Here is a 223,722-nt window from a genome sequence, read left to right as displayed (position 1 = left end):
TCTGTAGGTCACAGGTTCGATTCCTGTCGGGATCACCAAGTTTTTCAAAGGCTTGGGTGAGGGAATGCACTTCCGGATGCTGCATCCTCTTGCAATCTAATCCGTTGATTTCCAAGTATTCCCTGCGACTATCGGCAGGTCTATGCGACATAAGGGTAAATCAAATGACCGAGCGCGCCAGGCACGTTTTCACTGTGAAGGAATATGTCACGGAGGACGGCGAATCCTCGCCATGGGTAATGTTGAGCCTCTATGAGTCGCCCGATCTCTCGATACTGGCCGACGGCTTTTTGGGTTTCGACCTGAAGGCAGGCACAACCTACGAAGAGGCCAAGGCGCTCACAGAAACGCTGAACTCGATCGTAACAGCGACGACTTATACCAACCCAAACGCTGAGGCCGAACGAATTGAGCGTGAGGCCAATGACCGAGACAAAAGGAAACGGGAAGGCCGTCTGAATTGATTATATGAGGCCTGACTGCTCTTCAGCGCCAAGCTACCCAGCGCGAGCCGCAGCCCCCGCAAGCAACGCGCAAGCTCTGTATGTCAACGGTCGTGCCGGCGAGTAACTGCTTGCGAGGGGGGGCGAATTGGAAGAGATGAGCAAAGCGCGTTTCACTATCGCGTATGATGGCACTGGCCTTCGGGAAGGCACGATGGACGTGCGCGATCTCGCGCCAGCGCTGCTGGCCGTGGGATCGCTCTTTGACGCCGCCAACCGAACACTGAACGGTGCCGATGCGCCGAAGATCTCGGTGAATGTCGTCGCCACGGCGCCGGGCTCGTTTGAGATCGTGCTCGACGTTGTCCAATCCTTCTATGAGCAGGCGCGTTCGCTTCTCGTCGGGGACGATGTTGCCGCCGCCCTAAACCTGACCGGCCTGATCTTCCTTGGTGGTTCCGTCGGCACGAGCTTGGTGTGGCTGATCCGGAGGCTTCAAGGGCGCAAGCCCGACCGCATCGAAAGGCTAAGCCCCGACACCGTGCGGTTGACCATCGACGGGGAGTCGATCGACGTTCCAATGCGGCTGCTCCGCCTCTACCAGGATCTAGCCGTTCGGAAGGCGCTCGAGGGCGTGGTGAGCGAGCCGCTTAAGAAGGAAGGAATTCAGAAATTCAAAGTTCTCGAGGCGAAAAAGGTGCAAGCTGAAATCTCGTCACAGGAAGCAATCTGGTTTGTCGCACCGGAACCCGAGGGAACGGTTCTGCTCGACGACACACGAAAGGCGGCCTTCTCAATCGTTTCGCTTGCTTTCAAAGACGACAACAAGTGGCGCCTGCATGACGGCAACAGTCAGATTAGCGCGATGATTGCCGATGATGACTTCAAGCGTCGCGTCGACGCAAATGAAATTGCATTCTCAAAAGGTGATGTCCTGGTGTGCGAAGTCAAGGTCACCCAGACGCAAACTGGCACTGGGCTCAAGATCGAATATACCGTGGTGAAGGTGCTCGAGCACATCCCGGCGATGAAACAGCTGAATCTGCCGATCGAGGAGCACCCGAAATCGGAAGACGATGATCGGGACGATGATCGGCTGCTCGATCATTAGCTCGACCGAGGCAGGCATGGCGACGGCAAGAAGCGGCGAGGATGATCAGGCTTGATACGCCTAATACAGGGCGATGGCGGCTGAGGATGATTCGGGGGGCATCTGGAGCGGCGCCCACAAATTGATAGAGCTCATCGAAACGGTGGTCCCAAAACACGTCGCTATCGACTATACCGGCAAGTGCGGATCTAGCGGCATTAGATCGGTTTCGATGGGTGGACGTCAGGGCGACCTTAACTGAACGGCCCCGAAAGATGGTGCGTGCGCAAAAGTGTGGAGAGGTGGTTCGCGGCCTCGGCGAATGTCTCGCCTCCGGAAGCGATCAGCGCCGGTCTTTCCTGCTCGGGCGCTGCCAGAAGGCGTTCCCAGAATGCGGCTATCAGTGCGCCCGACCGCGCGAGGTCGGCGGCCACGGGCTGATCGGCGGCCAGCGCCGCCAAATGCCGAGATGTAATGCCGCCGATGCCGGGCGGCACTTTCGCTCCCATGTCGAGAAAGCCCGGAGGCAGCGATCCTTTCAGATTGTGGACGCGATGCTCGACGATGGCGGCGTAGATCTGGTCGACGGCCTGCTTGGCGCCGGCGACACGGGAGGGGTGGTCGGTGTCGGCCGCGGCGTGAGGGAGGAGTTCCAGACGCTGGCCATAGGCCTCGACCAGTCTGAGATAGGGCAGCATTGGTCCCGAAAGCGTGCTGCCGTCCTTGAACAGGTCCGCATCGATCGCCGCATGGGAAACGCGCCCTGACGCCAGCGCGCGCTCCAGTGCTGCCACATCGACCAGCTCGCCGCGATCGTAGTTGATGAGCACCGCGCCGTGGTTGAGGAGGGAGAGGACTTCATCTCCGATCAGTCCGGCATTGGTGTATCGCTGCTGGCCGGCATCGAAGGGACCGAGGCCTAAGTGGACCGAAAGCGCGTCGGCGCCGCGCGCGGCGTCTTCCATGGTCTGGGCATAGTCGAAGCCTTCCGCCTCGATCCATTTATGGTGACGGAACCGCGCATGGATGGTGACCCGCATGCCGAAGGCCTGGCCGAGCCTGGCGAATTCCCGGCCGATATTGCCATAGCCGATCACCGCCAGCCTTTTGCCTTCGAGCTTCTCGGTCGGATAATGGCGCAGATCTTTTCCGGTATCGAACTGCCCGCCGGCGACCAGGATGTTGAGCTTATCCACGGGGAGATTCGGCCTGACTTTCAGCAGCGCCTTCATGGCCATTTGCGCGGTGGCGCGGCTGTTGATGCCGGGCGTGTTCATCAACGGCGCTTCGCCGCCTTCCCCGCTGCCTCCGCCCCAGGATGCCGAGCCCATATTGCCGGTGCCGGCGCCGATACGCACGCCGCCAAGGCGGAACCTGGTCTCCGCCGGAATGAAGGTCGCGGCGGCGATGACGGCGTCGTAGCGGCCGTCACCGGCCTCTGCCAGCAATTCGTCACGCGTGCTCAATTGCGGCAGGTAGAAGAAATGCAGCCTGTCGGGGTCAAGGGCGCCGGCCTTGGCGATGCCTGTCTGGTGGAACACGCCGCCCTTGGCTTCGATATAGGCCTTGACCTCGCTGTGGTCGGGATTGCCGTCCGCGCCAAAGCGCAGCCCGACAAAATCGCAAATCAGAATATTGGCTGATGTCATGGAGCGTGGTTTCCCTGCAGCTCCCTCCAGCTACTCCAATCCGTCATCCGATAGACCGACGCGAAGCGGCATATCCGGGTCGCAACCGAGAAATCTGCCTTCAGGAAGCTAGAACCTGTCGGCGCCGGCCGGGTCAGCCTGAGATAATTTCGTAGTGAAGGATCTGGGCGTCGCCGAGGGACGATCTGCGTCCGGGCGAGATGACGCCGGAGCCGAAGAGAAGAATATCTTCGCGGCGTATGAACACTTCATGGCCGGGTCCCATCGACACAAATGTGCCCGACGAGCTTCGCTCGACAAGGCGCGCTTTACCATTCGAAATGGTGAAAGTCGCGTGGTGCCTTGAAACCCAGGGCCGCTGGACGACGATATCGCATTCCGGAGATCGGCCGATCGTCACCAGTTCGTTGTTTCGGCAGGATCGCGACTGATCTCCATAATGGATGATCAGATTGACCTGCGGCGGCGGGGCAGAGCGCCTATCGACAAAGGTACCTCGGTTGGCGATGTGCGTGCTGAGGGCCTCATTGTCGCTTCGCAGCGTATAGACATCGAAGAGTTCTTGCTTGCCCTTGAAGGCCATCTTGTCGAGGAGCCGCAAGGTACTGCGGCTGCCCGCGGAAAGGGCTTCGAAGAAGTTCTGGCTGATCAGGACCTCCCCGGGGTTGGCCGTGGCGGACAACCTTGCGGTGACATTGACAACGTCGCCGAATACCGCGTCCCGCGCGCGAATGACCGCCCCGAAATGCAATCCGATCCGGGCGATCAAGGGCTTTTTCGACAGTTGATGGCTGATTTGGCAGACCGCCATCAGCGCCGCCTCCGAGCTCTCGAACAGGCTGAGCACATCATCACCCTTCGAGTAAATGAAGTCGCCGCCGTGTTGGGCGACGATCTCGCGTATCGCGTCGAGGCAATCCGAGACCTGCCGCAAAGCGGCATCGTCGCCGATGCGCTCATAGAGCGGCGTGCTGCCCACGACATCAGCCAAGAGGACCGCGGCTAAAAGTCTTTCCTGATCCATCGACTCGTATCCGCCCGAGAATGCAGCGTGTATAACATACCAAAGTCGACTTTGATTTATCTACGTGCGCGCCAAAGGGCCGGCGCAACTGGGCAAGTGCTTTGGCGCGATTATCTCGCACGGACAGGCATCTGCCTTCGCTCATCCCGCCAAACGGGTTATCGGCCTCAAAAAAATAGCGGCGAAAGAAGTTTTGTTCACTAACCCGGGCTACCGGCCGCCGGATTGGCGATGATCGCCGCCCGGAAGCGGGCGACGAAATCGTCCAGCGCCGGGCGTTCGGCATCCGAGATCGCCCAGTAGGAGAAGGCATCGTCGGTCCAGTGGACCAGCAGGAAGCCACCTGCCGACAGATCGTCCGCCACCGGCACGGATTTGGCGTCGTTCTGCCGGGGTTCGGCCACCAGCGTGATCAGATGCTCGTGGTGACGATAGACCAGAGCCGGCATCGGCCTGTCGCCGATCACCTCGACGCGTCCGCCAAGCAGGGCGTAACCATCCTTGGCCATGTCGGGCGCCGGCGGCGAGACGCCGATGCGGCCGTCGAGCCATGGCTTCACCGTGTGGCGGTCGGACGAGACGATGTCGACCGGGGTCGCCGCGAGCAGGCTGCGGCGATGGCCGTTGGCGACGGCCACGGCAAAGCTGTCGGACCCATTGTCCGCCGTCGCCAGCCACTGCGTCGCGCCGCTGGCCAGAAACGCCGTCAGCACGATCGAGGCCGCCATCTGGCGCCAGTCGAAGGAGTCGAACCAGCGTGCCGCGCGCGGCCGCATCTCGACGACATTGCCTTGCTGCTGTTGCGGCTGTGACTGCGCCTTCACGGCTGTAGATTGGACGGCTTCGTCGGCCCCACTCACCTCGGCGATGGCCGCAATGCGGGCCAGAAAATCGTCGCGGACCGCCTGGCGCGGCACATTGGCGACAACGCCGCGCAGCGCCACGAGGCGTGCATGTTCGGCGGCCAGCGCCGGATCGGCGGCCATGCGCCGCTCGACCGCCAAAGCGGCCGCGGCATCGAGCTCGCCATCGACAAGGGCGTGGATCATCAGCTTCATATCCTGCGAGTCTTGCGGCAATCCGTCCTCACGCGGGCGATTTTCATGCGGGCTCATGTCGCCCTCCAAGTTCCGTCATCAAGAGGCCGCGGGCTCTCGCCAGCCGCGACATCACCGTGCCTTGCGGCACTCCGAGCATGGCGGCGATCTCGCGGTAGCTGAGACCGTTGATGTCGCGCAGCACAAGTGTTTCGCGGAAGGCTTGCGGCAGCCTGGCGATCGCCGCTTCCACCGCCGCCGAATTGGCCTTGGCGATCAGCGCCGCCTCCGGGCTGTCGGTGTCAGTGTCGGGCGGCGGCGACACGTCGTCGAGATCGCCGAGGTCGCCGACGGCGACCACGCTGCGCGGGCGGTTGCGCGCCATCCATGTGTAGGAAGCGTTGCGCACGATGGTGAGCAGCCACGCGCGGGGGTTTCCCCCAGCGAACCCTGCAATGCCCGCATGCGCCTTGAGGCAGGCCTCCTGCACCACATCCTCGGCATCGGCTTGATTGCCGGTCAGCCAGCGGGCAAGCGACAGCGCATCGCCAAGATGCGGCAGCACCACTTCGGCAAAACGCGCTGCCAGCATCTTTTCGCTCAACACCGTTCCGCCGTCGGGCGCTCCCGCCATGGGTTTGCCGCCCTCAGCGGGAGGCGACGATCTGTCCCTGCTCGTGCGGGCGAAGATCGCGACCGCAGGCGATGGCGCCTGCTTCGAGGGAGGAGAAGGCATTGGTGTCACCGGAGTCAAGTGTCTCGGAAGCAACCTCGGAAGAGGACGGCGCATCGCTGGCTGCAAAGGGGCGGTCGCCGTCATGGTCGTGGATCTCGATGGTTGCGATCGGCATGGATCACGGCCGGCGGCGAGGCGGTATCGCCCGGACCGGATGCGCCCGGCTCATCCGCTCCATAGGACGCCGGCGGCTGACGCCTTCGCCTTGTTCACATGCGTATTCGTCTTCGCGCCGCTTCATGGTCGGTCTCCTGCTGTTGCGCACAAATGGCGCATGCTCTGGAGACCCGCAGACCGGGCGGTTTATTCCCGGCCGGTCGGCTTTTTCGTTAACGCCAACTTGATCGAACGGCGTGCGGGCCTACAGCGCCTGCAGCGCAAGCCCCGCCAGAGCCGATCCCGCCAGCGTCGGCAGCATGCCGAGTTTCAGCCTGAACATGGCGACCATCGCCGCCGCCGACAGAAGCGCGGCGCGCCAGTCGAGCGAGGACAGGACCGGCACCTCCACACCCCAGCCGACGCTTGCGACCTTGCCGAAGACGACATGCAGCGCGAACCACAATGCAAGGTTCATGATCACGCCGACGACTGCCGCTGTGATCGCGCCCAGCGCCGCTGCCAGCGCCTTGTTCTGCCTGAGCTGCTCGATGTAGGGCGCGCCCAAAAATATCCAGAAGAAGCACGGGACGAAAGTGGCCCAGAGCGTCAGCGCCGACCCGAGAGATCCGGCAAGCAAAGGATTGATTGCACCGGCATGGCGATAGGCGGCGGCGAAGCCGACGAATTGCAGCACCAGGATCAGCGGCCCGGGCGTCGTTTCGGCAAGCCCCAGCCCGTCGACCATCTGTCCAGGCGAAAGCCAGCCGAACGAGGTCACCGCCGCCTGTGCCACATAGGCGAGAACCGCATAGGCGCCGCCGAATGTGACCACGGCCATCAGGCTGAAGAAACCGCCGATCTGCGCCCACACGCTGCCCGGCCCCGCCAGCAAGGCGACCAGTGCTACAGGCCCCAGCCAGAGCGGCAGCCAGATGGCGATGGTGCGGGCCGCATGCCATCTGGTCGGCACGGTGTGGCCGAGCTCACCGCGCTCGAACATCAGGTCGACCACGCCTTTGATGTTGGCGACGCTGCCCTTGCCGTGTGCCGAGCCGGAAAACAGCCGTGGCGCAAATCGATTGCCGATCCAGCCGATGAGGCCTGCCGCAAGCACGATCAGCGGGAACGGCATTCTGGCGACGTAGATGGCGAGGAAGGCCGCCACCGCGATCACGATCATGGCCCGGTTCTTCAGCGCCCGCTTGCCGATGCGGATCACGGCTTCGACGACGACGGCAAGCACCGCCGCCTTGACGCCGAAGAACAGCGCCTCGACGACCGGTGCATCGTTGTAGAGCATGTAGAAGCTGCTCAAGCCCAGCATGACCAGCGCGCCCGGCAGCACGAACAGGCTGCCGGCGATGAGACCGCCTGCCGTCCGATGCAGCAGCCAGCCGATATAGACGGCAAGCTGCTGCGCCTCGGGCCCGGGCAGGAGCATGCAGTAGTTGAGCGCGTGCAGGAACCGCTCCTCGCCGATCCAGCGGCGCTCCTCGACCAGTTCCTTGTGCATCAGCGCGATCTGCCCGGCCGGCCCGCCGAAGGACAGCAGCCCGATCTTGGCCCACAGCCGCGTCGCCTCGCGAAAACTCGGCACGGTCGGGACATCGACCAGCGGCGCGGTGTCGTTCTTGGCGAGTGCGGTCATTACGCCTTGCCTCCTGCCGGCCAGTTGTGCGTCTCGTCCGCGGCATCGCGGCACCAGCGGAAGAAGGCGTCATAGAGGAGCATGCCGGCTTCGAGCTGCTCGAGGTCGTCGCGGAACATGCGCGACAGGCCGAGCGAGGCGGCGAGGAATCCGGCCGCCTGCGGCACGAGGTCGAGGCGCGCCGTATCGGCGCCGCGCACGATCAGCGCCAGGCGATCGAGAGCTTCGACGCGCAGGCCGAATTCCTCGATCATCGTGTCGAAAGTGCAGCGATCGCCACGATGGCTCCAGAACACGCCTTCTATGTCGAAGGGAACCGCTGCGAAGCGGTCCGCCACAAGAGGCACCTCGGCTGGATCGACGAACAGGAAAACCGCCTCGGGATCGATGAAGCGGCGGATCAGCCAGGGGCAGGCGATGCGGTCGACCTTCGGCCGCGAACGCGTGACCCATACGGTGCGGCCCTTCTCGTCACGGAGCGGGATCGCGCCGGCGCTGACCAACGGCGCCCTGGCGGCGACCCAGGCCTCGAAGCCGCCTTCAAGCGATTCCGCCGGAATGCCTTCGTGGCGCAGCCACGCGGCAACGCCTTGCGAGAGTTTCTGCCCCCTCTGGCAGATCACGACGACTTTGCGTCCCGAAAATTCCGACGCCCAGGTTGAGACAGTCCTGAAATCGCGCCGGGATGACGCCGGCAACAGGCGCGGATCGGCTTCATAGTCCTCGTCGATGCGCACATCGACCAGGCAAGGCGCATCGGGCAAGCCGACGAGACGGGAAAGCTGCGGAACGGTGATTGCGGTTGTTGACGGCATAGCGTCCACCTCCTGAGCAAAGAGAGTTTGGACGCGATCGTTGGGCTGACGCCTCACGGGGTCGTCGCGGGGAACCCCTTGCCGGAATGCTGGAACGATCACCGCCGATTGTCAAGGAAGGCGTTGCCTCCGACCGCCTTCGTTTTGCGATCGCCGTTGCGCTTACTGCGCCGTCCAGCCGCCATCCATCGGCAGGGTCGTGCCGGTGATCTGCCTGGCGGCGTCCGAGCACAGGAACAAAGTCAGCGCCGCCAGTTCCTCGACGGTGACGAATTCCTTGGTCGGCTGCGCCGCAAGCAGCACGTCGTGCTTGACCTGTTCCTCGGTCATGCCGCGCGCCTTCATCGTGTCGGGAATCTGCTTCTCGACCAGCGGCGTCCAGACATAGCCGGGCGCGATCGCATTTACGGTGATGCCGTCCTGCGCCACTTCCAGCGCCACCGTCTTGGTCAGGCCGGCGATGCCGTGCTTGGCCGAGACATAGGCCGACTTGAACGGCGAGGCGACCAGCGCATGCGCCGAAGCCGTGTTGATGATGCGGCCCCATTTGCGGCTCTTCATGCCGGGCACCGCCGCCTTGATGGCGTAGAAGGCGGCGAGAAGATTGATGCGGATGATGGCTTCCCATTTGTCGTCGGGAAATTCCTCGATCGGCGCGACATGCTGGATGCCGGCATTGTTGACCAGGATGTCGAGGCTGCCGAATGCCGCCTCGGCCTCGTGGATCATGGCGGTGACGGCGGCGCCGTCCATCATGTTGGCGCCCGAATAGCGGCACTTGACGCCGAAATCCTTCTCGATGCCGGCCCGCTCCCGCTCGATCGCCGCCGCATCGCCCAGGCCGTTGATGGTGACGTTGGCGCCCTCCGCGGCGAAGGCACGCGCGATTGCAAGGCCGATGCCGCTGGTCGAGCCGGTGACGAGCACATTCTTCGAAGACAGGGAACCCATGGGAGATCTCGCAAGAGGTGGGAGGGACTCATCAACGCAACGAGTTGGGAGAGCAGATAGTTGGTGCAATGCAGCACGACAATGGCACGGCCGTGTGTCGGCTCGATTACAGCGCGGCAGCGCCATTTGCCGGCTCCGTGGCGGCGTGTCGCCGGGCTGACACGGCACTGTCATGCTGCCATGCAACATATTTGCCAGCGCATTCGCGCGGGGTCATTTCAAACCTTCCTGGGGCACCAGCCATGGAAATCGCCGATGTCGTGAAGCGTGCCTATGCCATGCCGCTCACCAACCCGTCCTTCCCGCCCGGCCCTTATCGTTTCTTCGACCGCGAATACATCATCATCACCTACCGCACGACGCGCGAGGCGCTGGAAGCCGTCGTGCCGGCGCCGCTCGAGATCGACGAGCCGCTGGTCAAATACGAATTCATCCGCATGCCGGACTCGACCGGTTTCGGCGACTACACCGAGACCGGCCAGGTCATTCCGGTGCGCTACAAGGGCCAGCACGGCGGCTACGTGCATTCCATGTATCTCGACGATGACGCGCCGATCGCCGGCGGCCGCGAGCTCTGGGGTTTTCCAAAAAAGCTCGCCAACCCCAAGATCGTGCATGAGGGCGAGGTGGTGGTCGGCACATTGCATTATGGCAGCGTGCTCTGCGCCACCGGCACCATGGGCTACAAGCACAGCGAAGCCGACCACGACCAGGTGCTCGCCTCGCTCGCCGCGCCCAATTTCCTCATCAAGATCATCCCGCATGTCGACGGCAGCCCACGCATCTGCGAGCTGGTCCGCTACTACCTCACCGACATCACGCTGAAGGAAGCCTGGACGGCGCCCGCCGCGCTCGACCTTCGGCCGCATGTCATGGCCGATGTCGCCAAGCTGCCTGTGCTCGACATCGTCTCGGCCGTTCACTTCACCGCCGACCTGACGCTCGGTCTTGGCGAAGTCGTGCATGATTATCTCGCGGACCGCGGCCGATCGGCTGCCGGCGCGAAGGAACTGGAGAAAGCCGGTGCTTGAGCGTACCCGCAACAAGGCGGCCGCCGCCACCATCGCGGAAATCACGGCGCAATATGACCGCATCGCCCTGGTCTTCCAGGGCGGTGGCGCACTCGGCGCCTACCAGGCGGGGGTCTATCAGGCGCTTGCCGACGCCGGCTGCGAGCCGACCTGGCTGTCCGGCGTCTCGATCGGCGCCATCAATGCCTCGATCATCGCCGGCAACGAGCCGAGCCGCCGCCTGCAGCGGCTGGAGCAGTTCTGGCAGACGATCTCGGGCCGTAAGATCTGGGCCTATACGCCGGAAGGCGACATCTATCGCGATATCCGCAACCAGACCTCGTCATTGATGACCATGACCATGGGCCAGCCCGGCTTCTTCAAGCCGCGCAATCCCAACCCCTGGTTCCAGCTGGCGGGAGCCGAAGGCGCCACAAGCTTCTACGACACCGCCGAGCTCAAGGACACGCTGGAGAGCCTGATCGACTTCGACGTGCTGAACGATGGCAAGAAGCGCTTGAGCGTCGGCGCGGTCAATGTCAGGACTGGCAACTTCGTCTATTTCGACACCGACAAGGTGCGCATCGGGCCGGAGCACATCATGGCGAGCGGCGCGCTGCCGCCTGCCTTCCCCTCGATCCGCATCGAAGGCGAGTATTACTGGGACGGCGGCATCGTCTCCAACACGCCGCTGCAATATCTGCTCGACCAGGAGGAGGACCGCTCCTCGCTGGTGTTCCAGGTCGATCTGTTCAGCGCCCGCGGCGTGCTGCCGCGCGGCTTGGCCGACGTCCTGTCGCGCCACAAGGACATCATGTATTCCAGCCGCACGCGCCAGAACACCGACAACTTCCAGCGCATCCATGCGCTCAAGATGAAGCTGCTCGACGCGCTGAAGCGCGTGCCGCCGGACCAGCTCAAGGACGGCGAGAGGGAACTGATGGCCGACTATTCCGACGCCGGCGTGGTCAACATCGTCCACCTGATCTACCAGCACAAAGGCTATGAAGGCCACGCCAAGGACTACGAGTTTTCCGGTACCTCGATGCGCGAGCACTGGGAAATGGGCCTGGAAGACACCGAGCGCACGCTGCGTCACAAGAAGTGGCTGATGCTGCCCGACAACGCCGACGGCGTGACCATCCACGACCTGCATCGCGAAGATCCGACCTGATATTTGCATCCGCCACAAGCGGAGCAATCTCGGGAAAAAGTCACAGCGGCCGCTCGCCTGGGAGCCCCGCAAACTGTGAAGCTCTGCTTCACAGGCCATCAACATTGTCGCGGATAGCCGCCTCGCGGAGAGCGGGCTTACATCTGGGCGTCAGCAAAATGCGCTGGGCTCAATGGAGTACCGCCGATGACCGCCGAAGCTGTTTCCCCTGCCGTCGTTCCATTGCGTGACGCTTGGCGAGGCCTGCTGTGGTTTGTGCCGCTCACAACGCTGTGGCTACTCTTGATCTATCGTTGGCCGGCGATCCCGGAGAGCGGCGTTCCGACCACGTTCCACCAGCTCGCGGCCCACGGGCTCATCGCCCTGGGATTGTGGCTCGGCCTCGAACATACGAGCCTGACACCGGGTCAACGTCGCGCGACTTGGCTGGCAATCATGATCCCGGATACGCTGTGGTTCGCCGTCGCTTGGAGCGCCGCGATCAATGGCATCTTCCATCCGGACGCCACGGCTTTACCGGCGTTGCCATCGGCCATCTTCCTGCCGGTGATCATCGGTGCGCCGCTGTTGCTGTTCTCCAGGCGGGTCGGGCAGGTGCTCGATGCGACGCCGGCGAGCTGGCTCGTCGCGGTTCAGCTCTACCGCGTATTCGGCAGTTGGGCGCTCGCGGCGTGGCTGCATGGTGCGCTGCCCGGCGTATTCGCGGTGCCGGCAGGCGTTGGCGACGTGCTGACAGGGCTGTTCGCGTTGCCTGCGGCGATCGCGGTGGCGACCGGCACAGCCGGGGGCCGGAGGGCAGCAATTCTCTGGAATATCCTCGGCCTTGCCGATTTCGCTGTCGCGATCACCATGGGCATAATCACCTCGCCCGGCCCGTGGCAGTTGATCGTTCCGGATGTGCTGAGCATCGGCGCTGGCGATTATCCGGGTGTGCTGACCCCTGCTTTCGTGGTGCCAAGCTCAATCCTGCTGCATGTTTTGTCGCTGCGCCAGCTGCGCCGCCTTAGAGCAATTCCAGGAAAAGTGTGAGCGGTTTTCCGTCCGGAATTGCGCAAAACAAAGAGATAGAGCGGTTCGCCGTTTCCGTGAAACGGTGAACCGCTCCAGCTAGCAGGGCAAAAGTTGCGCGGCGGTGGAAAGAAACGGCGCCGCCAGCCGCGCCGTTTCCTTGAGGACCTTCCTGCTCAGAACACGTGGCGGAGGATCACGAACAGCACAAAGGCCAGCGCGATCGAGCAGGGCAGCGTGAGCACCCAGGCCAGCAGCAGGTTGCGCACGGTCGACCATTGCAGGCCGGAACCGTTGGCTGCCATGGTGCCGGCGACGCCGGACGACAGCACGTGCGTCGTCGACACCGGCAGGCCGAAACGGTCGGCCATGCCGATGGTGATCATCGCGACAAGCTCGGCGGCGGCGCCCTGACCATAAGTCAGATGGCTCTTGCCGATCTTCTCGCCGACGGTGACGACGATGCGCTTCCAGCCGACCATGGTGCCGAGGCCGAGCGCCAGCGCCACGGCGATCTTCACCCAGAGCGGAATGAACTTCGTCGCGTTGTCGACCGCCTTGTGGTAGTCGGTCACCGCCTTGAGATCGGCGTCCTGCATCGGCAGCAGCTTCTTCTTGTCGATCAGCTTCAGCGCTTCGCCGATCAGGTAGATGTCGTTGCGCGCGTTGCTGACAAGGTCGGTCGGCACGTTATCGACCGAGGCGTAAGGCTGCAGCCCGGCGGTGGTGTTGTGGATATAGGTCTGCAGCGCGATCGTGGTCTGATCGTTCCAGCTCTTGCTGCGCACAGCCTCCTGCACGGCAGCCTTGGCAGCATTGGCATCGGCGACAGCAACGCCAGGCTTGACGTACTTGCCCAGAGCCTGCTCGACAGACACCGAGGCCGCCTTGTAGGCGTCGAGATAGTTGATGTCGGGCGTGCGGTTGAGCGCGTAAGCTGTCGGCACCACGCCGATCAGGATAAGCATGATCAGCCCCATGCCCTTCTGACCGTCATTGGAGCCGTGCGCGAAGCTGACGCCGGTGCAGGTGAAGATCAGCAGCGCGCGGATCCACCATGGCGGCGGCGCATTGCCCTTCGGCGCTTCATAGAGCGCCGGATTGCGCACCAGGAGCTTCATGGCATAGAGCAGGATGGCGGCGGCGAAGAAGCCGACGATCGGCGAGACCAGCAAGGTGATGCCGACATTGGTCGCCTGCCCCCAGTCGACGCCGCTGGTGGCGCTTCCGGCCGGGGCCATGAACTGGTTGGCGAGGCCGACGCCGATGATCGAGCCGACCATCGTATGCGAGCTCGAGGCCGGCAGGCCGAGGAACCAGGTGCCGAGGTTCCACAGGATGGCGGCGACCAGAAGGGCGAACACCATGGCGAAGCCGGATGACGAGCCGACCTGCAGGATGAGCTCGACCGGCAGCAGCGACAGGATGCCGAAGGCCACCGCGCCGCTCGAGGTCAGCACCCCGAGGAAATTGAAGACGCCCGACCACATGACGGCGAATTCGGCCGGCAGCGAGCGCGTGTAGATGACGGTGGCGACCGCGTTGGCGGTATCGTGGAAGCCGTTGACGAATTCGAAGCCCAGCGCGATCAGAAGCGCGATCCCAAGCAGGATCCAGGGCACCGTCTTGGCGATGGCCAGATCCTGGCTGAGCGCATAGCCGACATAGACGATGCCGACGAGCACCAGCACGCCGAAAGTCGGCAGGAACCATTTGGCACCGCCCGATTGATCCAGGGGATGATCCGGTCTCGGGATCCCCGCTTCACTCGAAACTACGTCCACCATTGTCCCACTCCTTTTGCATTGCAGCAAAGAACCGGGGAGGACGCTATGTCCCTAGGATGAAGCTGGTGTGACGCTGTTAACCGTTTGGTCACCACCACTACCAAGCCGTTTGGTCACCACCAAACCGTTGGTGACCTATCCGGCTATCTTCAGGAGCGAGGACACCAGAAGCTTGCGCTCGTCTTCTGAGAGCACGTCTGAATCGAACAGATTCATGCTGCGCATCCCTTCGATGGCGAGAAAGCAGACCAGCAGCGAGCCGAGGTCGTCCGTCTCCCCCTTCAGCCTTTCGAACAGCTGGCGCTTGAAGGCCTTGATCGGTGTCAGAAAATCGGGATCCTCCGCAATCGCCGAGAACATCCACGACGCCGACGGTTTCGGCCGCTCGCAATCATCGGCCGACAGCTTGATATAGGCTGAGAGCACGCTTTCATGGCCGGCCTCGGTTGCGCGTGTTTCCAGCGCCTTCTGGAAGTCGTTGAGATAGCTTTCGACGAGCCCCTGCATCAGCTTGGCTTTGGTCGGAAAATTGTAGAGCAGGCCGCCCTTCGACACGCCGGCGCGGCTTGCGACCGCCTCGAGCGACAGGCTTCCCGGACCAGCCTCGCGCGCCACGTCGGCAGCGGCGGCAAGTATCTTTTCGCGCGAGTTCGCCCTGGGTACTCTCATCGCGCCTCCCCGTACATTAGCTTAGGCAGAATTGACAAGACCGTCCAGCCGGTACAGTAAAGCGCGCCGATTTGAAATCGGGACTTATCGTCGATATGTGCCCCGGCATCGATTGATTTGCCGGTTGCCGGCTCGAGGGGACCATCCGTGAAGCGCTTTTTCATCATCGCCGGATTTTTGCTGCTGCTTGCCTTGGTGTGCGTCGGCATCGTTGGTTTCAACTTCATGCGCGACGCCGGCATCAAGCAGTATTTCGCTACCATGAAGCCGCCGGCCGCGACGGTCTCGACAGTGACGGTCAAGCCTTCGGTATGGACCCCCGGCATCGAGGCCATCGGCACCGTCAACGCCGTGCGAGGCGTCGATCTCACCCTCGAGACGAGCGGCATCGTCAGGGACATCCTTTTCCACGCAAACCAGAAGGTTGCCGCCGACGCGGTGCTGGTGCAGCTCGACGATGCCGTCGAGAAAGCCGATCTGGTGGCGCAGAAGGCGCAGGCCGCCTCGGACCAGGCGGCGCTGACCCGCGCGATCGAATTACAGCGGCGCGGCGTCGGCACCGACGCGACGCTTGACGCTGCGCGTGCCGCGGCGGACGCCTCGGCCGCGCAGGTCAACAAGCTGCAGGCGGTGCTCGATCAGAAGCAATTATCCGCACCCTTCGGCGGCACGGTCGGTATCCCGAAGATCGACATCGGCCAGTATCTGGCGCCAGGCAATGCGGTGGTGACGATCCAGGACCTGGACACGATGCGGGTCGACTTCACGGTACCCGAACAGCAGCTGCCGCTGCTTAAGATCGGCCAGACCATCAAGCTCGGCACCAATCTCGCCGATATGTCATTTGCCGGCTCCATTCGCGGCATCGACCCCAAGATCGATCCCGCCAGCCGGCTGGTCTCGATTCGCGGCGAGGTCGCCAATCCGGAAGGCAAGCTGACGCCTGGCCAGTTCGTCCAGATCCGTGTCGAGCTGCCGCAGGAAAACAATGTCATTTCCGTGCCGCAGACGGCGGTGACGACCAGCCTCTATGGCGATTATGTCTTCGTGGTCGAGCCGGCGAAGCCCGCAGCCGCTGCCGCGCCGGCGAAGCCGGATGAGCAGAAGGTTAGCGCCGATAAGGCGGCCGGCGATGCCGTCAAGCCGCAGGCGGACGCCACCAAGCCAGCCGACAACGCCGCAAAGCCGGCGGACGCGAAGCCGGCCGACAAAGCGGCCGGCGACGCCGCCAAGCCGGCCGAGGCCGCGCAGCAGCCTGCGCTCACCATCTCGCAGGTCTTCGTCAAGCTCGGCCGCCGCAACAACGGCATGGTTGAGATCGTCGAGGGCCTCAAGGACGGCGACCAGGTCGTCACGGCCGGCCAGAACCGGCTCTTCAACGGCATGTCGGTTGCCGTCGACAACACCATCGATCCCAGCAAATCGGCGAACAAACAGGTTCAGCAATGAGCTTTTCCGACCTTTTCATCCGCCGGCCCGTGCTGTCGACGGTGCTGGCCTGCCTGATCCTGCTGCTCGGTTTCCAGGGCATCTTCGGCCTGTCGATCCGTCAATATCCTAAGGTTGACGAGACGGCGATCACCATCACCACGGCCTATCCCGGCGCCAGTGCCGACCTGATCCAGGGCTTCATATCGGCCCCGATCGCGCGCGCCGTCGCCTCGACCGAAAACATCGACTACGTCACCTCGTCCAGCCGTCCGTCCTCGAGCACGGTCACGGTGCAGATGAAGCTCGGCTCCAATCCGGACGTTGCGCTGGCAGAGGTGCTGTCCAAGGTCCAGGGCGTGCGCGGCACCTTGCCGGACGCATCCAAGGATCCGGTGATCGTCAAGGGCACCGGCCAGCAGTTCGCGATGATGTACATCTCGATGCAGAACCCGAACATGACGAAGGAGCAGCTCACCGAATATATCGAGCGCGTCATCCGGCCTCGCATCTCGACCGTGGAAGGTGTCGCCGACGTCCAGATCTTCGGCGCCCAGGAATATTCCATGCGCGTCTGGATCGACCCGATCAGGCTTGCCGCCCGCGGCGCCACCGCCGTGGACGTGCTGACCGCGATCAACAACTCGAACTTCCTGTCGGCGCCCGGCAACACCGAGAACGAATATGTGGTCTCCTCGATCACCGTGCATTCGACCCTGCAGACGCCTGAGGCCTTCGCCCAGCTCCCGATACGCTCGACGGATGGCCAGGTGGTGCGCCTGCGCGACGTCGCGCATGTCGAGCTCGGCGCGAAAAACACCGACACCAGGGTGAGCTTCAACGGCAAGCCGGGAACCTTCCTGGCCATCTTCCCGACGCCTGCGGCCAACCCGCTGACGACCGCCGCCGCGGTCACCCGGCTCGTGCCGCAGATCCAGGAGACGCTGCCGAAAGGCATGACGATCGAGGTCGTCTACGACGCCACTGGCCAGATCAGCGCCTCGATCGAGGAAGTGTTCAAGACCATCGGCGAAGCCGTCGCCATCGTCATCGTGGTCATCCTCCTGTTCCTGGGCTCGTTCCGCTCGGTGATGATGCCGATCGTGACGATCCCGCTATCGCTGATCGGCGTCTGCTTCATCCTGTTTGCGGTCGGTTATTCGATCAACCTTCTGTCGCTGCTGGCCATGGTGCTGGCGATCGGCCTTGTCGTCGACGACGCCATCGTGGTGGTGGAGAACATCCACCGCCACATGGAGGAAGACGGCATGTCGCCGATGCAGGCGGCCTTCAACGGCATGCGCGAGATCGCGACGGCCATCGTGGCGATGACCATCACGCTGGCCGCCGTGTTCGCCCCGCTTGCCTTCACCGGCGGCCTCACCGGCGCGCTGTTCCGCGAATTCGCGGTGACGCTGGCCGGCTCCGTGGTGTTGTCGGGCGTGATCGCCATGACCATCACGCCGATGATGTCCGCTCGCCTGCTGAAGCCGGGCCAGCACGGCCGCTTCCAGCGGATTGTCGACGGAACCTTCAGCCGCGTCGAGCGCGTCTACGAACGGGCGGTCACCGCTTCGCTCAGGAACCGCCCGGTGACGCTGATCATCGTCGTCGCTCTCGTGGCGCTGACCGGCTTCATGTTCACCAAGACTTCGACGGAGCTGGCGCCGGAAGAAGATCAGGGTTTCCTGCTCTCGATCGTCACCGCGCCGCGCTATGCGACATCGGATTACACCGAGGCCTACGTCAACCAGATGCTTGGCCTGGTGAAGGACATTCCCGAGACCAGGGCGCAATTCTCTGCCGTCGCCTTCGGCGGCGCGACCAACGGCGCCTTCGTCGGCTTCGCCTTCAAGGACTGGGCAGAGCGCAAGCGCAGTTCGAAGGAGCTCCAGGCCGACATTCAGGGCCGCCTCGCCAAGGTCGCTGGCGTCGAAGCCTTCGTCTTCGCGCCGCCGACGCTGCCCGGCTCCGGCGGCGGCCTGCCGATTTCCATGGTGGTGCGCTCCACCGGAGCTCCCTCGGAGGTCTTCGAGCAGGCGGAGAAGATCAAGAGCAAGGCGCAGGCTTCCGGCCGCTTCATCGTCGTGCAGAACTCGATGTCTTACGATGCGCCGCAGGTGACCGTGACCATCGATCGCGAGCGCGCAGCAGCATTGAACCTGCCGATCGCCGATATCGGCAATACGCTAACGCTGCTTGTGGGCGGCTCCGAAGTGGCGCAGTTCGACCGCGACTCCAACAGCTACGACATCATTCCGCAGGTGCCGCAGGAATTCCGCGACAATCCCGACAAGCTCGGCGAGTATTTCGTGCGCAGTGTCGACGGCAAGATGGTGCCGCTGTCGGCGGTCGTAAAGATCTCGACCAATGCCTCGCCGGCGGCCATCGAGCAGTTCAACCAGCTGAACTCCTCGACGATCTCGGCCTTGCCTCTGCCTGGCGTGACCACCGGCGACGGACTGAAGGTGCTGGAGGATCTCGCTAAGGAGACCCTGCCCGACACCTTCTTCGTCGACTATTCCGGCCAGTCGCGGCAGGAGAAGGAGCAGGGCAACACCATCCTGATCGCCTTCGCGGCGGCGGTGATCGTGATCTATCTGGTGCTGGCGGCCCAGTTCGAGAGCTTCCGCGATCCGCTTATCATCATGATGGCGGTGCCGCTGTCGATCTTCGGCGCGATCGTGCCGCTCAACATCGGCCTGGGGACGCTGAACATCTACACCCAGGTCGGCCTGATCACGCTGATCGGCCTGATTACCAAGCACGGCATTCTGCTGGTGGAATTCGCCAACCAGCAGCGTGAAATCCATGGCATGCGGCGCCGCGACGCCATCATCGCTTCGGCCAAGGTGCGCCTGCGGCCGATCCTGATGACCACGGCGGCCATGGCGCTCGGCGTCGTGCCGCTGATCGTCTCCAGCGGCGCCGGTGCAGCCGCGCGCTATTCGATGGGCCTGGTCATCTTCACCGGCATCCTGGTCGGCACCATGTTCACGCTCTTCGTCGTGCCGATGTTCTACACCTTCATCGCCAGCAAGGACCTGCCGCATCTCGCCGAGAAGCCCGATCCGAATCTGATGCCGGCGCTGCCGAGCTGAGACGACAACCGAAGCGAAAAACAAAAGAGGCCGGAATTTTCCGGCCTCTTTTTTTGGCGGCTGCCTCACAGCTTCGCGATCGGTGGAAGGCGGCAACCTGCCTGCTACTCTTACCCAGCCGGTTACTTGGCCAAGCCTTACTTGACAATGACGATGCTGGTGTTGCCGGGGCCGAAGGCCTCGACCAACTGATAGAAATCGGCCGCAGCATCGGGATGCAGCCGCACGCAGCCATGCGAAGCGGGGCGGCCGAGACGGCTGACGGCATAGGTGGCGTGGACCGCGTAGCCGCCGCTGAAAAACACCGAATGCGGCATCGGCGCGTTGTCGTATTTTTTCGAATACCACATCTCATGCAGGCGGGTCGGCTTGAACGAGCCGGTCGGCGTGATGTGCCTTTTGTCGCCGGTCGACACCTTCCAGATATAGGTCGGGCGGCCATCGACCGTGACTTCCATGATCTGCTGCGACAGCGAAACCTTGGCGACGATCTGGTTGGCATGGGCGGCGTTGCCGGCGCCGAAGAGCAGCGCCGCGCCGGTGAGCGCGGCGGCGGTGATGTTGATGAGCTTGGCGGAATTGGCGGAGTGCATGATGATCCCTCTGTTTTTTGCCGTTGTGTCCGGCTTCAATTTCGATGGGGCCTTATCGTGCTCGTCCGTTTCAGACCTATTTCGCTTAATACTCGTTTCTGTTTCGAATTCGTTTCTGCAAATTAACAGCGAGGCCGGTTGAGCAGTACTGCGGACCTTTGCGAGAGTGGCGGCCAGGCGTCGCACAATCGGCTTCGGCCAGAAACGAAAGTTCATTTCATATGTATATGAAAGACTAGGACCCACTTTCGAAACCGATTTGCAACAAAGTGCGTCTCCGGCGGCATGATTTGGATACAGGCCGGCATCAAATTTGACGCAACGGGAACAGACATCCACAAACGAAAATGGGCAGGAAATCGAAACTCCGCTCCTGGTTTCCCAGGATCAGCGTCGCGGCGATCGTGCTCGGCGGCGCCGACTCGGTAGCCGGCAAGCCGGCGACGACGCTGGCGGCGATGACTTCCGGCGAGGTTTCGACGCTGCACATGGCTCTGTTCATCGCCACGGTCTGGATTTTGTCCAGCCTGCGCGTCCACCGGCTGAAGGCCTTCTGGCGGGTCGGCCTCCGGTTGATGAGGACGCGCGGCCCCTCCGGCTACTTGCTGCCGAGAGGACCGAAGGCCCGCGCCGCAGCGGGGGGCTCCGTCAGCGGCGCGGGCGCTTCGGGAGTTTCCTGAAGCCCGATTTCGAGATCGAGGATTTGAAGAGATGAAGACGAAACTTGCCGCCTCGGTGCTTTCAGCGCTGCTTTACGCGCAGGGTTTGCTGGGCTTTGCCGCTCTTGCGACGGTGTTGCTAAAGGAGCGCGCCCAGGCCGAGATAACCGTCAGCGCGAACGTTCCAACTGGACCCTCTGTCATCGTCGTGCGCTGAACGCCAGGCGTTGTCGGACCCAAAATGACCACCGCTTTGGGGAATCCGATGCTCAAAAGCCTCGCTGATCAAAGCTTACTCGTTGCGTGGAACCGGCGGATCGAAACGATAGCCGGCACCCCTGATGGTGGTGATGGTCTCGGTGTCGAGCTTGCGGCGCAGCCGCACGATGCGCGAATCGATCGAACGGTCGAAAGCATCTGCATTCTCCGCCGGCGCCGCGGCAATGATATCGTCGCGCGTCAGCACCTTGCGCGGGCTGGCCAGGAACAGCTTGAGCAGCGCCACCTGGCCCGGGGAAAGCTGCTCCTCCGCGCCCGAGCGATGCATCACCATGGCCGACCGCAGGTCGACGGTGGCGTTTTCCAGTACGACCAGCTCGCCGCCGGCCCTGCCGCGTCTCATCAGCAGGCCGCCGATGCGCGCGGCAAGCTCGCGCACGTTGAGCGGGCTTTCGATCACGTCGGCGGCACCCAGCTCGAGCGCCAGCACCTTGTCGACGAGGTCGCGCGGCCGGCAGATCAGGATGAAGTCGGGACCGCCCTCGCCACCCCCGCCCTGACTGCTGTAACGCCTGAGCAGTTCGCGGCCTTCGGCCTGGGTGACGTCGTCGCCGACGACCACGACATCGATGCCGCCGGCCGAAAGCAGCGTCTCCGCCTCCCAGGGCTGGCGCGCCTGACGCACATCGTGCCCGCGCCGTTCGAGATGATCGGCGAGATTTTTGGCCACCACCTCGGCGACGGACACAAGCGCAATGACGGATCGTGCGGCCATTTTCTTCACCCCGCCACAGACAACTCGAGATGAGTGCTGGACATCATGTTTATACCCAATCTACTTTCCGCTGAAAGCGGGAGCGAGCTCGTCGTGAAGGCACGCATCATCGTCGTCGAGGACGAACCGGATCTGAGGGAGGCTGTGGCCGAATATCTCGGCGCCAGCGGCTATGACGTCGTGACGGCCGAGAATGCGGCCGCCGCGCGCGCGCTTTTCGAGGCGCAGTCCTTCCACCTCGCCATTCTCGACATCGCCATGCCTGGCGAGGACGGGCTGTCGCTCGGCCGCTGGCTGCGTTCGAAAACGCAGATCGGCGTCATCTACGCCACGGCCGCCGGCACCGCGCTCGACCGCATCGTCGGGCTGGAGCTCGGCGCCGACGATTATATCGTCAAGCCGTACGAATTGCGCGAGGTGCTGGCGCGGGTGCGCAGCGTGCTGCGCCGCGTGCCGCAGCCGGCCGAGCCGCAGCCGGCGAAGGCCGAAACCGCAAATCGCCGTTTCGTGAATTTCGGCGGCTTCCAGGCCGATTTCGACGGCCGTCTGGTCATCGGCGCCAATGGCGCGGTGATCGAGATGGCCAAAAGCGAGTTCGACGTGCTCGAGGTTTTTCTCACCCGCGCCAACCGGCTTCTGACGCGAGCGGCGATTTCGGAAGCGATCGGCTTCGTCGAGGATCCGGAATCCTCGCGCGCGGTCGACATCCGCATCATGCGGTTGCGAAAGAAGATCGAGGCCGACCCCGCCAATCCGAAATTCCTGCGCACGGTGCGCGGCGAAGGCTATATCTTCTCGCTGCCGAGCGGCGACGCCAACTAGAGCATTCCGGGAATGGCATGAAACGGCTAGGCTCGGCGCCTTGGCCGTAGCCTTCCGTCCGGAATTGCGTCAAAACAAAGCGGTAGAGCGGTTCGCCGTTTCCGTGGAACGGAGGGACGCTCTGAACGACCGACGTCCGGGCCTTGGATGACCATGACTGCTGATGCAGCACGCACCGATACGAATGGCTCGCGTCCGGGCGGCGCCGCCATGGCGGCTGTCCATGTCGTGCGCCGCCTGCGCGAGGCAGGCGACTGGCAGCGCGAGATGGACGACATACTAGGGACGATGTGCCGCAAGATGGATTGCCAGCGCGGCATTCTCTTCCGCCTGCGTGAATTGCCGGGCGAAGGCTTCGCCCAGTCCGTCGCCGCTTATTGGATCGACCCTGACTTCGGCGGCGAGCTGGCCTCGCCTACGGTGATCATGCAGTCGATCATCAACTCGGACTCGCTGCTGGAGCAGTTGCAGGAGGACGAGCGGCAAGGCAAGATTTTCTCCGGCCACACGCGCGACCTCGAGGGTTTCCTGCGGGCCGATTTCGAGAAGCAGAACATCAAGTCGTTCCTGTCCGTCTCCGTGTTCGCGCATGGCCACCTTTGGGGCACGCTGGCCATCAATGACTGCATCGCTGAGCGCGAATGGACGGATGAGGAAGAGGCGACGCTGCACATCATCGCTTTGGCGATCGGCGACGCCATCGAGCGCTCGCCATCGGAAGCGCATGCCAGTGAAGTGATCCGCCGCACCATGCTGCAGGCCTCACTGGACGCCATCATCGTCATCGACGAGACGGGTTCGATCATCGAATTCAATCCGGCCGCCGAGAAGATGTTCGGCTTCCAGCGCAGCGCAATCCTCGGCAAGGACCTGCTCGATACCATCGTTCCGCTATACTACCGCAAAGGCTATGCCTCTGGCGCCGAATACATGGCTGGCCGCGGCGCGCCGATGGTCGGCCAGCGGCTGGAGACCGTCACGCAGAACGCTGCCGGCGAGATTTTCCCGATCGAGCTGACGGCGACCGAGATGCGGGTTGCCGACCGCCGCCTGATCTTCGGCTCGATCCGCGACTTGCGCGAAAAGCTGCAGGCCGAGGAAGAGATCAATCGTCAGCGCGAGAAGCTGCACCAGAACGAAAAGATGGCGGCGATGGGCTCGCTGCTTGCCGGCGTCTCGCATGAGCTCAACAACCCGCTTGCGGTGGTTGTGGCGCAGTCGACGCTGCTGCACGAATTCGCCGGCGATCCGCAGACCAAGGTCCGCGCCGAGAAAGTGCGCGCCGCCGCCGAGCGTTGCGGCCGCATCGTCAAGAGCTTCCTGTCGATGGTGCGACTGCACCCGACCGAGCAGGCCGAGACCGATCTCAACCAGGTGGTGCGCTCGGCGCTCGAAGTCACCGCCTATGGCGCGCGCTCCAGCGGCATCATCATCGACACCGATTTCACCGGCGGGCCGCTGCTTGCCATGGCCGACGCCGACCACATCACGCAGGTCGCGGCAAACTTCCTCATCAACAGCCAGCATGCGCTGGCCGGCATCGCCGGCGAACGGCGCATCAAGGTGCGGACGTTCCGCAACGAGCACGGCAATCCGGGCTTCTCCGTCGAGGACAACGGCCCGGGCATCCCCGCGGCGATCCGCTCGCGCATCTTCGAATCCTATTTCACCACCAAGCCGGTCGGCGTCGGCACCGGCATCGGCCTGTCGATCTCGAAATCGATCGTCGAGCGCCACAAAGGCAACATCTGGTTCGAGGAGGTCGAGCCGCAAGGTGCGCGCTTCGTCGTGCAGTTGCCGGCGATCGCGGGCGGCAGCGCCGCGCCCGGCGAAGGTCCGGCGCGTTCGAGCGGGCTGCGCCACGCGCTGGTGATCGACGACGAGCCGGACGTCGCCGGCTCGTTGTCCGACATACTCGAGCTGATGGGCGTGAAGTCGCGCGTCGTGGCAAGCTGGACATCGGCGGCCGACGTGTTGAACGGCTACATGCCGCCGGACATCGTTTTTTCCGATCTGCGCATGCCGGGCATCAGCGGCATTGCGATCTACCGCGAACTGCTTGCTCAGCGGCCCGCGCTGGCGCAGCGCTTCGTGCTGGTCACCGGCGATCTGATCGGTGCCAAGGCGGAAATCGAAGCGCTGCCGCCGCAGCAGCGCCCGCACATCCTGGAAAAGCCATTCTCGACGCTCGACGTCCGCGGCATCCTCTCGGCCATTGCCGACGAAGCCGCCGCCGACAACGGCGCCCATATCTGAGCAGGTTAGCCTGGGACCACCAGGTAGGCGGAATCTAAACCTAAACTCGCCGTTGCCGGCTTCGTCGAGATTCAGGTCAGGCTGAGTCGAAAATGGTGACTTCCGAGAACCGGAACGGAACGTACTTTAAGTACGTGAGTACCGGAAGCACAGGAAGCCGCCATTTGCAGACCAGCCTCACCTGAATATCGACGGAGCCGAAAAAAGAGGCTCCCGACCGATTTCCACGGCGGGAGCCTGACTGGAGCGCAGGAGGGCGCGCTCAGGGGAGGTCTTAAAAAACGTTCGGCGTGTTGGTGAGCGGCGCGGCGTTGGCGATCATGCGCACCGCGCGCTCCCTGTGCTGGCCGGATTGCTCGGCGATGGCGCGCAGGCACTCGAGGCTCTCGGCGCCCCAGTTCTGACCCTTGCAGGCAAAGTCGATCGTGGATTCCGGCAGGCGGGCGGTCTTGAGCGTGGTCTGCGCGCCCTCGACGACATTGGCCGGCGGATTGATCGAGGCGAAAGCCGGCCCTGAGGCAGGCGCGGCCAGCATGGCGACAAAGGCGCAGGCGCCGATCAGCATGAACATCGCCATCGGATGGTCGCTGGCGCGCTGCCGCAGCGCAAGCTTCGGCCGGCGGTCATTGCGTTGCGGTCCATGCAGGCGGCGATTGGCATAGGTGGTGCGAACTTTCGCAAACATCGGTTGTTCCCTTCGTTATCTTTCTTTTTGGTTATGAAACGAACATAATCGCACCAGGTAACTGCCGGATGGTCGGCGATGATTGCCTGTGTAACAGGATTGAAACAGATGCCGGACGCGCCAGCCTTCCCAATCCGAGGCAACCATTCGAGCGGCCATCGAAATGGTCGGCGCAGATATGCGCCTGCCGTGCCGGCCCGACTGTAAACAGCCTCACACAGCAACGCCTGAATCGAGCGCTCCGCCGCTGTCTACGCACGCCCGTGACCGTCAAAACAGGCCTTCTCCGAGACGGGCATCCGCCTTCTGAATTGCCGTCCCGCTTCCTCAATTAAGACCCGGATTTTCCGGGATTTTTCCAGCCCGGGCAGGGCCGGATTTGCCGCCATGGAATTTTCACATTTCCGCAAGCCGTTGCATTCCAACGCAAAATATGCTTATATTGAATGAGTATTCAACAAAAAGCAGAATATATCCATGAACCCGCACCTCCGTGACGTGGCGATCCCCAACGATTGGGACCGGCGGGGTCTGCCGGGGTGGAGTTACCATTCCAACGCCCTTCTCGAGCTTGAGAAGGAGTACGTCTTCCGCAACCACTGGCAGATTGCCGGCCATGTCTCCGACGTGCCGAATCCGGGCGACTATCTGACCATGGATGTCGTCGGCGAGCGCGCCCTGATCGTGCGCGGCAAGGACGGCGTCGTGCGCGCCTTCAACAACATGTGCCGCCACCGCGGCAGCCGCGTCGTCGCCGACAGCCAGGGCACCTGCAAGAACGCGCTGGTGTGCCCGTTCCATGGCTGGGTCTACAATCTCGATGGCACGCTGCGCGGTGCTGCCCGTCCGGGCTCGTTCCCCGAGCTCGACAAGACCGAGTTCGGCCTGATGCCGCTCGACCTCGAAATCTGGATGGGCTTTATTTTCATCCGCTTCCGCAAGGGCGGCCCGCAGCCTTCGGTGGCCGAGCTGCTGAAGCCGATCGAGGCCGAGATGGCGCATTACAATGTCGCCGACATGGTCCCGTCCTGGGGCATCTGGACCCAGAAATCGCCGGTCAACTGGAAGTCGGTGCGCGACGTCGACAATGAAGGCTACCACGTCGCCATGGCCCATCCGGCGCTGCAGGACCTCTATGGCGCGACCTATTTTGACGAGCCCTTCATCAACGGCGTGTCGCGGTCCTTCGCCACCTACAATCAGCATGCCGGGCGGCGCTGGAGCGTTCGCGAGTACATCAAGCTCGCGCCCGAGGCCACGCATCTGCCGGAGCATCTACGCAAGGCTTGGATCTATTACGGCATCTTCCCCAACAACGCGCTGTCGATCATGCCGGAATCCGTCCAGTTCTATCAGGAGTTCCCGCTGTCGACCGGCGAGACGCTGCTGCGCGGCGCCATCTACCGCTACAAGGACGAGACGCGCGAACAGGCGGCGGCACGCTACCTCGCCTATCGCATCGACCGCGACACCATGAACGAAGACGTGCAGCTCTCGGTGTGGTCGAACGAATCCATGCTGTCGGAAGCCTTCGAGGGCTTTTATCTCTCCGACCTCGAATACGGCGTGCGCACCCACCACGACCATTTGCGCAGGCAGATCCCGGTTCTGAACCTGGAGACGGCGCCCGAGGAAAAGGACATGTGGGGATTGAACGACGCGCTGCGGTCGAGGGGATGAGCTCTCACCTTCTCCCCGTTCCACGGGGAGAAGGTGCCCGAAGGGCGGATGAGGGGCAGCGCCGAGGTCTCGCGATTGGCTGCCCTCACCTCACAAAGCTATCGGATGACTGAACCCTGTAGGCGGGCCCGGGAGGCCGGCGAGGCTCTCGTCTCAGTTCCTTCACGTCCGCAATCGCCAATGGCGGTGCCGCCCCTCATCCGCCCGTTGGGCACCTTCTCCCCGTTCCACGGGGAGAAGAAAAAGGGCCGTCACCCCCGCCAGACTCCTTCCTTCCTTAAATCATCCATGGTGCGTGAAATGCCTTCGCGCAGGATCGCCACCATGTCGTCGACCTGCTCGCGGCTGATGATCAGCGGCGGCGACATCACGCACATGTTGATCAGCGGCCGCACCAGAAGCCCGAGCTCGTGGCAATGCGCATCGATGCGTTTGCCCACATTCTTGTCGAGCTGCAGCGGATCCTTGCTGTCGCGGTCGGCGACGCATTCGACGCAAGCCATCAGCCCGACGCCACGCACCTCGCCGACCAGCGACAGCTCTTCCAGCGTCTTCAGTCGTGCCTGGAAATAGGGCGCGATCTCGCGCGTGTGGGCGAGCACGCCCTCTTCCAGAAGATCGAGATTCTTCAGCGCGACGGCGCAGCCGATCGGATGGCTGGTGTAGGTGAGCCCATGGCCGAACAGCGCATCGGGATGGTTGGAGCGGCGCAGCTCTTCGAGCAGGCGCTCGGAGATGATGACGCCGCCGAGCGGGAAATAGCCCGATGTGACGCCCTTGGCGAAGGTGATCATGTCCGGGTCAATGCCGAACACGTCGCCTGAGGCAAAGATATGGCCGAGCCGTCCGAAGCCGGTCACCACCTCGTCCGAGACATAGAGGATGTCGTTCTCGCGGCAGATCTCGCGGATGCGCTTGAGATATCCGTCCGGCGGCACGATGACGCCTCCAGAAGCCTGCACCGGTTCGCCGACAAAAGCGCCGATGCGCTCCGCGCCGACGCGCGCGACGGTGTCGCGGAACTGGTCGACCAGGAAATCGGTGAAGGCGGCGATGCTCATCTCCTTCGGCCGCCGGAACGGGTCGGGCGAGGACAATTTGACCACCAGATCGTCGGCGCCGTCCATCCAGTCGCGGTCACGCGGCCGGCCGTTGAGCGAGGCCGACAGATAGGTCGAGCCGTGATAGGCGCCGCCACGGCTGAGGATCAGCTTCTTCTCCGGCCGTCCGCGCACATTGTTATAGAACTGCATGAAGCGCAGCGCCGTCTCCACCGCCGAAGAGCCACCGGTGGTGAAGAAGGTGTGGCTGAGATCGCCAGGTGCCGCATCGGCGATGCGCCGGGCAAGCTCGGCCGAGGGCGCATTCATCGTATACCAAGGCGTGTTGTAGGAGAGCGCCATCGCCTGGTCGTACATGACCTTGGCCAGCTCTTCGCGGCGATGGCCGACATTGATGCACCACATGCCGGCCGGGCCGTCGATGAGGCGCTTGCCGGAAGCGTCGGTGATGTAGATGCCGTGGCCCTCGCCGATCAGCGCGCGCGCCTCGTTGCCGACCGAGCCGGCATAGGGCCAGGGCTGCAAGAGATGGCGCTTGGCGAGCTCGACCGCGTCGTCATCGCCGGCATCGATGAGTTCGCTTGCCTTGATCTTGCTTTGAGCCGCCATTTTGGCCTCGCATCTGCCAGGTTTTTGAATTTCCACCGGATATCAAATTGCGCGGAAAACCATGGAAACTCAGCTTTTCATTACTTCATTTTGAATATCCGTTCAATCAATATCGCAGAAATAGCGCTTGATTTCAATCGGCGGATGCGCTCATGATGAAAGAAAGCCGGCAAGCCAGGGAGCGATCGCGCTCCAAGCATAATTCGGGAACAGGCAGCCGGCGCCACGAATGGGAAGGCGCATGGCGGGACAGTCCGAGCCAGCTACCGAAATCACGCCCGGAGCGTTGCAATGACGGTTGCCGCGGAAGGGTCGCCCCCGTTGCGCATGGCGGGATCGAGGCGACGTCCCCTTCTGCAATCGGAAGCCATCCAGGGCTTTGCCCTGATCAGTCCTACCTTCGTCTATGCCCTCATTCTCCTCGTCCTGCCGATCCTGGTGGTCATCGCCCATTCTTTCTGGACGCAGAACTATCTCACCATCGATCACACATTCACGCTGGAGAATTACCGGATCGCACTGACCGAGCCGATCTACCGCGACCTGCTCTGGCGCTCGCTCTACATCTCGCTGACCGTCAGCCTGTTGACCGTGGCTCTGGCCTATCCGATTGCCTATTTCATTTCCTTCCATGGCGGCCGCCACAAGAGCCTGTGGCTGTTCCTCATCACCATCCCGTTCTGGACCAGCTACCTGCTGCGCGTGATGTCGTGGAAGGTGATCCTCGGCTATAACGGCGTGCTCAACTCCGGTCTGATGGGCCTCGGCATCATCGACGAGCCGTCGACGGCGCTGCTCTATAATTCCACCGCCGTCATCATCACGCTGACCCATGCCTGGGCGACCTTCGCGATCCTGCCGATCTTCGTTTCGGTGGAGAAAGTCGACCGGACCCTGGTCGAAGCGGCGACCGACCTCGGCGACGGGCCGCTGCGCTCCTTCCTGCGCGTCACCCTGCCGCTGTCGGCGCCCGGCGTCATCTCGGCGGCGCTGATCGTCATGATCCCGACCGTCGGCGACTACGTCACGCCGAAGCTCGTCGGCGGCAAGGACGGCGTCATGATCGCCAACGCCATCCAGGCGCAATTCGGCAAGGCTTCGAACTGGCCGCTGGGTGCAGCACTTTCCGTAACCGCGATGATCATCGTCTCGCTGATGGCCGGCGGCACGGTGCTGGTCTTCCGTGCCCTGCAGAGGCTGGCACGATGACGGCGATCAGACGTTACCTGCCCGGCTGGCTGTCGAGCTATGCCGTCCTCTATCTGCTGTTCCTTTACCTGCCGGTGGTCTTCCTGCCGATCTTCTCGGTCAACACGGCGGCGACGCCCAAATTCCCGCTCTCGGGCGTCACGCTGCACTGGTACGAAGACCTGCCGCGCACGCCGGCGCTGATCGACGCCACCTGGAACAGCCTCATCGTCGGCATCTCCGCCTCGATCCTGTCGACGGTGCTGGGCATCCTCGCCGCCCGCTCGATCACCCGCTACCGTTACCCGGGCCGCCGCGCCATCAACGGGCTGATCATGGCGCCGCTGGTGCTGCCGGAGGTGATCGTCGCCATCTCGATGCTGCTGGTCATGCTGCAGTTGGGCTTGAGCCTGTCGCTGTTCACGGTGGTGCTTGGCCATGTGCTGGTCTGCATTCCCTATTCGATGACCGTGCTGACCTCCGGTTTCGAGGGTTTCGATCGCAGCCTCGAGGAGGCCTCGGCCGATCTCGGCGAGAGCGCGTTCGGCACCTTCCGGCGCGTGACGTTGCCGATGGTCGCGCCGGCGATCATCTCCAGCCTGCTCGTCTGCTTCACCATCTCGCTCGACGAATTCATCATCGCCTTCTTCCTCACCGGCACCGAGGCGACGCTGCCGATCTACATCTGGGGCCAGTTGCGGTTTGCGGCCAAGCTTCCCGGCGTGCTGGCGCTCGGCACCTTGCTGCTCTTCGCGTCCTTCCTGTTGATGACGATTGCCGAAATCCTGCGCCGCCGCGCGGCGAGACGCACCCAGAACGAGGGAGGCCTCTATGCTTGAGCGGGTCCAGTCCGAGCGCACCCAAACCGATCGCACCATGATCGAGATCCGCGACGTTACCCGCAGCTACGGATCGTTCAAGGCGCTGGACAATGCCTCGCTGGCGATCAGGGAGGGCGAGTTCTTCTCCCTGCTCGGGCCCTCGGGCTGCGGCAAGACCACGCTTTTGCGCATGATCGCCGGCTTCGACACGCCGACCAGCGGCTCCATCGCCGTCGACGGCCATCCGATGGACGGCATTCCCGCCAACCGCCGGCCGACCAATATGGTCTTCCAGAGCTATGCGATTTTCCCGCATCTCAATGTCGAGCAGAATGTCGCCTACGGCCTGAAGCGGCTGAAGCTCGACGCCGGCGCGGAGAGGCGCCGCGTCGAGGAAGCGCTGGCGCAGGTCTCGCTTACCGGTCTCGGCAAGCGCCGCGCCACCGAGCTTTCCGGCGGCCAGCGCCAGCGCGTCGCTTTGGCCCGCGCGCTGGTCATGCGGCCCAAGGTGCTGCTGCTCGATGAGCCGCTCTCGGCGTTGGACAAGAAGCTGCGCGAGCAGATGCAGGTCGAACTGCGCCGCTTGCAGCAGGCGGTCGGCATCACTTTCGTGCTGGTCACGCACGACCAGTACGAGGCCTTGGCGATGTCGGACCGCATCGCGGTGATGTTCGGCGGCAAGATCGCGCAGGTCGCTTCGCCGAAGGAGATCTATCAGCGCCCGGTCAACCGCCAGGTCGCCGACTTCCTCGGCGGCATGAATTTCGTCAAGGCAGAGATCGTCGAGGAAAACGGCGCTTCGCTGGTGCTCGACACGCTGGGCTTCGGCCGCGTCAGGACCGACAAGCCAAGGGCTTTCGTGCGCAATGGCGGCGCGGCGACCCTTGGCATCCGGCCCGAACGCCTGCGTGTTTTGTGGGACAACGCGTCAGCAAAATTCGAGGTCGCCGGCAAGGTCGTCGAGCGCCACTATTTCGGTGAGATCACGCATCTGATCGTCGAGATCCCCGGACTGGAAAAGCCGCTTTCGGTGACCGAGACCAACGATTTCGGCGCCGACGACATTCCGGTCGGCGCGCCGATCCGTCTCGCCTACGACCCCGAGGCGCTGGTGGCGATGGCGGACTGAATCTTTGCAGCAGCGACGCGCCCCGCCACGATCGCGCCTTCGACATAGCCCGGGAAAGACGGCGACACTTCCGAGGCGGCGAAATAGATGGGCGGCGCGCCGGCAAGGATGACGCGCTCGGCATGTCGCGCGGTGACGTCGACGATGAGGTCGCTATAGGCGCCGCCGCTCCAGCGGTCATGCGTCCAGTCGCGCGAGCTGAAATCGACGATGTCGGCGGCCCTCGGGCCGAGCGCTTGGACAAGCCTCGCGGTGATTTCCGCACGCAACGCCGCCTCGCCGAGCGGGTGCCAGCGCAGCGCCAGCGGCCCGCCCACGAAGACGACAAGCGCGGCATGGTCGGCATCCGTGCTGGCGTCGCAGGCAAACAGCCCCGGCTGGTCGCGCCACATGACCATGCCGCACAGGTCGCGCTCGCGCCAAAAAGGCTTTGCGTAACGCACCAGGATCTTGATCACCGCGCCGCTTTCCCAGACGCCGAGCGCGCTTGCGAGCTCCGCCGGCAAAGCCGGCGTGAAATCGAGCTTCGCGGCCGTCGCCGGCGGCAAGGCGACCAGCGCTGCGCCCGCCTCGACAACACCGCCGGGCGAGACGACGCGAATGCCTTGCCGTCCGCGCTCGATCCGCGTCGCGGCTTCTCCCAGCCGCAGGCGGTCGCCGAGATCTGCTGCCAGATCATCGGCCAGCGACTGCATCGTCTCGCGCAGGAAATACTGCAGCTCGAACACTTCGTTGGTGATGCGGCGATCATTGTCGATGAGGTACCACAACGGCACCTTGTCCAGCGGCAGGCACCACAGGCCCTCGATCATCGAACGGAAGGCTGCCTTGGCGTCGGCCGTGTCGGCCTGGTGCTCGAGCCATGTCGCCACGGTCAACCCGGCGATCGACGGATCGTCCGGCTCGATCCCGTTCATGCGCTCGCGGATTGCCATCGCGACATGATAGGTCCGCTCCGCCCGCGCTGGCGTCATCGACGGGTAGGTGATGAATTCGCCCTCGACATAGGTCTCGACGAAGCTCTTGCCGTAGGCCCTCGCCAACGCCATCACTTCGGGCATGTCCACGCACAAGAACTGGCCGCCGCTGTCGACCAATTCGCCGAGCCCATTGCGCACAGCCTCTACCCTGCCGCCGACGCGGTCGCGCGCCTCGAGCACAAGGAAATCGATGCCGGCGCGCTTCAATTCGAGCGCGGCGGACAGGCCGGTGAAGCCGGCACCGACGATGACAACGTCGGTCCTTTCGATGACGCTGCTCAATAGCCGGCCTTGATTTTCTCGAATTCGGCGATCATCTTGAGCTTGAGCTCCGAGGGCAGCGGCTGCTGGAACAGCGTCTTGTCGACCCATTTTTCCACGTCATCGTAGCCCTTTTCCTTCAGGACCGCCGGATCGACGCCGGCCATGCCCTTGGCATTGGCTTGGCCGTAGCCCCAATCCTTGACCAGCACCTTGGCGACTTCCGGATCGTTGACGGCGTTGAGGTAGTCATAGGCTTTGTCGACGTTGCCGGGCGCGTCCTTGAACAGCACGTAGCCGCAGACCCAGGTCGAGATGCCCTCGTCGGTGTCCTTCTTGGATTTGATCGGCACGCCGGCCTTGACCGACTGCACGGTCGCATCATTCCAGGCCCAGGCGAGGTCGACCTCGCCGCCAGAAAGCAGCTGCACGATGTCGGTGGTGTCGGTCCAGTAGGAGCGCACATTCTTGTGCACCTGGCGCAGGAAATCGGATGCCTGCTTGAACTGGTCGTCCGTCATCTTGGTCCAGTCCTTGAGCCCGATGGCGAGGCTGGCCAGCGCGTAGGCGTCGTCGACATTGTCGCCGATCGAAACCCTGCCCTTGTATTTCGGATCGGCGAACGCCTTCAGCGACTGCACGTCCTTTGCGGCGATCTTGTCGGAATTGTAGGTGAGTTGGGTATTGCCCCAGTCCCACGGCATGAACCAGGCCTTGCCGTCGGACGTCGTGGCAAGGTCCTTCATCGCCATGATGCCGGGGTTGAGATCCTTCCAGCCTGCGATCTTGGACGTGTCGAGCGGCTGCAGCAGCCCCGCCTCGCGCCACTTCACCACGCTCTGCGAGCACGGGTGACCGAGATCGGACTTGAAGCCGGAGCGGATTTTTTCGAACGCCTCGTCCTCGTCGCCGAAGAAGGCGAAGGTCGGCGAATCGCCGTTCTTCTCGACATACTTGCCGTGGAAGCTCGGATCCTCATAGCCGGACCAGTCGAAGACGATCAGATCCTTGTCGGCGGCGACCGCGAACGCCGCCGCCGAAGCGGCGAGCGCGCTCCCAAGCGCCAGGGTCAATGCCAGGCGTCGGCTGAGTTTCTTCATGCTGTTCCATCCTCTTTTGGTTTGCCGGTCTTATTGGCCGGCTGTTGCTGACCCCGGCTTTTGCTAGCCCCAGTTCTCGCTAGCCCCAGTTCTCGCTAGCCATAGTGTTTCGGGAAGGCGGCGGTCAAAAACGCATTCGCCGCCTGCAATGCGGTCTCGCGCGTGGTGTCTTCGGTCCCCATCATCAGCCGCAGCCACAGGCCCTCGAGCATGGCGCTGAGCGCCAGCGCGATGACCTGGGGGTCATAGGTGTAGTTGCCACTCTCTTTGAGCGTCGTGCAGAGATCGATGAAGACCTGCTGGTAATAGGCGTCGCGCGAGCTGCTCAGCGCCTGGTAGGTCGGCCGTGACTTGGCTTCGCCCCAGAAGGCGAGCCATGCGGCAAGCTTGCGCTTGTTGCAGATCGAGCGATCGAAATCGGCCCATACCAGATGCTGCAGCTGTCTCGCCGGATCGTCGCCTGCCTTCTGCAGGGAAGTGCGCCAATGCGCCGAATATTCGTCATACATGTGCTGCAGCGTGGCGATCAGCAGCTTCTCCTTGCTCTCGAAATGGAAGTTGACGATGCCGCGCGACAGGCCCGCGCCGTCGGCCACGTCCGCCATCGTCGTTTCGGCATAGCCGCGCTTGGCCAGGGAATCGATCGTCGCCTCGATCAGCTGCAGCCGCCGGACCTCTTTCGAGGCCTTGCGGCCACGCTTTTCGGCATCGCCTTTCCGCGCCGTTTCGGGGAGAGCATCGCTCGCCTCTGCAGTCTTCATGGGTGTGACGATCTCCAGCATTGCCGGCTATCCGACCGGCTTCCAACCGCGCAGATGAGTGGGGCGGTGCTCGCCACTGTCAAGCACCTTCTGCATCGCCTCCCAGGTCTTGATGTTCTTGTCGACATAGGCCGCGCCGACCGCTGCCGCGGCCTGCGCGTAGAGCGGTCCCTTGAGCCGCGAAAGCTCTTCGCGCGCGACCTCGCGGTACCATGGATTGCGGTCGCGGATGATGATGTCGGTAAAGCCGGCGCTCCGCATCGCCTCGGCATAGCGCGCCGGCGAGGCCATGGCGAAGGAGAGCCCTTCGGCCGCGATGTAGGCCCTCATCTGAGGCGACGGCTCGCCGTCATGCGAAATCATCCAGTTCGACGCGGCAAACACTCCGCCAGGCTTCAGCACGCGAAAGATCGCGGCGAACAGGGAGTCCTTGTCCGGCACATGCAGCAGCGCGTCTTTGGAGAAGACGGCGTCGAAGGAAGCGTAGGTGAAAGGCAGCGGCCCCGGCGGCGCCTGGACGAAGCCGACACGGTCATCGAGGCCCTGCCTGATCGCCCCTCGCCTCGCCGTCTCGATCACCGGCTTTTCGACATCGAAGCCGGTGGCCTGAGAAGCGCCGTGCGTTGCCGCCAGATGCAGCGTGATGCCGCCGGCGCCGCAGCCGATATCGAGGATCGTTTTGCCCTTGAGGGAGAGGCCTTCGACCACGCGGTCGACCTCCTCCGGGCCACCGGGCGACAGGTAACCCTCGCCCCACAGCGCTTCGAGGAAGCGGATGGCGGTGTCGTCATATTCCGGCTCGGCGTCGGCCGTCTCGATCATCGGATCCTCAACCTCAAATGCCGATGCGTATCAATCCAGAGATCAAGGCAAAGCCTAGCGCATCAATGGGAAAACGCAACACCATTTGTTGAACATTCATTCAATATGGCTGGACAAAAAACTGTGGTCCGTGCCAAATTCGGGCAATCGGGAACAAGACGCACGGAGCAATTCCAGGAAAGCGGGATGCGGTTCTCCGACCGGAATTGCGGAGAAACAAGTAGATAGGGCAACCGGCGGGAGGTTCGGCGCGCATGAAGGCATGGGACGCGATCGTCATCGGCGGCGGCCATAATGGGCTGGTCACCGCCTGCTATCTGCAGCGCGCCGGGCTGGACGTGCTGGTGGTCGAGAAGAACGATTGGGTCGGCGGCGCGGCCACCAGCCGCGAGCTGACGCCGGGCTTCCTCTATTCCAACTGTTCCTATGTCTGCTCGCTGTTTCGGCCCGAGATCATGCGCGACCTGGAGCTGCCGCGCTTCGGCCTGCAGGTGATCTCCTATGAAGGCGGCGCGGTGTTCACGCGCGACGGCGACTACCTCGCCAACTACCGCGATCATGACGCGCATCGCCGTGAGTTCGCCCGCTTTTCGAAGCGCGACGCCGAGGCCTATGACCGCTATTCGCGCGACGTCACGAGGCAGTGCCGCTTCATCCAGCCGCTCTTGATGCGCACCGCGCCCGACCCGACGAGCTTCAGGCCGCGCGACCTGGGCGAGTTGCTTTATCTCGGCAAGAAATTCGCCGGCCTCTCGGCCGAGGAGATGGCGCTGACCTTGCGCTTCTGGACGATGTCGATCTCGGACTTCCTGGACGAGTATTTCGAGACCGACGTCATCAAGGCGAACTTCGCGCTGTCCGGTATCATCGGCACGGCGCTGGGCCCGATGTCGCCCGGCACGGCTTATGTGCTGCTTCATCATTATATGGGCGAGGTCGACGGCTCGGTCGGCGCATGGGGCTACGCGCGCGGCGGCATGGGCGCCGTCACCAGAGCGCTGGCCGCCTCCTTCAAGGCCAGTGGCGGCACCATCCGCACCGGCGCCGAGGTCGACCAGGTGCTGATCAGGAACGGCAAGGCCAAGGGCGTGGTGCTTGCCGGCGGCGAGGAGATCGACGGCAAGCTCGTCATCTCCAATGCCGACGTCAAGCGCACCTTCCTGAAGCTGGTCGAGGAGAAGGAGCTGCCCGACATCTTCCTGCGCCGCGTCAGGAACTTCAAGATCCGCGGCTCGTCGGGGAAGGTCAACATCGCGCTCGATTCCCTGCCCGAATTCCCGGCTTTGCCGAAGGACTCGCCTGTCTACCGCGCCGACATGCATTTCACCGATTCCATCGAGCGCATGGAGCGCGCCTATGACGACTGGAAGGCCGGACGATGGTCGGCCGATCCCTTCCTCGACATGATGATCCCGACCACGCTCGACCCAACCATGGCGCCGCCGGGCAAGCACTTCATGAGCTGCTTCGTGCAATACGCGCCGCCGAAGATAAGGGGAGCGGACTGGACCGATGCCGACCGCGACGGCTTCGCCGAAAGCGTGATTGCGCAGATCGCTGAATATTCGCCCGGCTTCCGCGACCGCATCGTCCATATGGAGGTGCGCACGCCGCGCGAGATCGAGGCCGAGGTCGGCCTCACCGAAGGCAATATTTTCCAGGGCGAGCTCACCTTCGATCAGCTGCTCTTCAACCGCCCGGTGCCGGGCTACGCGCAATACCGCTCGCCGCTCAGTGGGCTCTATATGTGCGGCTCTTCCACCCATCCGGGCGGCGGCGTCATGGGCGCGCCCGGACGCAACGCCGCCGCCGAGATCCTGCGCGACCTCGCCAAGCCAACCCTGCATATGAGCCCGGCCCATGACGTCATCTGATTTGAATTGGGACGCCATCGTCATCGGCGGCGGCCACAACGGCCTCGTCGCCGCCGCCACGCTGGCCAAGTCGGGACGCAAGGTGCTGCTGCTCGAGGCCGGCAACGAGGTCGGCGGCGCCGCGCGCACCGAGGAATTCGCGCCCGGCTTCCGCGTCTCCACGGTCGCGCATCTGCTCAATCGCCTGCATCCCGATGTGGTGAAAACGCTGGAGCTGGAACGCCACGGCCTGAAGGTCGAGCGCGGCGACCTCGTGCCATCGGTGGCGCTGTCGAAGGACGGCCCGCTGGTGCTCCACGGCGCCTATGGCGAGGTGCTGACGGGCACCAGCCCTTCGGAACAGTCCGCCTGGAAAGACCTGCGCGCGCAATTGCTGCGCTATGCCGGCGTGCTGAAACCGTTCCTGTCGCGCCGGCCGCCGGACTTTGCCGGCATGTCGCTGGCAGAAATGGCCGGGCTCGGCCAGACCGCGCTGGCGCTGAAGCGGCTTGGCAGGGAAGACATGCGCGACTTCCTGCGCGTGCTTTTGATGAATGTCTACGACCTGCTCGACGAGCAGCTCTCGGACGACCGGCTGAAGGGCCTGCTTGCTTTCGACGCGACGCTCGGCTCGCATCTTGGGCCGCGCTCGCCGACTTCGCTGCTCGGCCTCTATTACAGGTTGGCCGGCGAGATTGGCGGCCTTGCCGGCGCGCAGGTCCAGCCGAAAGGCGGCATGGGCGCTGTCGTCGCTGCCATCCGCGCGGCGGCGGAAAAGGCGGGCGTTTCGATCCGCCCGACCTCGCCAGTCGCCAAGGTGATCGTCGAGAAGGGCCGCGCCGTCGGCGTCGTCACGCAGGGCGGCGAAACGCTGCAGGCCAAGATCGTCGTCTCCGCGATCAACCCGGCGACGACGATCCTCGATCTTGTCGGCCCGCGCGAGGTTGACACCGGCTTCGTGCGCAAGGTGAAGAACATCCGCATGAAGGGCGATGCGGCCAAGCTGCATCTGGCGCTGGACCGGCCGCCGCAATTTTCGGGCGTCGACGCCGCCGGCCACAAAGGTCGCCTCGTCGTCGCGCCTTCGCCCGACCATGTCGAGCGCGCCTTCAATCCGTCGAAATATGGCGACTTCTCGCCAGAGCCGGTGATGGAGATCACGTTGCCCAGCCTGGCCGACCCATCGCTCGCCCCATTCGGCGCCTGCGTGCTTTCGGCCGTGGTGCAGTACGCGCCTTATGCGTTGAGAGAGGGCTGGGGCGCCGGCAAGCCGCGCTTCCTCAAGGCGATCATGGCGCAGCTCGAGACCTATGCGCCCGGCATCGGCGCAACGGTCAGCCACGCCGAGCTTTTGACGCCCGCCGACATCGAGGCGCGCTACCGCATGCCTGGCGGCCACTGGCACCATGGCGAGTTGCAGGCCGACCAGATGCTGATGTCGCGGCCGGTCTCCGGCTGGTCGGGCTACGACACGCCGCTCGAAGGCCTGTTCCTCGCCGGCGCCGGCTCGCATTCGGGCGGCGGCATCTCCGGCGCGCCCGGCCTCAACGCCGCGCGCCGCATCATCGCGATGAGGGGGTGAATATGTTTTTGCAAATCGCTGAAGTCGCGCTCCATGGCGCCCCCCTCTGGCCTGCCGGCCATCTCCCCCACGAGGGGGGAGATCAGCAGCTCGATCTGTCGGCGCTTTTCTTGCGACGTTGGAGATCGGCGAAAGTCAGCGTGACGTCCAATCTCCCCCCTTGTGGGGGAGATGTCCGGCAGGACAGAGGGGGGCGCGAAGGAACGCCGTCATGAATCGTCATGTGAAAACCGACGCCGCCCGCACCCTCGCCCAATCCCACTTCCGCACTTTGCGCATGGGCACCCCCTTCCAGCCGCGCATCGACGCGCTGGCGCTGACGAACGACTGGTACAACTGGGCCGGCTACCGCGCGCCGCATTCGTTGTGGGACGAGGAGCTCGAATATTTCGCCATCCGCAGCCAGGCGGCGCTCTTCGACGTCTCGCCGATGACCAAATACCGGATCGAGGGCCCGGATGCCGAAGCCTATCTCGACCGCGTCACGCTGCGCGACGTGACCAGGCTGAAACCCGGCCGCGTCCATTACACCGCCTGGTGCGATGACGATGGCTTTGTCCTTGATGATGGCACTTTGTTCCGGCTGTCGCCGACACGCTTCCGTCTCTGCTCGCAAGAGCGCCATCTGCCTTGGCTGCTCGACAGCGCGATCGGCTATGAGATCAGTGTCGAGGAAGAGACCGAAGCGGTCGCCGGACTGGCGCTGCAGGGTCCGACCTCCTTCGCCATCCTGCGCGAAGCGGGCTTTGCCGGCGTTGAGCGGCTGAAAATCTTCGACCTTGCCGAGTTCGCGCATGACGGCGCTGCGGTGACCATCTCGCGCACCGGCTTCACCGGCGATCTCGGCTACGAATTGTTCGTGCCGGCCGACAAGGCGCTGAGCCTGTGGGACCGGCTGATGGCGGCGGGCGAACTGCGCGGCATCCGCGCCATTGGCTATGCCGCGCTGAACCGAGCCCGGCTGGAGGCGGGGCTGATCGTCACCAATGCCGATTTCACGGCTGCCGAGCACGCCATCCGCGCCGACCGCCTTCGCATGCCGGACGAGATCGGCCTCGGCTTCATGATCGATCCGGACAAAGGCCATTTCAACGGCCGCCGCGCCATCCTCGAAGCCCGGACGAAGAAGAAGCTGCGCCATGTGCTGGTCGGCCTGGAGATCGAAGGCAACATCCCGGCCGAGCACGCGATCGTCTACTACAAGAAAAGCCAGGAGGTTGGGCTGGTCAGCGCGGCGATGTGGTCGCCCATGGCCAAGCGCAACATCGCGCTCGCCTCGCTGCGGCGGCCCTATGGCGACACGATCGTCGACGACCTCTGGGTCGAGATTTACGCCATGCGCGAGCTGCAGTACCAGAAGCTGATGAAGAAGGCGAAGGTGGTGCAGCGGCCCTTCATCAGGCTCGACCGCCGCACCGCCAGCCCGCCTGCGGACTTTTGACATGGCAAGCGAAGCGGAAGACCTGGAAACGGAAGCCGCCGAGCAGTGGGAGCTGGTCAACACGCCACTCGGCGAGATGTGGTCCGGCCGCACCCGCTACGCGGCGGCGATGTATTTCTTCAAGCGCGGGGAGATGAATGCCGAGACGCTGGAGGTCTACCGCATCTGCGCCCGGCTCGACGCGGAAAACCCCTTAGCGATCATCCGCGACCGTGGCGTCGGCAAGGAATGGCTGAAGCGTATCGGCTACGACGGATAGAGCCGCCTTAGCCTATGGTGCGCTCAAGCACGCTCAACCAGTTCCGGTAAGCGATCTTCTCGATCAGCGCGCGCCCGAAACCGCGCGCGGCGAGCGCGTCGATGAGCTTCGGCAGACCGGCGACGTCGCCGATGGGGGCCGGGATCATGGCGCCGTCGAAATCCGAGCCTAGCCCGACCCCGTCTTCACCCAGCGCCTGCAACAGCGAATCGATGTGGCGCACCATGATATCAATGCTGGTGTCGGCGTTCATGCGGCCGTCCTCGCGCAGGAAGCCGGTGGCGAAGTTCAGGCCCACCATGCCGCCGGATTCGCGGATCGCGCCGAGCTGCCAGTCGGTCAAGTTGCGCGAATGGCCGCAGATCGCATGCACATTGGAATGGGTCGCGACCAGCGGCGCATCGCTAAGCTCGGCCATGTCGCGAAAACCCTTCTCGTTGAGATGCGAGAGGTCGATCATGATCCTGAGCTGGTTGCACGCCTTGACCAGCGCCTTGCCGGCATCGGTGAGACCAGGCCCGGTGTCGGGCGAGGACGGAAAGCGGAACGGCACGCCGTTGCCGAAGGCGTTGGGGCGGCTCCAGACGATGCCCAGCGAGCGCAGCCCTGCGGCGTGCAGCACATCGACCATGGCAAGCCCGGGATCGATCGCCTCGACGCCTTCGATGTGGAACACCGCCGCGATCGAGCCCTTGGCCATCGCGTCCCGCACATCGCCGGCGCTGCGGCAGACGGTCAATGCGCCGGCGCGCTCCAGCCGGAACAGGATCGAAGCCATGCCGATGGTTGAGGTGATCGCCTCGGCCTGCGGCAGTTCCGGCGGCAGCGGTTCATTGTCGCTCGGTGCCGGAGGCACGGCGCTGCGTTTCGACTTTTCGACCGGAGGCGGAAAGATCGCGAACATGCCGCCGGCAAAGCCGCCTTTCCTGGCGCGCGGCAGGTCGATATGCCCGCCCGGCGTCCCCTCGATGAACAGCTTTTCGACGTCGGCTTCCTTCGACTGGTAGAGCCGAAGCAGCGTGTCGTTATGTCCGTCGAAAACGGGGATCAGGTCGGTATCGGTCATCAGGGAAGCCATTCAAATCGGGGACGGGCGGGACGACAGGTTTCGTCCGGGCGAACCGTCAACTTAGGCAAGATGATCGGGCGGCGCAAATGCCAAGAGCTTCCCCTTCTCCCCTTGTGGGATCCGAAGGACGGGCGAGACGCGTGGCTCGCCCGGGCGGTGGATCGGCGCGCAGCGCCGAGACGGATGAGGGGTGTTCCAGGGAATGCGAACGTCTCACTCCGCTGGAACACCCCTCATCCGGCCGCTGCGCGGCCACCTTCTCCCACAGGGGGAGAAGGGGAAGACGGTGCTACCGCTTCAGCACATCCGCCCATTCCGGGTGGCGGCGGAACTGGGCGTTGGCGAAGGGGCAGAGCGGGATGATCTTCTTGCCGGCGGCACGCGCATCCTCGACCGCGCGGGTGACGAGCCGAAGCCCGGCGCCCTGGCCCCGAAAGACATCCGGCACCTCAGTGTGGTCGATGATGAGCTGGTGCTCGCCGATCTTGGTGAACGTCATCTCGGCCTCGGCGCCGCCCGGGCCGCGCAGCACGTAACGCCCCTTGGAGCCGCGGTCTTCCAGTTCGATCTCGGGCAGTTGATCGGCCATGTTACTTGCCTCCTTCGGCAACGGGCGCCGGCGCGAAAAACCGCCGCGCCGCTTCGATTTCATTCGGCCGAACCTCATGCCCGCCGTCGTGCCATTCCACTGTGACATCGGCGCCGTCGGCGCGCAAATAGGCCTCAAGCCGCGACGTCAAATTGGGCGGACAGATCGGGTCGCGCCTGCCGGCCGTGATCAGGATGCGGCGGCCGGCAAGGCTGCCCTGGACGCGGGGTTCGAACGGGATCAGCGGATGCATCAGCGCCGTGGCGTCGAACAGGCCCGGCTCGGCGAACACCACCGAGGCCAGGATGTTGGCGCCGTTGGAGTAGCCGAGGCCGAACACCGCCGAAGGTTTTGCGGTCTCGACATGCGCCTTGACGAAGCTCGCCATCTTCGATGTCGCGCGCGCTAGGTCGTCCATGTCGTAGACACCCTCGCCGGTGCGGCGAAAGAAACGGGGAGCACCGTGCTCCGACACATCGCCGCGCGGCGAGACGATCGTCGCCGAAGGCATAAGCTCGCGGCCGAAACCGAGAAGCTGGTTCTCGTCGGCGCCGGTGCCGTGGAGGACGAAGAGCAGCGGGCTGCCCGGCGTACCGGGCAGCACCTTGTGGATGTAAGCGTCCTTGCTCATGGCTTCAGTCTTCCAGCTTCTGCAGATGCTGTTCGAGATAGGGCCTCAGATGCTGATGCTGCGCCGGCAGCCTCAGCGCCTCGCCGAGATGCGCGGTGTCCTCGTCGCGGTTGAAGCCCGGCTCGTTGGTCGACACCTCGAACAGCACGCCCCCCGGCGTGCGGAAATAGATCGCCCAGAAATAGTCGCGATCGATGACCGGCGTCACGCCATAGCCCGTGTCGACAAGCGCCTTGCGCACTTCCAGCTGCTTGGCACGATCCTCGACCGCGAAGGCGACATGGTGCACCGAGCCGGCGCCGAGATTGGCAAAGCCGGCACCTGGCAGCGATTCGATGTCGACGACATCGGCGCCGTTGCCGTTCTTGATCGCCAGCCGGCGGATATTGCCGGACTTGTCGACCTCCTCATAGCCCATGAATTTCAAAAGCTCCTCGGTGGCGCCGCCGTCCTTCAGCCGCAGCGAGACCGAGTGAAAGCCGCGAATCGCCTCGTCGCCGGGAACGCCGCCTTTGATCCACGGCGCGCGTTTATCGGCCTTGTCCTCGACAAGCGCGAAACTGTCGCCGTCGGGACCGGTGAAAGTAAGCCGCTTCTCGCCAAAACCTTCCGTGCGGGCGACGTTGCCCACGCCTTCATCGGCAAAGCGCTTTTCCCAATAGGCCAGCGTGCCTTCCGGCACCGAGAACACTGTCGAGCCCACCTCGCCGACGCCGTGCCGGCCCTTGGCGATATCGGGGAACGGGAAATAGGTCATCACCGAACCCGGCGTGCCGACCTCGTCGGCATAGTAGAGATGGTAGACATCCGGCGCGTCGAAATTGACGGTCTTCTTCACCCGGCGCAGGCCAAGCTTTTTTGTAAAGAACTCATTGTTGCGGCGTGCATCGCTCGCCATCGAGGTGACGTGATGCAGCCCCTGTATCTGATTGAGCATGATCCTGCTCCTTCCCTTTGTCCTCATGCGGCCCTTGCCGCTGTCCACGCCAATATGAGGATGAGCGGGCCGGTGGCAAAGCGGGCAAACATAGAATGGACTGTATCATGAAAGTGAACGACAGTTCGAAACATGTTCACCGATCTGTCACCAAGCTTGGCTTGCAACGCGGGTGATTTCCGTTCCATCTGAACGCTTCCACAAGGAGACGATCTTGAACAATCGCACGCACCGCCCGAACGTCCTGCTCATCACTTGCGACCAGTGGCGAGGCGATTGCCTGTCGGCGGCCGGCCATCCGGTGGTGAAGACGCCGAACGTCGATGCGCTCGCCGCGGAGGGCGTGCTTTTCCGCCGCCATTATGGCGGGGCGGCACCCTGCTCGCCTGCCCGCGCGTGCCTCTACACCGGGCTCTACCAGATGAACAATCGCGTCTGCCGCAACGGCACGCCGCTTGACGCGCGCCATGGCAACATCGCGCTTTCGGCGCGCGCGGCGGGCTATGATCCCACCCTGTTCGGCTACACCGATGTCGCGCTCGATCCGCGCCGGCTGGCGGCCGGGGATCCGCGCCTGCGCAGCTATGAAGGCGTGCTGCCGGGATTCACCGTGCGCCAGGCCCTGCCCGAGCATCAGAAGCAATGGCTGTCATGGCTGCGGACCCAGGGTATCGACACCGGCGCAGGCAGCCCCGACATCCACCGTCCGGCCCGCGGCCAGGCGGAACGCGACGTGACCAACGCGCCGCCGATCTATTCGAAAGACCAGACGCCGACCGCGTTCCTGGCCGGCGAGTTCATCCGCTGGCTTGGCGAGCAGGAGGAGAGCGCGCCGTGGTTCGCGCATATCTCCTTCATCAGCCCGCACCCGCCCTTCATCGTGCCGGAGCCCTACAACAGCATGTATGATCCGGCCGAAGGTCCCGTGTTCAAACGCGCTGCAAGTTGGCAGGCCGAGTCCGGCAGCCATCCCTATCTCGCCTACGATCTCGCCGGGCAGAAGCGGACAAAATTCGTCCCCGGCATCGAGGGCAACGTGCCGGACTGGAGCGAGGAGAACTTTCGCCGCATCCGCGCGATCTATTACGGCATGATCTCCGAGGTCGACGCGCAGCTCGGCCGCATCTGGCAAGCGATCAAATCGGCGGGTGCCTGGGACGACACCGTGATCGTGCTCACCTCCGACCATGCCGAGATGATGGGCGATCATTATATGCTCGGCAAAGGCGGCTTCTTCGACGCCAGCTACCACATTCCGTTGATCATCCGCGATCCGCGGCGGGGAGCCGCCGCGGGCACATCCGTGGATCATTTCACCGAAGCCGTCGATGTCTTCCCCACCTTGCTCGACCTGATCGGCGCCGCCCCGCAGCGCCACCTCGACGGCCGTTCGCTCGCGCCTTGGCTGGATGGAACGGAACCGGAAGCCTGGCGCGACGCCGCGCATTGGGAGTTTGATTTCCGCACGGTCGCCCAAGGGGAAGCCGAACGCCATTTCGGTGTCAGATCGAACACCTGCAACCTCGCCGTCATCCGCGCGGCGGACTTCAAATATGTCCATTTCGGCGGCGGTCTGCCGGCGCTTCTGTTCGACCTATCGAAGGATCCAGGCGAGCTGAACAATGTGGCGAACGACCCGGCCTATCTCCCGGTACGGCTCGAGTTCGCCGAGAAGATGCTTGCCTGGCGTGCCGCTCACCTCGATCAGTCCCTTGCCTTGGCGGAACTGACGGAAGATGGAGTGGTGGGGTACGTGAGTAGGCAGTAGGCAATAGGCAATAGGCAATAGGCAATAGGCAATAGGCAATAGGCAATAGAACATTCGTGTCGCTGGGTGGTATGCCAACCCTTCTTTCGCCTACTGCCTATTTCCTACTGCCTATTCCCTTACTTCCTATTCCCTTATTTCAGAATCATCCGCTGCTGGTCGCGGTTGGCGGCATAACTGCTCTTGTCATAGGCCGTTTGGGCCTGCAGCTGCTCCTTGGTGAAGTTGGTGTAGAGATACTTCTTGCCGTTCTTGTCGGTCATGAATTTGAGCTTATCCATGCCGATCGCCACTTCCTTGGCGCCGATGCCCAGGAAGCCGCCAACATCGACGATAACCGCGTCCGGCTTGTTGTCGGGCGTCAGCACGACGTCGCCGATCGAACCGATCTTCTCGTCGTTGGCGCCATAGACCGTTGTGCCCTTGAGGTCGTCGACGCGCATGTTGCCCATCGGCATCTCGGTCAGTGTCGACTTGTCGATGGAAGCCGTCTTGGTCTGGTCGGTGGCAGCGCCGCTATTATCGGCAGGCTTGTTCTCAGCCGTGCTCTGGGCCGGCGGCGTCGCAGGCTTGTTCTCGGCCGCCGGCTTGGCGGGCTCTGCCGGCTTCGCTCCCTTATCGGACGTCGTGCCCGAAGCGACCACCGCAGGCGTGGTCGTTGCCGGCGCGTTGTTCGCGGCCGTCGTCGTGCCGGGCGCCGGATCATAGGGCTTGCGGTCGAACTCCGGCTGGGCCTGCAGCTGCTCCTTCGTCGTCTCGGCCACCAGCCAGCGGTCGCCGTTCTTCTCCGCCCATTTCGCCTTGTCGAAGTCGAAAGTGACGTTCTTCGTGCCGATGCCGAGGAAGCCGCCGACGCCGATCACCAGGGACTCGGCCTTGCCGTCCTTGGCAAGCACGATGTCCTTCACGTCGCCGATCTTCTGGGCATCGTCCGCAGTGCCGTTATAAACCGACTCGCCCATGATGTTCGTGGCCAGATTGCCCTCCGCCTTCTTCACCGGCTCGGCCGGCGCCGCAGCGGGAGCCTGGGCTGTTGTCGTGTTGTTGGCGGGCTGCGTAGCGTCGGTAGACTGCGCCGGCGCCGGATCGTAAGGCTTGCGGTCGAACGCCGGCAAAGCGTTCAGCTCATCCTTGGTGGACTTGACAACCAGCCAGCGGTCGCCGTTCTTCTCGGCCCATTCCAGCTTGCCGTAGTCGAAGGCGACGTCCTTCTTGCCCACGCCGAGGAATCCCCCGACGCCGATGATGGCGGACTTGGCTTTGCCGGCGGAATCGAAGACGACATCATCCACCTTGCCGATGTTCTGGGCGTCATCACCGGTGCCGTTGTAGACGGACTCGCCGATGATATTGGTCATCAGGGCGCCATCGGCGCGCGGGACCGGCGCCGGATTCTCGGCTGCTGGGGGCTGTGGAGCCGGGGCGGGCGTCGTCTGCGCGAAAGCGCCGGTTGCTAGAAGGGTTGCGATCGCGGTCGTCGCAAAAAGAGTGCGGATCATCATGATGGTCTCTCCTCGTGCCTGATCTGTGCATGACGCTCCTTGGCCAGCCTTGACGGCGGGTCGGAAGCGGCAATGTCTACAGGTTCACAACGTTGTGACCGGAGGGTTGTTCCAACCGCAACGCGTTCACGCGTCCGTGGATTGCTGACCTCCCGGCGGAACCTTTGCGGCGGCCTCCTCGTTTCAGCCTGCGGCTGAGGGTCTGCCGGCTCAAAGTGACCCGAACACGGAGCGCGATATGCGGTTTGCTGCGGTGCTGAACCAGGACGGCGGCACCCTCCGTACCATCGACATGGAAGCATTTTCCGAAAAGCTGCGTCAGACCCTCGAAGCGGCGGGGCATTCGGTCGAGATTGACATCGTTGCCGGTCGCGACGTCGCCACGGCGCTGGAAAAGGCCATCGCCAGGCGAAATATCGACGTTGTTCTCGCCGGAGGCGGCGACGGCACGATTTCCACCGCGGCATCCCTCCTCATGAACAAGAAGAAGGCCCTGGCCATCTTGCCGGCCGGCACGATGAACCTGTTTGCGCGCGGCCTGGGCATCCCGCAGACACTGGAAGCGGCGTTGCAGTCCTTTGCCGACGGCGAGGTGATCGCCGTCGATATGGCGAGCGCCAACGGCCAGCCTTTCGTGCATCAGTTCTCCGTCGGCATGCACGCCAAGATGGTTCAGTTGCGCGAGAAAATGGATTTCAGCTCGCGCCTTGGAAAGATGCAGGCGTCCGTCCGCGCGGCGTGGGCGGCTATCAAGAACCCGCCGGCGCTCAAGGTGAGCCTGAGCATCGGCAAGGCCGAGATCGTCGCCCGCACGACCGGCATCGGCATCTCCAACAATCTGTTCGGCGAAGGCCACCTGCCCTATGCCGACAACCCGGCTGGCGGCGTGCTCGGCATCTATGTCAGCGTCGCGCGCCGGCGTCATCATCTGGCGAAGCTGCTGCTGGACATGCTGCGCGGCAGGTTGCGCCAGAGCGCGCATGTCGAAGTGCATCAGGCTGGCAAGGTCGTGCTGAAAATCCGTTCGCCCACCAGGAAGTTCAGCGCGGTGCTGGACGGCGAATTGATCAGGCTGGAGAGGGAAACCACGGTCGAGAGTCACCCCGGCGCCCTGAACGTGCTTGTCCCATCCCGCAATGCGCAGGCGAAGGCGGCGTGATGGAAAGATCAGCTGCCTTGAGTGGATTTCTGCTCGGCGGGCGGCGCCGTCGGCACGTTCTGCTGGGTCGTCGGCGACTTGATCAACTCGCCGTAGATCTCGACCGCGCCCCACGCGATGAAGGCGAGCAGCAGCCCGGCGATGAGGATTCTGAGGGCGTGCCAGCCCCAATGCCCCTGGCGAGCTTTGTCTTCAGGTACGATCTTGGTCACGATTGGCCTCCATGCTGCGCGGCGGCGGGCGCTTCAGGCACGACATGGTCGGTAACGGATCCTGTTCGGGAAGGTTCCGTGTCGGAAAAGACGCCCCGCAAGCATGCGGCAACCGATTGCGTGTATATGATGGCCGATTGCGTGGCGTTTTGAGGGAATGGTGAGCAGCAAGGCGGATAGTTTGCCAGCGGACGTCAGCCGCGTCGTGATCGATGCGGAGCGGCTCACCCTGCTTCAGGGCCTGGGCGCCATGGATACGGCAACCGATCCGGACTTGGACCGTATCACCGGTCTCGCTGCGGCAATCGCCGAAGCGCCTGTCGCGCTGGTGAACCTGATCGGCAGCAGTCGCCGACGGTTAAAGGAGCGCATCGGCCTCGACGAGAAGGAGACGCCGACCAGCACTTCCTTCTGCGCCCACGCCATCGCCGCCGGCGACGATCCCATGGTGGTGACCGACGCCACGCTCGATCCGCGTTTCGCCGACAATCCGCTGGTCACGGGCAAGCAGCACATCCGTTTTTTTATCGGCGTGCCGATGATGGTGGCCGGTGCCAGGACCGGTACGCTCTGCGTGCTCGATCGCCAGCCGAGACCGTTTCCGGCCGAGGACAAGCTGGCGAAGCTGAGAATGCTGGCCGACCTCGCGGCCAGCCTGTTCGCGCTGAAGGACGCCACCCGCGACGGCGCCATCGCCAAGGCGGAACTGGCGCGCGAGGAAAAGCGCCGCGCCATCGCGCTCGACGCCGCCTCACTGGCGAGCTGGGCGTGGGACATACGCACCGACATGATCGAATGCGACACGCTTCTGGCCGAGCTTTTCAATCTGCCGCCTTCGAACCGGCTGAAGGCGCGCGACATCCTGCGCGCCATCGACCCGCGCGACGTCTACCAGACCGAGACGCGTTTCCGCGACGCGCTGAGCGGCAGCGACGACTATTTTGGCGAGTACCGGGTCAAGGGGGTCCATCCACCCCGCTGGATCGCCACGCGCGGACGCGTGATCGAACGCGACGGCGAGGGCAAGCCGACGCTGATCTTCGGCGTCAACTACGACATCACCGAGCGCAAGCTCGGCGACGAGCGGCAGCGCCTCTTGCTGCGTGAGCTCAACCACCGCGTCAAGAACACATTGGCGACCGTGCAGGCGCTGGCGACGCAGACCGTCCGCCATGCTCGCCAGCCGAGTGTATTCCTGGAGGCCTTCGGTGCCAGGCTGCAGGCGCTCGGCGCCGCCCATAATCTGCTGTCCGACCGCGAATGGCGCGGCATTGGCATCGGCGAATTGGCACGCATCGAGGTCAGGGTTTTCGACACGGGCCGCCAGCCGCGCATCGCAATTTCGGGTCCCGAGCTTCTGCTCTCGCCCGATCAAGCGGTCGGGCTCGGCCTGATCCTGCATGAGCTCGCCAGCAACGCGATGAAATACGGCTCGCTCTCCGCGCCGTCGGGAAAAGTCGATCTCGACTGGAAGACGCATGGCCGCAAAGGCGCGCGCCGCCTGGTGCTGACCTGGCGCGAGAGCGGTGGGCCGCGGGTCGAGCCTCCGGATCGCCAGGGTTTTGGCTCGATCCTGATCCGCCGCAGCCTCGCCAAGGTCATCGACAGCGAGGTGATCCACGAATTTCGCCCGGATGGCGTCTTCGCCGAAATATCGATGCCGCTCGAGCCGTCCTTGAAATGAGCGCTCCGGCATTGCTTAAGGCAAGTTTTCCGGGTCCGGCTTCGACGGCCTGGACTTGGTGTTCTCGCGATAGATAGCATACGCGACGACCGCCAGGGCAGGCGCGACAACGGCTCCAAGCCCGCCTTTGCTTTTGGCGAGGGCCGGAAGCAAGGCAAGGGCTGCGGTAACGCCCGCCGCCGTCATATCGGCCTGGCGTCGCCGCGCGCGGCGCTTGCTGCGCATGCCGGCCGCCAGCTTGTGAATGACGAGGATGAGCCCGGCAACCACCAGGAAGCCGATGCCGAAGCCGAGACTGGTCGCCATCGGTCCGTAGCGGACCGCCAGCCAGATGTAGGCGGCGCCGATGAGGAAGCCGACACCGCACACGGCGAAAATGGCGGCAAGCCCGTAAAGGATTGCCGCGGCCCGCGCCCTATGCAAAGCGGCCATCGCCTCGCCCGAGGCGAGGGCCGAGATCAGCGAGACAAGCGCCCCCATCTGCGGTTAGCGGCGGGAAAGCAGGGCGAACAGGTAACCGACGCCCGCCGCGATGGCCAGCGAGGTCACCGGCTTCTCGCGCACCTTGGCGATCAGCTGCGCTTCGATATCCTCGGCTCTTCCCCGCATGCTCTCGAACGCGGCTTCGCCCTGCGCGCGCAATTGCTCGACGCCGTCCGCGGCGGCGCGACGGGCCGCGCCATAGCCGTGTTGACCGGTCGTGGCGAGTTGCTCGGTGAGTCGCTGGATGTCCGCTTTCAGTTGCTCGATATCGGCCTCCAGATCGGCGGCGGTTGCTTCGTCTGTGGCGGATTTGCCTGCGGCGGTTGCCATTCTCTAACTCCTTGTGTTTGCGTTGGTTTCAACGCCCGTTCGGCGCCATGGTTCCGGTCGTCGCAAGCCAAACCTAGATCAGCGGCCTGCATTCCTCGCCTAGCCCCTCCCAGCGGGCAAGCTTCTTCAGCCCGTCATAGTCGATCACTTCGCAGCCGCCGTCTCGCCACATGATGAGCTTGCGGTCCATCAGCTTGCGGATCGTCTTGTTGGTATGGACCAGCGAGAGGCCGAGCGTGTCGGCGATGTGCTGTTGCGTGATCGGGATCTGCACCGGTGTCTTGCCGTTGAGGCCGGCGCCGCGAGCCCGGCGGGCGATGAAGGCGATAAGATAGGCGGCGCGTTCAAGCGCGGTGCGGCGGCCGATGCTGAGCAGGTTCTCATCCAGCATGCGCTCCTCGCGCGACGCGATCCAGGTGATGTCATAGGCAAGGCCGGGATGGTTGCGATAGAGTTCCTGCAGCTGATCGCGTTCGAAAACGCAAAGCAGCATCGGCGACAGGGCTTCGACGGAATGCTGCATTTCGCCCATCAGACTTCCCTGCAGGCCGATGAGGTCGCCAGGCATGGAAAAATTGAGGATCTGCCGGCGCCCGTCGGGCAAAAGCTTGTAGCGGAACGCCCAACCCGACAGCACCGTGTAAAGATGCGCGCTGTGGCTGCCTTCGACCAGCACGGTCGCACCTTTGTCGACAGCCAATTCGCCACGCTTGAAGGTGTCGATAAATGACAATTCCTGCTCGTCGAATTCGCGGAAGGCCGGCAGCGGCCGCAGCGGGCATTTTTCGCAAGGATATTGGCGAGTGGCAACCAAACGTGCGGACATTCGACCCCTCTTCGAAATCCCTGCCCTAGAGGCGCAAGGAAACGTTTGAGGGGGGCAGCGGTTCCGCTGGGTCATGTCCATGTCTTTTTTAAATGACATCGTGACGGATTCCGCGCATGAGTGCGGCTGCCAAGGAGACACCCCATAAGTGACAGCATTGCTTGACGGATTGCGCATTCTTGTCCTCGAAGACGAGTTCCTGATAGCGATGGATGTCGAGCAGCTTTGCCGTGATCACGGCGCCGCGGATGTGACGATCGCGCGCGAGATCGCCGACATCGACGGGCAGGCGCTGCCTTCGAGCTTCGACGCGGCAGTTGTCGATCTGATGCTTGGCGGGGTGTCGACCCTGGATTTCGCCGCGCGGTTGCGCGCAGAGGGCGTGCCGTTCGTATTCGCCTCCGGCTATTCGGATTCCGACGAAGTCAAGAACTCGTTCCCCGACGTTCGACTGGTGACCAAGCCTTACTCGGGGGACGATCTCGTCGAAGCCGTGGCGATCGCCTGCGGACGGGCCGCTCCGGCGGCCTGACTGCCGCCGCCGAGGCGATCTCAGGCCGCTTTGCGCGCTCACATCATGGCCGGTACGAATCCGGGTTCCCCAAGGAAATGCCGGATACGTCAAGCGCGCCGAACGATGACGCCGAATGGCGCGAGCAGGTACTTGTCGCCTTCGCGTCCCGGAAGTTACGCCGCGTTCGAGCCTGTGACCTGCGCGGAGATCGCGTCGGGCCCGAACTCGTCCTCTCCGGAAATCTTGAGGATCTCCTGCAGCCTGGCGCGCGCCCGGCTGACGCGGCTTTTGATCGTGCCGACCGCGCAGCCGCAGATCTCGGCGGCTTCTTCATAGGAGAAGCCGGAAGCGCCGATCAGGATGATGGCTTCGCGCTGGTCCTCGGGCAGTTGCTCGAGCGCGCCGCGGAAATCCTTGAGATCGAGCTGGCCATGCTGAGCCGGATGAACGGCAAGCCTGGCCGTCATGATGCCGTCGCTGTCCTGCACTTCGCGGCCGCGCTTGCGCATCTGCGAATAGAATTCGTTGCGCAGGATGGTGAACAGCCAGGCCTTCAAATTGGTGCCCGGCTGGAAGCTCTCATGCTTGTCCCATGCCTTGACCAGCGTTTCCTGGACGAGGTCGTCGGCCCGATCGGCATTCTGTGTGAGCGACACGGCGAAAGCCCGCAGGCTCGGGATCGCGCCGAGCAGCTCGGTCTTGAAGCTCTGGGATACCGCCGCCATGCCTCAGTCCTTTTTCTGGGCAGGTTCGGTCTGTTCCAGCTGGCTGAGCAGCTGAGCGAAACGGTCCGGCACATGATCCGAGACCAGTTCGTCATAATACTGCTTGAGCTTGCGAGCGATTTCGGAGTTTGCACCAAGCGGATTGCCATCCCCGTTCCGATGCCTGCTTGCGGCATCAGCCATCTGTTTTTTTGACATTTCCTTCATAATAGCCCTAATTTCCAGCACCCGAGCCGCTCTTCGATTTCAAACCACAACGCAAGCGGAACCCTCGTCTGGTTGCCCATCCCTGGATCCGAAACGCTTGCCTTCTAATTTAGTTCCGCGGCCGGGCGGAACTTTTTCCGGAAGCCGGCGTTTGATGCAGAGGGGCTTGCAACCAATGCGGCCTTGAACATGAAACGTCATCTGAGGGAGACGTCAATAATGAGTCTGTCCGCAACCATCGCTCCGCATCTCCCGTTCCTTCGCCGCTTCTCGCGCGCGGTGTCGGGATCGCAGGAGAGCGGTGACGCGCTGGTCGCCGCGATGCTGGAAGCCATTATCGCCGATACCAATATCTTCCCCGAAGCCTCGAGCGACCGTATTGCGCTGTACAAGGTTTTCGCCAGGCTGTTCACCTCCGTGGCCATCCGCGTGCCGCAGGAACAGGCGCAGACCGCCTGGGAGCAACGGGCCGCGGCCAATCTGAATGCCATCGCGCCCCTGCCGAGGCAGGCTTTCCTTCTGGTTGCCGTCGAGGGTTTCAGCGAGGACGAGGCGGCGGAGATCCTCGACGTCGACGAGGATGAATTCTCGGAGCTGCTTGCCCAGGCGAGCAACGAGATTTCCCGGCAAGTTGCGACCGACGTGCTGATCATCGAGGACGAGCCGCTGATCGCCATGGATATCGAGGAGATGGTCGAGAGCCTCGGCCACCGCGTCGTCGGCACGGCGCGCACGCATGCCGAGGCTGTGGCCTTGTTCGGCAGGACGCGGCCGAAAATGGTCCTGGCCGACATCCAGCTCGCCGATGGGAGCTCGGGCATCGAAGCTGTCAACGAGATATTATCCTCGACGCCTGTGCCGGTGATCTTCATCACCGCCTTCCCTGAACGCCTGCTTACCGGCGAACGGCCCGAGCCGGCCTTCCTGGTCACCAAGCCGTTCAATCCCGACATGGTCAAGGCTTTGATCAGCCAGGCCCTGTTCTTCGACCGTCAGGCCAAGGCCGCCGCCTGATCCTTCCGAAGCTGGACCTCGAAAGTCATGCCAGGGCTTCGCGCCATGCGTGACGCTTGGCTGTGTGCGGTCTGAAAAGCTCGCTTTGGGGGATCGTCTTTTTCAGCAAATGGTGGAACAAACGGCATCTGGCCACGTTCTTTTCCCGACATAAGAAGGAGACGCATCATGCTGTACTGGGCGCTCGTATTTCTCGTAGTTGCGATCATCGCCGGCGCGCTTGGGTTCGGCGGCATCGCCGGCACATCGGCAGGCATCGCGCAAATCCTGTTCTTCATCTTTCTCGCCTTCCTGGTGATTTCGCTCATTGCGGGCCTGTTCAGGAGAGCCTGACCGCAACACTGGAAGCCGCACCCCTCAAACGGTTTCCAGCCACCGCCGGACGGCGCCTCGAAAGAGCACCGTCCGGCGGACCGTTTTTGGAGAGCCCTGCAGGGTTTGACTCGTGCGGAACAAGTTGCGGATTGGGTCGTTCAAGGACCGAGTGGGGGATATTTCCAATGCCTTCCCAAGGTCCCACGCAAGACAAGGTCGAAAAGCGCGAGGTGATCGCAATGCATCCTTCGGAAAGCGGGATGCAGGTGGGGCGGGCCTTGCTTCACGCCCTGCACAATGCAGGGATTTCGGTTCTCTACCAGGATCGGCAGATGGAAACGGTCTGGGCGCGCAACATGAACGCGCCCTGGGCCTCCGATACAGCCGACGGCAAGGACTTGCTCTCGCCGGCGCAGGCCGAACGCATAAGGGCCGCCAAACTCAAGGTGATCGAATCCGGCAACCCGGACCAGCTCGAGCTCAGCATTCCGGGGCACCAGGGGGTACGCTGGTTCCAGCTTTGGATCGATGCAGACCGGGGGGAAGCCGGCGATGTCCTCGGCGTCGTCACGACGATGGTGGAGACGACGGAGCAGAAACGCCGCGAGCAGACCCTGAAGACATTGCTGCGCGAAGTCAGCCATCGATCGAAAAATCTCCTCGCCATCATCCAGAGCGTCGCCACTCAGACCGGGCGGTATACGGAGACGCTCGGCGAGTTCCTGGCGCGGTTTCGCGGCCGGCTGCAATCGCTCGCGTCCTCGCAGGATCTCGTCACATCCTCCAACTGGCGAGGAGCAGCGCTGCACGAGCTCGTATCCGGCCAGGTCGGGCGCTACAGCAGCGATCTGGCTCAAAGCCTGCGGTTCGCGGGCGAAAATCCTTACCTCAACCCCAACGCCGCCCTGCATATCGGTCTCGCCATGCATGAGTTGGCCGTCAACTCAGTGAGCTATGGCGCACTGTCGCGGCCGAACGGCCATGTCGAGGTGCGCGCCAAGCTCGAGGCCGAAGACGGAACCTTGCCCAACCTCTTGCTGACCTGGACGGAGGCGGTCGGCGACGCGCAGCGCAATGAGAAGCGTTTCGGCAGCGTGGCGCTGGAACGCGTCGTGCCGATGTCGCTGAATGGCTCCGCGACGCTGGAGATCGGCAGAGACCGGATGGAATATCGTCTCACCGTTCCGCACGGGAATTTCGAGACGGATTGAGAGCGCCACCGATGGCGTAAGAGCAATTCCAGGAAAAATGTGCAACCGTCAGGCTCGGCGGCTTCGCCGCAGCCGTCCGCAATTTCGTCAGACGGAGATGGGAGCGCTTTGCCGGCGGAGCCCTTAACCGGCTGTTCACCATAAAGTCCGATCCTGTGCTCCCGGCTGACGATGCGCCGGAACCCACCCGCGCCCCGGCGCGACCTGGGGAGACTGAAATGATGGTTGCCGACATGAACAGGCTGGAGCAGGCCGCCCGCGTCTCGATGAGCGGCTTCCAGGATGCCGAGCTGCCGCGGGCGCCGCGGTCGTCGCACCTTTCGCTCCGCCTGGGCGCGATCGCGCTTCTGGCCGCCGTGGCCTTGACCGCGGCCTGGCAATTGTTCTGACCCCGCACGCGGCTTTGACTTGTCGGCCACGATGGATCCCGCGCTGGACGACTGCGATCAGATCGTCGGGAACGTGCGGCCCGACGGCACGCAATTTGCAACGCTGGAGGTGCCCGGCATGCTTGTCGCGTCGAACGGCAAGCGTTCCGAAAACACTACGTTAGGCAACAGTAAAATCGGGCAGGCAAAGCACCTTTTTTCATGCTAAATGGTTGCTGGCACTGCCGAAAGTGAGGACAAAAGTGAGGAGCAATTCTATGCGGAAGATGATGATTGCCATGGTTGCCGTGGTTGCTGTCAGCGGCTGCACAACGACCGAGCAGGACGTCGTCGGCGGCGGCCTGATCGGCGCCGGCGTGGGCGGCTTGGTCGGCGGCAGCAAGGGTGCGCTGATCGGCGCGGCCGTCGGCGCCGGGTCGGGCCTTCTGGTTCGCAACCTGCGCAACGGCTATTGCCAGTATCGCGATCATCGCGGCCGGATCTACACGGCTCGCTGCAACTAGTTCAGCACGGGAAAGACCGGGGGCCGGCAGCCGGCCTCCGGTTTGCTCTGAATTCAAATTCAAGTCGCTGTTTTGCCTTACGCGCCCAGCGGGATCCTGATTTCCACCTTCAAGCCGTCGGCGTGGTAGTCGCGCGCGATGGTGCCGCGCAATTCGCGCGTGACGTTGAGATCTATCAATTTGGTGCCGAAGCCGGTCTTGACTGGCGCTTCCAGTTCCTTCTGACCCGCCTCGCGCCAGTTCAGAACCAGCGTCCGCTCGCGACCGCGGCCGTTGACGCTCCAATCGACCTTGAGGGCGCCCACCGAACTGCCGGCCTCGCCATATTTCAGCGCGTTGGTGGCAAGTTCGTGGAAGGTCAGCCCTAGCGCCTGCGTCGTCGTCTCGTCCAGCAGCACTTCCGGCCCTGACAACACGCCGTCGGGAAGGTCCTTGCCGAACACCTGCCCGAGCTCGATGCGCAGCAGGTCGCCAAGATCGGCCTTCTGCCAGCGCGAGCGGGTCAGCATGTCCTGCGATGCAGCCATGGCCTGCAGGCGCGCCGAGAACGAAGCCGAAAACTCCTTCACGTCGGTGGCTTGCGAAGCCGTCTGTCGCGCGATCGCCAGCACGCGGGTGATCGAATTCTTGATGCGGTGCTTCATCTCCTGCAGGATCAGATCCTTTTCCAGCAGGCTCTTTTCGGTCGCCTCGTGCAGCGCCGATTTCGCCTCATAGGCGCGCTCCTGGTAGCGCGCCACCAGCGCAATGGCGCCGGCAAGCAAAAGGCCGAATAGCCCGAGCATCACCGGAATGGCGCGCGAGGACGGCGGTTCGAAGGCGCTTGTCGGCCTGAACAGCACGGTCCAGGGCCGGCCCGCGACAACGATATCGCGACGCGCCAGAAGCGTCGCCCCGATGCGTTCTGCCGGCGGCGCCTCCGAACGAAACAGAAGATTGCCGTCCTCGGGCTTGCCGTCATAGACCTCGACATTGACCGGCAGCAGCGGAGAACGGCTGAGCGCGACCTGGAACAAGTCCTGCGCGCGGAAGGCAGCGTAGAGAAAGCCGGACGTGGAGGAGCGGCTTGCATTGATCACCTCGGGCGCGGTTTCGACGTTCAGTCGCACGAAAACCAGGAACCCGGTGAAGGTCTGCGCCACGCCGGCGCCCTGGCCGAGCTGGACCAAACCGCTCGCATGCTGCCGGTCGTCTGCCATCGCCTTTTCAATCGCCGCGCGCCGTACCGGCTCGGTGAACATATCGAAGCCGATGATCGACTGGTTGGAGGCAGCGAGCGGCTCGAACAGCACGATGGGCGTGCGCCATTGCTGCGTCGTGGCAGGATAGATCGGATGCGCCGACCCATGATCGTGCAGGATGTCGCGTTCCACCGCCGCCTCGTCGCCGGTCTTGGCGAGCCTCAGGAAGCCGATGCCGCGCAGCCCGGCGAAATTGTCGTCGATGTCGAGGGCGGTGAAGAAGGCCTTGAATTCGCCGCGCGAGATGTCGCCGTTGCGGGCATCGAACAGCGCCTGCGTCGAACGCAGCAGCGACAGATGCAGGTCGACGCGGCTCTCGATGCGGTTGAGCGCGTCGTCGGCCGTGCCCTCGAACTTGATCCGCGCCGCCTCCTGCGTCGCGAAATAGGCGAACCCTGCCATGGTCAGGCTGATCAGCGCGACGGCGACAAAGGCAAGGATCGGAAAGAGCTTCTTCAAATCAAGGATGCGGCCCGTGGACGGTCGACGATCTTTATGGGCAAGTCTCGGCGCCAACACAATGGCGCGGTCAAACCATCACCGCGATTGGTACATCACGCAGCCGTTAATTAGCCGGCTACCAGTTCGACTTCATGCCGCGATTTTCAGCGCCCCCGGGCCCGGAATGGCGCCTGGCGGGCATCTGCCGAGGATGATCATGCCGAGCACCTCGTCCTGGGTGACATCGGTCGTGCGCGCCGTGCCGACCACCTGGCCGTTCTTCATCACGCAGACCCGGTCGGCGAGCTCGAACACGTCGTGAATGTCGTGGCTGATCAGGAAGATGCCGATGCCGTCGGCCTTGAGCTGCTTGACCAGTTCGCCGACCTGCGCCGTCTCTTGCGGGCCGAGCGCCGCAGTCGGCTCGTCCATGATCAGGATACGGGCGTTGAACAGGATCGCGCGCGCGATCGCCACCGACTGCCGCTGGCCGCCCGACAGCTTGATAACCGGCTCCTTAAAGCGCTGGAAACGCGGATTGAGCCGGCCCATCACCTTGCGCGCCTCGGCTTCCATGGCGACGTCGTCGAGCGTGCCCCAACCCGTCATCAGCTCGCGGCCGAGGAAGAGATTGGCCGCGGCATCGACATTGTCGGCCAGCGCCAGCGTCTGATAGATCGTCTCGACGCCATATTTCTTGGCGTCGCGCGGATTGGAGATCGAAGCCTCCTCGCCATTGATGAATATCTGTCCGCTGTCGCGCTTATAGGCGCCGGACAAGATCTTGATCAGCGTCGATTTGCCGGCGCCATTGTGACCGAGCAGCGCCATCACTTCGCCGGGGAAAAGATCGACAGATGCGTCGTCGACGGCGCGGATGCCGCCGAAGGCGATCGAGACGTTGCGCATGTCGACCAGCGGAACGCCGGCGGGAGACGATTTTTCAGCCATGGTCCTTCTCCTGCTATCAGACGCGCTTCCGGTAGATGGTGTCGAGCCACACCGCGATGACGAGCACGGCGCCCACGACGATGCTCTGCAGCGGTGAATCGACGCCGAGCAGCACCATGCCGGATTGCAGCGACTGCATCAGCAATGCGCCCAGCATGGCACCGAGCACGGTTCCGGAACCGCCTGCGAGCGACGTGCCGCCGATGACCGCCGCGGCGATGACCAGCAGTTCATCCAGCGTCCCCAGCGCGTTTGTCGAGGAGTTCTGCCTGGCCGATGAGATCGCCGCCGCGATCGTCGCCAGCACGCCCATGATCATGAACACCTTCATGGTGATCCAGCGCGTGTTGATGCCGGCAAGATTGGCGGCTTCCGGATTGCCGCCGATGGCAAAGACGTAGCGGCCGAATCTAGTGCGCTTGGTAACGAAGGTCATGATCAAGCCGACGGCGACCGCCATCAGGACCGGAATGGCGATACCGTGCGCGATGAACAGCCCGCCTTCGGGCACGATGATGTTGTTGGCAGCGGCGTAGCGGTTCACGATGCCGACCGGCCACGGATAGGAGTTGGCGAGCCACACCGCGCCCAGGATGACCGCGCAGGTGACCGTGGCAAGCAGCGTCTCGGCCCAGACCGGACGCAGCGGGAAGCGGAAGCGCTTGCGCTGCACGCGGCCGTTGAAATGCATGAAGATAACCGCCAGGCAGGCGACGATGCCGACGGCCCAGCTCCATTTGGCGCCGATCGAGCCCGCCGGGCCGCCGCCCATCAACTGGAACGTGGCGTCGAGCGGCGCAACGGTCTGACCGCTGGTGACCCACCAGGCAGCGCCCCGCCATACCAGCAACCCTCCCAGCGTGACGATGAAGGCCGGCACTTCGAGATAGGCGATGACGAAGCCCTGGAAGGCGCCGATGATGAGGCCGAGCGCCAGGCCGATCAGCAACGCCAGAACCCAGATCCAGGGGTTTCCCAGTTCAAGCCCGACGAAGCGAACCAGGAAATGCGCCTGGGCAAAGCCCATGACCATGCCGATCAGCCCTTCGGCCGACCCGACCGACAGGTCGATGTTGCGCATGACGATGACGAGCACCATGCCGGAGGCCATGATCGCCACGGCCGAAGACTGAACCGACAGGTTCCAGAGATTGCGCGGCGTCAGGAACGTGCGGCTGTCGAAGTCGAGCGGGTTGACGCCAAGCCGCAGGCTGGAAATCACATGCAGCCCGATCCAGATGAGGAGCAGCGCGCCGATCATGCCCAGCATGCGGGTGTCGAGCTCGGTCGCCTTCAGGAACCGGGCAACAGTGCCGAGTTCCGACGCGCGCGCGGTGTCCGCCGGTTGGGTAGACGTCGTGTCGGTCATGATTTCCTCCCACCGGCTTGCCGTCTGGCGCGGATGCCGGAACTCAGCCTAGAAGCTATCCGCCTGAGGCAGAACGGCAAAATCTTTTGAGAAAACGCCGCGGCTTTAAGGCAATCCCAGGAAAGTGCGTAGCGGTTTTCCGTCCGGGATTGCGGCAACAAAAACCAGGAGCGGTTCATTGAACCGCTCCTGGCCGCGGCGCAGGTATTTTTGATCGAATGTCGGCAAGGTTCAGTTGCAGACCTGGACGCTGCCGGCGGGCACGCCCGCGCAGACCTCGTCCTTCTTGATCCAACCGGCGTCGATGACGACGTTGAGATTGTCCTTGGTGATCGCGACCGGCGTCAGGAACAGCGACTTGACGGTGTTGCCGCCGGGCGTCGTGAAGTCCTTGGCGCCGGCGATGTCGCCCATCTTCTTGCCGTCGGCGAGCTGCGAGGCGATCTCGGCGGCGTTCTTGCCGAGCTCGCGCGCGTCTTTCCACACCGACACGGTCTGCGTGCCGAGCGCGATGCGGTTGAGCGCCGCGTGGTCGCCGTCCTGGCCCGAGACCGGCACGGTGCCGGCCAGCCCCTGCGCCGTCAGCGCCGCGACAACGCCGCCGGCGGTGCCGTCATTGGCAGCCACGACCGCGTCGACCTTGTTGTCGTTGGCGGTCAGGAACTGCTCCATGTTCTTCTGCGCGTTGGCCGGCAGCCAGCCGTCCGTGTAGGCCTCGCCGACATTCTTGATCTTGCCGCTGTCGATGGCGTCCTTCAGGACTTCCATGGAGCCCGCGAACAGGAAGTCGGCGTTCGGATCGGAGCCCGAGCCCTTGATGAAGACATAGTTGCCTTCCGGCTTGGCCTTGAACACCTCGCGGGCCTGCATGCGCCCGACTTCCTTGTTGTCGAAGGTCAGATAGAACACGTCCTTGTTCTCGATCAGGCGGTCATAGCCGACGACCGGGATTCCTTCATCGAGCGCCTTCTGCACCGCCGGGCCGATTGCCGAGGCATCCTGCGCCAGGATGATCAGCGCGTTGGCGCCCTGCGAGATCAGGCTTTCGACGTCGGTTAGCTGCTTGCCCGGATTGGACTGCGCGTCGGCCGAGATATACTTGTCGCCGGCGGCCTCGATGGCGGCCTTCATCGCTGCTTCGTCGGTCTTCCAGCGCTCTTCCTGGAAATTCGACCACGACACGCCGATCACCTTGTCCTTCGCCTCGGCGACGGACGCCAGCGTCAGCGACATGGCAACGCCCGCCAGAATGGCGGCTGCAAATTTCTTCATGATATCCTCCCTGCGCCCGTGCGGCGCGACCCAGACTGGCCCGAAGGCCGGCACAGAGGCTTTTTTTCGAGCCTCAAAAAAATAGTGGTCCAGCACCACAGCGCTGTCAACCGAGATTCTGATGGGTTTTGATGGGCTCAGGCATTTTTTTCGGTATCCGCAATAAATAATGACATGGTCCCTGGCTTCTGCCACAATCCCTAGCGTGTCAGCGACAGGCCATGGCATTATCACAAGGCCGCGATGACCGGGGAGGACGTGCGAAACGATGTCGGTCGGAATCCGCCATGACGACTTGCGCCGGCGCAACCGCGCCATGGTGATTTCGGCGGTACGCCGCGCCGGTCAGCCGTCACGGACCGAAATTGCCGCCACCACTGGGCTCAGCCACTCGACCATTTCGGCGATCTCCGCCGACCTGATCCAGGAGGGCATTCTCACCGAAAGCAAGGCCAGCGAGCCGACGGCGTTGAAACGCGGCCGGCCGCAGATCGGCCTGGCGCTGAACCCTGAAGCCGCCGCGGTGCTGACCGTGGTGTTGTCTCTGAACTTCCTGTCGGTCGCCGTGATCGACTATGCCGGCCAAGTTGTTGCCGAGGAGCAGCAGCGCCTGGACACGCTTGTTATGCCCCGCGACGAGCTGATCGGCGAATGCGTGGCGATCGTGCGGCGCCGGCTGCAGGATCCCGACCTCGACATTGGCAGCGTCGCCCGCATCGCAATGGGCATTCAGGGCATCACCGATTCGCATGCGCGCGCCATGCTCTGGTCGCCGATAACGCCGCTGACCGACATTCCTTTCGCCGACATTCTCGAGAAGGAGTTCGGCATCTCCGCCACCATGGAGAACGACTGCAACATGATGGCGGTGGCGCTGCAATGGCGCGACCCGGAGCGCTATCGCGACGACTTCATCGCCATCCTGTTGTCGCACGGCATCGGCATGGGTCTCGTGCTCAAGGGTGCGCTGTTCACCGGGACGCATTCCTCCGGCGGTGAGTTCGGCCACATGATTCACCGCCCGGGCGGGGCGCTTTGCCGCTGCGGCCGCCGCGGCTGCGTCGAGGCCTATGCCGGCAATTACGCGATCTGGCGCAGCGCCATGAAAATGAGCGAGGACGCCGAGCCGGTCGACGTCGGCGACGCCGACATGCGGGCCCTTGCCGCGAAGGCGCGCGAGAGGGACGGCCCCGAACGGGAGGCTTACCGCCGGGCCGGCGAGGCGCTTGGTTTCGGTCTCGGCAGCCTGTTCGCCCTCATCGACCCGGCGCCCGTTGCCATGGTCGGCGTCAGCGCGGCCGCCTTCGACCTGATCGAGCCGGCGCTAAGGGAAGCGATCGCCCAGACGGCCGGCGGCCAGCACTCCGAATCGATCTCCTTCGACACCGAGCCGAACGAGTTGCCGCTGATCCGCGAAGGCTGCGCCATGCGCGCGCTGACCTTCGTCGACCAGGAAATTTTCGCGCCGGGAGGCCAGGCAAGAGTGGGGACGGGAAAGAACGTGGCCTGAGGCAGCCTTGAAGAGGTCCGGGACAGCAGCAGACGCTTGAATTAGCGAAGGGAAGGCCCCGCAGCTTCGTCATTCCAGGGCGGAGCAGGAGCGAAGCTCCGTCGCGGAGACCCTGGAATCCATGCCGCTACCTCACGCGTCGAGCGCAGCGGCACAGAATTCTGGACTGTCGCAACGCATCGACATCACGGAATGGATCCTCGGGTCTGCGCTGCGTCGCTGCGCTCCTTGCTCCGCCCGTGGATGACGAAGCACAAGCGTCTCGGCTAACCGCCAATGCACGCGATCCGATGCTGGAGACACAGAACCCGTCAGCGTCTCAGCCCCCTATCCCTAATCTTCCCTGATCGCGTAACCCGCTCCGCGGATGGTGCGGATGACGTCCGGCATGCGGCCATTGTTGACCGCCTTGCGCAGGCGGCCGACATGGACGTCGACGGTGCGTTCGTCGATATAGATCGTCTCGCCCCAGACATTGTCGAGCAGCTGGCTGCGCGAGAACACCCGGCCGGGATGACGCATCATGAATTCCAGCAGCCGGAACTCGGTCGGGCCGAGCCTGATCTCGCTCTTCTTGCGGTAGACGCGGTGCGACTCGCGGTCGAGCACGATGTCGCCGACCTTTAGCACGCTGGACAGCACCTCCGGCTTGGCGCGGCGCAGCAGCGCCTTGACGCGCGCCATGAACTCCGGCGTCGAGAACGGCTTGACCAGATAGTCGTCGGCGCCCGTCGAGAGGCCGCGCACGCGGTCGCTTTCTTCGCCCCGCGCGGTCAGCATGATAATCGGCAGCCGCTCGGTCTCGGGCCGCATCCTGAGGCGCCGGCAGAGCTCGATGCCGGAAACCGCGGGCACCATCCAGTCGAGCACGAGCAGGTCGGGGACGTTTTCCTGAAGGCGGATTTCGGCCTCGTCGCCGCGGGTCACCACTTCGACCTGGTAACCCTCGGATTCGAGATTGTAGCGGAGCAGCACACCAAGCGGCTCCTCGTCCTCCACCACCATGATGCGTGGCGCGATCATTGGCAGATACCCTTCGTCAGGCCGCCGGCGCCGACATTGTCGTCTCGTCCTGCTTGGGACGATTCGCGGGCAATTGCGTGCCGGTCAGCACATAATAGGCGTTCTCGGCGATGTTGGTCACATGGTCGCCGATGCGCTCGAGATTCTTGGCGCAGAACAGAAGATGCGTGCAGGCGGTGATGTTGCGCGGGTCTTCCATCATGTAGGTCAGGAGCTCCCGGAAGACGGATGTGTATTTGACGTCGATGCGCTCGTCGTCGTTGCGAAGCTTGGCCAGCGCCGTGGCGTCGCCCACCGTATATTCCTGGATCACGGCCTGGACCTGGATCAGCACCAGCTGCGCCATGGAATCGATCGAATGCGTGAGGTCACGCGGCGCGGCGCTGACGCCGACCGAGCCGACGCGCTTGGCGATGTTCTTGGCGAGGTCGCCGATGCGTTCGAGGTCGCCCGCCATGCGGATCGAGCCGACCACATTGCGCAGGTCGTCGGCCATCGGCTGGCGCTTGGCGATCAGCGTGATGGCGCGGTCGTCGAGCTCGCGCTGGCGCGCGTCCATAATGGCATCGTCGGAAACGACGCGCTGCGCCATGGCATTGTCGGTCTCGAGCAGGGCCTTGGTCGAAGCGCCGACCATGGAGGCGGCGAGATCGCCCATGTCGTTGATGAGCCGGCTGATCTGCCTCAGATCCTCGTCGAAGGAAGCGACGGTATGTTCGGCCATGATGATGTCCTCGTATGAGCTCAGCCGAAGCGGCCGGTGATGTAGTCCTGCGTGCGCTTTTCGCGGGGCGAGGTGAAGATCTTCTCGGTCCGGTCGAACTCCACCAGCTCGCCCAGATACATGAACGCCGTCTGCCGCGACACGCGCGCCGCCTGCTGCATGTTGTGGGTGACGATGACGATCGTGTAGTCGGCCTGCAGCTCGTCGATCAGTTCCTCGATCTTGGCGGTCGACAGCGGATCGAGCGCCGAGGCCGGCTCGTCGAGCAGGATGACCTCGGGCTTCACCGCAACGGTACGGGCGATGCACAGGCGCTGCTGCTGGCCGCCCGAGAGGCTGAGGCCGCTGGCGTTGAGCTTGTCCTTGACCTCGTTCCAGAGTGCTGCGCGCTTCAGCGCCTGCTCGACGCGGCTGTCCATCTCAGCCTTGCTGATCTTCTCATAGAGCCTGACGCCGAAAGCGATGTTCTCGTAGATCGACATCGGGAACGGCGTCGGCTTCTGGAACACCATGCCGATCTTGGTCCTGAGCAGGTTGAGGTCCTGCGAGCGGTCGAGGATGTTCTTGCCGTCGAGCAGCACCTGGCCCTCGGCGCTCTGCTTCGGATAGAGCTCGTAGATGCGGTTGAGCACGCGCAGCAGCGTCGACTTCCCGCAGCCCGACGGGCCGATGAAGGCGGTCACGCTGCGCTCGGGCAGGGACAGGTTGATGTCCTTCAGCGCCTTCGACTGGCCATAGTAGAAATTGAGGTTCTTGACCTCGATCTTGGCCTTCTCGACGGTCGTGTCGGCTGCGTTCAGGTCGGTGGACAACATCGGTTTCATCTGTCCTCTCTGCGTCCGGTTAGGCTGCGGGCGATGATGCTCAGCCCGAGAACCGTCAGGGTGATTATGAGTGCGCCCGTCCAGGCCAGTTGCTGCCATTCCTCGTAGGGGCTGAGAGCGAACTGGAAGATGGTTACCGGCAGGCTGGCCATCGGCGCATTGAGATTGCTCGACCAGAACTGGTTGTTGAGCGCGGTGAAGAGAAGCGGCGCCGTCTCGCCGGAGATGCGGGCGATCGCCAAAAGGATGCCGGTGACGATGCCGGAGAGCGCCGCGCGATAGGCAACCGAGCGGATCACTACCCAGCGCGGTGCTCCGATGGCGGTGCCTGCTTCGCGCAGCGCGTTGGGCACAAGGTTCAGCATGTCCTCGGTGGTGCGCACCACGACGGGGATCACCAGGATCGACAGCGCGACCGCGCCGGCAATCGCCGAGAAGTGCCCCATCGGCCGCACCATCAGCTCGTAGACGAACAGGCCGATGATGATGGAAGGCGCCGACAAGAGGATGTCGTTGATGAAGCGCACCACCGTCGTAAGCTTCGAGAAGCGTCCGTATTCGGCCATGTAGGTGCCGGCCAGCACGCCGATCGGCGTGCCGACGACGATACCGATGATCGTCATGACGATGCTGCCGTAGATGGCATTGAGCAGGCCGCCGGCATCGCCGGGCGGCGGCGTCATTTCCGTGAACACGGAGAGCGACACCCCGGAAAGCCCCTTGTAGAGCAGGGCGCCGAGAATCAGCGCCAGCCAGGCCAGCCCGATGCCGGCCGCGACGACGCACAGCGTCATCATCACGGCATTCTTGCGCTTGCGGCTTTGGTGAAGCGATGCGGCAGTCGACATCGGTCAGGCTCCCGTGCGGCTATCGATGCGCAACAGCATGTAGCGTGCGAGCGCGAGGATGATGAAGGTGATGATGAACAGGATCAGGCCGAGCGATACCAGCGAGGATGTATAGAGGTTGCCGTCGGCTTCGGTGAATTCGTTGGCGATGGTCGCCGAGATCGTCGTGCCCGGCGCAAACAGCGAGGCGCTGATGCGGTGCGCGTTGCCGATGACGAAGGTGACGGCCATCGTCTCGCCGAGCGCGCGGCCGAGGCCGAGCATGACGCCGCCCATGATGCCGATGCGGGTATAGGGGATGGTCACGCGCCGGGTCACTTCCCAGGTCGTGCAGCCGATGCCGTAGGCCGATTCCTTCAGCACCGCCGGCACCGTGTCGAACACGTCCTTGGTGATCGAGGTGATGAAAGGCAGCACCATGATGGCGAGGATCAGCGACGAGGTCAGCAAGCCGATGCCGTAGGGCGGACCGGCAAACAGGCTGGAGAGCCCCGGTATGCCGTGGAAAAGACTGATGATGAAGGGCTGCACAGTCGTCTGCAGGAACGGCGCGAAGACGAACAGGCCCCAGATGCCGTAGATGATCGAGGGAATGCCGGCGAGCAGCTCGACGGCGATGCCAATCGGACGCCTGAGCGGGCGCGGACAAAGCTCGGTCAGGAAGATGGCGATACCGATGCCGATCGGCACGGCGATGAGAATGGCGATGGCCGAAGTGACGATGGTGCCGTAGATGGGCGCGAGCGCGCCGAAATTCTCGGTGACCGGGTTCCAGGATTCGGTGGTCAGGAAGGAGAAGCCGAACTTCGACAGGGCCTCCCACGATCCGGCGACCAGCGAGATCGCGACCCCCCCGAGCAGAACGAGCACGAGTATGGCGGAAAGGCGCGTCGCCGTCCGGAAAACCATGTCGGTGACGGCGAAGCGGCGCACCGTCGCTTCTCTGGTCCGCAGGGCGGACGATGTCGCGGCTTCGGAAACGGCTGTCATTTAGCCCCTCGCATTTCGAAAGAGACAGGAGGGCGCTAGAGGCGCCCTCCTCATTCGGCGGGAATTACATGCCGGAGTAGACCGGCTTGCCATCCTTGTCGACGATGTCCTTGCCCCACATCTCCTCGACGCTCTTCACGACCTTGTCGGGCATCGGAACGTAGTCAAGCTCAGCAGCCATCTTGTCGCCCTTGGCATAGGACCAGGCGAAGAACTTGAGCGCTTCGGCCGTGGCTGCCGCATCATCGGGCTTCTGGTAGACGAGGATCCAGGTGGCGGAAGTCATCGGCCAGGATTCGGCGCCCGCCTGGTTGGCCAGGATAACGCCGTAGCCCGGCTGCGAGCTCCAGTCGGCATTGGCCGCGGCGGCCGAGAACGCCTTCGCGGTCGGCTCGACCTTCTTGCCGTCCTTGTTCACCATGTCGGTATAGGTGAGCTTGTTCTGCTTGGCATAGGCGTATTCGACATAGCCGATCGCGCCGCCAGTCTGCGACACGTTGTTGGCGACGCCTTCATTGCCCTTGGCGCCGATGCCCACCGGCCATTCAAGCGCGGTGTTGACGCCGACCTTCGATTTCCAGTCGGCGCTGACGTCGGCCAGGTAGTAGCTGAAGTTGAAGGTGGTGCCCGAGCCGTCCGAACGGTGGACGACGGCAATCGCCTGGTCGGGCAGCTTGATCTTGGGGTTGAGCTTCTTGATCGCCGCGTCGTTCCAGTTGGTGATCTTGCCGGCGAAGATGTCGGCGAGCGTCGGACCGTCGAGCACCAGCTCGCCCGGCTTGATGCCTTCGAGGTTGACGACCGGCACGATGCCGCCCATCACCATCGGGAACTGCGCGAGGCCGGTGGAGGTGAGATCCTCGCCCTTCAGCGGCGCGTCGGAAGCGCCGAAGGTGACGGTCTTGGCCTTGATCTGCTTGATGCCGCCGCCGGAGCCGATCGACTGGTAGTTGAGACCGATGCCGGTCTCCTTCTTGTAGGCGTCGGCCCACTTCGCGTAGATCGGATAGGGGAAGGTGGCGCCAGCGCCGGAAATGTCGGCTGCCATCGCGGCGGCCATGCTAAGGGTTGATGCCGCAGCCATTGCAATTGCAACGGCCGCAGAGCGGATGAAATGTCTCATGTGGCCTGCTCCTGTTCGGAAGATGGTCTTTCGGCACCCGTTGTATCGGCGCCCGGTCAGCGCAATAGCCCTCGATTATTACAGTCGCATGACAGTTTCGTGTCAGCCCGGTAACGTCCGGACGAGGATGCTCGGAAGGGTTCCGCAGCGGCCTCGAAGGGCCGGACGGAGTTTGCCGCGGAAATCAGCAACTTGTCTGACTTTTGAAACAAAATTTATCCCGGCGGCCGGATGACGGCCGCCGGGAAATAAAATCCGGACGAGAGTGCGTTGCCTGTAAGCCAGAGCGGATCATGGCCTGGCCATCGCCGAAAACAGGGTCCGTTGGGGTAGAGTCGACGCTGTTTCTTGTCGGCGGTCGCTGCTCCCGCCCGTAACCGAAGAGCGGAATCAATGTCATGATTGTCCGAGCTTGGCGCTTGCTTTGGTATGGTGCGATCGCACCATACGCATGCGTCAGCCCCTTGCCGCCGTCCTGCCCGCCAAATTCGTTTTAACCGGCGTTGCGCCGGGTCTCGACGTCCGAACCCAGCCAGCGCTCGAGCTTTTCGAGCAGCGCCCGCGGACTGATCGGCTTCGGCAGGTAATCGTCCATGCCGGCTTCCAGGCAGCGTTCGCGGTCGCCCTTCAGTGCATGCGCGGTGACGCCGACGATCGGCACATGCGTGCCCATGTCCTCCTCGAGCCGGCGGATCGCGCCCGTCGCCTCCAGCCCGTTCATTTCCGGCATCGATACATCCATCAGGATCATGCGCGGATTGAGCCTGCCGAAGGAGTCGAGCGCCTTGCGGCCGTTGCCGACGATCTCGAAGCGGTAACCGGTCTCGCCAAGAATCTGGGTGAACACCATCTGGTTCACCTCATTGTCCTCGGCGACGAGGATGTCGAGCTCGCGCTCGGCATCGGCGGGGCGCGGACGCGCCCGCGCCGGGGGCGGTTGCAGCATGGCGCGCTCCGATGCCGCCGTCTGCGCCGGAGCGGCTCGCGGGGGGCTGGCGGTGCCAATGGCGGGTTGCGCCGCCGCGCTGCTGTGGCGGTGGCGCTGGATGGTCGAGACCAGCGTTTCCAGGAGAATGGAGGAGCGCGCCGGCTTGATCAGCTGCGCATCGATGCCGAGGTCGCGATAGGCCGTGCCGGCAAGCGACTGGTCGACCGAGGTCAGCATGATGATGGGCGTATGCGCCAGGCCCGCCGTATTGCGCACGATGCGCGCCATCTCGGCGCCGGTCATGCCCGGCATCTGATAATCAAGCACGACGCAGTCCACCGGCACGCCGTAGGCGGCGGCGGCAATCAGCACCTTCAACCCTTCGGCGCCGCTTTCGGCCGCGCAGGAATCGAACGTCCATGACGCCATCTGCTCGCTGAGGATCGAGCGGTTGACGGCATTGTCGTCGACGATGAGCACGCGCGCGCCGGTGACGTCGACCGGCATGATGCGCTGACCGCCCTGCTCGGCCTTGGGCAGCGTGATCGTGAACCAGAAGGTCGAACCCTTGCCTTCGGCGCTGTCGACACCGATCTCGCCGGCCATCATCTCGACCAGCCGCGAGGTGATGGCAAGGCCAAGCCCGGTGCCCTCATGCCGCCTGGTCGAGGAGGTGTCGACCTGGCTGAACTTTTCGAAAACCTGCTTCAGCTTGTCTTCCGGAATGCCGATGCCGGTATCGGTCACGGAAATGGTGAGCCTCGTTCCCGCCGGAACCCGCTCACCCGTCACGTCGACCAGGACATGACCCTTGTCGGTGAATTTCACCGCGTTGCCGAGCAGGTTGGTGACGATCTGCCTGACACGGCCGACATCGCCGACGAACTGGCCGTCGAGGCCCGGCTGGATGCGAACGATGAGCTCGAGGTCCTTCTCCTTGGCGCGCGTCGAGACCAGCGTCGCCACATCCTCGATCGCCTCGGCCAGATTGAAGGGCGCAGGGTCGAGCACCAGCTGGCCGGCATCGATCTTCGAGAAGTCGAGGATGTCGTTGATGATGGTGAGCAGCGCATTGCCGGATTTGACAATGATGTCGGTGAACGTCTTCTGTTTCGGATCGAGGTCCGACTTCGCCAGCAGCTCTGCCATACCAAGAACCCCGTTCATCGGCGTGCGGATCTCGTGGCTCATATTGGCGAGGAATTCCGACTTGGCCCGGTCGGCGAGCACGGCGCGCCGGCGTGCCTCGCTGAGCTCCGCCTCGCGCTGCTTGAGCTCGGTGATGTCCGTGGTGGAGCCGATGAGATAGAGCGAGCCGTCCGAGGCGATCATCGCGCCCTTGCGCGCGAATTGATGCCTGACGCTGCCGTCCGGCATCGTCACCGTCTCTTCGATCTCCTGCGTCTCGCCGGTGCGAAGCACAGCAAGGTCGCCGGCGACGAAGGCTTCGCCGTCCGCGCCGAAAATCTCGACGTCGGTCTTGCCGATCGCTTCCTCCCTGCTGAAGCCGGTGAGATCGCACCAGCCCTTGTTGACGTAGAATTGCCTGAGGTCCGAGCGCTTGGCGTAGATCGACACCGGCACATTGTCGATGAGGCTGCGGAACACCTCGTTCTCGCTCATGCTCTGCCGCAGCGCCTGCTCGCGCGCCTTGACGTCGGTGATGTCGGTGCTGGAGCCGACCAGATGCACCGACCCGTCGATCGCCACCAGCCGACTCTTGCGCGTCATCAGCTGGCGCACCGTGCCGTCGCGGTGGGTGACGGCTTCCTCGATCTCGCGTCCCGCGCCGGTCGCCACAACTTCGTTGTCGTCATTGCTGAAACCGTCCGCCTCTTCGGTCGCGAAAAGCTCGCGATCAGTCTTGCCGAGCACCTCGTCCTTGGGCAGTCCGGTCAGCGCGCACCAGGCCTTGTTGACGAATTCTATGGTGAGATCGTCGGCCTTGATGAAGGCTGCCACGGGCAATTCGTCCATCACATGCCGGTAAAGGTCGATCTGGCGCATGGAATCGCGCAACGCCTTCTCGCGCGCCTTGATGTCGGTGATATCGACACGCACGCCGATGAATGTGCCGTCGTCGGTACGCATGTCATAGACCTGGTACCAGCGCCCGTCGGCGTTGAGGCGTTCGTAGGCCGAGCTCGGCAAACGGTACCGCTTGAGCATGGCGTCAAGCCAACGCTCGGTGTCGACGCCATACAGGCTGTCGATTCCGGGGTCGCCGCTCGAGCGGAAGTAGCCGACGGAGTGGCCAAGCGCCAACGCCTCGCGAAACGTGCGGCCAGACTGCCAGGCCGGCTTCAGCGCCGGCAGCGTATCCTGCAGCTTGCGGTTGGCGAAGACGAAGCGGTCGTCGCGATCGTAGATGATGACCCCCGCCGGCAGCGACTCCAGCACGGTGACGAGGTTCTTGCGCGCGTCCTCCGCATCGATCTCGCGCTGTTTCATGTCGGTGATGTCGACATAGGAGATCAGCCGCTTGCCGCCTGGAAGAGGCGCCAGCGAGGCGATCAGCGTGCGGCCGTCCTTGCGCGGCAACTGCCTGGACCCTGCGCTTCCAGCCCGGATTTCGGCCTCCCGTTCGGCCACATGGCTTTGCCAGGCCTGTTCCTCGGCGCCGAACGGATCGGCATCACGACTGGCTTCCATGAGGTCGCGAAAGCGACTGCCGGCCGGGGCGCGCCGCGGATCGATCTGCCAGAAGTCGTAAAATGCCCGGTTGACCACCTCCGCCCGCAATTCGGCATCGAGGACGATGACGCCGATCGGCATCGAATCGACCATCAGCCTGAGATTGGCAAGCGCCTCCAAGGTCCCGGCCATATCGTGGACGTCGCCGAGAAAGGCCTCGTTGCCGCGTCTGTCCGCCTTGTTGTCCGCCTCGACAGTCCCGTCCGTATCCGCCATTCCTACCCCCAAGGCCGAACTGTGCCGGTCCGTCGGGGGAATGTGCCCGACAAGCATTAACGATCCGCTAACCATAATGATTGCAACCGCCTGCCACCCGGTGCCGTTGAGCCAGCTTCCGGCCCTGGGCCGGCTGCGGTAATCCGCCCGTTGGCGATCATGGCAACAACGCATTATAAGGCGCCTGAGGTGTTGCTAATGTTTGGTCGAATCGCGGCTTTCATCCTGTGCCCGGCGCTGCTTGCGGCGGGCGGCTGCGCGCGCAGCGACGACGGCACGGTGATCGTCCCGAGCCGGATGGACGTCAGGCGTGTCTGGGACAAGGCGCCGCCGGGAACGACCGCGTCGCGGCAGATCGCGTCGGACGTGTTTCCGTTGCCGCCGCCGGGCGCGCCGCAAGGCCCGTCGGTCCGGCACTATTCCAGGTCTCCGGCAAGGCCTTCCTCTAACCAGAATCTGGCTGATCAGTCCTCGGATGAGCAGACCGCTCTTACCTGCAGGAATGTCGGCGAAACCGGCAAGCGCTACCGCGTCGTCTGCGAGTAGCTTTGCCTCGATCCGCCGGTCGATGCCGGCTGGATGCACTGCCCGTGAAGAAAGACAGCCCGACAGATTCAGCCCGGCCGCGACCGCGGCGCGATCACGGATCGCTGATGAAACCTTTGCCCGGTGACGGACGTTGTTGGCGTTGATGTGACGCGCGCTGCGCAGAGGAAGACCGAGATGTCCTTTCACTTCACCGTCTCTGGCCTGACCAGGAACTTGATCCATTCGCTTGGGCTGGAGCACGCGCCGAGAGCCCTTACCCCCGAACAAAGCCTTCTGCTGGATTGCTACCTGGCCGGACAGATTCCGGACTCCGCCTGGAACGATTATGTCTTCGAGATGCCGGAACTGGAAAAGCACGCCCAGATCAGGCGCGCACGCGGTTTGACCTGAAAGCAATTCCGGGAAAAGTGCGATACGGGCTAAAGCATGTCTGCCGAAAGTGGGAACCGATTTCGGGATAAAGACATGCCCAAAAACCTAAAGCGCATGGAGCGAATCTAGAAAGATCGCGACGCGCCTTAGGCTCGGTGCCTTCGCCGTGGCCTACTTCTTCGGCGAGTTGAACTGCAGCGTGAAGACGTTTCCGGCGATGCCTTGCGCCAGCGAGGGCGAAAGGCTGAGCGGCAGGCAATCGTTCAGGGCCTTGGTCGCAGCGTCGATATACGCCTTACGCGCCTTGTCGTCGCCGCTGACATGGATAGCGGTTGTTTTCGGCGGCCCGATCAGCGTGCCGTCGCGTTTGAAGCTGAAGCTGAGCGTCACCGAGGAATTGTCGGAATTGGCCGGCGGCGTCCAGCAGGCGAGCAAGGCGGCGCCAATCTCGTTCATACCGTTGAGCGGCGCGGCTTCGGCCGCGGCGCTCGCCAGGAGCGCGACCGCGACCGCGGAAAGTTTCACCATTCTTTTCATCCCGGTCCTCATCGCTTTTTGCCCGGCTCGCACCTATCAACCCAAGGTAATGGTAGGATCAATCACGCCGATGACAATAGGATTTCAACCGGTCTGGCACCGGATAAGTCGTATGTCGTGATTGCCGGTGGGAGGCGATACAACCGCCGGAAAAGCAAAAGGCCGGCGCTGGGCCGACCTTTCCCTTCGCCTCCGCTTCGCGCCAGTACATCCGTGGTCGCGGCGAGGACTGTGATCAGTAGACAGGCGTTGGGTAAACGAAACCTTAACCTGAGCCGGCTGTTACGCCCTGGCCTGCGATTTCACATGCGCGATGTAGCCGCGCACGTCGCCTGCCGGCTCCGCATAGGCCTTGCCGAGCTTCTTCTCCATGGCCGCCATATATTCCTTCGCCCAGCTGGGCAGCGCGTAGTCGATGACCGCCAGGAATTCCAGCGTCGCCGCCAGCCTTATATCCGCGATCGACGGGTTGTTGCCGCCGATGAACGGTTTGCCGTTGCGAAAGAAGGAGTGAAACACCTCGAGCGGCTCGGCGATCGCAGCCATCGCCGCCTTCTGCGCTTCCGATTTCTTGTCGGGATGGGCGTCGCTGTGGCCGACCTCGCCGGCATATTGCGGAAAGCCGAGCGCCGGATACGTCGCGCGCGCGACATAGGGATAAAGCGTGCCGACAAGGTAGAACATGGCGCTATCGATCATCGCCCGCTTTGCTGGCGCCTTCGGATAGAACTTGTCCAGCCCGTGCTTGTTGGCGAGATACTGCATGATGGCGCAGCTTTCCCACAGCACGCCGCGCGGCAGGCCCTTGTCCTCGATCATCGGCGTCAGATGCGCCGGATTGCGCGCCAGGAATTCGGGCGAACGCGTGAGGCCCCAGGCATCGGTCTCCGCCGGATCGAGCCCGGCCGCGCGCGCGAACACCCGCACCGTCATGTTGTTGACGCTCGGCCTCAGCATGCTGAGTTTTATGCCAGGCTTCTTAGCTGGCTTCGCCATTTTCGATGTCGCCTTCGCGGCCGCTTTGGCAGTCGCCTTCGCCGATGTCTTGGCGCCCGATTTCGCGGCGGCTTTTACTGCGGCTTTCGGCGCTGCCTTGGCAGCGGGTTTCTTCGCGCTCTTTGTTGCGGCTTTTGCCATTTCATGTCCCTCCCTTTGCTTGCTCAGTACGGATTCTTCGACGCCCTGTTTTCCGACAGAGTTGCGCGTGACCGCTCGACCAGCGCCTGGATGGCGTCGGCAAGGTGCAATTCGGCGATGTTGTAGTCGCCCCGCGCCACGCGGATCTTGTGCGCCTCCATCAGCACGTCGGCATGGGTGAAGCCGACCGGTGGGTCGAAGCGGTAGGACGCGAGCTCGATCAACAGCCCGAGCGGATCTTCGAAATAGATCGAATCCATGAAGCCGCGATCCTTGACGCCGCTGTGCTTAATGGCGCGCTCGTCGAGCCGCGCGACAGCCTGCAGGAAGGTGACCCGCGACACCGAGAACGCGATGTGATGGACGCAGCCGATATCGGTCGGTGTCCGCCGCTTGACCGGGACTCGGGTCTCGTCGGTGAAGACGGTGATCAGCCGCCCGTCGCCGGGATCGAAATAGAGATGGCTTTCGCTCGCCTTGTCGAGATTGGGCTGCTCGAAGATGAAAGGCATGCCGAGCACGCCCTCCCAGAAGTCGATCGAGGTCTGGCGCCCGGCGCCGACCAGCGTGATGTGATGAACGCCTTGCGACTGCAGCTTCCGCATTGGACTCCTCCCGCCCGCGCTTGCGGCAGGCTTTGTGCAAGAGAATGCTAAAGCAACTGCAAGCGCTGCGCCAGAACGGACGAACAGGCGAACGCCAGATTGGACCCAGCAGGGATTGGTCTTTCGGTCTACAGGAGAGTTGCTTGGTACGCCCAAGGGGAATCGAACCCCTGTTCCCGCCGTGAGAGGGCGGTGTCCTGACCGCTAGACGATGGGCGCGCTCAAGAACCGGCTACATAGGCTGGCCGCTGGGAAAAAGCAACTGGGGTTTCCGGCACTTTGCGTGCTTTGCCCAAAGCTGCTGGTCAGCGCTGCCGTTTCGGCTCGATCAGGTCCCAGAGATTGCCGTAGAGATCGGCGAAAACGGCCACCGTGCCATAGGCTTCGTGGCGCGGCGCTTCGCGGAACTCGACGCCCTTGGCGAGCATCGCCTGGTGATCGCGGGAAAAATCGTCGGTTTCGAGAAACAGGAAGACGCGGCCGCCGGTCTGGTTGCCGATGCGGCTTGCCTGCTCTTCGCCGGATGCTTCCGCCAGGAGCAGCCTCGCCCCCTTGCCCTTCGCCGGCGCGACGGTGACCCAGCGCTTGCCGCCGCCGAGATCGACATCCTGGCTCAGCACGAAACCGAGCCGCTCGACATACCAGGCGATCGCCTCGTCGTAATTGCCGACGACGAGCGCGACGGTCGCAATGCTGCGCTGCTCGGCAAAGCCGCTCATTTGTTGCGAACCGCGAATTGGCCGATGATGCGGCGCTCGGAGATGTCGTAGACGAAGATCGAACGGCCGCCATCGGCAAGCTCGGCGTCGATCGACAGGCGGTTGCCGGAGAGCGACTGGCTGATCACCTTGGCGCCGACGGGCAACACGATGTCGCCCGAGAGCGGCGCACCGGCCGGAGCCTGAACATCGCCGGCGGGCGCCGATCCGGCCACCGGCGCGTTGCGGGCTTTGTAGACAAGCGCCCCGATCACCACCATAAGGGCGAGGAACAGAAGGCCGAGATTGACGATCATGAAGCGGACGAGCTTGCGGCGCACATTCTCGGCCGCGGGGTCGAGCGGCTTTTCCTCATCTTCTTCGGCGATCGGCCGGGCCATGGCTAAACAATCCGCAACGGGTTTCGATGAGCGCTCATAACGAAGAGAGTTCGACATTGATAGGGGAGGAACCGACGGACGATGAGTTGGCCGCAGGCGAAGCCACCGTCCTGGAAGCCGGCGCCGATGCCGCCGGCCAGCGCCTCGACCAGTGGCTTGCCGCCAAGCTCGGTCCGGAGCTCTCGCGCAGCCGCGTGCAGGCGCTGATCAAGCAAGGCGCAGTCTCCATCGCCGGCAGGAAGGTGGTGGAAGCCAAGCGCAAGCTGACGGTCGGTGAGACGATCGAGATCCTCGTGCCCGCTCCGGAGCCGGCGGAGCCACAGGGCGAGGACATTCCCCTCGACATTCTTTACGAGGACGACGAGCTGATCGTCATCAACAAGCCGGCGGGACTGGTCGTCCACCCCGGCGCCGGCAACTGGACCGGCACGCTGGTCAACGCGCTGATCCATCACTGCGGCGACAGCCTGTCCGGCATTGGCGGCGTCAGGCGTCCTGGCATCGTCCATCGCCTCGACAAGGAAACCAGCGGCGTCATGGTCGTGGCCAAGACCGACCGCGCCCACAAGGCGCTGTCGGAAGCCTTTGCCGATCATGGCCGCACCGGCGACCTCGAGCGCGCCTATCTGGCGCTGGTCTGGGGCATCCCGCAACGGCCGACCGGCACCATCGAGGCTGCCTTGGGTCGCGCCGCCGACCGCGTCCGCCGCGCGGTGGTGTCTGAAAGTCGCGACGACGCCCGCCATGCCGTCACCCATTTCAGCATTGTCGAACGTTTCGGCGAAGGACAGCAGGCTTTCGCCACGGCAAGCCTGGTCGAATGCCGGCTGGAGACCGGCCGGACCCACCAGATCCGCGTCCACATGGCCCATATCGGGCACCCCGTGATCGGCGATCCGGATTACGGGCAGGCTTTCCGCACCAAGGCCAACCGGCTGCCCGGACCCTTGAAGGCCAAGGTCAAAGCCTTTCCCCGGCAGGCCCTGCACGCGTGGCTCCTTGAATTCCGGCATCCGACCACCCATCTAACGATGAGGTTCGAAGCGCCGATACCGGGAGACATGGAGGAACTCGTCGGCGACTTTCGAAAACTCTGAACCGACCCGCCACGAACAAGCTGCAAACCAGCCATCAAAAAAACCTGACCGGCGTTGTTCACTTTAGCGTGACAGACTGTTTAGCGTTGAACAAATGCCTGTCTTTTCTGGTTTTGTTCCTATATACACAGGTTGTCGCGGATGAGCCTTTGGCATCCGTGACGAACGCCCGCCGCGTTTCGGGGGCATCCACTCCAAAGAGAGAGGGGCGCTATCATGGCCCAATCATTACCCAGTATCGTTTCCGGTGAAGGCGGTCTCGCCCGTTACCTGGAAGAAATCCGCCGCTTTCCGATGCTTCAGCCGCAGGAAGAGTACATGCTCGCAAAGCGTTATGCCGAGCATCAGGACACCACGGCTGCGCACAAGCTCGTCACCAGCCATTTGCGGCTCGTCGCCAAGATCGCCATGGGCTATCGCGGCTACGGCCTGCCGATCGGCGAGGTGATCTCGGAAGGCAATGTCGGCCTCATGCAGGCCGTGAAGAAATTCGAACCGGAGCGTGGTTTCCGGCTCGCCACCTATGCCATGTGGTGGATCAAGGCCTCGATCCAGGAATACATCCTGCGCTCGTGGAGCCTGGTCAAGATGGGCACCACCGCCAATCAGAAGCGTCTGTTCTTCAACCTGCGCAAGGTGAAGGGCAAGATCCAGGCGCTCGACGATGGCGACTTGAAGCCCGAGCAGATCGCCGAGATCGCCACTCGCCTCAACGTTTCCGAGGCCGAAGTGGTGTCGATGAACCGCCGCCTTTCGGGCGACGCTTCGCTCAACGCCCCGATCCGGGCGAGCGAAGGCGAGTCCGGCGAATGGCAGGACTGGCTGGTCGACGATCACGAGAGCCAGGAAGAAATGCTCATCGAGCAGGACGAGTTGGAAAACCGGCGCACCATGCTGTCGGGCGCCCTGTCGGTGCTCAACGACCGCGAGCGGCGCATCTTCGAGGCGCGTCGCCTGGCCGAAGAGCCGCTGACGCTGGAAGAACTCTCGGCCGAGTTCGACATCAGCCGCGAGCGCGTGCGCCAGATCGAGGTGCGTGCCTTCGAGAAGGTGCAGGACGCGGTCAAGGCCGCCGCCAAGCGCCAGACCCAGGCGCTGCGGACCATCGAGGCGCAGCCGGCGGCGTAAAGCTACCCGCGCACTGAGCAACAACAAAACGGCGACGCCAGATTCTGGCGCCGCCGTTTTTTTAGCGAAAGCGGTCGCGCGCCCCTTTTTCCCCGTCACTATACGGGGAGAAATGACCGGTAGGACAATGAGGGGCAGCGCCGACGCTGCGAGGTTATCGTTCAGGGCAACAATCGCTTCAAAGGGCCGGCGCGCTGATCCTCGACCGCGGCGCCGCCCCTCATCCGCCCTTCGGGCACCTTCTCCCCGTGAACGGGGAGAAGGAAAGGCTCAGGCCGTCGGCTGCTTGGTCTTCCTGAGGTACGGCAGCACCGTCTCATACGCGCCGAAACGCTTGATCGCGTCCTCGTTGGAGACGGCGGCGGTGATGATGACGTCGTCGCCCTGCTTCCAGTTGGCCGGCGTCGCCACCTGGTGCTTGGCCGTCAGCTGGATGGAATCGATGACGCGCAGGATCTCGTCGAAGTTGCGGCCCGTGGTCATCGGATAGGTCAGCGCCAGCTTGATCTTCTTGTCCGGGCCGATGACATAGACCGAGCGCACGGTGGCGTTGTCGGCCGGCGTGCGGCCCTCGGAGGTCTCGCCGGCGCCTGCGGGCAACATTTCATAAAGCTTGGCGACCTTGAGATCCTTATCACCGATCAAAGGATAGTTCACCGTCTGGCCGGTGGCGGTCTTGATGTCGGCCTGCCACTTCTCGTGGCTCGATACCGGATCGACCGAGATGCCGATGATCTTGACGTTGCGCTTTTTGAACTCGCCTTCGAGGCCGGCCATGGTGCCGAGCTCGGTGGTGCAGACCGGCGTGAAATTCTTCGGATGGCTGAACAGCACCGCCCAGCCGTCGCCGATCCAGTCGTGGAACTCGATGGTGCCCTGCGTGGTTTCGGCCGTGAAATCCGGCGCGACATCGTTGATACGAAGACTCATGACCTATCCCTACCCTTTTTTATGAAACGATGGCCGGCGCGGCCGGCAAGCATTCTAAGCTACCACCATCGCGGCATCGGTCAAACGCCAGGAGCCATAACCTAGCTCGCTGCAGCCAAATATTTTTTTGGCGAGCACGGCGACGTTCGGCAGGATTTCTCCGCTTTTGCGAGAGGGTGGGCCGCTCAGGCTTTCCTTATCGCGAGCGTCGCCGTGAGGTCTTCCATGCGCTGCGCGAGCGCGCCGAGCGCGGTCGTGAGCACGCTGTCGCTCTTGTCGGCCTTGGTCAGCGCCTCGTCGCGCGTCTTGCGCAAGGTCAGCACTTCGCTCTCCATGCCTTTGACACGCTTGGTGAGCTCCGAGAGCTCGTCCATCACCATGATGCCGGCCATGACGGTGAGCCGCTGGTCGCCGATCTCGCCGAAGGAATCCTTCAGGTGCGAGACATAGCGGTCGAAGCGCTCGGCAAGGTCGATCAGATGCTCTTCCTGGCCTTCGTCGCAGGCCATGCGATACTGTTTGCCGTCGATGGAAACCGTGACCTGTGCCATTGCCTTACCTGTCCAGGACCGCGCGGATGGTTTCCATGGCGGTCACCAGCCGCCGCGACACTTCCTTGTTGGCGTCCTCCAGCCGTTCGGCGCGCGCTTCGGAATTGTCGAGCTCCTGCGCCAGGCGCGAGCGGTCGGCGTTCATGCGCTGCACCTCGGCCTCGGCTTCCGAATAATCGCGCTCATGCTCGAGCTTCGCCGCCACGGCGTTTTCCAGCCCTTCCATGGCCTTGCCCAGCCTGGCGATAACTTCCTTGAGGGTCGTTTCCCCGGTCATGGCTTCGTCCTATGCCCTGCCCATCACCGAATCGCACGCGTTCAGAATGCGTTACCTCCGAAAGATTAGGCGCCGGGTGAAGGGCGCGTCAACAAAGCTCTCGCGACTGTCCCCCGCTATCGCTAATGTAGGCGCCGGGTGCCATCACAAGCCCGGCAAAATCCATCCCGATTTGTTGACTAAAAGACCGTGCCTGCTATGTGTCGCGGCATCCTTTTCCAAGGGTTCTCCCCAGGCTCCAACTCACTTCCGGAGGAAGCATGACCTCGCGTGAACAACATGATCGGATGGCCAACGCGATCCGTTTCCTTTCCATGGACGCCGTCGAGAAGGCGAACTCCGGTCACCCAGGCCTGCCCATGGGCTGCGCCGACATCGCCACGGTGCTGTTCAGCCGTTTCCTGAAATTCGACGCCAAGGCACCGCACTGGGCCGACCGCGACCGCTTCATTCTGTCGGCCGGCCACGGCTCGATGCTGCTCTACTCGCTCCTGTACCTCACCGGCTATGAGGACATGACGATCGACCAGATCAAGAATTTCCGCCAGCTCGGCTCCAAGACCGCCGGCCATCCCGAATACGGCCATGCCGCCGGCATCGAGACCACCACCGGCCCGCTCGGCCAAGGTCTTGCCAATTCGGTCGGCTTCGCGCTCGGCGAGCGCATCATGAACGCCGCCTTCGGCAACGACCTCGTCAACCATTATACCTATGTGCTGGCTGGGGACGGCTGCCTGATGGAAGGTGTATCCCAGGAAGCCATCGCGCTGGCCGGGCATCTGAAGCTCAACAAGCTGATCGTCTTCTGGGACAACAACAACATCTCGATCGACGGTCCGGTGTCGCTGGCCGACAACACCGACCAGGTCGCCCGCTTCCAGGCCAGCGGTTGGAACGCCAGCCACATCGACGGCACCGATCCGGAAGCGATCGCGTATGCCATCGAGGCGGCGCGCCATTCCGACAAGCCGACGATGATCGCCTGCAAGACCACCATCGGCTTCGGCGCCCCGACCAAGGCCGGCACCAACAAGGCGCATGGCTCGCCGCTGGGCGCCGAGGAAATCGCCGGGGCGCGCAAATTCTTCAACTGGGACTCGCCGCCCTTCGAGATTCCGGCCGACATCCTCGATGCCTGGCGGACCGTCGGCACGGGTGGCGCCAAGGCCCGCGCCGACTGGGAAGGCCGCCTGGCGAAGGCCGAGCCGAAGCTCAAGGCCGAGTTCGAGCGCCGCCTCGCCGGCAAGCTGCCCTCCAACTTCGACGCCGTCATCGCCGACTACAAGAAGCAGCTGTCGGCCGACAAGCCGAAGGTCGCCACCCGCAAGTCGTCGGAGATGGCGCTGGAAGTCATCAACGGCGCGGTGCCGGAAACCATCGGCGGCTCGGCCGACCTCACCGGCTCCAACAACACCAAGACCAGCCAGACCAAGAACATCACCCCCGATGATTACGGCCAGCGCTATGTCCATTACGGCATTCGCGAACACGGCATGGCGGCGGCGATCAACGGCCTGACCCTGCATGGCGGCCTGATCGCCTATGGCGGCACCTTCCTGTGCTTCTCCGACTACGCCCGCCCGTCGATGCGCCTTGCCTCGCTGATGGGCATCCGCTCGATCTTCGTCATGACGCATGATTCGATCGGCCTCGGCGAGGACGGCCCGACGCATCAGCCGGTCGAGCATCTGGCGGCGCTGCGCGCCATCCCCAACCACAATGTCTTCCGCCCGGCCGACGCGGTCGAAACCGCCGAATGCTGGCAGATTGCGCTGGAATCCGAAAAGACGCCCTCGACGCTGGCGCTGACCCGCCAGAACCTGCCGACCGTGCGCACGGAGCATTCGGCGACGAACCTCTCCAGCCAGGGCGCCTATGAGCTGGCCGCCGCCGGCGGCGAGGCCGTGGTGACGATCTTCGCCACCGGCTCCGAGGTCGAGATCGCGCTTGGCGCGCGCGACCTGCTGGAAAAGCACGGCCATCCGACCCGCGTCGTCTCTGTGCCCTGCTTCGAGCTGTTCGACCAGCAGAGCGAGGATTACCGCAAGAAGACTATCGGCAACGCCAAGGTGAAGGTCGCGATCGAAGCCGGCATCCGCCAGGGCTGGGATCACCTGATCGGCACCGACGGCATTTTTGTCGGCATGCACGGTTTTGGTGCCTCCGGCTCGATCGAGCAGCTCTATCCGCATTTCGGCATCACCGCCGAAGCTGCGGCCAAGGCGGTCGAAGCCCGGCTGCACGGCAACTAAGAATTGGCTCAGCCCGGCAACGTCGGTTGACGCTTTGCCGGGCTGGACCAACCTAATCGATTTAAATGCGACCTTCTGCGGCTGGATTCTTGCGCCTTCCGCCGTTATGACACTGCGGACCCATCCGCCCCAAGGGAGAGAACAATGACCGTCAGAGTTGCCATCAACGGATTTGGCCGCATCGGCCGCAACATCCTGCGCGCCATCCATGAATCCGGCCGCAAGGACATCGACGTGGTCGCCGTCAACGACCTCGGCCCGGTCGAGACCAATGCGCACCTGTTGCGCTATGACAGCGTGCATGGCCGCTTCCCGCATGAAGTGACCGTGGACGGCGACCAGATCTCGGTCGGCAAGGAGAAGTTCAAGGTCACCGCGATCAAGGATCCGACCCAGCTGCCCTGGAAGGAGCTCGGTGTCGATATCGCGCTCGAATGTACCGGCATCTTCACCGCCCGCGACAAGGCCGCCGCGCATCTCACCGCCGGCGCCAAGCGCGTGCTCGTCTCGGCCCCGGCCGAAGGCGCCGACCTCACCGTCGTCTACGGCATCAACCACGACAAGCTGACCAAGGACCACATCGTCATCTCGAACGCGTCCTGCACCACCAACTGCCTGGCGCCGCTGGCGGCCGTGCTGCACGAGACCGTCGGTATCGAGAAGGGCATGATGACGACGATCCACTCCTACACCGGCGACCAGCCGACGCTGGACACCATGCACAAGGATCTCTACCGCGCCCGCGCCGCGGCGCTGTCGCAGATCCCGACCTCGACGGGCGCCGCCAAGGCGATCGGCCTTGTCCTGCCCGAGCTCAAGGGCAAGCTCGACGGCATTTCGATCCGCGTGCCGACCCCGAACGTCTCGGTTGTCGACTTCAAGTTCATCGCCAAGCGCTCGACTTCCGCTCAGGAGATCAACGAAGCGGTCATCGCCGCGTCCAATGGCAAGCTGAAGGGCGTTCTGTCGGTCACCCATCACCCGAACGTGTCGATCGACTTCAACCACGACCCGCATTCCTCGATCGTGGCACTCGACCAGACCAAGGTGATGGACGGCAACTTCGTCTCGGTGCTGTCCTGGTACGACAATGAATGGGGCTTCTCGAACCGCATGGGCGACACCGCCGTCGCCTTCGGCAAGACCATCGGCTGATCGCTCGTCAATTTACAGTTCAAAACGCCCGGCTTCGGCCGGGCGTTTTCGTTTAAGCCTCGGCGGATCAGCGCACCTGGTGACAGCCGGAACACCAATCGCGTCGTCATTCCAGAATCCGCGGCTGAGCTTCGCTCCTGCTTCGCCCTGGAATGACGAAGTTTGGAAGCATTGAACCCAAAAAACATCCTGTTGCCTTGCACTGGTCATGTCTTCGCCCCACTCTCCCGTAAAGCCACAAACAGAGGGATTTGGAGGGGCAACAGCGGATGGAGCATGCGATCTATCTCGTGACGCTGGTCGGCACGGCGCTCATTGTCGCCGCCGCGTTTTCGAGCCTGATCGCCTTCCGCTTCGGCGCTCCTTTGCTGCTGCTCTTCCTCTGCATCGGGCTTGCCACCGGCGTCGACGGCCTCGGCATCGAATTCGACAATGCGCGGCTGGCTTATTTTGCCGGCTCACTGGCTTTGGCCGTGATCCTGTTCGATTCCGGTTTCGGCACGCCGCTCAACGCGCTCAGGCAAGCAGCCGGGCCGGCGCTGTCGCTGGCCACGATCGGCGTTATCCTGACCACAGCCATCTTCAGCGCCGCCGCTTCCTATGTTCTCAAGCTCAGCTGGCTGGAATCCTCCCTGCTTGGCGCTGCCGTCGCCTCCACCGACGCGGCCGCCGTCTTCTTCCTGCTGCGCGCCGGCGAGATCCATCTGCGCGAGCGCGTGCGCGCGACGCTCGAGGTGGAATCCGGCACCAACGACCCGATCGCCATCTTCCTCACCATCACCCTGGTCGAGATCATCGCCGCGCATGCCAACCCGGAAGCCAACGTGCTGGCCACCAACCTTTTGCTCGGCTTCCTCGCCAATATGGGGCTCGGCGCCGTCATCGGCGTGCTCGGCGGTTTTGCCATCGTGCGTCTGGTCGAGCGGTTGAATCTCGATCACGGCCTGCTGCCCATCTTCGTGCTGACGCTATCGCTGATGGTGTTCGCGGCAGCCGGCGCCGTCGGCGGCTCGGGTTTCCTCGCCGTCTATCTTGCCGGGCTGATCGCCGGCAATTCCGACATACGCGCCGTCACCATCCTGAAGCGTTTCCAGGACGGCATGTCGTGGCTGGCGCAGATCATCATGTTCCTGATCCTCGGCCTGTTCGCCACACCCTCGCAATTCCCCGAAATCCTTGTGCCGGCGATCCTGCTCGGCCTGTTCCTGATCTTCGTCGCCCGCCCGGTCGCCGTCTGGCTTTGCCTGACCCCGTTCCGGCTGCCGCGGCCAGAGGTCGCCTTCGTCTCCTGGGTCGGCCTGCGCGGCGCGGTCTCGATCCTGCTCGCCATAACGCCGCTGCTCGGCGGGCTCGAGCACGGCCGGCTGATCTTCAACGCCGCCTTCATCATCGTTCTGGTGTCGCTGGTGGTGCAGGGCTGGACGGTCGGTCCGCTGGCGCGCCGCCTCGGGCTGATCGTGCCGGCCCGTCTTGGGCCGCTGGACAAGGTGGAGCTCGAATTGCCGGGCTCGGCACATCATGAGCTGCTCGCCTATCGCGTAGCACCCGGCAGCCCGGTGGCGCGGGGCGAGCGCATCCCGCGCTGGGCGAGGCCCTCGCTGGTGCTGCGCGACGGCCGCTCGATGCGCTTCCAGGACATGGGCCGGCTGGCGGCCGGCGATCAGGTCTACATCTTCGTGCCGGACCGCTACCCGCGCCTGCTCGACAAGCTTTTTGCCAGCCGCGCCGTGGTCGATCCTGAGGATGCCGACTTCTTCGGCGCCTTTGCCGTCGATCCGGCCCGCTCGGCCGCGGAGCTGGAAGCGGCCTATGCCCCCGGCCTGTCCGAGGCCGAGCAGAAGCTCACCGTTGCAGCGCTCGTTACCGAGCGGCTCGGCGGCCGTGCCGAATATGCCGACCGTGTGATGATCGGACCGATCGAGCTGATCGTGCGCGATGTGGATGAGAAAGGCAGAATCACCGGCCTCGGCCTGTCCTTCGAGCCGACCGCGCCGGTCGCGCGCGTGCCGGTATTCATGAGCGCCGGCGAGATCGGCGACCGCATCGCGGCGCTGATCCGCAGCTGGCGCAGGCCGGCGGCGAAGCAGGCAGCCGACGACGTGCCGGTCGACACCGTGGCGCCCGCAGCGGACGGGCAGAAGGCAACCGGCGAAGGCTGATATCTCACGGCGACATCATTTTTGCGCGCGCGCCATTGACGCGGCCCTTGCATCGTCCTTCGCGCCGAGTAAGGTCGCCGCGTTTTCGCTAGAGCAATTTCACGAAAAGTGTGGGCGGTTTTCCGTCCGGATTGCGTCAAGGCACCAGGAAGGAACGACCATGGCCGGCTTCAAGACACTCGATGATATCGGCGCCGTCAGCGGCAAGCGCGTCCTGGTGCGCGTCGACCTCAACGTTCCCGTCGCCGACGGCAAGGTGACCGACGCCACTCGCATCGAGCGCATCGGCCCGACCATCGCCGAGCTCTCGAAAAAGGGCGCCAAGGTCATCCTGCTTGCGCATTTCGGCCGCCCCAAGGACGGCCCGTCGGACGAATTCTCGCTGGAGCCGATCGCCAGGGCCACGGCTGACGTTCTCGGCCGCCCGGTCGGTTTCGCCGCCGACTGCATCGGCGCCAAGGCCGCCGAAGCCGTCGCGGCGATGAAGGACGGCGACGTCCTGCTGCTCGAGAACACTCGCTTCCACAAGGCGGAGGAGAAGAACGAACCGGCCTTCACCGAACAGCTCGCCGCCAATGGCGACATCTATGTCAACGACGCCTTTTCGGCCGCGCACCGCGCGCATGCTTCGACCGAGGGTCTGGCGCATCATTTGCCGGCCTATGCCGGCCGCACCATGCAGGCCGAGCTCGACGCGCTGGAAAAGGGCCTCGGCGATCCGGTACGCCCGGTGGTGGCCATCGTTGGCGGCGCCAAGGTCTCGACCAAGATCGACCTTTTGATGAACCTGGTGAAGAAGGTCGACGCGCTGGTGATCGGCGGCGGCATGGCCAACACCTTTCTTGCCGCGCGCGGCACCGATGTCGGCAAATCGCTCTGCGAGCATGACCTCGCCGGCACCGCCAAGCAGATCATGATCGAGGCGGCGGAAGCCGGCAGCGCCATCATCCTGCCCACCGACGGCGTTGTGGCCAAGGAATTCAAGGCGGGCGCCGCCAGCGAGACCGTCGCCATCTCGGACGTGCCGGCCGACGGCATGATCCTCGATGTCGGTGCAAAGACCGTGCAGAGCGTCAACGACTGGATCGATCGCGCCGCGACGCTGGTCTGGAACGGTCCGCTTGGCGCCTTCGAGATCGAGCCTTTCGACCGCGCTACGGTGGCCGCGGCAAAGCATGCCGCCGCACGCACCAAGGAAGGCAAGCTGGTCTCGGTAGCCGGCGGCGGCGACACGGTGGCCGCGCTCAACCATGCTGGCGTCGCCGACGACTTCACCTATGTCTCGACCGCCGGCGGCGCGTTCCTCGAATGGATGGAAGGCAAGCCGCTGCCCGGCGTCGAGGTGCTGAAGCGGTAAACAGTCCGAGACCAGGCAAAGCCCGCGCGGCTTTCAATCGATTCTAGCTTTCCGGCGTCATTCCTTTGGCGGTAGTGTTCTGCTAGCGCGGAATAAACGCAGCGTAGGAGAGCACCCATGAGCGAACGTCTCGAAGATATCGCCGCCGCGATGGTGAGCGGCGGCAAGGGCCTGTTGGCCGCCGATGAGAGCTCCGGCACCATCAAGAAGCGTTTTGACGTCATCGGCGTCGAATCCACGGCCGATAACCGGCGCGACTATCGCGAGATGATGTTCCGGTCCAAGGAGGCGATGTCAAAATACATCTCCGGCGTCATTCTCTACGATGAGACCATTCGCCAGAAGGCCGCCGACGGCACACCGCTGGTCGACATCATCAAGGCGTCCGGCGCCATTCCCGGCATCAAAGTCGATCTCGGCGCCAAGCCTCTCGCCGGCTTTCCCGGCGACACCATCACCGAGGGCCTGGACGGGCTGCGCGAGCGGCTTGCCGACTATTACAAGCTCGGCGCCCGCTTCGCCAAATGGCGCGCGGTGATCGACATCGACACCAGCAAGGGCGTGCCCTCGGCCAATTCGATCGCCTCGAACACCCACGCGCTGGCCCGCTATGCCGCGCTCTGCCAGGAAGCCGGCATCGTGCCGATCGTCGAGCCGGAAGTGCTGATGGACGGGGCGCATTCGATCGACACCTGCTACGACGTCTCCAAGGCGACGCTGATCAAGCTCTACGACGAGCTTTACGCGGCCCGCGTCGTGCTGGAAGGCTCGATCCTGAAGCCGAACATGGTCATCTCCGGCAAGAAGTCGGGCAAGAGCGACAGCCCGGAGGAAATCGCCGAGAAGACGATAAAGCTGTTCCGCGAGGTGGTGCCGTCGGCAGTGCCGGGCATTGCCTTCCTCTCCGGCGGCCAGGAGGACGAGGAGGCGACCGCCAACCTCAATGCCATCAACGCCATCGGCCCACATCCTTGGAAACTGACCTTCTCCTATGGCCGCGCGCTGCAGGCCGCGCCGCAGAAGGCATGGAGTGGCAAGGCCTCGAATGTTGCCGCCGGCCAGGCTGCCTTCACTCACCGGGCCCATATGAACCATCTGGCGGCGCTCGGAAAATGGCAGCCGGCGCTGGAAAAGGCCGCCTGACGCCATCTCTGAGCAGTGCATAAAACCCGGGCCGGCAGCCCGGGTTTTTGCTTTTTGCGAGCCGCGTTCCCACTTGTCAGGCGCCGACCGCTATCGACCATGTCGGATCGCGCCGATGTCGAACGTCCTTGGCAGGAGAGGACAGGAGATGGTCATGCATCGCAATGCCGTGGTTTCGCGCGAAGACTGGTTCGAAGCGCATCGCAAGCATCTCGAGCGCGAGAAGGAGCTGACAAAATTCCGCGAGCTTATCGCCGCGGAGCGGCGGCAACTGCCCTGGTTCAAACTGCGCAAGGATTATGTTTTCGAGAGCGAAGCGGGGCCGAAGCATCTTGCCGAACTGTTCGCCGGCAAGAGCCAGCTCATCGTCTATCATTTCATGATGGCCCCGGGTTCCGACCACCGCTGCGAGGGCTGCTCGTTCCTCGCCGACCATATCGATGGCGCCGACCAGCATCTGAAGCATCATGACGTCTCGCTGGTCGTCGTCTCGCGTGCGCCGCTGGCCGAAATCCTGCCTTACAAGCAGCGCATGGGCTGGAAGTTCGACTGGGTGTCGTCCTATGCGTCCGATTTCAACTTCGACCTGCAGGTCTCCTTCACCGACAGGCAGATCGCGGCGGGCGAAACCACCTACAATTTCGAGAAGCGCCCGTTGCGCTCGAAAGACCTGCCCGGCACCAGCATCTTCTATCGCAACGAGTGCGGCGACATCTTTCTCACCTTCATGTCGCGCGCCCGCGGCGGCGACGCGCTCATCGGCACCTATCATTATCTCGACATGACGCCGAAGGGCCGCGGCGAGACGGGTCCCTATCACAACCTGATGGACTGGGTGCGCCTGCATGACGAATATCGGGACAAAGACAAGGATCGGTCGGACTGCTGCGCGTGAACGGCAGGACGCGCCACTCGCGGGCGGTCCCCCGAACAGGCCTATACCCAGTGTCCAAGCACCGCCGCCAGCGAGATCGCGGCCATCGCAAGCAGCGCCAGCTTCCAAAAATCGCTGCGCCGCTTCAGCCCCGGCCAGCCCAGCGGCTTGATGACCTGGATCAGCATGATGCCGCAGATGACAAGGGCGAGCAGTTTCGTCATGCCGCCTTTGACCAGCATCGATGGCGACTGTCAAAGCTGTTCTCGAGCGCACCCTCGGGCGGAGCATTCCTGACAGAAATAGGGCCTATTCGAACGCTGCGAGCGGCACTGCACCGTCTTTCTCCGCACCCTGCCAACTTCCTGACAGACTGCTGTCAGGAGGGGTGTGAGATACTCTTCCCATCCAAAAGAGAGGAGTGAGGTCATGAACGGTTTTACAATTCTGCGTAGTGTGCAGCATTATGTCGGCAGAATCCGCACCGTGCGCAACGAGATTCGCACCCAGCGTTTCCTGAACACCTTGCCGGCGGACATCCGCAAGGACATCGGCTGGCCGGACCTTTACCAGGGCCGCGTACGCGAAAACTGAAATTTCGCTGCCGCGACTTGGATTGTGGCGGCAGCGCGCCCAGATGTAATGGCGGCCAGCGATGTTGAGTTCAGGGAAAGAAGCCTTTGTTTGCCGGTAGCTTCGCCGCAGCCTCCTGACAGTATGTTGTCAGGAGGCATGCGGTAATTGGAGCGGCTTAGATCCTGACAGCAACGAACATGGTTCGACGATCCGGAGTAATCCGCAATGGTGAGAAGCTGGAACGACAAGCTGAACGCACCGGGCGTCAACCACATCAAGCCGTCGCCGCGACTGTCCTTCGGAGCGAAATTCGTTGCCGCGCTGCGCAAGCGCGAAGGGCTTATGCCATAATCCTCGGGGGATCTAGCGATGCGTCGTGCTGACAGGCTTTTCCAGATCGTGCAGCATTTGCGGGGCGGCCGGCTGGTCACCGCGCAGAAGCTAGGCGCATGGCTCGAGGTGTCCGAGCGCACCATTTACCGCGACATAGCCGACCTGCAGTCGACCGGCGTGCCGATCGATGGCGAAGCGGGCGTCGGCTACATGATGCGGGAGGGATTCGACCTTCCCCCGCTGATGTTCACACGTGACGAGATCGTGGCGCTGGTTGCCGGCGCCCGCATGGTGCGCGCCTTCGGCGGCGCTACGATGGCGAGGGCCGCCGACGAGGCGCTAGTCAAGATCGGCGCCGTGCTGCCCGACACCGAGAAGGACCGCATCGCCCGCACCGAGATCCACACGCCGATGTGGGTGGTGAGCGACGCCGCGCGGGAAGCGATCGACCTGATCGAGCGCGCCATCGAGAAGCGCCAGGTGCTGACCATCGACTATTCCGACGAAGCCGGCCGCGGCACCGCGCGCGACATCAGGCCGTTGGGGCTGTGGTTCTGGGGCAAGGTCTGGACACTGGTCGCCTGGTGCGAGATGCGCGACGATTTCCGCGCCTTCCGCATCGATCGCATCGCCTCGGTCGTCATTGCCGGCCGCATCTTCAAGCCGGAGCGAGGCAAGCAGCTCGCCGATTTCTACCGCGCCGTCGAGCGCTCAGAGGATTACGGCATGGCCCCCGACCGCGCCGCGCGGACGTGACTTCCTCCCAAGCCATTGTCCAATAAAAAAGCCCGCTTCGAGCGGGCTTTTTTATTGGATGCCGAGACGCTTACTCCTGATCGTCGTCTTCGTTCTTGTCCTTCGACTTGAGCGCCGAAAGCTTGGCGAAGACGGCGTTGGCATCGAGCTCCTGGTCCTCATCCTTCGGCTTCTCCGGCGCCGGCACCAGCCGTTCGGTGAGCGCGGCGGGCAGCAGCGTGTCGCCGACCGGCTGCGCCGGCTCGCGGCCGCGCGAGGCGCGGTTGACTTCGAGGTCCAGGTCGATCTGCGAGGTGAGGCCGAGCGTCACCGGATCCATCGGCTGCAGATTGGCCGAGTTCCAGTGCTTGCGTTCGCGGATCTGCTCGATCGTCGACTTGGTGGTGCCTACGAGACGGGCAATCTGCGCATCCTTGAGCTCGGGATGGTTGCGCACCAGCCACAAGATGGCGTTCGGCCGGTCCTGGCGCTTCGACAGCGGCGTGTAGCGCGGGCCTTTGCGCTTCGATTCCGGCACCCGCACCTTCGGCTCCGACAACTTCAGCCGGTAGTTGATGTCCTTCTCGCCGCGCGCGATCTCGTCGCGCGTCAACTGGCCGGTGATGATCGGGTCCATGCCCTTGATGCCCTGGGCCGACTCGCCGTCGGCGATCGCCTTGACCTCCAGCGGATGCAGCCCGCAGAACTGCGCGATCTGCTCGAAGGAAAGCGCGGTGTTGTCGACCAGCCAGACGGCGGTCGCCTTGGGCATCAGCAGCGAATTGGCCATATCAAAAATCCTTCTCGTTCGCCCGCGTTCCCGCGCGGGCGGTGGTTTTAGAGCCACCAAAATGGGAAATTCGCGGCCTGTATAAACGCTCCCTCCAATTTTCGCAATGTTTTTGGGAAGGGCCGATTCAAGGCCCTAAAAAGACAAAACCCGCTGGACGAGGTCCAGCGGGCTTGGAACCGGAAACAAAGCAAGCGTCTCGACGGCTCTGGCTTGCATGTCGCAGCCCGACCGCGAGGCCGGGCTGCGTCTGATTACACCGCCTGGCGGGCGATACGCTCGATATCGGCCCGGTTGATGCCGAGGTCGCTAAGCTGGCGGGCATTGAGCTTGTTCAATTCGCGCACGGTCTCGTTGTACATGCGCCACTTACGGAAAGCACTGATCGGGTTCATGATGGTTCTCCAGTCGTTTGGTCAAATCGTTTGATGCCGCGTAAATAGGCACTCCTGCCCACAAATTGAACGGACGCTTTTGCATGGCCGCAATGCGTTTTGTGCAATGCAGCATTAAGGTTTCGTTCAGCTTGGAACCGGACACGCGCCGACGCCAGGATGGGTCGAGATTCAGGTCAGGCCGAGTCGAAAATGGTGGACTTCGAGAACCGGAGCGGAGCGTACTTTAGTACGTGAGTACCGGAAGCGCAGAAGCCCCATCCTACTCCACATCGAGGACGATCTTGCCGATATGCTCGCCGTCTTCCATCCGCTCGTGCGCCCGCCAGGCTTCGGTCAGCGGAAAGATCATGTCCATCACAGGAGCCACCTTGCGCGTGCCGAGCAGTGGCCACACCTGGGCCTCGAGCACGGCTGCGATCGCCGCCTTGAACTCGACGGTACGCGGGCGAAGCGTCGAGCCGGTATGGGTCAGCCGCTTCACCATGACCTTGGAGAAGTCGGCGCTGGCCACGGCCCCGGCCTGCACTGCGATCTGTACGATGCGCCCTTCGACGGCCGCGGCATCGTAATTGCGCCCGACATAATCGCCGCCGACCATGTCGAGGATGACGTCGGCGCCCTTGCCATCGGTCGCATCCTTCACGGCGGCGACGAAATCCTCCTCGCGGTAGTTGACTGCCCGGTCGGCGCCGAGCTTCAGGCAGGCGTCGCATTTCTCCTTGCTGCCGGCGGTGGTGATCACAGTGGCGCCGAAGGCCGAGGCGAGCTGGATGGCGGTGGTGCCAATGCCGGACGAACCGCCATGGACAAGCAGCGTCTCGCCTTTCTTCAGGCCGCCGCGCTCGAATACATTGTGCCAGACGGTGAAGTAGTTTTCCGGAACCGCGGCGGCTTCCGAATGCGTGAAACCCGCCGGCAGCGGCAGCACGCTGCCGGTATGAACCTTGACATATTCGGCATAGCCGCCGCCCGGCGTCAGCGCGCAGACCCGGTCGCCGATGCGCCAGCGCGATATCTCGTCGCCGAGCGCCGCGATTTCGCCCGACGCTTCGAGGCCCGGCAAGTCGGATGCACCGGGCGGCGGCGGATAGGCGCCCTTGCGCTGCTGGACGTCCGGCCGGTTGACGCCGGCCGCGTGCACCCGGATCAGCACTTCGCCGGGGCCGGGCACCGGCACGTCGCGCGTTTCCGGCTTGAGCACCTTTGGCCCACCCGGTTGCGAGATCGCGATGGCCGTCATCTTCGCCGGAATCTTCTGTCCGTTTGCCATGATATCGTGTTCTCCCTGTATCCCGGTCTATCGCCGCCCGTTTGCATCTGCCTGGAGCAGTTCGGCGCTTGAAGAAGCGCCAACCTGCTCCAACTCTTTGTTCCTACGCTATTCCGGGCGGAAAACCGCTACGCATTTTTCCCGGAATTGCTCTATGTATGCCGATTGCCAAATCAGGCAAATGGCCGAGTAAGAGAGGAGCGACGGATGGCGATCTTCGACGACGAACCCAGGAAAAAGCAGCGCCCGCACGAGATCGGCCAGGACCTGTCTTTGCTGTCCGTCGACGAATTGTCCGAGCGCATCGCATTGCTGCGCGACGAGATCGCCAGGCTGGAAGCCGAGCGCACCGCCAAGGGCGCCACCAAATCCGCCGCCGAGTCGCTGTTCCGCCGCGGATAAATTGTTCGGCGTGCTCTCTCGCCGCCGAAAAGCCCGAATACATCTGTCTTCAGGCCCTGCGTCTCGAACCCGGATCAAGCGATGTTTGCAACCTACAGACCGATCCTCTCGCTGCTGCGCGGCACCGCGTTCCTGCTCGCCGCATCCGGCCTGCACGGGCTGCTCCTGCCGCTGCGCGGCCAGGTGGAAGGCTTTTCGACTGCATCGCTCGGCCTGATGGGCACGGCCTGGGCGGGCGGCTTCGTCACCGGCTGTTTCTTCGCGCCGCGTCTTGTTCGCCGTGCCGGCCATGTCAGGGCTTTCGGCGCCTTCGCCGCGTCCGGCGCGATCATCGCGCTGCTCACCGGCCTCATCATCGACGAATATTTCTGGATCCTTTTGCGCGCCTTCACCGGCTTCACCATGGCCGGGGCTTTCATGGTGATCGAGAGCTGGCTGAACGAGAAGGCCACCAACGAGAACCGCGGCACCGTCTTCGGCCTCTATATGATGGTCACCTATGCCTCGATCATGGGCGGCCAGATGATCGTCGCCGGCGGCGATGTTCGGTCGGCCTCGCTGTTCATGATCACCGGCATCCTGTTTTGCCTATCGCTCATTCCGACGGCCGTGTCGACGCAGTCGCATCCCAAGCCCCTGCAGGACGTCAAGCTCGACGTCAAAGGCCTCTACGCCAATTCGCCGGTGTCGGCCGTGGCCTGCCTCCTGATCGGCATTGCCAACGGCGCCTGGGGCACGCTCGGCGCCGTCTATGGCGCCCGCATCGGCATCTCCACCGCCGAGATCGCTCTGATGATGAGCCTTGTGGTCATCGCCGGCGCCGCCATGCAGCTTCCGGCCGGGCGTCTCTCGGACACGACCGATCGCCGCTTCGTGCTGGCCGGCGCGGCCTTCGGCGCGGCGCTAGTCGCGGTGCTGATCTTCCTGGTCGCGCCGCGTTCGGGTGTTTTCGTCATCGTGCTGACCGCCGCCTATGGCGCCTTCGCCTATACGCTCTATTCGATCGCCGTCGCGCATGCCAACGACCACGCCCGCGCCGAGGACTTCGTCAAGGTTTCCGGCGGCCTGTTGCTGCTCTACGGGTTCGGCACGATGATCGGCCCGCTCCTGGCCGCGGCCTTGATGGGTTCGGTGCGTCCGGAGGGCCTTTTCCTTGCAACCGCGCTCGCCCATCTCAGCCTCGCCGGCTACACGCTGCTGCGTATCCGCGCCCGCGCGCCGGTGCCGATCGAAAACCGCGATGCCTTCAAGACGCAGCCCGCGGACCGCGCCGTCACGCCCGAGGCCACGCGGCTCGATCCGCGCAGAAAGGTTGAAACCGATAGTTGAGATTCGCGAGACTTTGCCTCACAAATAAAGGCATGATGTTTTCTGACGCCTTTATGGCGATAGCCGATCCCAACCGGCGCTATCTCTTGGAAGAACTCCGGCGCGGCCCAAAGACGGTGAACGAATTGGCCGCCGGATTGCCAGTCTCACGCCCGGCGGTCTCCCAGCATTTGAAGGTCCTGCTGGACGCCGGCCTAGTCAACGCCAAGCCCCAAGGCACGAGGCGCGTTTATACTGTCAGCAGCGCCGGCTTCCTCAGGCTCAATATCTGGCTCGACCAATTCTGGGAAACGGCGCCTGGGGAATAGTCTTTGGCGTTTGATGCATGTCGCTCAGAAGTGTGCAGCGGTTCTGAGACAACGACAGGCGTCAAGACCCAAAGCGCGATGCGCTTTGGCCGGAGCCCTCAGCTCCCAGTGCCGTCCCGAGCGCGTCGAGCAATTCGCCGGTGCCGTGTTCGCGGGTGGCCGGTGAGTCGATGCCGTCGAAAAAGGCGCCCTGCTCCGTCAGGATGAGCCGCGTTCCCTTGCCTTCGGCGACGAGCTCGATCGTCGCAAGCGACACGGAGACCCGGGTTTCGCCGAACAAGAGCTCATAACTGTAGACGATGCGCCGGTTGGGCACGATATCGTGATAGATCGCGTTGTAGAAATGCATCTGTCCGTCGCTGGGACAGCCGGCATTCACTTCCTTGCCGCCGACCCGAAAATCCATCTCATGCCGGCTGGGCATGGGGTTGTCGGGGTCAAAGAACCAGCGCTTCTTCGCCGTCGGATCGCTCAGCGCGAAATAGACCTTCTCCGGCGCCGCCGGATAGACGCGCTCGATGACGAAGGTGGAATGGACGACGGATCGTTCGCTCATGACGGGACCCTTCAGGTTTCATCTTTCGTTTCAGCGAGGAAATCGCCGAGGCGGTCGAGCCGACGCTCCCAGGCAAGCCGCCGCTCGTTGATCCAGTGCTCGGCGGCCCGAAGCGCCTGCGGCTCGATCCGGCAGGTCCGCACCCGGCCAAGCTTTTCGGTCCGCACCAGGCCGCTTGCCTCAAGCACGTTGAGATGCTGGACGACGGCCGACAACGACATCGCTAACGGTTCAGCAAGCTGGCTGACCGAAGCCGGCCCGCGCGACAGACGGTCCACCATCTGCCGCCGCGCCGGGTCGGCGAGCGCCTGGAACATCAGGTCGAGCTGGGCGGGATCGTGGAGCATCTCGCTCTAGCCGTTATTGTACGGAAAGAGCTTGAAGTAAGGTCCCGCTTCCTCGATCACCCGGGCGAAGGACGGGCGCGCGAGCAGCCGCTCGTGGTAGCGTTTCAAGGCCGGGAATTTTTCGCCGAAGGGCTCGACCTTGTTGGCGTAGAACAGCGCCGGCGAGGCGGCGCAGTCGGCCATGGTGAAGCTTTCGCCTACGGCCCAGGTCCTTGCCGCCATCTCCTCGTCGACAATGGCATAGGAGTTGCGCAGCTGCACGCGGGCCTCCTCGACCCCGAACGGATCGGTCTTGTCCGTCGGCCGCAGCCTGTCGCCGACGATCTTCTGCATCGGATGCTGCACGTAGAAATCGTAGAAGCGGTCTGCCTGGCGGACCTGCAGGGCGAGATCGATATCGGCGGGAATGAGCTCGATCGGCCCGGGGTAATGCGCGGCGAGATATTCGACGACGATGGTCGATTCCAGCATCGTGCGGTCCCGCGCATCGTCACGCAGCGCCGGCATCTTGCCGGTCGGCGACACTTTCAGGAATGCGGCGCGGGAAGCCTCGTCGCCGAGGTCGACAATGACCGGCTCGAATGTCGTGTCGTTCTCGTAAAGCGCGATTAGCGGCTTCCAGCAGAACGAGGCCAGCGGGTGGAAATGCAGCGTCAGGGACATTCCGGCTCTCTTTCGCATTCGGATAATCGATACTGAAGTAACTACTTCACTATTGTCGCGGACGGCTCGAGTCAAGCCGGCGTCTTGCAGGCGCTAGCCGTGTGCGGCGATGGCCTCGATGATCTGCGACCAGTCGTTGCGATGCAGTTCGTGGCCGCCCCCTTCGACCTTGACCAGCTTTGCGCCGAGAACCGCCTTGGCGAGCGCTTCGCCATGTTCGATCGGGAAGAGCGGATCGGCGCTACCGTGGATGACGAGCAGCGGCACGCGCAGATCCCGCACCGTGCGCTGCGGGCCGCCGCCTTTGAGCAGAAAATGGTTGGTCGCGCTGGCCAGACCGCCGGAGCGGTCGTAATCCTCCTCGATCATCTTGCGCGTCCGCCCCTCATCGAACGGATGGCGAGTGCTGGCGATGGCGCGGGCATCCTTGACCATGAAGTCGAGCACCTGCTCCCGCTTCGACCAGTCGACATTGCCGCCTTCGGCCGAGTGCTGCTTGTAGGCTTCGGTCGTTCCGGGCAGGCCGGATGTATCGACGCCGAGCGGCGAACAGGAGATCACGGTGAGCGCGCTGACGCGTTCGGGATATTTCAGCGCCACGCTCTGCGCGAGCATGCCGCCCATCGACATGCCGGCGACATGCGCTCTGGTGACGCCATGGTCGTCGAGCACGCGCATGGCGTCGTCCACCATATCCTCGAACGTGTAGGACGGCGCGCCCGGCGGAAATTTGGTCGATAGGCCCGTGTCGCGGTTGTCGTAGCGGATGACGAAGCGGCCGCGCTCGGCAAGTTGCCGGCAGAAGGCTTCCGGCCACCACAGCATCGAAGCCATGGCGCCCATGATCAAAAGGATCGGCGGATCTTTCGGACTGCCGAAGCTTTCCGAAACGATGTCGGGGCGCTGCGCTGCGGTGGTCATCTGCTCCTCCTATCCGATTGCAATTTGCAATCAGTTGCACGATAATCAAACCGATATCATAATGCAACTGGTTTTTCTGGAGAGTGCCATGAGCATCGACCGTCGGTCCGGCTGCCCGATCAATCTGTCGCTCGAAGTCTTTGGCGACCGCTGGAGCCTGATCATCCTGCGCGACATGATCTTTGGCGGCCGGCGCCATTTTCGCGAGTTGCTCAACGGCTCGCTGGAAGGCATCGCCTCCAACATCCTGGCCGACCGGCTGAAACGGCTGATGGAGCTTGGCCTGCTGACCAAGGCCGACGACCCCAGCCACAGGCAGAAGGCGATCTACAGCCTGACCGAGATGGCGATCACGCTGGTGCCCATCCTGGCGCAGCTCGGCGCCTGGGGACGCGTCTGGCTGCCGGTCACGGAAGAATTGTCGATCCGCGCCGAGCTGCTCGAAAAGGGCGGTCCGCCGCTATGGGACCAATTCATGGACGAACTGCGTCACGAGCATCTGGGCGCGCCATCCAAGACGCCGCCGGGCACGCCGACCGTGCGCCAGCAACTGCGCGCTGCCTACGAGGCAGTGGTCGCACGAAAAGCTGAGGCTACTGTGGATTGACCGCTTTCGTATCGGGGGTTTTGGAGATTAGCCGGAACGTTCCTCGCATTGTCATTCTATGGCGGAGCAAGGAGCGACGCGACGCGCGCAGACCATAGAATCGATTCCGTGCGTTCGAAGCGTTCCTGCGGTGCAGAATTCTGCTCTGTTGCACTCCTTGGCGAAGATAACGGCATAGATTCCAGGGTCTTCGCGACGGAGCTTCGCTCCTGCTTCGCCCTGGAATGACGTTGGAAGACCTAGTTCAAATTGATATCCCGGCTGGCCGACCGCATCGACACCGAGAAGCCGGCCAGCACGTCGAACAGCGCGATGACCATCAGCGTGAAGAAGACGGAGTGCGCCGCGCCTTTCACCAGCAGGAATTCGACCAGGAAGGCGATGAAGACCAGCGTCGACAAAAGGTGATCGAGGATCGAGGCGTTGGTGGTGCGCACCGATTTTGAGATCTCGACGAAGAGGAAGATCAGCCCGATCAGCACCATCAGGCCACCAAGCGTCATCGAGAACACGCCGCCCGACATCATGCGGAAGGAGAACATCTCGATCGTCCAGGGATCGTCGCCGCCGCCGAACAATCCCAGCAGGCCGAGATTGTAGAGGACGAAGGGCACGATCAGCAGCGGGATGGCACCGAACATCTGGGCGACTCCATGGGCACCCCTTTTGTAAAATCCGCGGCAGGCGCGCCGTCAAGGCTTTTCGCCGGCGGCGGCGAACACGCTCTAAGACCTAATGAAATAACAATGTCAGCCGGTTGACCGGCTTTTCTGCAGCCTGCGAGACCCAGGTCTCTCTCAACCAAGGGCCGCACGCAAAAAGACCGGCCAGAGGCCGGTCTTTTGAAACGTCACGAACCGCGGAAGCTTCTCAGCTTTCCTTCGGCTCAAGAACCTGACGGCCGCGATACATGCCGGTCTTCAGGTCGATGTGATGCGGGCGGCGCATTTCGCCGGAATTCTTGTCCTCGACATAGGTCGGGGCCTTGAGCGCGTCGGCCGAGCGGCGCATGCCGCGCTTCGACGGAGAGGTTTTTCTTTTTGGAACGGCCATGGATATGCTCCACTACATGGTCAAAATGCCCCGGCAACCCTCGCGAAGGGCCGCATCGAGGCCATAATCTGAGAAAGTCGGGTGCCTATACACGCCTTGCGCCGTTTTGGCCAGCGCCGGCGCGAATTTTTTTGCCGCAGGAGGACAGGAACTAGGTGTGTCGAGATTCAAGTCAGGCCGAGCCGACAACGGTGGCCACCGAGAACCGGAGCGGAGCGTACTTAAAGTACGTGAGCACCGGAAGCGCAGGTAGCCGCCGTTCGCAGGCCGGGCTCACTTGAATATCGATGCACCTAGTCAAGGCAGCCGACATAGGCGCCTGACCTGCTCGCGCGCCGCTCGATCAGCGAGGCCAGCCGCCGCAGGCCCGGCCCCGGCCTGGCGGGATTGCGCGCGATCGGGTTGGGCAGGCTGACGGCAAGCAGCGCCGCCTGCCGGCGCGACAATTGCTTGGCAGAGACGCCGAAATGATGCCTGGCGGCGGCCTCGATGCCGTAGATGCCCGGCCCCCATTCGGCGATGTTGAGATAGATTTCCATGATCCGCCGCTTCGACATCACAGCATCGAAATAGACGGCCAGGGGCAGCTCGACCACCTTGCGCACGCTGCCCAATGGGCGCGACCACAGAAAAAGGTTCTTCACCGTCTGCATGGTGATGGTGGAGGCGCCGCGCGTCGCCTCGCCGGCCAGCGCGTCGTCGACCACGCCGCGCAACTCGCCCAGATCGACGCCGCGATGAAAGCAGAACTGCCCGTCCTCCGACATGATCACCGAATGCGCCAGCACCGGCGCCACGTCATCGATCGAAACCCAGCGCCGGTCGTAGCCGGAAAAAGTCACGAGGTCCTTCAGCATCAGCGTCGAGACCGGATGCACGAAGGGTGGCAGATAAAGGAAGGTGAGCACGACCGGTATGACTGCCAGCACGAGCGCCACGACCAGGCAACGCCGGCCAAGCCGCTTGAGACCGGCGCGGTTCAGGCGCCGACGTCGCGCCATGTCCAGCCCTTCGCTTTCATATTCGACGATCGGTTCCGTCAAGCCGTCCACCCGTGCCTCGCCTCCTCCGGCATAAAGGCGCGAGCCTGCTTGCGCAATGTCTGAGTGTCGGCTACCGGTCCCGGCCATGGGCAAAGACGACCAGATCGCCTTCGAATCCGCGCTTTTCATGCGCGCCGCCGCGGTCGAGACCGAGCTGCGGCGGATCCTCGACGCGCGTCCGCTCACCAGTGAGATCGTGCGGCCGGAGCGCCTGATGGCGGCCATGCGCCATGGCGTGCTCAACGGCGGCAAGCGGCTGCGGCCATTTCTGGTCATGGAAAGTGCCGCGCTGTTTTCGGCCGATAGCGAGGCGGCGCTGCGCGTCGCCGCGGCGCTCGAATGCGTGCATTGCTACTCGCTCATTCATGACGACCTGCCTTCCATGGACGACGACGATTTAAGGCGCGGCCAGCCGACGGTGCACAGGGCCTTCGACGAGGCGACCGCGATCCTCGCCGGCGACGCGTTGCTGACCTTGGCCTTCGACGTCGTCGCCGACGAGGCGACGTTGCTGGCGGCGGAGCGCCGCGCCACCCTGGTTCTCGCCCTTGCCCGAGCGGCCGGTGCCGGCGGCATGGTCGGCGGCCAGATGCTGGACCTGGAAGCCGAGCGCGAACGGCCGGACGAGGCGGGCATCATCACGCTGCAGGCGATGAAGACCGGCGCGCTGATCCGCTTCGCCTGCGAGGCCGGCGCGATCGTCGCCGGCGCGCCTCCTGCCGAGCGCGAGCGGCTGGCGGAGTTCGGGTCGGCGATCGGCCTTGCCTTCCAGCTCGCCGACGACCTGCTCGACCTGACCGCCGACGCAAAGCAGATGGGCAAGGCGACGAACAAGGATGCGGCCGCCGGCAAGGCGACGCTCGCAGCACTGCACGGACCAGACTGGGCGCGCGGTCAGCTCCACGGCCTCATCGACCAGGCGCATGCCCTGCTTGAGCCCTATGGCGAGCGGGCTGAGCTGCTCAAGCAGGCGGCGACCTTCGTGGCGACGCGCAGCAGCTGAACGGTGGCGCGGCGGGCGGCAATTGCCGAAGCCGACAACAGCTCCGATTGTTCGCTATGTTCGAATACTGCTGTCGATGGCCGGGTGATTATCCGGCATCCGCAGCAGTCTATATCCGCTCCAGGACAACGAACGGACATCATCGGCCCGGTCGCTGACGCCTCCCCGGCCCTCTATCCAGAGCCGTGAAATCCACCGGAAGGAACCTGGAAATGCCCTTTGCCAACTTCAAGATGCCCGAGGCCGCCCTTACAAAGGCGCAAAAGGAAGACCTCGTCCACAAGACCACGCAGATGTTCGTCGACTATTTCGGCGAAGGTGTACGCCCCCACACCATGGTGCTGATCGAGGAAGTTCCCGACGGAGGCTATGGCCGCGCCGACGAGGTCTTCATTCTTCCCGACGCCTACCGGGCCGAGGATAGTGCCTGACTTGAACCGGGCGAGTCGCTTGCCGAGCGCACGCCCAACTTTCCGTGTCGGAGCCGATACTCGCTTTCCCTTGGATCAGCCCCGGTTCGGCAAGCTCCGCAGGAAATCGATCATCGCGGCGTTGACCTCGTCCGGGCGCTCCTGCTGGGTCCAATGCCCGCAGCCGGGCAGCATCAGCGTATCGCGGATTTGCGGGACGAAGTTCCTGAGATTGGCCAACAGTTGATCCATGCCGGGGAAAGCGACCACAAGGTCACGGTCGCCTGCTGCGTAGAGAGCGGGAACCTTGATCCGCGCGCCGGCAAAGGGCGCCATCAGTTCCCAGTTCCGGTCGATGTTGCGGTACCAGTTGAGACCTCCGGCAAAGCCGGTGCGCTGGAACTCGCCGGCGTAGAAATCGCTGTCGCTTTCGCTGAGCCAGTGCGGCAGACTTGCAGGAACCTCGGCGGCTTGCAGGAGACCTCCGCCGTGCGGGACCATGGCAATTCTGGCGCCGCCATCCGAAGCGTCTCCCGACACCGCGTAAAGCATGGTGCGCACCGTGGCCCGCGGGTCCCGTTCCAGCTCCGCCTCGGCAATGCCGGGTTGCTGGAAATAGAGCTGGTAGAACTGGGACTCCGCCGTTCGCGGCATGAGGCTGGTCGGACGCGCATTGCCGCGCGGTCGGAACGGCACGCTGAGGCCGACGACGGCATGGAAGCGGTCCGGCCGTAGCAGCGCGGCATGCCAGGCCACCACCGCACCCCAGTCGTGGCCGACGATGACGGCGCTGGGGACCTCGAGGGCGTCGAGAAGACCCACCATGTCGCCGACCAGATGAAAGAGCGTGTATTGGTCGATCGCTTCCGGCCGGTCGCTCTTGCCGTAGCCTCGCATGTCGGGGGCGACGGCACCGAAGCCCGCCGCTGCGAGCGCGCCCAGCTGATGCCGCCAGGAATACCAGGATTCAGGGAAGCCATGGCACAAAAGCACCACCGGCCCTTCGCCCTGCTCCGCGATATTGAGGCGGATGCCGTTGGTCTCAACTATCCGCTGTATAGGTTCGCTCACGGCCGCTTCTCATGCTCGCGTTCCACCTCTGATCAATGGCGAAAGGCCAGACGCCGCAACGGATGGCCGAGCCGGCGGGGTGCCAAGTTTTGGAGGCGCGCATCTTCCATTGACTGTCTCAGGGAAGGTCGCGGCGGTCAATATCCGACGTGGTCAAGTAGCGCCACGGCGTCCACGCACTTGAATAGTCCTGGCGATGCGCGTCCATTCGTGCAGGATCGCTGACTGAGGAGGCGGGGAACCAATGCTTAAGCTGAAAGCCTGGCTGGCCGATTATTGGGTCATCGGTGCAGGGTTCATGGCAGCATCGCTCATAGCGGCCGCGCCGGTCTTATCGCTTCCGCTGCCGGTGTTCCTGATCTTCCTGCACAGCCCGTTTTACATGGTCCATCAGGTCGAAGAGCACGCTGGCGACCGATTCCGCAAATTCGCGAACAAAAATGTTTTCGGCGGCCGTGACGCCCTTACCGTCGCCTCGGTTCTCGTCATCAACCTGCCGTTTGTCTGGGGCATCAACCTGCTGGCTCTTTATGCGGCATTCCTGTGGGGACCCGCCTGGGGCCTGGTTGCCCCCTATGTCATGATCGTGAACGCGCTCGCGCACCTCGTGACATCGGCGCGGCTCGGCAAATACAATCCCGGCCTCGTCACCAGCGTCATTTTGTTTTTGCCGCTGAGCGTCGTCACGATCTGGATGATCGGCCGGACGGGAGGTCTTGTCCCGCAATTGATCGGCGCAGCTCTCGCGATCCTGCTTCACCTGGCGATCATTGCGGTCGTGGCCGCCCGATACCGCTCTCTCGTCGTCACCTCATAGCATCGGCGGCGACGTCATCAGTCTTGATCATCGGCAAAACGGCCCTTTGTCCTCAACGGCACCACATTCGCGCTGGCCGGCTGTTCCGGCTCCGCGCTCTGCGCGGCGACTGCCATATCGGCCCGGGGAAGATAGATCGTCACCGTCGTGCCCTTGCCGATTTCGCTGTCAATCGTGACCGCGCCGCCGGACTGCTGCGCCAAACCGTAGACCTGGGCGAGGCCGAGGCCTGTGCCCTTCTCGGGCCCTTTGGTCGTGAAGAACGGTTCGAAAACCTGCGGAAGCACGTCTGCCGCAATGCCGATGCCTGTGTCGGTCACCCGCAACGCGACGAATTCACCTTGCAGGCCGGCTGCGTTATCGCCGCTCGACAACAGCACGTTCTCCGCCGTTATCGTTACCAGGCCACCGTCTGGCATGGCGTCCCGCGCGTTGAAGGCAATGTTGACGAGACCAAGCTCCAGTTCGCCGGGGTCGACCTTGACTGGCCAGGTTTCGGGTCCGACAGCGGCGACCAATTTCACCGATTTGCGCATGGAGCCCGCTATCATTGCGCGGACGGCTTCCACTCGCTCTGCCAGCGAGACGACCTCGGCGCGGGCAGCCTGCTTGCGCGAGAAGGCCAGCAACTGGCGTGTCAATGCGGCGCCGCGCTGGAGTGCAAGTTCCACGGATTCGGTCGCCCGCTTCATTTCGGGATCGGCGCCCACTTTCTTCCCCAATCGAACAAAGCTTTCGACCACCGTCAGGAGATTGTTGAAATCATGCACGATGCTGCCGGTCAGTTGGCCGAGCGCATCCATTTTCTGGGCATGAACGCGTTGCGCTTGCGCCTGCCGCAGTGCGATCTCCGCATCGCGTCGATCGGTGATATCGCGTGTAATCTTGGCGAAGCCGATCAGCTCTCCTCGCTCGTCGCGGATCGGATCGATCACGACATTCGCCCAGAACAGCGTCCCGTCCCTACGGACCCGATGGCCCTCGGTTTCGAAGCGTCCATCCCGTGTTGCCGTATGGAGCGCGCGGCCAGGTAAACCGGCGGCACGGTCATGCTCGGTGTAAAAACGTGAGAAGTGCTGACCGATGATTTCTTCGGCCGCATAGCCCTTGATGCGCTCCGCGCCGGCGTTCCAACTGGTCACCAGCCCGTTGGGGTCAAGCATGAAGAGCGCATAGTCGGTCACGCCGCTCACCAGAAGGCGGAACTGGCGCTCGCTTTGGCGCAAGGCTTCGTGCGCCGCACGGCGTTCGGTGATGTCGCGCGTGACCTTGGCGAATCCCTCGAGTCGGCCTGCGTCGTTATGGATCGGGGTAACGACAACCGATGCCCAGAAACGGCTGCCATCCTTGCGTACGCGCCAACCCTCGCCTTCATATCGCCCGTTCTGCACGGCTGCTTCAAGGACGCGGAGCGGCGTGCCTTTTGCGCGTTCTTCGCGAGTATAGAATTTGGAAAAATGCTGGCCCACGATTTCCTCGGCAGCGTAGCCTTTCAGCCGCTCGGCGCCGGCGTTCCAATTGGTGACCACGCCGCTTGGATCGAGCATGTAGATGGCATAGTCGGTCACGCCGTCGACAAGGATGCGGAAGCGCCGCTCGCTCTGCAGCAGCGATTCATGCGCGGCGACGCGCTCCGTGATGTCTCGCGTGATCTTGGCGTAACCCAAAAGAACGCCGTTGCGGTCCAGTACCCGTTGGACAAGGCCGCTCGACCAGAACCTGGTTCCGTCCTTGCGCACCCGCCATCCTTCGGCCTCGTATCTTCCCTCCGCCTTTGCCGCGGCAAGCATCCTGCTCGGAACCCCATTCGCCTGATCTTCGACTGTGAAAAATCGGGAAAAATGCTGCCCCAGGACTTCCGAAGCCGCGTAGCCCTTTATCTTCTCAGCGCCGGCATTCCAGCTGGTGATGAGGCCATCTGCATCGAGGGTGTAGATCGCGTAATCGGCAACGGCGTCGATGAAGAGTTCGAGGCGCCGGCTGTCGGAAAGATGTTGCGCGTCGGCTGTGGTCGGTGGCATTGTCGAACCCGTGCTACGCTCGCAACAAGCAGTTCGTCCGGTGACACGTTTGCAACATAAGCGTGCCTATCCCGCATAGCAACAAGCTTGGACCATGGCGACATATTCATCCACTCTCGCGGCCAATCTCAGAAATCCGGGCCATCTGTACAGCTTTGCTCCGGAAAACGAGCCTGGAGATGACGAGGAAAATCCCGTCTCTCACGAACCCGGCTCTGCCGAGCATGACGAACTGCCGTATAGGGTCGAGTTGTGGAACGCCGCCAAGAATGGTGTCGAACAAGTCCTCGCTGTCACGGCAAATGCCAGTATCGGCTACGCTGCCTATTATGCAGCGACGCGTGAGCATCCGGATCGCTACGTCACCTTGCGGCACAAGAACAATTTCGTTTCGAGATGGAACGGCCCGACGAATTAGGCAGAGGCCTGTCTATGACACGGAGCGCCAATTCTTCCCGTTCGGCCGAAGCGCTGCCCTATCGTATCGAACTCTGGCGGGCCGACAGCCATGAGATCATCGAACGGGTCCTCGCTCGCGCCGCTACGGCCCAGCTTGCCCGCGCCATTTTTCAAGCCGCGAGAGATGAGCATCCTCGACGGCGGATCACGCTGCGCAAAGGAAACGGGATCCTCTCCGATACATCGGATTGACGATCTGCCATCCGGTTCGAGGCGCTGTCCGGAACTCCAGTGCGCTTACCCTGTCTGTCACGGACAGCGATACGTCGCCTTTGTATTGGAAGCTGCGACAAGGCCACCCTCCCTCCAACGAAATCTTAATGTAAATCAAGCGTAATCCCGACCATTAAAATTGTGCGTATGTGTTGGGGTTGCGCATGCCGGAATATTCTTCCTTCCTCCGGTCGATCCGGATCCGCTACATTTCGGGATTGCTTGTCTTTGCGCTGGCCTCGGCCGCCGTCATGTTCGCGCTCAACCGTGTGAATTCGTACCGCCACGAGGTCGATGCTCTCAGCGGCAATTTCGTCATCTTCGCCCGCGACCTGCGCAACGCCACCAATTTCGCCGAGACCACCGGCACGGCCTGGCGCAGCGAGACGCGCGATGCGTTGGCGACCGCCGCGCGCGGCCATTCCGAACGCCTGATGGGCGAGATCGGGATCCTGAACGCCCAGCTTGCCGCGATCAGGCCGCGCCTGTCGAACAACACCGTCAACGCGCTGGACACCGCTTCGGTCAATGACGACCTGTTCTGGTCGGCGCGCGATATGGTGCGCAACTTCAACCTGATGGCGGTCGCCCAAAAGGTCGACGAGTGGAGCTACCGCGAGATCCGTAACCAGAATGACCTTTTCGCCCAGCCGATGCTGGTGAAGGTGCGCACCGCGCTAGACGAGGAGCGCCGCCTCGCCGATGCTTCCAGCGACCGGCTGCTCCTGTGGGCGAGCGGCCTGCTGTTCGCCGTGCTCGCCATCGCGGCGTTTCTGATATTCCGGCCGATGGAGAATGCGATCCGCCGCGCCTTCGCCGAGACCGCCGCATCTTTGTTCAAGGCCGAGGCCGCCGACCGCGCCAAATCCGAATTCCTCGCCAATATGAGCCATGAGATCCGCACGCCGATGAACGGCGTGCTCGGCATGGCCGAGTTGCTTGCCAAGACGGAGCTGACGCCGCGCCAGAAGACCTTCACCGACGTCATCGTCAAATCCGGCAACGCGCTACTCACCATCATCAACGACATCCTCGATTTCTCGAAGATCAATGCCGGCCAGCTGACGCTCGACCCCGCCCCTTTCCGCCTCGCGGAGGCGGTCGAGGATGTGGCGACCTTGGTGTCGGCGCGCGTTGCCGAAAAGAACCTCGAGCTCATCGTGCGCGTCGACCCGCGCCTGCCGGCCTTCGTCGTTGGCGATGCCGGGCGCTTCCGCCAGATCGTCACCAACCTGCTCGGCAACGCAGTGAAGTTTACCGAGAAGGGCCATGTCCTGATCGATGTCGGCGGCGATGTCGTCGACGGTGTGGTCCAGCTCAAGGTCCGCGTCGAGGACACCGGCATCGGCATCCCGGCCGAAAAACTGCAAAGCGTGTTCGAGAAATTCGCCCAGGTCGACGGCTCCTCGACCCGCCGCCATGAAGGCACCGGCCTTGGCCTTGCGATCGGCGCCCGGCTTGTCGACCTGATGGGCGGCAAGATCGGCGTCGAAAGCGAGATCGGCCGCGGCTCCGTGTTCTGGTTCGCCGTGCCGCTGCCGGCGCATAGCCAGCAGGCGCGTGACGAGCTGGTGCCGGTCGACGTCACCGGCGCCCGTGTGCTGGTCATCGACGACAATCCGGTCAACCGCGAGATCCTGCTGGAGCAGCTCAGAAGCTGGAGCTTCGACTGCGCGGCCGCCGAAAGCGGCGCGGTCGGCCTCGCTTTCCTCGACCGCGCCTGCCAGCTCGGCGCCTCGGTCGACTGCATCATCCTCGATTACCAGATGCCCGGCATGAACGGCGCCGATGTCGCCAGAGCCATCGCCGCCGACAGCCGCCTCTCTTCCATCCCCGTCGTGCTGCTCACCTCGGTAGACCAGGTCGATTTCGGCCGCATGGTGATCGATTTCGGCATCGTCGCGCATCTTACCAAGCCGGCGCGTTCGGCGGTGCTGCTGGGCACCGTGATTGCCGCCATCCAGAAGGCGCGCACGCAAGGCGCCAAGGCGCATTTCGTGCGCGAGCCGGTCGCGGCCCAGGCGGCCCCGCCGGCCTTCACCGTCATCCGCGGCCCGTCGGTGTCCTTGCCGGCGGCGCCGGAATCGACGGCAGCGCCGAGCGGCCCGATCGATATCCTGATCGCCGAGGACAATGACGTGAACCAGCTGGTCTTCGGCCAGATCCTCAACGGTTTTGGCCTCAGCTATCGCATAGCCGGCAATGGTCGGACGGCTGTCGAGATGTACCGCTCGTTGCGCCCGCGCCTGGTGCTGATGGACGTCTCCATGCCGGAGATGAACGGCTATGAGGCGACGCGCGCCATCCGCGCCATCGAAGAGCAGAACGGCGATCACACGCCGATCATCGGCGTCACCGCGCATGCGCTAAAGGGCGACCGTGAAAAATGCATCGAGGCAGGCATGGACGACTATCTGCCGAAACCGGTCTCGCCCGACCGCCTCGGCGCCAAGATCGGCACCTGGCTCAGCGAGACCGTGGCGGCGAAGACGGCTTAAGCGTCAGGCGCCAGGTGCGTTCGGCGGCCACCGCCGAGTTCCTTCGCGCCCCCTCTGCCCTGCCGGGCATCTCCCTCACTTGGGGGGAGATCAGCAGTTCCGGCGCTTCGTCCGTCCGTTGGAGATTGGCGAAAGCAAACGTGACGGCCAATCTCCCCCCTTGTGGGGGAGATGTCCGGCAGGACAGAGGGGGGCGCTGTCCCGCCGACTCTGAACCAGCTCTTTTCGAGCCTTCAGCCCCGCCGGAACGGATACAGGAATTGCCGCCAATAGCCTTTCGGCACCGGATGGCCGTGAATGCCATAGCCCTTCGGCCAGCGTCCCTCGGGCAGATGATAGGTGCCGAACAGCCGGTCGAGCAGCGGGAAATGAATGGCGAAATTGACGTCGATTGCCTCTTTCTCGAGGCCGTGATGCCAATGATGGAAGCGCGGCGACACGAGCATCTTTTCGACCGGACCGAAACTGGTTCCGATGTTGGAATGGATGAAGGACGAATAAACGTAGACGATCAGGATATAGGCTTGGATCGCCGATTCATCGAAGCCGAGCACGAACATCGGCGTCGCCGTCAGGCTGCGAAGAACGATGATTTCCAGGAAATGCATCCGCGCGCCGGCAATCCAGTCCATCGACTTGGCCGAATGATGCACGGCATGAAAATTCCACAGGAACGGGATGCGATGGAAGGCCCGGTGTACCCAATATTGGGCAAGATCGGTCAGGAACATCACCGCCAGCAGTTGCACGACCCAGGGGAGATCGTGGACCCAGGCGCGCACCGAACCGAGGCCGGCTTGCGCGTTGACGAAATTGGACGGCGCGAGCGTCAGGTAGGTCAATATCTGAACCAGCAGCGACGAGACCAGGTAATAGAACAGGTCCTCGCGCCATTCGTCGCGGAACACGGTCTGGCTCTTGTTGCGGGCAAAGATGCGTTCGAGCGGGACGAACAGCACGCCCATGAACAGGACATTGAGAATGAAGAAATCAAGGCCGAAGAACACGCCGTCGACATGCAACTCGTGACGCACCGGGAGCATGCCGATGAGCGAGGCCAACAGCACCGTGACCATAGCCCCCACGCCGAGCGTCTTTTCCCGGCGCAGCATCATGCTCAGGATGGCCAGGACGTAGCCCGAGATAAGCACGAAATAGAGGACCGGCTTGAAGAACAGCATCTGGTGGATCGGAGCAAGGTCCGGCATCGAGGTCAGCGTCGGATAGCGCAATACGATGACCATCAGGAGGCCGGTGATCCCGGCAAGCAATGCGATCGAGCCGGACAGCCAGCCGGACCCGAACGGCCGCTTGGTGCGCGGTGTTTCGAGCTCACCGATCACCCTTTTAAGGAAATTCCCCTCCGGCATGATGCTCCCCCCTATGTGATCCGAATAAAAACGCGCCCTGGAAAACACTGTGCCCGCTCTTACTATGGCAAAGCGCAATAAGATTTGAACGCCACCGCCCTGACAAGCGGATTCTCGTCGCAACATTAGCAATTGGCTATCGGCGTTGTTGACGGCCGGGAAGCTCGCGTCCCCGCCAGGAATGCAAGTCGCTACAATTTAAATCGCTGCTGGATGAGGCGGGCACATTCGCCGGCATCAGCCGGCTGGTGTCGAGCTCAAGGTCGTCGGCGACACCCAAGTGCACGCGTTCGAATTGCCAGCGTGCAAGTCCGGGCAGTCGGTCTGCACGCCGGCTTTCGCGCGTTTCGAGCACCTCTTGCGGCCCACTGTCCTGGCGTTGCGTCACCGATTGCGCAGCACCACGCAGGCGCCGCCGACGCTTTGCAGCTTGTCGCAGATGCCGTTGGCCTCGCCGCGCGAATCGGCGCCGATCCTGACCGCGTAGATACCGCGCCGGCCGATCGGCGTGCGCACCCGGCTCACCACCGGGTCACGGCTGGCGAGCAAAGCCGGGAACCTGCCCCTGACCCGCAGCCACTGGCCTATCGCCGCCGAGCGGCGGAAATTGCCCGCCACCTGCACGCCCCACGGCTTTACGTTGATCGAAGCCATGGCGACGGTCCGCGACATGATCACCGGCAGCCTGCGGCAGGCAACCGCGAAGCTCATCTTCGGGTCGAGCGGCTGGACGGTGCCGGCATAGGATTTGTCGGAAAACTTGTCGACGGGCTCGCCCATGACATCGAAGACATAGCTTTCCGTCTCCATTGGCAGGAAGCCGCCCGAGCTCAGCCAGCGCGACACGCGGTTCTCGCCGGCATTGTAGGCCGCGGCCGCGAGCCCGAGATTGCCGTAGCTGACCTTCATCTCGGCGAGATATTTCGCCGAGGCCGGGATGGCCTGCCCGATGTCGAAGGGATCGGCGAGCCCACGCATCTTCGCGGTGCCCGGCATGAATTGCGCGATGCCTTCGGCGCCGACCGGGCTCACCGCGCCCGGATCGAAGCGGCTCTCCTTCCAGATCAGCCGGGCGAAGAAATCCTTGGGCAGCCCGTTCTGTTGGGCCTGGGTCTCGATCAGATCGCAGACGCGGGAAATCAGGCGCTTGGCGGCCGACTTCGACTGCGGCGGATCGGCGAATGCCTGGGCGGCCGGGATCAGCACGAAAAACAAGAGCAGCGTTGCCTTTAGGAAACGCCGCATCGGTTCATTCCGCGGCGGCTTTGCCGTGTCCGTACCGCTGCTCGATATAGTCGCCGACCATCTTCTCGAAATCCTGCGCGATCGAAGGGCCGCGCAGCGTCGCAGCCTTCTTGCCGTCGATGAAGACAGGCGCCGTCGGCGTCTCGCCGGTGCCGGGCAGCGATATGCCGATGTCGGCGTGCTTGGATTCGCCGGGACCGTTGACGATGCAGCCCATCACCGCGACCTTGAGGTTCTCGACGCCGGGATATTTCTCGCGCCATACTGGCATGTTCTTGCGGATATCGGCCTGGATGCCCTGGGCAAGTTCCTGGAACACAGTGGAGGTGGTGCGGCCGCAGCCGGGGCAGGCCGCGACAATCGGCACGAACTGCCGGAAGCCCATGGTCTGCAGAAGCTCTTGCGACACCTGCACCTCGCGGGTGCGGTCGCCATTCGGCTCCGGCGTCAGCGAGATACGGATCGTGTCGCCGATGCCCTGTTGCAAGAGGATACCCATCGCGGCGGAAGAGGCGACGATGCCCTTGGTGCCCATGCCGGCTTCGGTGAGGCCCAGATGCAGCGCATGATCGGAGCGGGTGGCAAGCTCGGTGTAGACGGCGATCAGGTCCTGCACACCGCTGACCTTGGCCGACAGAATGATCTTTTCGCGGCCAAGCCCGATCTCTTCCGCCATCTCGGCCGACAGGATCGCCGACTGTACGATCGCCTCGCGCGTGACTTCCTGCGCGGTGAGCGGCGAGCCCTTCGCCTGGTTGTCGTCCATCAGCCGGGTCAAAAGCTCCTGGTCGAGCGATCCCCAATTGACGCCGATGCGTACCGGTTTGTCATATCTGATCGCCATCTCGACGATCGCGGCGAACTGGCGGTCCTTCTTGTCCTTGAAGCCGACATTGCCCGGATTGATGCGGTATTTGGCCAGCGCTTCGGCGCAGGCCGGATGATCGGCGAGCAGCTTGTGCCCGATATAGTGGAAGTCGCCGACCAGCGGCACATCGATGCCGAGCCGCAACAGCCGCTCATGGATGCGCGGAACCGCCGCCGCGCTCTCGTCGCGGTCGACCGTGATGCGCACGATCTCGGAGCCGGCACGATGCAGCGCCGCGACCTGGGCGACGGTCTGGTCGACATCGGCGGTATCGGTGTTGGTCATCGATTGCACGACGACCGGTGCGCCGCCGCCGACCATCACGCCGCCGACCGATACGCCGACCGACCGGCGACGCGGGAAGGGAGAAGAAAAATATCCGGTCATGCCGGTCGCCTTCATTTGGGAGTTTCGGCATGAGGTGGCGGAGCAAAGATGGCTTGTCAATGGCAAGCGGCGAGCCAGCCTGCAAATCGGCTAGAGCCGTGCGGGAAATAACAACCGGTCCGACCGCAAGATTTGCGGCCAGCTTTCCGTCAATTTCAGTTAAAAGCACCGACCCGGTGGCATTTCTTGCCACCGGAAATTCACCGCAGCGGGTTGCGATGATGGTGCCTGGAAGAGCTTCAGTGTGTCGTCGGACTAGCTTTCAGCTTTTCAATCTCGTCCTTGATTGCCAGCTTGCGTCGCTTGAGATTCACGATTTCGAGGTCGTCGACCGAAGGATGGTTCATCGCATCGGTGAGCTCGCGCTCGATATCACCGTGTTTCCGCTGCAACTCGTCAAGATGGGATGCAAGAGACATGAATGGTTCTCCCTTTCATGGTTTCCTCGATTGCAGCCGTCGCAGGAGCCTCCACCGCAGGTTGCGACTGTGACGGCACCATGACAGTTTGCCACCAACCGATCTCGATGTCGAATGCCACGTGGTAGCATTCCACGACAAAGTGAAATGTGGTAAGGGCTGCGCGCCGGTCACAAACCCGCAAGTCACGGCCCCGCCCAAACAGCCCGATTGGGCGATGCATACGCAGACGGTAGATAATGTCCGAACAGGAACAGGCTGAAATACGCCTCGAATATTCCCGGCTCAAACAAGAACACGCCGATTTCGACGCCGCCATCAACGCGATGATCGCCACCGGCTGCGACCCGCTTCAGATCCAGCGCATGAAGAAGAAGAAGCTGATGCTGAAAGACCGGCTGTCGGCGCTGGAAGACCGCATCATTCCCGACATCATTGCCTGAGCGGATCGCCCCGCACCGTCAAGAGATCGATAGCCGTGCCGCGCGTTCGCGCAGCAGCGCGAGAAGTTCGCCGGTCCGTTCTTCGGACGTGTCGATCGGCACCACAAGGCACATGGTCGCTTCGACCTTGCCTGGCGCAGAGAACACTGGCGCCGCAAGGCATTTGGTGTAGGCATCGACCAGGCCTGACGTGACGCAATAGCCGGTGATGCGCGCCCGCGCGATATCGTCGATGAAATCATCGAGTTCGAGCTTGCGGCCGTCTGGCAGCACGAGGTCGTCTCGCGTGACCATCGCTTCGATCCCGCCGCGGTCGAGGCCGGCAAGCAGCAGCCTGCCGGAGGCTGTCCAAGGCAGCGGGATCTGCAGGCCGGTGGCCGAACTGATGCGGAACGGCCTGGTGCCCGGGCTCGAATGGACGATCGTGTAGCGGCCGCTCTGCAGCATGCAGAGCTCGGACGTCTCGCCGGTTTCTCGCGACAGCGTGTCGACCTCCTGGCGGCCGCGCCTGAGCAGGTCGTTGCCGCGCATATAAGCCATTCCATAGAGATAGAGCTTCTTGCCGAAATAGACGCGGTTGCCGTCGCCAGCCATTTCCAGCAGCCCGGCTTCGACCAACTCGCGCACCAGCGTATAGGTCGTCGAGCGCGGCGCATTGAGCCCTTTGGCCAGGTCGCCGATGCCGATCGCACGCTGGTTGGCGTGCAGGAATTCCAGGATGTTCAAGGCCCTGTTGAGCCCCTTCTCGCGCGAGCCCGTCGGCCGCTCTTCATCCGCACCGTCGCTTGGCCACTCGGTCAGCGTTTCACTCTCTTGCATTGTCGATTCCTAGTGCTAGTATCTGTCTTGTACAGGATACACACGTCTCTTGTAAGAGACAATCGCTGATTGCGACGCGTATCTCTGCTGCATTGGGGAACACACCATCAAAGGAGGTCGCCGTGAACGACACATCCGGCAGACGTGATTTTCTGAAACTGGGAATGGCGGGCCTGGCTACCGCCGGCGCGCTCACCGCCATCAGCGCCGAGAAGGCGGCGGCGCAAGCCGCGTCCGACAGCGTCCTGCGCACCGCGCTCGATCGCGGCAAGCTGATCGTCGGCACCGGCAGCACCAACGCGCCGTGGCATTTCGAAAACGATGCCGGCGAGCTGGTCGGTATGGACATCACCATGGGCCGCATCCTTGCCAAGGGCCTCTTCGACGACCCGACCAAGGTCGAGTTCGTCATGCAGGATCCGGCGCAGCGTATTCCGAACGTGACGACCAACAAGGTCGACATCACCATCCAGTTCATGACCATGACGGCGCAGCGCTCGCAGCTGATCCACTTCTCGCGGCCATATTACGTTGAAGGCGTCGCGCTGCTGACTTTGCCCGGCTCCGAGAACAAGACCTTCGACAAGCTCCTGGCGAACGGTTCCGCCACGCGCATCTCGATCCTGCAGAATGTCGACGCCGAAAGCTCGGTGCATTTTGCCCTGCCGCAGGCGCAGGTGCTGCAGATCGATACCCAGGCGAACGTTCTGCAGGCGTTGGAGTCCAAGCGCGCCGATGCCGCCGCTGTCGATCTGTCGACGGTGCGCTGGCTCGCCTCGCGCAATCCCGACAAGTATTTCGACGCCGGCAAGAGCTGGTACTCGATGCTTTACGGCGCTGCGGTCCGGCAAGGCGACCTCGACTGGCTGACCTTCGTCAACCAGACCTTCACCATCGCCATGTTCGGCCATGAGACGGCGCTCTACGATGCCGCCTTCAAGGAATATTTCGGTCAGGAGCCGCCGCCGCGCCATCCGGGCTTCCCGGTCATCTGACGCGCCACACGACCAACCGGCGGAAGGGCGGGGCAACCGTTCTTCCGCCTGTTCTCCTCACACCGGCCCATGCGAATGATGAATGCTATGTTCACCGCGGGCCATTGAGACGGACGCATGGGCTATACGCTCAATTTCAACCTGATCTGGCGCCATTTCGACAAGCTATGGGGCGGCCTGCTGCTCAGCCTCGAGCTTGCCGTCATCTCGATCGCCATCGGCATCGTCATCGGCTTGGTGCTGGCCGTCTGGTATGTCTCGGCCGGACGCGTGGTGCGCGCCATCATCGCCGCCTATGTCGAATTCATCCGCAACGTACCGCTGATCCTGCTGGTCTATTTGGTCTTCTACGGCCTGCCGACGGTCGTGGACCTTGCCTACAGCGCCCCTACCTCGTTTGTCCTGACGCTATCGGTCTATAGCGGCGCCTATCTCGTCGAGGTGTTCCGCTCAGGCCTGGAAGCGGTGCCGCGCGGTCAGCTCGACGCCGGCAAGGCGATCGGCCTTACTCCATGGCAGCGCCTGATCCACGTACGCCTGCCGACGATGCTGCGCATCACGCTGCCCGCACTGTCCAACACCTTCATCTCACTGTTCAAAGACACCTCGATCGCCTCGGTGATCTCGGTGCCCGAGCTCACCTACGGCGCCCAGTGGATCAACTTCAACACGTTCCGCATCGTCGAGGTCTATCTGGTGACGACGGCGATGTATCTGCTGACCGGCTACACCTTGCTGTTTGCGCTGCGGCTGGTCGAACGCCGGTTCAGGGCGGCGCGCTGAGATGCTGAGCCAGATCCTCTACGCCCTGCCGTTCCTTGCCGAAGGCTTCGCCGTGACCTTATGGGTCTCGCTGCTGGTCGTGGTCCTGTCCTTGATCGCCGGGGTCCTGCTGGGCGTCGGCCTGGTCTACGGGCCAGCGCCGCTGCGTTGGGCGGTGCGCATCTTCTCGGACACTATCCGCGGCATCCCGATCCTGGTGCTGATGTTCTTCGTCTATTACGGTCTGCCCGCGGTCGGCGTGCACCTTCAGTCCTTCTGGGCGGCGGTGCTGGCGCTGACCTTGTTCAAGACGGCGCAGGTCGTCGAATATGTCCGCGGCGCCGTCGCCTCGATCCCGAAAGGCCAGTCGGAAGCGGCGATGGCGATCGGCCTCACCTTCCGCCAGCGCCTCACCTCGGTGATCTTCCCGCAGGCCTTCCGCCGCTTCCTGCCGCCCTGGATCAATGGCGTCACCGATGCCGTGAAGGGCAGCGCGCTGGTTTCGCTGCTCGGCATCACCGATCTGATGCAGGCGATCAACCAGGTCATCGGCCGCACCTATGAGGCGATGCCGCTCTATATCCTCGGCGCTCTCATCTATTTCGCCGTCAATTATGCGCTTTCCTATGCCAGCCGGCGGCTGGAACGGCGCTTCGCTTTCATCCGGGATTAAGTGATGGCCAGTTCGAACGACAACCCAGCGCTTCTCGACATTGCCGAGGTCTCGAAATCCTTCGGCTCGGTCAGTGTGCTGCGCTCGGTCAGCTTGCAGGTGGCGAAGGGCGAGGTGGTGACCATTATCGGCCCTTCGGGCAGCGGCAAGACCACGCTGCTGCGCTGCGTCAACTTCCTCGAAAGCTATGACAGCGGCTCGATTCGCATCGACGGCAAGGAGGTCGGCTTTCGCGACGGCGGCGCGCGCCAGCGGCGCAGCGAACGCGATTTGGCCGCCATGCGCGCCGAGACCGGCATGGTGTTCCAGAGCTTCAACCTCTTCCCGCATCTGACCGCCGCCGGCAACATTATGCTCGGCCTGACCAAGGTGCGCGGCAAGAGCAAGACGGAGGCGCGCTCGATCTCCGAGCATTGGCTGAGCCGCGTCGGCCTCGCCCACAAGGCAGACAGCCTGCCCGCCGAACTTTCGGGTGGCCAGCAGCAGCGAGTCGGCATTGCCCGCGCAGTCGCCATGGAGCCCAAAATCCTGCTGCTCGACGAGATCACCTCGGCGCTCGACCCGGAGCTCGTCGGAGAGGTGCTGGCGGTGGTCCGCAGCCTCGCCGAAGACGGGATGACCATGGTGATGGTCACGCACGAGATGGCCTTCGCCCGCGATGCCTCCAGCCGCATCGTCTTCATGGCCGATGGCGGTGTCTCGGCCGTCGGTCCGCCGAAAGAAGTGCTCGCGGCGGAAACGACCAACGAGCGCCTCCGCGCATTTCTGGCGCGTTTCCGCGCCTCGCATTTCTGAAAGCGGATGGCGTCGGCCATCCAGGGAGTACCCTTCCATGTCGCCTTACATACGGCTCGCCGAGCTCGGCCTGACGTTGCCGGAGCCGCCGACGCCCATCGCCAATTTCGTCACCCATGCCGAGAGCGGCCGGCTGATCTTTCTTTCGGGACAGGGGCCGCTGCGTGCCGACGGCACGCTTTGCACCGGCAAGGTCGGCGATGACGTCACCGTGGAGCAGGCCTATGAGCATGCCCGCCTCACCGGCCTCAATTTGCTCGCCGTCATGCATGCCGCGGCGGGCGATCTCGGCCGCATCGTGCGGGTCGTGAAGCTGCTCGGCTTCGTCAATGCCACGCCGACCTTCAGCGACCACCCCAAAGTGGTCAACGGCTGCTCGGATCTCTTCGCCGATGTTTTCGACAAGCTTGGCGGCCATGCTCGCTCGGCCATCGGCGTCGGCTCGCTGCCACGCAATATCACTGTCGAAATCGAAGCGGTCGTGGAGATCGCCGCCTGACTTAACGGAGTCCACTCACATGAAGACCTATTCCGACACCGGCTCCAACACCACCATCCGCGAGCGGCTGGGCTTGAGGCCAATCATCAATGTCTCGGGCACGATGACGGCGCTGGGCGCCTCGATCATCGTTCCCGAAGCGATCAGCGCCATGGCCGAGATCGCTTCGCAATGGGTGGAGATGGACGATTTGCAGCGCGCCGCGAGCGCGGTGGTCGCACGCCTCACCGGCGGCGAGGCCGGCTTCATCACCGCCTGCTGCGCCTCGGGCATCACCATGGCCATCGCCGGCGCAATGACAGGCACCAATCTTCTCGCGATCGAACGCCTGCCGGACGACACCGAAGGGCTGAAGTCCGAGGTCGTCATCCAGCTCGGCCACATCGTCAACTATGGCGCGCCCATCGACCAGTCGATCCGCGTCGCCGGCGCCAAGGTCATTCCGGCGGGCACCGTCAGCGTCACCCAGGACTATCACGTGCGCGAAGCGATCAATGAACGGACGGCGGCGGCTCTCTACGTCGTCGCCCACCACACCGTGCAATACGGCATGCTCTCGCTGGAGGAATTCTGCGAGATCTGTCATGCCAAGAACATTCCAGTGATCGTTGATGCCGCGTCCGAATATGACCTGCGCAGCTTCCTGGCGCGCGGCGCCGACATCGTCGTCTATAGTGGCCACAAATTCCTTTCGGGCCCGACCAGCGGCATCGTCACCGGCCGCAAGGACCTGGTACGCGCCGCTTATCTGCAGAACCGCGGCGTTGCGCGCGCCATGAAGGTCGGCAAGGAAAGCATTGCCGGTACAATGGCGGCGCTCGACGCCTGGGAGAAACGCGACCATGCCGGCATCCGCCGGCGCGAGGAGGCGGCGCTCAATCTGTGGAAGGATTCACTTCAAGGCATCCCCGGCATCGGTGCTGAGATCATTCCCGACCCGACCAACAATCCGCTCGACCGCCTGCAGGTCTTCGTGCGCCCGGAAAGCCGCTTCACCGCCGCCGGCCTGGCTTCCGCTTTGGCCGCCGGCTCGCCGCCGGTGATCGTCCGCAACCACGAGGTCGAGCGCGGCCATTTTTTCCTCGACCCCTGCAATTTGCATCCCGGCGAAGCGGAGATCGTCGCCGAGCAGCTGCGCGCCGTGTTGACGGCGAAGGAGCGTCCGTCCGATGCGATGAAAATCGCGCGCAAGGACTCTTCGGGCTCTTTGTGTTGGCCGGACTAGCTCGGTGCGCATTCGCCACATCCTTGCGGCTGTCGGCGAATTCCGCTAAGGCGCGCCTTTGCCGCCGCGGAGCCACACCTTGACCGATCAGCGTGCCGACGTCGCCATCATCATGGGCAGCCAGTCCGACTGGGCGACGATGCGCCAGGCGGCGGAAACGCTGGAGGCGCTGGGCATCCCGCACAAGCGGCTGATCGTCTCCGCCCACCGCACGCCCGACCGCCTCTATGAGTTCGCCAAGGGCGCCAAGGCCGCCGGTTACAAGGTGATCATCGCCGGCGCCGGCGGAGCGGCGCATCTGCCCGGCATGACGGCCGCAATGACGCCGCTGCCCGTCTTCGGCGTTCCGGTGGAATCCAAGGCGCTTTCAGGCCAGGACTCGCTGCTTTCCATCGTGCAGATGCCGGCCGGCATCCCGGTCGGCACTTTGGCGATCGGCAAGGCGGGGGCCGCCAATGCAGCGCTTCTCGCAGCGGCGGTGCTGGCGCTGAACGATGATAAGCTCGCGGCCCGGCTCGATGCCTGGCGCTCGGCGCAGACCGCCAAGGTTGCCGCCGAGCCGACGGACACGCCGTGAGTCTGGCGCCCGGATCGACCATCGGCATCATCGGCGGCGGCCAGCTTGGCCGTATGCTGGCGATGGCTGCGGCGCGGCTCGGCTACCGTGTCGTTGTGCTGGAACCGCAGGCCGACTGCCCGGCCGCGCAGGTCGCCAACCGACAGATCGTCGCCGCCTATGACGATCCGGCGGCGCTCGCCGAACTGGCCAGTGCCAGCGCCGTCGTCACTTACGAATTCGAGAACGTCCCGGTCGCCGCGGCGCAAACGCTGGCGGCAACGGTCCCAGTCTATCCGCCGGCCCGTGCGCTTGAAGTCGCGCAGGATCGCCTCACCGAAAAAAGCTTTCTCAATGGCATCGGCATCCCGACGGCGGAGTTCTGTCCGGTCGACAATGACGATCAACTGACCGAGGTCCTCAAAACGTTCAACGGCAGCGGCGTGCTGAAGACCCGCCGCATGGGCTATGACGGCAAGGGCCAGCGCGTCTTCCGCGATATTGAGACAGCCGGCTTTGCCGGCGTCTGCGAGGCGATGGGCAATGTGCCGCTGATCCTGGAATCGCTGGTCGCCTTCGAGCGCGAAATTTCGGTGATCGCCGCGCGTGGGCTGGACGGCTCGGTCGCGGCTTACGATCCGGCCGAGAATGTCCACCGCGAAGGCATCCTGCGGACCTCGACCTTGCCGGCCGCCATCCGCCCGGAAACGGCCGCCGCCGCCAAGGAGGCAGCCGCGAAAATCCTTTCCGCGCTCGGCTATGTCGGCGTCATCGGAGTCGAGTTCTTCGTGCTGGCCGACGGCGCGCTTCTGGCCAACGAGCTGGCACCGCGCGTGCACAATTCCGGCCACTGGACCGAGGCCGCCTGCGTCGTCTCGCAGTTCGAGCAGCATATCCGCGCCGTCGCCGGCCTGCCGCTGGGTTCGCCCGCCCGGCATTTTGACTGCGTCATGGAAAACCTGATCGGCGACGACATGCTGAAAGTGCCGGCGCTGGTGGCTGAGCCCGACCTGATGTTGCATCTCTACGGCAAGGCCGAGTCGCGCCCCGGCCGCAAGATGGGCCATTTCACGCGGATTCGACGCAGAGGCTGAGCCCGCGCCCTAGGGTGTGTTGAGATTCAGGTCAGGCCAAGCCGAAAATGGTGGCTTTCGAGAACCGGCCTACGCCGGCCGTAGCCTTCATCGGGCGAAGACAATTATGAGTGCTTCGGCCGGCGAAGGCCGGAGCGGAGCGGACATTCGGGTCCGTGAGCACCGGAGCGCAGGAAACCATCATTTGCAGGCTGGCATCACCTGAATATCAGCACACCCTACTGCATGTCCTGGTCGTCGTCCCCCTCTGAGCCCGCGCAACTCGGATCGCTCAGCTTGCAGTTGGCGTCGGAGGTCAACTGCTTGATGCGATCATTGGTCAGCGTCGTCAGGCACTGCGAAACCTCCATCGGATGGATGGATCCGCCCTCGCTGTCGGCAGTCGAATAGGCGCATTCGGCGTCGCGGAATGCGATCCAGGCGCGTTGCGCCGTCTGCAGCAGCTTGTTCGAGGCCTGATCGTTGCTGCCGATGATGTTCTTGTAGGCAGCGTTGAGCTTGGCATCGGCCGCCTGGTAGTCGGCATCGGCGCAAATGTTCAGCATCGACTGGCTGTCGTCATTGCGGTCGCAGTCCTCGGCAAAAGCTGCCGGGGCCGTCGCGAGCAAGGCAAGACAGGCAGGCAAAAGCAGGCGGCGCATGTGCAATCTCCGGTCGTTTCGGCGAGACCGCACCATCCCAGCCGCCCTTGAGTCGCGCAATGCCGTGCTGCCGGATGGCGAATATTTGATCTGCCGGCCCACTTGTGGCATTCGGGGCGCGCACACGTGGTTGACACGGGCAAGGCACCTCGTTTATGAGCCACGCAAGTTCCAAGGCGCGCTTTTTCCGGGCGCGCCTTTTAAAATTCGGCCCGGGACGGGCCCTGACCGAACAGGCAAGACCATGAAGATCAAGAATTCGCTCAAGGCGCTCAAGGCGCGTCACCGCGACAACCGGCTGGTTCGCCGCAAGGGACGCATCTACATCATCAACAAGACCGCTCCGCGCTACAAGGCGCGCCAGGGCTGAGGCTTGAGCGCAGCTTGCTGTCGCTTGCTGCGCGGCGTCCTCGCCGCGCTGGTGTCGATTGCCGGTTCGCCGGCGCTCTCACGCTAAAATCGCTTTGACGATCCGCCGTCCGGGACTAGATTCCGGCGATGCGGATTCGTTTTGCATTTCTCGCCGCCCTTTTGCTCTCCGGCACAGTTTTGCCTGCAGGGGCAGAAACGGTGCCCGGCGCGCTGCCGCCAGATGCCTCGCCGCCCGCCACAACACCGCCGCCCGCCGCTCCGACCAGGCAGGGCCGCCTCGACCAGCTCTTCGCTGAGTTGAAGCGCGAGCGCAATGAAAAGGCCGCCGAGCGCATCGCCGGCCGCATCTGGAACGAGTGGAACCAGTCGGGCAGTGCCTCGATCGACCTGATGATGCAATGGGCGCAAAAGGCGACGGAAGACCAGAAATTCGACGTCGCCCTCGACTTCCTCGACCAGGTCGTGACCTTGCAGCCCGACTATGCCGAAGGCTGGAACCGCCGCGCCACCGTCCATTTCATGATGAAGAATTACGGGAAGTCGATGGCCGACATCGACCGCACCTTGCAGCTCGAGCCGCGCCATTTCGGCGCGCTTTCGGGCCTCGCTCAGATCATGGCCGAAACCGGCCACAAGCAGTCGGCGCTGGAGGCTTGGCAAAAGGTGCTGGCGATCTACCCGATGATGCGCAGCGCCCAGAACCAGGTCTCGACGCTCTCGGAAGAGCTCGCCGGCGAGGGGATTTAGGCAGTAGGAATTGGGCAGTAGGCAATAGGAAAGAGAGCAACCTACTGCCTACTGCCTACTGCCTACTGCCTACTGCCTACTGCCTACTGCCTACTGCCTACTGCCCTACTGCCCTACTGCCCTACTCCCCTACTCCCCTCATGAATCTCATCTGCGCCGCCCTCCTCTTCCTCGTTGCTCTCCTCTTTGCCTTCGCCGGCGTCACCCGCGCCGGCGTCTGGCTGGTCGAGCGGCGCAGCCCGCCTATCGGCGCCTTCGCCGAGATCGATGGCGCGCGCATCCATTACGTCCATATCCCGGCGCCCGCCGGCGCCGACCTGCCGCCGGTCGTCTTCATCCATGGCGCCAGCGCCAATCTCAAGGACCAGATGCTGCCGCTGAAGCCCCTCCTCGAGGGTCGCGCCGAAATGCTGTTCCTGGACCGCCCGGGGCTCGGCTGGTCGGAGCGCGGAGACAATGAGACGTTGGCGAAGCAGGCGGATACCATTGCCGCGCTGATGGACCGGCTGGGAATCCGCGACGCAGTCATCGTCGCCCATTCCTTCGGCGGCGCGATCACCACGGCCTTCGCCCGTCAGCATCCGGAAAAAACGCTTGGCCTCGTCTTCCTTTCGCCCGCCACGCATCCCTGGCCGGGCGGCGCGACCGCCTGGTACTACAAGCTCACGGCCACGCCGGCGATCGGCTGGCTGTTTTCCGAAACGCTCGCCTATCCGGCCGGCATGCTGCAGATCGGCGGCGCGACGTCTTGCGTCTTCTCGCCGAACGCTGTGCCGGACTCCTACGTCGACAATGCCTCGATCCCGCTGGTGCTGCGGCCGTCCGCCTTCCGCGCCAACGCCCGCGATGTCGCCCAGCTCTACGACTATGTTCGCGCCGCCTCGCCTGGCTATCGCGCAATCAAGGCGCCGACGGTCGTCATCTCGGGCGATCGCGACAAGGTGGTCTACGCCACGATCCATTCCGTCGGCCTGGAACGCGACGTTCCCGGCGCCGAACTGGTCTGGATCCACAATCTCGGCCACAAGCCGGACTGGATCGCGCCCGACCTCGTGGTCGGTGCCATTGCGAAAGTGGCCGGCGCGCCGGTCGATCTCCACGTGCTGGCGAAAACCGTGGAAGGCCGGATCGCCGGCGATGCGCAAGGTGCCGGTAGATGTCCTGAGCTCCGGGTGCCAGACGCAGAACTCGCGCCGGGCTGAACTCGGAGGTTCAAGCGCCAAGGGCGTGTTGAGATTCGGGTCAGGCCGGCCTCACCCGAATATCGACTACGCTCTAGTGAGTCTCCGACCCCACATAGGCAATCCGCAGCATGTTGGTCGAGCCCGGCGTCCGCAGCGGCACGCCGGCCGTGATGATGACGCGGTCGCCCGGCTTGCCGAAGCCTTCCTCCAGCGCGATGCGGCAGGCCCGGTCGACCATGTCGTCGAGGTCGGTCGCGTCCGGCGAGACGACGCAATGCGTGCCCCACAAAAGCGACAGCCGGCGCGCCGTGTTGACGATCGGCGACAACGCCACGATCGGCACCTGCGGGCGCTCGCGCGCGGCGCGCAGACCGGTGGTGCCCGACGCGGTGTAGGAGATGATCGCCGACAGTTTCAGCGTCTCGGCGATCTCGCGCGCGGCCAGCGAGATGGCGTCTGCGCCGGTGGCTTCCGGCTCCGAGCGCTGCGCATTGATGATGCCGGCATAGGTCGGGTCGGTTTCGACCTTGGTGGCAATGCGGTTCATCATGGCGACCGCCTCGACCGGATAGGCGCCGGCCGCGGATTCGGCCGAAAGCATGATCGCGTCCGCGCCTTCGAAGACGGCGATCGACACGTCGGAGACCTCGGCGCGGGTCGGCACGGGCGCTGTGATCATCGATTCCAGCATCTGCGTGGCGATCACCACCGGCTTGCCGGCGCGGCGCGCCGCGCGCGTGATCTGCTTCTGGATGCCGGGCACGGCTTCCAGCGGCATCTCGACGCCGAGATCGCCGCGGGCGACCATCAGCGCGTCGGAGAGCTCGATGATCTCAGGAAGTCGGGCCACCGCCTGCGGCTTCTCGATCTTGGCCATGATCAGCGCGCGGCCGCGCGCGATCTTGCGGGCCTCCGCCAGGTCCTCCGGCCGCTGCACGAAGGACAGCGCCACCCAGTCGACGCCGGTGGCAAGAACCGCGTCGAGATCGGCACGGTCCTTCTCGGTCAGCGCGCCGACCGGCAGGTCGGTGTCGGGCAGGCTGACGCCCTTCTTGTCGGAAATGCCCGAGCCGGCGACGACCGTGCAGGTGATCGATTTGCCGTCGCTCTTCAGCGCCTTCAGCTCCAGCTTGCCGTCGTCGATCAAAAGACGGTGACCGGCCTCGACCGAACTCAGGATTTCGGGATGCGGCAGATATACCCGCTTCGACGTGCCGGCTTCGGGATTGTCGTCGAGCGTGAAAGTCTGGCCGACAGCCAGCGCTTCCTTGACGTTGGCGAACTTGCCGACCCTGAGCTTCGGGCCCTGCAGGTCGGCCAGGATGCCGATCGGTCGGCCGACGGCCGCCTCGACGGCGCGGATGCGGCCGACCAGCGTGCGCATCAGCTCGTGGTCGGTATGGCTCATATTGATGCGGAAGACATCTGCGCCCGCTTCGAAGAGCTTTCTCAGCATCTCCTCGGAGGAGGAAGCCGGACCGATGGTGGCGAGGATCTTGACCTTGCGGCTACGTCTCATTGACTGTTTGTTCCCGGAGCGGGGGTCGCTGGCGCGCCTCCCGTTGCGGGCTCGTCGGTCAGCTGGACCATCCAGCTGGCCTGCTCGCCCGTGTCATATTCCTGAAATCCGGCGCGTTGGAAGCCCCGGGCGACGCAATCATTCACGCCGGCTATCTTGAACTCTTTTTCGGCGACGCACATGTTGATCGGGCCGTCCCAGCGCCCGCCACGTTCGGCGTCTTCTGCATAAAGATAGTAAAACCTTGATGACAGCGGACCCTCGATCAGCGTCTTGCAGGTCGATCCTTCGATGTGCCACCAGCCCTCGGTGATCCAGCCGGCCTTGGCGCGATAGCCGATGCCGACGCCCACCAGATTTTGCGTCGCGTTGCAAACGCGGAAGTCGGCCCGGGCCGGCGAGGTCGCGGCTATCGCAAAAAAACCCGCGCCGACGATCAGCAACGGCACGGCCAGGCGCTTGCGCAACCGACCGGCAAAACCCATAGCAGATCCCCTTGCGAACCACATTTGCATCTCTCGAAGCCCTTTTCAGCAAACTCCGGGCGCATGTCAACGCGCCGTTTTGTTCAATTCCAATCGATTTAGAAGGGCCCGTCGCGCAAATTCTCCCCTCGGTCGGGGATTTTTTGCGGAAACCTTGGCCAAACAACGGCATTGCGCCGGCGTCCTCTTCGTGGAATGACGATAGCACATCGCAGCCGCCATCCCCTTTTCAGCCGATGACCCGATCCACAGTTTTCACGCCGTTCGACATAGTCGAGGGCGACCGCAAGAAAGGCGTCGTGCTTCTCGCCGACCACGCCCGCCGCGATCTCCCCGACGAATACGGCAGTCTCGGCTTGCCGGCGTCCGAATTCGACCGTCACATCGCCTATGACATCGGCGTCGAGACGGTGACGCGCGAGCTCGCCGCTGCGCTTGACGTGCCGGCGGTGCTTGCCGGCTTCTCGCGGCTGCTGATCGACCCCAACCGGGGCGAGGACGACCCAACCATGATCCGCCAGCTCTATGATGGGACCGTGGTGCCGGGAAACTATCCGATTGCCCGGGAGGAGCGCGAGCGGCGGCTCGACCGTTTCTACCGGCCCTATCACGACGCCGTCGGGGCGATGATCGCCTCCGTCGCCCATGCTTCGGGCAAGGCGCCGTTCATCCTCTCCGTGCATTCCTTCACGCCGGCGATGCAGGGTTTTGTCCGCCCCTGGCATGTCGGCGTCCTGTGGGACCGAGACGACCGCGTGGCGCGGCCGCTGATCGACATGCTGGCCGAGGACAAGTCCCTCGTCGTCGGCGACAACGAACCCTATGACGGCGCGCTGCGCGGCGACACCATGTTCCGCCATGCCATCGTCAACGGCTACGCACATGCTCTGATCGAAATCCGTCAGGACCTGATCGCCGACCGCGCCGGCGCCTTGGCCTGGGCCGAACGCTTGGCGCCGATCGTTGACGCCATCGACCGGCGCCCCGATATTCATCAGGTGAAAATGTTCGGCTCGCGCACCGGACCTGTGTGACGAGACCGACGGCGGAGTTCCCCATGACCGAGCTCAACGACGACCAGAAACGCGATTTCGAGGCAGCCGCGTTCCGCCGGCTGGTGGCGCATCTGCGCGAGCGCGGCGATGTCCAGAACATCGACCTGATGAACCTCGCCGGCTTCTGCCGCAACTGCCTATCCAACTGGTATCGCGAAGCCGCCGAGGCCGAGGGTGTGGCGTTGTCGAAAGACGCTGCGCGCGAGATCATCTACGGCATGCCCTATGCCGAATGGCAGGCGCTCAACCAAACCGAGGCGTCGGAAGCCAAGAAGGCGGAATTCGAGGCGCGACGGCCGAAGGATCACTGAGCGGCCTTGTATGGCTCGTCCCTGCGGCTTCGTCATTCTAGGGCGGAGCAAGGAGCGAAGCGACGCGCGCAGACCCTGGAATCCATTCCGTGACGCCTGCCGAAGAATGCCGCGGTCCAGAATATCATCGCAACGGCGCCGCTCGGGGACCTTCTGCACCGCTGCAACGCTCCTAAGTCACGGAATGGATCCTCGGGTCTACGCGCGTCGCTTCGCTCCTTGCTCCGCCCGTGGATGACGAACGGAGAGGCGTCGCAGCAATCGTCAAAGCAGCAGCCTGTCGCGAACGACGCCGACCCCCGATCGCGCCCTTGGTCCAAACACTTCCCCACTGCGGTCCTTGACTACAAATTGAATCGATCTAATTTGCCGCGCGAATCCTTTGCATGGCGGATTTGAGACCATGAGCGTGCAAACCACGATGCAGGCCGCGGCGCGCGGCCGCTGGGCCGTCGCCGGTATTTTCGTCGCCAATGGTTTCTTGACCGGCAGCTGGGCGCCGCAGATCCCGGTGTTCCTCACCCGGCTCGACATCACCCGATTCACTCTCGGCCTGCTGATCCTCCTGTTCGGCGTCGGCGCGGTCATTGCCATGACCTGGTGCGGCCATCTGATCTCCCGGCACGGCTCGCGCAGCGTGACGCGCTGGTTCGGTGTCTGCGGCAGCTTCGGCCTGCTGATCGTGGCGCTCGCCCCTAACGTTCCGCTGGCGGCGATTGCCATGCTCGTCTTCGGCGGCTCAATCGGCGGCATGGATGTCGCGATGAACTCGAATGCCGTCGTGGTGGAAAGGCGGCTTTCGCGCGCGATCATGTCGTCGTCGCACGGCTTCTGGAGCCTCGGCGGCTTCGCCGGTGGCGCGCTCGGCGGCTACTCGATCCAGAATTACGGCTATCTTGCCCATGCCGTCGCGGTGACGGTGATCGCCTTTGCCGTCATTGCGTTTGCCGTTCGTTATCTCATCGCCGAGGGCCGGCCGCAGGCGGTCGAGCACCAGAAGTTCACGCTGCCGCGGCACATGGCCGTCTATCTGGTCGGGCTGATGGCGCTGCTCACCATGATCTCGGAGGGCGCGGTGCTCGACTGGGCGGCGCTCTTCCTGCACCAGGAACTGGGCGCCGATCTCGCGGTCGCCGGGCTGGCCTATGCCGCCTTCTCCGGGGTCATGGCGCTGATGCGTTTCCTGGGCGACGGCGTGCGCAACCGCTTCGGCGCGGTGTCGACCTTGCGCGGCTCCGCGCTGGTCGCCGCCGCCGGCATGCTGGTCGCCGGCCTCTCGCCCTCGCCTTACCTTGCCATAACCGCCTTTGCTTTCTGCGGCTTCGGCATTGCCAACATGGTGCCGATCATCTTTTCGGCCGGCGGCAATCAGGAAGGCATGTCGTCCGGCACCGGCATGAGCGTCGTCACCACCATGGGCTATTCCGGCATATTGGTGGCGCCGTCGGCAATCGGCTTCGTCGCCGAGCATTCGAGCTTCGGCCCGATCTTCGTTGCGCTGTCCGCGCTGCTGGTCGTCGTGCTCTTGATGGCCGGCCTCGCTCACCGGGCCGAATTCGCACCTGAACCCGTCCCAGCCGAATAGCGCTTCAGTTCCTCGCGCAGGAAATCCGCCAGGCGGCGGATGCGCATGCGGCGAGGCCGAAGCCGGCCGCGTGCGCACCATTGTCCTGCGCGCGGGCGATTTCTTCGGCGGCACCGGCTCCGGCTCCTGGTTCGACCTCATCGTCGTCGCCAAGATGGAGAAGGGCGTCTACACCGCGCCTGGCCCGGCCGACCTCGTGCATGAATGGGCCTATCTGCCGGACTTCGCCGTCGGCTTCATCGGCCTGGCGAAGAACCTCGACAAAACAGGCTTCTACGAGGCCATCAATTTCCCCGGCCACGCCGTCACCGACCTGGATATGAAGGCCGCGGCCGAGAGGGCGCTGGGCCGCAAGCTGAAGCTCTCCTTCATGCCCTGGTAGGTGCTGCGCGCCGGCAGCCCGTTCGTGGCCATGTGGCGCGAGATCGTCTCGATGTCCTATCTGCGCTTCGAAGCGCACCGGCTGGTCTCGACGCGGCTGGAGGAGGTCATCGGCGAAATCCCGCACACCCCGCTCGACCACGCGGTGAAGGAAGCATTGCAGGATATCGGCGTCGCCGCGGAGCCGTCGCGCCTCGCCGCCTGATCGCAGCATGCCAAAAAGCGGCCGATCCGGCAGCCCGGCTGCAAACGACAAGGATCGGTCGGGCATGTCTGCGTTGGCAGGCCGTATGCCTTGGAGACTGGCTGAGGCCTCCCAACCTCGTCATCCACGGGCGGAGCAAGGAGCGAAGCGACGCGCGCAGACCCGAGGATCCATTCCGTGACCTCGAAGCGTAGCAAGGGTGCAGAATTCTGCTTCGCCGCATCCCACGGCCCAGTTCACGGAATGGATTCCAGGGTCTCCGCGACGCCGCTTCGCGGCTACTCCGCCCTGGAATGACGAGATTGGGCAAAGCTTCAGCTAATTCCCAGCGTTTGCGCTGGCTGCAGCCTTTCAAATCCCTGGACCGAGGAACCGGTCAGATCCTGCCCATCAACAAGAGTATCAACAGCACGACCAGGATGACGCCGACGATCCCCGACGGCCCGTAGCCCCAGGATCGCGAATGCGGCCATGCCGGCACGGCGCCGATCAGGATCAGAATAAGGATAATTACGAGAATTGTGCCGATCGTCATGAAAAACCCTCGCCGTCTGGTTGAACTTCGAGGGAACAATGCAAAAAGCCGCCCGGTTGTTCCCGGGCGGCTTTTTTCCTTGGGGTTGTGAAACGCTCTATTCCGCGGCTTTCGGGAAGGTCTCCGCCGACCCCGCGCCCGTCTCGCTGGCCGGCTCGTCGGTCATGACCTTGCCTTTGCCGCGCCGCAACAGGCGGCTGAACCAGCCGCGGCGCTGGCCGGGCTTCACCTTGGCGCGGGTGAACACCATCAGCATCGAGGGCGTCACCACCAGCGTCAGCAGGGTGGCGAAAGACAGGCCGAAGACGATCGCCGAGGACAGCGAGATCCACCATTGCGTCGACGGCGCGTTGATCGTCGTTTCGTGATGGAAGATTTCGAGCCCGAGGCCGAAGGCGATCGGCAGCACGCCGAGGATGGCCGACACCGCCGTCAGCACCACCGGACGGGCGCGCTCGCGGCAGGTCTGCAGCACCGCATCCATCTTGTCCCAGCCTTCCTCGCGCAACCGGTCGTAAGTGTCGATGAGCACGATGTTGTTGTTCACCACCACACCGGCCAGCGCGATGACGCCGATGCCCGACATGACGATGCCAAAGGCCTCGCCTGTCAGAAGCAATCCGAGGAACACGCCGATCGTCGCCATGACCACGCAGGACAGGACGAGCCACACGCTGGTGAATTTGTTGAACTGCGCAAGCAGCACCAGGAAGATCAGGAAGATCGCCGCGCCAAAGGCCTTGCCGAGGAAGGCGCTGGCTTCCGCGCTGTCTTCGTTGGAGCCGGCGAGCTTCCAGCGAATGCCGCTGCCGAGATCCATATCGCTGACGGCCTTGGTCACCTGCTCCTGCACCGCCGCGACCTGCGCGCCGGCGCTGACATTGGCCTGCACGACCACGGTGCGCGCGCCGTCGATGCGGTTCAGGATGCCGACGGTCGGCTCCGGCTTGCGCACGACGAAGTTCGAGATCGGCACCGACCCTTGCGAGGTCTGCACCCTGAGCTCGTCGAGCGTCGACAGCGTGCGCCGATCCTCGGGCAGGCGGAGCCGGATGTCGACCGCATCGTCGGCACCGGCCGGCCGGTATTCCGACAGCTTGAGGCCGTTGGTCACCAGTTGCACCACCGTGCCGACCGAAGTCGGGCTGATGCCGTATTGCGCCGCCTTGGCGCGGTCGACCTCGATCGCCCAATCGACACCGGGCGGCGGCAGGCCGTCCGAAATGTCGATGACATTGGGGATCTTGGCGATGCGTGCCGCGACCGCGCGCGCCTTGTCGTCGAGCCCGGTCGGGTCGACGGCCGAAAGCCTGATCTGGATCGGCTTGCCGGTCGGCGGGCCGGCTTCCGGCACGCGCACTTCGACATCGACGCCGGGAATGCCGGCCATCACGCCGCGCAGGTCGTCGAGGATCTGGTTGGCAGACTTGCGCTCGCGCCAATCGACGAACTCGTACTGGATGACGCCGACCACGTCTTCCGGAATGTCCTGGCCGCCGCCTTGCGTCTTGCCGACGCGGGTATAGACCGACTTCACGCCGGGCCAGCCGAGCAGACGGTTCTCCGCCGTCTTCGTCGCGGCGTCCATTTCGGCCAGCGAAAGATTGCCGCGGGCATGCACATAGAGCAGGCCGTAATCCGGCTCGACGCTGGGAAAGAACTCGACGCCGGCGCCATATTTCGAATAGGCGAAGCCGACGCCGACCAGAAGTCCGACGGTGAGCAGGATCACCGTGATCGGGAAGCGCACCGCCTGCTTGACCACCGCCATGTACCAACCGTCGCGGTTGCCTTCCTCGTGATGCTCCGGCGCCTTGGCGAAGATCGCGCCCAAAGTCGGCGCGAAGACCAGCGCGTAGAGCATCGAGGCCGACAGCGTCACGATCAGCGTGATCGGCATATATTTCATGAAGTCGCCGATGATGCCCGGCCAGAACAGCAGCGGCGAGAAGGCGGCGATGCGCGTCATCGTCGCCGCGATGACCGGGCCGGCCATGCGCTTGGCGGCCAACGCGAAGGCGTCCGCCTTCGGCATGCCCTCGCTCATGCGCCGTTCCGCGAATTCGGTGACGATGATGGCGTCATCCACCAGCATGCCGACGGCCAGGATCAGGCTGAACAGCACGATCATGTTGATCGTGTAGCCCATCATGGCAAGCAGCAGGATGCCCATCAGGAACGATGACGGGATGGCAAGCCCGATGAGCAGCGAGGCCCGTCCCGACAGCGCGTAGAGGATGACGATGAACACCAGGATGACGGCGATCATCACATGGTTCTGCAGGTCGCCCAGCAGCTGGTTGACGAAGACCGACTTGTCCTGCGTGTAGGTGACATGCATGCCCTCGGGCATGGTCTTGATAAAGGTGTCCGACACTTCCCTGACATGGTTCAACGTGTCGATCAGGTTGGCGCCTATGCGCTTCTTGACTTCGATGGCGATCGCGGGCTTGCCGTTGAGGCGAGTGACCGTCTCGGCGTCCTTGAAGGTCGAGCGTATGGTCGCGATGTCCTTGGCCTGGACCACGGCGTCCGGCGTGGCAACCACCGGCAGGTTCGCGACATCCTCGGGCGTCTCGATCAGCGACGGCACCTTGACCGCGTATTTGCCTTCTGAGCCTTCGAGATTGCCGGCCGCGACCAGGCTGTTGGAGGAGGCGACGCCCTGGATCACCTGGTCGAGCTGCAGTCCGTAGGAGGAAAGCTTCACCGGATCGACGACCACCTCAACGAGGTCGTCGCGAGCGCCCTGCAGCGAGCCTTCGAGCACGCCGGGCACCTCCTCGATGCGGTCGCGCAGCTCGCGCGCGGCCGACGTCAGCACGCGCTCCGGCACATCGCCGGAAAGCGTGACGACCAGAACCGGGAATTCCGAGACGTTGACCTCGTTGACGGTCGGCTCTTCCGCCGCCTGCGGCAGGTCGGCCTTGGCGTCCTGCACCTTGCTGCGCGTATCCTGCAGCGCCGTCGCGAGATCCGTCTGCGGCTGGAATTCGACCAGCACATAGCCGCCGCCCTGGAAGGCGGCTGAGCGCATCTCCTTGAGCCCCTTGAGGCTCTTGAGCTTGCTTTCCATCGGCCTGAGCAGCAGGCGCTCGGAATCCTCCGGTGAGATGCCCTGATAGATCAGGCTGACATACATCATCGGAATCGGAACGTCGGGCTCTGCTTCCTTCGGCGTGGACTGGTAGGCGACCCAGCCCGCAACGACCAGAAACAGCAGCGCCGATATGGTGAGGCGAGCGTTGTTGATGGCGAGTCTGACGATATCCATGACTTCGGCCTGTTATGCTTCGGGGGCTGCGGACTGCCATCGCCGGATTGGGCCGGCGACGGACGCGTCCTGCTTTACTGCGTGCCGGCGGTGGCTTCGCCAATCAGCTTGTTGATGGTCGCCTGGTCGGCCTCGACGGGCTTCACCGGATCGCCCTCCTTCACCAGCTCCTGGCCGGCGACGATGATGCGCGCATCTTGCGGAATGCCGCCCAGCACCAGGCCGTGCGGCGTGTCGTCGACCAGGTCGATCGGAAAGAACGCCACCTTGTCGTCCTTGCCGACAGCGCGAATGCCGAGGTCGCCCTTGTCGCCGAGCGTCACCACCGAACGCGGCAGCATGACCGCGTTGGTCGGCTCGGCGCTGAGCGCGATCTCGGCCGTCATGCCGGCGGGGATGGAGCCGTCGGGATTGGGTATCGCCACCTCGACGCGGAAGGTGCGGGTCTGCGCCGAGGCATCGCGGCTGATGTAGCGCACGGTGCCGGTGACCTTCTGGTCGTTGACGAGGCGGACATCGGCCTCGTCGCCGATCTTGACGTAGCGCAGGTCGCGCTCGCTGATCTCGCCGCGGGCGATGACCGGATCGAGCTTCAGGACTGTCGCCACCTCGCCGCCCTGCATCACCGAGCTGCCGAGCTCCACCGGGATGCGGTCGATGACGCCGTCGAATGGCGCCTTGACCTCGTTGCGGTCGAGCTCCGCCTGCGCGGTGTCCAGCTGCGATTGCGCCAGCGTCAGGTTGGAGCGGGCGGTATCGAGCTGCAGCTTCGGCAGATTGCCGGTCTTGGCCAGCCGCTCGGCGGCATCGAGCTCGGCTTTGCGCTGCGCCAGCAATTGCTTGGCATTGTCGACGTTGGAGATCTTCTCCTCGGCCGCGAGCATCAGCACGAGGTCGCCGGTCTTGACGCGGTCGCCCTGCTTGACCGGCAACTTCTCGATGACGCCGGCGACGCGCGTCGCCAGCACGGCCCGCTTGTCGGCCTCGGTCAGGCCGGAGATGCGGATGGCGCGCGCATAGGTCTTGCGCGGCGGCGTCACCACCGCGACCGTGCGCAACGCGGCCTTGGGCTCGGCTTGCGCGGCGTCCGGCTTTGTGGCCTCCGGCTGAGCGGGCTTGCCGGCGTCGGCGTGCTTGTCCGTGGCGACCGACTTGTCGGCGGCGCTACCGACGGACGAAAACTCACCCGTGCCCATCCAGGCCGCGAATCCGATGAGCACGACAATGGCAGCAAGCTTGTGAAACCTGATTTTCGGCATCGTCATTTTTTCCGTTGCAGGACCTGGCGAGGTCGGCGCTTCCGACTTCGGGCGCGCGGCCGATATGGGTGTGCGCGGGGCCTAGTTCAATTTGCCGTGATCGGCGAAGCGCAGCTTCTACCTGAAAGTTGCGGCGCAATATAGTCGGAAAAGTTGCGGTAGCATTGCGAAGTGGAACGTGGTTCCTCGACAAATCCAAGCTTTTCTGCCAGACGGCTGCGCTTTTTTCCGGCGCGCCAATAGTTTTCCACGGCTTCCCTGACGTTACTGGCAGCAGCCGTCAGGATGATGCGGAAAGCTCCCATATGAAGCGCCGATCATCCGCGTTGACCGCGGTTCCGTCCCCGCCATTCCGGGGCTGAAGCTGTCAAGTGATGAGCTTCAGCAGCCGGAAAAGACGCTCGAATGTCTTGCCATAGGGCGGGCGCAGCAGGCCGCCGGCGCTGAGCTTCGACTGGAGGAAGATCGGCTTTTCCTTGCTGAAGATGCGAAAACCCCACTCGCCGTGATAGGCGCCCATGCCGCTGTCGCCGACGCCGCCGAAGGGCTGCCGCTCCTGCGCCAGATGCATCATGCAGTCATTGACCGTGACGCCGCCGGCCACGGTTTCGCGCATGACCCTGCGGCGATTGGCGCTGTCGCTGCCGAACCAGTAAAGCGCCAGTGGACGCTCGCCCCGGTTCACATGATCGATAGCCTCGTCCACGCTGCCATATTCGACGATCGGCAGCACCGGTCCGAAAATCTCCTCGCGCATCAGCCGCAGAGTCTCGCCGGCATTGCGCACCAGCACCGGCGCCATCTTGCGGTCGCTGACGCCGAGCTTCTCGTTGGCCGGGTTGACCTCGATGATATCGGCGCCGCTGTCGCGCGCCTCGGCGACCATGTCGCTCAGCCGCCGGTGATGCCGCTCGCTGACGATCGCCGTATAGTCGGGATTGTCGCCGAGGCGCGGATAGAGCTTCGCGATTGCCGCCCCGAACTTGGCCGCGACCGCAGCGCCCTGCCCTCGCGGAACCATCAGATAGTCCGGCGCGATGCAGGTCTGGCCGGCATTGAGCAACTTGCCGTAGGCAACGCTGGCGACCGCCGCATCGAGATCGCAGGAGGGATCGAAGATCGCCGGCGACTTGCCGCCGAGCTCGAGCGTCACCGGCGTCAGATTGGCCGCGGCGGCCAGTGCCACCTGGCGGCCGACGGCGGTCGAGCCCGTGAACAGGAGGTGGTCGAACGGCAAGGACACGAACGCCTTGCCGACCTCCGCGTCGCCGACCGCCACGCTGACCTCGTCGGCGGCGAAATATTTTTCGACCAGGCTGGCGAGCAGGTCCGAAAATTTCGGCGTCAGCTCCGAAGGCTTGATCAGCACGCGGTTGCCGGCGGCCAGAGCGGCGGTCGCCGGCGCGATGGCGAGCTGGAAAGGATAGTTCCAGGGCGAGACGATGCCGACTACGCCGAGCGGCTGCGGCAAGAGGCGGTTGCGGCCGGGCAGGAAGGGCAGGCTGGTGGCGACGCGGCGCTCGCGCATCCAGGCGCCGAGATGCGACAGCGCATGCCTGATGCCGGCGCGCACGACGAACAGTTCGGCAAGCCGCGTCTCCTGAGCCGAGCGGGCGGAAAAATCGCTGTCGATCGCCGCGCAGATCTCGGCCTCGTGCTTTTCAGTGAGCGCCAGCAGGCGCTTCAGCCGATCCTTGCGCACGTCCAGCGTCGGGAACGGCTCCTTCTCGAAGGCCCTGCACTGCGCTTCAAACCTGACCCCGAGAGCGTTTTGTCTGGTTTGCAGCATCGCGACCTAGCCTTTACGTTCAGGTAAGCTATATCGGCCCGACAACCGAATCCAGCATTGCCCCGGTTCCGCTGGGGAAGATGCTGACAGCCGGAGCGGACTTGCTAACAGGTATGGAAGACATCAGGCGCGGCGGCGCGCGGATTCTGGCTTAATGTGCGCTGCCAGGAACTCCTTGACGCGACGCCCGGGTGCCGGGCCGCGCAGCGGCTTGAAGCCGTCGTCGAGCTCGCCTGAAAGATCGAGCGTGGCGTGCTGGCCGACGGCGTCGTAATTCTCTTCCAGCCAGTCGCTGGCGGCGCTGCGGCCGAGGTCGCGCAGATAGGCGATGAAAGCCCATTCGGCATTGACCTTGGACGACGCGGAGAGGTCCTTGAAGGCCTCGTCGGCATCGATGCGGTGCATGCGGATGTCGCGATATTCGCCATGCGGCAGGCGTCCGGCCGCGATCAGTTCCTTGACGAAGGCGATCGAGCGGAATTCACGCAGCAGCCCGGCGTTGAAGGTAATCTCGTCGATGCGGTTCTGGATCTCGTTGGCGCTTTTCGGCGTGCCTTCGCGCACGACCGGATTGATCTGCACCAGGAGCACGTCCTCGGTCGCCGCCGTCTTGAAGAACGGATAGAGCGCCGGATTACCGCCATAGCCGCCATCCCAATAGGGCACGCCCTTGATCTCGACGGCGCGGAACAATTGCGGCAGGCAGGCCGAGGCCATCACCGTGTCGAGGTCGATCTCGCCGTCGGAGAAGACGCGCAGCTGCCCGGTTTCGACATTGGTCGCCGAGATGAACAGCTCCATCGACTTGCAGGCGTGCACATTGTCGAAGTCGATCTCCTTCGCCACCACGTCGCGCAGCGGGTTGAGGCCGAGCGGATTGGCGACGTAGGGCGAAAACACCCGCGACATCGTGTCGAAGAAGAAATAGCCGGGCGTGTTCTCGATCGACCAGTTGCCCCAGACCACGTCCCACGGCATGCGCTGCACCGGACTGAAACGCCCCTTCGAGGCCACGGCCCGCCAGAAATCGTCGAGCTTCTTGCGCGCGCCTTCGACGCCGCCCCGGACAAATCCGTCGGCCAGCGCCACCGCGTTCATGGCGCCCGCGCTGGTGCCGGACACCGCCGCGATCTCCAGCCGCCCATCCTGCAGCAGCCGGTCGAGCACGCCCCAGGAAAAGGCGCCATGCGAGCCGCCGCCCTGCAACGCGATGTTGATCTTCTTCTTTTCCTCCGCCTTGCCGTTCTTCGCCATGGCGTTCCTTGTCTCGATGCGCCGGCCTACCGCAGCGTTGTTTGCACGGAGACGGCGCAGTCAGCCTATGTTGCAGCGCAGCATATAGGGGCGAACCAAGGCAAGAACACGAACACACAAGCGTGATCATGGAATTTCCTCGCTCCACGAAATGGGCTACAGCATGCTGTGACTAGCGCGACTGATCAGGCCGAAGCTTGATTGCCAGGTGGTTCCCCCAATCCGTCGCTGCTCCGCAGCGCCACCTTTCCCCCCTCCGGAGGGAAAGGAAGGGAGCGTTGCTGGACGAGCATTGACGGCAAAAAGCTTGGCGCCTTTCCTCTACCCCTTCGATCGGGGGAGAGGTGGCTCGGCGAAGCCGAGACGGAGTGGGGGTCGACCAGCGCTGCATAAGACAAGGCATGCGCCAAGCTGCATGCACGCTATCGCCAAAGGCCAGCCGCTTGGAAAGGTGTGCATGCCGTAGCCGAGGTGGGGCGAGGAACCGAACCTCTCAAGCAACCAGATCGGGCACCGGCCCGACATAATGCGACTGTGGCCGGATGAGCCGCCCGGTCGCCTGCTGCTCGCGCGCGTGCGCAATCCAGCCGGCAACGCGGCCGGCGGCGAACACGTTGGAGAAGGCCTCCTTCGGGAAGCCGACCGCTTCCAGGAGGAGCGCGGTGTAGAATTCGACATTGGTCTGGATCGAGCGCTGCGGCTTGGCGATGCTGAGCACCTCGAGCGCCGCCTGCTCCACGGTTTCGGCGAAGGCCAACCTGCTACCCATCTCCTTGCTGCTCGTCTTGTTGCGCGAACCGAGCTGCCGCACGACCGTCTTCAGCGCATCGGCTCGCGGGTCGCGCACGCGGTAGATGCGATGGCCGAAACCCATGATGCGCTGGCCATGGGCGATCTCGTTGCGCAGCCATGCCGTGGCGTCGCCGCTGGCCTTGATGGCGTCCAGCATCTCGATCACCGGCCCCGGCGCGCCGCCATGCAGCGGACCTTTCAGCGCGCCGAGCCCAGCCAGGATCGCCGAGGTCAGTCCGGCCTGGGTCGAGGCCACCACGCGGGTCGCGAAGGTCGAGGCGTTGAGCCCGTGGTCGCAGACCGTCACCAGATAGCTGTCGAGCGCCTTGGTAAGCGCCGGCGAGGCGGAGCCGGAAAGCATGCGCAGCATGTCGCCGGCATGATCGGCTTTTTCGTCGGGAGCAATAGGCGTCTTACCCCGGCCAAGGCGCAGCAAGGCCGGCGTCAGCACCGCAGGCGCCGCGACCAGCCGCAGCGCATCGGCAAGCCTGTCGCCGTCCGGCAGGACGGCCATGCCGGCGCGCATGCCGCTGTAGACGTCGAGCGGCGCAAGCTGGGCAAGCATCGGCTGGACGCGATCGAACACTTCCACCCGAGCCTTGCCGATCGCCTCCTCCAGTTCGGCATCGCTCGGAAGGTCGTCGAAGAAGCCGTCGAACAGCAGACGCACCACCTGCGCGTAGCGCCGGCGGCCGGCCAGTTCCATCAGCGAATGGCCGCGGATGGTGAGGTGCCCACCCGCACCATCGACATCGGAAAGCACCGTGTCTGCCGCCACAACATCATCGAGCCCATTTGCCATGATCGTCTCCTTGACCTTTGGTGCATGACAATTAATGCTGCGCAATCAATGCATCAATCTTGATCAATATAATCAATGTAAGGCGGCAAATGACGGAATGGCTGACCCGGGGTGAGGCGCTGGAGCGGCTCAACGTCCGTCCGCAGACGCTTTATGCCTATGTCAGCCGCGGCCGCATCGGCATGAAGCCGGACGACGCAGACCCGCGCCGCAGCCGGTACCGCGCCGACGACATCGCCGCGCTCGCCACGCGCCGCGACCGCGGAAGGAGCCCGCAGGCAATCGCCGAAAGCGCCATCGCCTGGGGCGAGCCGGCGATTCCCACGTCAATCTCCACGGTGCTGCATGGTCGTCTCATCTATCGCGGCAGGGACGCGGTGGAGCTTTCGGCGACGGCAACGCTCGAGGAGACCGCCGAACTGCTATGGGCTTCTGCCCGTCCGGTATCGTTCGCCTCGCTGACCCCTTCGGCCGCCCGGCAAAGCGGCACGCCCACCGCCTTCGCCAGGCTTTCGGCGCTCGCCGCCGGAGGCTGGTCCTCGCTCGGACGCAGGCCGGCCATGCTGCAGCAGGACGGCGCCGCCGCGACCAGCGCGCTGGCAACCGCGCTCGGCGCGTCGCCGGGCTCCGAACCCGTGCATATCAGGCTGGCGCAGGGCTGGTCGGTGGAAGCCGCCGGCGCCGATCTCATCCGCAAGGCGCTGGTACTTTTGGCCGACCACGATCTCAACGCCTCGACCTTCGCCGCCCGCGTCGCGGCCTCCACCGGCGCGCCGGTCGCCGCCTGCCTGCTCGCAGGCCTTGCGACGCTGACCGGCCCGCGCCATGGCGGCGCCGGCGCGGCGGCGATCACGCTTGTCGAGGATGCCGAGCGGCTGGGTCCGGACGAGGCGATTGCACGCTGGCTCGCTCATGACCGGCCGCTGCCAAGCTTCGGCCACCCGCTCTACCCGGAAGGCGATCCGCGCGCGCAAGCACTGCTGCCTGACCTGGAGATCGATGACGGGATCGTCCATCTTCGCGACGCCGTGCTCGCCGCGACCGGGCTGCATCCGAACATCGATTTCGCGCTGGCCGCGATGACGCGCAGCCTGCGCCTGCCGGCCGATGCGCCGTTCCGCCTGTTCGCGCTCGGCCGCAGCGTCGGCTGGACGGCGCATGCCGTCGAACAGGTGACCAGCAACAGGCCGATCAGGCCCCGCGCCCGTTACGACGGGCCAATTAGCGCGGGGTGATGACTTGCAGATTAGCCGGAACGCGTTTGAGGTCGTCATTCTAGGGCGGAGCAAGGAGCGAAGCGACGCGCGCAGACCCTAGAATCCATTCCGTGACGCTAAGGCGTTGCGACGTCTACAGAATTCTGCACCGCTGCGCCCTACGGCGTCGGTCACGGAATGGATCCTCGGGTCAAGCCCGAGGATGACGAAGGGATGGGCCTTTGCGCCAATCTCCAGCGTTCGCGACCGCCGCCAAACGGCGGCACACCCGTCAGGACATCGTGTCCAGCTTGCGCTGCATCGCCGCAATCTGCGCCTTCAATTCCTGCAGATCGTCGCCCTTCTCTTCCTTTTTCGCTGGCTCGGCGGCCGGCGCTGAATTGCCGCCGGCGGGCGGGAACGGCGTGAACATGCGCATGGCGTTCTGGAACATCTCGACATTGCGTCGCGTCTGTTCCTCGAGCGCCTTGATCGGCGTCTTCATCATGTCGATCGGCGTTTTCCCGAAGGTACCCTTGAGCTGCTCGCGAAACCGCTCCTGCTCCTTGGAGAAGGCGATCATCGATTGTTCGAGGAAGCTCGGCACGATCATCTGCATCTGATCGCCGTAGAAGGAGATGAGCTGGCGCAGGAACGGGATCGGCAGCATGTTCTGCCCATCCTTGTTCTCCAGCTCGAAGATGATCTGCGTCAGCACCGGGTGCGTGATGTCGTCACCGGTCTTTGCGTCCTGGACCGTGAATTCCTCGCCCTTCTTGACCATCTCGGCCAAGTCCTCGAGCGTCACATAAGTGCTCGTGCCGGTATTGTAGAGCCGGCGATTGGCATACTTCTTGATGACGATCGGGTCGTCTTTTGCGGCCATCCGTATCCTCCCCAGGACACCGGCACCTCTAGGAGTAAGCGGCCGGTAACGATTGCGCCCTTTATCGAGGATACGCGCAAAAGCCTCACAATTCCAAGCGGTTTGTGCACTGCGGCATCAATTAATGCTGCAGGGCATGACAAAATTCGCCGCGCGGTCAACGTCATGTTGCCGCAGCCGGCGCGCGCTCTGCTTGCCACGCATGGCGGCCATGCCCATTTCCGGTTTGACTCGGCTGCCTGAACCGGCAAGAAAGTCTTCAAGGATAGCCTAGAACACGACACCTCGAAGTCTGGAGAAGAAAATGTCCGCTTCCAATTCCATCGTCGTCGCCAGCGCCGCTCGCACCGCGGTCGGATCCTTCAACGGCAGTTTCGCCGCCACGCCGGCACATGAGCTCGGCGCCGTCGTCATCAGGGAATTGCTGGCGCGCGCGAATGTCGAGGCGGCGGAAGTCGACGAAGTCATCCTCGGCCAGGTGCTGACCGCCGCGCAAGGACAGAACCCGGCCCGCCAGGCCTCGATCAATGCCGGCCTGCCGAAGGAGACCACGGCCTGGGGCCTCAATCAGGTTTGCGGCTCGGGCCTGCGCGCCATTGCGCTCGGCATGCAGCAGATCGCCACCGGCGATGCCAAGGTGATCGTCGCCGGCGGTCAGGAATCGATGTCGATGTCGCCGCATGCCGAGCACCTGCGCGCCGGCGTCAAGATGGGCGACTACAAGATGATCGACACCATGATCAAGGACGGCCTGTGGGATGCCTTCAATGGCTACCATATGGGTAACACCGCCGAGAACGTCGCCCGTCAGTTCCAGATCACCCGCGAAACCCAGGACGAGTTCGCGCTCGCCTCGCAGAACAAGGCGGAGGCTGCGCAGAAGGCCGGCAAGTTCAAGGACGAGATCGTCGCCTTCACCATCAAGGGCAAGAAGGGCGACACAACAGTTGATCAGGACGAGTACATCCGGCACGGCGCGACGCTCGACGCCATGACCAAGCTGAAGCCTGCTTTCGACAAGGACGGCACGGTCACCGCCGCCAACGCGTCGGGCATCAATGACGGCGCCGCCGGCGCGCTGCTGATGACCGAGGCCGAGGCCGTGCGGCGCGGCATCACCCCGCTGGTGCGCATCGCCTCCTGGGCGACCGCCGGCGTCGATCCGGCAATCATGGGCACGGGGCCTATTCCCGCTTCGAAGCGGGCGCTGGAGAAGGCCGGCTGGTCGGTCAAGGACCTCGACCTCGTCGAGGCCAACGAGGCGTTCGCCGCGCAGGCCTGCGCCGTCAACAAGGGCATGGGCTGGGATCCCTCGATCGTCAACGTCAACGGCGGCGCCATCGCCATCGGCCATCCGATCGGCGCTTCGGGCGCCCGCGTCTTCAACACGCTGGTCTACGAGATGCGTCGCCGCGGCGCCAAGAAGGGCCTTGCCACGCTGTGCATCGGCGGCGGCATGGGCGTTGCAATGTGCGTGGAAGCGCTGAACTGAGCGAATAGCGAATAGGGAGTAGCGAATAGGGAAAACGGCGTCGGCGCAGCAGGCTTCAATCCCCTACTCGCTATTCGCTACTCCCTATTCGCTCCTCCGATCAACAGGGAGGAGCACACATGACCAAAGTAGCAATCGTCACGGGCGGAACACGCGGCATCGGCGCGGCGATATCGGTCGCCTTGAAGACCGCCGGCTATTCGGTCGCGGCGAACTATGCCGGCAATGACGAGGCGGCCCAGAAATTCAAGGCCGAGACAGGTATCCCCGTCTACAAATGGTCCGTCGCCGACTACGAGGCCTGCGCCGCAGGCATCAAGCAGGTGGAGGCCGATCTCGGCCCGGTCTCCGTGCTGGTCAACAATGCCGGCATTACTCGCGACACCATGTTCCACAAGATGACGCCCGCACAGTGGAAGGAAGTGATCGACACCAACCTGTCCGGCGTCTTCAACATGACGCATCCTTTGTGGAGCGGCATGCGCGACCGCAAGTTCGGCCGCGTCATCACCATTTCCTCGATCAACGGCCAGAAGGGTCAGATGGGCCAGGTCAATTATTCGGCCTCGAAAGCCGGCGATATCGGCTTCACCAAGGCGCTGGCTCAAGAGGGGGCTCGCGCCGGCATCACAGTCAATGTCGTCTGCCCCGGCTACATCGCCACCGACATGGTCATGGCCGTGCCGGAAAAAGTACGGGAGTCGATCATCGCTCAGATCCCGGTCGGTCGCCTCGGCGAGCCGGAAGAGATCGCGCGCTGCGTCGTCTTCCTGGCTTCCGACGAAGCCGGCTTCATCACCGGCTCGACCATCACCGCCAATGGCGGTCAGTATTTCGCCTGATACCATTTGTTGCCAGGCGGCTCCGGCACCGGAGCCGCCTTTTTTGTCCCGCCGGCAGCTCGGCGCGACACCTTGCCTCAATTCGGCACGCAAAAGTTAACGGCCGCAGCCACGCTCTGTGCATAACCGCTGCGACAAGCTGTGAATCCTCGGTGGGCAAGCTGTGGATAACACCATATCTAGGGGTGAACAAACCGGGAAAACCGCCGGATCGCTGATTCGTCGCCGATTCGTTCCGGCTTTGACCGGAAAGTTAACGGTGGACGGTGCAAACGTCACCGAACTCGTTAAAGCGATTAAGAAAAATCAACAATTTCATGAACTTGAAGTCTGCCCTCAGGTCGGACCTGACCATTGCCCGGCAAAGGTTAACGACGACCCAGGCCCGGCCAAGGCCAAGCAGGAATTGGGCCAGTTCAGCGATTCAGCATGTGGTGAGACTTACCGTCAAAAAATCCACATATAGCCGTGAACAAAACCTGAATCAGAACGAGTCACCGATTCGTCGCTGATTCGTTCCAGACTCGTTCCAGCTGTTAACAAGCGGCCGATTTTGGCTGCTCCCTCCGGCATAGCCTGTTCGCGAGGGAACATTCCGCTTTCGCTTCACGCCCGAAGTCCCTATGTGTCGCCTGTCACACGCGGCGGCAGCGCCGTGCTTCAGACTACGGGCGGCAGAAACCTTATTTCCGAGCCGATGAACATCCAGCCGAAACACTCCCAGCCGCTGATCCTTTCGGGCCGCGACGTGACGGCCGTGCTGGGCCCGACCAACACCGGCAAGACGCATCTCGCCATCGAGCGCATGGTCGCGCATGAGACCGGTGTCATCGGCTTGCCGCTGAGGCTGCTTGCCCGCGAAGTCTATGCGCGCGTCTGCGAGAAGGTTGGCGCCCACAAGGTGGCGCTGATCACCGGCGAGGAGAAGATCGTGCCCGCCGGCGCAAGATATTCGGTTTGCACCGTCGAGGCGATGCCGCGCGAGACCGACGCCGCCTTCGTCGCCATCGACGAGGTGCAGCTCGCCGGCGATCTCGAGCGCGGCCATATCTTCACCGATCGCATCCTGCATCTGCGCGGCCGCCAGGAGACGCTGCTCCTGGGCGCGGCCACCATGCATGGCATCCTGCAGCGCCTGTTGAAGGGCGTGTCGGTGGTGACGCGGCCGCGGCTATCGCACCTTGCCTATGCCGGCTCGAAGAAGCTTACCCGGTTGCCGCGGCGCACGGCGATCGTCGCCTTCTCGGCCGACGAGGTCTATGCGATCGCCGAGCTGATCCGCCGCCAGCAGGGGGGTGCTGCCGTTGTGCTCGGCGCTCTTTCCCCGCGCACCCGAAATGCCCAGGTGGAGATCTTCCAGTCCGGCGATGTCGACTATCTCGTCGCCACCGACGCCATCGGCATGGGCCTGAACCTCGATCTCGATCACGTCGCCTTCGCTCAGAACCGCAAGTTCGACGGCTATCAATACCGCAACCTGACCGCCGCCGAGCTTGGCCAGATCGCCGGCCGCGCCGGCCGGCACCTGCGCGACGGAACGTTCGGCGTCACCGGCCAGGTCGACCCGTTCGACGAGGATCTGGTCGCCAAGATCGAGGGACACGATTTCGATCCGGTGAAGGTGCTGCAGTGGCGCACCGCCGATTTCGACTTTTCCAGCCTCGATGCGCTGAAGCGCTCGATTGAGGCCAATGCGCCTGTCGAAGGGCTGACCCGCGCGTTGCCGGCGGTGGATGCGCAGGCGCTGGAGCAGCTGTCGCGCGACGGCGACATCCGCGGCTTGGCCACCGGCAAGGAGCGCGTGGCGCTGCTTTGGGAAGCCTGCGCGCTCCCCGACTATCGCAAGATCGCGCCGGCACAGCATGCCGATCTTATCGCCTCGATCTATATGGACCTTGCACGTCACGGCCATGTCGATGAGAATTACATGGCCGAGCAAGTGCGGCGCGCCGACACGACGGAAGGCGATATCGACACGCTATCGCACCGGATCGCGCAGATCCGCACCTGGACTTTCGTCTCCAACCGCCCCGGCTGGCTGGCCGATCAGCTACACTGGCAGGAAAAGACGCGCGAAATCGAAGACAGATTGTCGGATGCGCTGCATGAGCGGTTGACGAAACGCTTCGTAGACCGCAGGACTTCCGTCCTCATGCGGCGCCTTAGAGAAAATACCATGCCTGAAGCCGAAATCAGCCCGTCCGGAACCGTCCTCGTCGAAGGCCATCACGTCGGCGAGTTGCAGGGGTTCCGCTTCACCGCCGACCAGAGCGCCGGCGGCGAGGACGCCAAGGCGGTGCGCACCGCCGCCCAGAAGGCGCTCGCGGCCGAGTTCGAGGCGCGCGCCGAGCGCTTTGCCGCCTGCGCCAATGGCGACCTGGCATTGGGCTCGGACGGTGTCCTGCGCTGGATCGGCGCGCCGATCGGCACGCTGGTCGCCGCCGATGAGGCGTTGAAGCCGCGCCTGGTTCTGCTTGCCGACGAGCAGCTGACCGGCCCCGCCCGCGACAAGGTCGCGGCGCGCGCCGAGCGTTTCGTCAATTTCCAGATCGAAACGCTTTTGAAGCCGCTGGTCGACCTGAAGAATGCCGACCAGCTCGCCGGCATCGCGCGCGGCATCGCCTTCCAGCTGGTCGAGCATTTTGGCCTGATCAATCGCCGCGACATCGCGGAGGAGATGAAGTCGCTCGACCAGGAAGGCCGCGCAGCGCTTCGCCGCCTCGGCGTCCGCTTCGGCGCCTACCATGTCTTCGTGCCGGCGCTGATCAAGCCGGCGCCGGCTGGCCTGGTGACGTTGCTGTGGGCGCTGAAGAACGACGGCAAGGACAAGCCCGGCTTCGGCGATGTGGTGCATGCGCTGGCTTCCGGCCGCACCTCGGTCGTCATCGACCCGACCTTCGACAAGACCTTCTACAAGCTCGCCGGCTACCGCAATCTCGGCCGCCGCGCCGTGCGCGTCGATATCCTCGAGCGGCTTGCCGACCTCATCCGCCCGGCGACCAACTGGAAGCCCGGCCTCGGTCAGCGTCCGGACGGCGCCTATGACGGTCACGCCTTCATGGTGACGCCGCCGATGATGTCGATCCTCGGCGCCACGGCCGACGACATGGAGGAGATCCTGAAAGGTCTCGGCTATCGCTCGGAGGCCAAGCCGGCCGCCGAGGTTAAGGCGAAGCTCGACGCGCTGGACGACGCCGCCCGCGAAGCGGCAGCGGCCAAGCTCGCCGCGAATAATGCCGCGCGCGCCGCGCGGGAGGCAGAGGCACAAGCCGCGGCAACTGATACGGTCGCGGAGGCAACGGTCGAGAGCTCGGAGCCGGCTGCCGCCGAAGCTCCGGCCGAAGCCGTCGCGGAAGCGGCAGTGGAACCTGCCACGGCAGAGCCGGCAGAAGCTCCGGCCGAGGTTACGGAAGAGGCCGCCGCTGTGGAAGATACCGCAGCGGTGGACATTGCGGCAGCGCCCGAGCCGGCCGAAAGCGCCGACGCTCTTACCTCCCCCCACCACCAGGTGGAGGGTGCCGGCGGCGAGGCGCCAGCCGAAGCCGAGGAACCAAAACCTGTGCTCCTGTGGCGCCAGGCGCGTTTCGACCATCAGCGTCCGCGCCATCGCCACGACAACCGTCGCGACAATCGCCCGCGCGGCGCCCAGCCCGCACGCGAGGCAGGCGCCGCAAGCGGTCAGCCCGGCGATCGGCCCGCCCAGGAAGGCCGCCGCGAGCACCGCGAAGGCGCCGGCAGGCCGCGCTTCGACCGCTCGAAGTTCAAGCCGAGGCCCGAGACGGGCGACCGGCGTGAGGGCGCTGAACGGCGCGAAGGCAAGCCGCAAGGCGAACGCCGCGAAGGCCGGCCGGACTGGAAGGGCGGCAGGCAGGACGGCAAGGGCAACGCTCCGGGCGGCAAGCCAGCCTTCCAGAGCAAGCCGCGCGAGGAACGTCCGCAGCGCTTCGATCCGGATTCGCCCTTTGCCAAGCTCGCCGCCTTGCGCGACCAACTGAAGAAATAGGCTCGAGCATGATCTCGAACCGAAGGACCGCGTCAGCGAAAAGTGGGAACCGGTTTTCGGATAAGATCATGCTCCACCAAAGCTAGCCGCGATGGTTGGAGAAGGCCGCCAGCGCATCGACAAATGGCTGTTCTTCTCGCGCGCGGTGAAGTCGCGGTCCTTGGCGGCAAAGGTCGTCGTCGCGGGACGCGTCCGCATCAATCGCGACAAAGCAGCGCAGGCGTCCGATCTGGTCAAGCCCGGCGACGTGCTCACCATCATGCTCGAGCGCCGTATCCTCGTCTGGAAGGTGCTGAACTGTGGCGCCAGGCGCGGCCCGGCCGACGAGGCGCGGCTGCTTTACGAGGATCTGTCGCCGGCGCCGGCACCCAAAGGCGAGGCGGTTCCGGACGCCGTTCCAGCCTTGCGCGAGGCCGGCAGCGGCCGCCCGACCAAACGCGAGCGGCGGCAGACCGACCGGCTGCTCGGCGACGACTGAGATATAGCCGGGCCGCGGCACGGCTGCAGCAATTCCAGGAAAACTGCGCAACGGTTGGGCTGGAGGACTTGGCCGAAGCTTTCCGGCTGGAATTCCATTCCGCGACACCGGCTGCGCCTGCAATCCCTGCCCTTGCATGCGGCGGGCAAAGGCGTTACCTCAGCCGAAAAGCCCAGCAAAATGGGACGTTCCGGAGCCTGCAATGACCTATGTCGTGACCGACAATTGCATCAAATGCAAATATATGGACTGCATCGAGGTCTGTCCGGTCGACTGTTTCTACGAGGGCGAGAACATGCTCGTCATCCATCCTGACGAGTGCATCGACTGCGGCGTCTGCGAGCCCGAATGCCCGGCCGACGCGATCAAGCCGGACACCGAGGGCGGCCTCGACAAATGGTTGCAGATCAATTCCGAATACGCCGAGAAGTGGCCCAATATCACCGCCAAGAAGGAGCCGCCGGCGGACGCCAAGACCTTCGACGGCGAGACCGGCAAGTTCGAGAAATATTTCTCGGCGGAGCCCGGCGAAGGCGATTGATATAGCGGCCGGGAATACCGGCATGACGCGGCGTAACCGGACCGATACAATTGCTGTCTTGACGGGCAGCGCTGCCGCTTGGCGTTAGCGAATGCAGCAAAACCTTGATTCTTCCGACTTTTTGTGTTACATCAACAAAACATGCCGGTGACACAACGTCGATTTATGGCGCTAACGCCCCAAATCACTGAAAGGTGAGCTTTTAGATCCGGACCAGAGCGATCTGGGGCAGGCGGTCGCATTCGTGCGATATGCCGGCCCTTGGCTTTTCCGGTGGGTTCATCCTGTTGCGCGGCTAACGGTCGGCTTTGCCGACCTCGTGGGTTCGAGCCGGCATGATGCCGGCTGCACAACTTAAGGAGTTCAGGGCGTAATGGCAACGATCACCCCGCAGAAGAAGTCCAACGCGGCTCGTCACGGGTTCAAGACCGGCGAATTCATCGTCTATCCGGCGCATGGCGTCGGCCAGATCGTGGCGATCGACGAGCAGGAAGTTGCGGGTCACAAGCTAGAACTGTTCGTCATCGATTTCCAGAAGGACAAGATGCGGCTGAAGGTGCCGGTCGCCAAGGCGACCTCGATCGGCATGCGCAAGCTGTCGGAAGAGGATTATGTCGACCGCGCGCTGAAGGTCGTGCAGGGCCGCGCCCGCATCAAGCGCACCATGTGGTCGCGCCGCGCCCAGGAATATGACGCCAAGATCAACTCGGGCGACCTGATCTCGATCTCGGAAGTTGTGCGCGACCTCTACCGCGCCGACAACCAGCCGGAGCAGTCCTATTCCGAGCGCCAGCTCTACGAAGCCGCGCTCGACCGCATGGCCCGCGAGATCGCCGCGGTGAACCGCATGTCGGAGACCGAGGCGGTGCGCCTCATCGAGGTCAACCTCAACAAGGGTCCGAAGCGCGGCGCCAAGGCCGACAACGAGGAAGCCGAGCAGGAAGAAGCTGCCTGAGCTTTTTCGCTTTTGAGTTTACGGAGAACCCGGCCTCGCGCCGGGTTTTTTGTTTCTGGTACCCAATTCTACACCCCGCTGCCGGCTTCCTTCTGCGCCTCCTCTTGCCTGAGCGAGGCGATGAAGCGCTTGGTGCGCGCGCGCTCCGGATTGTCGAACACGACCGAAGCCGGGCCTTTCTCGACGATGACGCCGGCGTCCAGGAACACCACCTCCTGCGCGATCTTGGAGGCGAGCCTGAGATCATGCGTGGCCATCACCATGGTCGTGCCTTCGCGTGCGAGCTGTCCGAGCACGTCTACTACCTCCTGCGCCAGTTCCGGATCGAGCGCAGAGGTCGGTTCGTCGCAGAGCAGCACGCGCGGCGACGGCGCCAGCGCCCGGGCGATCGCCACGCGCTGCTGCTGGCCGCCGGACAGAGTCGCCGGCCAGGCGTCGGCCTTTTCCGCCATGCCGACCTTTTCGAGCAGCGCCATCGCCCGCTCGCGCGCCCTTGGCTCAGGCCATTTCAGCACCGTCACCAGTCCTTCCATGACATTCTCGATCGCTGTGCGATGCGGGAAAAGCTGAAAATTCTGGAACACCATGCCGGTCTGCAGGCGGATGCGCTGGATATCCTTGGCCGGCACCTTGCCACCCGGATGGAACGCAAGCGTCTCGTCGCCGATGCGCAGGGACCCGGACGTCGGGATTTCCAACAGGTTGATGCAGCGTAAGAGCGTGCTTTTGCCGCCGCCGGAAGGGCCGACCAGCGCAGTCACGCTGCCCTCGTCGAGGGTGACGGTCACGCCCTTCAGCACAAGATTGTCGCCGAAGCGCTTTTCGATGTTGCTGAGGCCGATCATGCGTTGGCCTCCAGGAACCCGCCATAGCGGTTTAGCCGCACTTCCAGCCGCGCCTGCAGCGCCGACAGAACCGAGCTCAACGCGAGATAGAGCGCGGCCGCCTCGACATAGAGGATCAGCGGCTCATAGGTGGTGGCGACGATGCGCTGCGCGGCCTGGAACATCTCGGGCACCGTGATCGCCGCCGCCAGCGAGGTATCCTTGACCAGCGAGATGAAGGTGTTGGAAAGCGGCGGCACGGCAACGCGGCCCGCCTGTGGCAGGATGGTGCGCCGCATCGCCTGGCTCCAGGTCATGCCGATCGAATAGGAAGCTTCCCATTGCCCCTTCGGCACCGAGCCGATGACGGCCCGGATGATCTCAGACGTATAGGCGCCGATGTTGAGCGTGAAGCCGATCAGCGCGGCGGGAAAGGCATCGAGCAGAATGCCGACCGACGGCAGGCCGTAGAAGATCAGGAACAACTGCACGAGCAGCGGCGTGCCGCGAAAGATCCAGACATAGAAGCGCACCAGCGCGACCAGCGGCTTCGGGCCGAACAGCCGGATCAGCGCCGTCACCAGTCCGGCGATGAGCCCAAGCGCGAAGGACAGGAGCGTCAGCGGCACGGTGAAGATCAGCGCCGCCCACAACAGCGTCGGCAACGATTCCAGCATCAATTGCAGCCAGTGCGGCACGAAGCGCTTCTCCCTTCCAGATACGGCGGCGCGTCCCCCGTATGGACCGACTATCATGCAAAAACCGGCGGGCCGTCAAAGACGACCCCGATGAATGTCGTGCAAAAACAGCGGGCCGTCGAAGACGGCCCGCCGGTATCCGAGCAAGGAGACGATTGCCTTACTTCGAAACGTCCTGGCCGAAATACTTGTCGGCGATCTTCTGGTAGGTGCCGTCGGCCTTGATGTCGGCCAGCGCCTTGTTGATGGCCGCGACCAGCTCCGGATCGCCCTTGCGCACGATGACGCCGGAATAATCGGCATTCTCTTCCTGCGCCGCGATCTTCACATTGGCGTCCGGCTTGTGCTTCTTGAAATCGAGGAAGGACAGGCTGTCATTGATCGTGGCGTCGGCGCGGCCGGTGAGCAGAAGCTGGATCGACTGGTCGAACCCGTCGGTGCCGACGAGCTCGGCGCCGTTCTTCTCGGCGAGCTTGCCGAAATTGGAGGTCAGCGACTGCGCCGACTTCTTGCCCTTGAGATCGGCGAAGGTCTTGATATCGGTGTTGTCGCCACGCACGATCAGCACCGCCTTCGAGGCGATGTAGGGATCGGAGAAATCATACTTGGCCTTGCGCGCATCGGTGATACCGACTTCGTTGATGACGGCGTCGTAGCGATTGGCGTCGAGGCCGGCGATCAGGCCGTCCCACTTGCCTTCAAGGAACTGAACCTTGACGCCGAGCTTGTCGCCGATGGCCTTGGCGATCTCGACGTCGAAGCCGACCAGCGCGTTGGACTCATCGTGATAGGTGAAGGGCGCATAGGTGCCCTCAGTGCCTACCTTGAGCACCCCGGCCTGCTTGATCTGGTCGAGATTGGCGCCGGCATAGCCGGCGGTGATCGCCAGAACCTGCAGCGTTCCGGCGAGAAGAAGCGGTTTGAGCCATTTCATTTTTCTGTGATCCCGTTTTGACCGGTGTCCCGGCGCGACTGTGCGAGCCGGAAACTGGCAGATAGAAGGCTGCAAAATAAGGAACCAGATTTCAAAAATCGGCTCTGCCAGAAATCTGATTCTCTAAACCGCCGAGAATTCACCAGAAGGCTTTCCCGGCAGATAACAGAATGCTTCCGTCGGCACCATCTACCCCCTCGGGCGGCGGAACCATCCATGCGCCTGACACGTTGCATGGCTGTTGTAGGGCGCGGCGGCATCTTTTCAACCGCCATACGCGCAATCGTCGCAAAAGGAGCCGGCATGATCGAAGACGCGGCAGGACGGACATTGGTCCGGGCGGCAATGAAGGCTCCATACCTCGAGCGCGACGAGGAGCATGTCCTTGCGCTTCGTTGGAAGGAAGAGAACGACCAGCACGCGCTGCACAGGATCACTGTCGCCCATATGCGCCTTGTGATCTCCATGGCCTCGAAATTCCGCCATTACGGCCTGCCGCTCGGCGATCTGATTCAGGAGGGCCATGTCGGCCTGCTGGAGGCGGCCGCCCGTTTCGAACCCGCGCGCGAAGTACGCTTCTCAACCTATGCCACCTGGTGGATCCGCGCCTCGATGCAGGATTACATCCTGCGCAACTGGTCGATTGTGCGCGGCGGCACCAGTTCCGCGCAGAAGGCGCTGTTCTTCAATCTCAGGCGTCTGCGCGCGCGCCTCGCCAACGGCGCCGAGCCGCTCTCCAATGCCTCGCTCTACCGCGAGGTCTCGGCGGCGCTGGGTGTGCCGGAGGCCGACGTGGCGATGATGGATTCGCGCCTGTCTTCCCCCGACAGCTCGCTCAACGCGCCTTTGGCCGACGAGAACGGCGCCGCCGAGCGGATGGATTTCCTGGTTTCCGAAGATCCGCTTCCCGACGAAATCGTCGGCGAGAGGATCGACGTCCAGCGCCGCGCTATCTGGCTGCGGAGCGCGCTCGGCGCGCTCAATGCCCGGGAGCTCCGCATCATCGAGGAGCGCAGGCTGAGCGATGACGGCGCCACGCTGGAATCGCTTGGCGAACAGCTCGGCATCTCCAAGGAGCGCGTCCGCCAGATCGAGGCGCGCGCCATGGAAAAGCTGAAGCTGGCGCTGGTGAAGCAAAATCCTGAATTCCTGGCGGAAGCCGCCTGAAGCTAGTCCGGGCCAAGCTCAAAGATTAAGAACTTAATTAGAGCACGCCGTCATCGGGGCCATTTTTCCTCGGTAATAACTAGGATTGTGAGCTCTTTAACAGACTGTTGCGCCGCAATCGGCTTTTTGACTCCTCCAGATCACACCACATGGGGGATTTGCCATGCTGCGATGCTGCGCGCTGATTGCACTCTTGATCCTCGTGGGTCTCACGACGTTTCAAGCGCATGCCGAGCGAAGGGTTGCCCTTGTGGTCGGCAATTCGCAATACCGCGAAATCCCGGCGCTCAAGAATCCGGACAAGGACGCAGAAAACGTGTCGAGGACATTCCGGCTGGCCGGCTTCGAGGTGTTCGCCGCCAAGGACCTGACCAAGCTTCAGTTCGAAGAGCGGTTCCGCAACTATCTGGCGGCGGCGGACGGCGCCGATCTGGCGGTCGTCTATTATTCGGGGCACGGCTTCCAGATCGGCGGAGAGAATTTCCTGATTCCGGTCGATGCGTCGCTGAAAGATGCGGCCGACATGGAGGTCCAGGCCATCAAGGTCGACGACATATTGCGGCAGCTGCGCTCGAGATCGAAGGTCCAGATGATCATCCTCGACGCCTGTCGCAACGATCCTTTCCCGCGCAAGGACTATTGGCTACGCGACCAGTTGATCGTCGCCGGCGGCAGCGGCCTTGCGCAGGTGACAGGCTCGCAGAACACGCTGATTGCCTTTGCCACCGAGCCGGGGGCGGTCGCCTATGACGGGTCCGGCGACCTCAGCCCGTTTTCGTCGTCCTTCTCCCGCCGTGCGCTGGCGCCGGACCAGGAGATACGCTCGGTGATGGCGGCCGTCCGCCGCGACGTGGTCAAGGCCACCAACGGCAAGCAGGTTCCGTGGGAGAACTCCTCGCTGATCGACGACGTCGTGCTGATGCGCGGGGCGGAGCAACCGGCGCCGCCGTTGGACGCCGAGCAGGGCCAGCAGACGGCGGAACGCGGAATCCAGGTCGCCGACGCCGCCGAAGCGATTGGACGTCGCGACATCCGCGTCCCGCTCGGCGTCGGTCCGGTTCCGCTGAAACTGGAGCTTCCGGCCAAGGATGCCTCTATCAGCCTTAAGCTTGCGAGCTACCCGGCGGCCGGCACACTGTCCCTGCCCGACCGTGTCCTTTCGCCGCAATCGAGCCTGACGGCCGCCGAGGTCGACAAACTGCGCTACGAGCCGCAGATCGGTTCGGTCGCGCCCGTCGAAGTCGGCTTCGATATCCGCGCGGGCAGCGCCGCGAAGCGGTCGACGATGCAACTCTCGCCGAGCGTCGACCCTTGCGACCAAGCCGCCGGCGAGCCGCTCGACCTGCAGGGCGTTGTCTCGGGCCGCTTGCCGAACGAGATCGGCGGCGGAGCTGTCGAAGCCTGCGAGGCGGCGGTGAAGTCCTATCCTGACATTGCGCGCTTCCGCTACGAGTTGGGGCGGGCACTGCTGGCGTCGGGCCGGATCGACGAAGCCAGGAACGTGATCCAGGAGGCGGCCGATAAGGGGCACGTCCGTGCCGTGTACGAGCTCGGCTACATCGCCGCATCCGGAATGAGCGCGGCTCCGGATTTGACCAAAGCCAACAGCCTCTATGCGCAGGCGTCGGACAAGGGAGATCCCTACGGCATGACTGCCTTGGGGCGCGCTTTGTTCGACGGTGTCGGCGTCCAGCGCGACACCGGCAAGGGACTGGACCTGCTGCTCCAGGCGGCGGCGATGGGGCATGTCGATGCCACCAAGGACCTTGCGATGATTTTCAAGGAAGGCCGCAACGGCGTGCCCGCCGACCCGGCCCGCGCCTTGGCTTTCCTCCGAGCCGGCATCGACCGGCAGGAGGCTTATTCGATGGCCATTCTCGGTCTCTCGCCCAAGCGAAGCGAAAAGACGGTCCCGGTGTGCAAGCCCAAGGTGGTGACCAAAGTGGTCACGAAGATAAAGGTGGTCCGTACCCCCGCGCCAAAAGCGCCGCCACCGGTCACCAAGATACCGGCCAAGCGCATACCGAACGGCACCGGATCGGCATCTTGGCGTGGCAATGGCGGCGATCACCCCGAGCCCCGCGGCAGCGGATCTGACAGCGGCAGCACCGACGGTGACAGCACCGGCAGCACCGACTCCGGCAGCACCGACTCCGGCAGCACCGACACTGGCAGCACCGGCAGCACTGACTCCGGCAGCACCGACACTGGAAGCACCGGCAGCACTGACTCCGGCAGCACCGGCAGCACTGATTCCGGCGGCACTGATACTGGCAGCACCGGCGGCTCTGACGGGATCAGATAGCAGCATCGATGGCGTGGACGCAGCCAGCCGAACGGCAGCGTCGAGAGAGCATGATCCCGATAAGTGGGAACCGGTTTCGGACGACATGCTCCAACAAGGATCGTGATGGCGATTCAACGAAACGCCATCACCATCAAGCGGAAGCCGCCGGAAAGCGGGGCGTCGGTCTTATTTGTCGGTGACGATCTTGACCTTGTCGCCGGACGACACAGTCGCGCCCGGCGACATGGCGTTGAGCACGCGGAACAGATCGAGCTTGCGGTCGACGCCGACCATCTGCGCGGCGAGCGAGCCCATGGTCTGGCCGGCCTGGACGGTGACGACCCGGATATGCAGCGGCTTCAGCGCCGCCTTCTCGGCTGGGCTCAGCACGCGGAAGGAACCGCTGACCGAGCGCGCCACCGGGTCCAGCGAAGTGCTGGCCGAGGGCGCGGCCGTCAGCAGCCTGTAGACCTGCCCGCCGGCCCGGATCACCGCGATGTCGAACTGCCAGCCTTGCGCGCTGGCATGCGCCGTCGCCGCATCGTTGCCGTTGATCGTGTCCTGGCGCACGCTGGCGTCTTCGAGCCCCGCGACCCAGCCGCTGCGGATGTAATCGGTGAGCGACACGGACTTGTCGATCGCCACGCCGTCGAAGCGGATGGCGATGTCGCCCGGCCCGGTCGCGGTCACGGCGGCCGCCGAATTGTCGATGACGAAACCGTCCGGCATGGTGAACGAGACGCCGAGATTGGGATGCATGAAGGTCTGGCCGCGCACATAGCCTTCTTCCGGCGTGTCGCCGTAAAGCAGGCCGTCTATGCCGGCCAGAAATGCGTCGCGGTCGCGCGTGCCGACGCCGGGCGGGCCGAAATTGCGCGCCAGGCGCTGCGCCAGCTCGATACGCTGCGGCGTGTTCGGGTGCGTCGCCAGGAAGTCGAGGCTGGCGTCGGTGGCGCCGCTCACCGAGCGGAAATCCGTGTAGGCCGACATCGACTGCAGGAAGCGGCCTGCCGCATAGGGATCATAGCCCGCCTCGCCGATCGACTTGATGCCGATGGCGTCGGCCTGCAGTTCCTGGTTGCGCGAGAATTGCGCGAGCCTGAGCTTGCCGCGGATCAGCGCCGCCTTGGCGGTCGGGCTGTCGCCGAGCACATCGGAGACTACCTTGGTCGCCAGGCCCTCCTCGGCTTCGAGCTGCTGCCGCTGCAGGCCGTGATTCGCGGTGACGTGCCCCATCTCATGCGCGATGACGGCGGCAAGCTCGGAGGAATCGTTGGCCAGCGCCAGCAGGCCCCGCGTCACATAGAGATAGCCACCCGGCAGCGCGAAGGCGTTGACGTTGGGCGAGTTGAGGATGGTGATGCGATAGGTCTGGGTCGGGTTGGCCGACACCACCGTCAGATTGCCGACGACCTTGGCCACCATGCGTTCGAGCTTGGGGTCGGAATATTCCCCGCCATAGGTGGCGAGAATCCGCGGGTGCTGCGCCTTCGCCATTTCGGCGAGCTTGGCGTTGGCCACGACATTGTCGACGGTGATCGGCTTGTCGGAAGGTTGGAAGCCGCTCTCCTGCACGTCCGGCGGCGTGAACATCTGGCAGCTCGCCAGCACGGCGACGCTCGCCAGCGCGAGAAATCGTGCCAGCGGCTTCATCCACACCTTCTCAGCGCCGCTCGACAGGTCGGCTTCCTTTCCAAATCTTTCGGCAAATCACGGCCTATCCGGACCAGCATGGCCGGACCTAGCCATACTCCCCCGGACAAGGCAAGGAAACGCCGGATCGCCCATTGCCGGTTTGGCCATAAATTATGTCCGCTTCCGGGCAACATGTTGTGATCCGGCAACGGTGCCGCCTCGATCGCCGATATAGCGTCTGAATGCATCCGGTCCAGACCGATCGAAGAAATCCTCGGCCGGCCCGGCTGCCGCGATCGTGCCTTCGTCGAGAAATGCCACGTCCTGCCCGATGCGGCGCGCATCTTCCGGCTGATGCGTGACGAACAACACCGTCATTTCGCGCTCGGCATGGATGCCGGTCACAAGGTCCAGCATGTCGTCGCGCAGCGCCGGGCCGAGCGACGCAAAAGGTTCGTCGAGCAGCAAAACGGGCCGGTCGCGCAGCAGCACGCGCGCCAGCGCCACGCGCTGCCGCTCGCCGCCGGAAAGCTCGCGCGGCAGCCGCTTTTCCTTACCGGCAAGACCAACCCGCGCCAGCGCCTCGGCGACCTCGGCGCGATCGGCGTCGCCGAGTTTCAGCGACGGCGAGCGGCCGAGCCCGACATTGGCTTCGACGGAAAGATGCGCAAACAAATTGTTTTCCTGGAACACCATCGACACCGGCCGCGTCGAAGGCGGCGTGTTTCCGAGACCGACGCCGCCGATCAGGACCTTGCCCGCATCGGGCACTTCGAAGCCGGCTATCAGATTGAGCAGCGTCGACTTGCCGGAGCCGCTCGGCCCCATGATGGCGGTGATCCTGCCGGCTGCGAATTCGGCGTCGAAGCGAAAGGAAGATTCGCCATAGCTGAACGAGACGCCATCCAGCGCGACGGCGAGGCCCTTTTGCGCGGCGGTGCCGTCGATGGTCGTCGTCATGACTTTCCTTCCCGCCCCAGCCAGTCCGCGGCGACCACCAGCATCAGGCAGACGAGGCCGAGCAGCAAGGCAAGTCCCGCAGCGTCGGCTGTCCTGTAGCTGCTCATGCGCGCCAAAAGCAGATAGGGCAAGGTCTGCACGGAATCGCTGCCGAACAGCGCGATCACGCCGAGATCGCCGAGCGACAGCGCCATGGCGAAGGCGAAGCCGGTGGCCAAGGGCCGCCTCAGCGACGGCCAGTCTATCAGGCTGAGCCGGCTCCAGCCGGTTATGCCGAGCGCAAGGCAAAGCCGCTCGTGGCGTTCGCTCGCCGCGTCATAGGCCGGGCGAACGGCGCGAATGGCGAAGGGCATCGCCATCACTGCGTTGACGGCGACGACCATGACCGGCGCGATGGCAAAGACATCGGTGACGTGGCGCAGCGCCAGGAACCAGCCGGCGCCGAGCACGATCGGTGGCACGACAAGCACGAAGCCGGCGCCGGTGTCGGCGGCATGTTCGAGCAGGCCCATGGCCCTATCTGCCCGGCACCGCAGGGCCAGCGCGCGCCGTGCTGCGATCAGCGCCAACGAGAGCGTCACGCTGAGAAGCGCCGCAAGCAGGGCAAGGCCGACGCTGGTGAAGGTGGCGCGGCGCACCGCCGCTTCACCGGCCAACCGTCCGAGATCCGCCCCCAGACCTGAAAGCACGGTCGCCAGCATCGGTCCGGCGACGAACAGCAGAGCAAGCATGATGAGGGCGGCATTCAGCGCGCTTTCGATCCGGCCCGCCGAAAGGTAGCGGCGCGGCGCCACCGGCAGATTGGCATCACCGACCGTGTTGGCGCCGAGCCGCGTGAGTGCTGCGACCACGACGAAGGTGAGCGCGATCTGAAGAAACGTCAGTGTTACGGCCCGCGCGGGATCGAAATCGAAGCGCAGCGCCTGATAGATGGCCACTTCCAGCGTCGTCGCGGCCGGACCGCCGCCCAGCGTCAGCACGATGGTGAAGGAGGTGATGCAGAGCATGAAGACCAGCCCGGCAATCCCCGGCAGGGCTGCGCGCAGCACCGGCCATTCGATCAGCCGGAAGGCCGGCCAGGCGCGCATGCCGAGCTGGCTCGCCAGCCGCCACTGGTCGGCCGGAACGGTGCCCAGCGCCTCGAGGAACAGGCGCGTCGCCAAGGGCAGGTTGAAGAAGACATGAGCGACAAGGATGCCGGAGAGGCCGTAGATCCCCGGCCAATCCGCACCGCCAAGTCCGGCGAAGACGCCGGCAAAATATCCGGCCCGACCGTAGAGCGCCAGAATGCCGAGCGCGGCGACGATCGCCGGCAAGGCCAGCGGCACGGTGAACAATTGCAGGATCAGGCGGCGTCCCTGGAAACTTGGGTGTCTCGACAAGGCGCGCGCCACGAGCAGCGCCGGCGCGACCGACAGCAGCGTCGAGAGAGCCGCCTGCCACAGCGTGAAGCGGGCGACGCGCAGGAGATAATTGTCGAAGGCGGCGGCAGCGCCGGAGAGATCGTGCGCGCCTTCGACGGCGAGGCCGGCGAAGGCACCGCCGATGAGGATGGCGATGGCCGCCAGCGCGACGACGCCGGCGGTGACGCGGGAGTCAGGGTGCACGGCGGCTTGCACGTTGCACCTTGGTGGAATTCAGCAAACGCCGCGTTCCTTCGCGCCCCCCTCTGTCCTGCCGGACATCTCCCCCACAAGGGGGGAGATCAGCAGCGCCCGCGCCTCGCTCATCACTGCAACGTTGCCAGTTGGCGAAACCGCCGATGACGGCCAATCTCCCCCCTTGTGGGGGAGATGTCCGGCAGGACAGAGGGGGGCGCCGTAGAGCGATCATCTTGCGCGAAAAGCGATCCTACTTGCTCATCACCGCCAGCCACTCATCCACCCACGCCTTGCGGTTGGCGGCGACCTCCTGCGGGCTGAACAGCAAGGTCTTGGTCGGCTTCACCAGTTTGTCGAAGGCCGGGTTGAGCGGCTTGTCGGTCTTGCCGGCCGGGAACATCCAGTTGGTTTCCGGAATGACATCCTGGAATTTCGGTCCGGTCATGAAGGCGATGAACTTTTGCGCCAGCGGGTTCTTCGCGCCCGTCGTGGTGATGCCGGCAACCTCGATCTGCAGGTATTCGCCTTCCTCGAAGGAGGCCGCCTGGTAGCGCTCGGTGTTCTCGGCCACCATGTGATAGGCCGGCGAGGTGGTGTAGGACAGCACCATCGGCGCCTCGCCCTTGGTGAACAGGCCATAGGCCTCGCTCCAGCCCGGCGTCACCGTCAGGATCTTGGTCTTGAGCTTTGCCCAGGCCTCCGGCGCCTTGTCGCCATAGACTGACTTCACCCACAAAAGCAGCCCGAGACCGGGCGTCGAGGTGCGCGGATCCTGAATGACGATCTTGTCCGTGCCGGCGCCTTCGACCAGCTCCTTCAGGCTCCTCGGCGGGACTTTAAGCTTCTGCGTGTCATAGACGACGGCGAAATAGCCGTAGTCGAAAGGCACGAAAGTGTCGTCGCTCCAGCCTCCAGGCACGTCGATGGCGGAGACTTCGCCATGCGGCGCGAACAGTCCGCTCGCCTTGGCGTCGGCGGTGAGATTGGTGTCGAGGCCGAGCACGATGTCGGCCTTGGTGCCGGCGCCTTCGAGCTTGACGCGGTTGAGGAGCGCCACGCCGTCGGCCACCGAGACGAATTCGAGATCGCAGCCGCATTCGGCCTCGAATTCCTTCTTCACCGCCGGGCCGGGGCCCCAATCGGCGGTAAAGCTTTCATAGGTATAGACGGTGAGCTTGTCCTTCGCAGCGGCAGGCGCGACGCCCGCCAGAAGCGAGACAAAGCCGGTTGCGAGAATGAGATGGGACAGTATTGCGCGCATATCGGCGCCTCCTTCGTTCGAGTGACAAGGAATTGAGGCGCCGGATGGTCCGAAACGTCTAATCCCTCCGCCGGTACAAACCGGATCAGGTTCAGCGGGTTGGCTCGATCGCCTCTCAGCCGGATCACGTCCGGCACCCCGTTAGAGCGTTTCGACAGATAGGCCCGGCCGAAGCAGCGCGCAAGCGGAAGTTTGCCGGGCAGCTAATGTTCGCCGGCAGGCTCGCAGCCGAAGCGCGCGGCATCCCGCTTCCGTTTCGCCCGACGGGCTGGTAAGGGCGACGGCCATGGGCACATTCACCATCCTGCTTGGCGGCGAGCTTATCCGCACGCCCCGGCTCGAACGCCAGATCGCTGGCTCGCGCGTCATCGCCGCCGATGCCGGCATCGGCCATGCCCGCATGCTTGGCCTGATGCCGGAGCTTTGGGTCGGCGATTTCGACTCGGTACCGGCGAACCTGCCGGATGATCTCGCCGCGGTGCCCCAAAAAGTTTTCCCGGCCGAGAAGGACATGACCGATGGCGAGCTCGCCATAGCGGAAGCGCTTCAGCGTGGCGCCACCAGCCTCGTGTTGGCCGGCGCCTTCGGCGGCAAGCGCGCCGACCATGCCTTCCTGCATCTGGCGCTGGCCGTGCGGCTGGCCGAGGCTGGCACGACCGTGCTGCTGACCAGTGGCGCGCAGGAAGGCGCTCCCATCCTGCCCAGCAAGGCCAGCTTCGACTATGACGACGGCACCTTGTTTTCGGTGCTCGGCTTTTCCGACCTGTCCGGCCTGACGGTCACCGGCGCCAAATGGCCGCTCGACCGCGTCGAGGTGGCGTTCGGTTCCTCGCTCACTATATCAAATGAGGTCAAAGGGCAGCTTGGCATCGCGCTGGAGCGCGGCCGGGCCCTGCTTCTGGCCCACCCCTATCCTCTTCCAGAAAGTTGACATGGCGCCGCCACTCCTCAACCTCGACGGCATTAAACTGACTTTCGGCGGCACCCCGCTGCTCGACGGCGCGGCGCTCAGCGCATCCGCCGGCGAGAAGATCGCGCTGGTCGGACGCAACGGCTCGGGCAAGTCGACGCTGCTCAAGATCGCCGCTGGGATGATCGAGCCGCAGGATGGCGAGGTGTTCCGCCAGCCCTCGGCCACGGTCCGCTATCTGCCGCAGATGCCGGACATGGACGGCTTCGCCGACGTGCGCGCCTATGTCGAGGCGGGCCTTGGCCCAGCCGACGATCCGCATCGCGCCACCTATCTGATGGACCATCTTGGCCTGACCGGCGAGGAGCGGCCGAACGACCTGTCCGGCGGCGAGGCGCGCCGCGCCGCCCTTGCCCGCGTCATGGCGCCGGAACCCGACATCCTGCTCCTCGACGAGCCGACCAACCATCTCGATCTTTCGGTGATTGAATGGCTGGAAGAAGAGCTCGCCCGTACCTCCTCCGCGGTGATCCTGATCTCGCATGACCGCCGGTTTCTCGAGCGCGTCACGCGCGCCACTGTCTGGCTGGACCGCGGCCAGACGCGGCGGCTGGACAAGGGCTTTGCGCATTTCGAGGAATGGCGCGACCAGGTGCTGGAAGAGGAAGAGCGCGACCAGCACAAGCTCGGCCGCCAGATCGTGCGCGAGGAACATTGGCTGCGCTATGGCGTGACCGCCAGGCGCAAGCGCAACATGCGCCGCCTCGGCGAGTTGCAAACCATGCGCCAGCGCTTCCGCAGCCATCGCGGCGCAGAGGGCACCGCGACGATGGTGGCCAGCGACGCCGCCGAATCCGGCAAGCTGGTGATCGAGGCCAGGAACATCGACAAGAGCTTTGGCGATCTCACCGTGGTCAAGGGGTTCTCGACCCGCATCCAGCGCGGCGACCGCGTCGGCCTGGTCGGCCCGAACGGCGCCGGCAAGACGACATTGTTGAAGATGCTGACCGGCGAGCTGGCGCCGGACGCCGGCACCGTGCGGCTTGGCGTCAATCTCGATATTGCGACGCTCGATCAGAAGCGCGAGGCCGTCGATCCGCAGGAGACGCTGGCGCATTACCTCACCGACGGACGCGGCGAGAACCTTGTCGTCAATGGCGAGCAGCGTCATGTCGTCTCCTACATGAAGGATTTCCTGTTCAAGCCGGAGCAGGCCCGCACGCCGGTGCGCGAGCTTTCCGGCGGCGAACGCGCGCGACTGCTTTTGGCCCGCGTGCTGGCCCGGCCGGCGAACCTTCTGGTGCTGGATGAGCCGACCAACGATCTCGACATGGAGACGCTGGAGCTGCTGCAGGAGCTTGTCGCGGGGTTTGCCGGAACCGTGATACTGGTCAGCCACGACCGCGACTTCCTTGACCGCACCGTCACCAGCGTGATCGCGCCGGACGGCGGCGGCCGCTGGATCGAATATGCCGGCGGCTATTCCGACATGCTGGCGCAGCGCGGCGGCTCCAGGCTGGAAGACCGCAAGACAAGGTCCAAGACCGAGGCGAACGAGGCTGGACCGAAAGCCGAACCGTCGGCGCCCAAAGGCGCCGCGAAAAAGCTCTCGTTCAAGCAGAAATTCGCACTGGATTCGCTGCCTAAGAAGATCGAAGCGGTGACGGCCTCGATCTCGCGACTGGAGAACAACATCGCCGACCCCTCCTTCTACGAGCGCGACCCCGCCTCGTTCCAGAAGACTATCGCCGCGCTCGACAAGGAGCGCACGACGCTGGCGGCACTCGAGGAAGAGTGGCTGGAACTGGAGATGCTACGCGAAGAGATGGAAGGGTAGGCTTGCCTGCACGTTCTATGCGCTTATATTATGCGCATGGAATAGAGAGGCTGCCGTGCTCCAATCAACTGCGAAACCGCAACGCAAATCGGTAAACACCTCGATCGATTCGAGATTGATCGAGGAGGCCAAGGCATTGGGTATCAATATGTCCCGCGCCGCCGAGCAAGGAATCGCCAAGGCAATTTCTGCCGAGAAGATCCGTCGCTGGCAGGAGGAGAACAAGGAAGCGCTCGAAAGCTCTAACGAATACGTCAAGCGTAACGGTCTGCCTTTGGCCAAGTACCGGCTGTTTTGATGGCTCGCTACGATTTCTACCGAAGCACGGGAAGCGACGGTTATCTCCTCGATGTCCAGTCCGACATACTAGAACAGCTCGATACCAACGTCGTCGTTCCCCTTCTGCCCCCCAACATCGCACCGCTGCCGGCACGCAGGCTGAACCCGATCTTCAGGATCGATGGCAAGGAACACGTTATGGTCACTCAGTTCATTTCGGCTGTGACGGCTTCCGAATTGCGGGCGGCAGAAGGAAACCTTGGCAGGCATCATGACGAGATCGTCGCCGCTCTCGACATGCTTTTTCAGGGATTTTGAGCAGCGGCGCCATTGCGCCACCGCCGCTGCCATCACCCCGATGTCTTCGCCGCCCAGGCCTTCAGCGCCTCGTCAAAAACCTTCTCGCCGGGGATGCCCTTTTCCATGGTGAGCAGGGCGCGGCGTCCGGTCTTGTAGACCACCGGCACGTCGATCCAGGCCTGGCCTCTCAGCAGCGTCAGGTTGGCGTCCTCGTCGGCCTTGGTGTCGTTGAGCGCGACGAGGAAGAAGCCGTCGGCGATCTTGGCCGGGATGCCGATCAGCGGGCTGCCGGCATCCTGTTCGGAACTCTTCATGGCGATGCGCAGGATGTTGTCGACGCCGCCGCCATCGAACCCTTCCGGCGTCAGGAAGATCATCTCGATTATGTGGCTGGCGGGCAGTGTCTGGTCGGTGTTGCGCCGGATCGTCATGCGCAGCTGGATATTCTTGCCCGGGATCGTCGCCTCGGCGCGGATCGCCGGTTCCGGCGGCAGGTCGCCGCCGGGCGATTCCTGCACAAGCGACCACAGGATGCTGCCTGGCTCGGCCGTGCCCTGCTGCGTGCTGGTGCGCTCCTCATAGAAGATCGCCTTCTGCGCGACGGGCACGGTCGCCTCGGCGGTCGCAGGCGCCGGCGCAGCCGGTGTCGTGCCCGCGGGCGGCGGCGTTGTCGCTGCCGCAGGCGGCGTGGCGCCGGCCGCGGGCGGTGTTGCCGCGTTAGCCGCCGGCGGTGTGGTTCCGGCTGCGGGCGGCGGTGGATTGGCAGCGTCGGTCGCCGGCGCCCCGGCGGCAGGCGTCTCAGGCGTCGGCGTGGCCGGAGCAGGCGTGGCCGGAGCAGGCGGGGTCGTCGCCGGCGTCGCCGGCGGCCGCGAGGTCAGCGCCGCGACGGATTCGCCTTCGCCGATCGTGGGCTGTCCGCCGGCCGGGCCGGGATCGGTCTCCTTGCCCTCGGGCGTCAGGCGTTGCGTGAATTTGTTGGTGTCGGCCGCCTCGCCGGTGCCGGACGCAGCCGGCGCGGCCGCCGTCTCCGTCGCCGGCTTGGCCGGAGCCGGCTTGACCAGCGGCTCTGTCGAGGCCGTCTTGCTGCCACCGCCGCCAAGGCCGAAGAGCGACCCGAACGCATTCTTGTTCAGCCATATGCCGTAGCCGCCGCCGGCCAGCACCAGGAGCGCGACGACGGCGGCGATCAAGCCGCCATAGCTGCGCTTGCGCTTTTGCGGCTGTGGCCGCAGGCGCTGGAAGGTATCGGCCGCCGGCTGCTCGTCATTGGCGAAGACATCGCTGCCGTCATCGGCATCGTCCATGCCCGCCAGGCCTACATCGTCTTCGCGCGGCGACGGCATCGGCGGCGGCGCCTTCTGCCAGGCTGGTTCCGCCTTTGGCACGGTCTGCCAGTTCGGCTCCGTCCTTGCCGTGTTCTGCCAGGCTGGCTCGTCCTTCGCAGGGGTTTGCCGCGCGGGTTCCGCCTTCGGCCCGCCTTGCCAACTTGGTTCGGTCCTGGCGGGCGCGGGCGACGGCCTGAACGGCTCAGACTTGAACGGATCCGGCTTGGCGGGCTCCGGCGCCGCCGGCTGGCGGGAATGGCTCGGCTGGTTCTTGTTGCGGTCGATGGAGGAGAAAATATGCTCCAGCTCCGCCAGCGGATCCTCGGCCGGAACGCGTTTGACATACTCGCGCTCGACACTGGAAATGGCGTCTTCTAGCGAGCGCTTCTGCTTGCTGACGACATCGGGCGCAAGCGGCGGGGAATACTCGGCCAGTTTCTTTGCCAGCACGGCGCGGGCGCCGTCGTATATCTGCTTGCGCACCTCGAACGAAGGGTCGGCCTTCTTGTCGAGCTGCTTTTTCAGAACACTAACGAAATCTGCCATGCGTCAGGTGACCTGCATTCTTTTCCCGCCGGCCGCAAATCAGCCATAGCGCCGGGAAGGGCTGTGAAACTAGTCTTGAAATGGGTCGGTCACAAGTATTGTGTCGTCCCGCTCGGGGCTGGTGGAGAGCAACGCCACGGGGGCACCGATCAGCTCCTCGATATGGCGGACATATTTGACGGCTTGCGCCGGCAAATCGTTCCAGCTTCTGGCGCCGGCCGTGGTTCCCTTCCAGCCTTCGAGCGTCTCGTAGACGGGCTCGACCCGCGCTTGCGCGCCCTGACTGGCCGGCAGGTAATCGATCGTCTCGCCGTCGAGGCGATAGCCCGTGCAGACCTTGATCTCGTCGAGCCCGTCGAGCACGTCGAGCTTGGTGAGAGCGATGCCCTTGATGCCGTTGACGGCGACGGCCTGGCGCACCAGCACGGCGTCGAACCAGCCGCAGCGGCGCTTGCGGCCGGTGACGACACCGAACTCGTGGCCGCGCGTGCCGAGGAACTCGCCGATCTCGTTCATCTGCTCGGTCGGGAACGGCCCTTCGCCGACGCGCGTCGTGTAGGCCTTGGTGATGCCGAGCACATAGCCGAGGACGCCGGGGCCTACGCCCGAACCGGCGGCGGCCTGCCCGGCCACGGTGTTGGACGAGGTGACGAAGGGATAGGTGCCGTGGTCGATGTCGAGCAGCGTGCCCTGCGCGCCCTCGAACAGGATGCGTTCGCCGGCGCGGCGCCTGTCGTCGAGCACCTTCCAGACGCGGTCCATGTAAGGCAGGATCTCGGCGGCCACCGAGGTCAATTCCTGCATGATCGCCTCATGCGTCGCTTCCGCATGACCGAGCCCGCGGCGCAGCGCATTGTGATGCGTCAGCAGCCTGTCGACCTTCAAGGGCAGCGTTTCCAGATCCGCCAAATCCATCACCCGCACCGCGCGCCGGCCCACCTTGTCCTCATAGGCGGGGCCGATGCCGCGTCGTGTCGTGCCAATCTTGGTTCCTGAATTCGAGGCTGCGTCTTCGCGCAATCCGTCCAGCTCCCGGTGCAGGGACAGGATAAGCGCGGTGTTTTCGGCTATTTTCAGGCGTTCCGGCGTGACCTCCACGCCCTGCTCCTTGAGCTTCTTGGCTTCGGCGACGAAGGCATGCGGATCGAACACCACGCCGTTGCCGATGATCGAAAGCTTGCCCTGTCTGACCACGCCGGAGGGCAGCAGCGACAGCTTGTAGACCTTGCCGTCGACGACCAGCGTGTGGCCGGCATTGTGGCCGCCCTGGAAGCGCACGACCACATCGGCCCGTTCCGACAGCCAGTCGACGATCTTGCCCTTGCCTTCGTCACCCCATTGCGAGCCGACGACCACCACATTGGCCATGTTCTTTTCCCTTGAAATGCCGCGCGGGCGGCCTGAAACGACAGGCCTCTATAGCGTCAAGCGACGGCTGGCGCGACCCTTTCTTTGCCGCCGAAACCACCGTTGGAGCATGACCCGAACCGAAGGCCGGCGAACCCAAAAAGCGGGAACCGGCTTCCGCAAGTGACCATGCCCCTCAAGGACTTGGATCAAAATGACGCCAACGCCGAGACCTCAACCTGGTCCAGGCACAACAAATTCCGGCTTTCGCATCATTTACTTGCCGCCGCCGCCACTCTAGGCCGGGCCGAACCCTCGAGCACCCGCAGGGCCGGAACCTCCATGCACCGAGCCGCCTATCTGTTCCTTCTGTCGACCATGCTCTTGTGGGGCGGCAATTCGGTGGCGGGCAAGCTTGCCGTCGGCCATGTCTCGCCGATGACGCTGGTGTTCCTGCGCTGGGTGATGGCGGTGCTGATCCTGCTGCCCATTGGCTGGCGGACGCTGCGTGAGGATTGGCCCGAAGTGCGCAGGCACTGGAGGCTGCTTGCCGGGCTCGGCGCTTGCGGCTTCACCATCTTCAACGTCATCTTCTACACCGCGCTCAACTACACGACCGCCATCAATGTCTCGATCGAGCAGGCAGCCATCCCGATCGTCATCATTCTTGCCAATTTCGTGCTGTTCAGGCTGCGCGTGCAGCCTCTGCAGATCGTCGGCGTCGTGCTCACCATCGCCGGCGTCGCGCTGACGGCAAGTCATGGCGACCTCGGCCAGCTGCTGAAGCTCGAGCTCAATTTTGGCGACGCCATCATGCTTGTGGCGGTGCTTTGCTACAGCCTCTATTCGGTGGGACTGCGCCTCAGGCCGGCAATCCGCTGGCAAAGTTTCATGCTGGCGCTGTCGATTGCCGCGCTGCTGGTTTCCCTGCCCTTCTTCGTCTGGGAGGTCGCGTCTGGCCGCGTCATCGTGCCGGACGCCCGTGGCCGGGCGCTCACGCTCTACACGGCGCTTGGCGCTTCGGTCGTCTCGCAGGTCCTCTACATCAAGGGCAACGAATTGATCGGCGCCAACCGCGCCGGCCTGTTCATCAATCTGGTGCCGATCTTCGGCACGTTGCTTTCGGTGCTGATCGTCGGCGAGCAGTTTCAGGCGTATCAGGCCTTCGCGCTGGCGCTTGTCCTCGGCGGCATTGCGCTTGCCGAGTACAGCGGCAGCCGAGCAGCGCTGCAGACGGGGTGAATATCTCAACTTCCCGGCAAGCGGCCATCGGGTGACAGCCACCTCATGAATGCCCCGCCTGCTGATGCAAGCGGGGCGTTTTCACGTCCGGACGTTACTCGCCGCCGACGTCGAAGCGCAGCCGCTTCGCCGAGTCGATCGACTTGTGCGCGCGTACCTGCTCCAGCACACTTTCCGGGAAGGGCGCATCGAGATAGAGCAGCGCTATCGCATCGCCGCCCGGTCGGTTGCGGCCGAGCTGGAAGTTGGCGATGTTGACGCCGTTCTCGCCGCACACCGTGCCGAGCAGGCCGATGATGCCGGGCGCGTCGGCATTGGTGGTGTAGAGCATGTGCTGGCCGACCTCGGCATCGAGATTGATGCCCTTGATCTGGATGAAGCGCGGCTTGTGGTCGGAGAAGCAGGTGCCGGCGATCGAGCGCGTCATATGCTCGGTCTTGACGGTGAGCTTGATATAGCCGTCGAAAACGCCCGACTTGTCGCGCTTGACCTCGGCGACGATGATGCCGCGCTCCTTCACCATGATCGGCGCCGACACCATGTTGACATCGGAGACCTGCGGCCGGATGAGGCCTGCAAGGGCAGCGCTCACCAGCGCGCGCGTGTTCATCGTCGCGGTCGAGCCGTCGAACAGTATCTCGACCTCCTTGATCGGATCCTCGGTGACCTGACCGACAAAGGCGCCGAGCACTTCGGCAAGCTTGACGAAGGGTTTCAGCCGCGGCGCCTCCTCGGCTGTGATCGAAGGCATGTTGATGGCGTTGGAGACCGCGCCCTTGATCAGGTAGTCGCTCATCTGCTCTGCAACCTGCAGCGCGACATTCTCCTGCGCCTCGGTGGTCGAGGCGCCGAGATGTGGGGTCGCCACGACATTCTCCATGCCGAACAGCGGGTTGTTCTCGGCCGGCTCGACCTCGAACACGTCGATGCCGGCCCCGGCCACCTTGCCGCTCTTCAGCGCCGCGACCAGGTCCGCCTCGACGACCAATCCGCCGCGGGCGCAATTGATGATGCGCACGCCGTCCTTCATCTTGGCGATCGCCGCCGCGTCGATGATGTTGCGCGTCTTGTCGGTCAGCGGCGTGTGCAGCGTGATGAAGTCGGCGCGAGCGAAGAGCTCGTCGAGCTCGACTTTCTGGACGCCGAGCTCCTCGGCGCGGCTGTCCGACAGGAACGGATCGAAAGCGATCACATGCATCTTCAGCCCGACGCCGCGCGTGGCGACGATCGAGCCGATATTGCCGCAGCCGATCACGCCCAGCGTCTTGCTGGTGATCTCGACACCCATGAAGCGGTTCTTTTCCCACTTGCCGGAATGGGTCGAGGCATTGGCTTCCGGTATCTGCCGCGCCAGCGCGAAGATCATCGCCACCGCATGCTCGGCCGTGGTGATCGAATTGCCGAAGGGCGTGTTCATCACGATGATGCCCTTGCGGCTGGCGGCCGGGATATCGACATTGTCGACGCCGATACCGGCGCGGCCGACGACCTTGAGCCTGGTTGCCGCATTGATCAGCTTCTCGGTGACCTTGGTCGCCGAGCGGATGGCGAGGCCGTCATACTGGCCGATCACCTCGGCGAGCTTTTCCTTGTCCTTGCCGAGATCGGGCAGATAGTCGACGTCGATGCCGCGATCCTTGAAGATCTGCACGGCGGTGGTGGAAAGTTTGTCCGAAACGAGAACGCGGGGCGCCATTGCGGCCTCCTTGACGTGGGAATAGATGTGTCGGGAACTGGCGGCCCGCGGGCCGCCATGAAACTCAGGCCGCTGCCTTGAGCGACGCCTTCTGCGTGGCGAAGGCCCAGTCGAGCCAGGGCAGCAACGCTTCGAGATCGGCGGTCTCGACGGTGGCGCCGCACCAGATGCGCAGGCCGGGCGGGGCATCGCGGTAGGAGCCGATGTCGTAGGCGACGCCTTCCTTGTCGAGCGCGGACACGATCCCCTTGGCGAAAGCCACCTGGCTATCGGCGTCGAGCGCCGCCACTTGCGCGTCGGTGAAGGAGAGGCACACTGATGTGTTCGAGCGCGTCGCCGGATCGACGGCGAGGTGGCCGAGCCACGTCGACTTCTCAGCGAACCGGTCGAGCACCGCGGCATTCGCGTCCGCGCGGGCGATCAACGCTTCCAGGCCGCCGATCGACTTCGCCCAGCGGAGCGCATCGAGATAATCCTCCACGCACAGCATCGACGGCGTGTTGATGGTCTCGCCCTTGAAGATGCCCTCGATCAGCTTGCCGCCCGAGGTCAGGCGGAAGATTTTCGGCAGCGGCCAGGCCGGCTTGTAGGTCTCCAGCCGCTCGACGGCGCGGGGCGACAGGATCAGCATGCCATGCGCGCCCTCGCCGCCCAGCACCTTCTGCCAGGAGAAGGTGACGACATCGAGCTTCTCGAAATCGAGCCTTTGCGCGAAGGCGGCCGATGTCGCGTCGCAAATGGTCAGGCCCTTGCGGCTCGCGGGAATGAAATCGCCGTTCGGCACGCGCACGCCCGAGGTCGTGCCGTTCCAGGTGAAGACCACGTCGCGGTCGAAGTCGACCTGCGCCAGATCGGGCAGCTCGCCGTAGCCGGCCTCGAGCTTGCGAACATCGGCGAGCTTGAGCTGCTTGACGACATCGGTCACCCAGCCCGAGCCGAAGCTCTCCCAGGCGACCATGTCGACGCCGCGCTCGCCTAGCAGCGACCAGAGCGCCATCTCGACCGCGCCGGTGTCCGACGCCGGCACGATGCCGATGCGATAATCTGTGGGAACCTTGAGGATTTCGCGCGTTAGCTCGATAGCCTGCTCGAGCTTCGCCTTGCCGATCTTGGCGCGGTGCGAGCGCCCGAGCGCGGCGGCTTTCAGCGCCTCGACCGACCAGCCGGGGCGTTTTGCGCAGGGACCTGAAGAGAAATTGGGGTTTGCCGGACGGAGTCCGGGCTTGGTAAGCGTCGTCATCGTGGTCTATCCTTCCAGATAGTGGCCCCTCGTTGGGGAGGGGTGGCCCACGGACGGCGATATGCGCTCAGAGCTTCGGCGTCAAGAGCAAAGTTTTTGTCGCGGACGGGATATTCGCTCCAACTCGCGCTCGATCCGAAAGGAGAACGGCGGGCCCTTAGGACCCGCCGTCGAAACCTCTCAGCCTGCGTGGCTCACCAGAGATCGTAACGCAGCCCAAGCTTGATCTGATGATTGCTGATGCCCTTGTGGACAGGGAAGGAATTCAGGCTTGCGGCCGTGACATATTCGGCCTCGGGCGCGGAGAAATACTGATAGCCAAGGTCGATCAGAACATTCTTCGAGACCTGGTAGGCAAGGCCGGCGTTCAATGTGTAGGCCAAGGAATATTTTGTTTTGCTGCTGCGCCGAGAGAAGTCGTCGCTTGCATCCCCGTTGTCGGTGAAATAATCCGCCGAAAGACTGTATTTGCTTTGAACGATACCAATACCCGCGCCGATATAGGGCGTGATGCCGACATATGTGCCAAGATCGACATAGCCGTTCAATATGCCTGAGAAGGCATAGTTCTTGAGGTTTCCATCTCCCACGGTCGCCGTTGCCGGTGCCACCACGGTTGCTGTGTCGTCATAGCTGAAGCTGGCTTTGTTGCCGGGCAGGTAGCCGAGGTTGATGTCGGCGCGAAGGTAATCGTTGAAATGATATCCGAAGCCGATGCTCGCGAAATACGCGTCCTCGCTCTCGCTAAAACTTTCGCTGGCGATCGTCGACGGGAAGGTGAAATCCCCGTTCTTGAAGCTCTTGTTCGCCAGATACGAGACATCGCCGCGCAGGTACCAGCCCGAGCCGATCTCGACCGGCTGATAGTCCGGCGCCTGATCGACATAGATCGGCGGATCGTAATCGGCCGCAAGCGCCGGCGTCATCGGCAACAGGATGATTGCGGCAAGCGCTGACGCGATACGCGATCTTGATATCATGGTCCCCGGCTCCTGAAATTGGCGCCAGCCGCGAACGCGGGCGCCGTTTCAAGAGCCATTGTTAACTATAGTGGTTAAGTGGCGGTTAAGGATAACAGCCCGTTACCGAATTGATTTCAATCAACATTTATCGGCGACGCATAAACGAAAGCCGCCAGGCTGGCGCCGGGCGGCTTTGAAATTCCAGGATTCAGGAAGCGATTACTTGGTGTAGATCGGTTCCGGTTCCGGCTGATAGGCGACCACCGGTGCGGCGCAGCCATTGTTGCCGCCGAACTGGTAGCGCAGGCCGCCGCGCACTTCATGCGTGTTTATGCCATGATCGAACCCCGGCCCGGAGCTGGTCGAATCGAACTCGAACATGCGGCCGCCCTGGATGTGGGTGAAGCGATAGCCCGCATCGAGGATCACCCTGTCGGTCAGGCAGTAGGAAGCGCCCGCCATGAGAGCGTAGGCGAAGCGCCAGTTGGATGACCCCGGATTGGTCTCGGTGGTGTTCGGATCGTGGACCGTGTCCCACTTGATGTGCGCGCCGCCGATGCCGGCGCCGACATAAGGCGTGATGCCGTGCCAGGTGCCAATATCCACATAGGCGTTGGCGAGCAGCAGTAGGGCGCTCATCCTCGACACTTCGGTTGATGTCGTGGTGAGGTCCGAGGTCTGGCCGTTGAAGTTCGATTTGAACCAATAGTCGGCAGTCAGATCGGTACGGAAGTAGTCGTTGACTTTGTAGCCGACACCGCCGCCTACCGAGAAGCCACCCTTTAGCTTGCCGAAATCGAAATCGTTGGTGCCGGGCGGTGGTCCGTATGTGATGTAGTCGATGCCACGCAAAGTCGACTTGTGATAGTCGATGTCGCCACGGATATACCAGCCGCCGACATCAATCGGCTGCGGTTCGACTACCGGCGGTGGAGCTTCTTCGATTTGCGGTTCCGCGAGGTCGGCGGCGAGAGCCGGTCCGGCTATCCCCGCGAACAGCGCGGCAAGCAATGCCATTCTTGCTGTCTTGAACATTCTGTCACCCCTAAGAAGCCTCGGGACGACATCGCCCGAAGATGATTGACCTCGGGTTTGGATAATGAATTGCAAAGGTTAAAAGCCGTTTAACCGTACCGATTAACCACGAATCTATACAATTTTAGAGCGAACGCCGTTGTCCGATCTGCCCGCCCGGCGACCAAAAGCCCGCCTGGCGGCGGGCTTGCGGATTTAGAGGAACTGCGGGACGGCGTTCAGGCGGCGCTGCGGGTGTCCTGCAGGATGCCAACGATATCGTTGACGACCGCTTCGACCAGCTGTGGATCATCGCCCTCGGCCATGACCCGGATGAGCGGCTCGGTGCCGGAGGGACGGATCACCAGGCGGCCGGCTTTGCCAAGCCGGTTGCGCGCATCCTCGATGGCCGCCTTGACCGCAGCTTCCTCCAGCGGCTTGCCGCCGGAGATGCGGACATTCTTCAAGAGCTGCGGCACCGGCTCGAACTTCTTCGACAATTCGCTGACCGGCCGGTTCTGCCGCTTGATGCAGGCCAGCACCTGCAGCGCCGAGACCAGGCCGTCGCCGGTGGTCGAGAAATCGGACAGCACGATATGGCCGGACTGCTCGCCGCCGACATTCAAGCCATGCGCGCGCATGTGCTCGACCACATAGCGGTCGCCGACCTTGGTGCGGTGCAGCTGCAGCTTCATGTCGCCAAGAAAGCGTTCCAGCCCGAGATTGGACATCACGGTGGAGACGACGCCGCCGCCGGCCAACCGCCCGCTCTGGTGCCAGGACTCGGCGATCAAGGCCATGATCTGGTCGCCGTCGACGATGGTGCCGTTCTCGTCGACGATCACCACCCGGTCGGCATCGCCGTCGAGCGCGATGCCGATATCGGCGCGCACCTCGTGCACCTTCTTCTGCAGGCCGGCCGGATGGGTCGAGCCGCACTCCTTGTTGATGTTGAAGCCGTTCGGCTCGACATTGATCGCCACCACCTCGGCGCCGAGCTCCCACAGCGCCTCGGGCGCCACCTTGTAGGACGCGCCGTTGGCGCAGTCGACGACGATCCTCAGCCCAGAAAGCGACATTGAGCGCGGCAGCGTGCGCTTGGCGAATTCGATATAGCGGTCATGCACGCCGTCGACGCGCTTGGCGCGGCCGAGCCCGTCGGAATCGGCGAGCGCCAGCTCGATGTCCTTGTCGAGCATGCCTTCGATGCGTTCCTCGATCTCGTCGGAAAGCTTGTAGCCGTCGGGACCGAACAGCTTGATGCCGTTGTCGTAGTAAGGATTGTGCGAGGCCGAGATCATCACCCCGATGTCGGCGCGCAGCGAGCGCACCAGCATGGCGACCGCGGGCGTCGGTATGGGGCCGAGCAGGAACACGTCCATGCCGGCGGCGCACAGGCCCGCCACCATGGCGTTCTCGATCATGTAGCCGGAAAGCCGCGTGTCCTTACCGAGCACGACGCGATGGCGATGATTGCCGCGCTGGAAGGAGAGCCCGGCGGCCATGCCGACGCGCATGGCGACCTCGGCCGTCATCGGAAATTTGTTGGCGCGTCCGCGGATACCGTCGGTGCCGAAATACTGACCTGCCATGTGTCTCAAGTCCCCGTCGGTTTTTCAGCCGCCCGTTTTGCCACAGATTGGGCCGCATCCGATCATCAAATTTCGTGATTGTATATTACCAATTCTTAGAAAAACATTGTAGCGGGCGATGCAAGCGATTCGACAGCCTGTCACCACCTTTGACGTGGCGGCGCTATACCTGCCGGTGCGAGGCTTGTCGGCGCCCTGTTCCCGGCAAAGCCTGGCTGGCGGCGAACCGGCAGGCAATTCATCACCTTATCGCGAATAACACACTTTGTGAGAGCGCCTGTGCCGGAAGCATCTGGCGCAACCGGACATTGAGAGCTATTGATTTGGCATAGGGACACTTATTGGCGGCAGCAAGGGAGAAAACGCCATGCTTATTCATAGACTTGCAGCTTTGACGGGTATCGCCGTCGCAACCTTGTTCCTGGCGGCGCCGGCCAACGCGCTGACCATGGCCGAGTGCAGCACCAAGTATAACGCGGCCAAGGATGCGGGAACGCTCGCCGGCCAGACCTGGAACCAGTTCCGCAAGGCCCAGTGCGGCAGCGACGCCACCGCGACCGACACCAAGGCCGCGACCGACACCAAGGCCGCGACCGATACGAAGGCCGCCGACACCAAGCCCGCCAAGAAGACGAAGGCGGCCGCCGCTGCCGACGACGCGGCCAAGGGCCTGAGCTCCAAGGAGTGCAGCGCCAAATACCAGGCTGCAAAATCCGCCGGCACGCTCAACGGCATGAAGTGGAACGACTTCCGCAAGGCCGAGTGCGGCCCTGGCGCAACCGCTGCGGCTGCCACCGCCCCCGCCACCAAAACCGCCACGACCAAGACCTCGACCGCCGCTGCCGATGGCGGCAAGGGCCTGACCATGGCCGAGTGCAGCACCAAGTACCAGGCTGCGAAGACCGCCAACAAGCTGAACGGCATGAAGTGGAACGACTTCCGCAAGGCCGAATGCGGCGCAGGTGCCGACGATGACGACACCGTGCCTGCGCCGACTGAGGCGACTTTCACGAAGGAACCGGCCAAGCCGACTGTGACCGCTCCGAAGGGCGTCACTTTCCCGGCCGCCATCTCGCCGAAATTCGCCAACGAGACCCCGGCCAAGGGCCGCATGCATACCTGCCTCGAGCAGTACTATGCCAACAAGGATGCCAACACGCTGAACGGCCTGAAGTGGATCCAGAAAGGCGGCGGCTTCTACAGCCTCTGCAACGCCAAGCTGAAGAGCTGATCGCCTAATTATTCGAAGGGAAAAGGCCCGCGCGTCGCAAGATGCGCGGGCCTTTTGTTGCAGGCGAAGACGCCCGCGGCCTTGCTCGCATCTGCATAAGGCGGGACTGTCGGCATCGTCAATTTGCCCACACTGCCCATCGCCAGGTTTTGTCGGCAGCTCGCAAAGATTCCGGTTGAACATATAGGGAACAAACAGTATACAAAAAGATGTCAAACTTATCATCAATCAGGAGGGTCTCAATGTTCAGTTTGAAATTGTCGGCGTTGGCTGTGACGGCATTGGTCGCTTGGAACGCCTCACCTGCGAGCGCGCTGACGATGAAGGAATGCAGCGAGACCTATCGGGCGGCCAAGGAAGGCGGCACTCTGAACGGCATGGACTGGGCCGCTTTCCGCAAGGAGAAATGCGCGACGTCCGCCGCGGAGAGCGTCAGCCCGGATCCGGTCACATCCGCGGAGCAGCAGAAAACGGAAACCAGCGCGGCGGTCGTCCCCACGGTAGCGCCGGCGGGCGTGACATTCCCAACCACCCTCGCCGCCGAGTTCAAGACCGAAAAGCCCGCTAAGGCCCGGATGAAGACCTGCCTGCAGGGTTACCACAACAACAAGGAAGCGGGTACGTTGAACGGCCTTCGCTGGATCCAGAAAGGCGGCGGTTACTACAGCCTCTGCAATGCGCGGCTGAAAGCTGAATCATAAAATCAAATACGGCGGATAAAGCGGTTCACCGTTTTTCCCGCAGACGTTGAGCCATCATCCTCGGGAGTATCTGGGATCTGCTGTTGGGCGATATCTACGCGCCAGGACGAGGGAAGCCTTGCCTTGTCTCCAATGCAAACAAAAACGCCGCGGAGCAAGCCGCGGCGTTTCTCGATCAGTCTTTCGCGCACCACCTCAGCTTGACGGCTGCGGCTCCATGCCGCCTTCGGGCTCGGGGCCCTTCTTGCGGCGGCCGCCGGTGCCGGCCTTCGGCACGGCCGAGCCGCGGCTGGGCGGGGTGTCGTCGCCGAGGTCGCGGGCGGGCTTGTTGCCCGCGATCAGCTGCTTGATCTCGTCGCCGGACAGCGTCTCGTATTCGAGCAGTCCTTCGGCGAGCGCGATCCACTCCTTCTTCTTCTTGGTCAGGATGGTCTTGGCGGTCGAATAGGCGTCGTCGATCAGGCGCCGCACCTCGGCGTCGATGATCTGCGCCGTCTCTTCCGAGATGTTCTGGGTGCGCGCCACCGAATGGCCGAGGAAGACCTCTTCCTGGTTGTCGCCATAGGCGACGTGGCCGAGCTTGTCGGAGAAGCCCCAGCGCGTGACCATGGCGCGCGCCAGCTTGGTCGCCTGCTCGATATCGGAGGAGGCGCCCGACGTGATGTTCTCCTTGCCGAACTTGAACTCTTCGGCGACGCGGCCGCCCATCATGATCGCAAGCCGCGAGATCATGTACTTGTAGCTCATCGAATACCGGTCGCCTTCCGGCAACTGCATGACCATGCCGAGCGCGCGGCCGCGCGGGATGATGGTTGCCTTGTGCAGCGGATCGGCCGACGGCACGTTGAGCGCCAGGATCGCGTGCCCGGCCTCGTGATAGGCGGTCAGCTCCTTCTCGGCCTGCGTCATCGCCGACGAGCGGCGCTCGGCGCCCATCATGATCTTGTCCTTGGCGTCCTCGAACTCGGCCATGGTGACGAGCCGCTTGTTGCGGCGCGCCGCCATCAGCGCGGATTCGTTGACGAGGTTCATCAGATCGGCGCCGGAAAAGCCCGGGGTGCCGCGCGCAACCACCTTGAGGTCGACATTGGGCGCCAGCGGCACGTTGCGCACATGCACCTTGAGGATCTTCTCGCGGCCGACGATGTCGGGGTTCGGCACCACGACCTGGCGATCGAAACGGCCGGGCCTCAGCAGCGCCGGGTCGAGCACGTCGGGCCGGTTGGTGGCGGCGATGAGGATGATGCTCTCGTTGGACTCGAAACCGTCCATCTCGACCAGCAGCTGGTTCAGCGTCTGCTCGCGTTCGTCATTGCCGCCGCCGAGCCCGGCGCCGCGATGGCGGCCGACCGCATCGATTTCGTCGATGAAGATGATGCAGGGCGCGTTCTTCTTGGCCTGGTCGAACATGTCGCGCACGCGGCTTGCGCCGACGCCGACGAACATCTCGACGAAATCCGAGCCGGAAATGGTGAAGAACGGCACGTTGGCTTCACCGGCGACCGAGCGGGCGAGCAGCGTCTTGCCGGTGCCGGGCGGGCCGACCAGGAGCACGCCGCGCGGGATCTTGCCGCCGAGGCGCTGGAACTTCTGCGGATCGCGCAGGAACTCGACGATCTCTTCGAGATCCTCCTTGGCCTCGTCGACGCCGGCGACGTCCTGGAAGGTGACGCGGCCATGCGCCTCGGTCAAAAGCTTGGCCTTCGACTTGCCGAAGCCCATGGCGCGGCCGGAGCCCGATTGCATCTGGCGCATGAAGAATATCCACACGCCGAGGATCAGGATCATCGGCAACCACGAGATCAGATAGCCGAACAGCGAATTGGAGCCGTCGGTCTCGGGCTTGGCGGTGATGGTGACGTTCTTGTCCTGCAGCCTGGAGACCAGCGACGGGTCGCCGGGCGAATAGGTCTGAAAGCCGTTGGCGTTGTCCGTGTAGTTGCCGAAGATGCGGGCGCCGGCGATGGTCACGCTTTTGACCCGGCCCGACGCGACGTCCTGCAGGAACTGCGAATAGGCGATATCCGTGGTGGCGCCGCGCGTCTGCGGCGTCTGGAAAAGATTGAACAGGGCTATGAGCAGGACCGCTATGATCGCCCAGAGCGCGAGGTTGCGATAATTCGGATTCATCTATTGTCCCGTTGGCGTCCGCGCGCGGACCCGCGATAATGGATTAGCTTGGGCCTAACATAGGGAGAGCGCCCCCCCTTGCCAAGCAGAACAGCACGTATCGGTTAAGCTTTCGCCCACCCTCAACCACCATCATGGCGGCGGAATGGCGGTGCCGGCAACGGCGGCGCGCCGACCAGGGTCGCCGCGGCGGCGGCGGGCTCGATGTCGAAGGACGGCAGGAAGCGCGCGAAAGGAGCCACCGCCGGAGCGATCGAGACCGATCGCGAGCCGGCATTGCCGCCCGCAAAACCAAGGCATTCGCCGGCGGACCACAGCGCGGGCTCCGCGGCAAGCGCGGCGCGCGAAAGGCTCGGCGGGATATCCTCGCTCAAGGGCGCTTTCCCGGCGGCGGCCGCCCCCAGCGGCGCGATCACCAAATCGCCAGGCCCGTCTTTCAAAGTGATGCGCCGCCGATTGTCCCAGAGCCGGTTGTGCTGCGGTGGCGCGGCGGCAGGCAGGTCGCGGTTCTCGCGCCGAAGGAAAATGCCGGTTCGTCGCGCATCGATAACCGTCCGCGACAATGTGGCGCGAAACGGAGCGGACCGCAGGCGCGAAAGCAGCGCCGCGCAGCGCGCCTCGTCGGCGAGAAACAAGACGCCGCCGATGGTGGCCAACAGGATGCGCAGTGCATGGATGGCGGCTTGGCCATCCTCATGTCCGGCAAACTTGCGATCGAGGCGGATGAGGCCCGGAACCGGCCTGCCGGCAAAGGCGTCGATGAGCATGGCGGCGCGGCGGCCGATTTCCCGGCGCTCGAGAGCCGCCTGGCCCGCCCGTGCCAGCGCCTGCGCGACACGCTGTTCGCCGTCGCCCTGAGCGAGCTTCGCCCGCACGCGCGGCCGCTCGAAGCGGGCATCGGCATTGGTCGGATCCTCGATCCAGCCGATGTCGCGAGCCCGCAGCATCTCGCGCAGTGCCGCGCGCCTTGTGCCAAGTAGCGGCCGGACGATCCATGTCCGCCAGTCGAACAGCGTGGCGGGCGCCATGCCGGCGAGGCCCCGGCCCTCATCGTCGCGCGCCTGCCGCATCAGCACCGTCTCGGCCTGGTCGTCGGCAGTGTGGCCGGTCAGGATCAGCTTGATGCCTTCGGCGCCGGCAGCTTCGGCAAGCAGCCGGTAGCGCGCCTCGCGCGCGGCGGCCGCCAGACCGGTCGCGGGCTTGTCGCCGCGCCAGGCAAGAATGCGATGCGCGATGCCGCGCTCGGCGCAGAAGCGTTGAACGAGCCGCGCCTCAGTGGCCGAGTCCGGCCTCAGGTCATGATCGATGGTCACCGCGAGCAGCCTGGCGGCCGATGCCGTCCGGTCGAGGTGATCTTTGAGGAGAAGGAGAAGGGCGGTCGAGTCGCTGCCGCCGGACACGGCAGCAATGGCGCCGGTCGAAAGATCCAGGTCGGAGAAAAGGCAGTCCAAAAGGTCAGGTTTGCTGTCGGGCGTCAGCACGACGCCAGGGCCCTTTCCTGCTTGATGCGTTCCTTGAGGGCGCCGGAAACATCGGGATAGCGCTTGCCGATTTCACTGAAGGTGGCGCAGGCGACGTCGTTCTGCTTCAGGCCGACCAGCGAAACGCCGAGCTTGAGCAGCATGTCGGGCGCCTTCTTCGCCTTCGGATAGTCCTTGCTGGCGGCGAGGAAGACTTCGGCCGCGTCACGGTATTTCTGCTGCCCGAGCAGCGACTCGCCTAGCCAGTAATGCGCATCAGCCGCCTTGGCGTCCTTGGGGAAGCGGGAAATATGGTCGCGAAAACCCTGCTCGGCGGTCGGATAATCGCCCGACAGGATGAATTGGTAGGAATTGCGATAGAGCTCGTCGGGATTGTTGGTCGACGGCAGTGCCGCCACTTCGGTGCCGCCGGACTTGCTCTTCTTGGCCGGCGTTTCGGCGGAAGGAGCGTTTGCCGTGGCCGCGGGAGCTTCCGCCGGCGCGCTGGCCTGCGGGCCGGTCTCGGCATTGACCACGTTGCCGTTCTTGTCGACGGTGATGGTGCCGAAATTCTTCGGCGGCGCGCCGGTGATCAGCTTGCCGGGATCGCCGGTCTGCGATTCCACGATGACGTCGCCAACGCTTTTGCCGCCGTTTTGCGCACCGGTGCCAGCCGGCGGCTGCGTCGCCGGGGCCTGGGCGACGCTATTGTCGGCTCCGGCGTCGCCGGTGCCGGATTGACCGGTGCCGGCATCGCCGAGATTGGTGTTGCCGTTATTGTTGTCCTGGGGCGCGGCTTCCGATTTCTTCTGCCCGGCCGGCTTGGCGCCTCCTTGGCCCTCCAGCTGCTGGAAACGGAACTCATTGTCTTCCTGCTGCTTGCGGATCTGTTCCTGCATCTGCAGGATCTGGAAATTCATCTCCTCGATCTTGCCGTTCAGCTGGCGCAGTTGGTCTTCCAGACCAGTCACGCCGGCGCCGCCCTCCTGTTGTGCGACCTGCGCCTGTTCCGGCTTCTTCTTGTCGCCGAAGATGCCGAGCGTGGGCAGATGGAAGGTGAACCCGCTGTCGGCGGCCGGCCCGGCACTGTCGGCCGGCGCGGCAAGGCTTGGGAGGCTTGATACGAGCAGCAGCGCAAGCGTGCCGCTCAGGACCGTTCTGAAGTGCATTCTGTCTCTCGCGGTGGGTGTTGGCCTGATGCGCCTTTCCAAATCAAACAAGGGAGGAAGCGCCCTCGCGCTCATAGCAGGACGCGAGACTTCGGCCAAATTTTGTTTCGGTTTGTTGCAAAGGAAAAAGGCGGCCCTGAGGCCGCCTTTCATTTTTGGGATGTTGTATTTTTGTCGCCTGGGACGCCGAGCGCCGTTACCGAAAATCGACCGCGATCTTCGGTATCATGCGTCAGGAGCCGGCGCCGGAAAGCGTGGTGACGGCGCGGCGGTTCTGCGACCAGCAGGAGATGTCGTCGCAGACCGCGACCGGACGCTCCTTGCCGTAAGAGATCGTCTTCAGGCGGCCGGCGGAGACGCCCTTGGAGACAAGGAAGTCGCGGGTGGCGGCGGCGCGGCGGGCGCCCAGTGCCAGATTGTACTCACGCGTGCCGCGCTCGTCGGCATGGCCTTCGATGACGATCGCATACTGGCGGTACTGATTCAGCCACTGCGCCTGGCGGGCCAGCGTGGTCTGCGCATCGGCGCGGATCGACGAGGAATCGGTATCGAAGAAGATGCGGTCGCCGATGTTGACGGTGAAGTCCTGCGCCGAACCGGGCGTGGCGGCGCCGGCACCGTTGAGGCCGAGATCGGCCGCGCTGTTCGGGGTTTTCTTCGAGGCGCAACCGGTAATGGCAAGCGCCATCACGAGAGCGATCATCGCCGGGTTTCTGGTAAGTGCTGCGATACGGCCCATGCCGCCTCTCCTTCGCATATGAGTGATTTCGTTGATCACCCAGTAACCACGTTTGGGTTAACCGGCATTCAAGAAACACGGTTAATTTTTGGTTTCGAGCCGCCGTCCGCGACTGCTTGCCCCGCGCTTTACGAAGGGGCGACACTGCGCGCGGACCCTAGGCGGAAATGCGGCCAAAACGCGACCGGGTTGTGAAAAAGGGGAATTGAAGAATTGAGGAATTGAAGAATTGGCGAAAAGGGTCACTTCAATCTCTCCCTTAGATTCACCAGCATTCCATAGATGTGGGCATAGGCTTGCAGCCATTCGTCGCGTTGCCGCTGCGTGATGTAGCCAAGATCAAACGCGTAAGAAATCCACGTTTCCATTTCGCTGCACGATCCCAGAGCCATCGAGATGAACCGCGCGAATTCGGGCCTGGAATGGGTCTGTTTGGCGAAGCCCTCAGCCAGATTGGCGCAGATCGCCTTGCTGGATCGACGCATTTGGTCAGCCAGCGCGTATTGCTCGATTTTCGGGAAAACGAGTGTGCTCTATGGACCTCGAGGGAAACTGCATAAGCACGCCTATAGACCTCCAGATCCTTCGCGCGCTTGATGTAGCTACCCTCTTTCTCCATTCTTCAATTCTTCAATTCTTCAATTCCTCAGTTCCCCGCCCCCCTCACTCAAGCAACGGCGACCAAGCCGGGTCCGAAGCATAGTTCGCCGTCGGAATCTGCTGCTCGTTGCGGCCGGTGAGATCGACCGAGACCAGCTTGGGGCCGCCGGCGGAGTCGCGGAAGAACATCAGCACGCGGCCGTTCGGCGCCCAGGTCGGACCCTCCTGCTGGAAGCCGGAGGACAGGATGCGCTCGCCCGAGCCGTCGGTCTTCATGACGCCGATCTGGAACTCGCCGCCGCTCTGCTTGGTGAAAGCGATGAGATCGCCGCGCGGCGACCAGACGGGCGTCGAATAGACGCCGTCGCCGAAGGATATGCGGTGCGGATTGGAGCCGTCCGCGCCCATGACATAGATCTGCGAACGGCCGCTGCCGCCGCCGCGGTCGGAGGTGAAGACGATCTGCGAGCCGTCCGGCGAATAGGAGGGAGAAGTGTCGATCGCGGTCGAATCGGTGAGCCGTGTCGTCGAGCGGCTCCTCAGATCCATGGCGAAGATGTTGGAGTTGCCGTCGTCGCGCAGCAGGCTCATGATCACCTTCTGGCCGTCGGGCGAGAAGCGCGGTGCGAAGGTCATGCCGGGGAAGTTGCCCACTAGCTCGCGCTGTCCGGTCTCGATCTGCAGCAGATACACCTTCGGCTGCCCGCTTTCATAGGACATGTAGGTGATTTCCTGCCGGTTCGGCGAAAAACGCGGCGTCAGAACGATCGCGCGGCCGTCCGACAGGTAGCGTATATTGGCGCCGTCCTGGTCCATGATGGCCAGCCGCTTCTTGCGGGCGTTCTTGGCGCCGGACTCGTCGACGAAGACCACGCGCGTGTCGAAATAGCCCTTTTCGCCGGTGATCCGCTCATAGATGGCGTCGGCGATGATATGGGCGACGCGCCTGGTGTTGGCGTCGTTGGCGAAGAACTGCTCGCCCGCCATCTGCTGGCCCGCAAACGTATCCCACAACCGGTACTGGGCGCGGATGCGGCCGTCGGCTTCCTTGCCGACGCTGCCGGTGACCAGCGCCTGCGCGTTGATCACCTTCCAGTCGTCGAAGCGCGGCGTGGCGTCCGGGCCGGAAATCTTTTCGATGAAGGCGCTCTTGTCGATCGGCGCGAACAGGCCGGAGCGCTTCAGGTCGGCGGTTACGATCTCGGTGATCTGCGCGCCCAGCGCGTCATTCGACTGAAAATCCGTGATGGCGATCGGTAGCGGTTCGACATTGCCCTTGTTGACGTTGATCTCGACGAGAGCCCATGCCGGCGCGGCGGCGCCAACGATAGAACCCAGTGCAATTGTCGCGACCATCAGGAGCGGCTTGAGGGTGAATTTCATATCTTCTCGCTTCTCTTCGCTGATTGTGCGGAGGGCAGGCCTCAGAGGCCAAGCATTTCCCTCGGATCGAAAGTGACCTTGATCTGCGCCCAGATGTCCTGTTTTCCGGGAGGAACCTGCAGGCCGGCCATGTTGCATTTCTGGATAGCGCGCACCGCGCTTTCGTCGACCTGGCGGTTTCCGCTCGATTTCTCGACGACAGGTCGGCCGTCCAGCTTGCCTGAGGCGTCGAGGTTGAACGAGATCACGGCGATGAGATCGTCCGAGGCTTCCATGCCCGCCGGGAAGGTCCAGCAACCCGCAAGCTGATCGCGCAGGGCCCCTTCCTCCGACTTCGACAGCTTCTGGCCCTGGTCCTTTTCGCCGCCCAGCGAAGCCTGCTGCGTCGAGCGCTTCGCGCCGCCGCCGGACGGCTTCTGCTTGTCCAGCAGGGCGGAAATCTCATCGGCATTGAACTGCTTGTCGTCCGACTTCGGCTTGGAAGACGCTTCCTTCACCGGCTTGTCGGCGTCCTTGCGGTCCGGCGCCTTGGCGCTTTCGGCCTGGGCCGGCTGCGGCTTCGGCCGCGCTTCCGGCGCAGGCGCGGAGTCCGGAAGCTTGGCCTCGTCGGTGGGTTGCTGCTGGGCGATCGCCTCGGCGACGGCGTCGGGCTTCACCTCGTCCTTCGAAATAGCGGCGGTCGTGTCCTTCGGCGGCGTCGGTGTCGGCTGCTTGGCCGGCGTCGGCTTGGGCTCCGTCTGCTTGACCGGCTCGGGCTTGACCTCTTCCTTCGGCGTCGGCGTCGGCGCAACTTCCGTCGCCGGGGTCGGCTTCGGCTTTTCCTGCGGCTTCGGCACGTCCTCGACCGCCGGCTTCTCGGTCGGCGTCGGCGCGGGCGGCGGCGCCGCCGTCTTCTCGACCGGCTTCGGCTTGGCTTCGTCCGTCACCGGCTTGTCGGTATCGACGGTGTTCTCGCCGACCTTCTGTGCATTGGTCACGACATCCGGCCGCTTGGTCGGCAGCGGCGCCGGTTTTTCATGCATCACCGACTTCTTGTCACCTTGCAGCGTCTGCGGCACGGCTTCCATAGGCACGATGTCGACCGCCACCGACTCCACGTCGGCCGCGGGCATTGCAGGTGGCGACGACAGCGTGAACAGCCCGAAGGCCAGCGCCACCGTATGCAAGATCACCGATGAGGTGAGGCCGGTCCGCATTTGGCGTCTACTGATCCTGTTCCTGCAGCGAGACCAGGCCGATATTCTTGTAGCCGGCCGCCGAAATGCGGGCCATCACCTTCATTGCCGTGCCGTAGTCGGTCGACTTGTCGCCGCGGATGAAGATGCGTTCGTCGTAACCGGTCTTCGAGATCGCCTGCAGCTTGGCTACCAGCTCCTCGATCGGGATCTCGGTCTCCTGCAGGAAAATCTTGCCCGTCGAGTCAATCGAAACGGTGATCGGCTGCGTGTCGACATTCATCGCCTTGGCCTGCGTGTCCGGCAGGTCGATCGGAACCCCGACGGTGAGCAGCGGCGCCGCGACCATGAAGATGATCAACAGCACCAGCATCACATCGACCATCGGCGTGACGTTGATTTCGGACATCAGGGCATGGTGACGGCCGCGCCGCCTATGGCCGCGTCCGCCTCGCCCCGAGCCACTTGCGCCTGCAGCAGACATCCCCATGATCGATCCTCAGCCCTTCTGCGCTACTTTTTCATCGATTTGGCGCGAGAGTATGGCGGAGAACTCGTCCGCGAAGCCTTCCATGCGCATGCCGATCTTGTTCGCGTCCGATGACAGCTTGTTGTAGGCGATGACCGCGGGAATGGCCGCGAGCAGGCCGATCGCGGTGGCGAGCAGCGCCTCGGCGATACCGGGCGCCACCACCGAAAGGCTGGTGTTCTTCGAGGCGGCGATCGCCTGGAACGACGTCATGATGCCGATAACGGTGCCGAACAGTCCGATGAACGGTGCGGCCGAGCCGGTGGTGGCGAGGAAGCCGAGGCGACCCTCCAGCTTCTCCATCTCGCGCGTCAGCGCCAGGTCCATCGCCTTGTCGATGCGGGTCTGCAGCGCCAGCGCCGATTTCGCGCCCTTTTCGAAACTCTTCTTCCATTCGCGCATGGCGGCGACGAAGATCGCGCCCATGCCGGTGGTCTTGCGATCGGCCAGCGTGCGGTAGAGATCCTCCAGCGACTGGCCCGACCAGAACACCTGCTCGAAGCGGTTGAGCGCCAGCCGCATGCGGCTATAGGCGACGAGCTTGTCAATGATGATCGCCCAGGTCCAGATCGAGGCGCAGAGCAGGCCGATCATGACAAGCTTGACCACCCAGCCGGCCTGCATGAATAGGGCCCAGAGCGACAGATGCGCGCCCGGTTCGGCGAGTGCGATATTTTCCATGACTTACGTCCTTAAGATTTTCCGGGCATCGCTGGCGGCTGGCCCATGGGCATTCCTTTGGTCCGATCGCGCGAAGCTAGAAGCTTGCGGATAGCCCCGAATGCACCGTTTCGCGGCCTTTTCGAGGCAAATATTGGTGAAAGGAAGGCGCACGGATTGCGCCAATCTTCGCCAATTCCTTCATGAACCGTTATGGTTAAGGATGGGTTAGGGGATCAGGCGCGGCGCATTGCCGCGCATGGCTGGGGCCGCCGGCAACCGGAGCCGTCCGGTTGAAGCCTTCAAGATGGGCCTCGCGTGGAAGCTTCAGGCTTTTGCCTTCGGCATGAAAGCCGCGATCCATTCCTTTGGGAAACGCTTTGGCCGGCCGCTTTCGCCGACGATCGCCGCTTCGACCTTGGCCTCGACCAGCACATCGCCGCCACGCTTCAATTGCTGGCCCATGAAGATGCGGGCGCCGGAAATATCGTCGGTGCGCGTGTCGATGGTGAGGATATCGTCCATACGCGCCGGCGAACGGAAGTCGATCTCCATGCGCCGCACCACCCAGACGATGCGCTCACCATGCTTGCCGTCCAGGAGTTCGGTGTGGTGGACGCCGGTCAGTCTCAGATAGTCGGAGCGCCCGCGTTCGAGGAATTCGAGATAGCGCGCATGGTAGACGACGCCGGAGAAATCCGTGTCGGCATAATAGACCCTCGCCATCAGCCGATGGCCGAAGTCCGTCAGCGCGCCGGAAAGCCCGGCGCCGAGCGCCGCCGATTCACCATGATCGTCCATCGCGCTTTCCTTTTCAGGCCCGAACAGGCACCTAAAGCCCTCAGACTTTAGGCATTTTTCTGTGCGTGTCGTTGTCCCAAAAACCGCTGCACACTTTTGGGCGATACGCACTGTTTTCGCGCGGGAACGGGATGGCATTGTTGGACACGATGATCAAGACCTTGATGGCGGCGCTGCTTGCGCTTGGCCCATTGGCGTTGCCCGCCGCAGCGGCGACCTTCTCGATGAAGCGCGGCCTCAATCTCGACCAGTGGGTCACCTGGCCGGTCGAGGACACATGGGGCGAGCGCCAGGCAATCCTGCCTTACCCGGAATGGCGTAAGTTCCTTAAGGAGGACGACCTCAAGGCGCTCAAGAGCGCCGGTCTCGATTTCCTGCGCATGCCGGTCGATCCCTCGCCCTTTTTTTCGGACCGCACCACGGCCCTTCGCGACGACCTCTATGCCAGCGTGCTGGCCTCCGCGCGCATGATCAACCGTGCCGGCCTGAAGGTGATCGTCGACCTGCATCTGATCCCCGCCGGCGGCAACCGCAAGATCGGCATGAGCGAGGTGATGCACGACTCGGCCGTCTTCGATGCCTATGCCGAGCTGGTGCGCAAGATGGCGCGGACGCTGGCCAAGGAGGATCCGAAGCTTGTCGCGCTGGAACTGATGAACGAGCCGCTGGCCGATTGTGAGGCGAACGGCACCAACCTTTGGCCCGATCGCCAGAAGCAGCTGTTCGCCGCCGCGCGCGCCTCCGCTACCAGGCTCACGCTGGTGCTGAGCGGCGGCTGCTATTCGAACGCGGAGTCGCTGGCCAGGATCGACCCCAAGACGATCGCCGATGACAACATCATCTGGACCTTCCATTCCTACGACCCGTTCCTTTTGACGCATCAGGGCGCAAGCTGGGCCGGCGACTTCATCCCCTACGTAACCGGCCTGCCCTATCCGTTGACGGCTGTCCCGAAGGCGCAACTCGACATGGCGCTGGACGCGATCCGCGACCGGATCAGGGCCGAGGCGCCCTGGGCGCGGCGAAGCGGCCTGCTTAGCTATCTCGACGAGCAGGTGGCGACGATGGACAGCTCCGAAAAGCTGCTTGGCGTGATGGATTCACCGTTCGCGGCGGTCGACGCCTGGGCGAAGGCCAACGGGATCAAGCCGCAGGACATCACGCTCGGTGAATTCGGCATGATCCGCAAGGAATACGGCAACAGCTTCGTCATGCCGGCCGCATATCGCGCAGCCTATGTGCGCGACATGATCGCCCGCGCCGAGGCGCATGGCTTTTCCTGGTCGCTGTGGAGCTATGGCGGCGCCTTCGGCATCGTCGATGCGTTCGACGGCGAGAAGGCGGAACCGGACGTGATGGACGTGATCAGGTCGCTGCGCTGAGGCGGTGGGCCGGGGCGACACGCCTCAGCCCAGATCGATCTGCAGGATCTCCGGCCGCACCCCGAGACGAACCGGCAGAATGCTGAAGCCCAGCCCGCCCGACACGATCAGGTTGCGGTCATTCTCCACGACATGGCCGTAGGCGAAGCGATTGCCATAGTCCGAAGGCACGACCGGCGAATAACCAAACAGCCGCACCTGTCCGCCATGCGTGTGGCCGGACAAGGTGAGCGATACCCGCGAGGGCACCTTTGGAAAGATGTCCGGTTCATGTGCAAGCAGGATGATCGGCTCGCTCCCCTGGATCTTGGCCAAGGTGCCCGGGAGATCGTCGAAGCCCTGGAAACCGTCGCGTCCCTTGGCCTTGTTCGGCAGCAGCGCGAGTTGATCGGCTAGCCCGGCGATCCAGAAGCCATGCCCGTCCTTTTCCAGCCGCACGACGTCGTTTTCCAGCACCGGGATGCCGACATGCTCGAGCGCCTTGCGCGACTGGGTCGGGCCGGCTTCCGCTCGCTGGGCGAAGAAATCGGTCCACCAGTCGTGATTGCCGAGGATCGACAGCACGCCGAGCGGCGCCTTCAGCCCCGACAATGCCTCGGCCCACTCCTCCACCCGCACCCGGCCCGTCACCAGCTTTGTCCCGGCGGTATAGTCACCGAGCAGCACGATCAGATCCGGCTGCAACGCGTTGGCCTCCTCGGCAAGCGCTGCGATCCGTTCCGGCGTCATCCAGGGCCGGCAAGAGTGGATATCGGCAAGCGCGACGACGCGCAGCTTGAGCCCGGCCGGCCAGTGCGGCGGCGTCAATGTGTAGCGCTTCACATGGGTGAGCAGCATCGGCTCGATGCCGACCGCATAGGCGCTGAGCGACACCATGGCGAAGGCCGAGCCGCCGACAAGGCGCAGGAAAGCGCGTCTGGTGATCATAGGTCGCCCCAAGCCCTAGGACTGCGTCAGATAGCCTATCTTAAAGGATGCAATTGCGCCCTCAGTCGGGCCGAGGCGCGCAGATTCTGCGCAGATGGACCATTGCGCCGCCGAAACGGCGAACAAATCTGCGTTACTCTTCCTGAAACAGGCTGATCTGCTGCTGGGCGATGTCCTTCGGCGGGTCGAGGCCCAGATGGCGCCAGGCGTTGGCGGTCAGCACGCGACCGCGCGGCGTGCGCTGGATGAAGCCCTGCTGGATCAGGTAAGGCTCGATGATATCCTCGATCGCGTCGCGCGGCTCGGAGAGTCCGGCCGCGATTGTCTCGATGCCGACCGGCCCGCCGCCGAAATTGCGCGCGATCATCGACAGATAGCGGCGATCGAGCGCGTCGAGGCCGAGCGCATCGACCTCCAGCCTGGTCAGCGCCTCGTCGGCGATCCTCCTGTCGACATGACCGTCCCCGGCCACTGAAGCAAAATCGCGCACCCGGCGCAGCAGCCGGCCGGCAATGCGCGGCGTGCCGCGCGCGCGGCGCGCGATCTCCACCGCGCCGTCGTCGCCGAGCGGCATCGACAGGATACGGGCGCCGCGGCGCACGATCTGCTCCAGCTCCTCGACCGTGTAGAAATTGAGCCGGACCGGAATGCCGAAACGGTCGCGCAGCGGATTGGTCAGCAGGCCGAGCCTCGTCGTTGCCGCGACCAGCGTGAAACGGGCAAGGTCGATCTTGACCGAGCGCGCCGCCGGCCCCTCGCCGATGATGAGATCAAGCTGGAAATCCTCCATTGCCGGATAGAGGATTTCCTCGACCGCCGGGTTGAGGCGATGGATCTCGTCGATGAAAAGGACGTCGCGCTCCTCGAGATTGGTGAGCAGCGCGGCGAGATCGCCGGCCTTGGCGATAACCGGACCCGAGGTCGAGCGGAAATTGACGCCGAGCTCGCGCGCCATGATCTGCGCCAGCGTCGTCTTGCCGAGCCCCGGCGGCCCGACGAACAGCACATGGTCGAGCGCCTCGCCGCGGCTCTTGGCGGCATCGACGAAGACCTTGAGATTGGCGCGCACCGCCGCCTGGCCGACGAACTCGTCGAGCGACTGCGGCCGCAGCGTCTGGTCGGTATCCTCGCCGCGCTTGTCGGGAGCAATGAGGCGGTCGTTCACAAATCCATCCTCGTCCTGAATCAGAGCATTGCCAAACGCTTTCAGTCAACCGACTTCGATGGTCACGGCAGGAGACTTCCATGACATCCCGTAGAGATCGCGAATGCTCTCGAGCCGCGACTCACCGTAGCTGGCCCACAGTAGTTGTTTCCTAAGCACTTCGCTGCCGTCTTTTCCATCGAACATGGCAAAAGCGGCTCCCTGGAGTCTCTTATCGAGATTGGAGCTGACAGCCGCCGCGAATTCCTTCCGCTCCCGGCCAGAGTACTCCGCGACGAACGCTGCAAGATTGGCGACCTGCCTGTTGAGCCCGCTGACCACCACAAACTGATAGGCTTTCAACTCTTCGGCAAGGTCGGCTGCAAGGAGCGGAACCACATCGTCCACAGCACCTTCCGCCACCCATGCAAGGATATTTTTTTCATAAGCAAGACCAGACAGCGCCTTGTGCCGTAAAGCATAGAATGCGGTCTTGAGTTTGAGTCTATGACCGTCATCGCAATGACATAGCCTTCGATGCCCTCTTCGCTTCGGGCAATCGTAACGAAATCCCTTGTCGGAGTCGTCATCTGAAGCGACGGGATCAGCGGCACGTCGAATTGATCGGCCAGCGATTGAAGCTCCTGATGGGTTGAGTAGCGCCCGGTCCGGTTGTCACGAGCGGCCAGCAGCGTCAGCGACGGCTGATCATAGGCGATGACGACCCTGTTTTCGGGCGACGTGAACTCGAACAGCGCCGTGATGCCTGCTTCGACGGCCCATTTCGAGAGGCTGCGAATGTCCTCGTCGGCATGCTTCAACGCGGCGCTCGATTGCGCCGTGACGCCCATTCGGGTCATGAACACGAGTTCACCGCGAACGACGCAGGGGTGAACCATCGAGCCATCGAGCTTCGACAAAACGACATGAGGTACTGTCCAGTCGATGTCTTCCGGACGCTGCCTCTCCCCAAGGTTGAAGAATTTGTGAAACGGCCGGGCAATGAGTCGCCCGTCCTTGTCAAACTTCAAGCCACGGCATTCAAGCGCCATCGGGCTGCGGAACGTATCGTCGCCCACAAATCCATAGTCGATAACGTCATAGTCATCGAAGCGGGTCAGAAAGAAACCGATGTTCCCCTGAATGTGCGGCAGAACATCGGCTACGGTTTCGATTACCGGGAACATTGCTCGCTCCAAATAAAAAGGCCGCTCCCGATGAAGCGGCCTGACGAGTGGATTGCTGTGTGAAGCTATCTTCGACAATGCCGCAAGCGCGCGCGACGTTCGGACTCGGCCGCGGCCGATCCTGAGTTCACTTCGATATTGATCGCAAAAAGGCACATGTCGATTACTCATGCAAAAAGAAGCGCACTTAAGAAATCAAACTATTCTGGAAGTCAATCCGGGCGCTGAGTTTCACAGACTTACCGCGCCAGTTCCTTCAGGCCGAAGCGGATCAACTTCGAAGCGTCGGCCCCCTCGCCGGCTGATTTCAGCGCCGCGGCAACCGCGTTCGCCGCGATGTCGCGCGAATAGCCGAGATTGACGAGCGCCGAGACCGCATCGGTGATCGGTGCGGCCGCGACACCTTCGCCAAGCTCCTGCTTGAGCCCGATCGTACCGGTGGCCGCGCCCGCATAGGCTGGCGCTTTGGTGCGCAGTTCGGTGACGATGCGTTCCGCCACCTTCTTGCCGACGCCTGGCGCTCTGGAAACCATGGCAATGTCGCGCAGCGCGATCGCGTTGGCGAGGTCGGCCGGCGCCAGCGTCGACAGGATGGCCAGCGCCACCTTGGCGCCGACGCCCTGCACATTGTTCATCAGAAGGCGGAACCACTCGCGCTCCAGCCCGCTCTGGAAGCCATAGAGCCGGATCATGTCCTCGCGCACATAGGTCTCGATGAACAGCACCACCGCCTCGCCGGGCGAGGGCAGCGCGGCCAGCGTCCGCACCGAGCAATGGACGACGTAGCCGACGCCATGCACGTCGATGACGCAGCTATCTTCGTCGATCTCGTCCAGCGTGCCTTTCAGCTTGCCGATCATGATTGTCCCCTCACGCCAGCGCGGCCATGCGGTAGGCTGTGCTCGGGCGGTGATGCGCATGGCAGATGGCGATGGCCAGAGCGTCGGCGGCGTCGTCGGTGTCGAAGACAGCCTTTGGCATCAGCACCTTCACCATCATGTGGATCTGCTTCTTCTCGCCGTGGCCGACGCCGATAACCGCCTTCTTGACCGCATTGGGCGCATACTCGGCCACCACCAGCCCGGCGCGCGCCGGCACCAGCATGGCGATGCCGCGCGCCTGGCCGAGCTTCAGCGTCGCCGTCGCATCCTTGTTGACGAAAGTCTGCTCGACCGCCGCCTCATGCGGCATGGCCTGGTGCAGCACCTCGGCCAAGCCGTCATGCAGCTGGCAGAGTCTTGTCGCCAGCGACTCCTTGTCGTCGGACCGCACCGTGCCGGATGCGATGAAGCGCAGCGAATTGCCCACGCTGTCGATAATACCCCAGCCGGTGCGCCTCAGGCCCGGATCGATGCCGATGATGCGAATCGCTTCCCCCATGCGCCAAGTCTAGCCGTGGCGGCAAGCGATGTCAGCAAAATGTGAACAAACCGGAAACAATTGCAATCTCGGCGATACGCTGTTTCATAAAACAGCGAGATGCCTAATTCGTCACGCGGCGGATGGTTTTCGACAGCCGCGTGAGAAATGCCGGCCTGGACGATGCGACCAGCTTCCACGCCAGGACTGCATTGCCCATGCGCCGCGGCAGGATTCCGATGCAAAGGAACCAGGCCGCCAGAGCTGCCCGCCGCCGCCAGGATGCGTCCATTTCCAGGCTAGCGGCGGCGCCCGCTTTTGCCAGTCCCAGCCGGGAGTCGGTGGCGACCGGATGCTGGGGCTCGTCGACGCAGAGCGAAGCCAGCCGCTCTTCCAGATGCACCGGATCGCGAAGGCTGGCATCCGGCGGCACGGTCAAGCCGATCTCGGCCGCCCGGCCGGACAAGGCCTCGAGGCGCCTGAAGTCATGCTGCACCCGCCAACGCGCCCGCTCGGCAAGCTTTTCGGCAAAGACCGAATGATTGGAGCCGTGGATGCGGTAGGCGCCAAGGCAGGTATCGATGGATTTCACCTCTCCGTGCAGCGGCGCCAGCGTTGCGAGATAGCCGTCGGCGCCTTGCCGGAAATCGCTTTCAGGCATCGGCATTATCGTTTCCAGCGCCTCGCGGTCGAACGCCAGCCCGCTTGTCACCGTCGTACGGTACCGCCCCTTGCGCAGCAATTCCGGCACGACGTCGCCTGAATCGAACGGCTGTTCCGGTGGTGGAAAGACATCCTTGATATGCTGGTCCTCATCAACGAGATGCAATCTGAATTGCGCCTGGGCGACATCCGCATCCCACTCGTCCAACACCTCTGAAACGGCGTTCGGATAGAGATAGTCGTCGGCGTCGAGGAAAAGGACGATCTCTCCGGTGCTCGCCTCGAACCCAGTATTGAACGCAGCCGCATGTCCGCCATTCCTGCGCCTGAGGCACGGACGGATTTTGTCGCCGTAGGATTCGATCACGGCCACCGATGCATCCGTCGATGCGTCGTCGACGACCACGACCTCGACATTTCGGTGGTCCTGCTCCAACGCGCTGTCGATGGCGCGTCCTAGAAACTGTTCGTAATTGTAGTTGGGGATGATGATCGATACCGGGATGCGGTCCAATGGCGAATGCACGGGATCAAGCCTCGCAATCTGCTTTGGTCACAGTGACGGTGGTTTTCTTGCAGAACCGGCTCGGGTCGACCCGGCTGCGGCGAACGGCTCCAACTAGGGGCCTATCGCTTCAAGGCAAGTGTGATCTTTCCCGCGAAGGCCGGCATGGCCTTCAATACGGCGATGGCTGCCGCAGGTTCGACGAGCGGCCGGAGTCGCAAGCGTTGAACTGCAGCCAAAGCCACGGCCAAATTACCGCCCAATCAAGGATATGCCGCTACCGCTATCGTTTTTTTTGCAAACGCGGTTTCAGCCGCGCGCGAACGCCGTATTCAAAAGGCTGATCTGGTCGGACACCGGGTTGGCACGCCGGCTGGGCGCGTGCGTCTCGCTGATGACGCCGCCATAGATTTCCTCGTCCATGCGCCGCACCAGCGACTGCAGGCGCAGCGAGCGCGTCACGAGGTCCAGAAAATCCTTGGGCAGCTCGTTCCAGCCAAGCGCCTCGTCATGCGCGGACGCGGTGTCGAGACGCACCTTGGATTTCTCCGAAGCCACTTGGTCGCGCGTCATCTCGCCGGAATTCGCCGCCCGCTGCAAAAGCAGCCAGGAGGCGACCTGCATAAGCCTTGTAGTCAGCCGCATCGATTCGGCCGCATAGAGCGTCGCTGCCGTGCGCGACAATTTCTTGGCTTCGAGCCTGCCCTTGCCATCGAGATATTCGGCGGCCTGTTCGACCAGCCCCATGCCTTCCTGGTAAAGCGGCTTGAAGGATTGAGAGAAAACCCGGCGCTCCGCCAGTTTTATGGTTTTCGCGCTGCCCTTCGAAGGCTCGTTCATCGATACGCCCCTGCACTGCCGCAAGCCGATTCGGCATCCTTGCCGACGCGGCCCGCACCCTAAATGACTGAGGCTTGAAAATGCGCTTCGACGCCAATGAAGGCAAGCGCATGTTTAACAAACGGTTAACGCCGGGCCGGTTCCGGCCATCCGCAAGCGGATGGCATCAGCCAGCCGGCCGCGGATAAAAAAAGAGCCGCGGATAAGGCGGCTCTCAGGAGTTTAACAGGGAGGCGTCAAACAAAGTGGCTCCAACCACTCGGTAAGAATCCAGCAAAACTGGATGGGTGTAGTAAACGCCTGTAAAGCTTAATGAACCCTTAACGCGGCGCTGATTTTTTAAGCGAACGCGCGCTCCTGTACCGGAACAGGACAGCGGATTCGCTGCCCGGGATCGTCCGAGCACCGGATTTCGGGCGCCGATCGTGGCGGCCGTAACATGTTTGCTGCTGCCGCGGCATCGTTCCGAAACACGCGCCACGCAAAAGGCCGCTCCACAAAGGCGGCGCGCAAATCCGCGCCGCTTGAAATCAGGCAGGACATCCGGAGCAAACCATGGATTGGTATTCGATCGTCAAATTCCTTCACGTCGTCTCGGCTATTTTGTGGGTCGGCGGCGGCTTCGTGCTGTTCCTGCTCGGCGTGCTGGCCGAGCGCGCCGGCAACATCGAGGACAAGCTGCTGGCTATACGCGCCAGCGGACAGCTCGGCGGCCGGTTCTTCGCGCCGATGTCGATGCTGACGCTGGTCTTTGGCCTCATCATGTGCGGCTTCTGGGTCGGCTTTGCCGACCTGTGGATCGTCATCGGCCTCGTCGGCTATGCCACGACCTTCTCGATCGGCATACTGATCTTCAAGCCGACCGGCGAGCGCATGGGCGCCATGATCGCCGAGCAGGGCGTGACGCCGGCCGCCCTCTCCATCGGCCAGCGCATGATGAACTGGGCGCGCCTCGATTATGCGGTGATGCTGGTGATCATCGCCGACATGGTGCTGAAGCCCACTCTGCACGACGTCGGCATTCTTGCCGGCATGGCGATGGTGGTCGCGCTGGGCGCCGCGCTCGCCTTCGGCGGCAGCCGCCAGATGGTGCCGAGCGCCGCGTGACATTAAGGCGCTCGCCCGAAGGCGCGTTGAGATTCAGGTCAGGCCGAGTCGAAAGTGGTGATTTCCGAGAACCGGAGCGGAGCGTACTTTAAGTACGTGAGCACCGGAAGCGCAGGAAATCGCCATTTGCAGGCCGGCCTCACCTGAATATCGACGCGCCTCACATCAGGCCGGCAATGCCGTCCCACAGCAGCTTGACGGCGACCACCGCGACGGTGGCGTAGGTGAACGGATAGAAGATCTCCGGCCGCATGCGGCGCACCAGCCACGCACCGGCGATGGTCGACAGCGGCGCCAGCGGCATCAGCACCGCCGAAGCGGTGAGATTGGCGGTGTCGAACTGGCCGAGCGCGAAATAGGGGATGAGCTTCAGCGCATTGGTGGCGGCAAAGAAGATTGCCGCCGTTCCCGACAGCACTTTCGGATCGAGCCGTATCGGCAGCGCATAGACCTGGAAGGGCGGGCCGCCGACATGGGCGACGAAGCTGGTGAAGCCGGCGACAGCGCCCCAGAAAGCGGCGGCAATGCGGTTCGGTTCCGCCACATGATCGGCGCCGTGACGGAACTGCAGGTAGATCCAGCGCAGCACGAACACCAGCGCGACGGCGCCGACGATCAGCCGCACCATCTCCTCTGTGACCAACGCCGCAGTCAGCCAGCCGAGCCCGATGCCGATGACGGCGCCGGGCATCATGTCAACCAGCATCCTGCGGTCGTAGACGCCCCACCAGGTCCACACTGAAACCACGTCCATCAGGCACAGGATCGGCAGCAGGATGGCGGCCGCCTGAACCGGCGGGATGGTCAGAGCCATCAACGGCACGCCGACGAAACCGACGGCGCCGCCGAAGCCGCCTTTCGATAGGCCGACAAGGATCACCGCCGGAATGGCGGCAGCATAGAACCACGGGTCGCTGAGCAGGCCTGACATCGGCAAAGGAAGGTTGGAGAGGGCGGGAATTCAGCCATAGCGCAGAACGGCGCCGCCGGGATAGTCATTAATGCCGGCATCCGCTATTGCCAGCCCGATATCGACGTGTGCGACGATGTTCGACCGGACCAGTCCTCATCCGCCGTATAGCCGACTGTTCAAGCCGCTCCCTTTGCTCTATGCCGCAATGCAACCATCTTCGCCCGGCATAGGCGAAACCGGGATCGAAGGCCAATGAACGAAGCAACTCCTCCCAACCGCTGCCGCATCGTGTTGATCGCGCCGCCGCTCGTGCCGGCGGAGCAAATCTGCGCGGCGTTCGACGGTGGCGACGTCGCCTCGTTGATTCTGCCCGACAACGGCATGGACGATGCCTCCTTCCAGGCCTTCGCCGAAAGGATAGTGCCGATCGCTCAAAGTGCCGGCGTCGCCGTCATCATCGCCGGCGACAGCCGCATCGCCGGGCGCGTCCAGGCCGACGGCATCCATGTCGAAGTGAAGCCCGCCGAACTCGCCGAGACGATCGAGCGCGTGGCCGGCAAGATGATGGTCGGCGCCGGCGGCGCCAAGACGCGCGACGAGGCGCTGGGGCTCGGCGAGGAGCGGCCCGACTATATGTTCTTCGGCCGTTTCGGCTATGACAACAAGCCGGAGCCGCACCACCGCAACCTCGCGCTGGGCGAATGGTGGGCGGAGATGATTTCGATCCCCTGCATCGTCATGGCCGGCTCCGAGCTTGCCTCCGTCGAGACGGTGGCCGCGACCGGCGCCGAGTTCGTCGCGCTGTCCAGCGCCGTCTTTGCCGACGGACGCGATCCGCGCGCCGCGATCGCCGCCGCCAACGCGTTGCTCGATGAAACCGCGCCGCGTTTCGAGGACTGACATGCGCCTGCGTGGCCTTTGCCTGACGGTTCTGGCCGGCTTGTTTGCGCAGGCCGCGATGGCGGCTGAGACCGTCCCGCTGCCGCAGCCGCGGCCGGAGACGAGCGCACCGGACAAGAGCGCATCCGACGCAACCAAGCCGGATATAAGCACGCCAGATACTGGCACGCCGGATAAGGGCAAACTGGACACAGCCGCGCCGGACGCCGGCGCGCCGGATCCGAACAGGTTCGGCACCGGCGCGCATATCGATAAGCCGATCCAAAACGCCTTGCCGCAACCGGCAACCATGACGCCGCCATCGGCCGATGCCGTCAATCCCGACCGCTTCGGTGCCAAGCAGCCGGACGCCGCCTACGGCGCCTTCCAGCGCGGGCTTTACAAGACCGCCTACAACCTCGCCATGGAGCGCGCCAAGAACGGCGATCCGGCGGCCGAGACGCTCGTGGCCGAAATCCTGTCGCGCGGGCTGGGTGTGCCGCTCAATCCGGCCGAGGCCGCGAAATGGTATGCGCTGGCCGCCGAACAGGGCGTGCCGGAGGCTCAGTTCCAATACGCGCTGGCGCTGCTGGACGGCCGTTATGTGAAGAAGGATGAAAAGGCCGCTTTCGCGCTGATGCAGGCCGCGGCCGAGGCCGGCAACCGGCTTGCCCAGTTCAACTTCGCCCAGTTGCTCGTCCAGCAGGATCCCGGCGACGACGGCCTTGTGAAGGCCGCCGCCTATTACGAACGCGCCGCCGCCACCGGACTTGCCGATGCGCAATATGCGCTGGCGCAGCTCTACGCCAATGGCGTCGGCGGCAAGCCGCATGACGACGCCCAGGCGCGTCTTCTCCTGGCACAGGCCGCGAGACAGAACTACGACACCGCGCAGATCGACCTCGCCGCCTGGATGATCGAGGGACGCGGCGGCGGGCGCGACCTGAAATCGGGCTTTGCCTGGATGAAACGGGCGGCGCAAGGCGGCAACGTCGCCGCCCAGAACCGTCTCGCCAAGCTTTATATGGGCGGCATCGGCACCGATCCGGATCTGATCCTTGCCGGCGCCTGGTACATCGTCGCCCGCCGCGCCGGGCTGATCGATCCGCAGATGGACGATTTCCTGCAGGGCCTCGACGACGATCAGACCAAGCAGGCGCTGCAGAAGGCAAATCGTCTGCCTTGACGCATGGCGTCACGGACAGCATGTCCGGACCGCCTTGGGCTCCCTCCCTTGCCTCCCCGGGCAATTTGTGTTCTTGGAGGCGCCAAAGCGCGACCCGCGCCAGAAAAATCTCATTCCGGATCAGTTCATCATGGCCAAGATCAGTGGCAACGAAATTCGTCCCGGCTATGTCATCGAGCATGATGGCGGGCTTTGGGTGGCGGTCAAGACCAACACCGTCAAGCCGGGCAAGGGCGGCGCCTACAATCAGGTCGAGCTGAAGAACCTGATCAACGGCACCAAGCTCAACGAGCGCTTCCGCTCGGCCGAGACCGTTGAGCAGATCCGGCTCGACCTGAAGGATTTTTCGTTCCTCTACGAGCAGGGCGACGCGCTGGTCTTCATGGATACAGAAAGTTACGAGCAGCTCGAACTGGCGAAAGACTTCGTCGGCGAGCGCGCCGCCTTCCTGCAGGACGGCATGATGGTGACGGTGCAGCTTTACGAGGAGCGGCCGATCGGCATTTCGCTGCCCGACCAGGTGACGCTGGCCATCACCGAGGCCGACCCGGTGGTGCGGGGCCAGACGGCCGCCTCCTCCTACAAGCCGGCGGTGCTGGAGAACGGCATCCGCGTGCTGGTGCCGCCCTTCATCTCGGCCGGCGAGCGCATCATCGTCGACACCAACGAAATCACCTACGTGCGCCGCGCGGATTAACGGCAAGAAAGCAGGAAGAAAAAATGGCGCGTTCCGCTCTCCTCAACGTCATGGTCCAGGCCGCGATGAAGGCCGGCCGCTCGTTGTCGCGCGACTTCGGCGAGGTGCAGAACCTGCAGGTCTCGATGAAGGGCCCGGGCGACTATGTCAGCCAGGCCGACCGCAAGGCCGAAGAGATCGTCTTCGCCGAGCTTTCCAAGGCGCGGCCGGGCTATGCCTTCCTGATGGAGGAGCGCGGCGCCGTCGAAGGCGAGGACGCTCAGCACCGCTGGCTCGTCGATCCGCTCGACGGCACCACCAACTTCCTGCACGGCATTCCGCTCTTCTCGGTGTCGATCGCGCTCGAGCGCCAGGGCCAGATCGTCGCCGGTGTCGTCTACAATCCGGCGATGGACGAGCTCTACACGGCCGAGCGCGGCGGCGGCGCCTTCATGAACGACCGGCGGTTGCGTGTTGCCGGCCGCTCCAAGCTGACCGACGCGGTGATCGGCTGCGGCGTGCCGCATCTCGGCCGCGGCCAGCACGGCAATTTCCTGATCGAGCTGCGCAACGTCATGGCCGAAGTCTCCGGCGTCCGCCGCCTGGGCTCGGCGGCGCTCGACCTTGCCTATGTCGCGGCCGGACGCATGGATGGTTTCTGGGAAACCGGCCTGTCGTCCTGGGACGTCGCTGCCGGCATTCTTCTGGTGCGCGAAGCCGGCGGTTTCGTCTCCGACATGGATGGCGGACAGGACATGCTGGACAGCGGCGAGGTCGTCGCCGGTAACGAGCTCATCCAGCGCGCGTTGCTGAAAACCGTGAAGAAGCCATTGGCTGCTCGCTGACTAATGCATGTCGCCCAGATGTGTGCAGCGGTTCTGGGACAACGACATGCATCAAGACAAAGACTTAAAGCGCGTCGCCTGAATCCGGTCCAGCGCGACGCGCTTTAAGGCGTTCTTTGCGTCGAAAGGACGCGCGGCTTTGGTCGCAAAACCGCAACCGAAGCTTGAAATACTGGTCCGCGACTGCCCAGATTAGGCGTTGCAGGATCATTCATGAACGACGCGCATCCAGATACAAAGCTTGAGATCCCCTTTGTCGGGCGCTGGCACTATTCGCGGGCCGAAATGATCGCCGACGGCATCGTTCATGCGGTGGGCATCGTGCTGGCGATCGCCGCCGGCTCGACTTTCCTGGCCCTGGCCGCCTTCCACTCCGGCCCGGGCGAATATGTCGCCGCGGTGTTCTACGTGGTGTCGCTGCTCACCGTGCTCTCGGTTTCGCTGGCCTATAATCTGTGGCCGGTCTCGTGGCCGGCGAAATGGATCCTGCGCCGCTTCGACCATGCCGCGATCTATCTCCTGATCGCCGCGACCTACACGCCCTTCCTCGCCCAACTCGACAACTCGCCGCTGGCGCTGCCCATGATCGTCATCGTGTGGAGCGCGGCAGCGGCCGGCATCGCCATCAAGATGTTCTTGCCCGGCCGGTACGACCGGTTGGCGATCGTCTTCTATCTCGCCATCGGCTGGAGCGGCGTCGTGCTGGCCGGACCGCTGGTCGAGACGCTGCCGACGACCTCGGTCGCGCTGCTTGTCGCCGGCGGCATCGTCTATTCCTGCGGCGTCGTCTTCTTCGCCTGGAAGGGCCTGCGCTTTCACAATGCCGTCTGGCACGGCTTCGTCGTCACCGGCGCCGGCCTCCATCTGGCCGCCATGGTAGACTGCCTGGTCGTCAACCGGTTCTAGGCCTGTGGCCCGGGCCTATCGGGCCATATTGCCAAGCACCATTCAATTTGGTCACAATTCCGTTTAGAGTCGCGGCAATTCTGCGGCGGTGGCATCGGAAACGGGGCACGGATGGCTTTTCTCAGATCCTTCGGCAGGCGATCGGACGTCCTGGTCTATGATCCGCATAAGCTGTCGAGCCCGCAGGTCTTCCTGCTCACCATGGTGATCTTCCTGATCATCGTCGCTTTCATCGCCGCCATCCTCACCCGCCAGATCTCGACCGCCTTCTCCAGCAATCCGGGCCTCAACGGATTGATCGTCGGCGTGCTCGCGGTCGGCATCCTGCTTGCCTTCGCCCAGGTCGGGCGGCTGTTTCGCGAGGTGCGCTGGGTCAATTCCTTCCGCGCCGGCTCCGAAACCACCGAGCCAGTACTTTTGGCGCCGATGAAGGCGATGATCGGCCGCTCGTCGACGATCGCGTTTTCGACCTCGTCGATGCGCACCATGCTGGACTCCATCGCCACCCGGCTCGACGAGAGCCGCGACACCTCGCGCTATCTGGTTGGGCTGCTTGTGTTCCTCGGCCTGCTCGGTACCTTCTGGGGCCTGCTCAACACCATAGCCTCGATCCGCGAGACGATCGAGGCGCTGGACCCGGGCACCGGCGATGCTGCCGCCGTGCTCGACGCGCTCAAGCAAGGCCTGTCGGCGCCGCTCGCCGGCATGGGCACCGCGTTCTCGTCCTCGCTGTTCGGCCTTTCCGGCTCGCTGGTGCTCGGCTTCCTCGACCTGCAGGCCGGCCGCGCCCAGACCCGCTTCTACACCGAGCTTGAGAACTGGCTGTCTTCGGTCACCGATCTGTCGTCGGACATAGTTGTGTCCGAGACGTCGAAAGCAGCCGAGTCCTCCGAGGACATCCGGCTCTTGTCGGAGCGGCTGCGCAGCCTGCAGGAGAATGGCGGCGGCTCCAATCCGCGCGTCGCCACCGCCATGGCCAATCTTGCCGACGGCATCTCGGGGCTGGTGAAGAACATGCGCTCCGAGCAGCAGATCATGCGCGACTGGGTCGAAGCCCAGTCCGACGAGCAGAAGGCCATGCGCAACACGCTGGAAAAGATCGCCGACGCGCTGAAGAAGCAAGGGGTCCACTGACGTGGCGCTGGCAAGACGGCGCGCCGACCGCCGCATCGACTATTGGCCGGGTTTCGTCGACGCTTTGTCGACGCTGCTGCTGGCGATCATGTTCCTGCTTACGGTCTTCGTGCTGGCGCAGTTCCTGCTCAGCCGCGAGATCTCCGGCAAGGACACGGTGCTGAACCGCCTCAACTCGCAGATCAACGAGCTGACTCAGTTGCTGGCGCTGGAGCGCACGAACAGCCAGGACAAGGAAGATACGCTCGCCAATCTCCAGGCATCGCTGTCGGCCGCGCAAGCCGAAAAGAGCCGTCTCGAACAATTGCTGGCGCAGGGCGCGGGCGCCGGCGACGCGGCCAACAAACGGGCGGACCAGCTTTCCGGCGAGCTCAGCAACCAGCGCCAGATCAGCCAGCAGGCGCTGAGCCAGGTCGAGATCCTCAACCAGCAGATCGCGGCGCTGCGCAAGCAGATCGGCGCGCTGGAAGACGCGCTCAATGTCTCCGAGCAGCGCGACCGCGACTCCAACACCAAGATCGCCGATCTCGGCCGCCGCCTGAATGTCGCGCTGGCGCAGCGCGTGCAGGAGCTCAACCGCTACCGTTCCGACTTCTTCGGCCGGCTACGCGAGATCCTCGCCGACCGCGAGAACATCCGTATCGTCGGCGACCGCTTCGTCTTCCAGTCGGAGGTGCTGTTCCCGACCGGCTCCGACGTGATCAACGACGCCGGCAAGGTCGAGATGAAGAAGCTCGCCGACGCCATCATCGAATTGCAGAAGGAAATCCCGCCCGAGATCAGCTGGGTGCTGCGCGTCGACGGCCATACCGACAACAAGCCGCTGTCCGGCACCGGCCGTTATCGCGACAATTGGGAATTGTCGACCGCCCGCGCCACCTCGGTGGTGAAGTTCCTGATCGAGAACGGCGTGCCGGCCAACCGGCTGGTGGCCGCCGGCTTCGGCGAGTTCCAGCCGCTTGATCCCGCCGACACTGATGAGGCGCGCAGCAAGAACCGCCGCATTGAACTGAAGCTCACCGAACGGTGAGCTATTATCACGCCAAGTCACGGGAAGTTGTTCGTTGGCTGAATACTTAGAGCACCAAGTCGCCGCGACAAGCGCCGAAAACATTATCTTTTTTTAATTACACATCGCAAATCGACGCACCTAACTTGCGGCGCAGGGCCGGGGTCCGCCGGCGATGCCTCGCATCGCGACGCGACGGAACCGGACGGCCCGTAAGGTCGGAAGACGAAGCGGCGCGGCCGCTCTCTTCCTGGTAGGAGGATGCGCCGCCATGCGCGTTTCAACATCTCTCAAGACTGCAACCCTCGCTGCGGTTCTGATCGCGGCTCCGCTCGCCGGCGCCTATGCGGCCGAACATCACAGGGGCGGCGCCCTGGACACGCCCGATCCGACCGTTATGACCGGACCACGCGTGACAAGCCTGATCGAGCAGATCCAGGGCGTGAACCAGGGCATCACCGACGCCCGCGAAATGAACAGCATCTCGGCCTCGGAAGCACAGCACCTGCATATGCGCGCCGCGCATATCAGCCAGGCCGCGGAACATGTCGCGGCTTCGGATCACGGCAGGATACCGTCCGCGCAATACCATGAGCTGCTGCGCAGGCTCGACAATGTCGACCAGAGACTGATGAACGACACCGGCAGCGGCATCATGATGGGCGACGGTTCCGACGGCGGGAATTACCCGAACGGCTAGAGCATTTGCGCAGAGGAAGGGACGACCTGGCGCCCGCGGGACCTGGCCCCGAGGGCGCCCTTTTTCGATCGCGCCTGCTTCGATTACAGACCGAGCCAAAGCGCGATGATGGCGAGCGCCGCCGGCGCTGTCTGGATGAACAGGATCTTGCGGCTGACGGTCGCCGCGCCGTAGAGGCCGGCGATGGCGACGCAGAGCAGGAAGAACATCTTGATCTGGAGCCCGCCGGCGCCGAGATAGAGACCCCAGATCAGGCCCGCGGCGAGAAAGCCGTTATAGAGGCCTTGGTTGGCGGCAAGCACCTTCGAGGCGCTGGCGAATTCCGGCGTCAGCCTGAACGCCTTGCGGCCGCGCGGCGTATCCCACAGCACCATCTCCAGATAGACGATATAGCAGTGGATCAGCGCCACCAGCCCGACCAGGATATCGCCGACCATTGTCCCCTCCGTCCTTCGGACAAGTCTTGACCACACGTCGACGCCGCCGCGCAAGATAGGCTGACCCTGGATCGCCAACCAGGGTTGCCAAGCTTCGCGCCTTGGTATCTTTTCGCGCCAGCCCCTTTGCAGCCGGAACCCGCCATGTCCTTCCAGAAACTCGACCAACTCGGCCACAAGCTCGAAGCGCTGGAGCATGCCTTGGCGATCCTCGGCGCCGACGAGGCGACGCATATGGCGGTCGGCGGCGGCGAGAAGCGCGCCGAGGCGATGTCGTCGCTTGCAGGCATGCTGCACCGCCAGGCCACAGCGCCCGAGATCGGGGACTGGATTTCGGCGGCCGAAGCCGAGCCGCTCGGCGAAGAGCAGCAGGCGGCGGTGCGGGAACTGCGCCGCCAATACACCAATCTCACCTGTCTGCCGGTCGAATTCGTCGAGCGCCAGACGGTGGCGCGCATGCGTTCCGAGCAGCTCTGGCGCGACCTGCGCGCCAAGAACGACTGGGCGGGCTTCCTGCCGGCGCTGGAAGGCGTCGTGACCCTGGTGCGCGAGGAAGCGGCGCTGCGCGCCGACGCGCTCGGTCTAGCCCCCTATGACGCGCTGATGGAGCAGTACGATCCCGGCAACCGCGCCGCCGACATCACGCCGGTGTTTGCGGAGTTGAAGGCCTTTCTCAAGGATTTCCTGCCGCATGCGTTGGCCGTGCAGGATGCCCGGCTGGCGAAGCACCCGCTGAAGCCGCTCTCCGGTAGCTATGCCGTCGAGCGCCAGCGCGAGCTCGGCCTTGCCATGATGGCGGCCGTCGGCTTCGACCTCACCCACGGCTCGCTGTCGGTATCGCATCATCCCTTCTGCGGCGGCGTGCCGACCGACGTGCGCATCACCACCCGCTACAAGACCTCCGACTTCCTGTCGGCGCTGATGGGCGTGCTGCACGAGACCGGCCACGCCCTCTACGAGCAGAACCTGCCGAAGGCTTGGTCGCACTGGCCGCTCGGTAAGGCGCGCGGCATGGCAGTGCATGAGAGCCAAAGCCTGTTTGTCGAAAAGCAGATCGGCCGTAACCCGGCCTTCTGGCGCTGGGCGCTGCCGGTGGTCGAGAAACATCTCGGCGAAGCCTGGTCGATCGACGACATCCTGCCGCATGTCCACCATGTCGAGCGCGGCCTGATCCGCGTCGACGCCGACGAAGTCACCTATCCGCTGCATGTCATCCTGCGCTACGAACTCGAACAGGAGCTCGTGTCCGGCCAGCTGGAGGTCGCCGACCTGCCCCAGGCCTGGGATGCCAAGATGCGCGATTATCTCGGGCTCTCGACCATCGATAATCCAGCTGACGGCCCGATGCAGGACGTGCATTGGCCGGGTGCCGCCTTCGGCTATTTCCCCTCCTATACGCTAGGCGCCATGATGGCCGCGCAGCAATGGGCGGCTCTGACAAGGGAGCATTCGTCCGCCGACCAGGATCTCGCCAAGGGCGATTTCAGCGCCATCAACGAGTGGCGTCGCGCAAAGATCTGGTCGCAGGGCTCGCGCTGGTCGACGCCGGACCTGCTCGAGCGCGCCACCGGCGAGAAGCTCAACGCTGCTTACTTCACCGAGCACTTGAGCAGGCGCTACGGCAACTGACCCGCGGGTCGAAACCGGCTGGGTGCGGCGTGCCTACTCCGCCGCGCCCTTGAAGGCGCTGGCTCCGGTCTCGAACTGCAGCTTGGCGAGCCGCGTGTAGATGCCGCCCTTGGCGACCAGGCTCTGATGCGTGCCTTCCTCAACGATGCGCCCGCCGTCCATGACGAGGATGCGGTCGGCCTTGAGCACTGTCGCCAGCCGGTGCGCGATGACGATGGTGGTGCGGCCGCGCATCAGCCGCTCCAGCGCTCTTTGCACCAGCGTCTCGCTCTCGGCGTCGAGCGCCGAGGTCGCTTCGTCGAGCAGAAGGATTGGCGCGTCGCGCAGGATGGCGCGGGCGATCGCGATGCGCTGGCGCTGCCCGCCGGACAGCGTCACGCCGCGCTCGCCGACCTGGCTGTCATAGCCCTTGTCGAGCCTGGCGATGAATTCGTCGGCAAGCGCTGCCTTGGCCGCGGCCTCGATCTCGGCACCGCTGGCGCCCTGCCTGCCGAAGCCGATATTGTCGCGGACGCTCGCCGCGAAGATGGTCACGTCCTGTGGCACGATCGCGGTGCGTTGGCGGATCGCGGCCGGATCGGCCTCGCGCACGTCGACGCCGTCAATGACGACGCGGCCGGTCTCAGGATCGTAGAAGCGCAGGATCAGTGAGAAGACGGTGCTTTTTCCCGCACCCGAAGGCCCGACGATCGCCACTGTCTCGCCTGGCTTCACCTGGAACCTCAATCCATGCACCGCAGCGCGGTCCGGCCGCGCCGGATAAGAGAAGGACACGTCGTCGAAGCTGATCGCGCCCTTGGCCGTTGCCGGCAAGGGAAGCGGATCGACCGGCGGCCGGATCGCCGGCGTCTCTGCCAGGATCTCCGTCAGCCGCTCGGCGGCACCCGCCGCCTGCGACAGCTCGCTCCAGACCTCCGACAGCGCGCCGAGCGCGCCGGCGGCAAACACCGAATAGAGCAGGAACTGGCCGAGCGTGCCCGGCGACAGCGTGCCGGCAAGCACGTCGCGCGAGCCGAACCACAGCACCGCGACCACCGAGGAGAAGATCATGAAGATGGCGAAGAAGGTGAGGAATGAGCGCGCGAACACCGATGCGCGCGCCGCCTCGAAGGCGGCGTCGACTGCGTCCGCAAAACGGCCAGTGACGAGCTTTTCGTTGGTGAAGGCCTGCAGCGTGCGCACCGCGCCGATCTGCTCGCTGGCATAGGCGGTGGCCTCGGCGAGCGTATCCTGCGCTTGCCGGGACTTGCGCCGCACCGAGCGGCCGAAGGCGACCAGCGGCAGCACGATCACCGGAATGGCTGCAATGACCAGGCCGGAAAGTTTCGGACTGGTGACGACCATCATCGCCACCGCGCCGAGGCCGAGGATGAGATTGCGCAACGCGACCGAGGCGGTTGCGCCGACCGCCGACTTCACCTGCGTGGTGTCGGCGGCAAGCCGCGACACGATCTCGCCCGAATGCGCGCGATCGAAAAACGCCGGCGACAGCGTGGTGACATGCGAAAAGACGTCGCGGCGAATGTCGGCCACGACCCGCTCGCCGAGCGTGATGACGAAATAGTAGCGGCTGGCCGAAGCGGCAGCCAGCAAAGCCGCCATCAGAACCAGCGCCGCGAAATATTCCGCGATGAAGGTGGAGCTAGCGGCCTGGAAACCATGGTCGATCATGCGCCGCACGGCCATCGGCAAGGCAAGCGTCGTCACCGCAGCCACGATCAGCGAGATGACGGCGCCTATTACCAGCTTCCGGTAGCGGGTAACGTACGGAACGAGGCTGCGAAGCGGCCGGACCGAGCGTCTGCGCTCGCTTGCGCTGCCACCGATTTCCGCCATGAGCGTTTCCTCTGGCCGCTTGGCGGGACCGCGCTCCAATATGCGCCCGCCGCGGCCTTGTGATTCAATTCCGGCTGATGTATAGGCTCGCCGACCGTTTTAGAAGCCGTGGCTTTTCATTAGCTGCGGCTTCGAGTTTTAAAAAGGGGCGCATCGACGCAGGCCTTCAGGCCCGTTGCCAGCGCCGGCAGCCAGGAAACACGACAATGAAGGCCGATATCCATCCCGACTACCACACCATCAAGGTCGTCATGACCGATGGCACCGAATACCAGACCCGTTCGACCTGGGGCAAGGAAGGCGATACGATGAACCTCGACATCGACCCGACCACGCACCCGGCCTGGACCGGCGGCCAGCAGACCCTGCTCGACCGCGGCGGCCGCCTCTCGAAATTCAAGAAGCGTTTTGAAGGTTTCGGCCTCTAAGCCGGATACATCGGCAGATTTCGAGAAACCCGCCTTCGAGGCGGGTTTTTTGTTGCCAGTTTCGTTCTTCTCCCCGTTCTACGGGGAGGTGCCCGAAGGGCGGATGAGGGGCAGCGCCGGCGCTTGAAAGTTCAAGGTTCCTCGCCCGCGAAGTGGGGAGAGGTGGCTCGGCGAAGCCGAGACGGAGAGGGGAGTGCCCTACGAGGCCCCCGCTCCGTCCGCTTCGCGGACACCTCTCCCCCGCCCCTGGCGGGGGCGAGGAACCCAAGTCTTGCGACGCTGCGGAATCGTTCCTACTCGCCCACCAACTCTCTCAGCGCCATGCGCTTGTAGGCCTCAACCAGCCTGTCGCCCTCGTCCCGCTCGACCGAGATAGCCAGCCGCACCGCGGCCTCGCCCATCTGCCAGACGAGAAACGCGGCCGTCTCTAATTCGATCGGATCGGCATCGGGGCGAATCCGCTTCAGCACCGCGAGCAGGAAATCGGCATTGGCGCGACTATCGGCGAGCTCCAGTTCGCGCAGCGCCTTGTCGGCTTGCGTGCCCGACCAGATGTCGCGCATCACCGGCTCGGCCAGGAACAGCCGGTAGTAGATATCGACCAGCTCCGAAAACGACCTGCGCAGGCCTTCAGCATCGCTGACATCCTTCAGCGCCGCGGAAATACACGCCTGGCTTCCGGCCGTGTAGCGCTCGGCCAGCGCCCAGACGATCGCTCGCTTGTCCGGGAAGAACTGGTAGAGCGAGCCGATCGACACCCCCGCCCGTTCCGCCACCTCGCCCATGCGCATCGCATCGCTACCCTGCTCGGCAATCAGCGTCGAGGCGGCGGAGAGGATGCGTTCGACCCGCTCGCGGCTGCGTTGCTGGCTCGGCGACCGGCGCGGCGCAGCAATGTCCGCCTGGTTTGGCCTCGCGGCGGTTTTCTCATCCATGGCTCTCTCCTTGGGCGATTTCTCGGAAACCGGCTTGACTCACAAAATACGAGGGTTTATCACGTTTTGCAAATGTGAGGGTTACTCGCATTTTAGAATCGAGCAAAACCCGGCATTGGAGCAACCGAGATGATGAAACTTCTTCCTACCCTCACCTTTGTCGCCGCGATCGGCTCCGGCGTCGTCGGCGGCGTCTTCTTCGCCTTCTCGAATTTCGTCATGGCAGCACTTGCCCGGCTGCCCGTCCCAAGCGGCATCGCCGCGATGAATTCGATCAACGTCACTGTGATCACGCCGACCTTCATGACGGCGCTGTTCGGCACCGGCCTCATCTGCCTCGTGCTGATTGCCGGCGTTTTCTTCGGCTGGAGCCTGTCCGGCTCGTACTGGCTGCTTGCCGGTGCCATGATCTATTTCGTCGGCAATCCGATCGTGACCATGGTCTTCAACGTGCCGCTCAATGACGCCTTAGCCGCCGTCGATCCTGCCAGCGCCAACGGCGCCGCCGTGTGGGCAAACCATCTGAGCCAGTGGGTAATGTGGAATCACGTCCGCACCGTCACTGCGATAGTCGCGATGGCTTGCTTCATCATGGCATTGATCTGAAGACCGCGGCCCGCGAATGCAACCTCGAAGGTTGTGTCCAACTTTCGGGAAGTTCATCAGGCGGGGTCTTTTTTGCGATCCTTGCGATCGGCGTGGCCGAGGTCGCGGTCGGGATCGATGACATCGCGAACCAGTTGCTTGAGCTTTGCCGCGTCCGGAAAACCGCCGTCGCGCTTGCGCTCCCAGACAAGCACGTCATTGCAGGAAATGGTGAAGATGCCGCCGGTGCCCGGCACAAGCGTCACTTCGCCGAGATCGGTGCCGAAGGTCGAGAGCAGCTCCTGCGCCATCCAGCCGGCCCGCAACAGCCACTGGCACTGCGTGCAATAGGTGATGCGGATGACGGGCAGCGGCTTCTCGCTCATATCGTATCGCGTGGCCGGTCAGGCCGCGCTGAGCTTGGCCATCGTCTCGTCGTCGACCTCGAAATTGGCGTAGACGCTCTGCACGTCGTCATCGTCTTCGAGGGTAGCAACCAGCTTCATCAGCGACTGCGCCCGCTCTTCGTCAACCGGGACGTTGTTCTGCGGCTGCCAGATCGGCTTGACCGATTCCGCCTCGCCGAGCGCCGCCTCGAGCGACTTCGAAACCTCGCCGAGATTCTCGAAGGCACAATAGATGGTGTGGCCTTCCTCGTCCGATTCCACCTCGTCGGCGCCGGCCTCGATCGCTGCTTCCATCACCTTGTCGGCGCTGCCGGCCGAGGCCGGATAATAGATCTCGCCGACACGGTTCCACATGAACGACACCGAGCCGGTTTCGCCGAGCGCTCCGCCGGCCTTGGTAAAGGCGGCGCGCACATTGGAGGCCGAGCGGTTGCGGTTGTCGGTCAGCACTTCCACGATCAGCGCCACGCCGCCGGGACCGTAGCCTTCGTAGCGCACCGCCTCGTAGTTCTCGCCGTCGCCCGTGGACGCCTTGTTGATGGCGCGCTGGATGTTGTCCTTCGGCATCGACACCGCCTTGGCGTTCTGCACGGCCAGGCGAAGCCGCGGATTCATCGATACATCGGGCGTCCCGGCCTTGGCGGCGACGGTGATCTCGCGCGCCAGCTTGGAAAACATTTTCGACCGCACCGCGTCCTGGCGACCCTTGCGGTGCATGATATTCTTGAACTGCGAATGGCCAGCCATGGCACCCCTGTCGTGTTCGGCTAGAGCACCGCGGCGCCAAGCGAGATCGCTCGCCATCCGCAAAATGCTCGAATTCAAATTTTCAGAACGCCCCGGGCATGCCTGCGAAGGCGCGCGGCGCTCTTTGTCGGAATGGCCGGCTTATAGATAAATCGGCTCAATTCGTCCAGACGCACCGTCATGCCAACGCCTAAGAGGGCGGTTCAGCCCTCCAGATCCGACTTCAGCCGATCGAGAATGCTGATGGCGTGGCCGGCATACTGGCTGATCCAGCGGTCGTGGATCTGTTTGATCGGCACCGCATTGAGGTGGTTCCAGCGCTCGCGTCCCTCGCGCCTCGCCACCACCAGATCGGCCTCCTCCAAGACTTTCAGGTGCATCATCACCGTGCAGCGGTCCATATCCGGGAAAGCCTCGCACAGCGCGCCGGTGGTCTGCGGCTGATCCTTCAGGCGATCCAGCAATTCGCGCCGGCGCGGATGCGCCAAGGCCTTGAAAACATGGTCGTCGGAGATTTGACTTGACATGTTATATTTCTATAACATATCGTTTCAAGCAGCAAGGAAGGAGCTGTGGATATGGCCCTTGGTTTCAGGATTTCCGGACGCATCGGCAAACCGGTCGCCGAGGTCTTCGACGCGGTCGTCAATCCGACAAAGCTCAGCGGCTATTTCACCACCATCGGCGGCGCTTCGGCTCCGCTTGTCACCGGCACTACCGTCACCTGGTGGAAGTCCGTGCCGGTGGAGGTCGACGAGGTAACCAAGGACAAGCGCATCGTGCTGCGCTGGGACGCCACCGATGACGATGGAAAGCCCGCCTACAAGACCCGCATCGAGATGAATTTCGAGCCGCTTGAGGACGGCGGCACCTTCGTCACCATCGCTGAAGAAGGTTGGCACGAAGGCGAGGCCGGCCTGAAGAAATCCTACCTCAACTGCGAGGGCTGGTCGCAGATGCTGGCCTGCATGAAGGCCTATCTCGAATATGGCATCAATCTGCGCGACGGCTATTACCGCAGCGAGCTGCGCGGCGAGCCGGCCAACGAGACCAACATCTGAGGCCGACATTCAGGTCCCGATATTCGGCAGGAGGAGGTCGCCCGATGACGAAAGCAACGCCATTCCTGATGTTCGAGGGAAAGGCCGAGGAGGCCATGACCCTCTATTGCGAGACCATTCCGGAGAGCCGTGTGCTCGACATCACGCGCTATGGCTCGGGCGAGGACGGGGCGGAAGGAACGCTCCACCTGGCGCGCGCATTGATCGGCGGCGTCGAGGTCAGGATCTACAACAGCCCCGTCCACCACGCCTTCACCTTCACGCCGTCCTTTTCCTTCTTTGTCGACTGCTCGTCCGAAGAGGAGCTCGAGCGGATCGTCGGCGTTCTTTCCAGGGACGGCGGCTTCCTGATGCCGACCGGCAATTACGGCTTCAGCCAGCGTTTCGCCTGGCTCAACGACCGGTTCGGCGTCTCCTGGCAGATCAACCTGCCCTGAAACAGTCCCAGGAGGAAACCGTGGAACTGAAGAAAGCTCCTATCGCCGAAACCGCCATGCTGATCCGTCGGCCGGTCGCCGAGGTGTTCGAAGCGATCGTCGATCCGACGGTCACCACGAAATTCTGGTTTACGCATTCCAGCGGTCGCCTGAATGAGGGCAAGCTGGTCGAATGGGAATGGAGCATGTATGGCGTCTCGACCAAGGTCGAGGTGAGCGAGATCGTCCCCAACGAGAAGATCATCATGCAGTGGAGCGATCCGCCGACCACCGTCGTCTGGACATTCACCGAGATGCCGGATGAAGCGACCTTCCTCGAAATCCGCAATTTCGGCTTCGCCGGTTCCGCCGATGAGCAGGTGAAGCAGGCTGTCGAATCCACCGGCGGCTTCGCGCTGGTGCTTGCCGGCGCCAAGGCCTGGCTGGAACAGGGCCTGACGCTCGGCTTGATCGGCGACCGTCACCCGAAGGGTGTTTCGGCCTAGCGGCTCACCGGCGCGGTGGCGAGCCTCAGTGCCCCTCCCCCGACCCCTGCCTCTTACGCCGTCGCGCCAGCATGTTGAGGCCTTCGACCAGCGCGGAAAAGCCCATGGCGGCGTAGATGTATCCCTTGGGCACATGATACCCCATGCCGTCGGCGATCAGCGTCATGCCGATCATCAAAAGGAAGCCGAGCGCCAGCATAACGATAGAGGGGTTCCTGGCGATGAAATTGGCAAGCGGCGTCGCCGCCAGCATCATCGCGCTCACCGCCACGATTACCGCGATATACATGATGGCGATCTCGTCGGTCATGCCGACGGCAGTGATGATGGAATCGATCGAGAACACGAGGTCGAGCAGGAGGATCTGGAAGATCGCTCCGGCAAGGCTCATCTGCAGCGTGCCGCCGACCATCGTGTCCTGATGATCCTGCGGGTCGACCGTGTGATGGATTTCCTTGGTCGCCTTCCAGACCAGGAACAGGCCGCCGGCGATCAGGATCAGGTCGCGCCAGGAAAAGCCGTGGCCGAGGGCGGTGAACACCGGCGTCGTCAATTGCACGATGATCGAGATCGTGGCGAGCAGGATCAGTCGCATGATCAGCGCCGCCGAAATGCCCAACCGGCGTGCGCGGGCGCGCTGCGCCTCCGGCAGCTTGTTGGTCAGAATCGAGATGAAGATCAGATTGTCGATGCCGAGCACAATCTCGAGCACCACCAGCGTCAAAAGCGCGACCCACGCAGTCGGATCGGAAACAAAATGAAAGTGCGGCGCCAGAAATTCGACAAGCTGCATGAAGGTCGTCCCCTCTACGATCTAGAGCAGTTTCGCGGGTTTCGTCGCCAGTTAGGTATTGATTTCGCTTATATCAATGTCACGACCAGAAGGACGGCGCCGTTTCTTCCAGCCGCGGTCCGCGACGAAACGGCGCGATTTTCTCGGCAAGCCCGGTGCGATCGGAAATATCGACGCCGACGCCGCAGAGCGTCGCAGGCCCTGAGGACGCCTCGAAACGGCCCTTCGGCACCTTGGAAAGGAACCGGTTCAGCGGCTCTTCCTTGTCCATGCCGAGCGAGGAATCATAATCGCCGCACATGCCGGCGTCCGAAATATAGGCGGTGCCGCCATTGAGGATCTGATGGTCGGCGGTCGGCTGATGCGTATGCGTGCCGACCACCAGGCTGGCGCGGCCGTCGACGAAATGCGCGAAGCACATCTTCTCCGAGGTCGCCTCGGCGTGGAAATCGATGATGGCCGCATCGGCCTGCTCGCCGAGCGGGCAGGCGGCAAGCTCACGCTCGCCGGCCTGGAAAGGGTCGTCGAGCTCGGGATGCATGAAGACGCGGCCCATGATGTTGGCGACCAGCACGCGCGCGCCATTGCGGGCGATGTAGACGCCCGAGCCGCGGCCCGGCGTGCCCCTGGGAAAATTGGAGGGACGCAGGAAGCGCTCCTCGCGCGGCGCGAAGATCAGCGCATCGCGCTGATCCCAGACATGGTTGCCGGTGGTGACGACATCCGCGCCGGCCGCGAGCGTCTCGCGAAAGATCTCTTCGGTGATGCCGAAGCCGCCGGCCGCGTTCTCGCCATTGACGATGACGAAATCGAGCTTGAAGTCGGAAATCAGCCCCGGCAGTTGCTCCCAGACTGCCGTGCGCCCCGTTTTGCCAACCATGTCGCCGAGAAAGAGAAGTCTCATGCGGCGCTGCGCGTACCGAGCGCCCGCGACACCGTATCCGGCTCCTTGGCGATGACCTGCAAATAGGCCTGTGCCGCCTGGTCCGGCTCTGTTCTGCCCTGCTCCCAGTCCCTAAGCGTGCCGAGCGGAATGCGATAGCGGACGGAAAATTCCTCCTGGGTAAGATGCAAGGCCCGGCGGATCACTTTGACACGGGCAACAGATGCCACTCCCGGCCGATCCGTGCTGAGCGGTGGATTGTCCTTATCCGCCAGGGCGCCAGCCTCCGCCTCCGCGTCGCTCATGCTGCGCAGACGTTCCCAATCGGATTCAGTCCCTGCGTGCTTGGTCATATGCTTTTTGCTCATGGCGCGTCGCCTTTCTGGCGGAGATCAGTCTTATTCGGTCGCCGCGTTCGGTGTAAACCACCGTCAGCACCAATCCATTGACGATTCCGATGCCAATGAAGCGCTCCATGGAGCGATCGGAATAATGCAGAGCACGGATGTCGTCGAACAGGCGTTTGGCATCCGCAAATGCCACACCGTGCTTGGCAAGATTGCTCGTCGCCTTCTGGTCGTCCCATTCGAATTCAAGCATGCCAGCCTACTGGAATTCAGTAGTATTTGCCGGGTGGGCGCCCGCGTCAAGTCGTGAACCGGCGCAACCCGCTCTCGGTCAATATTTCCGGAATGATGACGTCATGGTTCTCATCCGGCACCCGCTCGACTTCTTGGCAATCGAAGGCGATGCCGATCAGCCTCGGCGTGATGCCCTTGTCGGCCAGCCTGGCAATGGCGCGGTCGTAATAGCCGGCGCCGTAGCCGATACGGTGGCCGCGGCCGTCGAAGGCGGCGAGCGGCACCAGCATGAGCGTCGGGTCGAGCACTTCCGCCTCTTCATGCGGCCCGACCGTGCCGAATCCCATCTCGACCATCGGCGCGCCGCGCACCAGCTCGCGAAAGACGATCGTGGTCTTGTCGAGGATCGCCGGCAGGCAGAGCCTTGCGCCCTTCTCGCGCAGCGCGAACATCAGCGGCCGCACATCGACCTCGGAGCGCATCGGCCAGAAGCCGGAGACCACCCGGCCAGGCTCGAAGTCGATTTCTTCCTTCGCGGTCTCGGCCATTTCGAGCGCGATCTCGACGCGCCAGAACTCGTCGAGCGCGTCCCGGCGCGCCAGCGCCTCCTTGCGAAGCTGTTTTTTCAGGTCTTTGGAAGGTGACATGCGCCGACGCTAGAAAGGGTCAGATTTGGATGGGGATTTAGGAGCGACGCTTTCTAGCGCAATTCGAGGAAAAGTGCGCAGCGGTTTTCCTTGAACTGCGTCAAAACAGAGAAGACGCTTGTCTCCCGAAAAACGGGAGAGCGACGATCCACACAACCGGTGGAGAGGTCGATCCCGGGTGCCTACAAAGTAGGTGGGCGCCGTGTGAGAAAACCCACGGGTCTTCCCAGGGACAGCTCCCTAAGGATCGATAAGGCCCCGGGGATAAGTTTCTCCTGCCGGGAAGCGCAGACCGCCGTCGACAAATATAGGCCGATGATTAGCCGTGCGCCAGAGAAACGGGTCACCATTTGCGCATAATTCGTCTTGCGGACCGTCCCGATGGGAAGCTGTCCGGCAACCGCCCTTGCGCGGCCCGTCCAGCCTCCTTACGGTCCGCCGCACGGACAGGAGAAAAGATGCGTTTCGAAGGCACTGCGGCTTACGTTGCCGACAAGGATCTGATGGTTGCGGTCAACGCCGCGATCGCGCTGGAGCGGCCCTTGCTGGTCAAGGGCGAGCCCGGCACCGGCAAGACCGAGCTTGCCCGCCAGGTGGCTTCCGCGCTCGGGCTCGAGTTCATCGAATGGAACGTCAAATCGACCACCAAGGCGCAGCAGGGCCTCTATGAATATGACGCCGTCTCGCGGTTGCGCGACAGCCAACTCGGCGACGAGCGCTTCAACGACATCGCCAATTACATCAAGCGCGGCAAGCTGTGGGATGCCTTCGCTGCGCAGAAAAAAGTCGTGCTTTTGATCGACGAAATCGACAAGGCCGACATCGAATTCCCCAACGACCTCCTGCAGGAGCTCGATCGGATGGAGTTCTTCGTCTACGAGACCGGCGAGACGATCCGCGCCGAGTTCCGGCCTATCGTCATCATCACCTCGAACAACGAGAAGGAACTGCCGGACGCCTTCCTGCGCCGCTGCTTCTTCCACTATATCCGCTTCCCCGACATCGACACGCTGCACCGGATCGTCGAGGTGCATTATCCCGGCATCAAGCAGAATTTGGTGCGGGCGGCACTGAGTCAGTTCTACGAGATCCGCGATGTGCCGGGCCTGAAGAAGAAGCCGTCGACCTCCGAAGCGCTCGACTGGATCCGCCTTTTGGTCGCCGACGACATCGCGCCAGAGGATCTGCGCGCCGATCCCAAGAACATGCTGCCGAAGCTGCATGGCGCGCTGCTCAAGAACGAGCAGGACGTGCACCTGTTCGAGCGGCTGGCCTTCATGGCCAGACGGCAGCAATAGCGCTTTCCCCGTTCGTGGACCGTTGCCGGCAATCGGTCGCTGCCGCAGCTTCGGACCGAAAGCACTGGAGGAGAAAAGATGTCCGAGATCGTCGTCCGCCCGTTCGCGCAGTCCGACCACACCGACTGGCGGCGCCTCTGGACTGCCTACCTCACCTTCTACGAGACCAAGCTGCCGGACGAGGTCTACGACGTCACCTGGAAGCGTTTGTTCACGGCAGGCGAATTCGAGCCGAAAGGCTTCATCGCCACGCTCGACGGCAAAGCGGTTGGACTGACTCACTACCTCTACCACCGCTCCTGCTGGTCACTGGTCAACAACTGCTACCTGCAGGATCTGTTCGCCGATCCGGAGGTGCGCGGCAAAGGCGTGGGCGCGGCGCTGATCAAAGCGGTGCGGGACGAGGCCGGCAAGATCGGCGTCAAGAATGTCTACTGGATGACGCACGAGACCAACGCCACGGCGCGCCGGCTCTACGACCATGTGGCGCGGCGGACCGGATTCATCGAGTACGATTTGCTATAAGGGACTGATGTTCATCCCCTTCTTCCTAGAACTGAAAGCCGCGCGGGTTCCTGTTTCGCTCAGGGAATATCTGTCGCTGCTGGAAGGGCTGGAGGCCGGGCTGGTCGATTATGACGTCGAGGCTTTCTATTACCTCGCGCGCTCGGCCCTGGTGAAGGATGAACGCCATATCGACCGTTTCGACCAGGTCTTCGCGCATGTCTTCAAGGGTGTCGAGGCACTCGGCAGCCCCGATGCCGTCGATGTCGTCAACATCCCCGAGGAATGGCTGCGCCGTTTGGCGGAAAAGCACCTGAGCGAGGAGGAAAAGAAGCTGGTCGAAGCGCTTGGCGGTTTCGAGAAGCTGATGGCGACCTTGAAGCAGCGCCTCGAGGAGCAGAAGGGCCGGCATCAGGGCGGCTCGAAATGGATCGGCACCGGCGGCACCTCGCCCTTCGGCGCCTATGGCTACAACCCTGAAGGCGTGCGCATCGGCCAGCATGAAAGTCGGCATCGCCGCGCGGTGAAGGTCTGGGACAAGCGCGAATTCCGGAACTTCGACGACACCGTCGAGCTCGGCACCCGCAACATCAAGGTGGCGCTGAAGCGGCTGCGCCGCTGGGTACGCGAGGGCGCCGAGGAGGAGTTCGACCTGCCCGGCACCATCCACGCCACCGCCGAGCACGGCTATCTCGACGTCAAGACCCGGCCCGAGCGGCGCAATGCCGTGAAGCTTCTGATGTTCTTCGACGTCGGCGGCTCGATGGATGACCATATACGCGGCGTCGAGGAACTGTTTTCCGCCGCGCGCGCCGAGTTCCGCCAGCTCGAGTATTTCTACTTCCACAATTGCCTTTACGAGCGCGTCTGGAAGGACAATCGCCGGCGGCTGGCCGAGAGGATCCCGACCTTCGACCTCATTCACAAATACGGGCCGGACTATAAGGTGATCGTTGTCGGCGACGCCTCGATGAGCCCTTACGAGATCGCTCACCCCGGCGGCTCGGTCGAGCACTGGAATCCCGAGGCCGGAAGTGTGTGGCTGGCCCGCCTGCTGCAGCAATGGCCGAACGCGATATGGCTCAATCCCGAAGCTGAGAAGAACTGGCGCTACACGCACTCGATCCAGTTGATCGGCAACATCTTCGGTGGCCGCATGTTCCCGCTGACATTGGCAGGGCTTGAGGCAGCGACCAGGCAGTTGTCGCGCAAGCATTAGCTCGCTTTCGCTGGCGGCATTTGTAACAGATGCCTATGTTTGTGCGAATAACCGTTGCAAGCAACAACGAGCCGCCAAGGCCGAGGAGATTCCATGGACACCCACGCCTATCCCGTCACCCGCACCGATGCCGAGTGGCGCGCCCGGCTGACGCCGGAGCAGTATGCCGTCATGCGCAACCATGGCACTGAGCGCCCCGGCAGCTGCGCCCTGCTCTACGAGAAGCGCGCCGGCACCTTCTATTGCGTCGGCTGCGACCAGCCGCTGTTCGAATCCAAGCTGAAGTTCGAGAGCGGCACCGGCTGGCCGAGCTTCAACGACCCGGTCCCGGGCTCGATCGAGACCACCGTCGACCGCAGCTACGGCATGGTCCGCACCGAATGCCATTGCGCCCGCTGCGGCAGCCATCTCGGCCATGTCTTCGAGGACGGCCCGCCGCCGACCGGCCTGCGCTACTGCATCAATGGCGTGGCGCTGCGCTTCGAGCCTGCGGCCTGATCTGGGCTTCCAGTCTTCGCAAAGGGCGGCCTCGGCCGCCCTTTTTCATGCTCCATCCGGCTCTACACAACGACCGTTGTGATCAGCCAGAGGGCGGAACCGAGCATCATCAGCTGCGCCTTGAAACCCCCGGCCTTCTCCGCGGTCCGCCAGACAGCGACCGTCAGAAAAATGGTATAGGGAACGGGGAGGAAATGCACCGCCAGCACCAGCCAGAGCGGCAGCTTCAACCCGAGCAGGACCAGCGCCAGCGCCGAAGAGGCGATGCTCAGAATGGTACCGACCAGCAGCATATCGCGCCAGAACAGCCGGTCGAGCGGAACCTGGCCTCTCCAGCGCGAACGGAAAAAATCCCTCATCGCCCGCGACCTATCGCTGCCCGAGAATTTCGGTCACGGCTTCTTCGAAGCGTGAGCATTCCCGCACCAGCCAGTCGCTCATGGCCGGCCAATTGTCCTCGGCGTAGCAGTTCACCCGCCACATCGAGTTGATGCCGAGACCTTCGCAGCTCTGCTCGGGCCTGAGCTTCAGCCTGGACTCGATCGCCGGCTGGAACGGTTTCAGCCGCGACCAGGATTTCGTGGCGCCGAACTTCTCGTTGCGCCCGAAGAAGACGCCGACATGGTTCTGCGCCGGCGCGACATACATCGAAAGGACCAAAGCGAAATCCGGCAGCCCGCGCTGCCAGAACCATGGCCCGCGCCGAGCGAGCCTTTGCCTTTCTTGCGGGTGCCGTTCGGCGAACAGCGCCCAGAAGCCGCGGTGGCGGAACTCCGAGGCGCGACGGCCGCCGAAGTCGAATTCGTTCATGGCCGGCCTCCGGCCATGGGGCTTACGCCATTCCGAGAGCGGCCTTGTAGAGATCGAGGATGGACTCCTCTTCCTGGCGCTCGGCCTGATCCTTCTTGCGCAGCCGCACGATGGTGCGGATCGCCTTGGTGTCGAAGCCGGTGCCCTTGGCTTCGGCATAGACATCCTTGATGTCGTCGGAGATCGTCTTCTTCTCTTCCTCGAGCCGCTCGATGCGCTCGATGATGGTGCGCAGCTGGCCGGCGGCTACAGTCTGGCTGGTCTCGGTGATTTCGTCGGCCATTTTTTCTCCGCGTCTTCTGGAGCAGTGGCGATTCCCGCCACGGCAAATTGGAGCGGGTTCACTGCCCGAGCGGGCGCGGCGGGTCAAGACACTTGTCGAGCGCCTGTGGACGGCTGGGCACATCCAAAGGTGCGCCGAGATTCAGGTCAGGCCGAGTCGAAAACGATGGATTCCGAGAACCGGAGCGGAGCGTACTCAAAGTACGTGAGCGCCGGAAGCGCAGGAAGCCGGCGTTTGCAGGCCGGCCTCACCTGAATATCGGCACACCTTATTTGAATGCGATCAACAGATCCTTCGCGTCGATCTGATCGCCGGCCTTCACCAGCACCTCGGCGATCTCGCCGTCGCGTTCGGCATGCAGCGCGGTTTCCATCTTCATCGCCTCGATCGAAAGCAG

Annotated in this window: 231 protein-coding genes, 2 tRNA genes, 1 other RNA gene, 1 pseudogene and 1 riboswitch (2 of these 236 cut by a window edge); of the genes and pseudogenes, 107 read left to right on the top strand and 128 right to left on the bottom strand. The window is 63.7% G+C overall.

The genetic code is table 11. The annotated features are described in order from the left end of the window. The 3 genes from CK219_RS14485 to CK219_RS14475 all read left to right on the top strand — a co-directional run. Positions 1–38, top strand: a tRNA-Arg gene (locus CK219_RS14485) (it extends 39 nt beyond the left edge of the window). 126 nt (positions 39–164) lie between these two features. Further along, positions 165–464, top strand: coding sequence for a hypothetical protein (locus CK219_RS14480; protein ID WP_095767422.1), 300 nt, complete (start codon positions 165–167; stop codon positions 462–464). 127 nt (positions 465–591) lie between these two features. Beyond that, positions 592–1,554 carry a hypothetical protein gene (locus tag CK219_RS14475; RefSeq protein WP_141245345.1) on the top strand — a complete coding sequence of 321 codons (963 nt, stop codon included), beginning with the start codon at positions 592–594 and terminating at the stop codon, positions 1,552–1,554. A gap of 233 nt (positions 1,555–1,787) precedes the next feature. On the opposite strand, the gene CK219_RS14470 is transcribed toward CK219_RS14475, so the two are convergent. The 8 genes from CK219_RS14470 to CK219_RS14435 all read right to left on the bottom strand — a co-directional run bounded on the left by CK219_RS14470 (position 1,788) and on the right by CK219_RS14435 (position 9,492). Beyond that, positions 1,788–3,182, bottom strand: coding sequence for an NAD(P)-dependent oxidoreductase (locus CK219_RS14470; RefSeq protein ID WP_095767420.1), 1,395 nt, complete (start codon positions 3,180–3,182; stop codon positions 1,788–1,790). Between the two features lie 133 nt (positions 3,183–3,315). Beyond that, positions 3,316–4,206, bottom strand: coding sequence for an adenylate/guanylate cyclase domain-containing protein (locus CK219_RS14465; protein WP_095767419.1), 891 nt, complete (start codon positions 4,204–4,206; stop codon positions 3,316–3,318). Positions 4,207–4,406: 200 nt separating this feature from the next. After that, complete coding sequence (locus CK219_RS14460) at positions 4,407–5,321, bottom strand: anti-sigma factor (RefSeq protein WP_095767418.1); 915 nt, start codon at positions 5,319–5,321, stop codon at positions 4,407–4,409. Then, the gene (locus CK219_RS14455) at positions 5,308–5,877 is read right to left on the bottom strand and encodes a sigma-70 family RNA polymerase sigma factor (RefSeq protein ID WP_095767417.1); all 570 of its coding nucleotides are present in this window, start codon (positions 5,875–5,877) and stop codon (positions 5,308–5,310) included. Before CK219_RS14455 ends, CK219_RS14460 begins: the two co-directional genes overlap by 14 nt. Before the next feature lie 13 nt (positions 5,878–5,890). Further along, entirely contained in the window at positions 5,891–6,094 is a 204-nt protein-coding gene (locus CK219_RS14450; protein WP_095767416.1) for a hypothetical protein, read from the bottom strand. Positions 6,095–6,340: 246 nt separating this feature from the next. Further along, positions 6,341–7,726, bottom strand: a complete 1,386-nt coding sequence (chrA, locus tag CK219_RS14445; protein ID WP_095767415.1) for a chromate efflux transporter — start codon at positions 7,724–7,726, stop codon at positions 6,341–6,343. Next, positions 7,726–8,541 carry a sulfurtransferase/chromate resistance protein gene (locus CK219_RS14440; protein ID WP_095767414.1) on the bottom strand — a complete coding sequence of 272 codons (816 nt, stop codon included), beginning with the start codon at positions 8,539–8,541 and terminating at the stop codon, positions 7,726–7,728. The genes chrA and CK219_RS14440 overlap by 1 nt, the downstream gene beginning before the upstream one ends. A gap of 162 nt (positions 8,542–8,703) precedes the next feature. After that, positions 8,704–9,492: a 3-hydroxybutyrate dehydrogenase gene (locus CK219_RS14435; RefSeq protein WP_095767413.1), complete on the bottom strand. Its 789-nt coding sequence runs from the start codon at positions 9,490–9,492 to the stop codon at positions 8,704–8,706. 242 nt (positions 9,493–9,734) lie between these two features. Here CK219_RS14435 and CK219_RS14430 point away from each other — a divergent pair, with 242 nt between their 5' ends. From CK219_RS14430 to CK219_RS14420, 3 genes are all read left to right on the top strand, one after another. Then, positions 9,735–10,523 carry an acetoacetate decarboxylase gene (locus CK219_RS14430; protein ID WP_095767412.1) on the top strand — a complete coding sequence of 263 codons (789 nt, stop codon included), beginning with the start codon at positions 9,735–9,737 and terminating at the stop codon, positions 10,521–10,523. Continuing rightward, positions 10,516–11,676 carry a patatin-like phospholipase family protein gene (locus tag CK219_RS14425; protein ID WP_095767411.1) on the top strand — a complete coding sequence of 387 codons (1,161 nt, stop codon included), beginning with the start codon at positions 10,516–10,518 and terminating at the stop codon, positions 11,674–11,676. The genes CK219_RS14430 and CK219_RS14425 overlap by 8 nt, the downstream gene beginning before the upstream one ends. A gap of 186 nt (positions 11,677–11,862) precedes the next feature. Next, positions 11,863–12,705, top strand: coding sequence for an MFS transporter (locus tag CK219_RS14420; RefSeq protein ID WP_095767410.1), 843 nt, complete (start codon positions 11,863–11,865; stop codon positions 12,703–12,705). A 155-nt stretch (positions 12,706–12,860) separates the two neighbouring features. On the opposite strand, the gene CK219_RS14415 is transcribed toward CK219_RS14420, so the two are convergent. Together CK219_RS14415 and CK219_RS14410 are read right to left on the bottom strand one after the other, a co-directional pair. Further along, a complete protein-coding gene (locus tag CK219_RS14415; protein WP_095767409.1) occupies positions 12,861–14,471 on the bottom strand; it encodes an inorganic phosphate transporter in 1,611 nt (536 codons plus the stop codon). A gap of 135 nt (positions 14,472–14,606) precedes the next feature. Next, the gene (locus CK219_RS14410; RefSeq protein WP_095767408.1) at positions 14,607–15,140 is read right to left on the bottom strand and encodes a TetR family transcriptional regulator; all 534 of its coding nucleotides are present in this window, start codon (positions 15,138–15,140) and stop codon (positions 14,607–14,609) included. Between the two features lie 147 nt (positions 15,141–15,287). Here CK219_RS14410 and CK219_RS14405 point away from each other — a divergent pair, with 147 nt between their 5' ends. After that, positions 15,288–16,589 (top strand): efflux RND transporter periplasmic adaptor subunit, encoded by a 1,302-nt coding sequence (locus CK219_RS14405; RefSeq protein ID WP_245340477.1) that lies wholly within the window; start codon positions 15,288–15,290, stop codon positions 16,587–16,589. Continuing rightward, positions 16,586–19,669: an efflux RND transporter permease subunit gene (locus CK219_RS14400; protein WP_095767407.1), complete on the top strand. Its 3,084-nt coding sequence runs from the start codon at positions 16,586–16,588 to the stop codon at positions 19,667–19,669. The genes CK219_RS14405 and CK219_RS14400 overlap by 4 nt, the downstream gene beginning before the upstream one ends. A 137-nt stretch (positions 19,670–19,806) precedes the next feature. Here CK219_RS14400 and CK219_RS14395 read toward each other — a convergent pair whose 3' ends face one another. Continuing rightward, positions 19,807–20,262, bottom strand: a complete 456-nt coding sequence (locus CK219_RS14395) for a L,D-transpeptidase (protein WP_095767557.1) — start codon at positions 20,260–20,262, stop codon at positions 19,807–19,809. A 347-nt stretch (positions 20,263–20,609) separates the two neighbouring features. On the opposite strand from CK219_RS14395, the gene CK219_RS14390 reads away from it, so the two are divergent. Together CK219_RS14390 and CK219_RS31685 are read left to right on the top strand one after the other, a co-directional pair. Next, the gene (locus tag CK219_RS14390) at positions 20,610–20,942 is read left to right on the top strand and encodes a hypothetical protein (RefSeq protein WP_095767406.1); all 333 of its coding nucleotides are present in this window, start codon (positions 20,610–20,612) and stop codon (positions 20,940–20,942) included. Between the two features lie 31 nt (positions 20,943–20,973). Then, a complete protein-coding gene (locus CK219_RS31685; protein ID WP_095767405.1) occupies positions 20,974–21,138 on the top strand; it encodes a hypothetical protein in 165 nt (54 codons plus the stop codon). Positions 21,139–21,213: 75 nt separating this feature from the next. Here CK219_RS31685 and CK219_RS14380 read toward each other — a convergent pair whose 3' ends face one another. Further along, the gene (locus CK219_RS14380; protein WP_095767404.1) at positions 21,214–21,915 is read right to left on the bottom strand and encodes a response regulator transcription factor; all 702 of its coding nucleotides are present in this window, start codon (positions 21,913–21,915) and stop codon (positions 21,214–21,216) included. A gap of 93 nt (positions 21,916–22,008) precedes the next feature. Between CK219_RS14380 and CK219_RS14375 the strand changes: the two genes are divergently transcribed. Continuing rightward, entirely contained in the window at positions 22,009–22,737 is a 729-nt protein-coding gene (locus tag CK219_RS14375) for a response regulator transcription factor (RefSeq protein WP_224545631.1), read from the top strand. A 153-nt stretch (positions 22,738–22,890) separates the two neighbouring features. After that, a complete protein-coding gene (locus tag CK219_RS14370; RefSeq protein WP_176477013.1) occupies positions 22,891–24,993 on the top strand; it encodes an ATP-binding protein in 2,103 nt (700 codons plus the stop codon). Positions 24,994–25,267: 274 nt separating this feature from the next. On the opposite strand, the gene CK219_RS14365 is transcribed toward CK219_RS14370, so the two are convergent. Then, entirely contained in the window at positions 25,268–25,678 is a 411-nt protein-coding gene (locus CK219_RS14365; protein WP_095767403.1) for a hypothetical protein, read from the bottom strand. A gap of 477 nt (positions 25,679–26,155) precedes the next feature. Here CK219_RS14365 and CK219_RS14360 point away from each other — a divergent pair, with 477 nt between their 5' ends. Continuing rightward, positions 26,156–27,358 carry an aromatic ring-hydroxylating dioxygenase subunit alpha gene (locus tag CK219_RS14360; protein WP_095767402.1) on the top strand — a complete coding sequence of 401 codons (1,203 nt, stop codon included), beginning with the start codon at positions 26,156–26,158 and terminating at the stop codon, positions 27,356–27,358. Positions 27,359–27,609: 251 nt separating this feature from the next. On the opposite strand, the gene CK219_RS14355 is transcribed toward CK219_RS14360, so the two are convergent. After that, a complete protein-coding gene (locus tag CK219_RS14355) occupies positions 27,610–29,028 on the bottom strand; it encodes an aminotransferase (RefSeq protein ID WP_095767401.1) in 1,419 nt (472 codons plus the stop codon). A 291-nt stretch (positions 29,029–29,319) separates the two neighbouring features. Here CK219_RS14355 and CK219_RS14350 point away from each other — a divergent pair, with 291 nt between their 5' ends. Genes CK219_RS14350 through CK219_RS14340 form a run of 3 tightly spaced genes read left to right on the top strand, consistent with a single transcriptional unit; the run spans position 29,320 to position 32,166 of the window. Then, entirely contained in the window at positions 29,320–30,237 is a 918-nt protein-coding gene (locus tag CK219_RS14350; RefSeq protein WP_095767400.1) for an ABC transporter permease, read from the top strand. Then, positions 30,234–31,055, top strand: coding sequence for an ABC transporter permease (locus CK219_RS14345; protein WP_095767399.1), 822 nt, complete (start codon positions 30,234–30,236; stop codon positions 31,053–31,055). Before CK219_RS14350 ends, CK219_RS14345 begins: the two co-directional genes overlap by 4 nt. A 37-nt stretch (positions 31,056–31,092) precedes the next feature. Next, positions 31,093–32,166, top strand: a complete 1,074-nt coding sequence (locus CK219_RS14340; RefSeq protein WP_095767398.1) for an ABC transporter ATP-binding protein — start codon at positions 31,093–31,095, stop codon at positions 32,164–32,166. On the opposite strand, the gene CK219_RS14335 is transcribed toward CK219_RS14340, so the two are convergent. From CK219_RS14335 to CK219_RS14320, 4 genes are all read right to left on the bottom strand, one after another. Continuing rightward, positions 32,130–33,428 carry a flavin monoamine oxidase family protein gene (locus CK219_RS14335; RefSeq protein WP_095767397.1) on the bottom strand — a complete coding sequence of 433 codons (1,299 nt, stop codon included), beginning with the start codon at positions 33,426–33,428 and terminating at the stop codon, positions 32,130–32,132. The genes CK219_RS14340 and CK219_RS14335 overlap by 37 nt on opposite strands. Beyond that, positions 33,425–34,507: an ABC transporter substrate-binding protein gene (locus CK219_RS14330; RefSeq protein ID WP_095767396.1), complete on the bottom strand. Its 1,083-nt coding sequence runs from the start codon at positions 34,505–34,507 to the stop codon at positions 33,425–33,427. Before CK219_RS14330 ends, CK219_RS14335 begins: the two co-directional genes overlap by 4 nt. 95 nt (positions 34,508–34,602) lie before the next feature. Beyond that, positions 34,603–35,289, bottom strand: coding sequence for a transcriptional regulator BetI (betI, locus tag CK219_RS14325; protein WP_095767395.1), 687 nt, complete (start codon positions 35,287–35,289; stop codon positions 34,603–34,605). Positions 35,290–35,295: 6 nt separating this feature from the next. Continuing rightward, entirely contained in the window at positions 35,296–36,090 is a 795-nt protein-coding gene (locus CK219_RS14320) for a methyltransferase domain-containing protein (protein ID WP_095767394.1), read from the bottom strand. A gap of 254 nt (positions 36,091–36,344) precedes the next feature. Here CK219_RS14320 and CK219_RS14315 point away from each other — a divergent pair, with 254 nt between their 5' ends. From CK219_RS14315 to CK219_RS14300, 4 genes are all read left to right on the top strand, one after another. Beyond that, positions 36,345–37,964 (top strand): NAD(P)/FAD-dependent oxidoreductase, encoded by a 1,620-nt coding sequence (locus CK219_RS14315; RefSeq protein WP_095767393.1) that lies wholly within the window; start codon positions 36,345–36,347, stop codon positions 37,962–37,964. Next, positions 37,951–39,525 carry an NAD(P)/FAD-dependent oxidoreductase gene (locus tag CK219_RS14310; protein WP_095767392.1) on the top strand — a complete coding sequence of 525 codons (1,575 nt, stop codon included), beginning with the start codon at positions 37,951–37,953 and terminating at the stop codon, positions 39,523–39,525. Before CK219_RS14315 ends, CK219_RS14310 begins: the two co-directional genes overlap by 14 nt. A 211-nt stretch (positions 39,526–39,736) precedes the next feature. Then, complete coding sequence (locus tag CK219_RS14305; RefSeq protein ID WP_095767391.1) at positions 39,737–40,966, top strand: aminomethyltransferase family protein; 1,230 nt, start codon at positions 39,737–39,739, stop codon at positions 40,964–40,966. Position 40,967: 1 nt separating this feature from the next. Next, entirely contained in the window at positions 40,968–41,225 is a 258-nt protein-coding gene (locus CK219_RS14300; RefSeq protein WP_095767390.1) for a hypothetical protein, read from the top strand. A gap of 7 nt (positions 41,226–41,232) precedes the next feature. On the opposite strand, the gene CK219_RS14295 is transcribed toward CK219_RS14300, so the two are convergent. From CK219_RS14295 to CK219_RS14280, 4 genes are all read right to left on the bottom strand, one after another. After that, positions 41,233–42,291, bottom strand: a complete 1,059-nt coding sequence (locus tag CK219_RS14295) for a dipeptidase (RefSeq protein WP_095767554.1) — start codon at positions 42,289–42,291, stop codon at positions 41,233–41,235. Positions 42,292–42,583: 292 nt separating this feature from the next. Continuing rightward, a complete protein-coding gene (locus CK219_RS14290; protein ID WP_095767389.1) occupies positions 42,584–42,883 on the bottom strand; it encodes a GNAT family N-acetyltransferase in 300 nt (99 codons plus the stop codon). A 1-nt stretch (position 42,884) separates the two neighbouring features. Continuing rightward, positions 42,885–43,514, bottom strand: coding sequence for an alpha/beta hydrolase (locus tag CK219_RS14285; RefSeq protein WP_095767388.1), 630 nt, complete (start codon positions 43,512–43,514; stop codon positions 42,885–42,887). Between the two features lie 4 nt (positions 43,515–43,518). Then, entirely contained in the window at positions 43,519–44,451 is a 933-nt protein-coding gene (locus CK219_RS14280; RefSeq protein WP_095767553.1) for a VOC family protein, read from the bottom strand. Between the two features lie 214 nt (positions 44,452–44,665). Between CK219_RS14280 and CK219_RS14275 the strand changes: the two genes are divergently transcribed. Beyond that, positions 44,666–46,219 (top strand): alkaline phosphatase family protein, encoded by a 1,554-nt coding sequence (locus CK219_RS14275; RefSeq protein WP_095767387.1) that lies wholly within the window; start codon positions 44,666–44,668, stop codon positions 46,217–46,219. Positions 46,220–46,353: 134 nt separating this feature from the next. On the opposite strand, the gene CK219_RS14270 is transcribed toward CK219_RS14275, so the two are convergent. Then, positions 46,354–47,718, bottom strand: coding sequence for a PRC-barrel domain-containing protein (locus CK219_RS14270; protein WP_095767552.1), 1,365 nt, complete (start codon positions 47,716–47,718; stop codon positions 46,354–46,356). Between the two features lie 241 nt (positions 47,719–47,959). Here CK219_RS14270 and CK219_RS14265 point away from each other — a divergent pair, with 241 nt between their 5' ends. Continuing rightward, positions 47,960–48,880, top strand: coding sequence for a diacylglycerol kinase family protein (locus tag CK219_RS14265; protein WP_095767386.1), 921 nt, complete (start codon positions 47,960–47,962; stop codon positions 48,878–48,880). 8 nt (positions 48,881–48,888) lie between these two features. Here the strand turns inward: CK219_RS14265 and CK219_RS14260 are convergent, their stop codons facing one another. Beyond that, a complete protein-coding gene (locus CK219_RS14260; RefSeq protein WP_095767385.1) occupies positions 48,889–49,092 on the bottom strand; it encodes a hypothetical protein in 204 nt (67 codons plus the stop codon). Positions 49,093–49,249: 157 nt separating this feature from the next. Here CK219_RS14260 and CK219_RS14255 point away from each other — a divergent pair, with 157 nt between their 5' ends. After that, positions 49,250–50,776 carry an HWE histidine kinase domain-containing protein gene (locus tag CK219_RS14255; protein WP_095767384.1) on the top strand — a complete coding sequence of 509 codons (1,527 nt, stop codon included), beginning with the start codon at positions 49,250–49,252 and terminating at the stop codon, positions 50,774–50,776. Between the two features lie 15 nt (positions 50,777–50,791). Here the strand turns inward: CK219_RS14255 and CK219_RS14250 are convergent, their stop codons facing one another. From CK219_RS14250 to CK219_RS14240, 3 genes are all read right to left on the bottom strand, one after another. Beyond that, positions 50,792–51,256 carry a hypothetical protein gene (locus CK219_RS14250; protein WP_095767383.1) on the bottom strand — a complete coding sequence of 155 codons (465 nt, stop codon included), beginning with the start codon at positions 51,254–51,256 and terminating at the stop codon, positions 50,792–50,794. 6 nt (positions 51,257–51,262) lie between these two features. After that, positions 51,263–51,589 carry a DUF883 family protein gene (locus CK219_RS14245; RefSeq protein WP_095767382.1) on the bottom strand — a complete coding sequence of 109 codons (327 nt, stop codon included), beginning with the start codon at positions 51,587–51,589 and terminating at the stop codon, positions 51,263–51,265. A gap of 73 nt (positions 51,590–51,662) precedes the next feature. Then, on the bottom strand, positions 51,663–52,415 hold the full coding sequence (locus CK219_RS14240) for a Crp/Fnr family transcriptional regulator (RefSeq protein WP_095767381.1): 753 nt from the start codon (positions 52,413–52,415) through the stop codon (positions 51,663–51,665). Between the two features lie 148 nt (positions 52,416–52,563). Here CK219_RS14240 and CK219_RS14235 point away from each other — a divergent pair, with 148 nt between their 5' ends. Then, positions 52,564–52,947 (top strand): response regulator, encoded by a 384-nt coding sequence (locus CK219_RS14235; protein ID WP_095767380.1) that lies wholly within the window; start codon positions 52,564–52,566, stop codon positions 52,945–52,947. Between the two features lie 155 nt (positions 52,948–53,102). Here the strand turns inward: CK219_RS14235 and CK219_RS14230 are convergent, their stop codons facing one another. Both CK219_RS14230 and CK219_RS14225 read right to left on the bottom strand, forming a co-directional pair. Then, positions 53,103–53,654, bottom strand: coding sequence for an RNA polymerase sigma factor (locus tag CK219_RS14230; protein ID WP_040985057.1), 552 nt, complete (start codon positions 53,652–53,654; stop codon positions 53,103–53,105). Positions 53,655–53,657: 3 nt separating this feature from the next. Continuing rightward, positions 53,658–53,861 carry a NepR family anti-sigma factor gene (locus tag CK219_RS14225; protein WP_095767379.1) on the bottom strand — a complete coding sequence of 68 codons (204 nt, stop codon included), beginning with the start codon at positions 53,859–53,861 and terminating at the stop codon, positions 53,658–53,660. Between the two features lie 219 nt (positions 53,862–54,080). Here CK219_RS14225 and CK219_RS14220 point away from each other — a divergent pair, with 219 nt between their 5' ends. The 6 genes from CK219_RS14220 to CK219_RS14200 all read left to right on the top strand — a co-directional run bounded on the left by CK219_RS14220 (position 54,081) and on the right by CK219_RS14200 (position 57,293). Then, positions 54,081–54,875 (top strand): response regulator, encoded by a 795-nt coding sequence (locus tag CK219_RS14220; RefSeq protein WP_095767378.1) that lies wholly within the window; start codon positions 54,081–54,083, stop codon positions 54,873–54,875. Positions 54,876–55,043: 168 nt separating this feature from the next. Next, on the top strand, positions 55,044–55,208 hold the full coding sequence (locus CK219_RS14210; RefSeq protein ID WP_018429836.1) for a DUF1328 domain-containing protein: 165 nt from the start codon (positions 55,044–55,046) through the stop codon (positions 55,206–55,208). A 167-nt stretch (positions 55,209–55,375) separates the two neighbouring features. Continuing rightward, positions 55,376–56,401 carry a sensor histidine kinase gene (locus CK219_RS14205; protein ID WP_095767376.1) on the top strand — a complete coding sequence of 342 codons (1,026 nt, stop codon included), beginning with the start codon at positions 55,376–55,378 and terminating at the stop codon, positions 56,399–56,401. A 218-nt stretch (positions 56,402–56,619) separates the two neighbouring features. Next, entirely contained in the window at positions 56,620–56,790 is a 171-nt protein-coding gene (locus tag CK219_RS31680; RefSeq protein ID WP_176477012.1) for a hypothetical protein, read from the top strand. 19 nt (positions 56,791–56,809) lie between these two features. Further along, entirely contained in the window at positions 56,810–56,998 is a 189-nt protein-coding gene (locus CK219_RS31180) for a hypothetical protein (protein WP_141245344.1), read from the top strand. A 49-nt stretch (positions 56,999–57,047) separates the two neighbouring features. Continuing rightward, positions 57,048–57,293, top strand: a complete 246-nt coding sequence (locus tag CK219_RS14200; protein ID WP_095767375.1) for a YMGG-like glycine zipper-containing protein — start codon at positions 57,048–57,050, stop codon at positions 57,291–57,293. A 77-nt stretch (positions 57,294–57,370) separates the two neighbouring features. Here the strand turns inward: CK219_RS14200 and CK219_RS14195 are convergent, their stop codons facing one another. From CK219_RS14195 to xylF, 4 genes are all read right to left on the bottom strand, one after another. After that, positions 57,371–58,993: a CHASE domain-containing protein gene (locus tag CK219_RS14195; protein WP_095767374.1), complete on the bottom strand. Its 1,623-nt coding sequence runs from the start codon at positions 58,991–58,993 to the stop codon at positions 57,371–57,373. A 132-nt stretch (positions 58,994–59,125) separates the two neighbouring features. Further along, a complete protein-coding gene (locus CK219_RS14190) occupies positions 59,126–59,926 on the bottom strand; it encodes an ATP-binding cassette domain-containing protein (RefSeq protein ID WP_095767373.1) in 801 nt (266 codons plus the stop codon). Between the two features lie 16 nt (positions 59,927–59,942). Next, on the bottom strand, positions 59,943–61,295 hold the full coding sequence (locus CK219_RS14185; RefSeq protein WP_095767372.1) for a sugar ABC transporter permease: 1,353 nt from the start codon (positions 61,293–61,295) through the stop codon (positions 59,943–59,945). A 231-nt stretch (positions 61,296–61,526) separates the two neighbouring features. Further along, a complete protein-coding gene (xylF, locus tag CK219_RS14180) occupies positions 61,527–62,567 on the bottom strand; it encodes a D-xylose ABC transporter substrate-binding protein (RefSeq protein WP_095767551.1) in 1,041 nt (346 codons plus the stop codon). A gap of 268 nt (positions 62,568–62,835) precedes the next feature. Here xylF and CK219_RS14175 point away from each other — a divergent pair, with 268 nt between their 5' ends. Beyond that, a complete protein-coding gene (locus tag CK219_RS14175; RefSeq protein ID WP_095767371.1) occupies positions 62,836–64,077 on the top strand; it encodes an ROK family protein in 1,242 nt (413 codons plus the stop codon). Between the two features lie 333 nt (positions 64,078–64,410). Here the strand turns inward: CK219_RS14175 and phoB are convergent, their stop codons facing one another. The 7 genes from phoB to CK219_RS14140 form a co-directional block, all read right to left on the bottom strand. Continuing rightward, positions 64,411–65,100: a phosphate regulon transcriptional regulator PhoB gene (phoB, locus tag CK219_RS14170; RefSeq protein WP_010911896.1), complete on the bottom strand. Its 690-nt coding sequence runs from the start codon at positions 65,098–65,100 to the stop codon at positions 64,411–64,413. 16 nt (positions 65,101–65,116) lie between these two features. Continuing rightward, positions 65,117–65,824 carry a phosphate signaling complex protein PhoU gene (gene phoU / locus CK219_RS14165; RefSeq protein WP_095767370.1) on the bottom strand — a complete coding sequence of 236 codons (708 nt, stop codon included), beginning with the start codon at positions 65,822–65,824 and terminating at the stop codon, positions 65,117–65,119. Positions 65,825–65,844: 20 nt separating this feature from the next. Next, a complete protein-coding gene (gene pstB / locus CK219_RS14160) occupies positions 65,845–66,648 on the bottom strand; it encodes a phosphate ABC transporter ATP-binding protein PstB (RefSeq protein ID WP_095767369.1) in 804 nt (267 codons plus the stop codon). After that, on the bottom strand, positions 66,645–67,496 hold the full coding sequence (gene pstA / locus CK219_RS14155) for a phosphate ABC transporter permease PstA (protein ID WP_095767368.1): 852 nt from the start codon (positions 67,494–67,496) through the stop codon (positions 66,645–66,647). The genes pstB and pstA overlap by 4 nt, the downstream gene beginning before the upstream one ends. Positions 67,497–67,499: 3 nt before the next feature. Continuing rightward, on the bottom strand, positions 67,500–68,486 hold the full coding sequence (gene pstC, locus CK219_RS14150; RefSeq protein ID WP_095767367.1) for a phosphate ABC transporter permease subunit PstC: 987 nt from the start codon (positions 68,484–68,486) through the stop codon (positions 67,500–67,502). 64 nt (positions 68,487–68,550) lie between these two features. Continuing rightward, positions 68,551–69,609, bottom strand: a complete 1,059-nt coding sequence (pstS, locus tag CK219_RS14145) for a phosphate ABC transporter substrate-binding protein PstS (RefSeq protein ID WP_095767366.1) — start codon at positions 69,607–69,609, stop codon at positions 68,551–68,553. A 493-nt stretch (positions 69,610–70,102) separates the two neighbouring features. Then, the gene (locus tag CK219_RS14140; RefSeq protein ID WP_245340476.1) at positions 70,103–73,447 is read right to left on the bottom strand and encodes a response regulator; all 3,345 of its coding nucleotides are present in this window, start codon (positions 73,445–73,447) and stop codon (positions 70,103–70,105) included. A 198-nt stretch (positions 73,448–73,645) separates the two neighbouring features. On the opposite strand from CK219_RS14140, the gene CK219_RS14135 reads away from it, so the two are divergent. Both CK219_RS14135 and CK219_RS14130 read left to right on the top strand, forming a co-directional pair. Next, complete coding sequence (locus tag CK219_RS14135) at positions 73,646–73,993, top strand: hypothetical protein (protein WP_245340475.1); 348 nt, start codon at positions 73,646–73,648, stop codon at positions 73,991–73,993. Positions 73,994–74,170: 177 nt separating this feature from the next. After that, positions 74,171–74,386, top strand: a complete 216-nt coding sequence (locus CK219_RS14130; protein ID WP_095767549.1) for a hypothetical protein — start codon at positions 74,171–74,173, stop codon at positions 74,384–74,386. Positions 74,387–74,539: 153 nt separating this feature from the next. Here the strand turns inward: CK219_RS14130 and CK219_RS14125 are convergent, their stop codons facing one another. From CK219_RS14125 to CK219_RS14100, 6 genes are all read right to left on the bottom strand, one after another. Beyond that, positions 74,540–74,905: a hypothetical protein gene (locus CK219_RS14125; RefSeq protein ID WP_095767548.1), complete on the bottom strand. Its 366-nt coding sequence runs from the start codon at positions 74,903–74,905 to the stop codon at positions 74,540–74,542. A 282-nt stretch (positions 74,906–75,187) separates the two neighbouring features. Continuing rightward, positions 75,188–76,042 carry a glutathione S-transferase family protein gene (locus CK219_RS14120; RefSeq protein ID WP_095767365.1) on the bottom strand — a complete coding sequence of 285 codons (855 nt, stop codon included), beginning with the start codon at positions 76,040–76,042 and terminating at the stop codon, positions 75,188–75,190. 23 nt (positions 76,043–76,065) lie between these two features. Next, on the bottom strand, positions 76,066–76,647 hold the full coding sequence (locus CK219_RS14115) for a VOC family protein (protein ID WP_095767364.1): 582 nt from the start codon (positions 76,645–76,647) through the stop codon (positions 76,066–76,068). 144 nt (positions 76,648–76,791) lie between these two features. Further along, positions 76,792–76,866: transfer RNA gene (locus CK219_RS14110), tRNA-Glu, on the bottom strand. An 86-nt stretch (positions 76,867–76,952) separates the two neighbouring features. Then, the gene (locus CK219_RS14105) at positions 76,953–77,366 is read right to left on the bottom strand and encodes a VOC family protein (RefSeq protein ID WP_095767363.1); all 414 of its coding nucleotides are present in this window, start codon (positions 77,364–77,366) and stop codon (positions 76,953–76,955) included. Beyond that, positions 77,363–77,746 carry a fimbrial protein gene (locus CK219_RS14100; RefSeq protein ID WP_095767362.1) on the bottom strand — a complete coding sequence of 128 codons (384 nt, stop codon included), beginning with the start codon at positions 77,744–77,746 and terminating at the stop codon, positions 77,363–77,365. Before CK219_RS14100 ends, CK219_RS14105 begins: the two co-directional genes overlap by 4 nt. A gap of 26 nt (positions 77,747–77,772) precedes the next feature. On the opposite strand from CK219_RS14100, the gene CK219_RS14095 reads away from it, so the two are divergent. Both CK219_RS14095 and rpoH read left to right on the top strand, forming a co-directional pair. Continuing rightward, entirely contained in the window at positions 77,773–78,843 is a 1,071-nt protein-coding gene (locus CK219_RS14095; RefSeq protein ID WP_095767361.1) for an RluA family pseudouridine synthase, read from the top strand. A gap of 216 nt (positions 78,844–79,059) precedes the next feature. Continuing rightward, complete coding sequence (gene rpoH, locus CK219_RS14090; RefSeq protein WP_095767360.1) at positions 79,060–79,971, top strand: RNA polymerase sigma factor RpoH; 912 nt, start codon at positions 79,060–79,062, stop codon at positions 79,969–79,971. Between the two features lie 270 nt (positions 79,972–80,241). Here the strand turns inward: rpoH and CK219_RS14085 are convergent, their stop codons facing one another. From CK219_RS14085 to CK219_RS14075, 3 genes are all read right to left on the bottom strand, one after another. Continuing rightward, positions 80,242–80,901: a peroxiredoxin gene (locus CK219_RS14085; protein WP_095767359.1), complete on the bottom strand. Its 660-nt coding sequence runs from the start codon at positions 80,899–80,901 to the stop codon at positions 80,242–80,244. Between the two features lie 185 nt (positions 80,902–81,086). Further along, positions 81,087–81,452, bottom strand: a complete 366-nt coding sequence (locus tag CK219_RS14080) for a cell division protein ZapA (RefSeq protein WP_095767358.1) — start codon at positions 81,450–81,452, stop codon at positions 81,087–81,089. 4 nt (positions 81,453–81,456) lie between these two features. Further along, positions 81,457–81,729, bottom strand: a complete 273-nt coding sequence (locus CK219_RS14075) for a DUF4164 domain-containing protein (RefSeq protein WP_023763725.1) — start codon at positions 81,727–81,729, stop codon at positions 81,457–81,459. A 260-nt stretch (positions 81,730–81,989) separates the two neighbouring features. Here CK219_RS14075 and tkt point away from each other — a divergent pair, with 260 nt between their 5' ends. The 6 genes from tkt (at position 81,990) to CK219_RS14045 (ending at position 90,690) form a co-directional block, all read left to right on the top strand. Then, positions 81,990–83,981, top strand: a complete 1,992-nt coding sequence (gene tkt / locus CK219_RS14070; protein ID WP_095767357.1) for a transketolase — start codon at positions 81,990–81,992, stop codon at positions 83,979–83,981. Between the two features lie 144 nt (positions 83,982–84,125). Then, positions 84,126–85,136 carry a type I glyceraldehyde-3-phosphate dehydrogenase gene (gene gap, locus CK219_RS14065; protein ID WP_095767356.1) on the top strand — a complete coding sequence of 337 codons (1,011 nt, stop codon included), beginning with the start codon at positions 84,126–84,128 and terminating at the stop codon, positions 85,134–85,136. A 269-nt stretch (positions 85,137–85,405) separates the two neighbouring features. Continuing rightward, positions 85,406–87,295, top strand: coding sequence for a potassium/proton antiporter (locus CK219_RS14060; protein ID WP_224637013.1), 1,890 nt, complete (start codon positions 85,406–85,408; stop codon positions 87,293–87,295). Between the two features lie 160 nt (positions 87,296–87,455). Beyond that, positions 87,456–88,652 (top strand): phosphoglycerate kinase, encoded by a 1,197-nt coding sequence (locus CK219_RS14055; protein ID WP_095767355.1) that lies wholly within the window; start codon positions 87,456–87,458, stop codon positions 88,650–88,652. Positions 88,653–88,769: 117 nt separating this feature from the next. Continuing rightward, positions 88,770–89,795: a class I fructose-bisphosphate aldolase gene (locus tag CK219_RS14050; protein WP_095767354.1), complete on the top strand. Its 1,026-nt coding sequence runs from the start codon at positions 88,770–88,772 to the stop codon at positions 89,793–89,795. 154 nt (positions 89,796–89,949) lie between these two features. Next, a complete protein-coding gene (locus CK219_RS14045) occupies positions 89,950–90,690 on the top strand; it encodes a thioredoxin family protein (RefSeq protein ID WP_095767547.1) in 741 nt (246 codons plus the stop codon). Between the two features lie 41 nt (positions 90,691–90,731). Here the strand turns inward: CK219_RS14045 and CK219_RS14040 are convergent, their stop codons facing one another. Further along, entirely contained in the window at positions 90,732–90,893 is a 162-nt protein-coding gene (locus CK219_RS14040; protein ID WP_095767546.1) for a hypothetical protein, read from the bottom strand. Between the two features lie 205 nt (positions 90,894–91,098). On the opposite strand from CK219_RS14040, the gene CK219_RS14035 reads away from it, so the two are divergent. The 3 genes from CK219_RS14035 to CK219_RS14030 all read left to right on the top strand — a co-directional run bounded on the left by CK219_RS14035 (position 91,099) and on the right by CK219_RS14030 (position 92,334). Continuing rightward, entirely contained in the window at positions 91,099–91,263 is a 165-nt protein-coding gene (locus CK219_RS14035) for a hypothetical protein (protein ID WP_095767353.1), read from the top strand. A gap of 207 nt (positions 91,264–91,470) precedes the next feature. Further along, entirely contained in the window at positions 91,471–91,596 is a 126-nt protein-coding gene (locus tag CK219_RS32595) for a hypothetical protein (RefSeq protein ID WP_263481799.1), read from the top strand. An 18-nt stretch (positions 91,597–91,614) separates the two neighbouring features. Continuing rightward, on the top strand, positions 91,615–92,334 hold the full coding sequence (locus tag CK219_RS14030) for a YafY family protein (RefSeq protein WP_095767352.1): 720 nt from the start codon (positions 91,615–91,617) through the stop codon (positions 92,332–92,334). A 70-nt stretch (positions 92,335–92,404) separates the two neighbouring features. Here the strand turns inward: CK219_RS14030 and CK219_RS14025 are convergent, their stop codons facing one another. From CK219_RS14025 to CK219_RS14015, 3 genes are all read right to left on the bottom strand, one after another. Continuing rightward, positions 92,405–93,103: a DUF1013 domain-containing protein gene (locus tag CK219_RS14025; RefSeq protein ID WP_095767351.1), complete on the bottom strand. Its 699-nt coding sequence runs from the start codon at positions 93,101–93,103 to the stop codon at positions 92,405–92,407. A 254-nt stretch (positions 93,104–93,357) separates the two neighbouring features. Beyond that, on the bottom strand, positions 93,358–93,498 hold the full coding sequence (locus CK219_RS14020; RefSeq protein WP_095767350.1) for a DUF1127 domain-containing protein: 141 nt from the start codon (positions 93,496–93,498) through the stop codon (positions 93,358–93,360). A gap of 262 nt (positions 93,499–93,760) precedes the next feature. Continuing rightward, complete coding sequence (locus CK219_RS14015) at positions 93,761–94,771, bottom strand: NAD(P)H-quinone oxidoreductase (RefSeq protein ID WP_095767349.1); 1,011 nt, start codon at positions 94,769–94,771, stop codon at positions 93,761–93,763. A gap of 207 nt (positions 94,772–94,978) precedes the next feature. Here CK219_RS14015 and CK219_RS14010 point away from each other — a divergent pair, with 207 nt between their 5' ends. From CK219_RS14010 to CK219_RS14000, 3 genes are all read left to right on the top strand, one after another. Then, a complete protein-coding gene (locus tag CK219_RS14010) occupies positions 94,979–95,173 on the top strand; it encodes a DUF1192 domain-containing protein (RefSeq protein WP_095767348.1) in 195 nt (64 codons plus the stop codon). Positions 95,174–95,254: 81 nt separating this feature from the next. Further along, positions 95,255–96,502, top strand: a complete 1,248-nt coding sequence (locus tag CK219_RS14005) for an MFS transporter (protein ID WP_095767347.1) — start codon at positions 95,255–95,257, stop codon at positions 96,500–96,502. Between the two features lie 32 nt (positions 96,503–96,534). Further along, complete coding sequence (locus CK219_RS14000) at positions 96,535–96,810, top strand: metalloregulator ArsR/SmtB family transcription factor (protein ID WP_095767346.1); 276 nt, start codon at positions 96,535–96,537, stop codon at positions 96,808–96,810. A gap of 61 nt (positions 96,811–96,871) precedes the next feature. Here the strand turns inward: CK219_RS14000 and CK219_RS13995 are convergent, their stop codons facing one another. From CK219_RS13995 to CK219_RS13980, 4 genes are all read right to left on the bottom strand, one after another. Further along, entirely contained in the window at positions 96,872–97,366 is a 495-nt protein-coding gene (locus CK219_RS13995) for an SRPBCC family protein (protein ID WP_095767345.1), read from the bottom strand. An 11-nt stretch (positions 97,367–97,377) separates the two neighbouring features. Next, positions 97,378–97,713: a metalloregulator ArsR/SmtB family transcription factor gene (locus CK219_RS13990; RefSeq protein WP_095767344.1), complete on the bottom strand. Its 336-nt coding sequence runs from the start codon at positions 97,711–97,713 to the stop codon at positions 97,378–97,380. A gap of 6 nt (positions 97,714–97,719) precedes the next feature. Further along, positions 97,720–98,376: a glutathione S-transferase family protein gene (locus CK219_RS13985; protein WP_095767343.1), complete on the bottom strand. Its 657-nt coding sequence runs from the start codon at positions 98,374–98,376 to the stop codon at positions 97,720–97,722. Between the two features lie 93 nt (positions 98,377–98,469). Continuing rightward, entirely contained in the window at positions 98,470–99,297 is an 828-nt protein-coding gene (locus tag CK219_RS13980; protein ID WP_095767342.1) for an alpha/beta hydrolase, read from the bottom strand. 88 nt (positions 99,298–99,385) lie between these two features. Between CK219_RS13980 and CK219_RS13975 the strand changes: the two genes are divergently transcribed. Next, the gene (locus CK219_RS13975) at positions 99,386–99,904 is read left to right on the top strand and encodes a helix-turn-helix domain-containing protein (protein ID WP_095767545.1); all 519 of its coding nucleotides are present in this window, start codon (positions 99,386–99,388) and stop codon (positions 99,902–99,904) included. Between the two features lie 239 nt (positions 99,905–100,143). Here CK219_RS13975 and CK219_RS13970 read toward each other — a convergent pair whose 3' ends face one another. The 3 genes from CK219_RS13970 to CK219_RS13960 all read right to left on the bottom strand — a co-directional run bounded on the left by CK219_RS13970 (position 100,144) and on the right by CK219_RS13960 (position 102,009). Next, positions 100,144–100,545 carry a hypothetical protein gene (locus CK219_RS13970; protein WP_095767341.1) on the bottom strand — a complete coding sequence of 134 codons (402 nt, stop codon included), beginning with the start codon at positions 100,543–100,545 and terminating at the stop codon, positions 100,144–100,146. 229 nt (positions 100,546–100,774) lie between these two features. Then, a complete protein-coding gene (rpmF, locus tag CK219_RS13965) occupies positions 100,775–100,957 on the bottom strand; it encodes a 50S ribosomal protein L32 (RefSeq protein WP_006203806.1) in 183 nt (60 codons plus the stop codon). 293 nt (positions 100,958–101,250) lie between these two features. Continuing rightward, positions 101,251–102,009 carry a transglycosylase domain-containing protein gene (locus tag CK219_RS13960; RefSeq protein ID WP_095767340.1) on the bottom strand — a complete coding sequence of 253 codons (759 nt, stop codon included), beginning with the start codon at positions 102,007–102,009 and terminating at the stop codon, positions 101,251–101,253. A gap of 118 nt (positions 102,010–102,127) precedes the next feature. Here CK219_RS13960 and CK219_RS13955 point away from each other — a divergent pair, with 118 nt between their 5' ends. After that, complete coding sequence (locus tag CK219_RS13955) at positions 102,128–103,003, top strand: polyprenyl synthetase family protein (RefSeq protein WP_245340487.1); 876 nt, start codon at positions 102,128–102,130, stop codon at positions 103,001–103,003. Positions 103,004–103,215: 212 nt separating this feature from the next. Next, a complete protein-coding gene (locus tag CK219_RS13950; RefSeq protein ID WP_095767338.1) occupies positions 103,216–103,434 on the top strand; it encodes a 4-oxalocrotonate tautomerase family protein in 219 nt (72 codons plus the stop codon). Positions 103,435–103,509: 75 nt separating this feature from the next. On the opposite strand, the gene CK219_RS13945 is transcribed toward CK219_RS13950, so the two are convergent. Continuing rightward, the gene (locus CK219_RS13945; protein WP_095767337.1) at positions 103,510–104,484 is read right to left on the bottom strand and encodes an alpha/beta hydrolase; all 975 of its coding nucleotides are present in this window, start codon (positions 104,482–104,484) and stop codon (positions 103,510–103,512) included. A 244-nt stretch (positions 104,485–104,728) separates the two neighbouring features. Here CK219_RS13945 and CK219_RS13940 point away from each other — a divergent pair, with 244 nt between their 5' ends. Beyond that, the gene (locus tag CK219_RS13940) at positions 104,729–105,301 is read left to right on the top strand and encodes an HXXEE domain-containing protein (protein WP_095767336.1); all 573 of its coding nucleotides are present in this window, start codon (positions 104,729–104,731) and stop codon (positions 105,299–105,301) included. A 17-nt stretch (positions 105,302–105,318) separates the two neighbouring features. Here the strand turns inward: CK219_RS13940 and CK219_RS13935 are convergent, their stop codons facing one another. Further along, positions 105,319–107,322, bottom strand: a complete 2,004-nt coding sequence (locus CK219_RS13935; RefSeq protein ID WP_095767335.1) for a PAS domain-containing sensor histidine kinase — start codon at positions 107,320–107,322, stop codon at positions 105,319–105,321. Positions 107,323–107,416: 94 nt separating this feature from the next. Between CK219_RS13935 and CK219_RS13930 the strand changes: the two genes are divergently transcribed. From CK219_RS13930 to CK219_RS13925, 3 genes are all read left to right on the top strand, one after another. Beyond that, positions 107,417–107,740: a hypothetical protein gene (locus tag CK219_RS13930; protein ID WP_095767334.1), complete on the top strand. Its 324-nt coding sequence runs from the start codon at positions 107,417–107,419 to the stop codon at positions 107,738–107,740. A 14-nt stretch (positions 107,741–107,754) separates the two neighbouring features. Continuing rightward, positions 107,755–107,973 carry a hypothetical protein gene (locus tag CK219_RS31175; protein ID WP_141245343.1) on the top strand — a complete coding sequence of 73 codons (219 nt, stop codon included), beginning with the start codon at positions 107,755–107,757 and terminating at the stop codon, positions 107,971–107,973. Positions 107,974–108,158: 185 nt separating this feature from the next. After that, positions 108,159–110,492 carry a response regulator gene (locus tag CK219_RS13925; protein WP_095767333.1) on the top strand — a complete coding sequence of 778 codons (2,334 nt, stop codon included), beginning with the start codon at positions 108,159–108,161 and terminating at the stop codon, positions 110,490–110,492. 233 nt (positions 110,493–110,725) lie between these two features. On the opposite strand, the gene CK219_RS13915 is transcribed toward CK219_RS13925, so the two are convergent. The 5 genes from CK219_RS13915 to CK219_RS13895 form a co-directional block, all read right to left on the bottom strand. Then, the gene (locus CK219_RS13915; protein ID WP_095767332.1) at positions 110,726–111,862 is read right to left on the bottom strand and encodes a sterol desaturase family protein; all 1,137 of its coding nucleotides are present in this window, start codon (positions 111,860–111,862) and stop codon (positions 110,726–110,728) included. A gap of 136 nt (positions 111,863–111,998) precedes the next feature. Next, positions 111,999–112,217: a hypothetical protein gene (locus tag CK219_RS13910; protein ID WP_245340486.1), complete on the bottom strand. Its 219-nt coding sequence runs from the start codon at positions 112,215–112,217 to the stop codon at positions 111,999–112,001. Between the two features lie 29 nt (positions 112,218–112,246). Then, positions 112,247–113,107 carry a lytic transglycosylase domain-containing protein gene (locus tag CK219_RS13905; protein ID WP_095767330.1) on the bottom strand — a complete coding sequence of 287 codons (861 nt, stop codon included), beginning with the start codon at positions 113,105–113,107 and terminating at the stop codon, positions 112,247–112,249. 4 nt (positions 113,108–113,111) lie between these two features. Next, the gene (gene ispG, locus CK219_RS13900) at positions 113,112–114,362 is read right to left on the bottom strand and encodes a flavodoxin-dependent (E)-4-hydroxy-3-methylbut-2-enyl-diphosphate synthase (protein WP_095767544.1); all 1,251 of its coding nucleotides are present in this window, start codon (positions 114,360–114,362) and stop codon (positions 113,112–113,114) included. 239 nt (positions 114,363–114,601) lie between these two features. After that, entirely contained in the window at positions 114,602–114,781 is a 180-nt protein-coding gene (locus tag CK219_RS13895; RefSeq protein WP_042641511.1) for a YdcH family protein, read from the bottom strand. 239 nt (positions 114,782–115,020) lie between these two features. Between CK219_RS13895 and CK219_RS13890 the strand changes: the two genes are divergently transcribed. Beyond that, complete coding sequence (locus CK219_RS13890) at positions 115,021–115,224, top strand: DUF465 domain-containing protein (protein WP_040985243.1); 204 nt, start codon at positions 115,021–115,023, stop codon at positions 115,222–115,224. Between the two features lie 18 nt (positions 115,225–115,242). On the opposite strand, the gene CK219_RS13885 is transcribed toward CK219_RS13890, so the two are convergent. Beyond that, on the bottom strand, positions 115,243–116,043 hold the full coding sequence (locus CK219_RS13885) for an IclR family transcriptional regulator (RefSeq protein ID WP_095767329.1): 801 nt from the start codon (positions 116,041–116,043) through the stop codon (positions 115,243–115,245). Positions 116,044–116,207: 164 nt separating this feature from the next. On the opposite strand from CK219_RS13885, the gene CK219_RS13880 reads away from it, so the two are divergent. From CK219_RS13880 to CK219_RS13845, 8 genes are all read left to right on the top strand, one after another. Continuing rightward, the gene (locus CK219_RS13880; protein WP_210200001.1) at positions 116,208–117,038 is read left to right on the top strand and encodes a transporter substrate-binding domain-containing protein; all 831 of its coding nucleotides are present in this window, start codon (positions 116,208–116,210) and stop codon (positions 117,036–117,038) included. Positions 117,039–117,155: 117 nt separating this feature from the next. After that, positions 117,156–117,821: an amino acid ABC transporter permease gene (locus tag CK219_RS13875; protein WP_095767327.1), complete on the top strand. Its 666-nt coding sequence runs from the start codon at positions 117,156–117,158 to the stop codon at positions 117,819–117,821. A gap of 1 nt (position 117,822) precedes the next feature. Further along, on the top strand, positions 117,823–118,473 hold the full coding sequence (locus CK219_RS13870) for an amino acid ABC transporter permease (protein WP_095767326.1): 651 nt from the start codon (positions 117,823–117,825) through the stop codon (positions 118,471–118,473). A 3-nt stretch (positions 118,474–118,476) separates the two neighbouring features. Continuing rightward, positions 118,477–119,268 carry an amino acid ABC transporter ATP-binding protein gene (locus tag CK219_RS13865; RefSeq protein WP_095767325.1) on the top strand — a complete coding sequence of 264 codons (792 nt, stop codon included), beginning with the start codon at positions 118,477–118,479 and terminating at the stop codon, positions 119,266–119,268. A gap of 37 nt (positions 119,269–119,305) precedes the next feature. Next, positions 119,306–119,767, top strand: coding sequence for a RidA family protein (locus tag CK219_RS13860; protein ID WP_095767324.1), 462 nt, complete (start codon positions 119,306–119,308; stop codon positions 119,765–119,767). A gap of 19 nt (positions 119,768–119,786) precedes the next feature. Next, positions 119,787–120,992 (top strand): aminotransferase class V-fold PLP-dependent enzyme, encoded by a 1,206-nt coding sequence (locus tag CK219_RS13855; protein WP_095767323.1) that lies wholly within the window; start codon positions 119,787–119,789, stop codon positions 120,990–120,992. Between the two features lie 79 nt (positions 120,993–121,071). Next, positions 121,072–121,569 (top strand): 5-(carboxyamino)imidazole ribonucleotide mutase, encoded by a 498-nt coding sequence (gene purE / locus CK219_RS13850; protein WP_040985297.1) that lies wholly within the window; start codon positions 121,072–121,074, stop codon positions 121,567–121,569. After that, on the top strand, positions 121,566–122,642 hold the full coding sequence (locus tag CK219_RS13845; protein ID WP_095767322.1) for a 5-(carboxyamino)imidazole ribonucleotide synthase: 1,077 nt from the start codon (positions 121,566–121,568) through the stop codon (positions 122,640–122,642). The genes purE and CK219_RS13845 overlap by 4 nt, the downstream gene beginning before the upstream one ends. A gap of 218 nt (positions 122,643–122,860) precedes the next feature. Here the strand turns inward: CK219_RS13845 and CK219_RS13840 are convergent, their stop codons facing one another. Then, on the bottom strand, positions 122,861–123,283 hold the full coding sequence (locus CK219_RS13840; protein WP_095767321.1) for a lysozyme inhibitor LprI family protein: 423 nt from the start codon (positions 123,281–123,283) through the stop codon (positions 122,861–122,863). A gap of 244 nt (positions 123,284–123,527) precedes the next feature. Here CK219_RS13840 and ykgO point away from each other — a divergent pair, with 244 nt between their 5' ends. The 3 genes from ykgO to CK219_RS13825 all read left to right on the top strand — a co-directional run bounded on the left by ykgO (position 123,528) and on the right by CK219_RS13825 (position 125,604). Further along, the gene (ykgO, locus tag CK219_RS13835) at positions 123,528–123,653 is read left to right on the top strand and encodes a type B 50S ribosomal protein L36 (protein ID WP_040974291.1); all 126 of its coding nucleotides are present in this window, start codon (positions 123,528–123,530) and stop codon (positions 123,651–123,653) included. 128 nt (positions 123,654–123,781) lie between these two features. Next, entirely contained in the window at positions 123,782–124,402 is a 621-nt protein-coding gene (locus CK219_RS13830) for a hypothetical protein (protein WP_095767320.1), read from the top strand. A 140-nt stretch (positions 124,403–124,542) separates the two neighbouring features. Then, positions 124,543–125,604, top strand: a complete 1,062-nt coding sequence (locus tag CK219_RS13825; RefSeq protein WP_095767319.1) for an alpha/beta hydrolase — start codon at positions 124,543–124,545, stop codon at positions 125,602–125,604. 73 nt (positions 125,605–125,677) lie between these two features. Here CK219_RS13825 and pyk read toward each other — a convergent pair whose 3' ends face one another. Then, positions 125,678–127,105, bottom strand: a complete 1,428-nt coding sequence (gene pyk, locus CK219_RS13820) for a pyruvate kinase (RefSeq protein WP_095767318.1) — start codon at positions 127,103–127,105, stop codon at positions 125,678–125,680. Beyond that, entirely contained in the window at positions 127,102–127,590 is a 489-nt protein-coding gene (locus CK219_RS13815) for a DUF1036 domain-containing protein (RefSeq protein WP_095767317.1), read from the bottom strand. Before CK219_RS13815 ends, pyk begins: the two co-directional genes overlap by 4 nt. 236 nt (positions 127,591–127,826) lie before the next feature. Between CK219_RS13815 and CK219_RS13810 the strand changes: the two genes are divergently transcribed. The 4 genes and pseudogenes from CK219_RS13810 to CK219_RS13795 all read left to right on the top strand — a co-directional run. Beyond that, complete coding sequence (locus tag CK219_RS13810; protein ID WP_095767316.1) at positions 127,827–128,624, top strand: N-formylglutamate amidohydrolase; 798 nt, start codon at positions 127,827–127,829, stop codon at positions 128,622–128,624. Between the two features lie 23 nt (positions 128,625–128,647). Continuing rightward, a complete protein-coding gene (locus CK219_RS13805) occupies positions 128,648–128,956 on the top strand; it encodes a DUF1244 domain-containing protein (RefSeq protein WP_095767315.1) in 309 nt (102 codons plus the stop codon). A 403-nt stretch (positions 128,957–129,359) separates the two neighbouring features. Further along, on the top strand, positions 129,360–130,541 hold the full coding sequence (locus CK219_RS13800; protein ID WP_095767314.1) for an MFS transporter: 1,182 nt from the start codon (positions 129,360–129,362) through the stop codon (positions 130,539–130,541). A 52-nt stretch (positions 130,542–130,593) separates the two neighbouring features. After that, positions 130,594–131,127: pseudogene (locus CK219_RS13795) on the top strand (oxidoreductase); the annotation flags it as partial. Positions 131,128–131,503: 376 nt separating this feature from the next. Here the strand turns inward: CK219_RS13795 and CK219_RS13790 are convergent. From CK219_RS13790 to CK219_RS13765, 7 genes are all read right to left on the bottom strand, one after another. Then, complete coding sequence (locus CK219_RS13790) at positions 131,504–131,662, bottom strand: DUF3309 family protein (protein WP_040991775.1); 159 nt, start codon at positions 131,660–131,662, stop codon at positions 131,504–131,506. A gap of 97 nt (positions 131,663–131,759) precedes the next feature. Further along, positions 131,760–134,936 carry an efflux RND transporter permease subunit gene (locus CK219_RS13785; RefSeq protein ID WP_095767313.1) on the bottom strand — a complete coding sequence of 1,059 codons (3,177 nt, stop codon included), beginning with the start codon at positions 134,934–134,936 and terminating at the stop codon, positions 131,760–131,762. Between the two features lie 74 nt (positions 134,937–135,010). Next, entirely contained in the window at positions 135,011–136,195 is a 1,185-nt protein-coding gene (locus tag CK219_RS13780; RefSeq protein WP_095767543.1) for an efflux RND transporter periplasmic adaptor subunit, read from the bottom strand. An 86-nt stretch (positions 136,196–136,281) separates the two neighbouring features. Continuing rightward, a complete protein-coding gene (locus CK219_RS31170; protein WP_141245342.1) occupies positions 136,282–136,500 on the bottom strand; it encodes a hypothetical protein in 219 nt (72 codons plus the stop codon). Positions 136,501–136,562: 62 nt separating this feature from the next. Beyond that, positions 136,563–137,984 carry a coniferyl aldehyde dehydrogenase gene (locus CK219_RS13775; RefSeq protein ID WP_095767312.1) on the bottom strand — a complete coding sequence of 474 codons (1,422 nt, stop codon included), beginning with the start codon at positions 137,982–137,984 and terminating at the stop codon, positions 136,563–136,565. 123 nt (positions 137,985–138,107) lie between these two features. Then, complete coding sequence (locus tag CK219_RS13770) at positions 138,108–139,238, bottom strand: patatin-like phospholipase family protein (protein WP_095767311.1); 1,131 nt, start codon at positions 139,236–139,238, stop codon at positions 138,108–138,110. A 493-nt stretch (positions 139,239–139,731) separates the two neighbouring features. Continuing rightward, positions 139,732–140,832 (bottom strand): citrate synthase/methylcitrate synthase, encoded by a 1,101-nt coding sequence (locus CK219_RS13765; protein WP_095767310.1) that lies wholly within the window; start codon positions 140,830–140,832, stop codon positions 139,732–139,734. An 89-nt stretch (positions 140,833–140,921) separates the two neighbouring features. On the opposite strand from CK219_RS13765, the gene CK219_RS13760 reads away from it, so the two are divergent. Then, positions 140,922–142,067: a citrate synthase family protein gene (locus CK219_RS13760; RefSeq protein ID WP_095767309.1), complete on the top strand. Its 1,146-nt coding sequence runs from the start codon at positions 140,922–140,924 to the stop codon at positions 142,065–142,067. 253 nt (positions 142,068–142,320) lie between these two features. Here CK219_RS13760 and phaR read toward each other — a convergent pair whose 3' ends face one another. Continuing rightward, positions 142,321–142,914: a polyhydroxyalkanoate synthesis repressor PhaR gene (gene phaR / locus CK219_RS13755; RefSeq protein WP_095767308.1), complete on the bottom strand. Its 594-nt coding sequence runs from the start codon at positions 142,912–142,914 to the stop codon at positions 142,321–142,323. A gap of 304 nt (positions 142,915–143,218) precedes the next feature. Here phaR and CK219_RS13750 point away from each other — a divergent pair, with 304 nt between their 5' ends. From CK219_RS13750 to CK219_RS13725, 7 genes are all read left to right on the top strand, one after another. Then, positions 143,219–144,406, top strand: coding sequence for an acetyl-CoA C-acetyltransferase (locus CK219_RS13750; RefSeq protein ID WP_095767307.1), 1,188 nt, complete (start codon positions 143,219–143,221; stop codon positions 144,404–144,406). A 119-nt stretch (positions 144,407–144,525) separates the two neighbouring features. Next, complete coding sequence (locus CK219_RS13745; RefSeq protein ID WP_095767306.1) at positions 144,526–145,248, top strand: beta-ketoacyl-ACP reductase; 723 nt, start codon at positions 144,526–144,528, stop codon at positions 145,246–145,248. A gap of 163 nt (positions 145,249–145,411) precedes the next feature. Then, a complete protein-coding gene (locus tag CK219_RS31165) occupies positions 145,412–145,714 on the top strand; it encodes a hypothetical protein (RefSeq protein WP_141245341.1) in 303 nt (100 codons plus the stop codon). A gap of 231 nt (positions 145,715–145,945) precedes the next feature. After that, entirely contained in the window at positions 145,946–149,251 is a 3,306-nt protein-coding gene (locus tag CK219_RS13740) for a helicase-related protein (RefSeq protein ID WP_095767542.1), read from the top strand. A 91-nt stretch (positions 149,252–149,342) separates the two neighbouring features. Continuing rightward, positions 149,343–149,729: an RNA-binding S4 domain-containing protein gene (locus tag CK219_RS13735; protein ID WP_095767305.1), complete on the top strand. Its 387-nt coding sequence runs from the start codon at positions 149,343–149,345 to the stop codon at positions 149,727–149,729. A gap of 202 nt (positions 149,730–149,931) precedes the next feature. Beyond that, positions 149,932–150,270 carry a ferredoxin FdxA gene (fdxA, locus tag CK219_RS13730; RefSeq protein WP_095767304.1) on the top strand — a complete coding sequence of 113 codons (339 nt, stop codon included), beginning with the start codon at positions 149,932–149,934 and terminating at the stop codon, positions 150,268–150,270. A 373-nt stretch (positions 150,271–150,643) separates the two neighbouring features. Beyond that, positions 150,644–151,225, top strand: coding sequence for a CarD family transcriptional regulator (locus tag CK219_RS13725; protein ID WP_040991750.1), 582 nt, complete (start codon positions 150,644–150,646; stop codon positions 151,223–151,225). A gap of 68 nt (positions 151,226–151,293) precedes the next feature. Here CK219_RS13725 and CK219_RS13720 read toward each other — a convergent pair whose 3' ends face one another. The 3 genes from CK219_RS13720 to CK219_RS13710 form a co-directional block, all read right to left on the bottom strand. Continuing rightward, a complete protein-coding gene (locus CK219_RS13720) occupies positions 151,294–152,070 on the bottom strand; it encodes an amino acid ABC transporter ATP-binding protein (protein WP_095767303.1) in 777 nt (258 codons plus the stop codon). Next, on the bottom strand, positions 152,067–152,747 hold the full coding sequence (locus tag CK219_RS13715; RefSeq protein ID WP_027166691.1) for an ABC transporter permease subunit: 681 nt from the start codon (positions 152,745–152,747) through the stop codon (positions 152,067–152,069). Before CK219_RS13715 ends, CK219_RS13720 begins: the two co-directional genes overlap by 4 nt. A gap of 160 nt (positions 152,748–152,907) precedes the next feature. After that, positions 152,908–153,681, bottom strand: coding sequence for an amino acid ABC transporter substrate-binding protein (locus CK219_RS13710; protein WP_095767302.1), 774 nt, complete (start codon positions 153,679–153,681; stop codon positions 152,908–152,910). A gap of 303 nt (positions 153,682–153,984) precedes the next feature. Here CK219_RS13710 and CK219_RS13705 point away from each other — a divergent pair, with 303 nt between their 5' ends. Both CK219_RS13705 and CK219_RS13700 read left to right on the top strand, forming a co-directional pair. Further along, positions 153,985–154,848: an RNA polymerase factor sigma-32 gene (locus tag CK219_RS13705; RefSeq protein ID WP_095767541.1), complete on the top strand. Its 864-nt coding sequence runs from the start codon at positions 153,985–153,987 to the stop codon at positions 154,846–154,848. Positions 154,849–155,011: 163 nt separating this feature from the next. Beyond that, positions 155,012–157,153 carry a caspase family protein gene (locus CK219_RS13700; protein ID WP_176477011.1) on the top strand — a complete coding sequence of 714 codons (2,142 nt, stop codon included), beginning with the start codon at positions 155,012–155,014 and terminating at the stop codon, positions 157,151–157,153. A 168-nt stretch (positions 157,154–157,321) separates the two neighbouring features. Here CK219_RS13700 and CK219_RS13695 read toward each other — a convergent pair whose 3' ends face one another. The 4 genes from CK219_RS13695 to thiB form a co-directional block, all read right to left on the bottom strand. Beyond that, on the bottom strand, positions 157,322–158,788 hold the full coding sequence (locus CK219_RS13695; RefSeq protein ID WP_095767301.1) for a M48 family metalloprotease: 1,467 nt from the start codon (positions 158,786–158,788) through the stop codon (positions 157,322–157,324). A 153-nt stretch (positions 158,789–158,941) separates the two neighbouring features. Then, positions 158,942–159,730, bottom strand: coding sequence for a thiamine ABC transporter ATP-binding protein (gene thiQ, locus CK219_RS13690; RefSeq protein WP_095767300.1), 789 nt, complete (start codon positions 159,728–159,730; stop codon positions 158,942–158,944). Then, positions 159,727–161,337, bottom strand: coding sequence for a thiamine/thiamine pyrophosphate ABC transporter permease (thiP, locus tag CK219_RS13685; protein WP_245340474.1), 1,611 nt, complete (start codon positions 161,335–161,337; stop codon positions 159,727–159,729). Before thiP ends, thiQ begins: the two co-directional genes overlap by 4 nt. A 244-nt stretch (positions 161,338–161,581) precedes the next feature. Continuing rightward, a complete protein-coding gene (gene thiB, locus CK219_RS13675; RefSeq protein WP_095767298.1) occupies positions 161,582–162,592 on the bottom strand; it encodes a thiamine ABC transporter substrate binding subunit in 1,011 nt (336 codons plus the stop codon). Positions 162,593–162,637: 45 nt separating this feature from the next. Further along, a riboswitch (TPP riboswitch) is annotated at positions 162,638–162,743 on the bottom strand. A 135-nt stretch (positions 162,744–162,878) separates the two neighbouring features. Here thiB and CK219_RS13670 point away from each other — a divergent pair. From CK219_RS13670 to CK219_RS13655, 4 genes are read left to right on the top strand one after another with little or no spacing between them, the layout of a single operon-like run. Next, a complete protein-coding gene (locus CK219_RS13670) occupies positions 162,879–163,523 on the top strand; it encodes a thiamine diphosphokinase (protein WP_095767297.1) in 645 nt (214 codons plus the stop codon). 1 nt (position 163,524) lies between these two features. Continuing rightward, positions 163,525–165,339: an ABC-F family ATP-binding cassette domain-containing protein gene (locus tag CK219_RS13665; protein ID WP_095767296.1), complete on the top strand. Its 1,815-nt coding sequence runs from the start codon at positions 163,525–163,527 to the stop codon at positions 165,337–165,339. Positions 165,340–165,394: 55 nt separating this feature from the next. Next, positions 165,395–165,637 carry a type II toxin-antitoxin system CcdA family antitoxin gene (locus CK219_RS13660; protein WP_095767295.1) on the top strand — a complete coding sequence of 81 codons (243 nt, stop codon included), beginning with the start codon at positions 165,395–165,397 and terminating at the stop codon, positions 165,635–165,637. Then, entirely contained in the window at positions 165,637–165,936 is a 300-nt protein-coding gene (locus CK219_RS13655) for a CcdB family protein (protein ID WP_095767294.1), read from the top strand. Before CK219_RS13660 ends, CK219_RS13655 begins: the two co-directional genes overlap by 1 nt. Positions 165,937–165,968: 32 nt before the next feature. Here CK219_RS13655 and CK219_RS13650 read toward each other — a convergent pair whose 3' ends face one another. Both CK219_RS13650 and CK219_RS13645 read right to left on the bottom strand, forming a co-directional pair. Then, on the bottom strand, positions 165,969–167,789 hold the full coding sequence (locus CK219_RS13650) for a hypothetical protein (protein ID WP_095767293.1): 1,821 nt from the start codon (positions 167,787–167,789) through the stop codon (positions 165,969–165,971). Positions 167,790–167,858: 69 nt separating this feature from the next. After that, positions 167,859–169,157 (bottom strand): adenylosuccinate synthase, encoded by a 1,299-nt coding sequence (locus tag CK219_RS13645; protein ID WP_095767292.1) that lies wholly within the window; start codon positions 169,155–169,157, stop codon positions 167,859–167,861. A gap of 321 nt (positions 169,158–169,478) precedes the next feature. Here CK219_RS13645 and CK219_RS13640 point away from each other — a divergent pair, with 321 nt between their 5' ends. Next, positions 169,479–170,378, top strand: a complete 900-nt coding sequence (locus CK219_RS13640; RefSeq protein ID WP_095767540.1) for a DMT family transporter — start codon at positions 169,479–169,481, stop codon at positions 170,376–170,378. 94 nt (positions 170,379–170,472) lie between these two features. Here the strand turns inward: CK219_RS13640 and serA are convergent, their stop codons facing one another. The 5 genes from serA to glmM form a co-directional block, all read right to left on the bottom strand. Further along, the gene (gene serA, locus CK219_RS13635) at positions 170,473–172,074 is read right to left on the bottom strand and encodes a phosphoglycerate dehydrogenase (protein ID WP_095767291.1); all 1,602 of its coding nucleotides are present in this window, start codon (positions 172,072–172,074) and stop codon (positions 170,473–170,475) included. A gap of 64 nt (positions 172,075–172,138) precedes the next feature. Next, the gene (locus CK219_RS13630; RefSeq protein WP_095767290.1) at positions 172,139–173,314 is read right to left on the bottom strand and encodes a phosphoserine transaminase; all 1,176 of its coding nucleotides are present in this window, start codon (positions 173,312–173,314) and stop codon (positions 172,139–172,141) included. A 194-nt stretch (positions 173,315–173,508) separates the two neighbouring features. Continuing rightward, positions 173,509–174,294, bottom strand: a complete 786-nt coding sequence (locus CK219_RS13625) for an outer membrane protein (protein WP_095767289.1) — start codon at positions 174,292–174,294, stop codon at positions 173,509–173,511. A 201-nt stretch (positions 174,295–174,495) separates the two neighbouring features. Next, positions 174,496–175,311, bottom strand: a complete 816-nt coding sequence (locus CK219_RS13620; RefSeq protein ID WP_095767288.1) for an outer membrane protein — start codon at positions 175,309–175,311, stop codon at positions 174,496–174,498. A gap of 218 nt (positions 175,312–175,529) precedes the next feature. Continuing rightward, positions 175,530–176,882, bottom strand: a complete 1,353-nt coding sequence (glmM, locus tag CK219_RS13615; protein ID WP_095767287.1) for a phosphoglucosamine mutase — start codon at positions 176,880–176,882, stop codon at positions 175,530–175,532. 367 nt (positions 176,883–177,249) lie between these two features. Here glmM and CK219_RS13610 point away from each other — a divergent pair, with 367 nt between their 5' ends. Both CK219_RS13610 and CK219_RS13605 read left to right on the top strand, forming a co-directional pair. After that, on the top strand, positions 177,250–178,113 hold the full coding sequence (locus CK219_RS13610) for a hypothetical protein (RefSeq protein WP_095767286.1): 864 nt from the start codon (positions 177,250–177,252) through the stop codon (positions 178,111–178,113). A 242-nt stretch (positions 178,114–178,355) separates the two neighbouring features. Then, positions 178,356–178,814: a hypothetical protein gene (locus CK219_RS13605; protein ID WP_095767285.1), complete on the top strand. Its 459-nt coding sequence runs from the start codon at positions 178,356–178,358 to the stop codon at positions 178,812–178,814. Between the two features lie 195 nt (positions 178,815–179,009). Here the strand turns inward: CK219_RS13605 and ftsH are convergent, their stop codons facing one another. From ftsH to ybgC, 10 genes are all read right to left on the bottom strand, one after another. Continuing rightward, on the bottom strand, positions 179,010–180,944 hold the full coding sequence (gene ftsH / locus CK219_RS13600; RefSeq protein ID WP_095767284.1) for an ATP-dependent zinc metalloprotease FtsH: 1,935 nt from the start codon (positions 180,942–180,944) through the stop codon (positions 179,010–179,012). A 122-nt stretch (positions 180,945–181,066) separates the two neighbouring features. Further along, the gene (tilS, locus tag CK219_RS13595) at positions 181,067–182,425 is read right to left on the bottom strand and encodes a tRNA lysidine(34) synthetase TilS (RefSeq protein WP_095767283.1); all 1,359 of its coding nucleotides are present in this window, start codon (positions 182,423–182,425) and stop codon (positions 181,067–181,069) included. Then, positions 182,419–183,573, bottom strand: coding sequence for a tol-pal system protein YbgF (gene ybgF, locus CK219_RS13590; RefSeq protein ID WP_095767282.1), 1,155 nt, complete (start codon positions 183,571–183,573; stop codon positions 182,419–182,421). Before ybgF ends, tilS begins: the two co-directional genes overlap by 7 nt. 232 nt (positions 183,574–183,805) lie before the next feature. Continuing rightward, the gene (gene pal / locus CK219_RS13585) at positions 183,806–184,312 is read right to left on the bottom strand and encodes a peptidoglycan-associated lipoprotein Pal (protein WP_095767281.1); all 507 of its coding nucleotides are present in this window, start codon (positions 184,310–184,312) and stop codon (positions 183,806–183,808) included. A gap of 242 nt (positions 184,313–184,554) precedes the next feature. Beyond that, the gene (locus CK219_RS32150) at positions 184,555–184,797 is read right to left on the bottom strand and encodes a four helix bundle protein (protein ID WP_245340473.1); all 243 of its coding nucleotides are present in this window, start codon (positions 184,795–184,797) and stop codon (positions 184,555–184,557) included. 178 nt (positions 184,798–184,975) lie between these two features. After that, complete coding sequence (gene tolB, locus CK219_RS13575; protein ID WP_224528395.1) at positions 184,976–186,268, bottom strand: Tol-Pal system beta propeller repeat protein TolB; 1,293 nt, start codon at positions 186,266–186,268, stop codon at positions 184,976–184,978. A gap of 68 nt (positions 186,269–186,336) precedes the next feature. Beyond that, positions 186,337–187,491, bottom strand: coding sequence for a TonB family protein (locus CK219_RS13570; RefSeq protein ID WP_095767279.1), 1,155 nt, complete (start codon positions 187,489–187,491; stop codon positions 186,337–186,339). 7 nt (positions 187,492–187,498) lie between these two features. Then, positions 187,499–187,954, bottom strand: a complete 456-nt coding sequence (tolR, locus tag CK219_RS13565) for a protein TolR (protein WP_095767278.1) — start codon at positions 187,952–187,954, stop codon at positions 187,499–187,501. A gap of 15 nt (positions 187,955–187,969) precedes the next feature. Further along, positions 187,970–188,680, bottom strand: a complete 711-nt coding sequence (tolQ, locus tag CK219_RS13560; RefSeq protein WP_095767277.1) for a protein TolQ — start codon at positions 188,678–188,680, stop codon at positions 187,970–187,972. 306 nt (positions 188,681–188,986) lie between these two features. Continuing rightward, a complete protein-coding gene (gene ybgC / locus CK219_RS13555) occupies positions 188,987–189,460 on the bottom strand; it encodes a tol-pal system-associated acyl-CoA thioesterase (RefSeq protein ID WP_095767276.1) in 474 nt (157 codons plus the stop codon). Between the two features lie 131 nt (positions 189,461–189,591). Here ybgC and CK219_RS13550 point away from each other — a divergent pair, with 131 nt between their 5' ends. Beyond that, the gene (locus CK219_RS13550; protein WP_095767275.1) at positions 189,592–190,842 is read left to right on the top strand and encodes a cellulase family glycosylhydrolase; all 1,251 of its coding nucleotides are present in this window, start codon (positions 189,592–189,594) and stop codon (positions 190,840–190,842) included. A gap of 24 nt (positions 190,843–190,866) precedes the next feature. Here CK219_RS13550 and CK219_RS13545 read toward each other — a convergent pair whose 3' ends face one another. The 8 genes from CK219_RS13545 to CK219_RS13510 form a co-directional block, all read right to left on the bottom strand. Next, positions 190,867–191,769, bottom strand: coding sequence for a metallophosphoesterase (locus CK219_RS13545; protein WP_095767274.1), 903 nt, complete (start codon positions 191,767–191,769; stop codon positions 190,867–190,869). A 133-nt stretch (positions 191,770–191,902) separates the two neighbouring features. Further along, positions 191,903–192,934 (bottom strand): Holliday junction branch migration DNA helicase RuvB, encoded by a 1,032-nt coding sequence (gene ruvB / locus CK219_RS13540; RefSeq protein WP_095767273.1) that lies wholly within the window; start codon positions 192,932–192,934, stop codon positions 191,903–191,905. Between the two features lie 45 nt (positions 192,935–192,979). Beyond that, complete coding sequence (locus CK219_RS13535) at positions 192,980–193,321, bottom strand: hypothetical protein (RefSeq protein ID WP_141245340.1); 342 nt, start codon at positions 193,319–193,321, stop codon at positions 192,980–192,982. Then, positions 193,273–194,100, bottom strand: a complete 828-nt coding sequence (locus CK219_RS13530) for an RNA ligase (protein ID WP_176477010.1) — start codon at positions 194,098–194,100, stop codon at positions 193,273–193,275. The genes CK219_RS13535 and CK219_RS13530 overlap by 49 nt, the downstream gene beginning before the upstream one ends. Positions 194,101–194,339: 239 nt before the next feature. Then, complete coding sequence (ruvA, locus tag CK219_RS13525) at positions 194,340–194,960, bottom strand: Holliday junction branch migration protein RuvA (RefSeq protein WP_095767270.1); 621 nt, start codon at positions 194,958–194,960, stop codon at positions 194,340–194,342. 10 nt (positions 194,961–194,970) lie between these two features. Further along, the gene (gene ruvC / locus CK219_RS13520) at positions 194,971–195,480 is read right to left on the bottom strand and encodes a crossover junction endodeoxyribonuclease RuvC (protein ID WP_095767269.1); all 510 of its coding nucleotides are present in this window, start codon (positions 195,478–195,480) and stop codon (positions 194,971–194,973) included. A gap of 103 nt (positions 195,481–195,583) precedes the next feature. Next, the gene (locus CK219_RS13515; RefSeq protein ID WP_095767268.1) at positions 195,584–196,648 is read right to left on the bottom strand and encodes a glycosyltransferase family 2 protein; all 1,065 of its coding nucleotides are present in this window, start codon (positions 196,646–196,648) and stop codon (positions 195,584–195,586) included. Between the two features lie 288 nt (positions 196,649–196,936). Continuing rightward, positions 196,937–197,467, bottom strand: coding sequence for a DUF1465 family protein (locus CK219_RS13510; RefSeq protein WP_095767267.1), 531 nt, complete (start codon positions 197,465–197,467; stop codon positions 196,937–196,939). 555 nt (positions 197,468–198,022) lie between these two features. Between CK219_RS13510 and CK219_RS13505 the strand changes: the two genes are divergently transcribed. Then, positions 198,023–198,574 (top strand): DUF2269 family protein, encoded by a 552-nt coding sequence (locus CK219_RS13505; protein ID WP_095767266.1) that lies wholly within the window; start codon positions 198,023–198,025, stop codon positions 198,572–198,574. A gap of 160 nt (positions 198,575–198,734) precedes the next feature. On the opposite strand, the gene CK219_RS13500 is transcribed toward CK219_RS13505, so the two are convergent. Further along, the gene (locus tag CK219_RS13500) at positions 198,735–199,505 is read right to left on the bottom strand and encodes a sulfite exporter TauE/SafE family protein (RefSeq protein WP_095767265.1); all 771 of its coding nucleotides are present in this window, start codon (positions 199,503–199,505) and stop codon (positions 198,735–198,737) included. Positions 199,506–199,739: 234 nt separating this feature from the next. Here CK219_RS13500 and CK219_RS13495 point away from each other — a divergent pair, with 234 nt between their 5' ends. From CK219_RS13495 to CK219_RS13460, 8 genes are all read left to right on the top strand, one after another. Next, positions 199,740–200,387 carry a thiamine phosphate synthase gene (locus tag CK219_RS13495; RefSeq protein WP_095767264.1) on the top strand — a complete coding sequence of 216 codons (648 nt, stop codon included), beginning with the start codon at positions 199,740–199,742 and terminating at the stop codon, positions 200,385–200,387. Between the two features lies 1 nt (position 200,388). Continuing rightward, complete coding sequence (locus CK219_RS13490; RefSeq protein WP_245340472.1) at positions 200,389–201,552, top strand: tetratricopeptide repeat protein; 1,164 nt, start codon at positions 200,389–200,391, stop codon at positions 201,550–201,552. A 130-nt stretch (positions 201,553–201,682) separates the two neighbouring features. Next, on the top strand, positions 201,683–202,249 hold the full coding sequence (efp, locus tag CK219_RS13485; RefSeq protein WP_095767538.1) for an elongation factor P: 567 nt from the start codon (positions 201,683–201,685) through the stop codon (positions 202,247–202,249). A gap of 23 nt (positions 202,250–202,272) precedes the next feature. Continuing rightward, positions 202,273–203,073: an inositol monophosphatase family protein gene (locus CK219_RS13480; protein WP_095767263.1), complete on the top strand. Its 801-nt coding sequence runs from the start codon at positions 202,273–202,275 to the stop codon at positions 203,071–203,073. Positions 203,074–203,286: 213 nt separating this feature from the next. Further along, on the top strand, positions 203,287–203,979 hold the full coding sequence (locus CK219_RS13475; RefSeq protein WP_095767262.1) for a hemolysin III family protein: 693 nt from the start codon (positions 203,287–203,289) through the stop codon (positions 203,977–203,979). A 111-nt stretch (positions 203,980–204,090) separates the two neighbouring features. After that, positions 204,091–205,113 carry a MotA/TolQ/ExbB proton channel family protein gene (locus tag CK219_RS13470; RefSeq protein ID WP_095767261.1) on the top strand — a complete coding sequence of 341 codons (1,023 nt, stop codon included), beginning with the start codon at positions 204,091–204,093 and terminating at the stop codon, positions 205,111–205,113. Between the two features lies 1 nt (position 205,114). After that, positions 205,115–206,143, top strand: a complete 1,029-nt coding sequence (locus CK219_RS13465; RefSeq protein ID WP_095767260.1) for a peptidoglycan -binding protein — start codon at positions 205,115–205,117, stop codon at positions 206,141–206,143. Positions 206,144–206,393: 250 nt separating this feature from the next. Beyond that, entirely contained in the window at positions 206,394–206,822 is a 429-nt protein-coding gene (locus CK219_RS13460) for a hypothetical protein (protein WP_095767259.1), read from the top strand. Positions 206,823–206,905: 83 nt separating this feature from the next. Here CK219_RS13460 and CK219_RS13455 read toward each other — a convergent pair whose 3' ends face one another. Continuing rightward, on the bottom strand, positions 206,906–207,259 hold the full coding sequence (locus CK219_RS13455) for a DUF1304 domain-containing protein (RefSeq protein WP_095767258.1): 354 nt from the start codon (positions 207,257–207,259) through the stop codon (positions 206,906–206,908). Positions 207,260–207,403: 144 nt separating this feature from the next. On the opposite strand from CK219_RS13455, the gene CK219_RS13450 reads away from it, so the two are divergent. Beyond that, positions 207,404–208,888 (top strand): carboxypeptidase M32, encoded by a 1,485-nt coding sequence (locus CK219_RS13450; protein WP_095767257.1) that lies wholly within the window; start codon positions 207,404–207,406, stop codon positions 208,886–208,888. 33 nt (positions 208,889–208,921) lie between these two features. Here the strand turns inward: CK219_RS13450 and CK219_RS13445 are convergent, their stop codons facing one another. Then, on the bottom strand, positions 208,922–210,724 hold the full coding sequence (locus CK219_RS13445) for an ABC transporter transmembrane domain-containing protein (protein ID WP_095767537.1): 1,803 nt from the start codon (positions 210,722–210,724) through the stop codon (positions 208,922–208,924). A gap of 206 nt (positions 210,725–210,930) precedes the next feature. Here CK219_RS13445 and rpmE point away from each other — a divergent pair, with 206 nt between their 5' ends. Further along, positions 210,931–211,152: a 50S ribosomal protein L31 gene (gene rpmE / locus CK219_RS13440; RefSeq protein WP_027166741.1), complete on the top strand. Its 222-nt coding sequence runs from the start codon at positions 210,931–210,933 to the stop codon at positions 211,150–211,152. Positions 211,153–211,445: 293 nt separating this feature from the next. Here rpmE and CK219_RS13435 read toward each other — a convergent pair whose 3' ends face one another. Continuing rightward, positions 211,446–212,087 (bottom strand): TetR/AcrR family transcriptional regulator, encoded by a 642-nt coding sequence (locus CK219_RS13435; RefSeq protein WP_095767256.1) that lies wholly within the window; start codon positions 212,085–212,087, stop codon positions 211,446–211,448. A 129-nt stretch (positions 212,088–212,216) separates the two neighbouring features. On the opposite strand from CK219_RS13435, the gene CK219_RS13430 reads away from it, so the two are divergent. After that, a complete protein-coding gene (locus tag CK219_RS13430) occupies positions 212,217–212,693 on the top strand; it encodes a DUF1772 domain-containing protein (RefSeq protein ID WP_095767255.1) in 477 nt (158 codons plus the stop codon). Positions 212,694–212,749: 56 nt separating this feature from the next. On the opposite strand, the gene CK219_RS13425 is transcribed toward CK219_RS13430, so the two are convergent. The 3 genes from CK219_RS13425 to CK219_RS13415 form a co-directional block, all read right to left on the bottom strand. Beyond that, positions 212,750–213,058: a SelT/SelW/SelH family protein gene (locus CK219_RS13425; RefSeq protein WP_095767254.1), complete on the bottom strand. Its 309-nt coding sequence runs from the start codon at positions 213,056–213,058 to the stop codon at positions 212,750–212,752. A gap of 18 nt (positions 213,059–213,076) precedes the next feature. Next, positions 213,077–213,826 (bottom strand): YebC/PmpR family DNA-binding transcriptional regulator, encoded by a 750-nt coding sequence (locus tag CK219_RS13420; RefSeq protein WP_095767536.1) that lies wholly within the window; start codon positions 213,824–213,826, stop codon positions 213,077–213,079. Positions 213,827–214,029: 203 nt separating this feature from the next. Then, complete coding sequence (locus tag CK219_RS13415) at positions 214,030–214,353, bottom strand: metalloregulator ArsR/SmtB family transcription factor (protein WP_095767253.1); 324 nt, start codon at positions 214,351–214,353, stop codon at positions 214,030–214,032. Positions 214,354–214,404: 51 nt separating this feature from the next. Between CK219_RS13415 and CK219_RS13410 the strand changes: the two genes are divergently transcribed. The 3 genes from CK219_RS13410 to CK219_RS13400 are packed head-to-tail and all read left to right on the top strand — an operon-like array spanning position 214,405 to position 215,809. Continuing rightward, positions 214,405–214,887: an SRPBCC domain-containing protein gene (locus CK219_RS13410; protein ID WP_095767252.1), complete on the top strand. Its 483-nt coding sequence runs from the start codon at positions 214,405–214,407 to the stop codon at positions 214,885–214,887. Positions 214,888–214,931: 44 nt separating this feature from the next. Beyond that, positions 214,932–215,324 (top strand): VOC family protein, encoded by a 393-nt coding sequence (locus tag CK219_RS13405; protein ID WP_095767251.1) that lies wholly within the window; start codon positions 214,932–214,934, stop codon positions 215,322–215,324. 20 nt (positions 215,325–215,344) lie between these two features. Then, positions 215,345–215,809, top strand: coding sequence for an SRPBCC family protein (locus tag CK219_RS13400; protein ID WP_095767250.1), 465 nt, complete (start codon positions 215,345–215,347; stop codon positions 215,807–215,809). Between the two features lie 25 nt (positions 215,810–215,834). On the opposite strand, the gene CK219_RS13395 is transcribed toward CK219_RS13400, so the two are convergent. The 6 genes from CK219_RS13395 to ssrS all read right to left on the bottom strand — a co-directional run bounded on the left by CK219_RS13395 (position 215,835) and on the right by ssrS (position 219,010). Beyond that, positions 215,835–216,602 carry a TerC family protein gene (locus CK219_RS13395; RefSeq protein ID WP_095767249.1) on the bottom strand — a complete coding sequence of 256 codons (768 nt, stop codon included), beginning with the start codon at positions 216,600–216,602 and terminating at the stop codon, positions 215,835–215,837. 79 nt (positions 216,603–216,681) lie between these two features. Then, positions 216,682–217,506 carry a YmdB family metallophosphoesterase gene (locus tag CK219_RS13390; RefSeq protein WP_095767248.1) on the bottom strand — a complete coding sequence of 275 codons (825 nt, stop codon included), beginning with the start codon at positions 217,504–217,506 and terminating at the stop codon, positions 216,682–216,684. Next, positions 217,503–217,790 (bottom strand): helix-turn-helix domain-containing protein, encoded by a 288-nt coding sequence (locus CK219_RS13385; RefSeq protein ID WP_095767247.1) that lies wholly within the window; start codon positions 217,788–217,790, stop codon positions 217,503–217,505. Before CK219_RS13385 ends, CK219_RS13390 begins: the two co-directional genes overlap by 4 nt. 25 nt (positions 217,791–217,815) lie before the next feature. Further along, the gene (locus CK219_RS13380) at positions 217,816–218,085 is read right to left on the bottom strand and encodes a BrnT family toxin (protein ID WP_095767246.1); all 270 of its coding nucleotides are present in this window, start codon (positions 218,083–218,085) and stop codon (positions 217,816–217,818) included. A 46-nt stretch (positions 218,086–218,131) separates the two neighbouring features. Next, entirely contained in the window at positions 218,132–218,713 is a 582-nt protein-coding gene (locus tag CK219_RS13375; RefSeq protein WP_095767245.1) for a 5-formyltetrahydrofolate cyclo-ligase, read from the bottom strand. 141 nt (positions 218,714–218,854) lie between these two features. Continuing rightward, positions 218,855–219,010: non-coding RNA, 6S RNA (gene ssrS / locus CK219_RS13370), on the bottom strand. Between the two features lie 161 nt (positions 219,011–219,171). Between ssrS and CK219_RS13365 the strand changes: the two genes are divergently transcribed. The 4 genes from CK219_RS13365 to msrB all read left to right on the top strand — a co-directional run bounded on the left by CK219_RS13365 (position 219,172) and on the right by msrB (position 222,232). After that, entirely contained in the window at positions 219,172–220,011 is an 840-nt protein-coding gene (locus tag CK219_RS13365; protein WP_095767244.1) for a MoxR family ATPase, read from the top strand. A gap of 78 nt (positions 220,012–220,089) precedes the next feature. After that, positions 220,090–220,536 carry a GNAT family N-acetyltransferase gene (locus CK219_RS13360; protein ID WP_095767243.1) on the top strand — a complete coding sequence of 149 codons (447 nt, stop codon included), beginning with the start codon at positions 220,090–220,092 and terminating at the stop codon, positions 220,534–220,536. A gap of 7 nt (positions 220,537–220,543) precedes the next feature. Further along, positions 220,544–221,734: a VWA domain-containing protein gene (locus CK219_RS13355; RefSeq protein ID WP_095767242.1), complete on the top strand. Its 1,191-nt coding sequence runs from the start codon at positions 220,544–220,546 to the stop codon at positions 221,732–221,734. A 93-nt stretch (positions 221,735–221,827) separates the two neighbouring features. Continuing rightward, positions 221,828–222,232, top strand: a complete 405-nt coding sequence (gene msrB, locus CK219_RS13350) for a peptide-methionine (R)-S-oxide reductase MsrB (RefSeq protein WP_040991646.1) — start codon at positions 221,828–221,830, stop codon at positions 222,230–222,232. A 62-nt stretch (positions 222,233–222,294) separates the two neighbouring features. On the opposite strand, the gene CK219_RS13345 is transcribed toward msrB, so the two are convergent. From CK219_RS13345 to pyc, 4 genes are all read right to left on the bottom strand, one after another. Then, on the bottom strand, positions 222,295–222,591 hold the full coding sequence (locus CK219_RS13345; protein ID WP_095767241.1) for a hypothetical protein: 297 nt from the start codon (positions 222,589–222,591) through the stop codon (positions 222,295–222,297). Positions 222,592–222,601: 10 nt separating this feature from the next. Further along, positions 222,602–223,042 carry a hypothetical protein gene (locus CK219_RS13340; protein ID WP_095767240.1) on the bottom strand — a complete coding sequence of 147 codons (441 nt, stop codon included), beginning with the start codon at positions 223,040–223,042 and terminating at the stop codon, positions 222,602–222,604. 22 nt (positions 223,043–223,064) lie between these two features. Beyond that, complete coding sequence (locus CK219_RS13335) at positions 223,065–223,325, bottom strand: DUF2312 domain-containing protein (protein ID WP_095767239.1); 261 nt, start codon at positions 223,323–223,325, stop codon at positions 223,065–223,067. A gap of 268 nt (positions 223,326–223,593) precedes the next feature. Then, positions 223,594–223,722, bottom strand: partial view of a pyruvate carboxylase gene (pyc, locus tag CK219_RS13330; protein WP_095767238.1) — the final stretch only. 3,330 nt of this gene lie beyond the right edge of the window; 129 of the gene's 3,459 nt are visible here — the last part of the coding sequence; its start codon lies off the right edge, out of view — the gene reads right to left on this strand; the stop codon is at positions 223,594–223,596.

It is taken from the genome of Mesorhizobium sp. WSM4313, assembly GCF_002294725.1.
Taxonomy (GTDB): Bacteria; Pseudomonadota; Alphaproteobacteria; order Rhizobiales; family Rhizobiaceae; genus Mesorhizobium.
Note: the sequence above shows the minus strand (reverse complement) of the source record. Positions and strands in the feature narration are given on the sequence as shown.

Coding starts and splice junctions, on each gene's coding strand:
- CK219_RS14480 (WP_095767422.1), top strand. CDS start 165: ATGACCGAGCGCGCCAGGCACGTTTTCACTGTGAAGGAATATGTCACG.
- CK219_RS14470 (WP_095767420.1), bottom strand. CDS start 3,182: ATGACATCAGCCAATATTCTGATTTGCGATTTTGTCGGGCTGCGCTTT.
- CK219_RS14465 (WP_095767419.1), bottom strand. CDS start 4,206: ATGGATCAGGAAAGACTTTTAGCCGCGGTCCTCTTGGCTGATGTCGTG.
- CK219_RS14460 (WP_095767418.1), bottom strand. CDS start 5,321: ATGAGCCCGCATGAAAATCGCCCGCGTGAGGACGGATTGCCGCAAGAC.
- CK219_RS14455 (WP_095767417.1), bottom strand. CDS start 5,877: ATGGCGGGAGCGCCCGACGGCGGAACGGTGTTGAGCGAAAAGATGCTG.
- CK219_RS14450 (WP_095767416.1), bottom strand. CDS start 6,094: ATGCCGATCGCAACCATCGAGATCCACGACCATGACGGCGACCGCCCC.
- chrA (WP_095767415.1), bottom strand. CDS start 7,726: ATGACCGCACTCGCCAAGAACGACACCGCGCCGCTGGTCGATGTCCCG.
- CK219_RS14440 (WP_095767414.1), bottom strand. CDS start 8,541: ATGCCGTCAACAACCGCAATCACCGTTCCGCAGCTTTCCCGTCTCGTC.
- CK219_RS14435 (WP_095767413.1), bottom strand. CDS start 9,492: ATGGGTTCCCTGTCTTCGAAGAATGTGCTCGTCACCGGCTCGACCAGC.
- CK219_RS14430 (WP_095767412.1), top strand. CDS start 9,735: ATGGAAATCGCCGATGTCGTGAAGCGTGCCTATGCCATGCCGCTCACC.
- CK219_RS14420 (WP_095767410.1), top strand. CDS start 11,863: ATGACCGCCGAAGCTGTTTCCCCTGCCGTCGTTCCATTGCGTGACGCT.
- CK219_RS14415 (WP_095767409.1), bottom strand. CDS start 14,471: ATGGTGGACGTAGTTTCGAGTGAAGCGGGGATCCCGAGACCGGATCAT.
- CK219_RS14410 (WP_095767408.1), bottom strand. CDS start 15,140: ATGAGAGTACCCAGGGCGAACTCGCGCGAAAAGATACTTGCCGCCGCT.
- CK219_RS14400 (WP_095767407.1), top strand. CDS start 16,586: ATGAGCTTTTCCGACCTTTTCATCCGCCGGCCCGTGCTGTCGACGGTG.
- CK219_RS14395 (WP_095767557.1), bottom strand. CDS start 20,262: ATGCACTCCGCCAATTCCGCCAAGCTCATCAACATCACCGCCGCCGCG.
- CK219_RS14390 (WP_095767406.1), top strand. CDS start 20,610: ATGGGCAGGAAATCGAAACTCCGCTCCTGGTTTCCCAGGATCAGCGTC.
- CK219_RS31685 (WP_095767405.1), top strand. CDS start 20,974: ATGAAGACGAAACTTGCCGCCTCGGTGCTTTCAGCGCTGCTTTACGCG.
- CK219_RS14380 (WP_095767404.1), bottom strand. CDS start 21,915: ATGGCCGCACGATCCGTCATTGCGCTTGTGTCCGTCGCCGAGGTGGTG.
- CK219_RS14370 (WP_176477013.1), top strand. CDS start 22,891: ATGACTGCTGATGCAGCACGCACCGATACGAATGGCTCGCGTCCGGGC.
- CK219_RS14365 (WP_095767403.1), bottom strand. CDS start 25,678: ATGTTTGCGAAAGTTCGCACCACCTATGCCAATCGCCGCCTGCATGGA.
- CK219_RS14360 (WP_095767402.1), top strand. CDS start 26,156: ATGAACCCGCACCTCCGTGACGTGGCGATCCCCAACGATTGGGACCGG.
- CK219_RS14355 (WP_095767401.1), bottom strand. CDS start 29,028: ATGGCGGCTCAAAGCAAGATCAAGGCAAGCGAACTCATCGATGCCGGC.
- CK219_RS14350 (WP_095767400.1), top strand. CDS start 29,320: ATGACGGTTGCCGCGGAAGGGTCGCCCCCGTTGCGCATGGCGGGATCG.
- CK219_RS14345 (WP_095767399.1), top strand. CDS start 30,234: ATGACGGCGATCAGACGTTACCTGCCCGGCTGGCTGTCGAGCTATGCC.
- CK219_RS14340 (WP_095767398.1), top strand. CDS start 31,093: ATGATCGAGATCCGCGACGTTACCCGCAGCTACGGATCGTTCAAGGCG.
- CK219_RS14330 (WP_095767396.1), bottom strand. CDS start 34,507: ATGAAGAAACTCAGCCGACGCCTGGCATTGACCCTGGCGCTTGGGAGC.
- betI (WP_095767395.1), bottom strand. CDS start 35,289: ATGCTGGAGATCGTCACACCCATGAAGACTGCAGAGGCGAGCGATGCT.
- CK219_RS14320 (WP_095767394.1), bottom strand. CDS start 36,090: ATGATCGAGACGGCCGACGCCGAGCCGGAATATGACGACACCGCCATC.
- CK219_RS14315 (WP_095767393.1), top strand. CDS start 36,345: ATGAAGGCATGGGACGCGATCGTCATCGGCGGCGGCCATAATGGGCTG.
- CK219_RS14310 (WP_095767392.1), top strand. CDS start 37,951: ATGACGTCATCTGATTTGAATTGGGACGCCATCGTCATCGGCGGCGGC.
- CK219_RS14305 (WP_095767391.1), top strand. CDS start 39,737: ATGAATCGTCATGTGAAAACCGACGCCGCCCGCACCCTCGCCCAATCC.
- CK219_RS14300 (WP_095767390.1), top strand. CDS start 40,968: ATGGCAAGCGAAGCGGAAGACCTGGAAACGGAAGCCGCCGAGCAGTGG.
- CK219_RS14295 (WP_095767554.1), bottom strand. CDS start 42,291: ATGACCGATACCGACCTGATCCCCGTTTTCGACGGACATAACGACACG.
- CK219_RS14290 (WP_095767389.1), bottom strand. CDS start 42,883: ATGGCCGATCAACTGCCCGAGATCGAACTGGAAGACCGCGGCTCCAAG.
- CK219_RS14285 (WP_095767388.1), bottom strand. CDS start 43,514: ATGAGCAAGGACGCTTACATCCACAAGGTGCTGCCCGGTACGCCGGGC.
- CK219_RS14280 (WP_095767553.1), bottom strand. CDS start 44,451: ATGCTCAATCAGATACAGGGGCTGCATCACGTCACCTCGATGGCGAGC.
- CK219_RS14270 (WP_095767552.1), bottom strand. CDS start 47,718: ATGATCCGCACTCTTTTTGCGACGACCGCGATCGCAACCCTTCTAGCA.
- CK219_RS14265 (WP_095767386.1), top strand. CDS start 47,960: ATGCGGTTTGCTGCGGTGCTGAACCAGGACGGCGGCACCCTCCGTACC.
- CK219_RS14255 (WP_095767384.1), top strand. CDS start 49,250: ATGGTGAGCAGCAAGGCGGATAGTTTGCCAGCGGACGTCAGCCGCGTC.
- CK219_RS14250 (WP_095767383.1), bottom strand. CDS start 51,256: ATGGGGGCGCTTGTCTCGCTGATCTCGGCCCTCGCCTCGGGCGAGGCG.
- CK219_RS14245 (WP_095767382.1), bottom strand. CDS start 51,589: ATGGCAACCGCCGCAGGCAAATCCGCCACAGACGAAGCAACCGCCGCC.
- CK219_RS14240 (WP_095767381.1), bottom strand. CDS start 52,415: ATGTCCGCACGTTTGGTTGCCACTCGCCAATATCCTTGCGAAAAATGC.
- CK219_RS14230 (WP_040985057.1), bottom strand. CDS start 53,654: ATGGCGGCGGTATCCCAGAGCTTCAAGACCGAGCTGCTCGGCGCGATC.
- CK219_RS14225 (WP_095767379.1), bottom strand. CDS start 53,861: ATGAAGGAAATGTCAAAAAAACAGATGGCTGATGCCGCAAGCAGGCAT.
- CK219_RS14220 (WP_095767378.1), top strand. CDS start 54,081: ATGAGTCTGTCCGCAACCATCGCTCCGCATCTCCCGTTCCTTCGCCGC.
- CK219_RS14210 (WP_018429836.1), top strand. CDS start 55,044: ATGCTGTACTGGGCGCTCGTATTTCTCGTAGTTGCGATCATCGCCGGC.
- CK219_RS14205 (WP_095767376.1), top strand. CDS start 55,376: ATGCCTTCCCAAGGTCCCACGCAAGACAAGGTCGAAAAGCGCGAGGTG.
- CK219_RS31680 (WP_176477012.1), top strand. CDS start 56,620: ATGATGGTTGCCGACATGAACAGGCTGGAGCAGGCCGCCCGCGTCTCG.
- CK219_RS14200 (WP_095767375.1), top strand. CDS start 57,048: ATGCGGAAGATGATGATTGCCATGGTTGCCGTGGTTGCTGTCAGCGGC.
- CK219_RS14190 (WP_095767373.1), bottom strand. CDS start 59,926: ATGGCTGAAAAATCGTCTCCCGCCGGCGTTCCGCTGGTCGACATGCGC.
- CK219_RS14185 (WP_095767372.1), bottom strand. CDS start 61,295: ATGACCGACACGACGTCTACCCAACCGGCGGACACCGCGCGCGCGTCG.
- xylF (WP_095767551.1), bottom strand. CDS start 62,567: ATGAAGAAATTTGCAGCCGCCATTCTGGCGGGCGTTGCCATGTCGCTG.
- CK219_RS14175 (WP_095767371.1), top strand. CDS start 62,836: ATGTCGGTCGGAATCCGCCATGACGACTTGCGCCGGCGCAACCGCGCC.
- phoB (WP_010911896.1), bottom strand. CDS start 65,100: ATGATCGCGCCACGCATCATGGTGGTGGAGGACGAGGAGCCGCTTGGT.
- phoU (WP_095767370.1), bottom strand. CDS start 65,824: ATGGCCGAACATACCGTCGCTTCCTTCGACGAGGATCTGAGGCAGATC.
- pstB (WP_095767369.1), bottom strand. CDS start 66,648: ATGAAACCGATGTTGTCCACCGACCTGAACGCAGCCGACACGACCGTC.
- pstA (WP_095767368.1), bottom strand. CDS start 67,496: ATGTCGACTGCCGCATCGCTTCACCAAAGCCGCAAGCGCAAGAATGCC.
- pstC (WP_095767367.1), bottom strand. CDS start 68,486: ATGACAGCCGTTTCCGAAGCCGCGACATCGTCCGCCCTGCGGACCAGA.
- pstS (WP_095767366.1), bottom strand. CDS start 69,609: ATGAGACATTTCATCCGCTCTGCGGCCGTTGCAATTGCAATGGCTGCG.
- CK219_RS14140 (WP_245340476.1), bottom strand. CDS start 73,447: ATGGCGGATACGGACGGGACTGTCGAGGCGGACAACAAGGCGGACAGA.
- CK219_RS14135 (WP_245340475.1), top strand. CDS start 73,646: ATGTTTGGTCGAATCGCGGCTTTCATCCTGTGCCCGGCGCTGCTTGCG.
- CK219_RS14130 (WP_095767549.1), top strand. CDS start 74,171: ATGTCCTTTCACTTCACCGTCTCTGGCCTGACCAGGAACTTGATCCAT.
- CK219_RS14125 (WP_095767548.1), bottom strand. CDS start 74,905: ATGAAAAGAATGGTGAAACTTTCCGCGGTCGCGGTCGCGCTCCTGGCG.
- CK219_RS14120 (WP_095767365.1), bottom strand. CDS start 76,042: ATGGCAAAAGCCGCAACAAAGAGCGCGAAGAAACCCGCTGCCAAGGCA.
- CK219_RS14115 (WP_095767364.1), bottom strand. CDS start 76,647: ATGCGGAAGCTGCAGTCGCAAGGCGTTCATCACATCACGCTGGTCGGC.
- CK219_RS14105 (WP_095767363.1), bottom strand. CDS start 77,366: ATGAGCGGCTTTGCCGAGCAGCGCAGCATTGCGACCGTCGCGCTCGTC.
- CK219_RS14100 (WP_095767362.1), bottom strand. CDS start 77,746: ATGGCCCGGCCGATCGCCGAAGAAGATGAGGAAAAGCCGCTCGACCCC.
- CK219_RS14095 (WP_095767361.1), top strand. CDS start 77,773: ATGAGCGCTCATAACGAAGAGAGTTCGACATTGATAGGGGAGGAACCG.
- rpoH (WP_095767360.1), top strand. CDS start 79,060: ATGGCCCAATCATTACCCAGTATCGTTTCCGGTGAAGGCGGTCTCGCC.
- CK219_RS14085 (WP_095767359.1), bottom strand. CDS start 80,901: ATGAGTCTTCGTATCAACGATGTCGCGCCGGATTTCACGGCCGAAACC.
- CK219_RS14080 (WP_095767358.1), bottom strand. CDS start 81,452: ATGGCACAGGTCACGGTTTCCATCGACGGCAAACAGTATCGCATGGCC.
- CK219_RS14075 (WP_023763725.1), bottom strand. CDS start 81,729: ATGACCGGGGAAACGACCCTCAAGGAAGTTATCGCCAGGCTGGGCAAG.
- tkt (WP_095767357.1), top strand. CDS start 81,990: ATGACCTCGCGTGAACAACATGATCGGATGGCCAACGCGATCCGTTTC.
- gap (WP_095767356.1), top strand. CDS start 84,126: ATGACCGTCAGAGTTGCCATCAACGGATTTGGCCGCATCGGCCGCAAC.
- CK219_RS14060 (WP_224637013.1), top strand. CDS start 85,406: ATGGAGCATGCGATCTATCTCGTGACGCTGGTCGGCACGGCGCTCATT.
- CK219_RS14055 (WP_095767355.1), top strand. CDS start 87,456: ATGGCCGGCTTCAAGACACTCGATGATATCGGCGCCGTCAGCGGCAAG.
- CK219_RS14050 (WP_095767354.1), top strand. CDS start 88,770: ATGAGCGAACGTCTCGAAGATATCGCCGCCGCGATGGTGAGCGGCGGC.
- CK219_RS14045 (WP_095767547.1), top strand. CDS start 89,950: ATGCATCGCAATGCCGTGGTTTCGCGCGAAGACTGGTTCGAAGCGCAT.
- CK219_RS14040 (WP_095767546.1), bottom strand. CDS start 90,893: ATGACGAAACTGCTCGCCCTTGTCATCTGCGGCATCATGCTGATCCAG.
- CK219_RS14035 (WP_095767353.1), top strand. CDS start 91,099: ATGAACGGTTTTACAATTCTGCGTAGTGTGCAGCATTATGTCGGCAGA.
- CK219_RS32595 (WP_263481799.1), top strand. CDS start 91,471: ATGGTGAGAAGCTGGAACGACAAGCTGAACGCACCGGGCGTCAACCAC.
- CK219_RS14030 (WP_095767352.1), top strand. CDS start 91,615: ATGCGTCGTGCTGACAGGCTTTTCCAGATCGTGCAGCATTTGCGGGGC.
- CK219_RS14025 (WP_095767351.1), bottom strand. CDS start 93,103: ATGGCCAATTCGCTGCTGATGCCCAAGGCGACCGCCGTCTGGCTGGTC.
- CK219_RS14020 (WP_095767350.1), bottom strand. CDS start 93,498: ATGAACCCGATCAGTGCTTTCCGTAAGTGGCGCATGTACAACGAGACC.
- CK219_RS14015 (WP_095767349.1), bottom strand. CDS start 94,771: ATGGCAAACGGACAGAAGATTCCGGCGAAGATGACGGCCATCGCGATC.
- CK219_RS14010 (WP_095767348.1), top strand. CDS start 94,979: ATGGCGATCTTCGACGACGAACCCAGGAAAAAGCAGCGCCCGCACGAG.
- CK219_RS14005 (WP_095767347.1), top strand. CDS start 95,255: ATGTTTGCAACCTACAGACCGATCCTCTCGCTGCTGCGCGGCACCGCG.
- CK219_RS14000 (WP_095767346.1), top strand. CDS start 96,535: ATGATGTTTTCTGACGCCTTTATGGCGATAGCCGATCCCAACCGGCGC.
- CK219_RS13995 (WP_095767345.1), bottom strand. CDS start 97,366: ATGAGCGAACGATCCGTCGTCCATTCCACCTTCGTCATCGAGCGCGTC.
- CK219_RS13990 (WP_095767344.1), bottom strand. CDS start 97,713: ATGCTCCACGATCCCGCCCAGCTCGACCTGATGTTCCAGGCGCTCGCC.
- CK219_RS13985 (WP_095767343.1), bottom strand. CDS start 98,376: ATGTCCCTGACGCTGCATTTCCACCCGCTGGCCTCGTTCTGCTGGAAG.
- CK219_RS13980 (WP_095767342.1), bottom strand. CDS start 99,297: ATGACCACCGCAGCGCAGCGCCCCGACATCGTTTCGGAAAGCTTCGGC.
- CK219_RS13975 (WP_095767545.1), top strand. CDS start 99,386: ATGAGCATCGACCGTCGGTCCGGCTGCCCGATCAATCTGTCGCTCGAA.
- CK219_RS13970 (WP_095767341.1), bottom strand. CDS start 100,545: ATGTTCGGTGCCATCCCGCTGCTGATCGTGCCCTTCGTCCTCTACAAT.
- rpmF (WP_006203806.1), bottom strand. CDS start 100,957: ATGGCCGTTCCAAAAAGAAAAACCTCTCCGTCGAAGCGCGGCATGCGC.
- CK219_RS13955 (WP_245340487.1), top strand. CDS start 102,128: ATGCGCGCCGCCGCGGTCGAGACCGAGCTGCGGCGGATCCTCGACGCG.
- CK219_RS13950 (WP_095767338.1), top strand. CDS start 103,216: ATGCCCTTTGCCAACTTCAAGATGCCCGAGGCCGCCCTTACAAAGGCG.
- CK219_RS13940 (WP_095767336.1), top strand. CDS start 104,729: ATGCTTAAGCTGAAAGCCTGGCTGGCCGATTATTGGGTCATCGGTGCA.
- CK219_RS13935 (WP_095767335.1), bottom strand. CDS start 107,322: ATGCCACCGACCACAGCCGACGCGCAACATCTTTCCGACAGCCGGCGC.
- CK219_RS13930 (WP_095767334.1), top strand. CDS start 107,417: ATGGCGACATATTCATCCACTCTCGCGGCCAATCTCAGAAATCCGGGC.
- CK219_RS31175 (WP_141245343.1), top strand. CDS start 107,755: ATGACACGGAGCGCCAATTCTTCCCGTTCGGCCGAAGCGCTGCCCTAT.
- CK219_RS13925 (WP_095767333.1), top strand. CDS start 108,159: ATGCCGGAATATTCTTCCTTCCTCCGGTCGATCCGGATCCGCTACATT.
- CK219_RS13915 (WP_095767332.1), bottom strand. CDS start 111,862: ATGCCGGAGGGGAATTTCCTTAAAAGGGTGATCGGTGAGCTCGAAACA.
- CK219_RS13905 (WP_095767330.1), bottom strand. CDS start 113,107: ATGCGGCGTTTCCTAAAGGCAACGCTGCTCTTGTTTTTCGTGCTGATC.
- ispG (WP_095767544.1), bottom strand. CDS start 114,362: ATGACCGGATATTTTTCTTCTCCCTTCCCGCGTCGCCGGTCGGTCGGC.
- CK219_RS13895 (WP_042641511.1), bottom strand. CDS start 114,781: ATGTCTCTTGCATCCCATCTTGACGAGTTGCAGCGGAAACACGGTGAT.
- CK219_RS13890 (WP_040985243.1), top strand. CDS start 115,021: ATGTCCGAACAGGAACAGGCTGAAATACGCCTCGAATATTCCCGGCTC.
- CK219_RS13885 (WP_095767329.1), bottom strand. CDS start 116,043: ATGCAAGAGAGTGAAACGCTGACCGAGTGGCCAAGCGACGGTGCGGAT.
- CK219_RS13880 (WP_210200001.1), top strand. CDS start 116,208: ATGGCGGGCCTGGCTACCGCCGGCGCGCTCACCGCCATCAGCGCCGAG.
- CK219_RS13875 (WP_095767327.1), top strand. CDS start 117,156: ATGGGCTATACGCTCAATTTCAACCTGATCTGGCGCCATTTCGACAAG.
- CK219_RS13870 (WP_095767326.1), top strand. CDS start 117,823: ATGCTGAGCCAGATCCTCTACGCCCTGCCGTTCCTTGCCGAAGGCTTC.
- CK219_RS13865 (WP_095767325.1), top strand. CDS start 118,477: ATGGCCAGTTCGAACGACAACCCAGCGCTTCTCGACATTGCCGAGGTC.
- CK219_RS13860 (WP_095767324.1), top strand. CDS start 119,306: ATGTCGCCTTACATACGGCTCGCCGAGCTCGGCCTGACGTTGCCGGAG.
- CK219_RS13855 (WP_095767323.1), top strand. CDS start 119,787: ATGAAGACCTATTCCGACACCGGCTCCAACACCACCATCCGCGAGCGG.
- CK219_RS13840 (WP_095767321.1), bottom strand. CDS start 123,283: ATGCGCCGCCTGCTTTTGCCTGCCTGTCTTGCCTTGCTCGCGACGGCC.
- ykgO (WP_040974291.1), top strand. CDS start 123,528: ATGAAGATCAAGAATTCGCTCAAGGCGCTCAAGGCGCGTCACCGCGAC.
- CK219_RS13830 (WP_095767320.1), top strand. CDS start 123,782: ATGCGGATTCGTTTTGCATTTCTCGCCGCCCTTTTGCTCTCCGGCACA.
- CK219_RS13825 (WP_095767319.1), top strand. CDS start 124,543: ATGAATCTCATCTGCGCCGCCCTCCTCTTCCTCGTTGCTCTCCTCTTT.
- pyk (WP_095767318.1), bottom strand. CDS start 127,105: ATGAGACGTAGCCGCAAGGTCAAGATCCTCGCCACCATCGGTCCGGCT.
- CK219_RS13815 (WP_095767317.1), bottom strand. CDS start 127,590: ATGGGTTTTGCCGGTCGGTTGCGCAAGCGCCTGGCCGTGCCGTTGCTG.
- CK219_RS13810 (WP_095767316.1), top strand. CDS start 127,827: ATGACCCGATCCACAGTTTTCACGCCGTTCGACATAGTCGAGGGCGAC.
- CK219_RS13805 (WP_095767315.1), top strand. CDS start 128,648: ATGACCGAGCTCAACGACGACCAGAAACGCGATTTCGAGGCAGCCGCG.
- CK219_RS13800 (WP_095767314.1), top strand. CDS start 129,360: ATGAGCGTGCAAACCACGATGCAGGCCGCGGCGCGCGGCCGCTGGGCC.
- CK219_RS13790 (WP_040991775.1), bottom strand. CDS start 131,662: ATGACGATCGGCACAATTCTCGTAATTATCCTTATTCTGATCCTGATC.
- CK219_RS13785 (WP_095767313.1), bottom strand. CDS start 134,936: ATGGATATCGTCAGACTCGCCATCAACAACGCTCGCCTCACCATATCG.
- CK219_RS13780 (WP_095767543.1), bottom strand. CDS start 136,195: ATGCCGAAAATCAGGTTTCACAAGCTTGCTGCCATTGTCGTGCTCATC.
- CK219_RS31170 (WP_141245342.1), bottom strand. CDS start 136,500: ATGGGAGCTTTCCGCATCATCCTGACGGCTGCTGCCAGTAACGTCAGG.
- CK219_RS13775 (WP_095767312.1), bottom strand. CDS start 137,984: ATGCTGCAAACCAGACAAAACGCTCTCGGGGTCAGGTTTGAAGCGCAG.
- CK219_RS13770 (WP_095767311.1), bottom strand. CDS start 139,238: ATGGCGAAGAACGGCAAGGCGGAGGAAAAGAAGAAGATCAACATCGCG.
- CK219_RS13765 (WP_095767310.1), bottom strand. CDS start 140,832: ATGGCAAATGGGCTCGATGATGTTGTGGCGGCAGACACGGTGCTTTCC.
- CK219_RS13760 (WP_095767309.1), top strand. CDS start 140,922: ATGACGGAATGGCTGACCCGGGGTGAGGCGCTGGAGCGGCTCAACGTC.
- phaR (WP_095767308.1), bottom strand. CDS start 142,914: ATGGCCGCAAAAGACGACCCGATCGTCATCAAGAAGTATGCCAATCGC.
- CK219_RS13750 (WP_095767307.1), top strand. CDS start 143,219: ATGTCCGCTTCCAATTCCATCGTCGTCGCCAGCGCCGCTCGCACCGCG.
- CK219_RS13745 (WP_095767306.1), top strand. CDS start 144,526: ATGACCAAAGTAGCAATCGTCACGGGCGGAACACGCGGCATCGGCGCG.
- CK219_RS13740 (WP_095767542.1), top strand. CDS start 145,946: ATGAACATCCAGCCGAAACACTCCCAGCCGCTGATCCTTTCGGGCCGC.
- CK219_RS13735 (WP_095767305.1), top strand. CDS start 149,343: ATGGTTGGAGAAGGCCGCCAGCGCATCGACAAATGGCTGTTCTTCTCG.
- fdxA (WP_095767304.1), top strand. CDS start 149,932: ATGACCTATGTCGTGACCGACAATTGCATCAAATGCAAATATATGGAC.
- CK219_RS13725 (WP_040991750.1), top strand. CDS start 150,644: ATGGCAACGATCACCCCGCAGAAGAAGTCCAACGCGGCTCGTCACGGG.
- CK219_RS13720 (WP_095767303.1), bottom strand. CDS start 152,070: ATGATCGGCCTCAGCAACATCGAAAAGCGCTTCGGCGACAATCTTGTG.
- CK219_RS13710 (WP_095767302.1), bottom strand. CDS start 153,681: ATGAAATGGCTCAAACCGCTTCTTCTCGCCGGAACGCTGCAGGTTCTG.
- CK219_RS13705 (WP_095767541.1), top strand. CDS start 153,985: ATGATCGAAGACGCGGCAGGACGGACATTGGTCCGGGCGGCAATGAAG.
- CK219_RS13700 (WP_176477011.1), top strand. CDS start 155,012: ATGCTGCGATGCTGCGCGCTGATTGCACTCTTGATCCTCGTGGGTCTC.
- CK219_RS13695 (WP_095767301.1), bottom strand. CDS start 158,788: ATGAAGCCGCTGGCACGATTTCTCGCGCTGGCGAGCGTCGCCGTGCTG.
- thiQ (WP_095767300.1), bottom strand. CDS start 159,730: ATGACGACGACCATCGACGGCACCGCCGCGCAAAAGGGCCTCGCCGTC.
- thiB (WP_095767298.1), bottom strand. CDS start 162,592: ATGCGCGCAATACTGTCCCATCTCATTCTCGCAACCGGCTTTGTCTCG.
- CK219_RS13670 (WP_095767297.1), top strand. CDS start 162,879: ATGGGCACATTCACCATCCTGCTTGGCGGCGAGCTTATCCGCACGCCC.
- CK219_RS13665 (WP_095767296.1), top strand. CDS start 163,525: ATGGCGCCGCCACTCCTCAACCTCGACGGCATTAAACTGACTTTCGGC.
- CK219_RS13655 (WP_095767294.1), top strand. CDS start 165,637: ATGGCTCGCTACGATTTCTACCGAAGCACGGGAAGCGACGGTTATCTC.
- CK219_RS13650 (WP_095767293.1), bottom strand. CDS start 167,789: ATGGCAGATTTCGTTAGTGTTCTGAAAAAGCAGCTCGACAAGAAGGCC.
- CK219_RS13645 (WP_095767292.1), bottom strand. CDS start 169,157: ATGGCCAATGTGGTGGTCGTCGGCTCGCAATGGGGTGACGAAGGCAAG.
- CK219_RS13640 (WP_095767540.1), top strand. CDS start 169,479: ATGCACCGAGCCGCCTATCTGTTCCTTCTGTCGACCATGCTCTTGTGG.
- serA (WP_095767291.1), bottom strand. CDS start 172,074: ATGGCGCCCCGCGTTCTCGTTTCGGACAAACTTTCCACCACCGCCGTG.
- CK219_RS13630 (WP_095767290.1), bottom strand. CDS start 173,314: ATGACGACGCTTACCAAGCCCGGACTCCGTCCGGCAAACCCCAATTTC.
- CK219_RS13625 (WP_095767289.1), bottom strand. CDS start 174,294: ATGATATCAAGATCGCGTATCGCGTCAGCGCTTGCCGCAATCATCCTG.
- CK219_RS13620 (WP_095767288.1), bottom strand. CDS start 175,311: ATGTTCAAGACAGCAAGAATGGCATTGCTTGCCGCGCTGTTCGCGGGG.
- glmM (WP_095767287.1), bottom strand. CDS start 176,882: ATGGCAGGTCAGTATTTCGGCACCGACGGTATCCGCGGACGCGCCAAC.
- CK219_RS13610 (WP_095767286.1), top strand. CDS start 177,250: ATGCTTATTCATAGACTTGCAGCTTTGACGGGTATCGCCGTCGCAACC.
- CK219_RS13605 (WP_095767285.1), top strand. CDS start 178,356: ATGTTCAGTTTGAAATTGTCGGCGTTGGCTGTGACGGCATTGGTCGCT.
- ftsH (WP_095767284.1), bottom strand. CDS start 180,944: ATGAATCCGAATTATCGCAACCTCGCGCTCTGGGCGATCATAGCGGTC.
- ybgF (WP_095767282.1), bottom strand. CDS start 183,573: ATGCACTTCAGAACGGTCCTGAGCGGCACGCTTGCGCTGCTGCTCGTA.
- pal (WP_095767281.1), bottom strand. CDS start 184,312: ATGGGCCGTATCGCAGCACTTACCAGAAACCCGGCGATGATCGCTCTC.
- CK219_RS32150 (WP_245340473.1), bottom strand. CDS start 184,797: ATGCGTCGATCCAGCAAGGCGATCTGCGCCAATCTGGCTGAGGGCTTC.
- tolB (WP_224528395.1), bottom strand. CDS start 186,268: ATGGTCGCGACAATTGCACTGGGTTCTATCGTTGGCGCCGCCGCGCCG.
- CK219_RS13570 (WP_095767279.1), bottom strand. CDS start 187,491: ATGCGGACCGGCCTCACCTCATCGGTGATCTTGCATACGGTGGCGCTG.
- tolR (WP_095767278.1), bottom strand. CDS start 187,954: ATGTCTGCTGCAGGCGCAAGTGGCTCGGGGCGAGGCGGACGCGGCCAT.
- tolQ (WP_095767277.1), bottom strand. CDS start 188,680: ATGGAAAATATCGCACTCGCCGAACCGGGCGCGCATCTGTCGCTCTGG.
- ybgC (WP_095767276.1), bottom strand. CDS start 189,460: ATGGACGATCATGGTGAATCGGCGGCGCTCGGCGCCGGGCTTTCCGGC.
- CK219_RS13550 (WP_095767275.1), top strand. CDS start 189,592: ATGGCATTGTTGGACACGATGATCAAGACCTTGATGGCGGCGCTGCTT.
- CK219_RS13545 (WP_095767274.1), bottom strand. CDS start 191,769: ATGATCACCAGACGCGCTTTCCTGCGCCTTGTCGGCGGCTCGGCCTTC.
- CK219_RS13530 (WP_176477010.1), bottom strand. CDS start 194,100: ATGTTCCCGGTAATCGAAACCGTAGCCGATGTTCTGCCGCACATTCAG.
- ruvA (WP_095767270.1), bottom strand. CDS start 194,960: ATGATCGGCAAGCTGAAAGGCACGCTGGACGAGATCGACGAAGATAGC.
- ruvC (WP_095767269.1), bottom strand. CDS start 195,480: ATGGGGGAAGCGATTCGCATCATCGGCATCGATCCGGGCCTGAGGCGC.
- CK219_RS13510 (WP_095767267.1), bottom strand. CDS start 197,467: ATGAACGAGCCTTCGAAGGGCAGCGCGAAAACCATAAAACTGGCGGAG.
- CK219_RS13505 (WP_095767266.1), top strand. CDS start 198,023: ATGGATTGGTATTCGATCGTCAAATTCCTTCACGTCGTCTCGGCTATT.
- CK219_RS13500 (WP_095767265.1), bottom strand. CDS start 199,505: ATGTCAGGCCTGCTCAGCGACCCGTGGTTCTATGCTGCCGCCATTCCG.
- CK219_RS13495 (WP_095767264.1), top strand. CDS start 199,740: ATGAACGAAGCAACTCCTCCCAACCGCTGCCGCATCGTGTTGATCGCG.
- CK219_RS13490 (WP_245340472.1), top strand. CDS start 200,389: ATGCGCCTGCGTGGCCTTTGCCTGACGGTTCTGGCCGGCTTGTTTGCG.
- efp (WP_095767538.1), top strand. CDS start 201,683: ATGGCCAAGATCAGTGGCAACGAAATTCGTCCCGGCTATGTCATCGAG.
- CK219_RS13480 (WP_095767263.1), top strand. CDS start 202,273: ATGGCGCGTTCCGCTCTCCTCAACGTCATGGTCCAGGCCGCGATGAAG.
- CK219_RS13475 (WP_095767262.1), top strand. CDS start 203,287: ATGAACGACGCGCATCCAGATACAAAGCTTGAGATCCCCTTTGTCGGG.
- CK219_RS13470 (WP_095767261.1), top strand. CDS start 204,091: ATGGCTTTTCTCAGATCCTTCGGCAGGCGATCGGACGTCCTGGTCTAT.
- CK219_RS13460 (WP_095767259.1), top strand. CDS start 206,394: ATGCGCGTTTCAACATCTCTCAAGACTGCAACCCTCGCTGCGGTTCTG.
- CK219_RS13455 (WP_095767258.1), bottom strand. CDS start 207,259: ATGGTCGGCGATATCCTGGTCGGGCTGGTGGCGCTGATCCACTGCTAT.
- CK219_RS13450 (WP_095767257.1), top strand. CDS start 207,404: ATGTCCTTCCAGAAACTCGACCAACTCGGCCACAAGCTCGAAGCGCTG.
- CK219_RS13445 (WP_095767537.1), bottom strand. CDS start 210,724: ATGGCGGAAATCGGTGGCAGCGCAAGCGAGCGCAGACGCTCGGTCCGG.
- rpmE (WP_027166741.1), top strand. CDS start 210,931: ATGAAGGCCGATATCCATCCCGACTACCACACCATCAAGGTCGTCATG.
- CK219_RS13435 (WP_095767256.1), bottom strand. CDS start 212,087: ATGGATGAGAAAACCGCCGCGAGGCCAAACCAGGCGGACATTGCTGCG.
- CK219_RS13430 (WP_095767255.1), top strand. CDS start 212,217: ATGATGAAACTTCTTCCTACCCTCACCTTTGTCGCCGCGATCGGCTCC.
- CK219_RS13425 (WP_095767254.1), bottom strand. CDS start 213,058: ATGAGCGAGAAGCCGCTGCCCGTCATCCGCATCACCTATTGCACGCAG.
- CK219_RS13420 (WP_095767536.1), bottom strand. CDS start 213,826: ATGGCTGGCCATTCGCAGTTCAAGAATATCATGCACCGCAAGGGTCGC.
- CK219_RS13415 (WP_095767253.1), bottom strand. CDS start 214,353: ATGTCAAGTCAAATCTCCGACGACCATGTTTTCAAGGCCTTGGCGCAT.
- CK219_RS13410 (WP_095767252.1), top strand. CDS start 214,405: ATGGCCCTTGGTTTCAGGATTTCCGGACGCATCGGCAAACCGGTCGCC.
- CK219_RS13405 (WP_095767251.1), top strand. CDS start 214,932: ATGACGAAAGCAACGCCATTCCTGATGTTCGAGGGAAAGGCCGAGGAG.
- CK219_RS13395 (WP_095767249.1), bottom strand. CDS start 216,602: ATGCAGCTTGTCGAATTTCTGGCGCCGCACTTTCATTTTGTTTCCGAT.
- CK219_RS13390 (WP_095767248.1), bottom strand. CDS start 217,506: ATGAGACTTCTCTTTCTCGGCGACATGGTTGGCAAAACGGGGCGCACG.
- CK219_RS13385 (WP_095767247.1), bottom strand. CDS start 217,790: ATGAGCGACGCGGAGGCGGAGGCTGGCGCCCTGGCGGATAAGGACAAT.
- CK219_RS13380 (WP_095767246.1), bottom strand. CDS start 218,085: ATGCTTGAATTCGAATGGGACGACCAGAAGGCGACGAGCAATCTTGCC.
- CK219_RS13375 (WP_095767245.1), bottom strand. CDS start 218,713: ATGTCACCTTCCAAAGACCTGAAAAAACAGCTTCGCAAGGAGGCGCTG.
- CK219_RS13365 (WP_095767244.1), top strand. CDS start 219,172: ATGCGTTTCGAAGGCACTGCGGCTTACGTTGCCGACAAGGATCTGATG.
- CK219_RS13360 (WP_095767243.1), top strand. CDS start 220,090: ATGTCCGAGATCGTCGTCCGCCCGTTCGCGCAGTCCGACCACACCGAC.
- CK219_RS13355 (WP_095767242.1), top strand. CDS start 220,544: ATGTTCATCCCCTTCTTCCTAGAACTGAAAGCCGCGCGGGTTCCTGTT.
- msrB (WP_040991646.1), top strand. CDS start 221,828: ATGGACACCCACGCCTATCCCGTCACCCGCACCGATGCCGAGTGGCGC.
- CK219_RS13345 (WP_095767241.1), bottom strand. CDS start 222,591: ATGAGGGATTTTTTCCGTTCGCGCTGGAGAGGCCAGGTTCCGCTCGAC.
- CK219_RS13340 (WP_095767240.1), bottom strand. CDS start 223,042: ATGAACGAATTCGACTTCGGCGGCCGTCGCGCCTCGGAGTTCCGCCAC.
- CK219_RS13335 (WP_095767239.1), bottom strand. CDS start 223,325: ATGGCCGACGAAATCACCGAGACCAGCCAGACTGTAGCCGCCGGCCAG.